We start from the raw sequence: 190408 nt of genomic DNA, 5'->3' as shown, positions 1-190408 counted from the left end.
GGTGTGGATGCTGACATTGAAGCGTGCGGCCAACTCGGTAAGCGTGCCGACGGCGTGTTTGATTTCCTCGCGGATGGCGGGGGTGGTGCGGGCTTGTTTGTGCAGTTTGACGATCATGGATTGGGTGCTCGGGAGAGTTGTAGCAGGATACCCATGACTTCTCGTGCTGTGTTCAGTTTGAGTAGCCGATTGCTTATATGATCGTCAGGGATGCAACAGTTAGGCATGCGCGCTTGCCGCAGCAGAATCTGGGCATGAAAAAACCCGCGTCGCGCGGGCGAGGCGGGGTTGGGCGTAGGCCTTGGCCGGCAAGGCTTAGGCTTCGTGGCGCATTTGCGGGAACAGGATCACGTCGCGGATGGACGGGGCGTCGGTCAGCAGCATTACCAGGCGGTCGATGCCGATGCCGCAGCCGCCGGTCGGCGGCAGGCCGTATTCCATGGCGCGGATGTAGTCGGCGTCGAAGTGCATGGCTTCGTCGTCGCCGGCGTCTTTCTGCGCTACCTGGGACAGGAAGCGGTTGGCCTGGTCTTCCGGGTCGTTCAACTCGGAGTAGCCGTTGGCGTGTTCGCGGCCCACGATGAACAGCTCGAAGCGCTCGGTGATGTTGGCGTCGGCGTCGGAGCCGCGTGCCAGCGGGGACACTTCCACCGGGTAGTCGATGATGAAGGTCGGGTTCCACAGCAGGCTTTCCGCACATTCTTCAAACAGCGCCAGCTGCAGGCTGCCCAGGCCAGGTGCCGGTGGCAGCTTGCCGCCCAGGCGCTTGATCTCGGCGGCAACCCATTCGGCGTCGGCCAGCTGTTCGTTGGTGTATTGCGGGTTGTAGTGCTGGATGGCGCCCACGATGGTGAAGCGGTCAAACGGCTTGCCCAGATCCACTTCTTTGCCGCCGTAGGTCACGGTGGTGCTGCCGGTGGCGGTGATGGCGCATTGGCGGATGATGTTTTCGGTCATCTCCATCATGCGCTGGTAGTCGCTGTAGGCTTCGTAGAATTCGATCATGGTGAACTCGGGGTTGTGGCGGGTGCTCATCCCCTCGTTACGGAAGTTGCGGTTAATCTCGAACACGCGCTCCAGGCCGCCTACCACCAGGCGTTTCAGGTACAGCTCCGGGGCAATGCGCAGGTACAGAGGCATGTCCAGGGCGTTGTGGTGGGTGGTAAACGGCTTGGCTGCGGCGCCGCCCGGGATGGGGTGCATCATCGGGGTTTCTACTTCCAGGTAGCCTTGGCCTACCATCACGTCGCGCACGGTTTGTACGATCTTGGAGCGCTTGATGAAGGTGCTGCGGCTCTCTTCGCTCATGATCAGGTCAACGTAGCGCTGGCGGTATTTCTGTTCCTGGTCGGTCATGCCGTGGAATTTGTCCGGCAGCGGGCGCAGCGATTTGGACAGCAGGCGCAGCTCGGATACGTTTACCGACAGCTCGCCTTTGTTGGTTTTGAACAGGGTGCCTTTGGCGGACAGGATATCGCCCATGTCCCAGTGTTTGAAGGCGGCGTGGATGTCGGCGCCGACGCCCTGGTCGTTGATGTACAGCTGAATCTGGCCGGCCACGTCTTGCAGGGTGGCGAAGCTGGCTTTGCCCATCACGCGCTTGAGCATCATGCGGCCGGCTACGGCTACCTGGATGTTCAGCGGCTCGAGCTCTTCTTTGCTCTTGTCGTTGTAGGCGGCGTGCAGGTCGCCGCTGAGGTGTTCGCGCTTGAAGTCGTTGGGGAAGGCCACACCGGCTTCGCGGATGGCTTTCAGTTTTTCACGGCGCTCGGCCATGATGTGGTTTTCGTCGTGCTGCTGCAGGCTGGATTCTTGTTCCGACATGGGGATCTCCGTTAATGTAAAAGGTTGGCCGCTGTCCTGCGGCCAACCTTGGGTATGGCTTACACGCCTTGTTTCAGGCTGGCTTCGATAAAGCCGTCGAGGTCGCCGTCCATCACGGCTTTGATGTTGCCTACCTCGTAGCTGGTGCGCAGATCCTTGATGCGCGACTGGTCGAATACGTAGGAGCGGATCTGGTGACCCCAGCCTACGTCGGTCTTGCTGTCTTCCAGCGATTGCTTGGCTTCGTTACGCAATTTCAGTTCGCGCTCGTACAGCTTGGCGCGCAGCATCTGCCAGGCTTCGTCACGGTTGCGGTGCTGCGAACGGTCGTTCTGGCACTGCACCACAATGCCGGTAGGGGCGTGGGTCAGGCGTACGGCGGAGTCGGTTTTGTTGATGTGCTGGCCACCTGCACCGCTGGCGCGGTAGGTGTCGGTACGCACATCAGCCGGGTTGATGGTGATCTCGAAGCTGTCGTCTACTTCCGGGTACACGAACACGGAGCAGAACGAGGTGTGGCGGCGCGCGTTGGAGTCGAACGGCGACACGCGCACCAGGCGGTGTACGCCCACTTCGGTGCGCAGCAGGCCGTAGGCGTATTCGCCTTCGATCTTGATGGTGGCGCTGCTGATGCCGGCCACTTCGCCTTCGGATTCTTCCAGGATCTCTACCTTGAAGCCCTTGCGTTCGGCGTAGCGCACGTACATGCGCAGCAGCATGCCCGCCCAGTCTTGCGCCTCGGTACCGCCGGCGCCGGCCTGGATGTCCAGGAAGCAGTTGTTCGGGTCCATCGGGTCGTGGAACATGCGGCGGAATTCCAGCTTGGCCAGCTTTTCTTCCACGGCGTCCAGGTCGGCTTTTACCGCCAGGATGGTGTCGTCATCTTCTTCGGCCTTGCCCATTTCAAACAGCTCGCCGCAGTCGGCCAGGGTGTTGGCGATGCCTTCGATCACCAGTACCACGTCTTCCAGCTGCTTGCGTTCACGGCCGAGTTCTTGCGCCTTTTTGGGGTCGTTCCAGATATCGGGGTCTTCGGTGAGGCGGCTTACTTCTTCCAGACGGTCTTTTTTACCGTCGTAGTCAAAGATACCCCCGGATATCGGTGTTGCGGGTAGTCAGATCGTCGATCTGAGCCTGAATTTGATTGAGTACTTCAGCTTCAATCATGGTATTGCGACCTCCAAAAAGAGCAATATAAACAAGATGACAGGGTATTTCAGTAAAGACAAAAAGCGCACCTTGCGGTGCGCTTTGGGCTGAATGGCTAGCTCATTAACCCAGCAGGTGGGCTACGCCGGCGCGCTCTTCTTCCAGTTCGTTCAGGGTAACGTTGATGCAGCTACGGCTGAATTCGTCGATTTCCAGGCCTTGTACAATGGTGTACTGGCCGTTTTCGCAGGTTACCGGGAAGCCGAACATCACGTCTTTCGGAATACCGTAGGAGCCATCGGACGGGATACCCATGGTAACCCATTTGCCGTTGGTGCCCAGTGCCCAGTCGCGGATGTGGTCGATGGCAGCGTTGGCCGCAGAAGCAGCAGACGACAAGCCACGGGCTTCGATGATGGCAGCGCCACGTTTGCCTACGGTAGGCAGGAACACGTCGCGGTTCCATTCGTGGTCGTTGATCATGTCTTTTACCGATTCGCCATTGATGGTGGCGTAGCGGTAGTCAGCGTACATGGTTGGGGAGTGGTTGCCCCATACGGCCAGTTTTTCGATGTCGGCCACGGCTTTGCCGGTTTTGGCAGCCAGCTGCGACAGGGCGCGGTTGTGGTCCAGGCGCAACATGGCGGTGAAGTTGTTCGGGTTCAGGTCCGGAGCCGACTTCATGGCGATGTAGGCGTTGGTGTTGGCCGGGTTGCCTACTACCAGTACTTTCACGTTGCGGTCTGCCACTTTGTTCAGGGCTGCGCCTTGTACAGTGAAGATCTCGGCGTTGGCGGTCAGCAGGTCTTTGCGTTCCATGCCTTTGCTGCGTGGGCGGGCGCCTACCAGCAGGGCTACTTGTACATCCTTGAAAGCCACTTCCGGGTCATCGGTAGCGACCATGCCGGCCAGCAGCGGGAAGGCACAGTCTTCCAGCTCCATCATCACGCCTTTTACAGCGGTTTGTGCCTGTGGCAGGTCCAGCAGCTGCAGGATGACCGGTTGGTCTTTACCCAGCATTTCGCCACTGGCAATGCGGAACAACAGGCTGTAACCAATCTGACCGGCTGCACCAGTAACGGCAACGCGAACGGGGGCTTTCATCGATGTACTCTCCTTTGGACTTGGCGATGGATGCGTAGCGCATGCTCTTCCTTGCGCATGCTGCTTTGCAATACTGGCTTCGAGTGTAGCACGCCAAGTTCAATTTGTGGGCATCAAGGCGGGTGATGCGGCGCAGCATGGCTGGGGCTTGTCTTATGTCTTATATAAGACTAACCTTTACGCTTGATTTATTTGATGTTAAAAAGAACACATGCACGCCAAGTCGCTACATCGATTACCGCTTTACCAGCAGGTAAAGCTGCAGGTGCTGGAACGTATTGCCGAGGGCGAGTGGGCCAGTAACGAGCTGCTCCCCAGCGAATGGGATCTGGCAGACCAGTTTGCGGTAAGCCAGGGTACGGTACGCAAGGCTTTGACCGAACTGGTCAACGACGGTGTGCTATACCGCCAGCAGGGCAGGGGCACGTTTGTGTCGGCACCGCTGGATGACTGGGCCGGCCTGGCGATGGTGTCACCGGGTTTGCTGGCTGAAAAGCCGGATCGCCTGCTGCGCGAGTTTCTGGGCGTCAGCCGTGTACACGCGCACGAGGAGTTGGCCGCAGCCATGGGTTTGCGCCGTAGTGCGCCACTGCACCGCATACGCATGCTGTGGCGCATGCAGGGGCAGGTGGTGGCGCTGGACGACGTGATGCTGCCGGTAGAACGTTTTGACGCCATCGATACGCGCTGGCTGCGCCAGATGCCCGGTGTGTGGTCGCTACTGCAGCAGCACTTTGGCGTGCGCTTGCGGGTGCAGGCCGAGCAGTGGCGGGCAATTTTGCCTGGCCGCGAAGAAATGCAGCTGCTGGCCGTGGCCGACGGTGTGCCGTTACTGCAGTATTTGCGGCTGTCTTGCGATATGCAGGGCGTGCCGGTGGAGTGGCGCGAGCGCTGGTGCGTGACCGACAAATTCGGCTTGATCCGTCAGGGAAATCCCTGATTCTGGGGCTGATTTTGTGGCTGGATGGTCTTTGTCAGACTGTTTGGCGTCCGCAGCAGGGCGCGGTTTTGATAGAATCTCAGGGACATGTTGCACCTGCAGCATCGGTTCGACATGTTTTGATGGGTGGGAGTGCTGTGCTGGCTCCTGTTCCGATGGCCCCTGCAACCATGGTGGGGGCCGGGTATAACCACTTGGTACATGCACATCCAAGGAAGCTCTATGCAGAAGCAACGACCTAAGCACTTAGATCTGGGCAAGATCAGGCTGCCTCTTCCGGGCATCGTCTCGATCCTGCACCGAATCAGCGGTGTGGCACTGTTTTTCTCGCTGCCACTCCTGATCTATCTTCTGAGCGGTTCGCTCAGTTCCGCAGAAACCTTCGACAGCTATCGCGCCGTAGTTGCCCATCCCCTGATGAAACTGATCCTGATCGGCTTCCTGTGGGCATTCCTGCATCACGCAGTAGCCGGCATCCGTTTCCTGCTGCTCGATATCCATAAAGGTCTGGAACTGCAGACCGCCCGCGCTACTGCCAAGCTGGTACTGGTAGTCAGCCTGTCTCTGACTGTGATTCTGGGGGCCATCCTATGGTAAACCGCAACGTCGTTGGTGCTCACTACGGCCTGCGCGACTGGATCATGCAGCGTGTGACTGCCGTGATCATGCTGGCTTACACCGTCATGCTGGTGCTGTTCCTGCTGGCCATGCCGGCCGGCTACGAAGGCTGGAAAGCCCTGTTCAGCCTGACCTGGGTAAAGGTTCTGACCCAAACTACCCTGCTGGCGCTGTTCCTGCACGCCTGGGTAGGTATTCGTGACCTGTGGATGGACTACATCAAGCCGGTAGGCGTTCGCCTGACCCTGCACTCCGTAACGGCAGTGTGGCTGGTGTCCTGTTTTATTTATTCGCTTAAGGTTGTATGGGGGCTGTAATGACTGTACCCGTTCGTCGATTTGATGCAGTAATTGTTGGCGGCGGCGGCGCAGGTATGCGTGCTGCTTTGCAACTGTCCGAGTCCGGCCTGAAAACTGCCGTACTTTCCAAAGTATTCCCGACCCGTTCGCACACCGTTGCTGCTCAAGGTGGTATCTCCGCCTCGCTGGGCAACGTGCAGGAAGACCGCTGGGAATGGCATATGTACGACACCGTAAAAGGGTCGGACTGGCTGGGCGACCAGGATGCCATCGAGTTCATGTGCCGCAAGGCACCGGAAGCCGTGATCGAGCTGGAACACTTCGGCATGCCGTTCGACCGTCTGGAAAACGGCAAGATCTACCAGCGCCCGTTTGGCGGCCACACCCAGAACAACGGTGAAACCCCGGTTCAGCGCGCCTGTGCCGCCGCCGACCGTACCGGCCACGCCATGCTGCACACGCTGTACCAGCGTAACGTGCGCGCCAATACCCAGTTCTTTGTCGAGTGGATGGCGTTGGACCTGATCCGTGACGAAGCTGGCGATGTAGTAGGTGTTACCGCCCTGGAAATGGAAACCGGCGAGGTTTACATTTTCCACGCCAAAGCCGTGCTGTTTGCTACCGGCGGCGCCGGCCGCATCTATGCCGCTTCCACCAATGCCTTCATCAACACCGGTGATGGCCTGGGTATGTGCGTTCGCGCAGGCATCCCGCTGGAAGACATGGAGTTCTGGCAGTTCCACCCGACTGGCGTAGCTGGTGCCGGTGTACTGATTACCGAAGGTGTACGTGGCGAAGGCGGTATCCTGCTGAACGCCAACGGCGAGCGCTTCATGGAGCGCTACGCACCTAACCTGAAAGATCTGGCCCCGCGCGACTTCGTGGCCCGCTCGATGGAGCAGGAAGTGCTGGAAGGCCGTGGTTGCGGCCCGAACAAGGACTACGTGCTGCTGAAGCTGGACCATCTGGGTCCGGACATCATCAAACAGCGCTTGCCTGGCATTCGCGAGATCGCCATCAAGTTTGCCGGTGTAGACCCGATCAAGGAACCGATCCCGGTTATCCCGACTTGCCACTACATGATGGGCGGTATTCCGACCAACTACCGCGGCGAAGTGGTGATCCCGCAAGGCGACAACCCGGAAGCCCGCGTGAACGGCTTCTACGCCGCTGGCGAATGCGCTTGCGCATCCGTACACGGTGCTAACCGTCTGGGTACCAACTCCCTGCTGGACCTGGTGGTATTCGGCAAATCGGCCGGCGACAGCATGGTCGAGTTCATCCGCAACGAAATGCCTACCTGGAAACCGCTGCCGGCCAACGCCGCCGAGCGTTCCCTGGCCCGTATCAGCCGCCTGGACAACCAGACCAACGGCGAAGACGTGACTGAAGTGCGTACCGCCATGCAGCGTACCGTTCAGGCGCGTGCTGCCGTGTTCCGTAACTCGGAAAACCTGGCGCAGGGCGTGAAGGAAATCCAGGAAGTGGCAGAGCGCGTAAAACGCATCCAGATCAAGGACAAATCCAAAGTCTTCAACACCGCACGTGTCGAGGCGCTGGAGCTGGAAAACCTGATCGAAGTGGCTGTGGCTACCCTGATCTCCGCCGATGCGCGTAAAGAGTCCCGTGGCGCTCACGCCCACGCCGACTTCCAGCAGCGCGACGACGAGGTATGGATGAAGCACACCCTGTACTACGGCGATGACCGTCGCCTGACCTACAAGCCCGTGCACACCAAACCGTTGTCGGTGGATTACATCCCGCCGAAAGAGCGTACTTTCTAAGCGGCGACCAGGAGATCAAGATGACCAAAGCCCGTTTTTCCATTTACCGCTACGATCCGGACAAGGACGCCAAGCCGTACATGCAGGATTACGAGATCGAGCTGGGCCCGAACGACGTAAAACTGCTGGACGTGATCGTCAAGCTCAAAGCCATGGACGACACCCTGTCGTTCCGTCGCTCCTGCCGCGAAGGTATTTGTGGCTCTGACGCCATGAACATCAACGGCAAGAACGGCCTGGCCTGCGTGACCAACTGGGCTGACCTGAAACAGCCTATCGAGCTGCGCCCGCTGCCTGGCCTGCCGGTTATCCGCGATCTGATCGTGGACATGACCCAGTTCTTCAAGCAGTACCACTCGATCAAGCCTTACGTGATCAACGACACGCCGCCGCCAGAGCGCGAGCGCCTGCAATCGCCGGAAGACCGTCTGGAGCTGGACGGCCTGTACGAGTGCATTCTGTGCGCCTGTTGCTCTACCTCCTGCCCGTCTTTCTGGTGGAACCCGGACAAATTCGTTGGCCCGGCCGGCCTGCTGGCCGCCTACCGCTTTATCGCGGATACCCGCGATCTGGCCACCAACGAGCGTCTGGACAACCTGGAAGACCCGTATCGCCTGTTCCGTTGCCACACCATCATGAACTGCGTGGATGTGTGCCCGAAAGGTCTGAACCCGACCAAGGCGATCGGCAAGATCAAAGACATGATGGTTAAGCGTGCCGTATGACCGACATCGATCCGGTTGAAATAAAACGGATCCGCTGGCGCTCGCGCCGTGGTTTGCTGGAGCTGGACATTGTGCTGGAGCGTTTTCTGGCCAATGGCTTTGACCAGCTCACCACGGACGAGCTTGCCGCGTACAGGAAGTGCCTGGAGCTGGGCGATAACGACTTCCTGGACTACGTAAACGGCAAGGCGGAAGTAGACGATCCCGAGCTGGCACACATCATCGGGATTTTGCGGGCGGTTTGAGGCCTGCAAGCAGCAAAACAAATTACAACGACCACAAACTGAACTGGGAGTATTGCTGTGGAAAACAATCGTAAAGTGACGCTCACCTACAACGACGGTAAAGACAATCTGGACATGCCGGTACTGAAAGGTACCCTGGGTCCGGACGTCGTCGATATCCGTGCGTTCTCCAAAACCGGTATGTTCACCTTTGACCCCGGCTTCCTGGCTACCGCCAGCTGCGAGTCGCAAATCACCTTTATCGATGGTGACCTGGGTCAGCTGTACTACCGTGGTTACCCGATCGAACAGTTGGCCGCAAAGAGCGACTACCTGGAAGTGTGCTACCTGCTGCTGAACGGCGAGCTGCCTACCGCACAAGAGCGCCAGGCATTCGAGCGCGGCATCATGCGTCACAACATGCTGCACGACCAGCTGATGAGCCTGTTCAAAGGCTTCCGTCGTGATGCCCACCCGATGGCTGTCATGGTGGGTGTGGTTGGCGCGCTGTCTGCCTTCTATCACGACTCGCTGGACATCAATAACGCGGAACACCGCAAGATCTCGGCTCACCGCCTGATCGCCAAGCTGCCGAACATTGCCGCCCAGGCGTACCGCTACAACAAAGGCCTGCCGTTCTCCTACCCGAAAAACGGCCTGACCTACGCCGAGAACTTCCTGCACATGATGTTCTCCACCCCGTGCGAAGAGTACAAGGTGAACAAGACCCTGGCCCTGGCCCTGGATCGCATCTTCACCCTGCACGCCGACCACGAGCAGAACGCGTCTACTTCTACCGTACGTCTGGCTGGCTCCTCCGGTGCCAACCCGTTCGCATGTATCGCCGCCGGTATCGCCTGCCTGTGGGGCCCGTCCCACGGTGGCGCCAACGAGGCTGTACTGAAGATGCTGGACGAAATCGGTTCGGTAGAAAACGTACCGGCGTTCATGGAAGGCGTGAAGAACAAGACCCACAAGCTGATGGGTTTTGGTCACCGCGTGTACAAGAACATGGACCCGCGCGCAGCCATCATGAAAGAGACCTGCGACGAAGTGCTGAACGAGCTGGGCCTGCACAACGATCCGAAGTTCAAACTGGCCATGGCGCTGGAAAAAATCGCCCTGGAAGACCCGTACTTCATCGAGCGCAAGCTGTACCCGAACGTAGACTTCTACTCCGGTATCGTGCTGTCGGCTATCGGTATTCCGGTATCCATGTTCACCCCGATCTTTGCCCTGGCTCGTACCGTGGGCTGGATCTCGCACTGGGCTGAAATGATTGCCGACCCGGCAATGAAGATCGGCCGTCCGCGTCAGCTGTACACCGGTGCCCAGCGCCGCGACTACATCCCGCAGGAACAGCGTTAATCGCTAGCAAAAGGTTGGCCGCCATGCGGCCAACCTTTTTGCGGTGGAGAGCGTTCTGTCAAAAAGAGGCGTGTGGTTACCCGCACAGCTCTTTTTGTCAAAACGGTTTTTGCAAAGCAGCAACGCAGACAAAAGGGTCGAATAATGATGCAATCCATGTACAGTCATTCCCACCTGTTTGGTGGAAATGCACCGTTCATCGAGGAACTGTACGAACAGTATCTCGCTGATCCGAACGTGGTTCCGGCGGAATGGCGGGATTACTTCGATAAGCTGGCAATGGCACCGGGTGCGGCAGAGCGCGACGTAGCGCATCAGCCTATCCAGGAGTCGTTCATCCAGCTGGCCAAGAAGCCGCTGGCTGGCCAGCGTAGCAGCGATGTCGCCAACTGGGAGTCCATGCAAAAGCAGGTAGGCGTGCTGAAGCTGATCTCGGCCTGGCGCGTACTGGGTTCCCGCCAGGCAAACCTGGACCCGCTCAAGCGTATGGACCAGGAGACCATGCGCGAGCTGGACCCGGCTCAACATGGCCTGTCCGATGCCGATATGGCTGTGCAGTTCAATGTAGGCTCGCTGGTTGCCCCGCAAAAGCTGCCACTGTCCGACATTCTCGCCCGTCTGAAACAGACCTACGGCGGCAATGTGGGTGTGGAGTACATGCACATTACCACCTCTGAAGAAAAACACTGGGTACAGAAGCGCTTTGAAGGCGACCTGTCCACCCCGCGTTACAACGCAGAGAAAAAACAACGCATCCTGAAGCAGATCACCGCTGCAGAAACGCTGGAACGCTACCTGCATACCCGCTATGTAGGCCAGAAGCGCTTCTCGCTGGAAGGTGGCGAATCCGCCATCGCCGCGCTGGATCACCTGATCCAGAACGGTAGCGCCTACGGCGTAGAAGAGCTGATCATCGGCATGGCCCACCGTGGCCGCCTGAACGTGCTGGTAAACACCCTGGGCAAGCTGCCGCGTGACCTGTTTGCCGAATTCGAAGGCAAGGCAGCACAGGAGCTGGCTTCGGGTGACGTGAAGTACCACATGGGCTTCTCGTCCGACATCCCTACCGCCAATGGCCCGATGCACGTATCGCTGGCCTTTAACCCGTCCCACCTCGAGATCGTGAACCCGGTAGTAGAAGGTTCTGTCCGCGCCCGCCAGGAGCGCCGCAACGACGTGGAAGGCAAATCGGTGGTGCCGCTGCTGATTCACGGTGACTCCGCGTTTGCCGGCCTGGGCGTGAACCAGGGTACCTTCAACCTGTCGCAAACCCGTGGCTATCGTACCGGCGGTACCATCCACCTGGTGATCAACAACCAGGTAGGCTTTACCACCTCCGATACCCGCGACATGCGTTCCACCCTGTACTGTACCGACGTGGCCAAGATGATCGAAGCGCCGATCTTCCACGTGAACGGTGACGATCCGGAAGCGGTCTGCTACGTGATGCAGGCTGCGCTGGAATACCGCATGCAGTTCAAGAAGGACGTGGTCATCGACCTGGTGTGCTACCGCAAACTGGGCCACAACGAAGGTGACGATCCGTTCCTGACCCAGCCGATGATGTACAAGCGCATCGCCAAGCACGCCGGTGTTCGCGCCATGTACGCCCAGCGTCTGGTCGCCGAAGGGGTGCTGAAGGCCGAAGCCGCAGACGACCTGATCCGCGCCTACCGTGACGCGCTGGACAAGGGCGAGCACGTCGAGCAGACCGTGCTGTCCAACTACCGCCGCGAACACGCGCTGGACTGGAGCCAGTATCAGGGTACCCACTGGGCACACCCTACCGATACCAGCCTGCAGCAAGCCGACGTACAGCGTCTGGTCGAGAAGTTCACCCACGTACCGGCCGACTTCAAACCACACCCTACGGTGAAGCGCGTTATCGAAGCCCGCCAGGCCATGGCGCGCGGCGAGCAGCCGCTGGACTGGGGTATGGCAGAGACCCTGGCCTACGCCAGCCTGGTAACCAACGGCTACGCCGTACGCATCTCGGGTGAAGACTCGGGCCGCGGTACCTTCTCGCACCGCCACTCGGTACTGCACGACCAGAACCGTGAAAAGTGGGACCAGGGCACCTATATTCCGCTGGCCAATATGAGCGAAAACCAGGCCGACTTCCGTGTGATCGACTCGATCCTGAACGAAGAAGCGGTACTGGCCTACGAGTACGGCTATGCCTGCTCCGCTCCGGACCAGCTGGTGATCTGGGAAGCGCAGTTCGGCGACTTCGCCAACGGCGCCCAGGTAGCCATTGACCAGTTCATCTCTTCTGGCGAAACCAAGTGGGGCCGTCTGTGTGGCCTGACTTCCATCCTGCCGCATGGCTACGATGGCCAGGGCCCGGAGCACTCCTCCGCGCGTCTGGAGCGCTGGCTGCAGCTGTGCGCCGAGCACAATATGCAGATCGTGATGCCGTCCGAAGCTGCGCAGATGTTCCACATGCTGCGTCGCCAGGTACTGCGCCCGTATCGCAAGCCGCTGGTGATCTTCCTGTCCAAGCGCCTGCTGCGCTACAAAGACTCGATGAGCCCGATCGAAACCATTACCCAGGGTTCTTTCCGCCCGGTGATTGGCGATGCCTCGATCCAGGACCCGAAGAAAGTGAAACGCGTCCTGCTGTGCGCTGGTCAGGTGTACTACGACCTGGTCAACGGCCGCAAAGAGCGTGGCATGGAAGAAGACGTGGCCATCATCCGTATCGAACAGCTGTATCCGTTCCCGACCGAGCTGCTGCAAGCCGAGCTGGCCCAGTTCTCGCACGTGAAAGAGCTGCTGTGGGTACAGGAAGAGCCGCGTAACCAGGGTGCCTGGTACCAGATCCGCCACCGCCTGGAAGGCCTGCTGCAAGCCAAGCAGACCCTGGACTTTGCCGGTCGCCCATCGTCGGCCTCCCCAGCCGTGGGCTACATGAGCAAGCACGTTGCCCAGCTCAAGTCCTTTGTCGAAGAAGCGTTTTCGCTGAACAAATAACACCTGCACAAAAGAACGGGGCGGCAGCAAGCCGCCCCACAACGGAGAAGAACAATGGCCATTATCGAAGTCAAAGTCCCCCAGCTCCCGGAATCCGTGTCCGAAGCCACCCTGATGACCTGGCACAAGCAAGTAGGCCAGGCTGTTGCCCGCGATGAAAACCTGATCGATCTGGAAACAGACAAAGTGGTACTGGAACTGCCAGCCCCACTGGCAGGCGTGATCGTGAAAATCATCGAGCAGGATGGCGCCACCGTGACCTCCGGCCAGCTGATTGCCCACATCGATACCGAAGCGACCGCTGGTGCATCCGCGCCTGCTGAAGCCGCTCCCGCTGCTGCCCCGGCTGCCGCCCCGGTACAAGCTGCTGTTACCGGCGGTGCCGCCATGCCGTCCGCTGCCAAGCTGGCCGCCGAAACCGGCGTGAACCTGGCCGATGTAGCCGGCTCCGGCCGTGATGGCCGTATCCTGAAAGAAGACGTGGCTGCCGCCAAACCGGCTGCTGCCCCGGCACAGTCCGGCCCGGTCATTGCTGCTGCCGCACCGTCCGCTGGCGTAGCACTGGCGTCCACGCCGGCTGTCAACGCTGCCGCACTGACTTCCGGCCGCCCGGAGCAGAGCGTGCCGATGTCCCGTCTGCGCCAGCGCGTAGCCGAGCGTCTGATCCTGTCGCAGCAAACCAACGCGATTCTGACCACTTTCAACGAAGTGAACATGAAGCCGCTGATGGACCTGCGCAACAAGTACAAAGACAAGTTCGAAAAAGAGCACGGCGTGAAGCTGGGCTTCATGGGCTTCTTTGTGAAAGCCGCTGTTGCCGCCCTGAAGAAATACCCGATCGTGAACGCGTCGGTAGATGGCAACAACATCATCTATCACGGCTACTTCGACATCGGCGTGGCAGTAGGCAGCCCGCGTGGCCTGGTGGTACCGGTAATCCGTAACGCCGACCAGCTGAGCCTGGCAGACATCGAGAAACAGATCGCCGACTTCGGCAAGCGCGCCCAGGAAGGCAAGCTGACCGTGGACGAGCTGACCGGCGGCACCTACACCATCTCCAACGGCGGTACCTTCGGCTCCATGATGTCCACTCCGATCATCAACCCGCCGCAATCCGCCATTCTGGGCATGCACGCTACCAAAGAGCGCGCTGTGGTAGAAAACGGCCAGGTTGTGGTACGCCCGATGATGTATCTGGCGCAGTCCTACGACCACCGCATCATCGACGGCCGCGAAGCCGTGCTGTCGCTGGTGGCCATCAAGGACGCCATCGAAGATCCGGCTCGCCTGATCCTGGATCTGTAATCACCGCAGGCGGAGGCAGGCGCAGCCTGTCATCCGCCATTCACGACGAACTGGCAAGCTGGCCGCCTGCGGCCAACTTGCTACAGGATAGAGAACACCATGTCCCAACAATTCGACGTAGTAGTGATCGGCGGCGGCCCAGGCGGCTATGTAGCTGCCATCCGTGCGGCCCAGCTGGGTTTCAGCACCGCTTGCGTAGACGCTACTAAAAACCCGGAAGGCAAGCCTTCGCTGGGTGGTACCTGCCTGAACGTAGGCTGCATCCCGTCCAAAGCCCTGCTGCAGTCGTCGGAAAACTTCCACGCCGTACAGCACGACTTTGCCAAGCACGGTATCAGCGTAGAAGGCGCACAGATGGACGTGGCCAAAATGCTGGCCCGCAAGAACGACATCATCACCAAGAACGCCGGCGGTATCAGCTTCCTGTTCAAAAAGAACAAGGTTGCCAATATCCACGGTCTGGCTGCGCTGAAAGGCCGCCAGAACGAAAAATGGGTGATCGAGGTTGCCGATAACGGCGCTGTGGTCGATACCCTGGAAGCCACCCACGTGATCATCGCCACCGGCTCCAGCCCGCGCCAGCTGCCTGGCCTGGCTACCGACAACCAGATCGTACTGGACAACGAAGGCGCGCTGGCGCTGACCGCTGTACCGGCACGCCTGGGCGTGATCGGCGCCGGTGTGATCGGCCTGGAAATGGGTTCGGTATGGAAGCGCCTGGGCGCCGACGTCACCATCCTGGAAGCCGCACCGACGTTCCTGGGTGCTGCCGACCAGCAGATCGCCAAGGAAGCCTTCAAGACCCTGACCAAAGACACCGGCCTGGATATCAAGCTGGGCGTGAAAATTGGCGAAATCACCAAGGCTGACAACGGCGTGGTGGTGAACTACGAGCTGAACGGCGAAGCCGTGAAAGCCGAGTTCGACAAGCTGATCGTGTCCATCGGCCGTGTGCCGAACACCCAGGGCCTGGGTGGCGCCAACGTGAACCTGCAAATGGACGACCGCGGTTTCATCGTGGTAGACGACCACTGCCACACCAACCTGCCGAACGTATGGGCGATTGGCGACGTGGTACGTGGCCCGATGCTGGCGCACAAAGCGTCGGAAGAAGGCGTGGCCGTGGCCGAGCGTATCGCTGGCCAGAAGCCGCACGTTGATTTCGGCGTGATTCCGTGGGTGATCTACACCAGCCCGGAAATCGCCTGGGTCGGCAAGACCGAAGAGCAGCTGAAGGCTGAAGGCATCGAGTACAAGAAAGGCACCTCCGGTTTTGCGGCCAACGGCCGTGCGCTGGGTCTGGGCCAGGCGCAAGGTACCGTGAAGATCCTGGCTTGCGCCAAGACCGACCGTATCCTGGGTCTGCACATGATCGGCCCGATGGTGTCCGAACTGGTGACAGAAGGCGTGGTATCCATGGAATTCAAAGCTGCCAGCGAAGACCTGGCCCGCATTGTCCATGCCCACCCGAGCCTGTCCGAAGTGGTACACGAAGCCGCCCTGGCCGCCGACAAGCGCGCCCTGCACGGCTAAAAGAACAGGCAGCAGGCCGGGCACTTTCAAGGTAAAGTGCCGGCCGGCTGCCTCTATGGTTTTGTTGCCGATACCGATAGAGCACACCGTTTGTAGCCCAGGCGGTACAATCGCGACATCTCAGGCATAGCAAGGTTGGCCGCAAAGCCAGCCAACTATCCACCCGAAAGGAAACTTAATGAACCTGCACGAATACCAAGCGAAAGAGCTGTTGGCCAAATACGGCCTGCCGGTGCAAAAAGGCATTCTGGCTAACACGCCGGAAGAAGCCGCTGCTGCCTACGACCAGTTGGGCGGTAAATTTGCCGTTGTAAAAGCCCAGGTCCACGCTGGTGGCCGCGGCAAAGCCGGTGGCGTAAAAGTGGTGAAAACCCGCGAAGAAGCTGCCGAAGTAGCCAAAACCCTGATCGGTACCAACCTGGTAACCTATCAGACCGACGCAGCCGGCCAGCCGGTAAACAGCGTGCTGGTATGTGAAGACATGTACCCGGTACAGCGCGAACTGTACCTGGGCGCCGTAGTAGATCGCGGTTCCCAGCGCGTGGTATTCATGGTGTCCACCGAAGGCGGCGTGGAGATCGAAAAAGTAGCCGAAGAAACCCCGGAAAAGATCATCAAGATCGAAGTGGATCCGCTGGTAGGCATGCAGCCGTTCCAGACCCGCGACGCGGCCTTCGCCCTGGGTCTGTCCGGTTCGCAGATCGCTGCGTTCAGCAAACTGATGCTGGGTGCTTACAACGCTTTCGTTGAAAACGACTTTGCCCTGTTCGAAGTGAACCCGCTGGCACTGCGCGAAAACGGCGAGCTGGCTTGCGTAGACGGCAAGATCAACCTGGACTCCAACGCCCTGTACCGTCACCCGGCGCTGCTGGCCCAACGCGACAAGTCGCAGGAAAACGAACGCGAAGTGAAAGCTTCCGAGTTCGACCTGAACTACGTAGCGCTGGAAGGCAACATCGGCTGCATGGTAAACGGCGCCGGTCTGGCCATGGCGACCATGGACATCATCAAGCTGAAGGGCGGCCAGCCTGCCAACTTCCTGGACGTGGGCGGCGGCGCAACCAAAGAGCGCGTGATCGAAGCGTTCAAGCTGATTCTGGCTGATACCTCGGTACAAGGCGTGCTGATCAACATCTTCGGCGGCATCGTACGTTGCGACATGATCGCCGAAGCGATCATCGCTGCCGTTAAAGAAGTGAACGTGACCGTACCGGTAGTTGTGCGCCTGGAAGGCAACAACGCCGAGCTGGGTGCCAAGATCCTGGACGACTCCGGTCTGAAACTGACCTCCGCCCAGGGCCTGAACGACGCAGCCGAGAAGATCGTTGCTGCTGTTGCCGCCCTGTAATCACCTGCACCGCATAAGGATTTCAAAATGAGCGTATTGGTAAACAAAGATACGAAAGTGCTGGTGCAAGGCTTCACCGGCAAGAACGGTACTTTCCACGCCGAACAGGCGCTGAAAGTAGGCACCAAGGTGGTTGGCGGTGTTACGCCGGGCAAAGGTGGCAGCGAGCACCTGGGCCTGCCGGTGTTCAACACCATGAAAGATGCTGTACGCGAAACCCAGGCTGACGCTTCGGTTATCTACGTACCGGCAGCTTTCGCCAAGGATTCCATCCTGGAAGCGGTAGAAAGCGGCGTGAAGCTGATCGTGTGCATCACCGAAGGCGTGCCTACCCTGGACATGCTGTACGTGAAAAAAGCCGTAGACGAAGCCGGCATCCGCCTGATCGGCCCGAACTGCCCAGGCATCATCACCCCGGGCGAGTGCAAGATCGGCATCATGCCGTGGCACATCCACAACCCGGGCCGTATCGGTATCGTATCCCGTTCCGGCACCCTGACTTACGAAGCCGTGGCACAAACCACCGCGCTGGGTCTGGGCCAGTCCACTTGCATCGGTATCGGCGGCGACCCTATCCCGGGTACCAGCCACATCGACGCACTGCGCCTGTTCCAGGACGATCCGGACACCGACGCTATCGTGATGATCGGTGAAATCGGTGGTTCCGCCGAAGAAGAAGCCGCCGAGTTTGCCAAGCAGTACGTGACCAAGCCGGTAGTAGGCTACATCGCCGGTGTGACCGCACCAAAAGGCAAACGCATGGGCCACGCCGGCGCCATCATCTCTGGCGGCAAGGGTACTGCCGAAGAGAAGTTCAAGGCTTTCGAGCGTGCAGGCATCGCCTACACCCGCAGCCCGGCCGAAATCGGCAAAACCATGTTCGAACTGCTGAAAAGCAAGGGCATGATCTAAGCTGTCTGCCCGTCAGAACAGCACAACGCCACCGCATGCGGTGGCGTTTTTTATTGGTGGTGGCCAGGCTGCCGAGCCTGGTGTGCTCGGGCGGCCAACGATGGCCTGGCTGCGGCTCAGGTCGGGCTGGCGGGGTGGCTGTCCAGTAGCAGTTCGCGCGTCAGGGTAATCCAGGCGCGGGCGGCGTGGGACAGATAGCTGTCTTTTTTCCAGATCAGGCCGATGTGCCAGATGATGCGCTCATCATCAATAGGGATCACATCGAAGCGGTGCGGCTCCAGCTGGCTGGCAATGGCTTGCGGCAGCAGGGCGATACCCAGCCTGGCCTCAACCATGGCCACGATAAAATCCCAGTGCGCGCTGCGCCCGGCGATATTGATGGTTTTGCCCATGGTGCGGAAGGCATCGCTGATGCGGGTGGTGAGCGAGAAGTCTTCGGGGTAAAACACGATGGGTTGATCCGCCACGTCAGGCAGCGTCACGACGCTACGCCCATGCCACGGGCTGCCGGCGGGTGCCACCAGGCACAGGCGGTCGCGTACCAGGCTCAGGCTGTTGAATATGTGGTGATCTACCGGCAGCACGGCAGCGCCGATTTCCAGGTTGCCCGAACGGATACTGCTTTCAATCGCCAGGGCGCCGTCTTCCACCATTTTCAGCTCTACGCCTGGGTAACGGTCGCGAAATGCGCCCACCACCGGCGCAAAGAAAGCACCGCCGGCCATGGGCGGCAAACCGACTACCAGCTCGCCGCGCGCCAGCGAGGCCAGGTCGGCCAGTGCGTTTTTCAGCCGCAGCTGCGCCGCCAGCACGTCTTGCCCGCGCAGGTAGACCACGCGGCCGGCGTCGGTCAGCTGAAAACTCTTGCCCTCGCGGATCAGCAAAGGCGTACCCAGCTCTTCCTCCAGCTGCTTCACCATTTTGCTGATGGTGGGCTGGGTGACAAACAGCGCCTCGGCGGCGCGGGTAAAGTTTTGCTGGCGTACCAGCTCGGCAAAATAGCGCAGCGCCTTGATGTCCATGATGATTCCAAAAAAGAATGGTTTTGATAATTTTAATTCATTTTTAGAATGTAATAAACCTACGTATACTCCGTCTCACTCTCTGTGTTGTGTTGTGGCTCGTAAACACAGCAGGTGTTGACCGCTTGAGGCTGCCAAGGATTCTCCTCCCGACGTAGCTGCGAGACACCCGCTGTCTGCCACAGGTGGCTTTGCCACTTTTGGTACAGGCACCAGCCTAGTGCTGGTTCAGGATTATCTGGTGCCTCGTACATCCGGGGATTGTGTACGAGGTGAATCCTCTGTTTTCCCCTTACGAGCGTTGTTCGGCCGGCTATCAAGCCGGCTTTTTTTTTGCCTGCCGGTATTGTGTGGCCCGCTTTGCGGCCAAGCCGGCTAGGGGGTGTCGTGGCAAGCGCAGGCTTCGCCGCTCGCCGCGTCATCCAGCGTTTTCAGAATGCCGCAGTCGGCCAGTGTATGCGGGCTATCGCAGCGGGCACGCAGCAGCAACAGCTGCTGCTCCAGGCGCTGCAGTGCTTCTATCTGGCTGTGTACACGGCTGATTTGCTGGTCGATCAGCGCATTCACGCGGTCGCATGGCTCGGCTGCCGGTTGCTGGTGAAAGCCGGCCAACAGCCGGATATCAGCCAGCGGCATGCCCAGCGAACGGCAGTGCAGAATGAAGGCCAGCTGTTCCAGGTGGCGCTGTTCGTAGCGGCGGTAGCCGCTGCTGCTACGTGCCGGTGCCGGCAGCAAGCCTTCGCGCTCGTAGTAGCGGATGGTTTCACTTTCGCAGCCGGTGCGTTTTGCCAGTTCGCCGATTTGCATCATTTTCTCCTCAGGGCTTGACCTTATAGTAGCTACAGGGTTTGCAATAGCACAAGCACGCTCTTGTGGAGACCAGCATGGCCCTGTATCAACCCAAACCTGGCAGCAAAATCATTCCCGTCACCGTGGCGCAGCCGCACGCTGCCGACCACGACCACGACCACGACCACGACCACGACCACGACCACGACCACGACCACGACCACGACCACGACCACGACCACAGTCATAGCCATGATCACAGCCACGACCATGCGCAGGCGGCCTGCTGCAGTGGCGAGGCGTGCAGCAGTACGCTAAGCGCCGCCCCGCAGCCCGCCGACGTACCGGCCGGTAGCAGTGCTTGGCAGCTGGCGATTCCGGCCATGGATTGCCCCACCGAAGGGCGCCTGGTGGACAAGGTGCTGGCCAATGTCGCCGGCGTATTGCGCGTGGACTTTAACTACATCGAGCGCACGGTCACCGTGCACCAGCGCGATGCCAGCCTGGCGCAGGTGCAAGCCGCCATTGCCAGCACCGGTATGCCGCCACGGCTGCTGAGCGCGGAAGAGGCCGACACCCCCGCCGCGCCGCCGGTTGAAAGCCGCGGCCAACTATGGCTGGCTGGCCTGCTGGCGGCAGCGGCCGAAGGCGCCGTGCTGGCCGGTGCCAGCGATGGTGCCTGGTGGGTGGCAGCGCTGGCCATTGCCTCGATGCTGGCCGGTGGCCGTACCACGGCACGCAAAGGCTGGTACGCGCTGAAGCTGCGCACGCTCAATATCTACTTCCTGATGAGCCTGGCTGTGGTCGGCGCCATGGTGTTGCAGCAATGGCCCGAGGCCGCGATGGTGCTATTCCTGTTTGCGCTGTCGGAAAAGCTGGAAGCGCTGTCGCTGGCGCGTGCGGGCGAGGCGGTGCGCAGCCTGATGGCGCTAAAGCCGGACACCGCCTGGGTAGAGGTGGATGGCCAGTGGCAAGCTGTCGCCAGCGACAGCCTGCAAGTTGGCCGCGTGGTACGCGTACGCCCCGGCGAGCGCGTGCCGCTGGATGGCGTGATTGTCAGTGGCCGTGGCGACTTTAACGAAGCGCCGATTACCGGCGAAAGCCTGCCGCTGGACAAGGGTGAGGGCGATGCGGTGTTTGCCGGTGCCATCAACGGCCAGGGGCTGGTGCAGGTGCAGGTCACCGCAGCGGCCGACGGCAGCGTGCTGGCGCGCATTATCCGTAGTGTGCGCGACGCGCAGGCGGGCAAAGCGGCGACCCAGCGCTTCATCGACCGTTTTGCCGCGGTGTACACCCCCATTGTGGTGGCGGTAGCGGTGCTACTGGCGCTGGGCCTGCCGCTGGCCGGCATCATGACGTGGCAGGCGGCGCTGTATCAGGCGCTGGTATTACTGGTGATTGCCTGCCCGTGCGCGCTGGTGATTGCTACGCCGGTTACGCTGGTGTCGGCGCTATCGTCGGCGGCGCGTCGCGGCATGCTGGTCAAGGGCGGCGCGGCGCTGGAAGCCGCCGCCCGTATCCGCTACCTGGCGCTGGACAAGACCGGCACGCTCACCCGTGGCGAGCCGGCAGTGGAGGACGTATTGCTGTTGCAGCCCGATCTGGCGCGCGATGCCGTGCTGCAGGTGGCCGCTAGCCTGGAAGCACACTCCACTCACCCGCTGGCGCGTGCTGTTACGCAGGCGGCGAAGGGCTTGCCCTTGTTGGCTGCCAGTGGCTTGCAAGAGACGGCAGGCGAGGGGGTACAGGCCACGGTTAACGGCCAGCGCTGGGCACTGGGTAACCGCCGCCTGCTGGCGCGGCTGGGGGCGGATATCACGCCGTGGCTGCCGCGCTTGGCGCAGGGCAGTGGCGAGATGTGGTTGTGCCGCGATGGCATACCGCAAGCGCTGCTGCTGGTGGCCGACGCGCTGCGCCCCGATGCCGTGGCGGCGGTCGCACAGCTGCAGCAGATGGGTATTAAGCTGACGGTATTGTCTGGTGACCAGCAGGCGGTAGTTGGCCGCACCGCAGCGCAGGTGGGCATTGCCGAGGCGCTGGGTGGTTTGTTGCCGGACGACAAGCTGGCGCATATCCGCCGCCTGGCGCAGCAGGGGCCGGTGGCCATGGTGGGGGATGGCGTGAACGATGCACCTGCGCTGGCGCAGGCGGAGCTGGGTATCGCCATGGGGGCGGCCGGCTCGGATACCGCGCTGGAAACCGCGCAGGTGGCGCTGATGGAGGACCGTCTCGACAAGCTGCCGCAGCTGTTTGCCCACGCCCGGCGCAGCATGGCGGTATTGCGTGCCAACATCGTGCTGGCGCTGGCCATCAAGCTGCTGTTTTTCATCCTGGCACTGGCTGGTGTGGCCACGTTGTGGATGGCGGTGTTTGCCGACGTGGGCGCTAGCCTGTTGGTGATCTTCAATGGCCTGCGCCTGGCGCGGGCAGGGGGAAAGACATGCTGACATGGCTGGCGTGCCGTATCCCGCCGCCGCTCTTGGCCCTGCTGTGTGGCTGGGGCATGGCGCAGCTGGCGGCTAGTTGGCCGCAGTGGTCTGTAGCGTTGCCACCCCAGCTACGTACTGCGCTGCTGCTGGCACTGCTGTTGATGGCCATACTGCTGGAAGGCAGCGCGGTATGGGCGTTTGTGCGGCAGCGCACCACTATCAGCCCGCTGCAGCCGCAGCGCAGTACTGTGCTGGTGCTCACGGGCTTTTACCGCTTCAGCCGTAACCCCATGTACCTGGGCATGTTGTGTGTTTTGCTGGCGTGGGCGCTGTGGCTGGGGCATTGGCTGGCGCTGGCCGGGCCGCCGGGGTTTGTGCTGTGGCTAAACCATTTCCAGATTGCACCGGAAGAGCGGGCGCTGCAGGCACGCTTTGGTGTGGCCTACACGGCGTATTGCCAGCGTGTCCGGCGCTGGCTGTAAGGCCGGGGTGGCCCCGTGCCGCCCTATACTTTCATGCCGCGCATGCCGGTGATGCGGAACGGATACAGCTCGGCCACCATTACCCCGCCAGCCACCACCGGGTCGGCTTGCATGATGGCGCGGGCCTCGCTTTCGATACCGGTCATCACCAGTACCATGGCAAAGGCTTGCGCATCATCGGCGGTGGTGCGGCCGAACAGGGTGACCTTGCCGGCCAGGCACAGGTCGTCCAGGTAGCAGGTGTGCTGGCTGATGCACTCGGCCTCGTGGTCGCTCAAACCGGCGCGCAGCATGTCGGGGCGGGTAGGGCGTAACAGGTAAAGGTAGTGATGCATGGTGTCATGCCTGTGTATCAATGCCGCGACCTTGCAGGGCGGGGGCCGTGCTGTCTTGCGGCTGGTAGGTTTTCTCTATGCTATTACCCGCCTGACGGGCTGCGGCCTGCTCGGCCATGGCCTGCAGCGCCATCTGCCGTGCTTGCGCGGCCACGGCCTGGTCCTGGCCGGAGGGCTCGGCGGGTGCCAGCGCGGCACGCTGTACCGCCTGCGCCTTGCGCAGGGTATCTTCCGGCGTGCGCCCCGGGCTGGCATCGATGCTGACATTGCCGCCTACGGCGTAGCGTTTGCCATCCGGGCCTTGCTGGTAGCTGTAGCTGGGGCCGCTGACGCTGACGCCGCCGGCTGCGGCCATGTGCGCCTGTTCGTGGGCGCGCACTTCGCTATCGCGTGCTTTCAGCTTTTCTACCTGCTTTTCTTCCTCTTCGCTCAAAGCTACGGTGCCGCTCTGGCCGCGGCCAGTGCCGCTTGCCGGGCTGGCTGGGTTGGCGTAGGGGCTGCCGTAGTTGGCCGCAGTGCTGGCGCTTATGCTCATTTCAATCGGGGTGCTGGCTGTTGCCTATAAGCATAGACCATAAAAAGCGGCCTGCTGTTTGCAGCAGGCCGTACATGGCAATGGGGTATCCGCTCAGGCTTGGCGTTCGCCCGTCTGCAGGCGCCACAGTGCCGCGTAGCTGCCGTTTTGCGCCAGCAGCAGCGCGTGGGTGCCCGATTCCACAATCTGGCCGTGCTCCATCACGTGGATGCAGTCGGCGTGGCGTACGGTAGACAGGCGGTGCGCAATCACCAGTGTGGTGCGCCCGCGCGATACTACGTCCAGCGAGCGCTGGATGGCGGCCTCGGTTTCGTTGTCCACCGCGCTGGTGGCTTCGTCCAGTATCAGGATGCGCGGGTCTTTCAGGATGGCGCGCGCCAGGGCCAGGCGCTGGCGCTGGCCGCCGGAGAGTTTCTGGCCGCGTTCGCCCACCGGGGTGTCGTAGCCCTGCGGCAGGCGGGCGATGAACTCGTGCGCCTCGGCGGCGCGGGCGGCGGCTTCGATGGCGCTGCGGCCAACCTCGCCCATGCCGTAGGCAATATTGTCTGCCACGCTGCCATCGGTCAGGAACACATCCTGGCTGACGTAGCCAATCTGGCGGCGCAGGTCGGTGAGCGACAGCTCGCGGATATCGTGGCCATCCAGCCTTATCGCCCCGGCCGGGGCCTCATAAAAACGCAGTAACAGCTTGACCAGCGTGCTCTTGCCCGAGCCGGTGGCACCCACAAAAGCCACGGTGCGGCCGGCAGGCACGGTAAGCGACACATTGTGCAGTACGGTGAGGTCACCGTAGCCGAATGACAGGTTTTCGAAAGCCAGGCTGCCGGATACTGTGCCGCTTGGCAGCGCTTTGCCGTCGTACGGTATCGAGACGGGTGTGGAGAGCACGTCAAGCACACGGTCGATGGCGGTCATCGAGCGCTGGTACAGGTCGGCAATATCGGCCAGCCCCACCAGTGGCCACAGCAGCCGCTGGGTGAGGTACACCAGCACCGAATAGCTGCCCACACCGATGTCGCCGTGCAGCGCCAGCCAGCCGCCGTACACCAGTGTCACCACGAAGCCGGCCAGAATGGCCATGCGGATCACCGGGATAATGGCCGACGACAGGCGGATGGCCGCCGCGTTGGTCTGGCGGTAGTGCTCGCTGGCCTGGCGGATATGTTCGGCTTCAAACGCTTCGGCGGTAAACGCCTTGATGGTGGCAATACCCAGCAGGTTGTTGCTGAGGCGGCCGTTGATCACGCCGGCGGCTTCGCGCACGGCGCTGTAGCGCGGGGCAATGCGTTTCTGGAACCAGAACGTACCCACCAGAATCAGCGGCACCGGAAACAGCGCCAGCATGGCCAGCTGCGGTGCCAGGTAAAAGAACACGGCACCCACCATAATGGAGGAACACACCACCTGGATGATGCTGTTGGCGCCGCCGTTGAGAAAGCGTTCCATCTGGTTGATGTCGTCGTTCAGGATGGACATCAGGCTGCCGGTGCGCTTGTCTTCAAAGTAAGACAGTGGCAGCTTTTGTACATGGCCGTAGGCGTCCAGGCGTAGTGCGTGCTGCAGGTTTTGCGCCAGGTTGCGCCAGCGCAGCTGGTACAGGTATTCGAACAGTGATTCGCCCGCCCAGATCAGCACCGTGAGCCCGCCCAGCCACAACAGCTGGTCAAAGCTGTCGGTAATGCCCAGGCGTGCCAGAAAGGAATCCTGTTTGCTGACTACCACATCGACTGCCACGCCGATCAGTACTTCGGGCAGGATATCGAAAAACTTGTTGATGGCAGAAAATGCCGAGGCAAGATAAGCATCCCGCCGGTACTGGCGGGCATAATGAAAGAGCCGTGACAGGGATGACATGGTATCGGGCTGGTATTAGGGGGGACGGCGATTGTACGCCGCCATGCAATAAGAATGAAAAAGGAATACGTCGCAATGACTGAACACTCTGTTAACCAGCGCGAGCTCACCATGTCGGTGCTGATGACGCCGGACATGGCCAATTTTTCCGGCAACGTCCACGGCGGGGTACTGCTCAAGCTGCTGGACCAGGTAGCCTACGCTTGCGCCAGCCGCTACGCCGGCTGTTATGTGGTGACGCTGTCGGTAGACCAGGTATTGTTCAAACAGCCTATCCACGTGGGCGAGATGGTCACCTTTCTGGCCAGCGTGAACCACGTTGGCCGCACCTCCATGGAAGTGGGTATCAAGGTGGTGGCCGAGAACATCCAGCAGCGCACCGTGCGCCATACCAATAGCTGCTACTTCACCATGGTGGCCTGGGCAGACGGCAAAGCCATGCCGGTGCCGCCGCTGGCGCTGGAGAGCGATACCCACAAGAAGCGCTTCCGCGAAGCCGAAATCCGCAAACAGATGCGGCTGGAAGCCGAGCAACGCATGCAGCAGGCTGGCACGGCATGAAAGAAGGCCTGGTGCCGCTCACCGCGCTGGACAAGCCGCGCGCCTACGCCATTTACTGCGCCGGCATGCAAGGCAAGCTCAGCCGCTGCGCCGGCTGGGATCCGGTGCTGCAGCGGCAGGGCTTCGAGCAGAGTTTTACCGCCGGTACCTTGTTCTGGTACCGCCACCAGGGCCAGGAGGTGGCCTTGCTGAGCCTGTCGCGCCGCGATTATGGCCTGCACGTGCACCTGCTGGTGGTGCTGGACAATTGGCGCCGCCAGGGCGTGGGGCGGCGCGTGCTGGCGCACCTGCACAGCCTGAGCAGCGGCCGCGTTACGCTCAGCTGCCTGCGCAACGACAAACCGGTGCGTGCCTTTTATGCCGAAATGGGCTACCACATCGCCGGCATGGAGCCGGATTTTCTCAATCTGGAGTGGCCAGGGCCGCAGGCCAGGGCAGGCTGACAGCGCTGTACGCCAGCTTGGGCCTGTGGCAGCTTTACCCTACAATGCGCGCCTCATTACCGAAAGCCCGCCATGTCTGCCTACCAGCTCGTTCATACCCACCCGCAGTTTTACGTGATTCACAAGGCACCGGGCGTCAGCTTTCACCGCGAAGACGACGCCCCCGGCCTGATGGACGCCCTGCGTGACGGCCTGCAAGACGACGCGCTATGGCCGGTGCACAGGCTGGACCGCATCACCAGCGGCCTGATCGTGGTGGCGCGCAGCCAGGCCACCGCCGCCGAGCTGGGTGCGGCCTTTGCCGGGCGCGAGGTGGAAAAATATTATCTGGCACTGTCCGACGCCAAGCCGGCACGCAAACAGGGCCTGATCAAGGGCGATATGGACAAGGGCCGTGGCGGCGCCTGGAAGCTGTGCAAAAGCGCGGCCAACCCTGCGGTGACCCAGTTTTTCAGCTACAGCCTGGCGCCCGGCCTGCGCCTGTTCGTGCTGCGCCCGCGCACCGGCAAGACCCACCAGTTGCGCGTGGCGATGAAGTCGCTGGGCGCACCCATCCTGGGCGATGCGCTATACGGCGGTAGCGCGGCCGATCGCGGCTACCTGCACGCCTACGCGTTGGCCTTCACGCTGGCGGGCGAGGTACATCGCTTTGTGTGCCCGCCGGTGTGGGGCGAACGTTGGCCGCAAGACGCACTGGCCGCTTACCTGGCGGCCAACCCGCCGGCCGGCCTGCCGTGGCCGGTGCTGTAAGCGTTTGCCCCAGCCAGGGCATAGATGAAAAAAGCCGGTCGCGTGCGCGAACCGGCTTTTTTATCGATGTAGCAGGCTGGTGAACGTATTCACTATCTTGCGAGCGGGCGCGAGACCAGGCGAAAGTGACTGAGGCAGCGCAGTTTACACATGGTAAATGAGCATGCCAAAGGCGCTTTTAACGCCGTATCGCCCACGCGCAGCAGATCGTGCACGTACGATCAGCCCAGGCCGTGCATCATTTTCTTCAGCTTGCCCGACAGCAGGAACAGCACCAGTGCGGCGCTGCCGGCCAACAGCACGAACAGCATGAAGAAGTCGTGCAGGTTGGCCACGGTATAGCCCATGAATACCGGCAGCGGCTTGCCCGGCTCCGGGTACAGGCCGGACAGTACGCCGGCAAACTTGTTGGCCAGCGCGCTGGACAGGAACCACACACCCATCATCATCGACACCAGGCGTGCCGGCGACAGCTTCACTACCAGCGACAGGCCGATAGGCGACAGGCACAGCTCGCCGAAGGTGTGGATGCTGTACAGGCTGATCAGCCACAGCATGCTCACTTTCACGCCCGGCTCCAGGCCGGTGACGCCCAGCGCGATGATCAGGTAACCGATGGCCAGCAGCAGCAAGCCGATGGCCATTTTCATCGGCGAGTTCGGCTCCAGGCCCTTCTTGCCCAGCGTCAGCCATAGCCAGGCAAACAGCGGTGCGCACACCACGATCACCACCGGGTTGATGCTCTGGAAGAACGAAGCCGGTACCGTCCAGCCCAGCAGCTGGCGGTTGGTCTGCTCTTCGGCAAAGAAGGTCAGCGAAGCGCCGGCCTGCTCGAAGGCGGACCAGAAGAAGATCACGAACGCCGACAGCAGCATGATCACCGCCAGGCGGTCTTTTTCTTCGCGCGTCAGCGGGGCATGGCGGATTTTCTCGCCGCTTTCATGATGGCGCTTGGGCGGCAGGCCGATGGCGGCGCCTTCCGGCGTCACCAGGTAGCGGGAGCGGTAGCTCAGGAACAGCGCCAGCGACACCAGCATGCCGATGCCGGCTGCCAGGAAGCCCCATCTGAAATCGGCCGGGTGGCCGGTATCGCCCAGTGTGCCGCATACCAGCGGCGCCAGCAGCGCACCGGCGTTGATGCCCATGTAGAACAGGGTGAAGGCGGAATCCACACGCTTGTCGCCGGCGGGGTACAGCTGGCCCACCATGGACGAAATATTCGGTTTGAACAGGCCGTTACCGGCGATCAGCAGCGCCAGGCCGCCGAACATCAGCGGGGTGGCGGTAGCCGGCTGCTGGTACAGCGTGGCGGCAAAGAACATGGAAAACTGGCCGGCGGCCATCAGCAGCGCACCGCAGACAATGGCGCGGCGGTTGCCCCAGTAGCGGTCGGCAATATAGCCGCCCAGCAGCGGCGCAAAGTACACCAGGCCGGTGTAGCTGCCGTAGATTTCGGAGGCGTAGGCCTTGTCGAACATCAGCGCCTTCACCATGAACAGCACGAAGATGGCGCGCATGCCGTAGTAGCTGAAGCGTTCCCACATTTCGGTCACGAACAGCAGGTACAGACCGCGGGGGTGTTGTCGGTACATGAGGGTCTTTCTCTAGTGATGAGTGAGGTGCACAGCCCTGTTTTTATATGGCGGACTTTGGCAAGGGGTCGGATTGTGCTGATGCTTTGGCGTTAATGCAATATAAAAATGCGCAAAATTGAACATTCATGGCGTTATATTGTAATAAATTGGTGAAACTTATTTGTTATGCATACTCGTATAGTGTAATTATTCCAGCGGGGGGCAATTTGTTTCGCTATCGAATTGCTGCGCTGTAACATCGATAAATCTTGCTGGCTGGCAGCAGCTGGCGTACGCTGCAGTGTGGCCCGTGCGGCCACCCGACACACTGGAGAACGTGCATGAAACCGCTAGTTTGCCCCGCAGCAAGCAGCACTTGCCGCAGCCTGCTGCCCAACTGGTATAACCTCGACGTTGTACTGGCCAACGACTTCCCCCGCGCCTGATACCCCTTGGCAGCCACCCGGCTGTCCGTCTGTTTTAAAGCCAATCTAAACAATCAATCGACACCTGTGGCCTTGCCACGCTGCTTTGCTGCGCGCCGTTGTCGCGCCGGCAGTGTGCCGCTACGCTGCCCCGTCACGCCTGCCCTACCTGCGTGCGGTGGCGTGTGGCTGCAAGGTTGGCCGCAGGCATGGAGCATCAACATGGCACGACGCATCCCCGAACCGTTCCGCATCAAGATGGTAGAGCCCATCAAGCAGACCACCCCCGAATACCGCCGCGAGGCACTGGCCGCTGCCGGCTGGAACCCGTTCCTGCTGCGCGGTGAAGACGTGTACATCGACCTGCTGACCGACAGCGGTACCGGCGCCATGTCGGACCGCCAGTGGGCCGGCGTGATGATGGGCGACGAAGCCTACGCCGGCAGCCGCAACTTCTACGAGCTGGAAGCCACGGTGAAAGAGGTATTTGGCTACGCCCATACCATGCCCACCCACCAGGGCCGTGGTGCCGAGCAGATCCTGTTCCCCGAGCTGGTAAAACGCTGCGGCAGCCAGCGGCCGGTGTTTTTGTCCAACTATCACTTTGATACCACCAAGGCGCACGTAGAGATTGCTGGCGCGCGTGCCATCAATGTGCTGACGCCGCAGGCGCTGGACACCACCACCGCCTACGACTGGAAAGGCGACTTCGACCTGCCGCGCCTGGCGGCGCTGATCGAAGAACACGGTGCGGCCAACGTGGCCGGCCTGATCATCACCGTGACCTGCAACAGCGCCGGTGGCCAGCCGGTGAGCATGGCCAGCATCCGCGAGTCGGCCGCGCTGGCGCGCCGCCACGGCATTCCGGTGATCATCGACGCGGCGCGCTTTGCCGAAAACGCCTGGTTCATCCAGCAGCGCGACCCGGACTACGCAAACATGTCGGTACCGGCCATCGTGTACGAGATGTTCAGCCACGGCGACATGTTCACCATGTCGGCCAAGAAGGACGCGCTGGTGAACATCGGCGGCCTGTGCTGCTTCAAGGATGACGAAGACCTGTTCCGCAGCGTGCAGGTGCGCTGTGTGGCGATGGAAGGCTTTGTCACCTACGGCGGCCTGGCCGGCCGCGACATGGCCGCGCTGGCGGTGGGCCTGAAAGAAGGCATGGACGAAGGCTATCTGGCCTACCGCATCGGCCAGGTAGCGTACCTGGGCGACAGGTTGGCCGCCGGTGGCATTCCGATCCAGACGCCGACCGGTGGCCACGCCGTGTTTGTGGACGCCAAGAAGCTGCTGCCGCACATCCCGGCCGGGCAGTTCCCGGCGCACGCGCTGGCGTGCGAGCTGTACCTGGAAGGCGGCATTCGCGGCGTGGAAATCGGCTCGCTGCTGCTGGGCCGCAACCCGGCTACCGGCGAGCAGGAACCGTCGCCGTTCGAGCTGCTGCGCCTGACCATCCCGCGCCGCGTATACACCAACGACCACATGGACTACATCGCCGACTGCCTGATCGACATCCAGCAGCGTGCCAGCAGCATCCGTGGCTTGGGCTTCGACTACGAGCCGCCTATCCTGCGCCACTTCACCGCACGCCTGCATCCGCTGTAAGCCGACTGCTTGCCTGCCCCACACCCCGCTGCACGCAGCGGGGTTTTTCTTGTGCTTGTATAGTGCTGGCAGGAGGCAAGGGCATGGGTATCAGGATCATCGCGGCGCTGTTGGCCGCATTACTGGCTGCGAAGGCACTGGCGCAAACCAGCGTTACGCTGTCTTACGCTGGCGACGCGCTGGTGTACGACGGCGAGCTATCGGCGGCGGCCAACCAGCGCCTGTTCGCGCTGTACGACGCGGCCGCGGTGAAGCCGCACACGCTGGTGATCAGCAGCAGCGGCGGCGCGTTCAACCTGGGGCTGGCGCTGGGCGAGTGGGTGGCGCAGCACCGCTTGCGCGTGCACGTGCCGCGTTACTGTAATTCGTCTTGCGCCAACTACGTGTTTACCGCCGCCAGCCAGCGCGAGCTGGGTTACCACGCTGTGCTGGCTTTTCATGGTGGTATGGATGAGGCACACCGCCAGCGCGATAGCTATCTGGCGCGCTTTGCGCCGCAGCGCCAGGCCGAGGCGCGGCAGCGTTTTGCTACCGAAGTAAAAGAAGCCCGCCAGCGTGAGCTGGCTTTCTTTGCCCGCATCGGCGTCGACCCGGCGATTACCAGCTACGGCTACCAGCGCTTTTCGCGCATCATGCGCCAGTACAAGGCCTGGAGTTATTCGCTGCCCATGCTGCGCCGCTTTGGCGTGGGGCCGATCACCATCAGCGACAACGAGCGCTGGCTGCCGCGCCCGGCCGACCATGGCTTGCTGATGATCGTGGCACCGCAGCGCTACGGCTGCCTGCCGGCTGGCCGCGTGACCGACCTGCTGTACGACTGCGCTACCGACCAGCCGCTGCCGCTGTCGGTATTGATTGATTGATAGTTATTCCCATCTAGGGTAGGGTGGCGCTTTGCCTGCTGCCTTACCGCCATGAGCCCGCACCTGGATCACATCCCCGCCGACCTGGTATCCGCCGCCGACTACCAGCGCTACGCCCAGCGCATGATGTCGGCCAACGCCAGCGCCTATATCGATAGCGCCGCCGCCGACGAACTGAGCCATGCGGCCAACCTGCAGGCCTTTGCCCGCCATCGCCTGCACCCCCGCGTACTGGCCGACGTGCAAGGCGGCCACAGCCGCTGTCGCCTGCCGGGGCTGGCGCTGGCCATGCCGATTTTGCTGGCGCCGGTGGCCTACCAGAAACTGGTGCACCCCGACGCCGAGCGCAGCGCCGCCTACGCCGCCAGCGTGATGGGCAGCAGCATGCTGGTGAGCACGCTGGCCAGCACGCCGCTGGAAGAGATTGCTGCCGCCTCACCGTCGCCGCTGTGGTTCCAGCTGTACTGGCAGCACGACCGCGCCGTGGTGGCGCAGCTGGTGCAGCGTGCCGAAGCCGCCGGCTATACCGCGCTGGTGTTGACGGTGGACGCGCCGCTGGCCGGCGTGCGCAACGTCGAGCAGCGCGCCGGCTTTGCCCTGCCCGACGGCGTGGCGGCGGTAAATCTGGCCGGCATGGTGCCGTACCAGCCAGCGCTGGCGGCAGGGCAGAGTGGGGTGTTCGACGGCATGATGGCCATCGCCCCGCGCTGGGCCGACATCGCCTGGCTGCGCAGCCAGACCCGCTTGCCGATTGTGCTGAAAGGCATCCTGTCGCCGCACGACGCCGAACTGGCGTTGCAGCACGGTGTGGACGGCCTGGTGGTGTCCAACCACGGTGGCCGCGTGCTGGACACGGTACCGGCCGCGCTGGACGCACTGCCCGCCATCGCCGCCGTGGTGCAGGGCCGCGTGCCGCTGCTCTTGGACGGCGGTATCCGTCGCGGCAGCGACGTGTTCAAGGCCTTGGCGCTGGGCGCCAGCGCGGTGCTGATCGGCCGCCCGTTTATCCACGCGCTGGCAGTAGCCGGCGCGCTGGGGGTGGCCCACTTGCTGCGCACGCTGCACGAAGAGCTGGAGGTAACCATGGCGCTGACCGGCTGCCGCACGCTGGCCGACATCGGCCCGCATTGCCTGTGGCCGGCGCCGCCTGCCGCGTAGTGCAGGTGGCTGGCGGCAAAGCTTGGCCGCGTGGATAACAGCAAGGGCAAGCCGCAGGCTTGCCCTTGTGCTTTGCCGGCGCCGCAAGCTTGCGCGATGGCCGCCGCCTGAGTGGTGCGGCACCAGGCTGCCGTGATCCGCACACCGCTGCTACCCGCCTGCGGCCAACCTTGCCGCTATGCAGCCTCACGCCGCGCTGTCGAACCACAGCTGGCGGAAGTCCATCCAGCCGCATTGCGACAGCGCAATGCCGCGTAGCTGCGGGTCGAACTCCAGCCGCATGGTGCTGTGCTGCAGCGGGATCAGCGCGTACTCGCGCACCAGCAGGCTGGCGGCGGCGGCGTAGTGTTGCCAGCGCATGGCGCTGTCCGGCTCGGCCTGGCTGCGGCCAACCCACGTGTGCAGCGCGTGGCGGGTAGCGTCGCTGAGCCAGGGGTGGAAGCCGGATTCGCCGGCCAGCCATTGGTAGCAGCTGTAGTCGAGGTCGTCGCCCAGCACCTCGCCGGTCAGCATCAGGTCGGCGCTGTGGCGCCAGTGGTTGGCCGCAAACTCGGGAAAGTCCAGTACCTGCAGCGTAACCTGGCAGCCGGCGGCGGCCAGCCGGGCACACACGTGCTCGGCCAGCCCGACGTGGGTGGCCAGCTTGTACGTCACCAGCCGCAAGCGTGACGGCAGTGCTGGTCGCGCTGCCGCCTGCGGCGCCGGCCAGTGTTGCCATTGCGCCAGCATGCCCAGCGCACGTTGGCCGCCCAGGTCGGCCGGCCACTGCGCCGGGTGCAGCCAGGCAGCGAGGGCGGCGCGCTGGCTGGCGTCCAGCCTGGCGGGGTTGGCGCACACATAGCTGCAGCCCGGCTCGGCCTGCAGCGTGTACTGCCCTTGTGGCGGGGTCGCGCCGTGGTAACCCAGCCGCACGTCCAGCCGGGCGCGGGTGGCGTCGTCGTTCACCACCCAGATGTCTACTTCGTCCAGCAGCGGCCGTGCCTGCCAGTAGCGCTCGAAGGCGCGCAGCGTGGCGCGGTGGGCGTTGTTGACGCTCAGGCGGAACGGGCCGGTGCCGCTGGGCAGGCGGCCAAAGTCGGCTTGCGGCCAACGTTCGCGCGGCAGGATCACCGCGCAATGGTCGGCTAGCCGGTGCGGCAGTAGGGCGTCCGGCTGCGACAGCGTGATGTGTACCTCACGCGGCGCGGGCAGCTGCACCGACTGCACGTGGGCGAACAGGCGCTGGAACGGGCCGGGCTCGTCGCGCAGGCGGTACAGCGTCTGGCGTACGTCTTCGCCTTCCAGCGGCCGGCCGTGGTGGAACAGCACGCCGGGGCGCAGCACGAAGCGCCACTGCTGCAGGCTGGCGTCGTGCTGCCAGTGGTGGGCCAGCGCCGGCTCGATGCGGTTGCTGTCGCGCTGGTAACAGGTCAGGCCGTCGAACAGCTGGCGGATCAGGTGGCACTCGGTGCGGCGGTTGATCTGCACCGGGTCCAGGCTGTGCAGCGGCCGGTAAAACGGGATGCGTAGCCGCTGCTCGCTGCCGGGCTGTACGCCCAGATACGCGGGCAGCAGCTCGCCCAGCCGTTGCCGGCTGGCGGGGGTGAGCTGCTGCATGGCGCTTTCGATGTCGCCGCGCGCCAGGTGTTGCTGCAGCGCGTCGGCCTCCAGCGTGGCCGGGTGGGTGTGGAATTGCAGCTGCGACAGTTGGCCGCGCCCGCGCCCGGCCTGCCATTGCAGCCAGCCGTGTGCGGCCAGCGTGGCCAGCACGGCACGGGCGTGGCGCGGGCTGCAGCATAGCTGCTCGGCTACCTGCTCCAGCCGTGCCGGGCCGCTCTGGCCGTGGCGGGCGTGGTACAGGCGCTGGTAGTACTGACGGGCTTTGTGCATAAAAGCGGAACGCCTTGCTGATTTGTCTCCTGTTTAGCTTCCGCTTTTTGCCGGCATGCTGTCCAGCCATATCGATCATCAGGAGTGCAGCATGCAACAGGCAGGGCAGGGCGGGGGGCTGTGGCAGCAGCCGGTATTTGTGGGGCTGTTTGCCAGTACGCTGTTTCTGGCACTGGGCAGCCAGATCTATCAGCTGGCCTTACCGCTGATCTTGTACGAGCTGACGCATTCGCTGAACGCGATGAGCCAGCTGCGCGCGGTGGAGTTTCTGCCCAACCTGCTGCTGGCGGTGTTCATCGGCGTGTGGGTAGACCGCGTCTGCCGCCGGCGCTGGGCGCAGCACAGCCTGTTGCTGATGGCGCTGCTGCTGGGGCTGGCCGGTAGCTTGTTGGCGCAGGGCTGGCTGCCGCTGTGGGGCTTTTATCCGCTGGCTTTCGTGATGATGCTGTGCAATTACATTACCGCCATTTGCCGCTTTGGCCTGGTGAAGCACAGCGTGCCGCAGGCTTTGCTGATGCCGGCCACCAGCTACCTGAATACGCTGTTCAACCTGTTTGCCGTCACCGGGCCGATGCTGTCCGGCCTGCTGATTGCCTTTGCCTCGCTGGCGTGGGGTTTGTGGCTGCCGGCGCTGCTGTTCGTGCTGTCGTCGCTGGCTTTACTGCGGGTGCCTGCCTTGCCGCCGCAGGCTGGCGGCGAGCGCCACTTCGCTACCGAGTTGGCAGCCGGCTGGGCGGCGCTGCGTGCCAACCGTCCGCTGTGGCAGCTGGCGTGGGCGGTGGTGCTGGCCAACGGCGCCAGCGGCATGGCCGAGGTGCTGCAGCTGTTCCGCCTGCGCGACAGCCTGGGGCTGAGCCCGGCGCAGCTGGGCGTGCTGTACGGCGTGGCCGGCATCGGGGGCATTGCCGCCGGTTTTAGCGTAACGTGGCTGCGGCAACGGCTGGGCCTGGGGCGGGTGGTGGTACTGGCGTTTGCGCTGGAAGGGCTGGGCATGCTGGCGCTGGCCACGCTGCATCAGGTGTGGCTGCTGGGGCTGGTGATGCTGGCCAGCAGCTTTGTGGTGGTGTGCGGCAATGTCTGCGTGTGGAGCTACCGGCAGGAAAGCACGCCGCTGGCGTTGATCGGCCGCGTGTCGGGCCTCACCGGTTCGCTGTTCAAGCTGTTGATGCCGCTGACGCTGTGGCTATCGGGGGCGCTGGCCGGCAGTTGGCCGCTAATGCAGCTGATGCTGGTGGCGGCAGGGCTGTCTTTGCTGGCGGCGCTATGTTGCCGGCTGGGGGCGGTGTACCGGGTGGCGTGAAGCTGGCAGGGTGGCTTGCGGCCAACCTTGTACTGGCCGTAGCAATGAAAAAGGCAGCCAGATGGCTGCCTTTGGGCGCTGCGTGGCGGGTTTACTGCCCCACCATCGCCAGCCGCATGTCCAGCTTGTTGGCCAGGTTGGCTACCGGCTCGGCCGCCTGCATGCGCAGCTCGCCATCGACAAACAGGCGGGCATCTACCGCGTATTGGCGGCCGGGCTTGATGGCGGCGTAGTCGTAGCACAGCGAGAAGGCAATGGGCGTCCCCACTTTTTCCAGTGTCTGCTCGGCCAGCACGGCGGGGGCGCCACTGCTGACATCCAGTAAACGCACGCGTAGCAGGGTCTTGTCTCGCGGGTAGGCGATGCGTTCCAGATAGAAAGCGCTGCCGTTGACATAGCCCATGCCCGGGCGGGTGGCACAGGCAGCCAGTGTGCTGGTGGCCAGGCCGAGTAAGAGATGACGGCGGTTGATCCGGCTCATGCTGCTGTCCTCATTGTGCTGGCTGTTCCAGTTTGGGGTTACCCAGTTGCACCATGGCACTTTCGCCCGGGCGCCACTCGCCTTGCAAGCGCCACTTGCCGGCTTTGTCTTCCAGACGCACATACCAGTGCTTGGCATTGCCGGCATTGATGCGGGCCTGGTAGATATTGTCGCCCTGACGCGTCAGGGTGACATGCTGGTCGTCTTGCTGGCGGGTAGGGTGTAGCAGGGTCAGGACAAGGTCGCCCTGCAGCGGTGTTTTGCTGGTGGTCAGGACGCGTACCGACTGGCCGTCGTCACTGAACATGGCTTGTGCATCGATACCGAGCTGGATGGCCACCTTGTCACGGCCCAGCTCCAGATTGATGTCTTTGCCGCGCTTGTAGTAGTCGTCGGTCACCATGTCATCGGCCGTAACAACAGCAATGCGGAAGGTGATGATACCGGCGACGACCGCCAGAAAAGGGCCGGCCATGAGTAGCCATGGCCAGCGGTCTTTGTACCAGGGGCGCGGGGCCCCGGTTGGGTTTTGCATGCCTTATTCCCCGATAAAGCTGGATTTCTCTTCAACGCTGGCCTCGTTGGTCAGCGACTCGATGGTGAAGTGAATCTCGTGGCTGCCCTTGGTGGCAATTTCCGGTGCAACCTGGGCGCGTACCGACACCAGCTCGTTGCTCATGCCTTCTACGCGGATTTGCGGGTGCTCGCTCACCAGCTTGATTCCTTCCAGACCTTCCACTTTGATGCGGAATGTCTGCACTTGTTCCGATACGTTCATGATGCGGATGCTGTAGGTGTTCTCCAGCAGCCCGTCGTTGGTTTCACGTACCAGCGATGCGCGATCCCGAATGATATCTACCTTGAAAGGTTTGCGCATGCTGAGCGAGGCGATGGCGGCAACAAAGATCACCGACAGCACCAGCATGTACATCACGACCCGTGGCCGTTTCAGGCGGGACACAATGGCGCTTTCCGGGTATTTGCCTTCCAGGGCGGCTTCGGTGGTGTAGCGGATCAGGCCTTTGGGGCTGCCTATCTTCACCATGACTTCGTCGCAGGCGTCGATACAGGCGGCACAGCCGATGCATTCGTATTGCAGGCCGTTACGGATATCGATGCCGGTAGGGCAGACTTGTACGCAGATACCGCAGTTGATGCAGTCGCCCAGGTTGGCTTGCTCCTGGCCTTTCTTGCGCGCGCCGCGTGGCTCGCCGCGTTTTTCGTCGTAAGAGATGATCAGGGTGTCTTCATCGAACATGGCGCTCTGGAAGCGGGCGTACGGGCACATGTACATGCACACCTGTTCGCGCATATGGGCGGCCAGCAGGTAGGTAAAGCCGGCGTAGAAGAACATCCAGAAGGTTTCCCACGTGCCGTAGCTGAAGGTAGGCATGGCCTTGAGCAGGTCTTGCATCGGCGTGAAGTAGCCTACCAGGGTAAAGCCGGTCCACAGCGAGAACAGGATCATGATGCCGTGCGAGGTGCCTTTGATGCGCAGCTTGCGCAGGCTCCATGGTTCTTTGTCGAGCTTGATGCGTTTGTTGCGGTCGCCTTCGATTTTTTCCTCGATCCACAGCATGATCTCGGTGTAGACCGTCTGTGGGCAGGAGTAGCCGCACCAGAGGCGGCCGGCGATGGTGGTCCAGGTAAACAGGCCGAAGGCACAGCACATCAGCAAGGCTGCCAGATAAACGAAGTCCTGCGGCATGATGGTGAGGCCGAACAGGTAGAACTTGCGGCTGACCAGATCGAACAGCACGGCCTGGCGGCCATTCCACTGCAGCCAGGGCAGGCCGAAGTACACCAGCTGGGTAGCAATCACAAACAGGATGCGCCAGTTGGCAAAGACACCTTTTGCGCTGCGCGGGTAGATTTTCTTTTGCGCTGCATACAGCGAAACGGTTTCACCCTGGGGCTTTTCTACCTTGACTCCGATATCTTTCAGCTTGTCGCTCATCTGGCTTTCCTTAGAGAATGCTTCATAAAGCACCCAGCTTATTCTAGGCTCTTTATGAAGCATGCTTGATGCTAAAACAATTCATAAACAAGTAAAATGTTAGCACAAAAGATACTGCCCGCTTGCGCGGGCAGTATTGAGCAGGGTCAATTACTGGGCTTTGGCGTTATTGGACAAGCCATAAACGTAAGCGGTCAGCAGGTGAACCTTGCCGTCACCCAGGAAGTCTTTCCAGGCTGGCATCTGGTTGTTGCGGCCGTTAGTAACGGTTTCGATGATGGTTTTTTCGGTACCACCATACAGCCATACATTGTCGGTCAGATTAGGAGCACCCATCGCCTGGTTACCTTTACCGTCTGCACCGTGGCAGGCCGAGCAAATGGCAGCGAAGGTTTCCTTGCCACGCGCAGCGCGGTCGGCATCATGCTTCTTGCCGGACAGCGACATGGCGTAGTTGGCAACGTCTTTCACCTTTTCTTCACCGAAGGCAGCACCGAAGGCCGGCATCTGGCCTTGACGGCCACCAGCGATAGTGGTGTGGATGGTTTTGGCATCGCCACCATACAGCCAGTCGTTGTCAGTCAGGTTCGGGAAGCCTTTGGCACCACGTGCATCAGAGCCGTGGCACTGAACGCAGTAGGTCTGGAACAGGCGTTTGCCCATGGCTTGTGCTTCCGGATCGGCAGCGACAGCCTTGATGTCCTGTTTCAGGTACTTGTCGTACAGCGGCTGGTATTTGGCCTCTGCAACGGCTTTCTCTTCCTTGTACTGGCCTACCGAAGTCCAGCCGCGAATACCTTTCCAGGTACCCAGGCCCGGGTACAGTACCAGGTAAACTGCAGCAAAGATCAGGGTCAGATAGAACATCAACATCCACCAGCGTGGCAGCGGGTTGTTGTATTCAGCCAGGTCATCGTCCCAGATATGGCCGGTGATCTGAACTTCTTCACCTTTCTTGACAGTGGTTTTCGATTGCGAGAACAGCAGGAAGGTCAAGCCTACCAGACCCACAATCACCACTACGGCGATATATACGCCCCAGAAATCACTCACAAAATCACTCATTGCTTCGCTCCGTTGGAAGCGTCATTCGCTGGCGTGTCATCCTCGTCCATCACAAGGTTGGCCGCTTCGTCATAACGCTTCTTGGCTTTTTTACCGAAGGCACCCAATGCAATCACGATAAACACGGTGAAGCAGAATACCGTGAACAGGATGCGCCCCAGATTAGTCCAGTCCATGGCTTAACGCGCGTTCTTCAGTGCAAGACCCAGGCCTTGCAGGTAGGCGATCAGCGCGTCCAGCTCGGACTTGCCTTCAACCTGGGCTTTCGCCTCTGCAATTTCCTTGGCGGTGTATGGCACACCTACTTTGGTCAGTGCAGTCATCTTGGCGGCTACGCCGTCAGCATCGGCCAGGTTGCGTGCCAGCCATGGGAAGGCAGGCATGTTGGACTCGGGTACCACATCACGCGGGTTGGTCAGGTGAACACGGTGCCATTCGTCGGAATAACGGCCACCTACGCGGGCCAGATCCGGGCCGGTACGCTTGGAGCCCCACTGGAACGGGTGGTCGTATACCGATTCGCCTGCCACGGAGTAGTGGCCATAGCGCTCGGTTTCCGCACGGAACGGACGGATCATCTGCGAGTGGCAGGTGTAGCAGCCTTCGCGGATATAGATGTCACGACCAGTCAGCTGCAGGGCGGTGTAAGGCTTCACACCGGCAACAGGCTGGGTGGTGGACTTCTGGAACATCAACGGTACGATCTCGATCAGGGCGGCCACGCTGATAACCAGCAGGGTCAGCACGATCAGATACGCTACGTTTTCTTCAATCAGTTTCTGGATCTTTTCCATGATGTTTCCTTGGCTCCCTTAGTGCGCGTGCGCGGTAACTGCCGGGATCTTGGCATCTACCGGACGACCTGCTGCTACGGTACGGAAGGTGTTGTAAGCCATCAGCAACATACCGGACAGGAACAGGAAACCACCCAGGAAGCGGACAAACAGGTACGGGTAGGACGCTTTGACGGCTTCTACAAACGAGTAGGTCAGCGTGCCGTCGGCGTTCAGTGCGCGCCACATCAGGCCTTGCATCACACCGGCAATCCACAGCGAGGCGATGTACAGCACCACGCCAACGGTAGCCAGCCAGAAGTGAGCTTCGATCAGTTTCACGCTATGCATGCTGTCACGGCCGAACAGGCGCGGCAGCAGGTAGTACATGGAACCGATGGAGATGAAGGCAACCCAGCCCAGGGCACCGGAGTGCACGTGGCCAACGGTCCAGTCGGTGTAGTGCGACAGGGCGTTAACGGTCTTGATGGACATCATCGGGCCTTCGAAGGTGGACATACCGTAGAAGGACAGCGATACCACCAGGAACTTCAGTACCGGGTCGGTACGCAGTTTGTGCCATGCGCCGGACAGGGTCATGATGCCGTTGATCATGCCGCCCCAGCTTGGTGCCAGCAGTACCAGCGAGAACGCCATACCCAGCGACTGGGTCCAGTCAGGCAGGGCGGTGTAGTGCAGGTGGTGAGGGCCGGCCCACATGTAAGTGAAGATCAGCGCCCAGAAGTGCACCACGGACAGACGGTAGGAGTACACCGGACGGCCAGCCTGCTTCGGTACGAAGTAGTACATCATGCCCAGGAAGGCGGCGGTCAGGAAGAAGCCTACGGCGTTGTGGCCGTACCACCATTGCACCATGGCATCCACTGCGCCGGCGTAGATGGAGTAGGACTTGGTCAGCGATACCGGGATAGCCAGGCTGTTTACGACGTGCAGCAGGGCTACCGCCAGGATGAAGGCACCGTAGAACCAGTTGGCTACGTAGATGTGCTTAACCTTGCGGATGGCCAGGGTACCGAAGAACACAATGGCGTATACCACCCAGATCACGGTGATCAGGATGTCGATAGGCCATTCCAGCTCGGCGTATTCCTTGCCGGCGGTAATGCCCAGCGGCAGGGTGATGGCGGCCAGTACGATAACCAGTTGCCAACCCCAGAAGGTAAACGCAGCCAGCTTGTCGGAAATCAGGCGAACGTTACAGGTACGCTGCACCACGTAGTAAGACGTGGCAAACAGCGCGCAGCCGCCGAAGGCAAAGATCACGGCGTTGGTGTGAAGGGGGCGCAGACGGCCGTAGTGGAACCAGGGCCCAAAGTTGAGCTCCGGCCACACCAGCTGGGCCGCAATAATGACGCCAACCAGCATCCCGACAATGCCCCAAACCACGGTCATTATCGAGAACTGGCGCACCACCTTATAGTTATAAGTGGATTGCGTATCCATTTAGGGTTTTCTCCAAGGTTGCGAACTAGAACGTGTAAAACTGGTGACTTGAATTTTGTGCACCAGCCCCAAGCTGGGGAGGTGTATCAAGTTCTTGGGTGTTGATCAAAACCCCTGTAGCTGGTGCGCCCCGCTTTGCACCACTGCCTTGCCAGGCAAGAACAAGTGCTTTAATACACCCGCGTATTCAACAGGCTATTCTAATCAATTCAGGCACCAGCCACCAGTCAAGAACGTGGGGCTGTGTACTGTTTCCCCTGCCCATGCTGGCTTTTTGGCCTTTTTAGCCTTTTGACAGATATGGATTATATTGTCATCGGTAGCGCTGCTATTGATGAAGATCAAGCCGGAAGGTCAGGGGTGGTTTTGTACGGCCGGTGCTAGAATCCAGCATCTTTCTGCCACAGAACGGTTTCAGCACTATGTCTTCCTCTGTTCGCTACCGCCTTTGCGTACTTGACCCGCAAGCCCACCTTTTCGAGGTGACCGTCACCGTTGCCCAGCCTGCCGCTGCCGGGCAAGTGTTGCGTCTGCCTGCCTGGATCCCGGGCAGCTATATGGTGCGCGAGTTTGCCCGCCATATCGTGCAGATCAGCGCCAGCAGCGGCAAAAAGGCGGTAGCCCTGAGCAAGCTGGACAAGCACAGCTGGCAGGCCGCCCCGGTGAAAGGCGAGCTGACCGTGCGTTACCAGGTGTATGCCTACGACTTGTCCGTGCGCGGGGCTTATCTCGATGCCAACCGCGGCTTCTATAACGGCACCAGCGTGTTTCTGTCGGCGGATGGCTTCGAAAACGCCCCTTGCACTGTAGATATTGACGCCCCAGCCAGCAAAGCATTATCCGACTGGCAAGTGGCTACCAGCCTGCCTGCGCTGGATGTGCACAAAAAGACCGGTTTCGGGCGCTACCATGCGGCCAACTACGACGAGCTGGTCGATCACCCGGTTGAGCTGGGCCGTTTTCAGCGCGTCACATTCAAGGCCTGCGGTGTGCCACACGAGTTTGTAGTGTCCGGCGCCTGCCAGGCAGACCTCAAGCGCCTGGCTGCCGATACCAAACGCATCTGCGAGTGGCAGATCCGCTTCTTTGGCGAGCCCGCCCCGTTCGACCGCTACGTGTTCATGCTGTTTGTCGGTGCCGATATCTACGGCGGCCTGGAGCACCGCGCTTCCACCGCACTGGTGGCAAACCGTGATGACTTGCCGGCCCCCGGCCTGGCGGAGGGCGAGATCGGCGACGGCTACCTGCGCCTGTTGGGTCTGATCAGCCACGAGTACTTCCACAGCTGGAACGTGAAGCGCATGAAGCCGGCGGTGTTCACCCCTTACGACCTGAACCGCGAAGGCCACACCACGCTGCTGTGGGCGTTCGAGGGCATTACCTCGTACTACGACGATCTGGCGCTGGTGCGTAGTGGCCTGATCGACGAAAAGCGCTACCTGGGCCTGCTGGCCAAAACCATTACCGGCGTGATGCGCGGCAATGGCCGTACCAAGCAGACGCTAGCCGACTCCAGCTTCGACGCCTGGACCAAGTACTACCGCCAGGACGAAAACAGCCCCAACAGTATTGTCAGCTACTACACCAAGGGCTCGCTGGCCGCGCTGGCGCTGGACCTGCACATCCGCCGCGAAACCGGCGGCGCCAAGAGTCTGGACACCGTGATGCTGGCGCTATGGCAAAAATGGCTGGCCGATGGCCAGGGCCTGGCCGAGGGCGAGTGGGAACAGGTGGCCGGGCAGGCTACAGGTCTGCCGCTAGGCCAGTACTTCGATAAAGCTATCCGCAGCACACAAGACCTGCCCTTGGCTGAACTGCTGGCCACCCAGGGGGTCAGTCTGCAAATGGTGCCATCCGACAGCCCCGCAGACAGCGGCAGCGTCGTGGACAGCATCCAGCCAGCCGCCGTGCGGCCAACCTTTGGCGTGAAGGCTGCTGCCGATACGCTGGGCGTGCGCCTGCTGCAGGTGCTCGATGGCGGTGCCGCGCAGGCGGCGGGCCTGTCCGGCGGGGATGTCATCGTGGCGGTAAACGGCCTGAAAGCCTGCGATCTTGATAAAGCCATCTCCCGCCACAAGGTAGGCGATACCGTCAAAGTACACGCCTTCCGTCGTGACGAGCTGGCTACCTACAAAGTCACACTGCAAGCCACGCAAGCCGATACGTGCCGCCTGAGCCTGGCGCCCGGTGCCGCCGCGTGGATCAAATCATAACCAGGGACGCTTTGCGTTGATAAAGACAAGGGGGCGGCCCGCGCCGACCCGCCTTGCAAGCCTACTGAGGATGCCCGTTCATGAGCCAACAACAGCCGCAGATCAAATATCGCCAGGACTACCTGCCGCCCGCCTATCTGGTGGACAAGGTAGACCTGACTTTCGATGTACTGGACGACACGCAAACCCGCGTACGCTCCCGCATGGTGATTCACCGCAATCCGCAATCCACTGCGGCCAACGTACTACAGCTGGACGGTAGCGCCACGCTGCTGTCGGTGGTGCTGGATGGTGACCAGCTGCAGCCGGGTGCCTACCAGCAGCACGCCGATGGCCTGGCTATTCCCGATGTGCCGGACAGCTTTATCCTGGATATCGAAACCGAAATCGACCCGGTAGCCAATACCAGCCTTAACGGGCTGTATGGCTCCAGCGGTAACCTGTATACCCAGTGCGAGCCGGAAGGCTTCCGCAAGATTACCTACTACCCGGACCGCCCGGACGTGATGGCCAAGTTCAGCACCACCATCATTGCCGACAAGCAGAAGTACCCGGTACTGCTGTCCAACGGCAACAAGGTAGGCGAAGGCCAGGCCGACAAGAAGCGCCACTGGGTGAAATGGGTAGACCCGTACCGCAAACCGGCTTACCTGTTTGCGCTGGTGGCTGGCAAGCTGGTGGCGCTGAAAGACAGCTACACCACCGTCAGCGGCCGCCAGGTGGCGCTGGAAATCTGGACCGTGGCCGCAGACCAGGACAAGGTAGCGTTCGCCATGGGCGCAGTGAAGCGCTCCATGCAGTGGGACGAAACCCGCTTCGGTCTGGAATACGACCTGGACATCTACATGATCGTAGCTGTGGGCGACTTCAATATGGGCGCCATGGAAAACAAGGGCCTCAATATCTTTAACACTTCGGCGGTGCTGGCACGCCAGGACACCGCCACCGACGCCGACTTCGAGCGCGTGGAAGCCATCATCGGCCACGAGTACTTCCACAACTGGACCGGTAACCGCGTGACCTGCCGCGACTGGTTCCAGCTCAGCCTGAAAGAAGGCCTCACCGTGTTCCGCGACCAGGAGTTCAGCGCCGACCTGCACAGCCGCCCGGTGAAGCGCATCGAGGACGTGAAAAAGCTGCGCCAGCTGCAGTTCCCGGAAGACGCCGGCCCCACCGCGCACGCCATCCGCCCGGACAGCTATATCGAGATGAACAACTTCTACACCATGACGGTGTACGAAAAGGGTTCCGAAGTGGTACGCATGTACCACACCCTGCTGGGTGAAGAAGGCTTCCAGAAGGGCATGAAGCTGTACTTCCAGCGCCATGATGGCCAGGCCGTCACCTGCGACGACTTCCGCGCCGCCATGGCCGATGCCAATGGTGTCGACCTTGAGCAGTTCGCGCGGTGGTACAGCCAGGCCGGTACCCCGCTGCTGCAAGTGCGCGGCGAGTACGACGCCGTGGCGCGCAGCTACACCCTGCACGTCAAGCAAAGCTGCCCGGACACCCCGGGCCAGAGCGGCAAGCAGCCGTACCACATCCCGCTGGCGGTGGGCCTGCTGGGCCGCGATGGTCAGGACCTGCCGTTGCAGCTGGCCGGCGAGCTTGCGCCCGGTGCCGGCACCCGGGTGCTGCACGTGCGCGCTGCCGAGCAAAGCTTTACCTTCGTCAATATCGGTGAGCTGCCGGTACCGTCGCTGCTGCGCGGTTTCTCCGCACCGGTACGCCTGCAGTTCGACTGGCGCGACGACGAGCTATCGTTCCTGATGGCCAACGATAGCGACGCCTTCGCGCGCTGGGAAGCCGGCCAGGCTTATGCCGAGCGTCTGCTGAAAGCCTTGCTGGCCGACCATGCAGCCGGTCGCACGCTGCAGCTGCCGGCCGGTTTTGTCGAGGCGCTGCGCGCGGTGCTGAAAGATCACGCCGCCGACCCGGCGTTCAAGGCGCTGATGCTGAGCCTGCCATCCGAAGCCGATATTCTGGAAATGGTAGATGTTGCCGACCCAGGCCACATCCATACCGTACGTGAATTCGTGCTCAATGGCCTGGCGCAGGCGCTGCGTGGCGAATGGCACGAAGCCTACAATCTTAACCAGACCCAGCGCTACCAGCCGGCCGATGGTGGCCGCCGCAGCCTGAAAAACCTGGCACTGGCCATGCTGACCCGTCTGAGTGATGCCTGGCCGCTGGAAGCCGCTGAAAAGCAGTGCCTGGAAGCGGACAATATGACCGACCAGATGGGCGCCATGCTGGCGCTGCGCGACCGTGACGTAGCCGAGCGCGAGAACTGCTACCTGTCGTTTGCCAGCCGCTGGCAGGGCGACGCACTGGTGATGGACAAGTTCTTCAGCCTGGTGGCCAGCAGCCAGTTGCCCGGCGTGCTGGAGCACGTGAAGGCCGCCATGCAGCACCCGGCGTTCACCCTGAAGAACCCGAACAAGGCGCGCGCTTTGCTGGGCAGCTTCGGCCGCAATATGCTGCACTTCCACGCTGCGGATGGCTCCGGTTACGCTTTCCTTGCCGACCAGGTGCTGGCGCTGGACGCCATCAACCCGCAAGTGGCCAGCCGCATCGTGTCGCTGTTCAACCGTCGCCAGAAGCTGGAGGCGCAACGTCAGGCGCTGATGACGCGCGAGCTGGAGCGCATCCTGGCCAAGGATGGCTTGTCTAAGGACGTTTACGAAATCGTATCGAAGAACCTGGCGGCATAAGCAGGTATACTGCTGTTTTGCCCCAAGCCGGTGCATGCGCCGGCTTTTTCTTTGCCTGCCGCCATGTTCGCTTCCGCTTCACCTGCTACCAGCGCTGCCATGCTGCTGGCCCTGTGGTTCTTCTGGGGTACCAACTGGGTTGTCACCAAGCTGGGTCTGGCTTACGCCAGTGCCTTCCAGCTGGGCCTGTTCCGTACCGTATTTGCCATTGCCACGCTGGCGGTGGTACTGCGCCTGCGTGGTGGCAGTTTTCGCCCCACACCGTGGCGGCCAACCTTCTGGCTGGGGCTGACGCAGACCGCCGGCTTTGTGTTGTTTACCAATCTGGCGCTAGTGGCCGGCGGCGCCGGCAAGGTGTCGGTGTTGTGCTATACCATGCCGTTCTGGACGTTACTGCTGGCGCGGGTGTTTCTGCACGAGAAGCTGGCGCGTAGCCAGTGGCTGGGCGTGGCGATGGCCTTTGCCGGTTTGCTGGCCATTCTGGAACCGTGGGACCTGCACGGCAGTTGGCTCTCAGACCTGCTGGCCATTACCGGCGGCCTGGTGTGGGCCAGCTCGGCCATCATCGCCAAGCGCCTGCGCGCGCAGCACCAGGTAGATACGCTGGCGCTGACCTTGTGGCAGATGGTGTGGGGCACGCTGCCCCTGCTGGTGTTGCTGCCGGTGTTTCCTGGCGGCGAGCCGGTATGGGGTTGGCCGCTGCTGGGCGTGCTGCTGTTTTCCGGCGTGCTGGCCGGTGGCCTGGGCTGGCTGATGTGGATGATGCTGCTGTCGCGCCTGAGCGCCGGCATGGCCGGGCTGAGCATCCTGGCCATTCCTGCCGTGGCGGTGGGCATGGCGTGGCTGATTCTGGACGAGCTGCCGTCGCCATCGGAAGCGGCAGGCATGCTGCTGATCGGCAGCGCGCTGGTGCTGATCTCGTGGCAGGCGCTGAAACGGCGCTGAGCCAGGCTGCAAGGCCTTGCGGCCAACCTTTCCTGTCTCAGCCGCCCATCGCCTGCTGCAAGGGCAGGCGCTGGCTGTGCTTGATCGGCTCCAGTGCCACCGTGGACTTCACGCTGCGGACCAGCGGCAGCGTCATCAGCTTGTTCATCACGAAGCGCGATAGCGACGGCAGATCGGCCACCACAATGCGCAGCCAGTAATCGGCCTCGCCGGCCACCGCGTAGCACTCCAGAATCTCTGGCAGGTTGGCGATGGCGGCGGCAAATTCTCGGATGGACGCCTCGCCGTGCCGCTCCAGGCTGACGCTGGCAAAGGCGGTGACCGACAGGTTCAGCAGGTCGGGGCGCAGGCTGATGTGGTAACCCTGAATCACCCCGGCTTCTTCCAGCCGCTGGATACGGCGCCCGATCTGCGACGCCGACAGCGCCACCTCCTGCGCCAGCTTCTGGTGGGTGGCGCGCGCGTCGCGCTGCAGGGCTTCCAGAATCTGGAAGTCAAAGCGGTCAAACTCCAGTTTGCGCATAGTGTGCATTTTCGTCGATTTGGTGCGGCAAGTATGCGAAAAAAGCCGCTGGCAAGCAAATGATGCGGCCAACGCGCACGCGGCTGCTTCTACACTTGTGGTACTGGCACCTGCCGCACACACAAGAGAAAAATGATGGAGATGAACACCTTTACCGTACCGGACATCACGGTGCTAAAGAATGCCGGCCTGAGCCACAGCGCCGACTTTACCCTGCCGCAGCCGCTGGAGCGCTACAGCGACGAAGATCACCGCACCTGGGCCACGCTGTACCAGCGCCAGTGCGCGCTGCTGCCGGGCCGCGTCTGTGACGAGTTCCTGCAGGGCCTGGAACTGCTCACCATCGACGCCGACCGCGTGCCCGACTTCAAGCGCCTGAACGAAAAACTGGCCACTGCCACCGGCTGGCAGATTGTGGCAGTGCCGGGCCTGATCCCGGACGACGTGTTTTTCGAGCACCTGGCCAACCGCCGCTTTCCGGTGACCTGGTGGCTGCGCGAGCCGCACCAGCTGGATTATCTGCAAGAGCCGGACGTGTTCCACGACCTGTTCGGCCACGTACCGCTGCTGGCCAACCCGGTATTTGCCGACTACCTGCAGGCCTACGGCCGTGGTGGCATGAAGGCCAAGGGTCTGGGCTACCTGCCGCTGCTGGCGCGCCTGTACTGGTACACGGTGGAATTCGGCCTGATCAACACGCCGCAGGGCATGCGCATCTACGGTGCGGGTATCGTGTCCAGCAAGTCGGAGTCGGTGTACAGCCTGGATAGCGCCAGCCCCAACCGCGTGGGTTTCGATCTACAGCGCATCATGCGTACCCGCTACCGCATCGATACCTTCCAGAAAACCTACTTTGTGATCGACAGCTTCCAGCAGCTGTTCGATGCCACCGCGCCGGACTTCACGCCGATCTACCCGCAAGTGGAAGCGGCAGCGGTACTGGGCGCCGGTGATATCGACGCAGCTGACAAGGTATACACCGTGGGCAACCGCGAAGGCTGGCTGGATACCGAAGACGTCTAGGCGGCGATGGCACGGCGAAAAGCAACACCCCCTGCGGCCAGGCTGCAGGGGGTGTTGCTTTCATTGCGGCCAACTAGCGCACGGGTTCGTCCACGGGCGCGCCGGCTTGCTGTAGCCAGTACAGCATCTGGTGGCGGGCGCTGATGAAGTCTAGCGCCTGCAGCGCATCCGCCAGGCGTTGGTTGGCCGTCGTATCGTAGCTATCCAGCTGGCTGGCTATCTCGTGGTAGGCGCGTTTGGCGCGGATATTGCGTTCGCGTAGCAGCTGGTCCAGTGTCTGCAGGGCGGCCAGTGGCAGGCTGCCAGCGGGTGCCCCTTCGGTATTTTGTGCCGGTTGTATTCCTGGCAGCAGCGCCAGGCTGGCATTGGTTTCTTCCATGGCGCGCAGCAGCGCCGGCATGAGTATGTCAGCCCCTTCGCTATCGCCATTGGCCAGGGCAAGCTCTACCGATGCGGCAGCCTTTTGTAGCTGCGCAATATGTAAGGTGGCGGCGACGCCCTTCAGCGAGTGGGCCAGGCGCATGGCTTCTTGCGGCTGGCCTGCATCCAGGGTTGCCTGGATCTGTTGTGCTGCCTGGGCGTAGTCCTGGCGCATGCGCAGCAGCAGCTTGTATAGCAGGCTGGTTTTGCCACCCAGCTGTTGCTGTGCCGCCTGCAGGTCGAAGCCGGGCAGCTCTGGCAGGGTCAGGGGGCTTTCCGTTATGGGCATGGTTTTGCCTTTTGCGGCGGCCTTGGGGGCAACCCAGCGTAACAGGGTAGTCACCAGCGCTTCAGGGTTGATCGGCTTGCTCAGGTGGTCATTCATGCCGGCATCCAGCGAGCGCTGTCGTTCGCTTTCCATGGCATGGGCAGTCATGGCAATGATGGGTAGCTGGCTGGCGCTGTATTGCTGGCGGATATGGCGTGTCGCCAGCAGGCCATCTATTTGTGGCATCTGAATATCCATCAGAATGGCATCAAAGCGTTTGTTCGGGTGGCGTGTGGCGGCGATGGCTTGCTGGCCATTGCTTACCGCTTCTACCCGGGCACCCAGCGAGCGCAGCAGGTGGCATTCAAACTCCTGCAGTAGCTCATTGTCTTCTGCCAGTAGTAGGTATAGCCCAGCTAGTGCCTGGTCGTGGATCAAGCTTGGCGCCAGTTGCGTGTCTGCAGGGCTGGCAGGCGGTTCCCCGGGGTGCAGGCGGACGCTGAAGCGGAAAGTCGAGCCCTCGCCGGGCACGCTGGTGACGCGGATCTCGCCATGCATCAGCTGCACCAGCTGGCGGCAGATCACCAAACCCAGGCCCGAGCCGCCAAAGCGGCGGGTGGTAGAGGTATCTGCCTGGCTGAATGACTGGAATAGCCGGTCTACCTGTGCTGGCGTCATGCCAATGCCGGTATCGCTGACGGCGCAGTGCAGCGTGTAGCCTTGGTCTGGGCCGGGCTGGCCATGAATGGCAATGCGCACCTGACCGTGCTCGGTAAATTTCAGCGCATTATTACTAAGGTTTAACAGTATCTGCCCCAGGCGCAAGGGGTCGCCACGTAGCCATGACGGAATGCTCGGGTCGATATCCAGGGTCAGCATCAGCTTTTTCTGAGCCGCCTGCATGCGAATGATGTCTTCCAGATTGCGGATCACATCGCTCAGGGCGAAGCTGACGTTTTCCAGCACCAGCTTGCCGGCCTCGATCTTGGAAAAGTCCAGGATATCGTTGATGACGCCCAGCAGGGTTTTGGCCGCAGCATCTACCTTTTGCAGGTTTTCGCGCTGTTCTGGCTGTAGTGAGCTGTCCAGCGTCAGGTGGGTATAGCCCAGCACGGCGGTAAGCGGGGTGCGGATTTCGTGGCTCATATTGGCCAGAAAATCGCTCTTGGCGCGCGTGGCGGCTTCGGAGGCCTCTTTGGCCATATGCAAGGCGTCGGTTTTCTCGTTCAGCTGCAGCATCACGTGGCGAAAAGCATCCAGTGATTGCGCCATGCAGCCCAGTTCGTCCGGGTGCGTGTCTGCCAGCGCCTGGCCTGGTTCCCCCTGTTGCATTTGCTGCATGGCGCGCGCCAGCTGGCGCAGGCGGCTGCCCAGCACGCGCTCCACGTAGTAGTAGGCCACCCCTAGCGTCAGCAGCAGGCCCGACAGCGCCACGAAGCACAGCACGGCACTGCCTTGGTCCAGCAGCCGGAGTAGTGCGGCCAACTGTCTGGCATCGGGCTGGCTGGCTAAGCGCTGCAACACGTACTGATAGCCCCAGATGGCTAAACCAGCGGTGAGCAGTAGTGGTAGCAGTAGCGCCAGAATGGCCAGCCGTAGCTGCGTGGTAATGCTATGCGTTGCCTGGCTGGGGGCTGTACTTGGGGCGGGCAAGACTGCTCCTGTATGCAGATGGTTTTTTGCTATGCAGCTGTAACGCTATAGCTTATCGACATAGCTGGCAAGGTACCCTTGATCTGGCGCACATTATATTCCGCCCACAGCAGCGTATTAGGGTAGCGCTGTAGCGATAGCGCCCAGTCTGAGTGCAATGGCGTCAAGTAGCGGGCATTGAGCAGGCACGGTTGCCAGGCGGGTCGCTTGTCGTGCCGTTAGCTCGTCCTGAAGCGGCTTGGCAGCGCCATGCCGGCGTCACTGCACAGCTGTCCGAGCGTATGCATGGGGGCCGGTGTCAGGGCAAGACAAAGCCCGCCATCGGGCGGGCTGGGTGAGTCGGGCGGGTGTTGCGGCCAACGTTAAGGTTGGCCGCAAAGGCTCACTCCCACTCAATTGTTTTTTGTGTTGAAAAAATCAATAAAATCAATATGTTGCACTTTTTGCATTGGGTTTTGCCATTAAATATACCATGCAGCATCAACATGCTAGCCGATATGCTTGTAAAAAATCCCATGTTTTATTGGCTAGGCTTTAAGTTTGAATCCGATATATGCGATTACGAATTTTTTCTCATTGATATCGACACGGAAGTGTATTCTTCCAGGAAAACCACCCGTGAAGTAGGCATGACGATCAAAGTCCAGTTCTTTTCCAACAGTTTCATCCGTAAATCTACTTAAGCTTTGGCGTTGATCATGCTCACCATCTGCAACTTTTATGGAGTATTGGGGTTGTCCATTTCCATCCCAGCGTGATGCATCCTCATTTAACGCTTCTAGCGTGGAGAGGGCCTGCTTGTATGGCGCCCCACTAGTTGCAAGTGCCTCTATATGCCCTTTGGTTTGATCTAAAAAGCGAAGTTTTGGAAATTGGGACTCTTTATCAGTCCAGAATTTTTTAGCAGAAGGAATGCGATCAAAGCCTAGAGACTTTAACCAGTTATTGTGATGAGTAACATGGTCTGGTTCGCTTAGGTTGTTAATGCACTCTTTTGTTTTTAACAGCTCGCCATCTGGATTGATTTTTGTTAGCGCTATATTTACTGTGTGGCTATCCCAAACGCCTCCAGTTTTCAAACTTACCGTTCCTGTTTCAAGCAAGCTTGCCCATGTTAGAGCAGTAGATATTTGCCCACATTCGGTTCGCGCCTCCGCAATATCAAATGTTTCTAGGAAAGTGCTTAGTCCGTTTGAAAGTGGGCTTTTTGCCTTTAACTCTTTTAATAACAGCCATTCGTCGCGATGATTGGGGCCGGTTAATATGGTTTGAAGGGTATCTTCAGGTGATACTCTTTGTTGGGATAATGATCCTGCAGTGTTAATGCTTATTTTTGAATTTAAACGACGTATTTTTATTAATGTAGTAATTAGGTTTTTTACTGTGTTTTGAGCGACTTCTTTTTCTACATTGGTGCGATAGCCAGAGTCAGGTTCAAGAAAAAGAACTGGAACTGTCATTGCCTACTCCCCTAGCAATTCGTCAAGAGCATTACCCCATTCATCAAAAAATCCAGATGGCCAATCATCAAAACGACCATTGTCTAATAAGTTTGGTGACTGGCATGTTGTCAACCCTGTTGCTATGTCACGAGTAAAAAAATGCACGGCTACATCGCTAGCTAGAATATCTTTTCTTTTGGCAGCAAGGCGAATTCCGTTAAGCAAGTGATCACTATGTGTTTCAACAATGATATTAACCCCATCGTTCGCACACAATGATAGCAGTAAACCAAGGGCAGATTGCCCTCTCGGATGTAAATGTGCTTCCGGATTCTCCAGTAGTAGTACTGCCCCTGCCGGAGCACTCAGACAAGAAACAATAATCGGGAGACTATAGGTTAGTCCAAATCCAACATTGGTTGGTTTGTGTTCTCTGCTTTTTGCCTCGCGACTAAGGCCGGTATATTCAAAACGTAGTGAGGTTGCATCCGTGATGTCTATTACCCTTGCAATCGGTCGAACTCCAGGACTCAGTTGTTGTAGCCAAGCAGACGTAACATCCCATAGACGATCTGTCGGTGCGATTGTCCGCATTAAATCCTTTTCTTCTTCACTACGGAGCCGACTCTCTGGGTAACACCGTGAAGATGATATTTTCATATCTTCATGTCTGCTTAAATAATCAACTGTATATTCTCCATGCGGGCCAAGCCTTCCAAGTTCCTGGTCCGCAGATGTTGCTTGTTGATATCGAACTGCGGGGGTTAGACGATCTGCCTGAATGAATTGAAAATTTTGCAATCCAGTTTTTAGTGAATGCAAATCTCCTTCAAATGAAGCATCCAACGTGTCTAAGTTTGGTGTAGCATCGGCTAACCAAGAATTTTTCTTTCCATCAACTTCTATGCTGATGCTAATTAGTTCTGAGTCAGCGCCTTCAAATAATACATCCTCAGTACGGCCAAGTTGAATCCATGGACCGTTGAGTACCAGTTGATTTCCAAGTTGGTTTGAATCAATGGATTGCTTTATAAGAGAGATCGCTTGCAAAATGGAGCTTTTTCCTGACCCGTTTAGGCCTGTAAGTACAGTCAAAGGTTCTAATTGAATGGTTTGGTCTTTGACTGACTTAAAATTTTTAAGAGTTAATTCTTTAATTAGCATTGATCACTCCTTTGAATATTTTTGTTATCTCTTTGATTCGGGTGTTTGACGCTTCTGCGGAGCCGGTTGCGTATAGTAGTGCGCCTGAAAGTAATGTGCCATATCTTAGTTGGTTTTTCAGTTCGTGACTTATTTTTTCTTTGTTTAGTATCAATATTTCTATTTCGTATTTCTGAAGTGAGCTAATGGAGATTAGTTGTGCTTCAAATAAGCCACGATTGATCGGGGACTTGCTGTAACTGCCGATGCTTTTTCTAAATACGTGTTCTCCAAATATTTTTACTGCAGAGTCTAAGGATTCAATAAAGGATTTTTCAACTAACGACCAGTCCTTATCATTCCAGTGACGTAATGAATTTTCGACGGTCTCGTTGAGAAATTCATCAAGAGTCTTGTTGGCATGTCGTTGAAATGGAGATCCTATTTGCCATAATGCAACAAATCTTAAGGCAAGCTCCACATCTTGTTGTCGCTCTGGTTTTATTTTTCCGTCCGTGGCGTTTTTGAAAGAGTTACTATTAACTAATTCTTGTAGTTTTTTACGCCACATTCCAGGGTAAATGGCGTTGCGTATTTCTTGTGCATTTAAAGGTAGTCCGCCTTGATTTAGTCTGGCAAAGACATTGAATTTTACTGCTGGCGGAGTGTTTGGTCTGATTATGTTTGATGTTATTTCTAGTTCGCTGATGCGTCTTTGGAATTTTCTATCGAGGTCGGAAAATGAACAACCTTCTAATTCTTTAAGATACTGTAGATCTTTAAGTCTCAGTAGACCAAGTTTGGATTTTACCACGCGGTTGAGTTCTTCATGATTCATGAAGTGAAACAATGTACATAGACGTTGAAGACCATCCACAACAGCGTATACACCTTCTTCATCTTCACTGAAGTAAAAGGAAGGTAGCGGTATACGTAGCAAGACTGATTCAATTAGTCTGCTTTTTCGCTTTTGATCCCAGACATTCGCTTGTCTCTGAAAATCAGGTGTTAAATCCAGTTCGTCATTACTCAGGCGACTTTGTAAACTACTTATCGACAGTGGCTTTACTTGTATATCAATTTTTGATGGGTCAAAAGGGACCTCAATATCATAGCCAAGTTCATCTGCTTCTAGTCCACTTTCATCTTCTTTTTTCACTAATTCTTTTTCAATCTCGGTCATGTGATTCCTTTCTGGAGGTTATTTTATTAATATTAGATATTAAGTGGGTGTTTTTACTTTTATAAGGGAATTTTACATTTTTTACATGTTTGCATTTTGGCTGGCGATGTTTTATCATGTATGTAATATATGTATTAGCTCTAGTGTTAATGTTTTCTTCATATATAAATCTGCTTGTGCTGGCATATTCTAGCGGTTATAACCTCGCAATGATGAATATTTAGCTGAGATAGATTGGGGGGCCTTATCATTGCTTACATATGAATTGTTGTTACTAGGTCAGCAGTGAAGCAGGGGCTCCTAAATTCCCGTCAGTATTACTTTTCTTGCTTCTTTCTGGTTTTGATTCTGCTATTTCGAGCTATCCTGGCGGTGAAGACTTGCGAACCCTAACTATGCATGCGATTAATTTAATACCAATGAATACTCGCATGTCATCATGCGTGGTGCGTCGACTGCTTAAGCTTGCGGCAGGATGACTCTGGGAAATTCATGCAGGCCTCTAGGAATTATAGGCCTGGCCGCCCATTATGTGGTGGGGATGCTTGATGATTGTGGGTCATACCAATTAGACTAAGCTAGTTGGTACGTCCCATAACTCGGCAATCAGAGCCGCGCTATCGTGTACCACCCCATGCGAAAGCCCACGGAACCGTGGGTTTTTTGCTTTGTTCGCTCAGCATTGGTCATATCAAGCGTAGAGGGAGTCAAGGGCCGTGCAAAAGTACGAATGGTTGTTCCTGGAACAAATGGTACTGGCGCGGGCGTAGCGAACCCTTGACGCACTCGTAGCGGAAATAGGCTAACGTCGGGGAGTAGGGAGGTTTACCCCCTGCTCCCCGAGGTCCACGCGGCCGTGGCGGGGTTTGGGGCTGCGCCCCAAGGTCTTAGCAGCTCTGCTCCGCTTGCTGCTGATGCCAGGCTTTAAGCTTTGCTCCGTATTCCTTGCGAATACGGTCGATAGCGATACTGTCTTGCACTTTCAGGGTACTACGTTCTTCAGCCAGCCTGGCTTGCTCTTGTTGCAAGCGGCTGATCGTATCTGAATCTGGCGCTGGCTTGGCTCTCTCCCGAGCCAGCAGTTTGCTCTGTATCGCAATCAGCTCCGAGATGTATTCACGGGCACACTCGAATGCCATGCCTTGTTCCGCTGTCCAGTTAGCAGAAATTTCGCCGGCGAAATTTTTTGTATCCTCACTCATGATCACATCCGTCGTCTTGATAGATGCTTAAGCCTACGTCATGAGGCGTGATGTGTCGACAGTAGATAGTGAGACTCATTCTAAAAAATTTCGCCGGCGAAATTTCCTGACAAGGCGTAGGGCATCAGATGGGATGCCGTGCCTTGTCAGAGGTGACATAGGCCTTGATGTCTACAAATACTTGGCCCTGTTGTTGGCGAGCTCTCTTAGCTCAACAAAAATGGCAGGCATATCCAGCTCTGAGTATCTTTTCTGAGGTTTTGACCAGGTCTGTCCAGGTACTGGCTCGACTTCAACTTCGATATAATCTAGCCCCAGTTTTTTTGCTGCGTTCCCAACATTTGTGGGATGCAGTTCAATTCCACTTATTTCTTTAAAGCGTTCAGCTATTTCTGCAGCACTCAGGCAGGTTTCATTCATTCCGATGTATCGCATTATATATCCCTCGGATGGCATCATGAAGGCATGATGTTTTGATAAAAAGTGGGAGGGTATAATTTCGCAGGAAGCGATAGGATGTGTCAAGAGTCGATATTGGAATTGAAACTTATGACTTCATGCTTGGTGCAGGTTGTGAAGAGATTTAACAAAATCAGGGTGTTGTCTCTTGCCCGCAGCGCATTTGCGCGAGGACAAGAGACAACACCCTGATTTGTATTTAACCCTGATTTTTCGGTCGCCAAAAGACTTCGCTAGGAGTCTGATGCTCTGTCCTGGGGTCTTTGCTTCCTATAACTTGGTCAGTCTTGGGATTGCGCGAGTAATTCATTGTGGCTGGTAAATCATCGCCAAAGAAGTCAACATTAGCCTTTTCTGCAGTTCTTTTCTTGAGAATTTCTTTCAGCTCTTTGTACTTTTCTGTAGATGATATTTCATATCCAAAATTCACCAAGCCGCTTCCGTGATAACCAGTGAATACCTGGACTCTTCTGTAAGCATTACTTCGTATTTCATCGTCTGTCAGATCAATGCCCCCTGCTACTGCAAGCTCATCAGCTAGTTCTAGTGAGCGTGTGAAGTATTCGTTTGACCAGTGCTGTTCACGGTACAGACGCTCAGGGAAGGTAAGTGCGTTCATTGGAGCGATGTGCCCATTCGTCGCATCAGTGATACCTGCAACCATCCAAAATGCATATTTTGGATATAGTTTTGCTAGTGCTTCGATCATTTCTGAAGTGGGTCGTTGCCGTCTATTGGCTGCTTTTCTCCACCGTTGTGCGCTTATTCCTGTCTTTTTCTCAAGATTTGCCCAGAACCCATGTGGTTCTCCTTCCTCATTGAGTATGAGGATCACGCGATCTTCAATTGTACTTGACATGAGTATTCCTGTTTGCATAGCATTGCCACAGGTCAAATCGTCCAAATTGGACGATACGGCCAGTTTGTTCCGACTGTGACTGCCTAGACACAATGTTTCTGGCGGTTTGCTCGGAGCCTGTTGCTTCCTCTGCGATCAAAAGGAATTCATATGACATCCCCCGCAACCGAACAAACCAAGAACCACATTCGCCAGAACCAAGCGCTTCTTGCCGGCCGCGTCAACTCCGTGCGCAAGGCAGATGACACCGTCTACACGGAAGTCACTCTGCCGGCTCCTGACCAGTACAGCCAGCCTGCTGCTGTTGAAATTCGTAGCCGCAAGCGTCTTGGTCAGGTCGGTGAAACCATTGAAGTGCAGGTCATCTGCGGTGGCTACCGTGGCAAGTCGTTCGTTTATACCGACAAGGATACCGGTGAACGCTTCACTCGTCGTCCCGTGGTCAACAGTTACGTTGCCATTGAGGACTGATCATGCTGACTCCGCTGTCGCTCGAATACCGCCGCGCTTGCCTGAAGCAAGACCGCGAGCGGGTCAGTCACTGGCTTCGCCGCATTCCTGCCGCGCTTGCAAAGGGTATTCGACGTCAGCACAACAAGATTCTCTTTTCAGACGGGTTCAAGTACGACGGGGATGCCCGTCGTGCTGCAAACCTGCACGTTCAAGACTGCCGTGACCACTTTAGTGACATTGCTGGTCGGTTGAACCTGAATGCTACCGACAAAGATCTTTGTGAAGAAGCTAAGGAGACTGCCGACTATGTGCAGCTTTTCCAGCGGATACACAAGGGAAAGAGCTTCGGTGAATTGCTGGAACTCCTACGCAGTTACCTGGTTGAACGCGATGTGTACTTACACGGGAGTGATGATATTCCTGATGGTAGTACGCGCCTGCCCAAGCTTGGTGTGAAGGGCGTAACGGCTGAGTCGATCTTTGCTCGGCTCATTGATGAAACCTTTTGGCGCAAGGTTTTCCGTAAGGGAATCACGCGCAAGGTTGAGACCGAAGCTATTCGTTCTGGTCTCGTTAACCAGAAGGCTGGACTCTATGTGTCGGATGAGACCCTGGCTCGCTTCAGGGGACAGCGCTGCCGTAATCGTGCGCTCTTGGAGGGCTTATTGGCTTTTAACGAGTTGGGGCAGCAGTACACCCTGGCCGAGCTAGCCGACCTGTCGGTATCTAACCCTGATATTCGTCGGGCAGAGTTGATGACCCGCATTGCAGGTTTCGAGACCATCGCCCGTACTCTTGGCCATGCCGGCTTATTTCTGACGATTACATGCCCGTCACGCTTTCACGCGTTCCGAAAGATAAGCAAGCGCAAGGTTGTAGCTAACAAAAAATACTGTGGTGCCACTCCCCGTCAGGCGCAGCAGTACCTTTCTGGTGTTTTTGCCCGTATTCGTGCCGAATTGCACCGCCGTGGAATTGCTCCCTACGGTTTTCGGGTTGCTGAGCCACATCACGATGGTACGCCACACTGGCACCTTCTTCTGTTTGTTTCGGATGCTCAAGCGGCGGAGATGGTTGACGTTTTTGCCGACTATGCCACTCGTGAAGATAAGGCTGAGCTGGGCAATGACATTACCCCGCGATTCAAGTGCAAGGAGATTGATTGGTCGCGTGGTACGGCTGCCGGATACATCATCAAGTATGTCTGCAAAAACATCGATGGGTTCAAAAGTAACGGGGAGCCCATTGGTAAAAATTTTGATGATGTTGAAACTCCTATCGGGGCAGAGCGTGTTTTGGCCTGGGCATGGTGCTGGGGGCACCGCCAGTTTCAGCAGATCGGAGTCGCACCCGCAACATACTGGCGCGAATGCCGCCGCCTTTTTTCCATCCCTGGGATTGTCATAGATAGCGACATCATCATGCGAGCTGCAATGGCTGCTGATGCGGGAGACTGGGCTGAATTTGTCCGAATTCTTGGCGGTACAGGGCTGAGACTTGCCGATTTGCCTTTCAGGCTTAGTCGTGAAACTAGCCTTGTGAATCGCTATGGCGAAGAAAAGGGCATTCGCATTCTCGGCTTGGTGGATATTGGTGATGGTCTATTTGTACGGACTCGTATCCATGAGTGGAGCGTTGAATTTGCTCCCAAATGCGAGCGTAGCGAGCCTTGGACTCGTGTCAATAACTGTACTAGCCACGCGGCTGGCGGAACGCCAGCCATTCAGGGGCTAGAACAACAGTCATTTCAAAGTCGGTTGATACCACGCCCATCAAGTGAATACCACCAGGCTCAACCTCGGGCCTCATGCACAACATTTCCGGACGGTTAGATATGGCACTCGGCCAAACAGTCAGCGTGGTGATTTGTACGCAGGGCACGCCGAATCGCGCGCCTTGCCCATCGGGCCAGACCACAAAAGTGTTACAGGCGTATGTGATCGACCCATCTCAACAGAATAATTTCGAAGCTGCCACAGGGCCATTTGATTACGGCTACGCCTCCGCAATATGGGCGCTCGCATTTTCGACAGTGGTTGGCCTGTATTTCGTTTCGCATGGAATCGGATTAGTACTCGGCATGATCCGCCGAGGCTGATGCGTCAACGAGCCGGCGTTTTCCGGCATTCAACTCAAGGACTGTAATTATGCGTAAGCAATTCTTCACCAAGGCCAAGCTGGCCATCGTGGTAGCTGCGGCTGCCGTTTTCGCTCCCGTTGCCCAGGCTGCAGGTAGCGGTAGTACTGCACCGGATCTGTCGTCCCTGACCAACGCGGTGGATTTCAGCACCACGATCACCGCGATTCTGGCAATCGCGGGTCTGTTGGCGGGCGTCTACATCTCCATCAAAGGCATCAAGTTCGTTCTTGGCTTGCTCAAGGGCCACTAAGCGTCAGCAGTCATAGGGGGCAAGTCCCCCTTTTTTTGATTTTCTTCAGGGAGTGAGCATGGAGCTTCTTGTATGGGTAGCAGAGCTGGTAGCCATATCGATGGCTATTTTCTGGTTTGCACTGGGGCCCTGTGTTTACCCCGATTTCGAGCGAAGCAACCGTATCGTCTTTGATGAGCGTCCATACGGCAAGGCATTACTGATGTTCTGGGCAGCGTTTGTCTGCGAACTTTTTGCCGTTTCGGTTGGGTTAATTCTTACCCAGGTGTGCAAACCATGGGGAGGCCGGTAATGACCATTACCCAGCTTTGGTATTTGATCATTTTTGCGTGGGGCATCGTCTCTGGCTGGGCGGTCGTCAAAGGAATATCAAACCAGTGAGGGCGCAAATGAAAAGCTGGAAGCAGTGGGTGTTACTTGCTTGCCTGGTATCGATGATCGGACATCAGGTGTCGGCCAATGCCGTTCTTGCGCCGGTAGAAAACTACGTAGTCAATCGTGCCGTTGGTGGCATCATCGCCAACCGCATAGCAGCCGCGCAAGGCGTGGCCGCAAATGATGCGGTATGGCTGGCCAAGGCGGCTAATGACCCTGTCTACAAAGCCACGATGGCAGGTATCAGCAGCCAGATGACAGCGGTGAACGTCGCGTCAACGGTGGCAGGTGGTGCCCTTGCACTGGCAGGTGCGCCGCTTTGGCTGACCATCGCCGCAGGCCTGGGCATTACCGCTTTAGGGGCTTACTACTTTTCGTCTGATGGCCTGCAGAAAGTCACCATCAGCCAAGTGTCGTCATCGGTTTCCATTCAGGCCCAAAGCACGCCGGTAAAGCCGGCTTACACTGCGCCAGCAGTGCCACCTGCACCGGAACCAAGTTACGGTCAGCTGGCTTTGACGGCTGGGCTGATTGTTTACAAAGGCCTCTGTGACTACGGTGGCGATTGTCTGTCTTTCCCCGCAGCTCCTGCAGGCTACCGCGCAAACGCTCCTTTTCTCAGTGAAGGTGGCGACTACATCACCATTGCCTATTCCCTTGCCGAAATCACTCGCCTGGAATCTGCCTACTCCGCACAACTCAGCAGGCTAGGGGTGTGGAATTGGGCTGATGGCAGCAAGGTAAGCAAGAGCTTCAGCTCTGCGTACTACCTCCCTGCTACAGGTGGTGGCTATGACCTGTACGGTTCCTATGTCGTTACTCGCAAGCCACCCGACACCGTAGACGCCAACGGTAATACCCAAACCCAGCCGAGCGTTACTACCTATGAAACAAAAAAGTTGACGGAGTGGGTGGTCGGTAACACAGCCCCTATCCCCAAGGCATTCAGCAACCTTACCGACGCTTACCCCGCCATAACCGATGCGCAGAAAGCGGTGCCGATGCCCGATGCCCAATTGGCACGCCTCGCTGATGAAGCCTGGAAGCGTGCTGCTGCGGCGCCTGGCTATGAAGGCTTGCCCTATAGCGCAGCCGAGCCAGTAACGTCATCTGATGTGACTGAATGGAAAGCGGCCAACCCTAACGCCATGCCTACGCTTGGCGACTTGCTGCGGCCTGCGGCCAACCCTACGAGAGATACAGCAGGCGTACCCATCTCGCACTCCATTCAGCCTGGCAGCAGTACCGGCACGAATCCGGGCACTAATCCAGGTTCCAGCACTTCGACTCGCCCCGACTTGGGGGAGGACCCGAATGTGCCAGACCCAACGCTAGAAGAGGTGCCTGGTGCAGATGTCATCTTGCAACCATTGCTGTCTTTATTCCCTGAGTTACGCAGCTTCCAGACTCCAGATCACGCTGCCCAGTGCCCGAGGCCGGCGTTCGATGTGTTCGGCAAAAGCATCGTGATGGATGCGCAATGCGAGATTGCCGAACAGTACCGTGAAGAGTTGGCCGCAACCATGCTGGTTGTCTGGTTGCTGGTTGGCCTGTTCATTATTTTGTCTGCCTGAGGTGAAACATGCCCGCTGCACTCTTCGGCATTTTGATGTCTGCATTGCGAACGATGCTCGGCTTCGTATTGCGCTCAACGATTGTCAAGTTTGTCACTTTCTTTGCGCTGTTCTTTATCGTCAAGGAGTTCGTCAATGTCCTGATTTCAAGCCAGCTGTACCCAGGTGCAACCCAGGCTTCTGATCTGGCCAGCGCACTGTCTGGCGTGCCGCCATCAGTCTGGTATTTCCTTGACCTGTTTAGCGTATCGACCGGCATTTCGACGGTTATTTCTGCCTATGCGACAAGGTTCATCATTCGACGCATTCCGGTGATTGGGTAAGACGATGTCAATCAATGCATATGTCGGACTGCAAGGCTCCGGAAAGTCTTTTGAAGTAGTGTCATCGGTCATTATTGATGCACTGGAGCAGGGGCGGCGGGTGGTGACCAATGTGGCCGGTATCAATGAGGACAGGATTCATGAATATCTGGTGAGTAAGCGCAAGGCCGATGCAGATACGCTTGGCCAGATCGTGCATGTAACAAATGATCGTATCATGCAGCCACAGTTTTTCCCTGATGAAGAAGAGCCGGAACTTGAGTCAGTAGTGCAGGGCGGAGACCTGGTGGCCATTGATGAGGCTTGGCGTTTTTGGGGGGTGGATAACGGCAAACTGAGCCATGAGCACATGCAGTTCTTCAGGATGCATCGCCACTACGTCAATCCAAAAACTGGTGCAACTTGCGATGTGGTGCTGATGACCCAGGACATTACAGGGCTGCATCGCTCGGTGAGAAATGTTATCGAGTTCACCTTTCGTATGTACAAGCTCAAGTCCCTTGGCTTGAGTAAGCGTTATCGGGTCGAGATTTACGAAGGTTGGAAACTGAACACCAAAACCCGCATTGACGACCGCCAGAAGAAGTATGACCCCGAAATCTTTCCGCTGTATCAGAGCTACACCGGTGGCCAAGGGATGGAGAAGGCTATCGACAAGCGTCAGAACATCTTGGCGAATCGCACTTTGTGGTTATACGCCGGCGGCGTAGTCGTGATGATGTCTATTGGCGGCTGGGGAGCTTGGCGCTTTTTCCATCCGGCAGATGCGGCCAACGAACATGTGGAGGCTGGAAAGGTCAGGTCAGGCACAGTATCAGCGACTTCAATGCCTGCTGCTGCAGCACCGGCCAGAGCAGCATTTTCTGAGGGTTGGCGAGTCGTTGGCACGTTCGAAACAGAGGAAAGTCGTTGGGTAGTGGTAGCTGATGAAGCTGGCCGTTTGCGGGTGGAGTCACCCTCCATGTTCAACGGTGAGGGGGCTGCGATAGTTGGTCAGATCGATGGTGAAACAGCTGCTCGGTGGTCTGGTTCGAAGGCACGTCAGGTTGCAGCGGGGGGCGCAAGATGAAGTTACGCAGTCAGCAGAATTATTATCCATGCAGAGTATTCGCCATTCTGACTGTGTGTGTTTCCCAGGCACTGGCAGCTGCACCTGTGCCGGCATTGCCAAAAGGTGCGGTGACTGAGCTGGTTGTGCCGCAAGGCAGCAAATCAACAAGGTTCGACTTCCAGCAAGTTAGCGTTGCCCAGGTCATTGGCCTGATTTACTCCGATGCACTCAAGCAGCCATACGTGATTGACCCTGCTGTACTGAAAGATGAGCGGCTTGTGTCGTTCCGCTTCGACTCGTCCAAGGGCAATCTGCGCCAGTTCTTGGGCAATTTCCTGGACGTATTGGGCTTCGCCATTGAAAGCCGTGGCGGGGTGGATTTCGTCACATCCAAGCCGGCCCAGGACAAGCCCGTAGCTGGGCAGGACGTGTTTATTTACCACCCGCAGCATCGTGCCATGTCGTACCTGGTCGATTTACTGACACCGCTATTCAGCAGTGGTGGCTTTACTGTGTCCCGCTCAGTACATGCGCCTAAGAGCGCAAAGATTGAGCTGGGCAGTGCTACTGCGCCACCAACATCAGCGTCTGCACTGATAGATCAGGATGGTGACACCATGATTTTTCAGGGCACGGCAGATGAGATTGCCAAGCTGAAAAAGCTGCTGCCGCAGGTTGATACCGCCAGTGGCGAGGTGGCCGTTAAAGCGGTGGTGTACGAGGTGAGTACCGGCATGAACGAAGGCACAGCCTTCTCTCTGGCGCTGAACCTGCTCGGCGGCAAGCTGGGGGTGAACATCGGGACAGAGGCCGCACAGGGCAATGCGGTGACGTTCAAGGCGGCCAACTTCGAAATGGCGCTGTCGGCCTTGGCGGGTGACTCCCGTTTCAAGGTGATGTCTACGCCACGGCTGCGGGTCAAGTCAGGCGCTGCTGCCAGGCTAACGGTTGGCCAGGACGTGCCCACACTCGGCAACGTCAGCTTTCCCCAAGGGGGCGGTGCTGCCGTGCAATCAGTGGAGTATCGCTCGTCCGGCGTCATTCTCAGTCTGTCCCCTGTTGTACGGGGCGCATCCGTAGAGATGACGGTCGATCAGCAGATCAGCGACTTCGGCCGCACCGAAACCGGCGTTAACAACTCCCCGACGCTAACCAAAAGGGCTCTGGCAACGACCGTATCTGCTGCCGATGGGGAACTGATCGTGCTGGGTGGCCTTACAACCGACAAGGACAGCCAAGGTACCTCGGGGCTGTCCTTCCTGCCAAAGTTCATGCGCACCAACAGCCAGTCCAGCAACAGAACCGAAGTCCTGCTGCTGCTACAAGCGACCAAAATCTGATATGGCACCAATGCAACGCAAGATGAAAACCAAAGTCCTGATTAACCGTAAAACGCTGCTGGCCATGATTCCGCTGTCCGAGCGCACTATCTACAACCTAGAGCAGCGCGGAGATTTTCCGCGCCGCATTGCGCTTACCAGTCGGAATGTTGCTTGGGATTTGTCCGAGATTGAAGCATGGATTGAGATAAAAAAACGATCAAATATTGTTTCAGGGCGATTTGGTTGATGGATTATTTTGGAAAATATCAAATAATTCATCGTGCCCAGTCAGTAATTTGGATTTGCATATTTTCTCCTTTGGTATGCCGTATTTTTCGCAGATGTATGTTATGCAATGTTCCATTGCAGTGCTGGCATAAGGAGATACGTATATTTTTTCTATGAGCTTTTCTACGTCTGCAGAGATCATTATGGGCTCGGATTTCAAGCTGGCTAATCCATTGATTTTGAAATTACGGGAGGCTATTAGTCTGACTTCTTTTTCATGGGCGTAAGACTCTCTCTTAATCATTCCAAGAGTATGCCCGTCATCAGTTAAGCATGAAGCCATGTCGTTTTCTGCGGAATTGAAATCGAGATATTTTACTCTTCCAATAGATATGTTTAAGCTGTTGTCAGTTAGGTGTAGTGAGTCCGTTAGTGATTTTACTGATGTTTGAATTGCAATGCCTTGTCTTGAATAAAGTCCCCACATTGCCTCTGATTCAAATTGATTGCAATGCCAGCAGTTCACTGTAGTAGATGATACAACCTGCTGAACTGTTTTTACTATGGTTATATCGTCACTTTCATATTCTTTTATTATTCTCATGTATTCAGGATTGTCTTCGTAGTCGTGAAATTTCCTAATCTCATCTTTTATATGTTCTACTGATGCGGCTCGAATGAATTGCAAGTTAGTTATTATTTGGTGTAATGCTGTTTTGGGTATGTATCCTTCGTATGGATCTGTCTCTTTAAAATGAGATAGAGGAGTGAAGTATAATTTTCTCTCATGGAGAAGGCATACTAGTTTTTCGATTCCCATATATCGCCACAACTTTTCATCATGATGCAGTGACTTGCCAATATGAATCTTAGGATGGCTCATGCTCATTTCCTTTTCTACTCCACAAATCAATCATTGATGCCCAGTCTTGCAGCATTTCTGTTCGCTGCTCTCGATATTCAGCTTTGTTGTATACAGCCCTAACGCCTCTCTGCTCATGAGCCAGACATTTTTCAATCCAGTCAGTGTTATAGCCAGCCTCATGTAGCAGGGTGCTGGCTGTTCTCCGCAGGTCATGCGGGCCAAACTTGGCCAGCGGTTTGCCTTCCTTTTGTGCCAGCTTGTAGGTCAGCGCCAGTACCTGGTTAAGGGTCGCACTGCTCATCGGCTTGTCAATATCATAACGTGATGGCAATACATACGCTGAACCGCCAGCAAAGGTTTTGAGTGCAATCAGGATGTCCATTGCTTGCCTGGATAGAAACACCAGGTGTGGAGTGCGGCGCTTCATCCGTTCCTTCGGGATAGTCCACACGGCTTCGCTGAAGTTGATTTCGCTCCAGGTGGCGTTGGTAAGCTCGCTCTTGCGTACCATCGTCAGCAACAGCAGCTTGCAGGCTGCACGAATGGATGGGGTGGTACCGATGCGCTCCAGGTACTGGTACATCAGCGCGATTTCGTCCGGTGTCAGGGCGCGGTCGCGTGGTTCAAATTTGGCGATGCTGGCAGGTCTTACCAGCTCGGCAGGGTTTTCTACCTTCTGGCCACGCTCGATTGCCCAGCGGTACACCTGCATCACTACTTCGCGGGCGTGTACGGCCGTTGCCGGTGCGCCACGTTGCACGATGGCATCGGTCAACGTGCGCAAGTCTTCGTGGCTGATCTCGGCCAATTTCTGGTTACCGAATTTGTGCTTTAACTCGCGCTCGAAAATAGAGCGGCGCATGTCGCGGGTGGAGTCGGCCATCTGGTAGCCGCGTAGCCACTTTTCCGCCCAGGCACCGAAGGTTTCCGCCCCTTTCACCCGTGCTTTGTCCCTGGCTTTTTCCTTGGCCGGTGATTTGCCTGCCGAAATCATCTTTTTGGCCTCTCCAAGCCGCTCACGCGCTTCTGCTAGCGTGATGCCACCCAGACCATAGCGGCCGAAGGTCATCGTCTCCTGGCGGCCGTTTATTGAGTAGTTGTAGCGGAAGGAAATGCCGCCTGCAGGCGTGACGGCTACGTAGAGGCCATCACGGTCAGCGACCTTGTACATTTTGGCCTGCGGCTTGAGGTGGCGTAGTTTGGTATCTGTGAGCATGGAACGGTCCAGGTTAGGGTTGCCGATACCATGATGAAAACGAGGCCGGAAATCGGGCTGCAAGGCCCGTGGCTAAAGGATTTCGTGGAGATTTGTACCATGCACGGCCGCTTTAGCCAGGCATGGTATCAAGCAAAATCATGGCATCACAAAATCAGCATACCAGCTTCGAAACCATGAAAAAGTAGTTGCTTGGCATTGCCAGCAGTTGCCAGTCATTGCCAGACGCAGACATGAAAAAACCCGCACGAATGCGGGTTTCAGGGGTGGTTGGTGCTAGTCCTTGCCAGCTGTTGCCAGACGCGGAATCACTCCCACTCGATGGTTGCCGGCGGTTTGCCCGATACATCGTAAACCACGCGGTTCAGGCCGCGTACTTCGTTGATGATGCGGTTGGACACGCGGCCAAGCAGGCTGTATGGCAGCTCGGCCCAGTGGGCGGTCATGAAGTCGCTGGTAACCACGGCGCGCAGGGCGCATACGTAATCGTAGGTGCGGCCGTCGCCCATCACGCCTACCGATTTTACCGGCAGGAATACGGCAAATGCCTGGCTGGTGAGTTCATACCAGTTTTTGCCGGTTTTTTCGTCGATGGTGTTACGCAGCTCTTCGATGAAGATGGCGTCGGCGCGGCGCAGCAGGTCGGCGTATTCCATTTTCACTTCACCCAGAATGCGCACGCCCAGGCCCGGGCCCGGGAACGGGTGGCGGTACACCATATCGTGTGGCAGGCCCAGGGCCACGCCCAGCTGGCGTACTTCGTCCTTGAACAGGTCGCGCAGCGGCTCCAGCAGCTTCAGGTTCATGTCGTCCGGCAGGCCGCCCACGTTGTGGTGGCTCTTGATGGCGTGTGCCTTGCCGGTTTTGGCGCCGGCAGACTCGATCACGTCCGGGTAGATGGTACCTTGTGCCAGCCATTTGGCGTTGGTGAGCTTGCCGGATTCGCGCTGGAATACTTCGACGAATTCACCGCCGATGATTTTGCGCTTTTTCTCCGGGTCGGCTTCGCCGGCCAGCTTGCTCATGAACTGTTCGGTGGCATCAACGTGGATCACTTTCACGCCCAGGTTCTGCGCGAACATTTCCATCACCATCTTGCCTTCGTTCAGGCGCAGCAGGCCGTGGTCTACAAAGACGCAGGTCAGCTGCTCGCCGATGGCGCGGTGGATCAGTGCTGCTGCCACAGAGGAATCCACACCGCCGGACAGGCCGAGGATGACTTCTTCGTCGCCGACCTGGTCGCGGATTTTCTGTACCGCTTCTTCGATGTAGTTCGGCATGGTCCAGCTAGGTTTGGCGTTGGCGACATGCAGTACAAAGCGGTGCAGCATTTCGGTGCCGCGCTTGGTGTGGGTCACTTCCGGGTGGAACTGTACGGCGTAGAAACCGCGTGCCTCGTCGGCCATGGCGGCGATCGGGCAGGACGGGGTTTCGGCAATCACGTTAAAGCCGGCGGGCAGTGCGGTGACTTTGTCGCCGTGGCTCATCCACACGTCCAGGAAGCCGTTGCCGGCGTCGTCCACGTGGTCTTGCAGGCCTTCCAGCAGCTTGGAGTGGTGGCGGGCCTGGATCTGGGCGTAGCCGAACTCGCGCTTGTCACCAGCTTCCACTTTGCCGCCCAGGGACTGGGCCATGAACTGCATGCCGTAGCAGATGCCCAGTACGGGCACACCCAGCTCAAATACGGCCGGGTCGGCCTGGTAGTCGGACTCGTACACCGAGTTGGGGCCACCGGAGAGAATGATGGCTTTCGGGGCGAAGGCACGGATCTCGTCTATGGGCATGTCGAACGGGTGCAGCTCGCAGTAAACATGCGCTTCACGTACACGGCGCGCGATCAGCTGGGTGACCTGGGAGCCGAAATCGAGGATGAGGATTTTGTCCATGACTGTCCTTGAAGGTAAAAAACTGGCAGGTAGCCAGTAATGCTTGGAATACGTTTACTTTAGTCGTTACCGGCTATGTGGCGCTGGCGTCTTTCGGGGATGCGTTCGCTGCGGGCGATCAGCATCAACAAGCCCAGCAGGATCATGCCCAGTGACAGCATATGGCTCAGGCGTAGCTTGTCTTCGTCAAACAGGTAAACCGCGACGCCAGCGTACATCAGCATGGGGGCGGTAACGACAGTGGATTTGGTCAGGCCATCTACCACCAGCAAGACAACGCCGCTGGCGGCCAGCAGCAGGGCCAGCAGCGTGGTGGTGTCGGGCAGCAGGGCGCTGCTTTTCAGGAACCACAGCAGGCCCAGTACGATAAGGATAAGCGGCTGGAAAGCGCTGGACTTCATGTTTAGCCCTTGTTGCGGATCAGGCGCTGTTTTTCGCGCTGCCATTCGCGTTCTTTTTCGGTTTCACGCTTGTCGTGCTGCTTCTTGCCTTTGGCCAGGCCGATATCGGCCTTGATATTGCCTTTGCTGAAGTGCAGGTTCAGCGCCACCATGGTGTAGCCGGCGCGTTCCACCTTGCCGATCAGGCGGCTGATCTGCTCTTGTTTCAGTAGCAGTTTGCGGTCGCGCACCGGGTCGGGTTTGATGTGGGTAGAGGCGGATTGCAGCGGGGTGATGTGGCAGCCAAACAGGTAGAAAGCGCCGTTACGGTAAATGACGTAGCTTTCTTTCAGCTGTACGCGCCCGGCGCGAATCGCTTTGACCTCCCAGCCTTCCAGTACCAGACCGGCTTCGAGTTGTTCCTCGATAAAGTAGTCGTGGAAGGCCTTGCGGTTGTCGATAATGCTCATGGCTGCCAGATAAAGAGGTTTGCAGGGAATCGCACATTCTAGCAGATTCGGTGCTTTCGCCAAAGTGCCGAAAATTCAGGGGCTTGTCCTGGCGGCTTGCCCGCAGGGGCGGGCATTGTGTAACCTTCCACCTTTCTTTTGCCGGTTGAACCATGCAAGTCGTCGAAAAAAACGTGCTGGTGGCGCACACGCCCGAGCAGATGTTCCGTCTGGTGGACGAAGTCAGCCAGTACCCGCGCTTTTTGCCGTGGTGTGCCAAGGGCGAGGAGCACTCGCGTGAGGGTGATACCCTGGTGGCCAGCCTGCATATCGATTACCTGAGAGTGAAGCAGCATTTCACCACGCGTAACGTGAACCAGCCGCCCTCTACCATCCTGATGCAGCTGGTGGATGGGCCGTTCAAGTTTCTGGAAGGGCGCTGGCACTTTCACCCGCTGGGCGAGGTGGGGTGCAAGGTAGAGTTCCGCCTGAGCTACGAGTTTTCCAGCAAGCTGCTGGAAACCATTATCGGCCCGGTGTTTGGCCACATTTCCGGCACGCTGGTGGATGCGTTCATCAAGGAAGCCGACCGGGTATACGGTGATGACTGAGCGCATTGCAGTAGAGGTGGCCTACGCGCTGCCTGCGCGCCAGAAGATTGTGCGCCTGACGCTGGCTAGCGGTAGCACGGCGCTGCAGGCGGTGCAGGCTTCGGGGTTGGCCGCAGAGTTTGCCGACATCGATATGGCCAACCTCAAGCTGGGCATCTTCAGCAAGGCGGTGAAGCCGGATGCGCTGCTACGCGAAGGCGACAGGGTAGAGATCTACCGCCCGCTGCAGGCCGACCCGAAAGCGGTGCGCAGACAGCGTGCCGAAGCCGGCCTGGCCATGAAAAAAGGTGGCGACTAGCCCGCCAGCTGAGCGTGGCCAAAGGTTGGCCGCAGATAAAGCAAAACGGCGCCGCGGCGCCGTTTTGCTTGGGTAGGGCAGGCTCAGTTTTCGGCCGATAGCGTGCGGTTTTTGCCCGCCAGTTTGGCTTGGTACATGGCGCGGTCGGCACGCTCGATCACATCGCAATCCTGCTCGCCACGGTGCCACAGTGCTACGCCGGCACTGAAGGTCACCACCAGCTTGTCCTGGTTGGCCAGGAAGAAGTTCTTGGTCAGCTCGCGCTGCAGTCGCTGTACCAGCTCCACGGCTTCGTTTACCGGCGTGTCCGGCAGGATCACCACGAACTCTTCGCCGCCAAAGCGGCCAACAATATCGGACGTGCGCAGGCTGTGGTGCATCATGTCCACCAGGTACTTCAGCACGTCGTCACCGGTCAAGTGGCCGTAGCGGTCGTTCAGTTGCTTGAAGTTGTCCACGTCGATCAAGGCTACCGACAAGGGTTGGCCGCTGCGTTCGGCGCGGTGGATTTCGCGGTCGAAGTGTTCTTCCAGGCCGCGGCGGTTGAAGGCACCGGTGAGCTGGTCTTCCTTCACCTTGGCGCTGGCGGCTTCCAGCGCTTTTTCCAGCTCGCCGATGCGGCTCTGTGCCGACTGGACATCCTGCTTGGCAGCCAACAGTTCGCTGTGTGACTGCTTCAGGTTGTCTTGCATGCTGGCGGTGTCGGACAGCAGGTCTTGCAGGATGCCGGTAAGCTCGCTGGCGTTCTGCGAGCTCTTGATGCGGTCGCTATGGCTGCTGATGCGCTGATGGAAATCACCGGTGTGGTCGGTCATCAGCGACAGCTTGTCCAGGAAGGTATCCAGCAGGGCGCGCAGCGAGCTGGTGGCTTCGTCCAGCGAGTGGCGCAGATTACCCTGTTTGTGGATGACCTCTTTCAGGCTGGATTCCAGCTGGTAGATGTGCTGGATCGAGATATTGGGTTGCGACAGGATTTGCTGCAGGCTGGCGATCTGGCCAACCAGGTAGCTGTCGGAGCGGTTCAGCTCGGCCACATTTTGCAGCATCAGCTGCATCAGGCCGGACAGGCCGGATACCAGGCGCTTGTCGTCCTGCGAGATCAGCTCCAGGCGGATCAGGAAAGCACGCAAACGCGGGAAAAAGCTGCCGATTTCGTCGTCAGCAGTAATCTGTTGCAGTGCCAGCTGTACTTCGTCGAACAGCGGCATCATTTCCGGGTAGTGCACCAGGCGCGGCTCTATGCCGAACTTCAGCGCGTATTGCAGCACTTCCATCCAGGCGCGCCACTGCTTGCTGCTAATGGCGGTATGGCTGGCGGTTGCCGGGATTGGCTCGGCCGCAGTGGTGTCGGTGTCGCCCTCCAGGCCGGCGACTTCTATGCCGAGATTGTTGTTGCTGCCGGGCTGTAACCAGGTTTTGGTCAGGTTGACCAGCTTTTCGTTGAGCTCGTCAGGCGCATTGCCAAAGGTGGCAATCACCCGTTCCAGCGCCGACTGTTTGTAGCGCTGGCCCATATCGGGGGTGCGGGTTTCCCAGGCGCGGATCAGGTCCAGTACCAGTTGGCCCCAGCTCTGGGTCACTTCGCGGCTGCGCTGGTGCAGGGTGGACAAATCCATGACCAGCTGCGGGATGAGCTCCCACTTTTCGTCTTCGATGGCTTTGCGCAGCTTGGTGAGGGCGATCTTGTAGCTGGAGTCTGCAGACGGCAGGTTCTCAAAGGCTCTCAGTATCAGCTCCGCCAGCTTGTTCTTGCGGGTTTCCTGCGGCACTTGGGCAATTTCGCAGTAGACGCGTTCGAAGTTGTCCGGTGTGGGCAACAGCTTGCGCATGGTGAGCTGTTTGAGGGTTTCCCGTGCGGTATCGATGGGATTATGTGTCGTCATAGACCAGACCCTGTAGCCTTTGTAGCCTGCCATTTATATCGTTGTCGGTAGTGGCCTGAGGCGCGTCAATATTTGCTATTGCTGCGCGGGTGGTACGTTGGCCGTATCAAGAAGCTGGAAAAATACCTCACCTTTGCGGATCATGCCAAGCTCATTGCGTGCACGCTCCTCAATTGCGGCGGTTCCTTGCTTTAGATCACGCACTTCTGCATCCAGAGCAGCGTTGCGGCGCACCAGAACCTGGTTGGCCGCACGCTGTTCTTCTACCTGTTTATCAAGCTGCCAGACCCTGAGCCAGCTGCCCTTGCCCAGCCATAAGGGCCATTGCAAGGCAGAGAGCAAGATGATGAGCATCAGGGTCAGGCGGCGCATGATTATTTCTTCAGGTGGTAAAAGGCATTGCTACCCGGGTAGTAGGCGGCATCACCCAGCTCTTCTTCAATACGCAGCAGCTGGTTGTACTTGGCCATGCGGTCGGAACGGGACAGCGAACCGGTCTTGATCTGCATGCAGTTGGTGGCCACGGCCAGGTCGGCGATAGTGCTGTCTTCGGTTTCGCCGGAGCGGTGGCTCATCACGCTGGTATAGCGCGAACGCTTGGCCAGATCAACCGCTTTCAGTGTTTCGGACAGGGTACCGATCTGGTTTACTTTTACCAGCAGCGAGTTGGCCAGGCCGCCTTCGATGCCTTTGGCCAGAATGGACGGGTTGGTCACGAACAGGTCGTCACCTACCAGCTGGATGCGGTCGCCCAGGCGGTCGGTCAGTACTTTCCAGCCAGCCCAGTCGTGCTCGCTCATGCCATCTTCGATGGAAATGATCGGGTAGTTGTTGGCCAGGGTTTCCAGGTAGTCGGCGAACTGCTCGGAGCTCAGGGCCAGGCCTTCGGCGGTCAGGTGGTACTTGCCGTCTTTGTAGAACTCGCTGGAAGCGCAGTCCAGGGCCAGCATCACGTCCTGGCCGGCTACGTAACCGGCGGCGTCGATGGCTTCCAGAATCAGCTTGATGGCTTCTTCGTGGCTGGTCAGGTTAGGGGCAAAGCCGCCTTCGTCGCCCACGGTGGTGGCGTAACCTTTGCTGTCGCACAGCTTTTTCAGCGCATGGAAGATCTCGGCGCCACAGCGCAGGGCTTCGCGGAAAGTAGCGGAGCCTACCGGCACGATCATGAATTCCTGGATGTCCAGGGTGTTGTTGGCGTGCGCGCCACCGTTGATTACGTTCATCATCGGTACCGGCAGGGCCATCGGGCCGGCACCACCCAGGTAGCGGTACAGTGGCAGGCCGGCGTCTTCTGCGGCTGCGCGGGCTACTGCCATGGACACGGCCAGCATGGCGTTGGCGCCCAGGCGTGCTTTGGTTTCGGTGCCGTCCAGCTCGATCAGGGTCTTGTCGATGAAGGCTTGGTCAGAGGCATCCAGGCCGATGATGGCTTCGCAGATTTCGGTGTTGATGTTTTCAACCGCTTTCAGCACGCCCTTGCCCAGGTAGCGGCCTTTGTCGCCGTCACGCAGTTCCAGCGCTTCTTTCTCGCCGGTGGAGGCGCCGGACGGTACGGCAGCACGGCCCATCACGCCGGATTCCAGCAATACATCAGCTTCAACAGTGGGGTTACCGCGCGAGTCCAGGATTTCGCGGGCAATCACATCGATGATCGCACTCATGAGTGTTTCCTTCAGGGTGTCAAGGTTAGTCAAACCGGATACGGTGCGGCCAACCTTGGGGCAGGTTGGCCGTGGAGTCAACCTGTTACAGCGATTGTTCTGCGAAGGGCTGGCCCTTTACCAGGGCGTCAATCGCTTGCAGCGTGGCCAGCAGTTCTTTCATGCGGCCCAGTGGCCAGGCATTGGGGCCGTCGGACTTGGCGCAGGCCGGGTCAGGGTGGGTTTCCATGAACAGGCCGGCGACACCGGTGGCAATGGCGGCACGCGCCAGCACCGGGACAAATTCGCGCTGGCCGCCGGAGCTGGTGCCCTGGCCGCCGGGCAGCTGTACCGAGTGGGTGGCGTCAAACACCACCGGGCAGCCGGTTTCGCGCATGATGGCCAGGCTACGCATGTCGGACACCAGATTGTTGTAGCCGAACGACGCACCACGTTCGCACGCCATGAAATTGTCGGCGTTCAGGCCGGCTTCCAGTGCGGCTTCACGGGCTTTGTCGATCACGTGCTTCATGTCGCCCGGCGCCATGAACTGGCCTTTCTTGATGTTCACCGGCTTGCCGCAGACGGCCACGGCGCGGATGAAGTCGGTCTGGCGGGCCAGAAAAGCGGGTGTTTGCAGCACGTCTACCACGGCAGCGACGTGTGGCACTTGTTCTTCGGTATGCACGTCGGTCAGGATGGGCACGCCGATCTGGCTGCGTACATTGTCCAGAATGCGCAGGCCTTCTTCCATGCCAAAGCCGCGAAAGGATTTGCCGGACGAGCGGTTGGCTTTGTCAAAGCTGGATTTGTAGATGAAGTTGATGCCCAGCGCGCTGGTGATTTCCTTCAGCTGGCCAGCCGTATCCAGGGCCAGCTGTTCGCTTTCGATCACGCAGGGGCCAGCAATCAGGAACAGCGGCTGGTCGAGACCTGCTTCAAAACCGGCGAGTTTCATGGTGTGTCCTTTCAAGGCAAGGTTGGCCGCAAGTCCTGCAGGGGTCTGCATGAGCTGCGGCCAACCGTTAACAGGCTGAGTAAGGCAAAACGCTTATCAAGCCTTGGCTTTGTCCTGCTGATGAGCCAGTGCTGCCTTCACGTAGGCAATGAACAGCGGGTGGCCATCACGCGGGGTAGAGGTGAACTCCGGGTGGAACTGGCAGGCGAAGAACCAGCGGTGGTTGGCCAGCTCGATGGTTTCTACCAGTTTCTCGTGACCGGCGGACACGCCGCTGATGGTCAGGCCGGCTTCCGACAGGCGCTGTACGTAGTGGTTGTTCACTTCGTAGCGGTGACGGTGGCGCTCGGTGATCTCGGTATTACCGTAAACGCGCGCTGCCAGCGAACCGGCGGTCAGGTCGCACTGCTGGCTGCCCAGGCGCATGGTGCCGCCCATATTGGAGTTTTCGTCGCGTTTTTCGATCTTGCCGTCGTGGTTCACCCACTCGTCGATCAGCGCCACCACCGGGTAGTCGGTTTCCAGGTCGAACTCGGTGGAGTTGGCGCCCTGCATGCCGGCTACGTCACGTGCGTACTCGATCAGCGCGATCTGCATGCCCAGGCAGATACCCAGGTAAGGGATATTGTTTTCACGGGCAAACTTCACGGCCTTGATCTTGCCTTCCACGCCGCGCTTGCCGAAGCCGCCCGGTACCAGGATGGCATCCATGTCTTTCAGCGATTCGGCGCCATCGCGCTCGATCTCTTCGGAGTCGACATAGATGATGTTGACGTTGGTGCGGGTGTGCACGCCGGCGTGCTTCAGCGCTTCGGACAGCGATTTGTACGACTCGGTCAGGTCGACATACTTGCCAACCATGGCGATGTTGACAGCGTGGTCCGGGTTCTCGATGGCGTCGATGATGCCTTTCCATACCGACAGGTTGGCCGCTGGCAGGTCCAGCTGCAGCTGCTCGGCGATGATGTCGTCGATACCCTGTGCGTGCAGCATGGCTGGCACTTTGTAGATGGAGTCTGCATCGTAGCAGCCGATAACGGCGTTTTCTTCCACATTGCAGAACAGGGCGATCTTGCGCTTTTCGTCTTCCGGCAGCTCGCGGTCCATACGGCACAGCAGGATGTCCGGCTGGATGCCGATTTCGCGCATCTCTTTTACCGAGTGCTGGGTCGGCTTGGTCTTGATCTCGCCAGCGGTAGCAATGTACGGCACGTAGGACAGGTGCACGAACAGGGTGTTCTTGCGGCCCAGGTTGGAGCGCATCTGGCGGATGGCTTCAAGGAACGGCAGCGATTCGATATCGCCCACGGTACCGCCGATTTCCACGATGGCGACGTCAACGTCACCAGCGCCTTCACGCACTTTCAGCTTGATCTCGTCGGTAATGTGCGGGATCACCTGCACGGTGCCACCCAGGTAGTCGCCACGGCGCTCCTTGGTGATCACGGATTCGTAGATCTGGCCAGTGGTGAAGTTATTGCTTTTCTTCATCTTGGCGTGGATGAAGCGCTCGTAATGGCCAAGGTCGAGGTCGGTCTCGGCGCCGTCTTCGGTGACGAAAACCTCACCGTGCTGGAAGGGGCTCATGGTGCCCGGATCGACGTTGATGTACGGATCCAGCTTCAGCATGGTGACTTTGAGCCCGCGGGACTCAAGAATGGCGGCGATGGACGCGGCGGCGATGCCCTTGCCTAAGGAGGACACCACGCCACCGGTAACGAAGATGTACTTGGTCATGGGATTACGGCTCTATGAGAATCCGGGATTTTAACCGAAAGCGGCCTTTTTTTGAATGGGGCAAGGCGCCTTCATCGCAATCTATTCGACTGTCGTGCCGGTTTCCATGCGAAGCACAGGGTGGTTTGCGGCGGGCAGGCTTGGCGGCAGTATAGATCGTGCGCACGCTAGCGCCAGCAGTGCTGATGCCGGCGGTGCTGGGCCAATCCTGCCGGGGTGGTTGGTGCAGGGCTGCACTGGGTAAGTCTTTGCTTGTTTTGCCTTTTTGCCTGCGCGCTTATCCGCGGTGCGGTGTATCTTGCTTGCAGTTTTTTGCTGCGTGAATGCCCGCAATGCGGTATCATCCGCTTTACTTTGGGTTGGGGTTCTGGCAACAGCTTACCGCTGCAGCATGTAATTGCCGTGGCGGGTGCTTGTATCCGGGCCTCTTAATATGGTATAAGTCTTTCTTTTACCGGCTTTTGGGAGTGATTAACCATGGCGCGTGTTTGCAAAGTCACCGGCAAGCGTCCGATGACCGGGAACAATGTGTCCCACGCCAATAACAAAACTAAGCGTCGTTTTCTGCCGAACCTGCAGTATCGCAAGTTCTGGGTAGAGAGCGAAAACCGTTGGGTACGTCTGCGTATCTCCAACGCTGCTCTGCGTACTATTGACAAGGTAGGCATTGATGCAGTTCTGGCCGACCTGCGTGCTCGCGGCGAACTGTAATTAACTCGACCGAAGCTTAAGGATTAGCCATGCGCGACAAGATCAAACTGGAATCGACTGCAGGTACTGGTCATTTCTACACCACCACCAAGAACAAGCGCACCATGCCGGAAAAAATGGAGATCAAAAAGTTTGATCCCGTTGCCCGCAAGCATGTTCTGTACAAAGAAACCAAACTGAAATAATTTGGCTTCTTTACGGTGGCGCTCCTTCGGGAGGGCACCTGTTGATAACAAACCCCCGGCCCAGGCTGGGGGTTTGTTTTTGTATGGACCCAGCCATTTGCCTATTACCCTGAACGGGTAGCGTGATGGTGCTGACCGGGCAGCTGGCATTTATACTGTCGGGCTGGATAAGGAGAGAATGGCATGCATTGGTTGCGGATGACGGTCTTGTTGGCTGCGGGTGGGGTGTTGTCAGGTTGTGCTGTCGTGTCGGTGGCGGGGGCGGCCGTATCGGTGGCCTCGACAGCGGTATCGGTAGGAGCCACCGTGGTGGGTACAGCGGTGGATGTGACGGCGGCTGGCGTGAAGGCGGTGGCCAATGCCGGTAGTGGCGCACCCGAGCCTGCGGCTTGCCCCGCCGGTATGGTGTGCACCCCGGCGCCTTGAGAAGCGGCTTCGTGTCATGAAAAAAGCCTGGCGTATGCCAGGCTTTTTTCATGGTGGTGTTACTGGCCGCGCATGAACAGGGCGTCCAGGTCGCGCATACCCAGGCGGCTCCAGGTCGGGCGGCCGTGGTTGCATTGGCCGGAGCGCTCGGTGGCCTCCATGTCGCGTAGCAGGGCGTTCATTTCCGGCAAGGTTAGCTGGCGGTTGGCGCGTACCGCGCCGTGGCAGGCCATGGTAGCCAGCAGCTCGTTGCGGCGCTCGGTCATGACCTGCGTCAGGCCGTGCTCGCGCACATCTTTCAGGACAGCGCGTGCCAATTCCACCGCGTTACCTTCCTTTAGCCATACCGGCATGCCGCGCACGGCAATCTGGGTGGGCGAGAGAACCGCCAACTCGACACCGAGGCGTTTCATGTCGTCGGCGTTTTCTTCTACAGTGGCGACCTCGAAGCGATCGGCAGCAAACGATACCGGCAGCAGCAGCGGCTGCATGGGGATGGCGTCGGCTTCCAGTGCCGTTTTCAGCCGCTCGTACACAATGCGCTCATGCGCGGCGTGCATGTCCACCACGATCAGCCCGTCTTCGCACTGGCTCAGGATATACACGCCGTGCAGCTGCGCCAGCGCAAAACCCAGCGGCGGTATGCCTTCGCTGGCGGTAGGTAGCGCCAGGGGCGGGTTGGCCGCATTAACGGCAGGGATGAAAGAGGCGGGTACCTGCCGTTCTTCGTCGCGCAGGCCGGCAAACTGCTTGTCGTATACGCCGATGGCTTCGCGCGCCACATGCAGCGGTATGCTTTGCTGCTCGTAGCGGTAGGTTTGCGGTAGTGGTGTGCGGCCAACGTTGGCCGCAGGGCGTGCTGGCAGCAGGCTGGCTTGCTGTGGGGTGTGGGGCGGTGGTGCGAAACCGGCCGGGGGGGCGGCCGTGGCACCAGGCTCGCCCACCGGCTGCTCTTGCAGCTGTACCGCCGGGCTGGCGCCAGCGGTGGTGCCGGCCAGTGCGCGGTGCACGCTGTGGAACAGGAACTGGTGGATGGCCTGGCTTTCGCGAAAGCGCACCTCGATCTTGGTGGGGTGTACGTTCACGTCGACGCCGGCCGGATCCAGCGTGAAAAACAGTGCGTAGGCCGGGTGGCGCTCGTGGTGCAATACGTCGCGGTAGGCTTGGCGCAGCGCGTGCTGGGCGGTTTTGTCACGCACAAAGCGGCCGTTGACAAAGAAATACTGCGCGTCGCGGCTGGCTTTCGAATAAGTGGGGCTGGCGACAAAGCCGGTCAGGCCCAGGCCGGCGGCCTGGGTGTCCAGCGGCAGTGCCGCCTCGACAAAGTCCTTGCCCAGTAGGGCGCCGACGCGTTCGGCCACGGTTTGCTGTGGCAAGCGCCATACCACCTTGCCGTTATGGCGCAGGGTGAATTCTACCTGCGGGTGCGCCAGCGCGATGCGCTCGAAGGTGGCGGCGCAGTGGGCGTACTCGGTGTTGTCACTCTTCAGGAATTTGCGCCGCGCCGGGGTGTTGAAGTACAGGTCTACTACTTCGACGCTGGTGCCGGCCGGGTGCGCGGCCGGTTCTACCGGGTGCAGGGTGCCATCGATGGCAATAATCTGGTGTGCATGCTCGGCGTCGTGCGGCCGGCTGGTAAGGGTCAGGCGCGATACCGAGGCCACGCTGGCCAGCCCCTCGCCGCGAAAGCCCAGGGTGGACACGCTTTCCAGGTCATCCAGGCTGGCGATCTTGCTGGTGGCGTGGCGATCCAGCGCCAGCGGCAGGTCGTCGGCGGCAATGCCGTTGCCGTTGTCGGTGACGCGAATCAGCTTGATACCGCCCTGCGCCAGGTCCACGGTGATCTTGCTGGCAGCGGCGTCCAGGCTGTTTTCCAGCATTTCTTTCAGGGCCGACGCCGGGCGCTCGACCACTTCGCCTGCGGCAATCTGGTTAACCAGGTGGTCGGGCAGTTTCTGGATGCGTTTCATGCTTTGGCCATCTTGCTGCGGATGACGGCGATGACGGTGGGGGCCAGTGACACGGCAATGATGGCCACCATTAGCAGCGACAGGTTGTGGCGCACCACCGGCAGGTTGCCGAAGGCGTAGCCCAGTGTGCAGAAACCGCCTACCCATAACACGGTGCCTGCCACGCTGGACAGCAAGAAGCGGGTGTAGCGCATGTGGCCCATGCCGGCGATGAACGGGGCAAAGGTGCGCACGATGGGGGCGAAGCGCGCCAGGATGATGGTTTTGCCGCCGTGCTTGGCGTAGAACGCCTCGGTCATGGTGAGGTATTCGCGACGGAAGATGCGCGACTGCGGGTTGGCAAACAGTTTGTTGCCTAGCGTGCGGCCAACCAGGTAATTGGTAGAGTCGCCCAGAATGGCTGCGGCCCCTAGCGTGGCCATCACCAGCGCCAGATCCAGCTGTCCACCTGCCGCCAGTGCGCCAGCCATGAACAGCAGCGAGTCGCCCGGCAGGAAGGGGGTAACCACCAGGCCGGTTTCGCAGAACACGATCAGGAACAGGATGCCGTAGATTAGCGTGCCGTAGCGTGCGATCAGCTCGGCCAGGTGTACGTCGATGTGCAGGATGAAGTCGATCAGGAAGGTAATCAGTTCCATGGTCTTGCTTTGCAGTGGCTGGCAGGGCAGGGCTGAGGCAACCCGGCTTTGCAAGACACCGCAACAAGGTTGGCCGCAAGGTGCGGCCAACCTTTATTGCGTTGTGCGGTGCGGTCTTACACCACCGCTTCTTCTTTCGGTTTGACCACTTTCACCATGTGCTCGCGCGTGGTACCCAGCGCCAGTGCCAGCGGGCTGGCCACCAGTACCGACGAGTAGATACCGAACACGATGCCGATAGTCAGCGCCATGGCAAAGCCGTGCAGTGCCGGGCCGCCGAATAGCAGCATGGATAGCACCATGGTTTCGGTGGAGCCGTGGGTAATGAAGGTGCGGCTCATGGTGGCGGTAATGGCGTTGTCGATCACCTCGGCGGTGCTCTTGCCACGCATGGCCGGGCGGCGGAAGTTTTCGCGGATACGGTCAAACACCACCACCGACTCGTTCACCGAGTAACCCAGTACTGCCAGCACGCCGGCCAGCACGGTCAGGCTGAACTCCCACTGGAACAGTGCAAAGCACCCCAGGATGATGACCACATCGTGCATGTTGGCAATGATGGCTGACAGCGCCAGGCGCCATTCAAAGCGGATGGCCAGGTAAATCACGATACCCACGCACACCAGCAGGATGGCGGTCAGGCCGCTGCTGACCAGCTCTTCACCGACGCTGGGGCCGACAAACTCCACCTTGCGCAGCTGCACGCTGGCGTCGCCGGCTTTCAGCAGGCCCATCACCTGCTCGGACAGTTTGGCCGAGCTCACCCCCGCCTTGCTGGGCAGGCGGATCAGCACGTCACGACTGGTGCCCAGGCTCTGTACCTGCACCTCGCCGACCTTTAGCGCTTCCACGCGGTGGCGGATATCGCCCAGGTTGGCCGCTTGCTGGTACTGCACTTCCATCACGGTACCGCCGGTGAACTCCACCGACAGGTTCAGGCCCTTGGTAAACAGGAACACCACCGCCAGGATGAAGGTCACCAGCGAAATGGTGGTGGTGAGCTTGCCGTAGCTCATGAACGGGATATCCCGTTTGATGCGGAAAAACTCCATCTCTCAGATCCTTATTTGTTTTCCGGCTTCCAAACCTGGCCAATCGACACGGAGGTCAGACGGCGGCGGCGGCCATACCACAGGTTAACCACGGCGCGCGATACCAGTACCGCAGAGAACATGGAAGTCATGATGCCCAGGCAGTGCACCACGGCAAAGCCGCGTACCGGGCCGGAGCCGAAGATCAGCAGCGCCAGGCCGGCAATCAGCGTGGTCACGTTCGAATCCAGAATGGTGGCCCAGGCGTGGCCGTAACCGGCCTGGATGGCCGACTGTGGCGGTACGCCGTTGCGCAGTTCTTCACGGATACGCTCGTTGATCAGCACGTTGGCGTCGATGGCCATGCCCAGTGTCAGCGCGATCGCGGCGATACCCGGCAGGGTCAGTGTGGCCTGCAGCATGGACAGCAGCGCTACCAGCATGAACAGGTTGGCCGCCAGCGAAATCACCGAGATCACACCGAATACACCGTAGTAGATCGCCATGAACACGGCGATGGCTGCGAAGCCCCACAGCGTGGAGTGGAAGCCCTTCTCGATGTTCTCCTTGCCCAGGCTCGGGCCGATGGTGCGTTCTTCGATGATGTTCATCGGCGCCGCCAGCGAGCCGGCGCGCAGCAGCAGGGCTACGTCGTTGGCTTCGGCCGGGTTCATGCTGCCGGAAATCTGTACGCGGCCACCGCCGATTTCACTGCGGATCACCGGGGCGGTGACTACTTCGCTGCGGTTTTTCTCTACCAGCACCATGGCCATGCGTTTGCCGATGTTTTCGGCGGTCAGCGTACGGAAGATTTCGGCGCCGGTGCTGTCCAGGCCGATGTCTACCGACGCGCCACCGTTCTGGTCGAAACCAGGCTGGGCGGAGTTGATATTGTCGCCGGTCAGCTCCACGTCTTTTTTCAGCAGGATCTTGCTGGTGCCGCGCGAGGTGGCTTCGTCCAGCAGCTCGTAACCGGCTGGTGTGTTGCCGGCCAGTGCTTCGGCTACCTTGCCCTGGTCGTCTTCCACCATGCGTACTTGCAGCGTGGCGGTACGGCCCAGGATGTCCTTGGCCTTGGCGGTGTCCTGTACGCCCGGCAGCTGCACCACAATACGGCTAGGGCCGGCTTGCTGGATCACCGGCTCGGCCACGCCCAGCTCGTTGACGCGGTTATGCAGGGTGGTGATGTTCTGCTTCACGGCATCGCTCTGGATGCGGGTGATTTCTTCCGGTTTCAGGGTCAGCGTCAGGCGGAAGTTGGCGTCGTTACTGGTGAACGTGACCGAAGGCAGGGTGCGTGCCAGCTTGTCGGCGGCGGCTTTGAGCGTTTCGGCGTCGCGCAGCTGCACTTCCAGTGTGGTATCACCCAGGCGTTTGATGGCGCCATAGCGGATTTTGGCAGCCTTCAGCTCGCGGCGTACGTCGCCGGCGTAGCGTTCCATGGTTTTTTCCACGGCGGCTTTCATGTCCACTTCTAGCAGGAAGTGCACGCCACCGCGCAAGTCCAGGCCCAGGAACATCGGGTTGGCGTGCAGGCGGGTCAGCCATTCGGGCGAGGCGGGCAGCAGGTTCAGGGCGATGATGTAGGTGTCACCCAGCGCTTGCTGGATGGCATCGCGTGCCTTGATTTGGGTGTCCGGGTCCTTGAAGCGTACTTTCAGGCTGGTGCCATCCAGAAAGATACCCAGCGGGGCAATGCCTTGCTGCTTCAGGGTGGTTTCGATGCGGGCCATCAGCGCGGTGTCTACCGGGGTGGACTGGCGCGTGCTGGAAATCTGGACCGCTGGCGTTTCGCCAAAGAAATTGGGCAGGGTGTAGATCGTGGCGGTGATCAGCACCAGCGCAATCAGTAGGTATTTCCAGATCGGGAAGCGGTTCATGGAAGGCTTGACAGGAAAAGGGCCGCCAGGGCGGCCCGGGGGTTACAGGGACTTGATCGTGCCTTTTTCCAGCTTGGCACCGACGGCACCGCGCTGAACGTTGATTTCCACGCCGTTGGCGATTTCCACGGTCAGGTACTGGTCACCGCATTTGGTCACGCGGCCGATAATGCCACCCTGGGTTACGACTTCGTCGCCTTTTAATATCTCGGACAGCATCTTCTGGTGTTCTTTCATTTTCTTTTGCTGCGGGCGCACCAGCAGGAACCAGAACAGGATGAAGATCACGATCATCGGCAGGAACTGCATGATGTCAAACGCTGCGCTGCCGGTGTTGGCGAAAGCCTGGGGGATAAACATTCGGGTCTCCCTATTTTATCGAGTTGCTAGTGGGTTGATGATTTTGGCAAGTGGGGCATTGTAGCCACGGGCGGGCTACTTTCCAACCGTGCTAAAGGTTGGCCGCAAACAGCGTATGACTGCGGCCAACCCGGTCAGTTCTCTAGCCTAGTTCACGCCGCGTGCACGGCGTTCGTGGAAGCTGGCTTTCCAGTCCTCGAAACGGTCGGCGTCGATGGCGTCGCGCATCTCCTGCATCAGCACCTGGTAGTAATGCAGGTTGTGGATGGTATTAAGGCGTGCGCCCAGGATTTCGCCGGTGCGGTGCAGGTGGTGCAGGTAGGCACGGCTGAAGTGGCGGCAGGCGTAGCATTCGCATTGCTCGTCCAGCGGCTTTTTGTCGTCCTTGTAACGCGCATTCTTGATCTTGATATCGCCCCATTGGGTAAAGATCCAGCCATTGCGCGCATTGCGGGTCGGCATGACGCAGTCGAACATGTCGATACCGTTGGCCACGCCATGTACCAGGTCTTCCGGTGTGCCCACGCCCATCAGGTAGTGCGGCTTCTCGGCCGGCAGCATGTCTTTCAGCTCGGTCAGCATGCGGTACATTTCCGGCTTGGGCTCGCCTACCGACAGGCCGCCAATGGCGATGCCGTCAAAGCCGATATTCATCAGCCCTTCCAGCGATTCCTGGCGCAGGTCGCGGTACAGGTTGCCTTGCACGATGCCGAACAGCGCGTTCGGGTTTTTCAGGTCATCGAAGGCGCGGCGTGAACGCTCGGCCCAGCGCAGGCTCATGCGCATGGATTTGGCAGCGGTAGCGTGGTCTACCTGGCCTGGCGTGCATTCGTCGAAAATCATCACGATGTCCGAATTCAGCACCTTCTGGATTTCCATCGACTTTTCCGGCGACAGGAACAGCTTGTCGCCGTTGACCGGGCTCTGGAAGGTAACGCCTTCTTCGGTGATCTTGTTCAGCGCACCCAGGCTGAATACCTGGAAGCCGCCGGAGTCGGTCAGAATGGGTTTGTCCCAGCCAATGAACTCGTGCAGGCCGCCAAATTTTTCAATGATGTCCAGGCCCGGGCGCAGCCACAGGTGGAAGGTGTTGCCCAGAATGATCTGGGCTTTGATGTCCAGCAGCTCGTGCGGGCTCATGGCCTTCACCGAGCCGTAGGTGCCCACGGGCTGGAATACCGGCGTTTCTACCGTACCGTGGTTCAGTTCCAGCGTTCCGCGGCGTGCGCCGCCCGAGGTCTTGTGCAGGGTAAACTTCAGCATGTGCTTGATATCATTCATCTGAATCTGAAAATTAGCCCGCCAGTATACACCCCGCTGGCAGCGATTGCCCGCTGTTTGCTTGCCAGCCCGGCCTTTAGCCGCTAATATCTTTATTCCTGACAACAGGCACGTAGCTCAGTTGGTTAGAGCACCACCTTGACATGGTGGGGGTCGTTGGTTCGAATCCGATCGTGCCTACCAGAATTTCTGTATTGGAGTATTGCCATGTTCAAACGAACTACCACCACCCGTACCTCGAGATAATTCCGAGCCAGTACGGGGGCCTTTTACACGGTAAAGGGATACTCCATGCAAACGAAAAAGTGCGGCTCGAGCCGCACTTTTTTTTTGGTTTTCGTCTGTCCACCTTCTGATTAAGCTGGAGTTGCTATGCCTGACATTCGCCTGCCCGACGGTTCCATCCGTTCCTTCGACCAGCCGGTAACGGTGCACGAAGTGGCTGCGTCCATCGGTACCGGTCTTGCGCGTGCGGCGCTGGCTGGTCGCGTGGACGGCCAACTGGTTGATACCTCCTACCGTATTGCGGCCAACGCTGACCTGGCCATCATTACCGAGAAAGACGCGGACGGCCTGTCCATCATCCGCCACTCTACCGCCCACTTGCTGGCCTACGCGGTGAAAGAGCTGTTCCCGGAAGCGCAGGTCACCATCGGCCCGGAAATCGAAAACGGCTTCTACTACGATTTCGCCTACAAGCGCCCGTTTACCCCGGAAGACCTGGTGGCCATCGAGAAAAAGATGCAGGAGCTGGCCAAGAAAGACATTCCGGTAGAGCGCTACGAGCTGTCGCGTGACGAGGCGGTGGCCTACTTCAAGGGTATCGGCGAGGCTTACAAGGCCGAGATCATTGCGTCCATTCCGGCTGACCAGGTGCTGAGCCTATACCGCGAAGGCGAGTTCACCGACCTGTGCCGCGGCCCGCACGTGCCGTCCACCGGCAAGCTGAAAGTATTCAAGCTGATGAAGGTGGCCGGTGCCTACTGGCGTGGCGATAGCAATAACGAAATGCTGCAGCGTATCTACGGTACCGCCTGGACCAAGAAAGAAGACCTGGAACAGTACCTGCACATGCTGGAAGAGGCCGAGAAGCGCGACCACCGCAAGCTGGGCAAGCAGCTGGACCTGTTCCATCTGCAGGACGAGGCGCCAGGCATGGTGTTCTGGCACCCCAAAGGCTGGGCGCTGTGGCAGAGCATCGAGCAATACATGCGTAAAACCTTGGCCGCCGCCGGCTATCAGGAAATCCGCACCCCGATGGTGATGGACCGCGTGATGTGGGAAAAATCCGGTCACTGGGAAAACTACCGCGAAGGCATGTTCACCACCGAGTCGGAAAAGCGCGACTACGCCGTGAAGCCGATGAACTGCCCGGGCCACGTACAGGTGTTCAACAGCGGCCTGCGTTCTTACCGCGACCTGCCGATGCGTCTGGCCGAATTTGGCGCCTGCCACCGTAACGAGCCGTCCGGCGCGCTGCACGGCATCATGCGCGTACGCGGCTTTGTGCAGGACGATGCGCACATCTTCTGTACCGAAGACCAGATCATCAGCGAAGCCAAGGCGTTCAACGAGCTGACCATGTCGGTGTACCAGCGCTTCGGTTTTGACAAGGTGTCGGTGAAGCTGTCGCTGCGTCCGGAAAAATACGCCGGCGACCTGGAAACCTGGAACCGTGCCGAAGAAGGCCTGCGCGAAGCACTGCGCGCCTGCGGTATCGAGTGGGAAGAGCTGCCAGGCGAAGGCGCGTTCTACGGCCCGAAAATCGAGTATCACATCAAGGACGCGCTGGGTCGCTCCTGGCAGTGTGGTACCCTGCAGCTCGATTATGTGCTGCCAGAGCGCCTGGACGCCGAATACGTGTCCGACGACAACAGCCGCAAACGCCCGGTGATGCTGCACCGCGCAGTGCTGGGCTCGCTGGAGCGCTTTATCGGCATCCTGATCGAAAACCACGCGGGCGCTTTCCCGCTGTGGCTGGCGCCGGTGCAGATGGTGGTGATGAATATCACCGGCTCGCAGGCCGAATACGCCACGCATGTTGCCGCAACATTGCGTAAACATGGCTATCGCGTTGATCTTGACTTGAGAAACGAAAAGATCGGCTATAAAATCCGCGAGCACAGCTTGCAAAAGCTTCCGTATCAGATCGTTATCGGCGATAAAGAAATGGAAGGCGGGCTGGTTGCCGTGCGCGCCCGGGGCGAAGACCTGGGCCAGATGCCAATCGACGCGTTCATCCAGCATCTTGATGCTGCCATGGCGCAGGCTTAACGCACGGATACGATGAATTTCTTTAGGAGTAATTGCTATAGCTCAGGAACGTGAACCACGGATCAACGGTGAAATTACCGGCCGTGAAATCCGCTTGGTAGGTGAAGAAGGCGAACAACTCGGTATCGTGACCGTGCGTGAAGCACTGGCGATGGCCGAAGAGCGCGAAGTTGATCTGGTCGAGATTTCCCCGACAGCCCAGCCGCCTGTGTGCAAACTGATGGACTACGGTAAGTTCAAATACCAGCAGTCCAAAAAGAAGCACGAAGCCAAGCTGAAGCAGAAACAGATCCAGGTTAAGGAAATCAAGTTCCGCCCTGGTACGGACGATGGCGACTACAACGTCAAGCTGCGTAGCCTGATCCGCTTCCTGACTGAAGGCGACAAGGCCAAGATCACGCTGCGTTTCCGCGGTCGTGAAATGGCTCACCAGGATATCGGCCTGGCACTGCTCAAGCGTGTCGAGGCGGATCTGGCAGAAGTAGGGACTGTCGAGCAGTTCCCGAAACTGGAAGGTCGCCAGATGGTAATGATGATTGCCCCGAAAAAGAAATAATCGGTTATAATCATCGACTTCAACACGGCAGGTTCGCCTGCCGTGTTGATTTTGTAAGCCGGAAACAGCTTGCAACAAAAGCGTGACGCAGTGGTTTCAAGTGCCGGTGGCCACCCTGTGTCTAATCTAATGAAATTCAGCAGGAGATTTCCATGCCGAAGATGAAAACCAAATCGAGCGCGAAAAAGCGTCTCAAAGTGCTGGGCAATGGTGGCGTTAAGCGCTCCATGGCTTTCAAACGTCACATCCTGACCAAGAAAACCACCAAGAGCAAACGTCAACTGCGTGGTACCACCATGGTTCACGCTACCAACATGGCTTCTGTACGCGCCATGATGCCTTACGCTTAAGGAGACCTGAAGAATGCCACGCGTAAAACGCGGTGTAACCGCACGTGCTCGTCACAAGAAAATCCTCGCCCTGGCGAAAGGCTATCGCGGCCGTCGCAAGAACGTCTATCGCATCGCCAAACAGGCGGTGATGAAAGCCGGTCAATATGCATACCGCGACCGTCGTCAGAAAAAGCGTCAGTTCCGTCAACTGTGGATTGCCCGTATCAACGCAGCTGCTCGTGAAAACGGCCTGCCATACAGCAAATTCATGAACGGCCTGAAAAAAGCGCTGATCGAAATCGACCGTAAGGTTCTGGCCGATCTGGCCGTGTTCGATAAGCCGGCATTTGCGCTGATCGTTGAAAAAGCGAAAGCCGCCCTCGCTTAATCGCAGGACACTAAAAAGGGAGGCTGATGCCTCCCTTTTTTTTCGGTTTACTTTCCATGAAGAATGCTGATTCGAGCGGCTGCGCTCCGGTCAGTTTTCTTACGCATACTGGTGCGACCCATGAGCAATGTTGACGTGATTCTCAAGGAAGGTCTGGCAGCACTCGATGCTGTTACCGATCTCGTTGAACTGGAACAGGTCAAGGCCCGCTTTCTAGGTAAAAGTGGCGCGCTGACCGAGCTTCTGAAACAGCTGGGCAAACTGTCGCCCGACGAGCGCAAGACCGCCGGTGCGACGATCAATGCCGCCAAACAGGCTTTCGAGACCCGCCATAACGACGTGCGTGACGGTTTTAACGCCGCCAAGCTGGCAGCACAGTTGGCCGCAGAGTCGCTGGATGTCACCCTGCCTGGCCGTGGCGCCACACCGGCAGGCCTGCACCCGGTCACCCTCACGCTGGAACGCATTACCGGCTTGTTCGCCAGCATGGGCTTTGAAGTGGCCGATGGCCCGGAAATCGAAACCGATTTCCACAACTTCCAGGCGCTGAACATCCCGGAAAACCACCCCGCCCGCGCCATGCAGGACACCTTCTACGTGGAAGGTGGCGACGTGCTGCGTACGCATACCAGCCCGATCCAGGTGCGCTACATGCTGGACCACCAGCCGCCTATCAAGATCGTGGCGCCCGGCCGTGTGTACCGCGTGGACTCCGATGCCACCCACTCGCCGATGTTCCACCAGATGGAAGGCCTGTGGATCGACCAAAATGTGAGCTTTGCCGACCTGAAAGCCACCATCACCGAATTCCTGCGCCGCTTCTTCGAGCGTGACGACATGCAGGTGCGCTTCCGTCCTTCGTTCTTCCCGTTTACCGAAACCTCGGCCGAGATCGACGTGCTGGACGAGCAAGGCCGCTGGCTGGAGGTGGGTGGTAGCGGCATGGTGCACCCGAATGTGCTGCGCAATGTCGGCATCGACCCGGAAAAATACACCGGTTTTGCCTTCGGTATCGGCCTGGACCGTTTCGCCATGCTGCGGTATGGCGTGAACGACCTGCGTTTGTTCTTCGAGAACGATCTGACGTTCCTGAAACAATTCAACTGATCGCGACGGAGAGACCACATGCAATTTTCCGAACAATGGCTGCGCAGCCGCGTTAACCCGTCGCTGAGCACCGAAGAGCTGTCCTACCTGCTGACCATGGCAGGCCTGGAAGTAGAAGACGTTGTTGCCGCTGCCCCGGCCTTTACCGGCGTGGTGGTGGGCGAAGTCAAAGAATGTGAAAAGCACGAAAACGCCGACCGCCTGCGCGTGACCAAGGTCGACGTGGGCACCGGCGAGCTGGTGCAAATCGTGTGCGGTGCACCGAACGTGGCGGTGGGCGTCAAGGTGCCGTGCGCCTTGCCAGGCGCCATCCTGCCGGGCGATTTCAAGATCAAGCCCACCAAGATGCGTGGCGTCGAGTCCGGCGGCATGCTGTGCTCCGGCAAAGAGCTGGGTGTACCGGAAGACGTCGACGGCCTGATGCTGCTGCCGGCTGACGCGCCGGTAGGCCAGAACATCCGTGACTACCTGGGCCTGGACGACAGCCTGTTTACGCTGAAGATCACGCCGAACCGCGCCGATTGCCTGTCTATCCGCGGCATCGCCCGTGAAGTGGCCGCGCTGACCGGTAGCCCGCTGGCGGCCTGGGGTATCGCCGCCGTGGCGCCGCAAACCGACAGCAAGCTGGCCGTCGCTATTGCCGACAACGCACCGTGCGGCCGCTACGTTGGCCGCGTGGTAAAAAACGTCAACGCCGCCGCGCCGACGCCAGACTGGATGAAGCGCCGTCTGGAGCGTTCCGGCCTGCGTTCCATTTCCGCCATCGTCGACATCACCAACTACATCCTGCTGGAGCAGGGCCAGCCGATGCACGCTTTCGATCTGGGCAAGATCAACGGTGGCATCACCGTGCGCATGGCTGTCGCAGGCGAGAAGCTGGTGTGCCTGAACGAAAAAGAAGTGGCGCTGACACCTGACCTGATGGTGATTGCCGACGACCAGCAGCCGCTGGCCATCGCCGGCATCATGGGCGGCCTGGACAGCGGTGTGACCACCGCCAGCCGCGACATCTTCCTGGAAAGCGCCTTCTTCCAGCCTGAAGCCATCGCTGGCAAGGCGCGCGCACTGGGCTTCGGCTCCGACTCCAGCTATCGCTACGAGCGCGGTGTGGATTTTGCCCTGCAGACTGAAGCCATCGAGCGCGCTACCGCGCTGGTGCTGGAAATCTGCGGCGGCGAAGCCGGCCCGCTGACCGAAACCGTGGGCACCCTGCCGCAACGTAGCAGCGTCACGGTACGCACCGCCCGCGTTGCCCGTGTACTGGGCGTGGCGCTGGCTGCCGAGCAGATCGCTGCCATCTTTACCCGCCTGGGCCTGGCTTTCGAGCAAAACGACGCAGGTTTTGTGGTGAGCGCGCCGAGCTTCCGCTTTGATATCGAGATCGAAGAAGACCTGATCGAAGAAATCGCCCGCGTGTACGGCTACGACAATATTCCGGCCGATGCACCGGTAGCGGCACAAACCATGCTGCCGCAGCCGGAAGGCCTGCGCGTGCGTAGCGAAGTGCGCCGTCTGCTGGCTGGCCGCGATTTCCAGGAAATCGTTAGCTACGCCTTTGTGGAAGAAAAATGGGAGCGCGACTTTGCCGGTAACGCCAACCCGGTACGCCTGATCAATCCGATCGCCAGCCAGATGAGCGTGATGCGCTCCAGCCTGATTGGTGGCCTGGTGGATACCCTTGCGGCCAACCTGAACCGCAAACACAGCCGTGTGCGCGTATTCGAGATTGCCCGTGTGTTCCACAAACAGGCCGACGGCAGCGTACAGCAGCCCGAAGTGGTCGCCGGTCTGGCGCACGGCGGCCGTGTGGACGAGCAGTGGGCCAGCAAGGCTGAGCGTGTCGATTTCTATGACATCAAGGCCGATGTGGAAGCCCTGCTGTACCCGCGCGTGGCGGAGTACCGCAAGGCCGCGCATCCGGCATTCCACCCGGGCCGCTGCGCCGAGGTGCTGCTGAATGGTGCCGTGGTCGGCGTGCTGGGCGAGCTGCACCCGCAGTGGGTACAGGCTTATGGCCTGACCAACGCCCCGGTATTGTTCGAGCTGGCAGTCGAAGCTGTCGAGCAGGTTGGCCGCGTGCAGCTGGCCCCGGTCAGCAAGTTCCAGCCGGTACGCCGCGACCTGGCGCTGGTGGTAGCGGAAGACGTGAACGCTGCCGCCATCCAGCTGGCCATGAAAGCCGCCGCCAGTGCCTTCGTGCGCGAGCTGGCGCTGTTCGACGTGTACCGCGGCAAGGGCGTGGACGAGGGCAAGAAGAGCCTGGCGTTCCGCATTGTGCTGCAAGCTGCCGACCGCACCTTGGTGGATGACGAAGTCGAGCAGGCTGTGGCTGCGATGCTGGCGGCCGCCCAGGCTGCCGGTGCTGTGCTGCGCGCCTGATGTATCTCTGTAGGCCACCCGCAGGGCGGGTGGCGTTTTATCCGATGTTGTAGTGAGGAATTGTCATGACTTTGACCAAAGCCGAGTTGGCCGATCTGCTGTTTGACAAGGTGGGCCTGAACAAGCGCGAAGCCAAGGACATGGTGGAGTCTTTTTTTGAAGAGATCCGCGCCACCCTGGAAACCGGTACCAGCGTAAAGTTGTCCGGTTTCGGTAATTTCCAGCTGCGCGACAAGCCGCAGCGCCCCGGCCGTAACCCGAAAACCGGGGAAGAGATTCCCATCACTGCCCGACGCGTGGTAACTTTCCATGCAAGTCAGAAACTCAAGGGAATGGTTGAACAACATCATGCCGACAAACAAGGCTGAGCTGCCGGCGATTCCGGCCAAGCGCTATTTCACGATCGGTGAAGTCAGCGAGCTGACAGGCGTCAAGCAACACGTACTGCGCTACTGGGAGCAGGAGTTTTCCGAGCTGCGTAACGTGAAGCGCCGTGGTAACCGCCGCTATTACCAGCATGGCGAAGTGCTGCTGGTGCGCAAGATCCGCGATCTGCTGTACGACGATGGTTTTACCCTGCAGGGCGCGCGCCAGCGCTTGCAGGGCGGCAGTGCCGAGCAGGCGCCGCTGACAGCCCAGCAAGTACGCACCGAGCTGCAGTCGATTGTAGACTGGCTGGATATTTCGCTTGGCAAAGAGTGAGAATGACTCTATAATTTTTACCTCTTTAGTCGGGGCGTAGCGCAGCCTGGTAGCGCACCTGCATGGGGTGCAGGGGGTCGGAAGTTCGAATCTTCTCGCCCCGACCAAAGAACCAATTCAGCAAAAAAGCCATCCGCACCGCGGGTGGCTTTTTTGTTTTCTAGCTGGCCTGCAGGCCAGCGGGCAGCCCGTGCCGGTAAGCGGCCATTTCGCTATGTAGCCAGTGGCGGAAGTCGGCCTGCTTCTGGCTGAGCTGCGGGTGTTGTGGCCAGACCAGCCACAGTGCCGAGGGGTGGGGCACGGTGATCGGGCTGAGCTGGCACAGCCGGCCATCTGCCAGGTAGCGTGCCACCAGGCTGTGCCGCATCAGCGCCAGCCCTTCTCCTTGTAATACGGCCGCCAGTAGCAGGTTGCTGTCGTTGATCCAGAGTGTACCTGCTGGTGGCTCGTTGACGTGTGCTTGCTGGCACCAGCTGTGCCAAGACTCTACGGTATGCACGATGGGGCTGCTGACGATTTCTTCGGCGCTGGCTGGCAGCTGACCGTGGCGGAAGTGCGGTGCAGCTACCACGACTAGATGTTCCTGCAGCAGTTGTTCCTGTTGCAGGCCTTGCCAGCCACCGCGCCCCATGCGGATACCCATATCAATCTGGCCGTAAGCCAGCGGCTGGATATCCAGGCTGGCATGCAGCGTGAGGCGGTATTGCGGGTAGCGTTGCCGGAAGCCGGGCAGGCGCGGCAGCAGCCACTGCTGGGCGAACGAGGGCAGTACGGCCAGTACCAGTTCTTGCTGTGGCGTTTGTTGTTGCAGCTGGCGGGTGGCATCGGCCAGCTCGGCCAGTGTGACTCTTACTTTCAGCGCATAAGTACGCCCGGCCTCGCTCAGCTGCAGCTTGCGGCCAACTTTGCTGAATAGTGGCGCGGCCAGCTGGCTTTCCAGCAGTTTCAGCTGCTGGCTCACGGCAGAGTGGGTAATGCACAGCTCGGTGGCGGCACGGCTGACACTGCCCAGGCGTGCCACGGCTTCGAAGCTGCGTAGGGTAGAAAGTGGTGGAAGGGTATTCATGTAAGTAATGCTAACGCAAATGGCCAGTAATGATCGATTTTCAGCATGAATACGCTCCTTTAGACTGGTCTGATGTTGTTTTGATTAGCCTTGCTTACCGCACTGCGGCCCGGAGCTCATATGAATGATTTGGAATTGTACGTTGATAGCCGTTTTCTCAGCCCTTACGCCATGTCGGTGTTCGTGGTGCTGTACGAGAAAGGGCTGCCGTTTCTGTGTCACGGCGTTGATCTGGATGGTGGTGCCAATCTGCAGCCTGATTACGCTGCTGCATCGCTTACAGCACGGGTGCCTTTGCTGGTAGAGGGCGACTTCCGCTTGTCCGAATCATCTGCCATTGCCGAGTATCTGGAGGCGCGTTACCCGGCACCGGCTTATGCCGCGGTGTACCCGCAGGATGAACAGCAACGGGCCCGAGCCCGCCAGCTACAAGCCTGGCTGCGTAGCGATTTGCTGCCACTACGCCAGCAGCGTACGACAGAGGTCGTATTTCTGCATCCGACCCCCGCACCACTGGACGCCGCCGGGCAGCAAGCGGCGGCCAAGCTGATCCGCGTGGCGGAGGCCTGCCTGGCCGATGGCGCGGCCAACCTGTTTGGTGAATGGTGCATTGCGGATACCGATCTGGCGCTGATGCTGCTGCGCTTGGTCAATAATGGTGAGCCGGTGCCGCCGGAGCTGGCCGGCTATGCGCGCCAGCAATGGCAGCGCCCTGCGGTGCAGGCCTGGCTGGCGCAGCAACAGGGCGCGCGCGGGTAGTGATGGCGGTGGGTGGCCTGCTATGCTCGTCCCCCATGAACCTGCGGGCTTGGGTCTGCCTGGTTTGTCCTGCGCCTGCAGATGGTGTTCCGGCACGGTATGAGCCGGTAACGCGGGTAATTTGGCTGGTAAGCACGGCTGTGTGGCGGCCAGTACGTTGCTTCGACAGGCATTGGCAGTTCTCCGCGGTGCGGCTGGCTATTATCGATGGCTTGGCCGCATGGCGAGTGTTGTGTCTTGGCTTGGCGCGCGAATGATTGCCTGGCTAGGGTGCTGTGTTGCACTTGCGCTTGCTGCTATGTTGGCGATGCTTGCCCGTTGCCTAGCAGAGGGGGCAGAACTCAGGCACCGTCCAGGTAGTCGTAGCCAGGCCAGTCCAGCTGGTAGGCGGTACGGTTTTTGGCGACCAGAATGCGTTTGAGCATGCCGGTGTTGTGCAGGTATTGCAGCTGCTCGCGGATGTGGGCAATGCGTCCTGGCGAGGCCTGCCCCAGCGTACTGACGATACGGTTTTCTTCCAGGCTGCCGGGGGCGCGGCTGCGCAGCATTCTGAGTATGCTGTAGATCAGGGATTCGTCTCGTTGCATGTGTGTGCGTGTGAATTATTAGTTACATTTATTTATCAATCATATGGCGTTATACGTCAAGAAACATGAATTTATTGTTACATGTCATCATTAAGCCAGCAGCCTGATACGCCGTGCATCGGCATTTGCTCCACCGCCATCGGCGACGATGTCTGCCGTGGCTGTGCGCGTACCTTTGGCGAGATCAGTTTCTGGGGAGAGCTCAGCCAGGCAGAAAAAGACCATTGCTGGGCTTGCCTGTCCATACGCAAGGTATGGTTGGCCGTGGTACGCCCCTTGCATGGCCACCTGGAGATATGCCCACATGATGGCAGCGAGTCGGCCAGATTTACCCTGCGTGATGGTGGTGAACTGCGGTTGGGGCAGCCGTATCTGGACGGCGAAAGGCGCTTGCTGCCCCTGCGTTACGGCGAAAACGAGCTGGCACTGGAGGTGTCGCTGGATAGTTGGCCGCAGCAGCTGTTTGCCTGGCTGGCCACCCCGGGTGGCGAGATGACAGATTTATATTGAAACCGCGCTTTGCTGAATGCTATGTTCATGCTCATCAAACATGGAGTGCGATATGGCACAGGACAGCAGCAAGGCTGATTTCTGGGAAACACGCTACCAGAGTAATGTCACCCCGTGGGATAGCGCCGGGCTACCGGCTGGCTTTGTCGAGCATGCCAGCGCCTTGCTGGCTGACGGGCTGCCGCGGCGTGTCCTTATCCCCGGCTGTGGTAGTGCCTACGAATTGCAGCAGTTGCTGGCGCACGGCTGTGATGCGCTGGCGTTCGACTTCAGCCCTGCCGCGGTAGCACGCGCGCAGGCTGCTTGCCCGGCACTGGCGTCCCGCATTATCGAGGCGGATTTCTTTGACGATACCGTGTCCGGGGAGTGGGACTGGGTATACGAGCGGGCATTCCTCTGTGCTTTGCCACCGGCGCTGGCCAGCCACTATGCGCAGCGCATGGCGGCGCTGATCCCGGCTGGCGGCGTGCTGGCGGGTTACTTCTTTTTGCGTGATCAAGCCAAGGGCCCCCCTTTTGGTACTTCCCTGCCCAATCTGCAGCAGTCGCTCGGCCAGTATTTTGTACTGCAAAAGCAGGAAAGGATTGCCGGCTCGCTATCGGTATTCCATCCGGATGAGTATTGGCTGGAGTGGCGCAAGCTGCCATCTGCTTGATTACTGTCAACAGCCCTTGAATAGTCAGCACGTTAATTTATAGATAACATGTATAGATTAGTGGTGCCGCACGCAAAGAGCCCAAATAAAAACGCAAGAGGAGAGCATGTGATGGAATGGTTCTGGAAGACGTATTTCCTGATCGAGAAAACCTTCTGGAATTCTCTCACTAAAAAGCTGTGCAGCTTCTTCTTTATCAGCCTGTTTCAACTGGTGCTTATCGCCTATGTCTATAATTCTCTTGAGGAAATTCGTAGTCTGGTAAGCGCGCAGCAGCTGGGGCCGGAAAGCCTGCAGCAGGTGCATGCCTTGCTGGATCGTACTATCTACTGGTCTCTGGCAATCTGGGCGGTGTCGCTGGTGTTCATTGCCTTCATGGTGTGGTATCTGCGCTATCTGATCGTGCGGCCCCTGCAGATGATCATTACGATTTTCCGGGAAATCGGTGCCGGCGAAGGCGATCTATCGCGTGAAATTCCGACTATCACCTACGATGAGATCCGCGATTTGTCGTTGTCTTACAACGATTTTCTGCAAAAGATGCGAGAAATCATCAGCAATGTGCGCACCATGACGATGCGTATTGCCATGGACTCCGCGCGTACCCGCAAACACATCAGCGCTTCGGTTAACCATGCCACCCAGCAAGCAGCCCTGGCAGGCCAGGTAAGCGATGCCAGTGCCCGCTCCACGCAAGGTGTCATTCAGGTGTCGGCCGATACCCAGCAGATTTCGGCGACCACCTTGCATAATCTGGATGTGGCCAAGGCGTCCTACGCCGAGCTGCAAGATGCGGCGCAGAAAATCGGTGGTGTCAGTCAGCGCGTCAATACCTTCAACGGTACGGTGGACGAGCTCAACAGCCGCTCCGCCAGCATCAAGACTATTGCCGACCTGATCAAGGATGTATCCGAACAAACCAACCTGCTGGCCCTGAATGCCGCCATCGAGGCTGCCAGGGCCGGGGAGGCCGGCCGCGGCTTTGCCGTGGTAGCTGACGAGGTACGCAAACTCGCAGAGCGGGTCAAGGTGGCGACGGACGAAATCAGCGGCAATATCGACGGTATGCTGAGCCTGGTGCAAAACACCAAGGATGAGACCTCTGTCATCACGCGAGACACGGCGCAGGCGCGCGAGGTGATAGACCGTTCCTCGCATCATTTTGGCCGCATGATGGGAGATTTCGAAAATACAGCCAGCCGTATGGGGCAAATCGCCAGCACCATGGGCGAGTTTGCCAGCTCCAACCAGCAGATTGCGGCCAACGTTGGTGAAATCAGCACCTTGAGCGCTTCGGTATCAACCAGCCTGAAACAGTCGGAAGAAGACTCGGTGGCCCTGTCTCGTGCCGCCGAGGAAGTACAGGAGCTGGTAGCCCGCTTTGTGCTGGGCGAGGGCATTCTGGATGAAACCATCAGCCATGCCCGCCATGCCTGCGGCGAGCTGGTGCAGCTGCTGTTGCAAGCACAGCAGGACGGCTGTGATATTTTTGACCAGCGCTACCAGCCTATCGCGGGAACCAACCCGCCCAAGTATCACACCCAGTACGATACCCGGCTGGAGTTGCCATTGCAGAAGGTTTACGACCGCGTGGTGCAGAATGTGACGGGCGGGCGCTTCTGCCTGTTGGTCGACAATAATGGCTACGCGCCCACGCACAACAGCTTTTACGCCAAACCGCAGACGGGTGACCCGCAGCAAGACCTGGTAGGTAGCCGTGACAAGCGCATTTTCAACGACCCTACCGGTTTGAAATCCGCGCGTAGCAAACAGCCTTTCCTGCTGCAAACCTATATGCGTGACACAGGCGAGATATTGTCCGAGATCGCTTTGCCGGTGATGATCAACGATCGTCACTGGGGCGCCATCCGGGTCGGTTTTGACCCTGGCTCTTTGTTTCAGAAGTAGCTGAACGCCGTGTCGCGCCTGGCGCGGCTAATCATGGCTAGCGCGGCCAACCTTGTTGGGTTGGCCGTTTTCTTGTCGGTGGCCGGATGGTTATGACAAGTACTGAACACGCCATATATTGCAGCGCACAGTATTGAAGTATGCTAGGCATACGATAGAGTGGGCTTACTTGCCCGAGGCTGGTAGGCAGGCTGGCGCAGCTGTGTGTGCTGGGTGCTGCTGTATCGCGAGCCGGCACAGGAAGAGGTCAGGTATGTTGCTTCATGGATTGATGATACTGGTCTTGCTCTTGCCTGCCGTTGTGCATGCGGCTGTGGTGAAAGTCTGTGCCGAGGCCTGGCCGCCATTCTTGTATCGTGATGATGCCGGCCGTGTAGCCGGTATGGCTGCCAGCTGGATAGCACAAGCGGCCAGCAAACAGCATGTGCGGGTGCAATACCAGTTTTTGTCATTGCAAGCCTGTCGCAAGCTGGCCGCATCTGGCGGAACCGATGCGCTGGCCTTTACGCCGAGCAAAGAGCAGCTGGAAGGCTGGCTGCTGACAAAGCAACCTATGGTGTTCTGGGTATTGAGCGCTTTTGTGCCTTACCATTCGCCACATAAAGCTTTCAGCAGCTTATCCCAGTTTTCTGGTTTGCGTGTGGGGTGGGGGCAACACTATCGCTATCCGGACCGTTTGGTTTTGCAAAGTGGCTGGAGCCGGGTGCCGGCTTACGATGCGGAGGCGCTGTTTACCCTGCTGATACGCAATAAAATCGACGTGGTATTTGAGGACGAGCGTTACGTGGCGTCTAGCTTGCCGCTACAAAGCCGCCGCTTGATGCGAGCGCTGCACCCGGTCGCAGCCAGCATGCCGCAGCCGGTGGCGGTGCGCCCTGGCTTGGCTGGCTTTGCGCAGGCGCTGGATGACGAGGCATTGCGCTGGCAGCGTAGCGGCCAGCTGGACTACTTTTACCGTACCCAGTACGGCGTGTCGCTGGCGACGATCCAGGCCGCGGGCGATTAGGGCCTGCGTTGCAGCAAGAAATAGTGTTAGCAAGCCCTAGAGCGTGCTGCGATCTAGCCAATGCAGCACACCTTGTGCTGCGGTGCGGCCGCTGGCAAAGCAGGCGGTCAGCAGGTAGCCGCCGGTTGGTGCTTCCCAGTCCAGCATTTCACCCGCGCAGAACACACCGGGCAGCGCTTTGAGCATGCCGTGTTCATCCATGGCCTCGAAGCGTACCCCGCCTGCCGTGCTGATGGCTTCGTCGATGGGGCGCGCGGCGTGCAGCGTGAGCGGTAGTGCCTTGATGGCTTGTGCCAGCCTGGCCATATCGTTAAAGCTGTCTTTATCCAGCAATTCACGCAGCAGGCCTGCCTTGACACCATCCAGACCGCACTGTTTGCGCAGGTGGTTGGCCAGCGAGGCCGCACCACGGCCGCGCTGCAGCTCGCCCAGCAGGCGCTCAAGGCTGCGGTCGGGCAGCAGGTCCAGCGTGATGGTGGCCTGGCCATCGCGGGTAATGGCGTCGCGAATGGCGGCGCTGTAGGCGTAGATCAGGTTGCCTTCCACCCCGGTGGCGGTGACGACAAACTCGCCCCGGCGCTGGCTGGGTTGGCCGCATGCATCGGCAAATTGCAAGGTCACCCCTTTGAGCGCCTGGCCGGCAAACTTGCTGGCAAAGTGGTCGCTCCATGGGCGCTCGAAACCACAGTTTGATGGCGCCAGTGGTCGGGTGTCCACGCCCTTTTCGCCGAGCAAGGGCAGCCAGCGGCCATCCGAACCCAGCTTGGCCCAGCTACCGCCGCCCAGTGCCAGCACTACCGCGCAACCTTGCCAGTGTGTTTCCCCAGTCGGGGTGCTAAAGCGCAAGCTGCCATCGGCGAGCCAGCCTTCCCAGCGGTGGCGCACGTGTAACTGCATGCCGGCCTCGCGCAGGCGCGCCAGCCAGGCACGCAACAGTGGGGCGGCTTTCATTTCACGCGGGAATACCTTGCCCGAGCTGCCCACAAAGGTTTCGATCCCCAGGCCGTGTACCCAGTGACGCAACGCATCGGCATTGAAGGCGTCCAGCATCGGCGCCAGCGCGGCTTCGCGCGGGCCGTAGCGGCGGTAAAATTTGGCGGCTGGCTCGCTGTGGGTAATGTTCATGCCGCCTACGCCAGCCAGCAGGAATTTGCGCCCCGGCGATGGCATGGCGTCAAACACGTCTACCTGCACACCTGCTGCCAGCAGGGTTTCGGCGGCCATCAGGCCGGCCGGGCCGCCGCCAATCACGGCGACGCGGTGCTGTGTGCTTGTAGAAACGTGTAAGGTCATGGGGTAATCCGCATAGTTTTAGGCTGGGCGCGCGATTGTTACCGAAAGCAGCAGAAAAACCAACTGCTGACAGCGCTTTGATGCGGACGGTATTTGCTGCCTGCCAAGTGCTTGATTAAAATAGGAGCGCTCTATTTCGTTGTTTCTTTTGTTCTTTCATCTATTGGGCTGTATCTGCATATTATGAGTTTTACGCGTGAAAACCGCTTTGAATCCCGTCTTTCCCCTACCTTACCCCGCCGTGCCACGGCAATTATCGAGCTTCCCGACGGTGTGTTGATGACCGCTTCGGCAGGCGGGCGTTTCAGCTTGCCTGGTGGTGTGTCGCAGCGTGGCGAGCTGCGCTCGCAGGCGCTATTGCGCCAGGTTCGCGACCAGACCGGCTTGCGAATCAATTCCATGCTGTACCTGTACGATCATATTACCCAGCATAATGCCCACAAAGTGTACCTGTGCATCGCCCAGGGCCAGCCGCGCATGCAGGAGGGCGGGGCGCGCATGACGCTGATTACCTCGCCGGATAGCGAGATGGACGTGCACGTGGAATCGCGCGCCATTTTGCGCCGCTACGCCAAGCTGCGCAGCGAGGAAGGCCCGAAGAGCGATGCCGTGCGCGCCATTCTGCAGCTGGCGCGCTATATCGCCAAAATGGACTGATCATGCCCTGGCAAACACTGGACGAGTTCGGCTTTGATGCCACGTTGGCCGCAACGCCGGGTGTGAGCCTGGTGATGTTCGGCCAGCCGCATTGTGGTGCCTGCCGTGGCTGGCAGGCGCAGTTGCCCTCGTGGCTGGCGGGTCTGGGCGTGCAGTTGTGGTACGCCGACGTTGCCCGCGCGCAGGCGTTGGCGTACCGCTTCGGGCTGTTCCAGCTGCCTGCTTTTGCGCTTTATCGTGATGGCCAGTTTCACGCCATGTGGCAGAGCGCCTTCAGTGCGCCGGCGGTACGGCAGGCGCTGGCGGCCGCGTTGGCAGCCAGCCCGCAAGAAGAACCCTGAGACGGTGCTCTGCAAAACAAAACGCTGCCTGGTGGCAGCGTTTTGTTTTGGTAGCAAATACACTCAAGGGGTACTCTCGCCAGCCTTGAGTGTGGCTGCCTGCATCAGCTCGGGCGGGAATACTTCAACGCCCATGCTGGCCGCTACCGTCACCATATTCACCATCAGGATGATGGCTATGGGCGAAAACAGCAGGGTGCCGCCCAGTACGCGCAGCACGCTGGCGCCGGTCGTCAGTGCCTGCGCCTTCACCACGATATACAAGGCCACCGCGCCCAAAACCAGCGACAAGCCCTGCGCTACGTCATCTGGCAGCCAGCTCACCAGCGGGTCCAGCAGCTTGATCAGGCTGGCTGCGGCAATCAGGCCGATCAGGGGGGGCTCGATACGGCAGCCGGCGCGTCGTAACCACCAGCGCATGAAGGTGGCGTACAGCGAGGTTTCCATCAGCGTATACAGCGTAAAGAACAATGTGAGTGCCAGCGGGTCGCCACTGGCGCCGTCGGCGTGGGCGGCGGCGGCCGACATCATGCCTAGTAAGGCAAACACGCTCATGAGTTGGCCCAGCGGGTACTGGTATTGTTCCAGGTGGCCAACGCGCAGGCGCAGCAGATCGATGGCGTCGTGGATCAGTGGCAGGTTCATGGTTTAGTCAAAAATAACGGTCTTGTTGTTGTAAGCCAGAATACGGTTTTCCAGGTGCCAGCGCACGGCACGGGACAGTACGATGCGTTCCAGGTCGCGGCCTTTCTGGATCAGGTCTTCCACATCGTCGCGGTGCGAGATACGGGTGACCTCCTGCTCGATGATGGGGCCGTCGTCCAGGATTTCGGTGACGTAGTGGCTGGTGGCGCCGATCAGCTTCACGCCACGGGCAAAGGCACGATGGTAAGGCTTGGCACCGTCGAAGGCTGGCAGGAAACTGTGGTGGATATTGATGACGCGGTGGGGGTAGCGCTCGACGAATTTTTGCGACAGCACCTGCATATAGCGCGCCAGCACGATCAGGTCGACATCGGCTTCTTCCAGCAGTGCCCATTGGTGCGCCTCGGCCTCGGCCTTATTGTCTTTGGTGACGGCAATCACGTGGTAAGGAATGCCGTGGAATTCGGCCAGCCGGCGGCAGTCTTCGTGGTTGGAGATGATCAGCGGGATATCGCAATCCAGCTCGCCGATGCTGTAGCGGTGCAGCAGGTCGACCAGGCAGTGTTCGTACTTGGACACGAAGATGGCCATGCGTGGCTTGCGTACCGACAGCGACACCTGCCACTGCATATTGTGCTTCTCGGCGATGGGGGCAAAGGCAGCGGCAAAGCTGTCCATCGGTAGGGTAAAGCCGTTCAGGTCCCACTGCACGCGCATCAGAAACAGGTTTTCTACCGGGTCCTGGTGCTGGTCGGCGTGCAGGATGTTGGCGTTATAGGTCAGCAGGAAATTGGCAATGGCTGCAACCAGGCCGTGGCTGTCCGGGCAGCTGATCAGCAGGGTGGCAGAATGGCGGTTACTCATGGTTTGACTCTTTGTCTGTAGGTTTTGTCTTGGGTGCAGATAAAAAACGCCGCCGGCTGCAGCGGCAGACGGCGGCGTGCGGGGGGCGGTGTCTGCGTCAGGCGTTGAGATTGGCCGAATCCAGCGTGTTCTGCAACAGGGTGGCAATGGTCATCGGGCCAACGCCGCCCGGTACCGGGGTGATGTAGCTGGCCACTTCGCGCGCGGCGTCGAACTCGACGTCGCCACAGATCTTGCCGCTATCCAGGCGGTTGATACCCACGTCGATCACCACGGCACCCGGTTTCAGCCAGGCTGCCTTCACGAAGTTGGGGATGCCCACGGCGGCCACCACGATGTCGGCGCGGCCAACTTCACCCGCCAGGTCGGCGGTGGCGCTATGGCATACGGTAACGGTGGCGCGCGCCAGCAGCATTTCCAGTGCTTGCGGGCGGCCAACAATGTTGGAGGCGCCTACGATTACCACATTTTTGCCTTTCGGGTCGATGTTGTACTCTTCCAGCAGCGTCATCACGCCGCGCGGGGTGCACGGGCGCAGTTGCGGCATCTTGATCGCCAGGCGGCCCATATTGTAGGGGTGGAAGCCGTCAACGTCCTTTTTGGGATTGATGCGTTCGATCACCAGCTGCGGGTCGATCTGCTTGGGCAGCGGCAGCTGCACCAGGATGCCGTCCACACTGTCGTCGGCATTCAGCTGGTCGATGATGGCCAGCAGTTCTTCCTGGCTGGTGCTACCCGGCAGCTCGTAAGACAGGGAGCGCACGCCTGCCTTTTCGCAGGAGCGTTTCTTGTTGTTCACGTAAATGCCGGAAGCCGGGTCGTCGCCGACCAGAATCACTGCCAGGGCCGGGGCGCGTTTGCCTGCAGCCAGGCGGGCATCTACGCCCACACGTACGCGGTTGATCAGGGTTTCGGCAACGGCCTTGCCGTCGATGAGTTGTGCCGCCATGCTGCTATCCACCATTAAGGTTAGAAGTGAACGAAAGCCGGATTTTCTCATTTTTTGGGGTATCTGCTCAATCGCTTCAAGGGCTTGTGCGGCATTCTTTTTTGCATTGCAGCAGCAGGCGCTGTCGTGTTTTGCCGGCAGCAGGGGGTGGTGCTACGCCCCGCTATGCAATTTTTTAGCATTGGGTGTTGACAGCAATAAAACAGCCCTGTATATTTCGCCTCCTGTCGTCGGGGCGTAGCGCAGTCTGGTAGCGCATCTGCTTTGGGAGCAGAGGGTCGTGAGTTCGAATCCCACCGCCCCGACCACAGCCACACCCGATAGAGCGCCCGTAGCTCAACCGGATAGAGCACCGGCCTTCTAAGCCGGGGGTTACGGGTTCGATTCCTGTCGGGCGCGCCAGTGGCGATGTGGTAGTAAAATGCAGTATCTGTGGTGGATGTAGCTCAGTTGGTAGAGTCCAGGATTGTGATTCCTGTTGTCGTGGGTTCGAGCCCCATCATCCACCCCAAAAATTCGGTTTGCCGCACACTGTGCGTCAGACACACCGCTCAGCGGTGGATGTAGCTCAGTTGGTAGAGTCCAGGATTGTGATTCCTGTTGTCGTGGGTTCGAGCCCCATCATCCACCCCAGAATAAACCCGGCCCCTGTGGCCGGGTTTTTCTTTGCCTGTCTTTTGCGCCTGTCAGGCGTTTATTGCGTATGAACGGCTGCTTTGTGCCGTTTTGCTATGCACTTCTGCTAATTCGATGTCCCTTTTCTGTATTCTCTTGTCGCGCGCGTATTTAACCGTATAATCGAATACATTTGCATGTATCCGATAGCCAGAGCGTGACCATGACCACTATGCAGCCCATCAAGCGACAAACCCTTACCAGCGCCGTGACCGAATCCTTGCGTCAGCGCATTCTTTCGGGCGAGTTTGCCGACGGACAACAGCTGCGTCAGGAGGCCCTGTCCAACGAGTACGGTGTCAGCCGTGTGCCGGTGCGTGAAGCATTGCGCCAGCTGGAGGCCGAAGGCCTGATCCAGATCATCGACCACAAGGGCGCGCTGGTGTCCAAGCTGTCGCTTGACGACGTGCTGGAGCTGCTGGAAATCCGCGCCATGCTGGAAAGCGAAGTATTACGCGCCGCCATCCCCTGTCAGATGGCTACCGACCACGATGCGGCCGAAGCCACGCTGAACGAATTCGAGCAGGCACTGGCTGCCAACGATATCCGCCACTGGGGCGAGTTGAACTCGCGCTTTCACCTGGCGCTGTACCGTGCTGCCAAACGGCCCAATACCATGGCGCTGATCGAGCAGCTGCATAACAAGACCGATCGCTACACCCGCATGCAGATCCTGTTCACCCGCACCATGGAGCGTGCCCACGAAGAGCACAGCAAGCTGCTGGACCTGTGCCGCAAGGGTGCGGCAGATGAGGCGGCCGAGTTTCTGCGCTTCCATATCCTGTCTGCCGGCCACGCGCTGGAGTCCTACTTGCTGACGCAGGAGCGCCGTTAGGCTGCGGCCAACCCGGGTTGAAAAAGGCACCGCCCCGGCGGTGCTTTTTTATTGCCGTCGGCTCAAGGCTGGCGCAAACGGTCTTGCGGGTAGGCGTACATCACTTGTTGCTGGCGTACTTCCCCGATGATCGGCACCTCCAGCTCGATGGCTTCGTGATCGGTGGCAGAAAAGGGTTTGCGATAGGTGGTAATCAGGCCGGCTACCGGCTGTTTCAGGTTTTCCAGCGCCTGGCGGATGGCAGGGCCGTCGGTATTGCCCGCCTGGCGGATGGCCGCTGCCAGTAGCAGCATGCTGTCGTAACCCTGGGCGGCCGAAGGGGGCGAAGGGATGGTTAGCCCGCCGTTGGCATGCAGATAGAGATTGATGAATTGCAGCCGCGCCGGGGTATTGCCGTCCTGGATAAAGGTTTGCACCATGCGGGCGCCCACGGCGTTGGGGCCGGCATTATCGATGAAGTTGGACATCGATAGCGTCCAGCTGCCAATGATGGGGATGCGCCATTCCATCTGTGCCAGCGTGTTGGCGATTTGTGCCAGCTCCGGGCCAATGGTGTAGGTCAGGATGCACTGTGCGCCGGCTGCACGCGCCTGTTTCAGGTAAACGCTCATGTCCAGCTCGCCATTGTTGAACTGGTTGATGCTCACGGGTTTCATGCCCTTTTGTGCCAGCGCTTTCAGCAAGTCCTGCTGGCCCAGGCGGCCGTAGTTGCTGTTATCGCTCAGTACCGCTAAGCGGGTAAATCCCCGGCGTAGCGCTTCGCGCACGATCAGCGGTGCCTGGATGCTGTCCGAGGCGGCCACGCGGAATACGTAGTTGGCCGCATGGCGCGGTGGAATGAACTGCTGGGTAATGATGTGGGCGGTCGCCACGGCAGTGATGGCGGGGATGCGCGCCTGCTGGTAGCGTATTTGTGATGCCAGCGCTACGCCGCTATTGGCAAAGCCTACACTGGCCACCACCCGCTGCTTGTCTATCAGCTCGCTGGCGATGCGCAGGCCCAGCTCCGGCCGGCCACGGTCGTCGCGCTCTATCAGTTGTATCGGCCGCCCCAGCAGCCCCCCTTGGTGGTTGATTTCCTGTGCGGCCAGCCGTATGCCATTGCGCATGGACAGCCCCATGGGGGAGGAGCCGCCGCTGAACGGGCCGGACAGGCCGATGCGGATAGGCTCTGTTGCGTGGGCGCTGGCGATGATCAACAGGCATAGGCTTAACAGACGGCGCACGGGCTGCTCCTGATAGCGTTATCGCAAGGGGGCGCTTATTATCGCATTCCATCGACCCTTGCGGCCAACCTGTCTTGCCCATGCGCACCTCCCGCTTTTATACCTCGCTGCGGCGCAGCCCTGTTTACCGGCTGATGCCCAACAGCACCATCGTGCTATTTTTTCTCACCATGGCGGTGATGTTGTGGACGCTGGACGCGCGTGAAAGCGACCAGCAGCGTACCGACCTGGCCAAGGATACGCTGTGGGCCGAGCAGACCATGCGTTTGCGCCTGGATGGGCATCAGGCCGAGCTGGCGCAGATGGCACGGGATATCGGCCGCGAAGAGCTGACAGAAGAAGGCTTTCTGGTGCAGGCCTCGCAGTTCCTGGGTAATACGCCGGAGATGGCTGCGGTGGTGTGGGCGGATGCCAGCTATATCGTGCGCTGGGTGGCACCGTATGAGGAATCCGGCCTGTCCGCCGGCGCCGGTATTTCCGGCCAGCGTGTCGATGCCTATCTGGCGGCACGCAACGATGGCCACCCGCGCTTTAGCCAGCCGTATCAGAGCGAAGGCGGGGACTGGCGCTTTGACCTGATGGTGCCGGTATACCGCGATACGCAATTCCGCGGCATGGTGATCGGTATTTATCAGGCTGGTGCGTTTGTGCGCCGTGTCCCGCCGTCATGGTTTGCCGAGAAATATCACCTGGCCCTGCAGTCTGGCGGCCTGAACCTGGCGCGTAATGCACAAAGCCAGCCACCGTTGGGGGTGATGCAGAGCATACGCCTGGGCGGCACGTCGCTGGCTTTGGTGGCGCGCCCGGTGCGCGGCGACGTCAACAAGAACCGCCTGATCCAGCTGGGGCTGATTACCGGTTTGTCCGTGCTGACCTTGCTGTCGCTGTTCAGCCTGTCGCGGCATATCCGCCGCCGTATCGAAGCAGAGCGCGAGCGCGACAGGGTGTACAAGCTGTCGCGCGAATGGCTGGGGGTGATGCGCGAAGATACCACCTTGCTGCATATGAACCCGGCGTTTGTGCAAGGGCTGGGCTATAGCGCCGAGCAGCTGCAGGGTACGTCTTTCCTGAATTACGTCGACCCGCAGCAGCGCGAGCCGACGCGCCAGCTGATTCGCCAGCTGCTGGAGGCCGGCAGTGTAGACCGCTACGTGGAAACGCGCATGCTCAGCCGTGATGGCCGTGTGCTGTCGCTGGCCTGGGCGATGAGCCCGCTGCTGGATGCCGGGGTGCTGTACTTGTCCGGCCGTGATATTACCGCCGAGAAGCAGGCCGAGCAGGCGCTGCGTCACGAATACATGTTCCGCAAGGCCATGGAAGACTCGCTGGTGGTAGGGATTCGCGCGATCGACCTGGATGGGCGCATCAGCTATGTGAACCCGGCTTTTTGCCGCATTACCGGCTATGGTGAAGACGAGCTGATCGGGCTGCGCCCGCCTTACCCGTACTGGTCGCCCGATGTCGCGCCGCTGAATTACGACGCGCTGCGCCAGACGCTATCGGGCGATAATAGTCACCAGCTGTTCGAGTCGGTGATGCAGCGCAAGAGTGGCGAAAAATTCTACGGCCAAATGCTGATCTCGCCGCTGATCGACGCTGATGGCATCCATACAGGCTGGATGGCGGCGCTCACCGACATGACCGACAAGCGCGAGGCACAGCAGGCGCTGGAGGCGGCCAACGAGCGCTTTATCGCGGTGATCGAGGGCCTGGATGCCGCGGTAGCGGTAGTGCGGCCCGATAGCCAGCAGTTGCTGTTCTGTAATAAGCGTTACCGGCAGTGGTTGGCCGCAGCCAGCGAAGAGCACGAATACGAATACTGTGATCTGCGCCTGCGCCAGATGCTGCAGCACGCCAATACCGACCAGGAGCTATGGCTGGATGACCCCGGGCGCTGGTACCTGCTGCGCAGCCGCCCGGTGCGCTGGGTAGATGGCCACAATGTGCAGATGCTGATTCTGACCGACATCACCGAGCAGCATGATGCCGAGCAGCGCTACGAGGAGCAGATGCAAAAGCTGCAAGCCACCTCGCGCCTGATTACCATGGGCGAGATGGCATCCACGCTGGCGCACGAGCTGAACCAGCCACTATCGGCTATTGCCAACTACCAGGCCGGCTGTGTGGAGCGGCTGCGCCAGGGCAAGGCCACGCCGGCGTCGCTGATTCCGGTAATGGAGAAAATCACGGCGCAGGCCGAGCGTGCCGGCAAGATCGTGCGCCGCGTGCGCGAGTTTGTGAAACAGAGCGAGCCGGTACGCAAGGCCGCGGACGTGGGCGAGATCATCGATGCCGCGCTGGCGATTGCCGAAATCGAAGCACGCCGCCTGGCCAGCAGCATCAATGTGCACCTGGCGGCCAACCTGCCGCTGGTGCATGTGGACCCCATCCTGATCGAGCAGGTACTGCTCAACCTGATCAAGAACGGCATGGAAGCCATGCAGCAGCTGCCGCCAGACCAGCGCCAGCTGGAAATCAGCGTGCAGCGCCAGCATAGCAAACGCATCGAAGTGGCCATCGTAGACCGGGGCCATGGTGTGCCGGACGCGCTGAAGTCGCAGCTATTCGATGCCTTCTTTACCACCAAGGGTGACGGCATGGGCATGGGCCTGAATATCTGCCGCTCGATTGTCGAGTTCCATCAGGGTCAACTCTCAGTGGAAGATCACCCATTGGGTGGTACTATTTTCCGTTTTACATTGCCGGTGTTTGAGCCATGACCGTAGCCAAGAACATACGCATCCATATCGTGGACGACGACGAGGCCTTTCGTGATTCCCTGCTGTGGCTACTGGAAAGCCACGATTACAGCATCGAGTGCCACGATAGTGCGGAAGGTTTTTTGCATAGTTACCGGCCGGCGCAGGGTAGTGGTTGCCTGATCCTGGATATCCGCATGCCGGGCATGAGCGGGCTGGAGCTATACGATGAGCTGCAGGCACGCGGCAATACCTGGCCGGTGATTTTCATTACCGGCCACGGCGATGTACCGATGGCGGTACAGGCAGTCAAACGCGGTGCGCATGACTTTCTGGAAAAGCCGTTTAACCAGGAAGCCTTGCTGGCTGCGGTAGACAGTGCACTGGCCAGTGCGGCCAACCAGGCGCAAAGCGCGCAAGAGGCCGGCCAGTGCGAGGCGCGGCTGGCCACGCTGACCACGCGCGAGCGCGAGGTGCTGGAGCGGGTGATCGAAGGCAAGATGAACAAGATCATTGCCGATGACCTGGGCATCAGCATCAAAACCGTGGAAGCGCACCGCGGCAAGATGATGGACAAAATGGGCGTGCGCTCCATTGCCGACCTGGTGCAGACGGTGGTGGCCTACCGTCAGCAGAAAGGCCGCTAGCTTTACCCGCTGCAGCCCAACCCTGATAGCGCAACAGGCCCGCCGTTAACTGGCGGGCCTTTTCATTGGGCAGCGTGTGCGTGGGTAGGGCGCTGCCTTACGGCGCTTCCTGCCAGACTAGCTGGCCGTGGCAGGCTTCGTTCAGGCTGTGGCGCAGCGCGTCGGCAGCCAGTAGGGGCAAACTGAACTGCAGGCTCACGTTGGCCGCATGCTGCACGGCCAGCAGCGTGGCGTCGTGCTTTTGCAGCAGCCGCCGCGCGCTGCCTTCCAGTGCGTAGGGCAGGCTGCAGGCCAGGGTCAGCATGGCGACTTGTTCTTGGCGCTCGCAATGCAACAAAGCCTGGGCGACGGCATCGGTATACGCCCGCACCAGCCCGCCGGCACCCAGCTTCACCCCGCCGTAGTAGCGCACCACGGTGGCCAGTACGCCCTCCAGCTGCTGGTGTCGCAGCACGTCCAGCATGGGGCGGCCGGCGGTGCCGGAAGGCTCGCCATCATCGTTGGCCGCAGAGTGCCCACCTGCCAGCAGCGCCCAGCACACGTGGGCCGCGCCGGGGTGGGCGGCTTTGAGCTCGGCCACGCGCTGCAGGGCGGCGGCGCGGCTGGATACCGCCTCGACACAGGCGATGAAACGGCTTTTCTTGATATCGAGCTCGGCGTGGCCAGGGTGGGGCAGGGTAAACGGCATGGTACGGGTCGGAGCTAGCGTGTTGAGGGCGGCATGATAACAAGCCGCGCCCTAGCGTAGTACGTATTCCACCTCTACCCGGCGGCCATTTTCCCGGTAACGCACGCTGCGGCATAGCCGGTTTACCAGTGCGATGCCACGCCCGTGTGGCGCGGCATCTTCCAGTTCGCTGTGCAGGAAAGGTGCTGCATCAAAGCCCTGGCCGCTGTCGTGGATGCAGAGCTTCAGGATGGGGAAGTCTTCGCCGGTAACGTGCGACATGGCTACTTGTATCCAGCCGTGCTCCAGCCCGAACAGCTTGCCGGCGCGCTTCATCAGATAGCTGGTAAAGCCGGCGCTGGAGTGCTTTTCGCTGGAGTCCAGCGCTAGCACACCGTGATCCAGGGCGTTGTTGAACAGCTCGGTCACAATCAGCAGCATATCGCTGAGCTGGGCTTCCGATAACCCGATCTGGTTGAGCCAGCCCAGCAAAGTGGCCATGCCCAGCTCTTCGCGCAGCTCTTTGGGGCCAAAGTCCAGGCGCAGCTCCCAGTTGCTCAGCTGGGTAAACATGGCGTTCTGCGTGGCGGGGCCGGCCGGGCCGATACTGGCCGCGCAGGGTGCCAGTACCAGTGAAATATCATCGGCGTTTTCATGGCCTGCCAGGTGGGCGATGACCTGTTCGCGTAGCGGGGCAATCGCAGGCAGGGTGTACGGGCTGGCCAGCATGCTGCACAGGCGCTCCAGCGATAGCATGTCGCCTTGCGCACCTTTAGCCTCTGTCAGGCCGTCGGAGCAAATCATCAGCCGGCCAGGCTCGGACCAGCGGTAAACCTCGACGCTGGCATCAAAGTCCATATTGCGCAAGATGCCCAGCGGCGGGTTGCTGGACTGGAACTGCTTTTCGATCCGGCCTTGCTCATTGATGAAGGCGGCAAACGGAATGCCACCATTCCAAACCGTGACGGTTTTTTCTTGCGGGTTGATAGCAGCCAAGGTCGCAGCAACGAAGCGGCCAACCGGCAGGTGTTGCTTGAGCTTTTTATTGATCTCGCGCGCAATGGCGTTGATGCTGAAGCCCTTCTGCGTCATGGCGTAGAACACGGTAGCGGCGGGCAGGCAGGCAATGGCAGCAGACAGCCCGTGGCCGGTGCTGTCTGCCAGCATGATGTGCAGGGTATCGGTGGGCGAGCGTGCGGCGGTAATGATGTCGCCGCTGAATTGTACTGCAGGCAGGATCCACTGCTCGATGCCGGTCTGGCTACGGTCGCCGTAGAGATTGTGCAGTACGTGCTCGGCCAGCTGTTGTTCCATCTCGTTGCTGAGGTAATAGGCCTCCAGGCGCTGGGCATCCTGGCTGATGCGCTGCTGCATATCGGCAATGCGCGACATCACGCGGATCTTGGCGGTCAGCAGCTTGATATCTACCGGCTTGGTCAGGTAATCGTCACCGCCGGCTTCCAGGCCGGCCAGCATGTCTTCCTGCTCGATCTTGCCGGTGAGGAAAATGATGGGAATCCAGCGCTTGTTGAAGCGTTCACGGATGCGGCGGGTAGCTTCCAGTCCATCCATGTGCGGCATGATGACATCCATCAGGATCAGGTCGGGCAGCATGGTTTCGCAGCATGCCAGCGCCTGGGCACCGTCTTCTGCGGTGACGACCTGGTGACCCAATGCCTGGATCAGCCGGCTGACTACCAGCCGGTTTACATTACTGTCATCCACCACCAGCACGTTCAAGGTTTGCATTGCGGCTGGCTTTCAGTCTATTTCAAAAAACTTGTCGAATTTGGCGATAGCAAAAATCTGGCGTACAACGGGCTTGGTATTGCTGATCAATAGTCGCTGGATATGGTGATCGGCAACCTGGTCGCGCAGAACCAGCAGCATGCCCAGTGCCGAGCTATCCAGATGGTCGACTTCCATCAGGTTGATTTCCAGGGATTTTATGTGTGGGTGAGCCAGTACGGCCTTGCAGGCGTCACGAAATGCGCCATGCTGGGAGAAGTTGAAATGGCCATGAATCTGGATAGTGGCCTCTTGCTCCCTAAGGTGAAACGTAACAGACATGGTTAGCCTTTGATGGGTTGGTCGTGGCTGCTGGCAAGGGTGGTATCTATGCGGTATGGTTATTGTATGCATAAGGCTGGCTATTCACCAGCCTTATTGTTACCAGTGCCGGCACATGTTTACCAAGGTAACAATGCACGGCATTGATAGAATCAGCTGCGTTACACCGCCAGCATGATCTAATACTAGAGAGGATCGTCATCCTGAGTATCAAATAATTCGAGGGGAGACCATGTTTCACAAAAAGCAGGCCGTTTGTCTGGGTTTTGCCTTGTGCGCTGTATTGGCATGGCACCTGGTGGCTGCCCTGCTGGCTCTGCAGAGCTGGCTGGCCGCGCTGCTACACGGCGGGTTTGCTTGCCTGGTGTTGCTGCTGTTTCACTGGCGCGCCCTGTCTGCCCGTACACAGCAGCGTACTATCCAGGTTGATGCCGATGCGGTGGCGTGGCAGCAGATTCAGCCCTTATGGCAGCAGCTGCAGCAAGAGTATGCCGGGCAGTGCCGGCAGCTGGAAGCACAGCTTGGCGAGGCGAATCAGATACTGGAACAGGCTATCAGCGGCCTGCTGGATAGCTTTAGCAGCATTACCAGCCATGCCAAGGCACAGCAGCAAATTGCCATCAGCATGATCGGGGCTGGCGAGGCGGGGGACAAACAGCATACCGCCAGTTTTGAGCGCTTTGCCCACGACACCAACGCGACGCTGGAGATTTTCGTGGACAATACCCTGCGTACCAGCCAGGTCAGTATCGTGCAGGTCAATCACATGACCGAGATCGACGAGAAAATCCGCAGTGTGCATGCGTTCCTGGCTGATATCGATGGCATCTCCAAGCAAACCAATATGCTGGCGCTGAATGCGGCCATCGAGGCTGCTCGGGCTGGCGAGGCAGGGCGCGGCTTCGCTGTCGTTGCCGATGAGGTGCGGGCGCTATCCTTGCGCACCCACGATTTCAATGAGCAGATCAGCCAGACTATCTTGTCGGTACAGAAAATGGTGGAAGAGGCGCATAGCAGTATTGCGGCTTTGGCATCGCACGATATGAGCTATGTGCTGGAGGCGAAAATGCGCGTGCAGCACACCATGGGGCAGATCAACGAACTAAGCCAAGGCATGGAGCATGCTGTTGCCGAACTGAACGGCATTGCCGGGCAGGTAGAGCACAGCACCAATGTGGCCATTACCTCCCTGCAGTTCCAGGACCGCCTGAGCCAGATGCTGGGGCGGGCCGGGCAGTGCGTGGCTAAGCTGCAGGCCCTGCAGCAATTAGCCCCACCGCTGCTGGAAGCTGCTGCTAGCGGTAAGGCGCTGGACGCCGCCAAAGCGCAGTATCTGGTGCAATTGGCGGCTTTGCGTCAGTCGCCGCAGGCGGAGGTGTCTGCCAGCAAAAATGATATAGAGCTGTTTTAATCAGCACGCGCTGGTCGTCACCTTGCCAGGTTCTGCCAGCTGGCATTTGATCTGGTGCCAATCTTGCCAGGCTTTGGCTTTTTCGCCCGGGCTGCGCAACAGGTAGGCGGGGTGGAAGGTCACCAGTACTGGCCGACCATGCGCATGATGCAGCTGCTTGCGCAGTGCACTGATCGGTGCCTGGCTATTCAGCAGGGTATGGGCGGCAAAGCGGCCTAGCGCCACTATCAGCGCCGGCTGGATGGTGTCGATTTGCCACTGCAGATAGCTGGCGCAGCTGGCAATTTCTGCCGGGGCAGGGTTGCGGTTGCCCGGTGGCCGGCATTTCACCACATTGCAGATATAGACGTCCTGCATGCTGTCCATGCCGACTGCGGCCAACATGCTTTCCAGCAGCTGCCCGGCTTTGCCGACAAAGGGCTGCCCCTGCCGGTCTTCCTGCTCGCCCGGTGCTTCACCCACAATCAGCAAACGGGCCGTGGGCTTGCCGCGGCCAACGACGACATTATGCCGTGTCTTGGCCAGCTCGCAGCGTTGGCAGGACGCAATGCTGGTATGCAAGGTGGCCCAGTCGGTTATCGGCTGCCCGCTTGGCGGGCTGCCGGGCTGTTCTAGCAGGGAGATGCGCGCCGGAGCCGCCGCCGGCGCGACAGTGGGTACCGGCTCAATGGATGGGGCCAATGCAGTGGCGTCGGGTTCGATATGGGTGAGCTGGCGGTCATCCGGCAGGCTGGCGCCGCGTGGGAGCCATAGCGGGCTGTGGCCCATTTCATGCAGTACAAACGCACGGCGGTTCATAGGTCGGCTTTCATCAGGATGGCATCTTCACGGCTGCCATCGGGGTGGCGATAGTAAGCCTTGCGTGTGCTGTACTGGATAAAGCCGGCGCGCTGGTAAAGCTGCAGGGCAACCCGGTTGCTAGCGCGTACCTCAAGAAACACGCTGCCCGCGCCTTGCTGCCGGGCCTGCAGCAGCACATGGCGCAGTAGTTGGCCGCCCAGACCCCGGCCCTGCTGCTTGGCGTTGATAAAAAAATTCTGCAAGTGGGCTTCGTCCAGCACCTGCATCAGCACGGCCGCACCCAGCAGGATATCATCTTGCAGCATTAGCCAGACGGTGTCGTGCTCGCTCTCCAGCGAGCCGGCATACATGCCGGCACTCCATGCATGGGGCGTGCTGTCTGCTTCGGAACGGGCTAGCCGCTGTGCATCTTCGGGCTTGGCGCGGGTAAAATCAGCCACGTTTCTGCTCGCGTTGTTCGGCAGCGGTCAGCGCAATCTTGTTGCGCACATACAGTAAATCAGCACTTTGGCTGGCGGGGTATCGGGCAGGGTTCTCAAGGTAGAGCGCGATATAGTCGCTAGCCTGCGGGACGACATAAATGGCCTGTGCGTGGTGTGCAGGCAGCAGTTCGATAGCATCGCCGGCTACTGCCGCGATAGCATCCAGTACCAGCTGCTCGGCTTTCACCACGCTGATCTCGCCCTGGCACTGGCCATGCAGATAATGGGCGGCGTACACCTCGCCCATGCGGGCATCAATCACGGCCATGCCACTGCCTTGCGGCAGGCTGCGTGCGATGGCGTCCAGTGTCGGTATGCCGACCACGGGCAGGCCGGCCGCGGTGGCAAGACCCATGGCGATACCGGCGGCAATGCGCAGCCCGGTAAATGCGCCAGGCCCTTTGCCAAACAGGATGGCATCCAGCTGCGCCAGGGACACGCCGCTATCGTTTAACAGCTGGTGTACAGCGGCAAGCGCATGGTCGGAGTGGCCTTGTTTCACGCTATGGTGCTGGCTGAAGGTGCCATGCGGGGTAGACAGTGCTACTGACAGGTTGTGGTTCGAGCAGTCGATGGCAAATAAATTCATCAGGGTAAGTCAAAGTCCGAGTTCTTCTACCCAGGCCAGGGCAGCAGTATGAAGCAGGTTCAGCTGATCCGGTTCCAGCGACAGCTGGCTGGCTAGCTGAGGCAGGGAAGGGTCGCCAGCCTCCAGCGCCATGGCCAGGCGGAACAGCAGGCTCAGGCCACCGCTCTGGTCGGCCAGCACCTGGTGGATTTCAGCCGGCAGGCTGATGTGCTCCAGGATGGTGTGCATGGGCATGTCAAAAATTACATCCAGCAGCGAGAACATGCCGGCAATGAAGGCATTGTCACAGTGCTCGGTGGTGAAACCGATTTCTTGCGCCAGTATCTCCATCACGCGGGCACGGATGACCGCCGTTCTTTGCAGCGCCGGGGCGAGGTGGTTGCTTTCATTGCTGGTTACCAGCAACAAGGTCAGCCAGCGGTATAGCTTCTGGTAGCCTAATACGGTCACGGCATGACTGAATGAGCTGATGGTGGTATTCAGGCCCGCCGCCGCCGAATTGACGTAGCGTAGCAGCTTGAACGACAGCGCCACATCGGTCTTCAGTACGGTTTCAATTTCACGCACCGGGGCATCGGCGCGCAGCAAGTTCAGCAGCTTCAGCGTATTGGCAAACGAAGGGTGGATAACCTTGGCCGACAGGGTTTCCGGCCGTGCAAAGTAGTAGCCCTGATAGCCGTCCATGCCCAGATCCCGGCACAGATGGTAGTGCTGGTAAGACTCTATCCGTTCACCAATGCGGATGACCGGGTAGCTGCGCAGCCTGGCAGCCTGCGCCTGGAACTGGGCCTGTGTCTGGCTTTGGATATCGAGTTTGACGTAGTTGGCCAGCTCCAGCAGGGCCGAGGAGGGGGCATCAAATGAAAAGTCGTCCAGTGCTATGCCAAAACCCAATGAGCGCAGATAACGGACCCGTGACACCACCTCGTTGGTAGGCTGAATGTTGGCCGCAAGGTCCAGCACGACACGCCTAGGGGGCAGTAGCTCCAGGAAGTCGCTGGTCAACATGGCTTCGCCTACATTGATGAAGGCCAGCTTGTTGCCAATCAGCCAGTTGGTACCCATATTGTTCAAGGCATTTACCAGCACCTGGGTATCTGCCTCTAGCGGGGCATGGGGGGTAGCGCTGGCAGCGTCGTCGGCACGACGAAAAAGCAGCTCATATCCAATGAGCTGCTGATTCCTGTTCAGTACAGGCTGACGTCCCAGAAAGGCGGATGTCGACATTGTGTTTATCTGTTAGTAAGAGAAGTTGTCTGCATTTCTCAGCATGATACTGCCGTTGGCAGAGGAGTCCATCTGGCCTGCCAGCAGGTCTTCCATATCCAGTACCAGCACCACGGAACCATCACCAGACAGGGTGGCGCCGGCCACGCCTTTTGGCCGAATGTTCTGCAGTGGCTTGATCACCACATCATCGCGGCCAACGAAAGAGTCTACAGCCAGAATGAACGACTTCTCTGCCGACTGCATCAGCACGCCAAAGTTAGGCTTCTGCGTAGGCTGCCAGTTCAGCAGGCCGGACAAGGTTTTCAGTGGCAGGATCTCGTCGCGAACCACAATGGTAGGACGGCCGGATACTTCCTGGATGGCGGTAGTGTCGATCGGGATAATCTCGCGGACCATAGCCAGCGGTACCGCAAATGGCTGGTTGCAGGCACGTACTACCAGTACTGGCAGAATCGCCAGGGTCAGCGGTAGCGAAATGCTGATGCGTGTGCCTTCGCCCTGAATGGAGTTGATGTCGATGCGGCCATTCAGTTTCTGAATATTGGTCCGTACCACATCCATGCCGACACCACGGCCGGATACGCTGGAAATCTGGTCCTTGGTGGAAAAACCAGGCAGGAAAATCAGCTGCAGGCACTGCTTTTCGTCCAGTGCGTTCGCGGTTTCGGCGTCAATCAGGCCCTTGGCAATCGCTTTGCGGCGCAATACCTCTGGATTCATGCCCTTGCCGTCATCGGTAATCTCGATGACGATATGGTCACCCACCTGCTCCGCAGTCAGCTCGATCAGCGATTGCGGTTTCTTGCCCATGGCAATGCGCTCTTCTGCCGACTCTACACCATGGTCAACCGCGTTACGAACCAAGTGCACCAGCGGGTCGTTCAGATCCTCGATCATGGTTTTGTCGAGTTCTGTTTCTTCACCGGTAATGACCAGTTCTACTTCCTTGCCCAGTTGGCGGGCCAGGTCGCGAGCTAGGCGCGGGTATTTCTGGAACAGACGGCCAATTGGCTGCATACGCGTTTTCATCACCGCGTTTTGCAGGTCGCTTACCAGCAAGTCCAGTTGGCTGATGGCTTCATCCAGCGAGCGCAGCGTGTTGGTCTCCATATTACCCTGGAGGATTTCGGTACGCAGCGTGGTAAGACGGTTTTTGGTCAAGCCGATTTCACCAGACAGGTTCAGTACCTGGTCCAGGCGAACGGTGTCGATGCGAATGGTATTTTCCTGGCCGGAAATCGGGCCGCCGGTAGAGGGTGCCGGTTTGTTCTGCGGTTTGGGTGCGACAGGCACAACCGCTGCCGGCACGATAGGCGCAGGGATGAACTCGGCTGGAGCGCTTTCCGTGACCATGGTGGCAGCTGCCACCATGTCCAGTGGCGCGGAGGCCGCGGGGCTGGCAGCCGCTGGCTGCTCGGTACCGGTTACCGCCTGGTGCAGTGCTGCCCAGTTAGGCTCATTGCTGTTAGCCGCAGGGGCTGGCGCTGGGGTGGCAGGGGCCACAGGTGCAGCTTGGGCAGGTGCCTTGACGGCAGCCAGATTGCCGGCCAGCGCGGCATCCAGTGCGGCCAACATGGCCGGATCCGGGTTGGGTGGCGGCAAGCCTTGGGACAGTACGGTAAACATGTCACGTACCGCACCGGTGGCGTCCAGGATGACATCCATCAGTTCCGACGAGAGGCCCAGCTCGGAATTGCGCAGCTTGTCGAACAGGTTTTCTGTCCGGTGGCAAATCGTCACCATTGGTGCGACATTCAGGAAGCCCGCGCCACCCTTGATGGTATGGAAACCGCGGAAGATGTCATTGAGCAAGGCACGGTCGTTCGGCCTTTTCTCAAGCTCTACCAGCTTGTTGTCCACATCGGAGAGTAGCTCGGTCGACTCGAGTAAGAAATCCTGCAGAAGTTCTTCCATTCCGGCGAAGTCGCTCATTTTTGCTTCCTTTGTATGTCGACTTAATGCGTGTTCTTGGAGTATGACCTAGAAACCAAGACTATCCAGCAGATCATCTACCTGCTGCTGGTTGGTTACTACATCGGTACGGCCATCGGGGTTTACCACCGGGCCATTCAGCAATTCGGTGTTCAGCTCCAGCTTGCGCTCGGCAGGCAGGTATTCGATCAGCACCGTCAGCAGCTCGGACTCGAGGGTTTTGACCATTTCCATGACTTTCTTGATGACCTGGCCGGTCAAGTCCTGGAAGTCTTGTGCCATCACGATCTCTAGCAGCTGGTTGCTGGTTGCTTCGGTTTGTTTGGGAACCAGCGCCAGATAGCTGCGCGTATCCTGAGCCAGGGTCTTGAATTCCTCGGTAGTCAGCTTGTTGGCGTAGAGTAGTTCCCAGCGCTGGTTCAGCTGGTCCGCCCTGGCTTGCAAGTCGTCCTGGATAGGTTTGGCAATATCGGTAGCATTGAGTACGCGTTCTGCCGCATTCGCGGTCAGTGTTGCAATATAGCCCAGACGATCTTTGGCGTCGGGGATGGCATCGGCAACACGTTCCAGCGATTTGTCATAGCCCATTTCCCGCAAGGTATCGTGCAGCTTGCGTGTCATCTGGCCTATCTGTGCATACATGCCCAGAACTTTTTCCTGAGACATGTCGGCTGGCAAGGCGGCTGCTTTTGATTCTGGTGCCGATGCATTATTTACCGGCTGCGTAGCCGCAATACTGTCAAAAAGTGCTTCCAGCTCTGGAGAGTCGCCACTTTCAAGAAGGTGATCAGACACGATTACTCCTCCTCAACCGCTCAATGTTCGCGATGTTGATGTTATTTGTTTAGGTTCTGGAAGATTTTGTTCATCTTTTCTTCCAGAGTGGCGGCAGTAAACGGCTTGACGATGTAACCGCTGGCACCTGCGGTAGCTGCCTCGATGATGTTTTCACGCTTGGCTTCAGCGGTAATCATCAGGAAGGGCAGATGTTTCAGTTGCGCATCGGCGCGAACTGCGCGCAGCAGCTCGATCCCCGTCATGTTCGGCATGTTCCAGTCCGAAACAATGAAGTCGAAATGCTGTGTTTTCAGCTTGTGTAGTGCCACCTGGCCGTCCTCAGCTTCATCCACATTGGTGATGCCAAGTTCTTTCAACAGGTTGCGTACGATACGTCTCATGGTGGAGAAGTCATCCACCACGAGGAAACGAAGGTTTTTATCTGCCATTGGCGTTGTCCTGACCAAGTATTGGTGTTTAACCCGCTATTTTAGCGTTGCAGGAACGGAATTAAAGTATCTGCGAGGATTGCGGGGTCAAATTTTGCAACATAGGCGTCTACACCGACGCTGGTGCCCATGGCGCGGTTAGCGTTAGACGACAGGGACGAGTGCATGACAACCGGGATGCCGTTAAAGCGATGGTCGGATTTGATCAGTTTGGTCAGTACATAACCGTCCATCTCGGGCATTTCAGCATCTACCAGAATCAGTTTCAGCGTATCGTGCAGATTTTCGTTTTCCGACCAGTTGCGGTTGGCCAGCACCTGCAGCTTGTCCCAGGCTTCCTTGCCATTGTTTGCCTGGTGGTATTTCAGACCCATCTTGTCCAGCACACTACTGATTTCCTTGCGGGCAACAACCGAGTCATCGACAAAGAAGACATACTGGTCTTGCTCTAGTGCGGCAGTAGGGATGTCCGGTACGCGGGTTTCGCCTACCACGCTAGCCAGAATCTGCTCCACGTCCAGAATGGATACCAGCTTGCCGTCGTCCAGCTCGGTCACTGCGGTAATCAGGGTTTGCTGCGTGGTGCTCATTACGTTCTCTGGTGCGCGCACTTTATCCCAGTCCACGCGGATGATGCGGTCAACGGAGTCCACCAGAAAAGCCTGGGTGCTTTTGTTGAACTCGGTCACGATCATGGTGCCGTAGGTGGTGGTGTCCGTTTCACAGCCAATGAATTTGGCCAGGGAAATCACCGGGATAATGTTGCCACGCAGCGACAGTACACCTTCCACACCGAATGGCATGTTGGGGGTGCGCGTAATGAAAGGGGTTTGTGATACTTCGCGCACCTTGAACACGTTGATGCCGAACGTTTCCCGTGTTCCCAGCGAGAACAGCAGGATTTCCATTTTGTTTGACCCCGCCAGCTTGGTGCGGGCGTCGACACTGGCCAGAAGGGATGCGTCAGATGCTGCCATGGCTATTCCTTGTTTTTCCAGAGATTATTCAGGTAGCTCAGATTTTCAGCATCTCGCGAATTTTCATCGAGAGCTTCTGCGGTTCAAACTTGGATACATAGGCATCTACGCCTACCGATTCGCCCAGTTTCTGGTTGGACTGGCCCGACAGCGACGAATGCATCAGAACCGGGATGCCGGCAAAGCGGGGGTCGGACTTGATCATCTTGGTCAGCATGTAGCCGTCCATTTCCGGCATTTCCACGTCTGTCAGTACCAGGTGCACGATATCGCACAGTTTGCGGCCCGCCAGATCTGCCTGGCTGGCCATGCGCTGCAGGTCATCCCATGCGCGCATGCCGTTAATGGCGTAGGCATATTTCACCTGCATGGCCTGGAAAGTGCGCTCGATCTGTTTGCGGGCGACGGCCGAGTCGTCAGCAAAGTACACCATGCGCTCTTCTTTCAGTGGCTCGATGTTGACGAACTGGTGCTCGTCACCGTACATGGCGGTTTCTGCCAGTACTTTTTCCACGTCCATCATCATCACCAGCGTACCCGCATCCAGCTCGGTTACCGCCGTTACCAGGCCGCCCATGCGGTTGGTAATCATGTCTGGTGGTACACGCATCGCAGCCCAGTCCAAGCGCAGGATGGTATCAACTGCCTCTACCAGGAAACCCTGGGTATGGCCGTTGTACTCGGTCACGATCATGATTTCCGGGCGCTTGTCTGAAATGATGCCGGCGTATTTTGCCAGGTCGATCACAGGTACCAGGCTGCCACGCAGGCTGACCATGCCCTCGACCGAGGCCGGCATTTCCGGCGCCGAGGTAATCTCCGGCGTGCGCATGACTTCGCGGACCTTGAACACGTTAATGCCAAAGGTCTCCTTCCGGCCTGTGCGCTGGTCTACGCCTAGGGAGAAAAGAAGGATCTCCAGTTTGTTAGTGCCGGCCAGCTTGGTGCGGGCATCAATTTTTTTAAGTAGTTCAGACACGGAAACCTCCGGAGGTTGGCTGTCGTTCAACGTGGTCACTGACAATACTATTCATACTCTGTCCGCGGAAAAAGGCCAGGGCAAGTTTGTGTGCCCAGTTTATCGGCAAGATGCCGCGGTTGTCTCTTGTCCATTATCATACTGTTCAAGCATGTTTTACAAATGGATGTGTCGCAACTGAATGGGGTTTTACGAATGAAAGCAGACGAAGGTCAACTCCGCAGTGCGCTGGAGCACTTTAATAGTGTGACGGATGACCTGATTCAAGCCTATCAGTTGCTAGAGGCACAGGTGGCCGAGCTCAATGTGAAATTGCAGCTGGCCAATGACGAGCTGGTGGCCAAGTCGGTGGCCAACGAGCAGCTGGCTGCGCGCTTGTCCACGCTGTTGCAGGTAATGCCTGCCGGTGTGGTCGAGCTGGATGATGCGGGGCGCGTGGTTGCCATGAACGCTGCCGTGCATGGCTGGCTGCCGGATGTGCAACCTGGTCAGCCTTGGCAGCTGGGTGATCACTTTCATGAGAGTGAGCGCGACGGGGTTTATGTTCGCAAGCAGGACGCCATGCAGCTCTTTACTGTAGTGGCCTGCCCTTTGCCGGGGGCCGGCTCATTCCTGTTGCTGGTGGATGTGAGCAATCTGCACCAGCTGCATCAGCAACTGGCCCAGCAAGAGCGGCTGGCGGTGATGGGGCGCATGGCGGCGTCTTTGGCACACCAGATACGCACGCCCTTGGCGACGGCCTTGTTGTATGCGGCCAACTTGCAGCGCGATGACTTGCCGCCAGAGGGGCGTAGCCGTTTTGCCGGGAAGGTAATCAACCGGCTGCAGGCACTGGAAACGCTGGTACAGGACATGCTGCGGTTTGTGCGCATTGGCCCGGTGCGCGATGGGATGGAGTCAATCCGCCTTTCTTCGGTACTGTCGGAGCTTGAGGCGGTAGTGCAAGCCCAGCTGGCCGGGAAGCAACTGCAGTGGCACTTGCAGAGTGGAGAGGATGCCGCAGTGCTGGGGGGGCGTTCTGATCTGCTGGGTGCCTTGGTAAATCTGCTGGAAAATGCCTGTGAGCACGCGCCGCGTGGGTCTGTGGTAAGGCTTGAGGCCGGGGTGCAGCAGGGTTTTTACGTCATTCGGGTAATTGATCAGGGCGCAGGTGTGCCCGAGCAGGTAGAATCCCAGATCTTTGATCCCTTCTTTACCACAAGGGCAAATGGCACCGGGCTTGGCCTTGCCATTGTCAAGAGAGTGGTCGAGGATATGAAGGGGTCCATTGCGTACAAACATGATGACCGGGGCACGGTGTTCGAGCTGCAGCTGCCGGTTGTGCAATCCAACCATACAATTTGATGAGGGATGTATGAAGCCCATCGTGAAGGTAGAAGGTAAGACCGGCGTTATCTTGCTGATTGGACAGTTTGATTTCAACGTTCACAAAGACTTTCGTGCAGCCAGCCAGGAGTTGCTGGAGAACGCGGAAGTAAGCAGCATTGATGTTAACTTCGAGCAAGTACCATATCTGGACAGTTCGGCATTGGGCATGCTGCTGTTGCTGAAAGAGCGGGCCGGAGCGGCGGGCAAGGATCTGGCTTTGGTGAACTGCAAGGACACTGTGCGCCAGGTGCTGGAAATCGCCTGCTTCACCAAGTTGTTTACTATTCGTTGATAGCGCTTGGGCGCGGCGGCTCGCTAAGGTTTGGGGGTACGGGCTGGCCGGTGCCGGTCTGCGCGCTTGCCAGATAGCCTATCAAATGCCTCCGGGTTCATGCATGACATTGACCAAGGTGGCATGCATGGACTAATACGTATAGAAACATGGTGGCTTCGCCGGCTTTTTCGTTTAAATTGTGCGCATACTTAATCTAGATGGATTGCTGAGTCTATGGCTAAAAGAATTCTAACGGTGGACGACTCCGCCTCGATTCGCCAAATGGTTGCCTTCACCCTGAAAAGTGCCGGCTACGAAGTCGTCGAGGCTTCTGACGGCAATGCCGGGCTATCGAAGGCGCAAGCAGGGCAGGTGGACCTGGTGCTCACCGACCAGAACATGCCAGGCATGGATGGCCTGACACTGATCCGCTCGCTGCGCCGCCTGCCAAATTACGCCACAGTCCCCATCCTGATGCTGACAACAGAGTCTAGCGACCAGATGAAGGCCCAGGGCCGGGCAGCAGGTGCTACCGGCTGGCTGGTAAAGCCCTTCGATCCTCAAAAGCTGGTAGACGTTGTACGCCGCCTTGTCGGCTAATCATCAGAAAATCATTTTCAGGGGGCGTCCATGACTTTTGACATGTCGCAGTTTCATCAGGTGTTCTTTGATGAGACTGCAGAGCACTTAGTCAATATGGAATCGCTTCTACTGGCGATAAACGTACAGCAGCCAGAATCTGAAGACCTCAATGCCATTTTCCGTGCAGCGCACTCCATCAAAGGGGGGGCGGCCACATTCGGTTTCAGCGATCTGGCCGAGTTGACACATGTGCTGGAAAACCTGCTGGATAAGGTTCGCAAGAACGAGCTGCCGCTCAGCAGGGATATCGTTGATGCTTCATTGCTCTCCGGCGACCTGCTCAAGGAAATGCTGGCATTCCACCGTGGTGACGTACCCGTGGACGAGGCGCGCATTGCTGTACTCAAGCAAAAGCTGGAGCAGCTTTCCATTGCAGGCCATGCCGTACTGCCGCCGCCGGTTGCCGTTGCACAGCCCGTGGCCGCTGCGGCACCTGCTCGTTTGCATATTGAAATCTACCCACCCATTGCCATGCACGTTGAGGAGCTATGGCAGCGGCTAGCCGCATTGGGGAGTCTGCAGATCATGCAGGCACCGGACGAGCAGGCCGACCCGGTCATTCCTGCCCTGGCCTTGCTCAGTACGGAGTCCCCCTGTGACGATGTGGTGGAAATGCTTGCCTTCTTGTTGCCTCCCGAGGCATTCAAGGTAGTGGAAGATGTGACCATCGAAGATGACGGTGTCGGCTTCTTCTCCTTGCCGCCTATCGCTCCCTGTGGCGATATTGCTTTTGAAGAAGAGGGTTTTGGTCTTTTTGCCCCCTTGCCTGCCAGTCAGGTGGCCAGTTCTGGTGACATTGCTTTCGAAGAAGACGGTTTCGGCTTGTTTGCGCCGCTGCCCGCCGCACCTGCTGATGGCAAGGGTGATATCGCGTTTGAAGAAGACGGTTTCGGCTTGTTCACACCCCTACCTACGGTAGTTGCCACAGCGGCCCGCATCACGGCTAGTGTGGGCGCACCGGCCGCGGCCAAAGAGCCTGCTCGCTCCGAAGTGCGCAGCGCCCCGGCAGTGGTTGCGGGGGCGGGAGAGAACTCCATCCGTGTCAGTACCGACAAGGTCGATCTGCTGTTGAACCTGGTGGGCGAGCTGGTCATTACGCAGTCCATGCTGATGCAATACGGCTCCGGGCTTGACTCGGTTGAGCACGAGAATTTGCTTAATAGCATATCGCTACTGCAGCGCAACTCCCGCGAGCTGCAAGAAGCCGTGATGTCCATCCGCATGATGCCGATTGCGTTTGTATTCAACCGCTTCCCGCGTGTGGTACGTGACCTGGCAGGCAAGCTGGACAAGCAAGTCGAGCTGAAAATGGTGGGCGAGAATACCGAGCTGGATAAGGGCTTCATCGAGAAACTGTCCGACCCGCTGACGCATCTGGTGCGCAACAGTCTGGACCATGGCATCGAGTCGCCCGAGCAGCGCCGTGCCAAGGGCAAGAAGGAAACCGGCCTGTTGACGCTGCGCGCCTTCCACGAAGGGGGCAGCATCGTCATCGAGGTTACCGATGATGGCGCCGGCTTGCGTCGTGACAAGATCCTGTCCAAGGCACGTGAAAGTGCCCTGCCGGTGTCGGACACCATGAGTGATACCGAAGTGTGGGCATTGATCTTCGAGCCGGGCTTTTCTACGGCAGCCGAAGTCACCGATGTGTCCGGCCGTGGCGTCGGCATGGACGTGGTGCGCAAGAACATCGTGGCCATGGGTGGCCGTATCGATATCAGCAGCATGGTGGATATCGGTACTACCATGACCATCCGTTTGCCGCTTACGCTCGCCATCATGGACGGTATGTCCATCAAGATTGCCGACGAAACCTATGTTTTGCCGCTGAACTACATTCTGGAGTCGCTGCAGCCCAAGCCCAGCGAGGTCAAGACCATTGCCGGGCGCGGCCAGGTAGTGAGTGTGCGCGGTGAGTACCTGCCGATTGTCAGCGTGGCGGAATACTTTTCCATTGATGCTCCGGCGTCGCAGCCCGATAAATCCATTCTGATCATTGTGGAATCCAGTGGCCAGAAAGTGGCACTGATGGTGGACGAGCTGCTGGGGCAGCAACAGTTTGTGGTGAAAAACCTGGAAGCCAATTACCGCAAGGTAGAGGGGCTGTCCGGTGCCACCATTATGGGGGATGGTCGCGTCGCGCTGATTCTGGACGTCGCGGCCATTGTCCGGGTGAATTTACAAAAAGCGCACGGTGAAATACTGACAGCGCAGCTTCATTAACAGGTGCTAGTGATGGGTGTTGCCACCATGGACGCTAACAACAGCAGTGATACCGACAAAGCCCGGCGTGAATACCTGGTGTTTGCGCTGGGTAAGGAAGAGTACGGTATCGATATTCTCAAAGTGCAGGAGATCCGTGGCTACGACGCGGTAACCCGCCTGGCGAAATCGCCCAGCTTCATCAAGGGGGTGATCAATCTACGCGGGCATATCGTGCCTATCGTGGATATGCGCATCAAGTTTGATGTGGGCAACGTCATTTATAACGACTTCACCGTGGTCATTATCCTGAACGTGCTCAACCGCACCGTAGGCATGGTAGTGGATGGGGTGTCTGATGTGATCGAGCTATCTGGTGATGACATCCGCCCGGCACCAGAATTTGGCGCGGTGATGAACACCAACTACATCCAGGGCCTGGGGGTAGTGGGGGAGCGCATGATCATCATGGTGGATATCGAAAAGCTGATGAGCAGTGACGAGATGGCGTTGATGGATGCAGCGGTTGCGGCCAACGTTTAAAACAGGGGAAAAGGCATGAAAGTCAAACAGTTACTGGTTATCGGTTTCGGCGTGCTGCTGGCCCTGATCGCCGCATCGTCTATCCTGGCGGTACTCCGGCTGCAGACCATTATCGACAGTGGTGTGGAAATTACCGAGAACCACATGCCGCGTGCCAGTGCGGTAAACAAGATTGTGGATAACGTCAATGCCACGGCGCGCGGGGTGCGTACCGCCTTGCTGGCGGATGACCCGCAGGTAGCGGGCTCGCAAGTCAAAGAGCTGGATGAGCAACTCAAGAACATCGATGCCTCTCTGGAAATATTGAAACAGCACCCGCCGGAGGAAGAGTCGGTGGCCATGCAGGCCACACTGGTGAAGGCCGACCAGGAATACCGTGCTGCCTTGCGCCAGTTTGCCGTGTTGTTCAATGCCGGCCAGCTGCCAGAGGCCAAGGCTTTCCTGTTTTCACATCTGCGTGATAGCCAGAAAGTTTACCTGAATGCTATTGATACGCTGGTGACGTACGAAGAAGGCATGGCGAAGGAGCACGGCGTCAGCTTGCAGCAAGATGCCAACACCTCATTACAGATCACCGAAGGCTTCTTGGTTGCATCGCTGATTATCGGCCTGTTGGCCGCTTACCTGATTGGCCGCTCGTTGTTCCGCGTGATTGGTGGCGAGCCGTCCGATGCTGCCAAGCTGATGCAAGAGCTGGCTACCGGCGAGGTAAGCAGCACGCTGCAGGTTGCCGAAAAAGATACCAGCAGCCTGTTTTACTACATCAAGCAGGCGGCCGACAAAGCCATCGAAAACATCCGCATCCGCAATGCGCTGGACGCCGCGGCCACCAATGTGATGATTGCCAATGCCGAGAACATCGTGGTTTACGCTAACCGCGCTGTGGGCGACATGCTGCAGAACGCCGAAGCCGACATCAAGAAAGAGCTGCCGGGCTTTAGCGCCCGCGACCTGGTAGGCAGCAATATCGATGGCTTCCACAAGCGCCCGGAGCACCAGCGCAGCATGCTGGCCAGCATGCGCTCGCCGCATAAAGCCACCATCCAGGTAGGGGTGCGTACCTTTGTGTTGTTTGTCACTCCTATCATGAACAAACAAGGCGCCGCCCTGGGTACCGTAGTGGAATGGCAGGATATTACCGAGCAGCTCAAGCGCGAAGCACAGGAACAGCAAAAACGCGAAGCCGACCTGCGCCTGCTGGAAGAAAACACCCGTATCCGCAAAGCGCTGGACAATGTGTCGTCCAACGTGATGATTGCCGACAACGACCGCAACATCATCTACCTGAACCGCAGCGTGCAAGACATGCTGCAAGTGGCCGAGCACGACATCAAGCGTGTACTGCCAAACTTTGACGCCCGCAAGCTGCAGGGCGCCAATATGGATGTATTCCACCGCAACCCGGCACACCAGCGCGGCTTGCTGGAAGCACTGAAAACCACGCATGCCAGCCAGATCAGTGTGGGTGGTCGTACCTTCCGCCTGACGGCAAACCCGGTATTCAGCGATACCGGCGAGCGCATCGGCTCGGTCGTAGAGTGGGCCGACCGTACCGAAGAGGTGCGTGTGGAAAAAGAAGTGTCCGAAGTGGTGGGCGCTGCTGCCAACGGTGACTTCAGCCAGCGCATCCCGATGGATGGCAAAACCGGTTTCTTTGCTGCCTTGTCTGGCCAGGTTAACCAGCTGCTGGACGTGTCCAGCCGTGGCCTGGGCGATATTGCCCAGGTACTGTCCGGCCTGGCTGCCGGCGACCTGACCCGCACCATCGATGCCGAATACGAAGGCATGTTTGGCCAGCTGCGCAACGATACCAACCAGACCGTGGCGCGCCTGAAAGAGATTGTCGGCAACATCAAGGAATCCACCGACGCCATCAATACCGCTGCGCAGGAAATCTCGGCCGGTAACATCAACCTGTCCAGCCGTACCGAGCAGCAAGCTGCCAGCCTGGAAGAAACCGCCTCCAGCATGGAAGAAATCACCAGCACGGTGAAGCAGAACGCGGAAAACTCGCGCAAGGCCAACAGCCTGGCGGTGGGCGCATCCGATATTGCCTCTCGTGGCGGTGTGGTGGTGGGCAAAGTGGTGTCCACCATGAACGAGATCAACGAAAGTGCCACCAAAATCGTTGACATCATCAGCGTGATCGACGGCATTGCCTTCCAGACCAATATTCTGGCGCTGAACGCGGCGGTCGAAGCCGCCCGCGCCGGCGAGCAGGGCCGGGGCTTTGCCGTGGTCGCCAGCGAGGTGCGCAACCTGGCGCAGCGCTCGGCCGCTGCCGCCAAGGAAATCAAGGGCCTGATTGGCGACTCGGTAGAAAAAGTGGAGTCGGGCACCCGTCTGGTGGACGAAGCCGGCCGCACCATGGAAGAGATCGTATCCTCCATCCGCCGTGTCACCGATATCATGAGCGAAATCTCGGCCGCTTCCATCGAGCAGAGCTCGGGTATCGAGCAAGTCAACTTGGCCGTGAGCCAGATGGACGAAAACACGCAGAAGAATGCCGCACTGGTTGAAGAGGCCGCTGCCGCTGCCGAATCGCTGGAAGAGCAGGCATCCAATCTGCGTGATGCGGTGGCTATCTTCAAGCTGGACCAGTTCGGTAGCGTAGCCAGTCAGCGTAAAAAGCCGCAAGCCAGCGTGCTGGTACCGCAAGCCGCCGCACCTGTGCGTAAAGCCTTGCCCGCCATGAACCACCAGGCAGTACGACCGGCCGCCACGGATGAAGGCGAGTGGGAGGAGTTCTGAGCACCGCTAGCGATAAGGAAAGCATCTTTGCGCGGGATCTTCATTTCTCCGATGAAGATTTCCGCATCATCCGCGAGCTGCTTTACGACAAAACCGGTATTGCCCTGAGTGCGGTAAAGAATCATATGGCGTACGCCAGGCTGGCCAAACACGTGCGCCGGCTTGGTGTGGCCAACTTTGCCGACTATCTGGCGTTGTTGCGTTCAGAGGACGGGGCACACGAGTGGGAGCACTTCATCAATGCGCTTACCACCAACCTGACCTCGTTTTTCCGCGAGCAGCACCACTTCGACATTCTGCATCAGCACGCCCTGCAGCACGCCGACCGCGGTGAAGCCTACCGCGTGTGGAGCTCAGCCTCATCGACCGGTGAAGAGCCCTATTCAATCGCCATGACGCTGGACCCGGCTGTAAGGTCGGGCAATTATCATATCTTGGCGTCGGATATCGATACCAATGTCTTGAAGAAGGCCGCGGGTGGGGTGTACGCTCTCGATAGGATAGCCAAGCTTAGTGACCAGCAGCTCAAACAGTACTTTCTGCGCGGGCGTGGCCAGAACGAAGGCATGGTCAAGATCAAGTCGGGCCTGATGCGCAATATGGAGTTTCGCCAGATCAATCTGGTGGACCGCAGCTGGCCACAGCTAGGCATGTTTGACGTGATCTTCTGCCGCAATGTGCTGATCTATTTCGATAAGCCTACGCAAGCTGGAATCCTGGAGCACTTTGCCCAGTACCTGAAGCCGCATGGCCTGTTATTGCTGGGGCATTCCGAGAATATCCAGCATATTACCGATACCTTTTCGCCCTGCGGCAAGACAGCCTACCGCCTGGCGAGTGGAAAAACACCATGAATCCGGAGCGCAAGATACGCGTGGTCGTAGTTGATGATTCGGCGCTGATACGCGAGCTGCTAGGCAAGATCATCAATGAACAAGACGATATGGAAGTGGTGGCTTTTGCGCCCGACCCGGTGGCTGCGCGTGAACGCATCCGTGAAACCAACCCGGACGTGATTACCCTTGATGTTGAAATGCCTAAAATGGATGGCCTGGAGTTCCTGCGCCGTCTGATGAGCTTGCGGCCAACCCCGGTGCTCATGATTTCCTCCCTGACGGCAAACGGCTCGGAAACCGCGCTGCGCGCACTGGAGCTGGGCGCGGTTGACTGTATCGCCAAACCGCAGCTGGATATCAGCCGTGGCATGCTGGACTATGCCGAGAAGATCTGCGAAAAAATCCGCATGGCCGCAGGCGCGCGCGTGCGGCTACCGGTGCGTTTTATCCAGCGTGACAACACCGCTGTTCCAGTACGAGCGCCAGCAGCGTCTGCCATTTTGCGGCGCGATGCCATTATTGTGGTGGGGGCCTCTACCGGTGGTACCGAGGCATTGCGCGAGTTCCTGTCTGCGTTGCCGGCTGATACGCCACCAGTACTGGTGGTGCAACATATGCCGGAAAACTTCACCTTGTCGTTTGCGCGCAGGCTGGATCAGTGCTGTGCCATGTCGGTCTGTGAAGCCACCGACGGGCAGCCAGTCTTGCCCGGGCATGTCTATATTGCGCCTGGTCATTCCCACCTTAGCCTGCGCAAGGTGGCAAGCGGTTTTGTTACCGAGCTGAGCCAGAGCGAGCCGGTGAATCGCCACCGGCCTGCTGTCGATGTGCTGTTTGACTCTGCGGCCAACCTGCTGGGCAAGCGTGCCGTCGGGGTGATTCTTACCGGCATGGGGCGTGATGGTGCGGCAGGCATGCTGCGCATGCGCGAAGCCGGGGCATTCAATATCGGGCAGGATCAGGCTTCCTGTGTGGTGTATGGCATGCCACGGGCCGCTTACGACATCGGTGCCGTACACGAGGTGGCACCTCTGGACAAAGTTGCCGAGCGCGTGCTGGCCTACCTGGCGGGCAAGTCGACGCGGGAGGCCGGATGAGCATCGCCGGTACGGCACATCACCGATATTTTGATAAAAGCTTTAACCGTGCAGCGGCCAAGCTGCTGCCTGGGGAGTACGAAGCCTCCGCAGATGGCCTGCTGCTGGTTACCGTGCTGGGCTCCTGTGTGTCGGCCTGCCTGCGCGATCGCAAGACCGGCATTGCCGGCATGAACCACTTCATGCTGCCAGATCAGGGCAGCAGCAATAGCGACCGCCTGATGCCCGCACGGTTTGGTACCCATGCCATGGAGCTGCTGATCAACGACATGCTCAAGCTGGGTGCCAACCGCAGCACGCTGGAAGCCAAGGTATTTGGCGGCGGTAACGTGATTGCCGGCATGACCACGGTGAATGTGGGCCAGCGTAATGCCGGTTTTGTGCGCGCCTTCCTGGCGCAGGAAAACATTCCCATTGTGGCGGAAGACCTGGGGCTGGATATTGCGCGCAAGATCTATTTTTTTACCGATACCGGCAAGGTGATGGTGAAGAAGATCAACCCGCAACAGACCCTGGTGCAGGAGGAGGAAAGCTACCGCCGCCGCATCGACCGCGATACCGAGCAGAAGCAAGGTGGCGATATCGACCTGTTCATTTAGCGCTGCCGCTCCGGTATGCAGAACAAAAGCTTGGCCGCGGCCAAGCTTTTTTGCGCCTAGCGTTCCAGTAGCGGCAGTTTGCCGCTTTGCGTGGCCCAGAGTTCGTGCTCCGGCAGCGGGGCTTTCTGGCTGCTGATCACCGGCCACTGCGCCGCCAGCTCGGCATTCAGCGCCAGCATGTGCGCCTGGTCTGCGGGCAGGTCGCTGTCGGTGGTGATGGCATCGATGGGGCACTCGGCAATGCATAGCGTGCAGTCGATGCATTCGTCCGGGTCGATGGCCAGAAAGTTGGGCCCTTCGTGAAAGCAGTCCACCGGGCACACCGTCACGCAATCGGTGTATTTGCATTTGATACAGGCTTCGGTTACAACGTGCGTCATGCTGCGGCTCCCGCGCTTGCTTGTTCATCTACTCATTGTTGTTGTCTTTTCCTGCTATGTCAGCCTCGTTTGTTAACACGCCATACCGTGGCCGTTTTGCCCCCAGCCCTACTGGCCTGTTGCATGCCGGCTCGCTCACCACGGCAGTGGGCAGCTATCTGGAGGCGCATCGTCATGGTGGCCAATGGTGGTTGCGCATGGAAGACCTGGACCCGCCACGCGAAATGCCCGGCGCCGCGAGCGCGATTTTGCATACGCTGGAAGCATTCGGCTTTGAATGGCAGGGTGAGCTGGCCTGGCAGCACGACCGTCATGACTTGTACCGTGCAGCACTGGATCAGTTGATCGACGCCGGCTACGCCTATGGCTGTGCCTGCACGCGCAAGGAAATTGCCGAATCGGGCCTGCGTGGCGTGGATGGCACGGTCTACCCCGGCACTTGCCGCCACGGCGTGGCCGCGGGGCGGCAGGCGCGGGCGTGGCGGTTGCGTGTGCCCGACGCCGAGCTGGCGTTTGATGACCGGCTACAGGGGCATTACGCCCAGCAGCTGCAGCGCGATATCGGCGACGTGGTGCTGCTGCGGGCCGATGGCTTCTGGGCTTACCAGCTGGCGGTGGTGGTGGACGATATCGCGCAGGGCATGACCGATATCGTGCGCGGTGCCGACTTGCTGGTGTCCACGCCGCGCCAGCTGTGGTTGCGCCAGTGTCTGGGTGGCGCAGTCGTGACGCATTGCCACCTGCCGGTGATGGTGAATGCGGCGGGAGAGAAACTCTCCAAGCAGACGCTGGCACCGGCGATTGATGCGGCCAACGTTGTACAGCCGCTGCGCGATGCGCTGGCCAGGCTGGGGCACCCGGTGCCGGCGTACGTACAGACACGCGACGAGATATGGCAGTGGGCGCGACAAAACTGGCAGCTTACGCAGGTGCCTGCCGGGCCTATCGTCCTGGCATAGCCAAAAAACGCTATAATTTTGTGCACAGCAGCAGGGCCTCCTCATCGGGGCCCTGTTTGTTTTGTGACGCCGTGCAACCCGCCCTGTACGGCATGGCCACGCCCCGAGACAGGGGTGGGCCTGTGGACACCAGCAAAACCCAAGAACAATCAGGACTTTCCATGCAATACCTCATTCCCCGTGCGGCCTGGCCGCGCATTGTGATTTCAGCTGTTTACTCCGTTTGCCAGGGAGGCCGCCATGACTAAGGCTGCGCCGGGCAAGCTCGGCTTCTGGATGTGTACCGCCCTGGTGGTGGGCAATATGATCGGCTCCGGCGTGTTTCTGCTGCCGGCGTCGCTGGCGCAATACGGTGGTTCGTCGTTGATCGGCTGGACCATTACCTCGCTGGGCGCCATCTGCCTGGCGCTGGTGTTTGCCAAGCTGGCTACCCTGCTGCCGCATAAAGCCGGTGGCCCTTACGCCTATATTCACGAAGGTTTTGGCGACTTTGCCGGTTTCCTGATTGCCTGGGGCTACTGGATCGCGCTATGGGCCGGTAACGCTGCGCTGACCGTGGCCGGTGTCAGCTACCTGGGGGTGTTCTTCCCGGTGCTGAACCAGAGCAACCTGGCCGCCGGTGCCACCGCCATCGGCCTGATCTGGCTGGTGACCTGGATCAATAGCCGCGGCCCGCAAAGCTCCGGCCGCGTGGCGATTGTCACCACGCTGATCAAGCTGCTGCCGCTGGGCGGCGTCACCATTGCCGGCCTGATGTACCTGAACCCCGACTTTGTGCAGTTCAACCCGCAACACAAGCCGCTGGGCGAGGCGATCCCTGCCACCATGGCGCTGACACTGTGGGCGTTTCTGGGGCTGGAGTCGGCCTCGGTGCCGGCGGGTGACGTGGATCAGCCGGAGCGCACTATCCCGCGCGCTACCGTGCTGGGCACGCTGATTGCCGCCGGCCTGTACATCCTTAGCACCATCGCGCTGCAGGGGCTGATGCCGGCCAGCCAGTTGGCCGCATCCAGCGCACCGTTTGCCGATGCAGCACGCCACCTGTGGGGCAGCTGGGCGTATTACGCGGTAGGTCTGGGCGCGGTAGTGTCCTGTTTTGGCGCGCTGAACGGCTGGTGCCTGATGCAGGGCCATATTCCGGCCGCGGCCGCACGCGACCATTTGTTCCCGCGCTTCTTCGTGCGTGAAAACAAAGCCGGTGTGCCTATCGTGGGCTTGCTGCTGTCCACCGTGCTGGTGACCATCCTGCTGGCCAGCAAGTACGCTGGCGGCGATAGCGGCGTGCAAATCTTCGAGTTTGTCATCCTGCTGGCTACCGCCACTACGCTGCTGCCGTACGCCTTCTGCGCCATGGCGCTGCTGGCCGTGATGCTGAAGCGCCATCGGCAGTTCAGCCGCCGCGACTGGTACGCACCGCTGGCGTTCTCGTTTGGCGGCTTCATCTTTGCCATGTGGACCATCTACGGCTCCGGTGCCGAGGTGGTGATGTGGGGTGTGCTGCTGCTGCTGGCCGGCCTGCCTATTTATCTGTGGCAGCTGCGCGAGCGCCTGGTGAAAGGCTAAGCAGGGCAGGGTAGCTTGCGGCCAACATGACAGCAGGCCAGGCGTACTCGGTACGCCTGGCCTGGTTTTTTTGCGGCCAACCTTGGCGCTGGTCAGTCCAGCTTGAATGGGATCAGGTGGTTTTCGCCGTGTAGCAGACTGTGCGCCCCGCTAGCGTTTGCGCCAGGCATTGCAGTTTCTAGCAGGGGAGCACTTTCTGCCGCGCGGCCAAAAGTCTGCACCGCGGCCCGTAGCACCAGTGATTTTTCCAGCGGTGCCAAGTGTGCGGTAACTTGCTGCAGTGTATCTTGTAGCAAAGTGGCGTATGGCCGGCCGGGGCCAGCCAGCCGCGCGGCATGTTCGCTATAGCTTTCCAGATTGGCAAGAATCTCGTCCATCGATAGTGACGGCATGGCGCTCTCCGGTATGGCCTGTGCCGTCAAACCCTGGCGGGCTGGCAGCGTGATGGCAGAAGGGTAAAATGTGGTGGCTTGGTGTTGTGCCATGGCTATCTTGTGCGCTTGAATTGTCCGGTATGTGTCGGCATGGTAAGCATGGTGGTAATGTTTTGCCGGCCAAAGCCCGTTGTCGCAAGACATTTGATAGCTATATAGCATAGCGCATTGGCTATGCCTGTTCATCTGTTCAAAACCCGGTGAACTGTCGCCACAGTGCTGCCAAATCCAGCTTGCCAAGCCACGCCGTGGCAACGATAATGCGCGCATTCCGCAGGAGAGAGCGGTTTGCCCACCGGGCAGAACCGCCGCCGAAGGCGCAAGTGCACCCGCAATCGCTCAGGCAAAAGGACTGCAAGAATCGGGGTTTCCCCGCAGAATCTGGAGAGCGGCGCACAGGATGCGCCCACCGAAGGGGCTAACGGCGCAATGCCGGAAAATCTCAGGTGCAGGGACAGAGGGGTGTGAGAAACAGAGGAAACTCACGCTCGTACAAGGACCTGCCATGACAGCCCCGCAACGTACCCCCCTATTTGATGCCCACGTGGCTTCCGGCGCGAAAATGGTTGATTTCGCTGGCTGGGAAATGCCTATCCATTATGGCTCGCAGCTGAAAGAGCACGAAATCGTGCGTAGCGACGCCGGCATGTTTGATGTATCCCACATGACCGTGGTGGATATCACCGGTAGCGACGCCAAGGCCTGGCTGCAAAAGCTGATTGCCAATGACGTGGCCAAGCTGGGTTTCGAGGGCAAGGCGCTGTATTCCGGCATGCTGAACGAACAAGGCGGTGTGGTAGACGATCTGATCGTATACCTCACCGCTTTTGGTTATCGCATGGTGGTAAACGCCGGCACCACCGAAAAAGACCTGGCCTGGATGGACAAGCAAGCCGCCGGTTTCGATGTGAAGCTGCAAGTGCGCCGTGACCTGGCCATGCTGGCTGTGCAAGGCCCTACCGCCATCGACAAGGTGTGCAGCGTCAAGCCAGCGCTGGCCGATGCTATCCGCGCGTTGAAAGTGTTCCAGGGTCTGCCGTCCGGCGAGTGGTTCTTTGCCCGCACCGGTTACACCGGTGAAGACGGCCTGGAAATCATGATCCCCGCTACCGAAGCCATCACCTTCTTCAACGAGCTGAAAGACGCCGGCGTAGCCCCGATCGGCCTGGGCGCCCGCGACACGCTGCGCCTGGAAGCCGGCATGAACCTGTACGGCCACGACATGGACGAGACCGTCTCCCCGCTGGAAGCCGGCATGGGCTGGACCATCGCCATGACCGAAGGCCGCGACTTTATCGGCCGCGGCGCGCTGGAAGCCCAGAAGGCAGCCGGTGTGGCCATGAAGCAAGTCGGCCTGGTGCTGGAAGGCCGTGGCGTACTGCGCGAAGGCCAGAAAGTGGTGGTAGACGGCATCGGTGAAGGCATCATCACCAGCGGCACCTTCTCGCCCACCCTCAAGCATTCCATCGCCATCGCCCGTGTCCCGGCTGCTACCGGTGCTACCGCCCAGGTAGACCTGCGCGGCACGCTGACCGACGTGCGTGTGGTGAAAATGCCGTTCGTGCGTAACGGCAAGAAAGTTTTTGATTAAGCTGGTGTATAACGACGGGGCGAGCGAGCGCCTGCCCCCGTCACACCATCACGACACATTTTTCTGGAGAGAAACGATGAGCAACATTCCTGCCGAACTGAAATACGTATCCAGCCACGAATGGCTGCGCCTGGAAGCCGACGGCTCCGTAACCGTAGGCATTACCGAGCACGCGCAAGAGCTGCTGGGTGACATCGTATTTGTCGAGCTGCCTGCTGTAGGCGCCAACCTGGCTGCCGAAGAGCAAGCCGGCGTGGTGGAATCGGTAAAAGCCGCTTCCGACGTATACGCCCCGATCGCAGGCGAAATCCTGGAAGTGAATGCCGAGCTGGAAGCCAACCCTGAGCTGGCCAATAGCGAGCCGTACGCCGCAGGCTGGTTCTTCAAGATCAAGCCGGCCAACGCCGCTGATCTGGACGGTCTGCTGGACGCCGCTGCCTACGCAGCCGAAATCGGCGCCTGATAAGACAGCCCTGCCATCGCAAGATGGCGGGGCATTTTTTTTATTAGCCACGGAAACACACGCAAGGACACAGAAATGGCTGGCGGCGCTTGAGGCGAGTGCCACGACCAGGCTGCTACACCTTTGGCGCAGTACGCCCAGCTTTGGGTGACACCGCAACAGGTTTGAGCTGTTGCCCAACCGGGTATTCTTTCGTGTTTTTTCGTGTGTTTTCGTGGCTAATCGATTAGACGGAATCGCAGACATGTCTCTCTCGCAACTCTTCAATCATCAAGAATTCATCGCCCGCCACATCGGCCCGTGCGATACCGAACAGCAGCAGATGCTGGCCGAAATCGGTGCCAGCTCGCTGGAAGACCTGGTGGCGCAAACCGTGCCCGCCGGTATCCGCTTCAATCGTGCGCTGGATCTGCCGGCAGCACAGCGCGAAGTAGACGCCCTGGCCGACCTGAAAGCCGTGGCCAGCAAGAACGTCATCAACAAATCGTTTATCGGTATGGGTTACTACCCGGTGATTACCCCCGGCGTGATCCTGCGCAACGTGCTGGAAAACCCGGGCTGGTACACCGCCTACACCCCGTACCAGGCTGAAATCGCCCAGGGCCGCCTGGAAGCGCTGCTGAACTTCCAGCAAATGGTGATCGACCTCACCGGCCTGGACATCGCCAACGCCTCGCTGCTGGACGAAGCCACCGCCGCCGCCGAAGGCATGGCACTGGCGCGTCGTGCTTCCAAGGTAAAAGGCGACCGCTTCTTTGTTGACAGCCGCGTGCTGCCGCAAACCCTGGACGTGCTGAAAACCCGCGCCGAATACTTCGGTTTCGAGCTGGTGTCGGGCCACCCGGAAGAAGCCGGTAATGGCGACTACTTCGGCGCGCTGTTCCAGTACCCGGGCGAAGCCGGCGACGTGCTGGACCTGACCCCGTACATTGCTGCCGTCAAAGCCAAAGGCGGTGTGGCCATCGTGGCCGCCGACGTGATGGCGCTGGTAGCACTGAAATCCCCAGCCGAGATGGGCGCCGACGTGGCGCTGGGTAACACCCAGCGCTTTGGCGTGCCGATGGGCTTTGGCGGCCCGCACGCTGCCTACTTTGCCTTCCGCGACGACATGAAGCGCTCGGCCCCTGGCCGCATCATTGGCGTGTCCATCGATGCCAAAGGCAAGACCGCGCTGCGCATGGCGCTGCAAACCCGCGAGCAGCACATCCGCCGCGAAAAAGCCAACTCCAATATCTGCACCAGCCAGGTGCTGCTGGCCAATATGGCCGGCATGTACGCCGTGTACCACGGCCCGGTGGGCGTGAAGCGCATTGCCCAGCGCATCCATCGCCTGGCGGCCATTTTCGCCCACGCGGTGAAAGCGGCTGGCGGCAAGCTGAAGTTCGAGCAGTTCTACGACACCGTGCAGGTGGAGCTGGGCGCCAATGCGGCCAACGTTTACGCTGCCGCGCTGGCTGCCGGTATCAACGTGCGTGACGCCGGCAATGGCGTGCTGGGTGTGGCCTTCCACGAAGCCGCTACCGAAGCCGACCTGGCCCAGCTGATTGAAATCTTCACCGGCAAGGCTGCCGACATCGCCGCGCTGGACGCTGCCGCTGCCGACGCCATTCCGGCCAGCCTGAAGCGCGAATCCGCCATCCTCAGCCACCCGGTGTTCAACGAGCACCACAGCGAGCACGAGATGCTGCGCTACCTGAAGAAGCTGGAAAACCGCGACCTGGCCATGAACCACAGCATGATCAGCCTGGGCAGCTGCACCATGAAGCTGAACGCCACCAGCGAAATGATTCCGGTGACCTGGCCAGAATTTGCCAATATGCACCCGTTCGCCCCGCGCGAGCAGGCCGCCGGCTACCTGGAAATGATCGACGGCCTGCAGCAGCAGCTGCTGGCCATCACCGGCTTTGACGCTATCTCCATGCAGCCGAACTCCGGCGCGCAGGGCGAATACGCCGGCCTGCTGGCCATCCGCCGTTACCACGCCAGCCGTGGCGATGCGCACCGCACCATCTGCCTGATCCCGCAATCGGCGCACGGTACCAACCCGGCTACCGCGCAGATGCTGGGCATGCAGGTTGTCGTAGTGAAAACCGACGACAACGGCAACGTGGACATGGCCGACATGCAGGCCAAGGCCGAACAGCATGCGGCCAACCTGGGCGCGCTGATGATTACCTACCCGTCCACCCACGGCGTGTTCGAAGAATCCATCAAGGAAATCTGCGAACTGATCCACGCCAACGGTGGCCAGGTGTATATGGACGGTGCCAATATGAACGCGCAGGTGGGTCTGACCCGTCCGGCCGACATCGGCGCCGACGTGCTGCACATGAACCTGCACAAGACCTTCTGCATCCCGCACGGCGGCGGCGGCCCGGGCATGGGCCCCATCGGCATGAAAGCGCATCTGGCGCCGTTCATGGCCAACCACGTGGTAGCAGAAGTGCCGGGCGCGGTTGCTGGCCAGAGCGCGGTATCTGCCGCGCCGTTCGGCTCGGCGTCCATCCTGCCGATCTCGTACATGTACATCCGCATGATGGGCGCAGAGGGTGCCAAGCGTTCTACCGAGATCGCGCTGCTGAACGCCAACTACCTGAAAGACAAGCTGGCTGCCTACTACCCGGTGCTGTACACCGGCAAGAACGGCCGTGTGGCGCACGAGTGCATCATCGACCTGCGCCCGCTGAAAGCCGCTTCCGGCGTGACCGAAGTAGACGTGGCCAAGCGCCTGATGGACTACGGCTTCCACGCCCCGACCATGAGCTTCCCGGTAGCGGGCACGCTGATGATCGAGCCGACCGAGTCCGAGTCCAAGGCCGAGCTGGACCGCTTCATCGCCGCCATGGTGTCCATCCGTCAGGAAATCGACGCGGTGCAGAACGGCGTATGGCCGAAGGACAACAACCCGCTGTGCAATGCGCCGCACAGCAAGGCCGACATCGCCGGCGAGTGGACCCGCCCGTACAGCCGCGAGCAGGCTTTCTTCCCGCTGCCGTACGTGCTGGACAACAAGTTCTGGCCTAGCGTAAACCGTATTGACGACGTATACGGCGACCGCAACCTGGTGTGCAGCTGCCCGTCCATCGACAACTACGAGTAAGCCCTGCCCATGCCGCCAACCCAGGTTGGCCGCAGGCAAAGCAAAACCCCGCCGGTGCAAGCCGGCGGGGTTTTTTGCTGGTGTCAGGAAAGGCTAGCCGCTAAAGCTGGCCAGTGTCGCATTGAGGTTTTGCGCCAGCTGCTGCAGGCGGCGGGTTTCGGCTTCTACTTCCAGCGCGCTGTTCAGCGTACGGCGCGCCATATCGGATACCTGGTCGGCGTTGCCGGCAATATCCTGGCTGGCGCTGGCTTGCTCTTGCAGCTCCTGGTGGATCTGCCCCATGGTGTGGACGCTCTCGCGGGTGCGGTCTTCGATCAGCTCGATGGCGTTGCCGGCCTTTTGTGCCTCTTCCGAGCTTTGCGCTACCTGGCGAATGCCTTCTTCCATGGCGTGTACCGCCTGCTGCGCCGAGGTCTGGATGCTGGATACCATGGTCTGGATTTCCTGGGTGGCCGTGCTGGTGCGCACCGCCAGGTTGCGTACCTCGTCGGCCACCACGGCAAAGCCGCGGCCGGTTTCGCCGGCACGCGCGGCTTCAATGGCCGCATTCAGCGCCAGCATATTGGTTTGCTCGGCAATGCCGGTAATGGCTTCCACTACGCGCCCGATCTGCATGGCGCTGCTTTCCAGCGAGTGGATCACACTGGACACGTGTTGCACCGATTGGGTTGCCGCCAGGATGGCATTGGCCGACTGGGTCACTGTCTGGCTGCTGCTGCGTGCCTGCTCGCCCGCCGCCTGGCTGCATTCCAGCGCGCTGCGCGTACCCTGGCTGACGTTGGCCACGCTATGGCTCATCTGGCTGATGGCGCTGCTGATATGCTCGGCCGAGCTGCTTTGCGCTTCGGCATCGCTACGCACGCGGGCGGTAAGGCCGCCTATGCTGCTGCTGGTGCTTTCCAGCGAGCCGGCAACGTCTTGCAGCTGCGTCACCAGCTTTTGCTGGGACTGTAGCATGCGGTTGAAGGCTTGTATCGACACGGCTAGCTCCAGCCCGGCATTGTCGTCTACGCGCAGGCTCAGGTTGCCGGTTTTGATGACCTGGTTGGCGGTACTGGTGAGCGCCTGTAGCGGGCGCAGCAGCAGGCGGCTCAGGACGGCTGCGTAGGCGATCAGCAACACCGCAGCCGCTAGTGCCAGCATGCCGCTCATGATGGATTGCTTGCTGATACCTGCGTCTACTGTCTGTTGGGCTCTGGTGGAAGACTGTTCGATGGCATCGGTGACTTTTTCCATGCCACCTTCCAGCGCGTCAAAGTCCTGCTCGAAGGCGGGCAGGGTGACCAGCGCCTTGTCCGGCTGGCTTTCCAGGCTGCTGATGATGATGCTGGCCGATTGCAGATAGCGTTCTACCTGCGGGACGACTTCGCCGTACAACGCCTTGAGTGACGCATTGTCGCTGGCACGCTGGCTATTGTCGGCCATCAGCTCGCGAAAGTGTTTGGCGTGCTCGGCCAGGTCGGCCGCGATGCCCTTGAGCTTGTCTTTTTCACCCAGTTTGTCGCGGTACAGCGCCGACAGCACATCGGAGCGCACCGCATCGTGCATCATGTCGGCTTCGGTTTGCTGGCGAATCATTTTCTGGGTATTCAGCAAGTCGTCCACCTCTCCGGCAATACTGCGAGACCCCAGCAGGCCACTGGTACCCAGCGCCACACAAAAAAGTATGGCGATACTCACCATCAGGATGAGGTGGGTGCGCAAGGAGATGTGCTTCATGGTGTTTCCTTGAAAATGATGCGGTATTGACTCAGCGTTTTTATTTATAGTGTTTGAAAATTGCCTTGCCAATGATTGTGTCATCATTTTTGTGGCGTGGGTAAGGCGGGGCAGGAGTGGCGAAAAAACTGCCAGCATGTAGAATGGTGCGGTCTTCTTTATATGGTGTTTACCCTGTCCAATGGACGTGCTTATATTAGTTGTACTCTTTCTCCTCAATGGCATTTTTGCCATGACCGAAATCGCCATCGTCTCCTCGCGCAAGGTTCGCCTGCAGCAGTGGGCAGACGAAGGCAACCGTGGCGCCGCTGCCGCGCTCAAGCTGGCAGAAGAACCCACCCGCTTCCTGTCCACCATCCAGATCGGCATTACCCTCATCGGCATTCTGTCCGGTGCATTCGGTGAAGCCGCTATTGCCGACCGTCTGCAAGCGTATCTGGAAACCTACCCGCTACTGGCCGAGTTTGCCCGCCCCATCGCGCTGACTGTCACGGTGATGCTGATTACCTATTTCTCGCTGATCATCGGCGAGCTGGTGCCCAAGCGCGTGGGCATGCAGAACCCCGAGGTGCTGGCCTCCATCCTGGCGCGCCCCATGCTGCTGCTGGCACGTGTGACCTCACCTGTAGTGCGCCTGCTGAGCCTGTCTACCGAAGCGGTACTGCGCGTACTGGGCGTCAAAAAGAACAAAGACCCGTCCATTACCGAAGAAGAAATCAAGGTACTGATGGAGCAGGGTGCCGACGAAGGCATCTTCGACCGCGCCGAGCAGGAGCTGGTAGAAAACATCTTCAGCCTGGACGAGAGAAAAGTGGTCTCCATCATGACGCCGCGCAAGGACATCATTGCGCTGGACGTGGAAGACCCGCTGGAAGAAAACCTCAAGATCATTCGTGGCAGCGTGTTTACCCGCTACCCGGTGGTCAAGGGCGGTTTCGAAAACGTACTGGGCATGGTGCAGGCCAAAGACCTGCTGCACCGCCTGCTGGACGACAAATCGGTGAAGCTGGCCGAGTCGGTACGCCCGCCGCTGTACGTGCCGGAGGCCATCAGCCCGATGCAGCTGTTGGAGCAGTTCAAGCGCACGCGTAACCATACCGCGCTGGTGGTAGACGAATACGGGGAAATAGAAGGCCTGGTCACCATCAACGACGTGATGGAAGCCATTGTGGGCGACCTGCCCACCGAAGCCGGCGACGGCGACGAGGAAATCGTGCAGCGCGAAGACGGCAGCTGGCTGGTAGACGGCATGATGTCGCTGGAAGACTTCAAGGAACACTTCGAGCTGGACAGCATCGAGGGCGAAGAGTCCGGCAACTTCCAGACCCTGGGCGGCTTTGTCATGTTCATGCTGGGCCGCGTACCCAGCGCCGCCGACAAGGTGGTGTGGAACGGCTTCAGCTTCGAGGTGATGGACATGGACCGTACCCGGGTAGACAAGGTGCTGGTGATCGCGCCGCCGGCCGCACCTGCCGCCGACTAGCGCCAGACCAGTGCCCCCGCCGTTGTCGTGCAATAGCTGCCCGATAGACAAAACCCCTGCCAAGCTGGCAGGGGTTTTGTTTTTCGCCAGATGCTAGCGCTGCGGGCAGTTTGGCCGCGGCTTAGCCCGCAGGTGTCATATTGGCCGTGCCTAGCTGCTGGAAGGTCAGGAAGTCTTGCTGGCTCATGGGCCGGGCCAGGTAGTAGCCCTGCACGTAGTGGCAGCCATGCGCTTGCAGGAAGGCCAGCTGCTCGGCGGTTTCCACGCCTTCGGCCACCGTCTGGATGCCGATGGTGTGTGCCAGCGACAGGATGGCTTTGACTACCGCCTGGTTGCGCGGGCTGTTGAACAGGCTCCAGATAAAGCGCTGGTCGATTTTTACCTTGTCTACCGGCAGCTCCACCAGGTAGTTCAGCGAGGAGTAGCCCGCGCCAAAGTCATCGATGGCGATGCGGAACCCTGCCTGGCGTAGCCGGGTGAGCGTTACCGAAATGGCTTGCAGGTTCTGGATCAGCGATGATTCGGTCAGCTCCAGCTCGATGGCAGACGCCGGTATGCCATGCTTTGACACGGCCTGGCTCAGGCGCTCTGGCAGGTCGCTCAAGGCTAGCTGGCGGGCAGACAGGTTGATGCTGATGCTTTGCGGCAAGCCTTGTTCTATGCTGGTGGCCACAAAGTGGCTGGCAGCTTCCAGCACGAAATCGCCTATGCCCTCTATCAGGCCATGCTGTTCGGCAAAGGGGATAAACACGCCAGGCGAAGCCTGGCTGCCGCCGCCCGGCCAGCGCAGCAGTGCCTCGCCGTAGCTGCCCAGCCCTTCTGCCAGCGGGATGATGGGCTGGTAATGCAGTACAAACTGCTGCTCTTCTATGGCGTGGCGCAGCTGGGTGAAGAGCTCCATTTCATCGCGCAAGCGTGCCTCGATCGCGGGCTCGAAGAAACAATAGCGGTTGCGCCCCAGCGCTTTGGCCTGGTACATGGCGGCGTCGGCATTTTTCATCAGGTTTTCACTGCTTTCGCCGTCGCCAGGGAACATGGCAATACCGATGCTGGCGCCTACCTCGGCGTCGCGTGCCTCCAGGCGGAAGGGCAGGTTCAGTACGGTGACGATGGCTTCGGCGGTGCGGGCGACCTGGGAAGGGCTACAGTCGCGCAAGATGATGCAGAACTCGTCACCCGATAGCCGGGCTACCGTGTCTTCCAGCCTTACCGTGCCGCGCAGGCGCTCGGCCACGTCCATCAGCAGTTCGTCGCCGGCTTTATGCCCCAGTGTGTCGTTCACGTACTTGAAGCGGTCCAGGTCCAGCAGCATGGTGGCAAAGCTGCGCTTTTCTTCGCGGGCAATGTCTATCTCGTGCGCCAGGCGGTCTTTCAGCAGCACGCGGTTGGGCAAGGCCGTGAGCGGGTCGTAGTAGGCCAGGCGGCGTAGCTGGTTTTCGGCCAGCTTGAGCTGGGTGATATCGGACAGGATGCCCACGTAGTGCGTCACTGTGCCGTCAGGTTCGGTGGCCGCATTGATGGCGAGCAGGGCATGTACCAGGCTGCCGTCGGTATGGCGGTTAACGATTTCACCTTGCCAGCGGCCGGCAATGGCCAGCTCCTGCCACAGTTGCTGGTAGAACTGGCGGTCGTGGTGGCCGGAGCGGGCAATGGGCGGGCGTTTGCCGCACAGTTCGTCCAGTGTCATGCCGGTCATCAGCTGGTAGGCAGGGTTGGCCGCAACGATGTGGGTATCGGGGGTGGTGATGATGACGGCGTCTTCGGTGTGTTCGAACACCATTTCGTACAGCCGGCGCCGTTTTTCTGCTTGCTGGCGCTGGCTGATTTCGTCTTCCAGCTGGCGGTTGGCCTGCTGCAAGTGGGCAGTGCGCTCGTCTACCATGCATTCCAGCTTTTGCTGCTGGGCTTCACTGCTGGCCAGCAGTGCTTGCTGGTTGAGCAGCAGCTCGCGGAAACGGCGCAGGGCATTAAATACCGGCTGGAACAAGGCGTCGCCTAGCGGTGGCTCCATGCTGGTATCGCCATGGCCCAGCGCCATCAGCAAGGCTTCGGTGTGCTGCAGGTTGCGGCCAATGCGGTGCATACGCCAGCCAATCAGTGCCAGCGCAGCGAGTAATAGGCCCAACAGGATGTTTTGCAACTGGTGGCCGGTGTGCAGTGTGGCCTGCAAGCTGGTTTCGAAATGGCGGATGGACATATCCCGCTGTTTGCGTGCCAGCTTGCGCAGCTTTTCTATATCCCCGGTGACACGGCGGCTGATCACCAGCGCCTGGTCTTCTGCCGCCTCGGTTTCGCTGGGTAGCAGTTGCAGCAGGCTGCCAGCCTGGGCGTGGTAGCGCAACAGGTCGGCCTGTATGTCGCGCACCAGGCCGGCCAGCGCCGGGCTTTGCCGCGTTTGCTCGCCCAGCGCCAGGGTATCCTGGGTGAGCTGGTTCAGTGCCTGTTGCAGGCTGAGCTTGCGGCGCACGATATCTGCGGGGTTTAGCTGTTCGGCCTCTTGCTCCTCTACCAGCAGGATCAGCCGGTTGTGCAGGTCGCCCAGGCGCGACACGGTATCGCCCAGTTGCTGCTGTTCGCGTGCGTGGCGGCGGCTTTCCTCGGCCAGCAGTGTGGCCTGGCCGTCGTTGTAATAATGCAGGAAGGCCATGGCACTGAGCAGCAGTACAACCAGTAATGACTGTAGCCAGAACATTTGGTGGCTGACGGTGCGTGCCAGTGGAAAGCGTTGTTGCGGCATGGGGAACCCTGATCTTGTTTTATGAAAGCATAGCTGCTGGTGGGCAACTTGGCTTGACTGCAGCTAGCCCTGCCGGCCTGCAATGCTTTGCATAAATCCTGCTTTATCTTGTGGCAGCATGACGTTAAGGTATGGCCTGCGGCCTGCCATGATGCGGCCGGCGATAACAAGCCCTAGGGATCTACAAAGATGAAACTGGAAACACTCGCAGTACACGGCGGCTATAGCCCCGACCCGACCACCAAAGCCGTAGCGGTACCGCTGTACCAGACCACCAGCTACGCTTTCGACAGTACCCAGCACGGTGCCGACCTGTTCGACCTCAAAGTGCAGGGCAATATCTACACCCGCATCATGAACCCCACCACCGACGTGCTGGAAAAGCGCGTCGCCGCGCTGGAAGGCGGTATTGGTGCGCTGGCGGTGGCGTCGGGCATGGCGGCCATCAGCTACGCCATCCAGACCATCGCCGAGGCCGGTGACAACATCATCGCCACCAGCACGCTGTACGGCGGCACCTACAACCTGTTTGCCCACACCTTCCCGCAGCTGGGCATTACCGTGCGCTTTATCGACCCGGCGCGTCCGCAGGACATTGCGGCCAACGTGGACGCCAACACCAAGGCGGTATTCTGCGAGTCCATCGGCAACCCGCTGGGCAATGTGGTGGATTTCGGCGCCTTTGCCGACGAGGCGCACAAGCACGGCCTGCCGCTGATCGTGGACAACACCGTACCGTCGCCTTATCTATGCCGCCCGTTCGAGCACGGCGCCGACATCGTGGTACACAGCCTTACCAAATACCTGGGTGGCCACGGCACCAGCATCGGCGGCATCATCGTCGATAGCGGCAAGTTCCCGTGGGGCGAGCACAAAGAGCGCTTTGTGCGCCTGAACACGCCGGACGTCAGCTACCACGGCGTGAATTATGTAGAAGTACTGGGCGCGGCGGCTTACATCGCCCGTGCCCGCGTGGTGCCGCTGCGCAATATGGGCGCCGCCATCTCGCCGTTCAACGCGCACCAGATCCTGCTGGGTATCGAAACACTGGCACTGCGCCTGGACCGCATCTGCGACAACACGCTGAAAGTGGCACAGTACCTGCAGCAGCACCCGGCGGTGGAATGGGTCGAGTACGCCGCGCTGGAAGGCCACCCCAGCCGGCCGCTGGTGGACAAGTACATGGGCGGCCGCGCGTCCGGCATCCTGTCTTTCGGTATCAAGGGCGGGGTTGAAGCGGGCGGCCGCTTTATCGATGCGCTGCAGCTGGTGACCCGTCTGGTGAATATTGGCGACGCCAAGAGCCTGGCCTGCCACCCGGCATCTACCACCCACCGTCAGCTGTCGCCGCAAGAACAGCTGAAGGCCGGCGTGAAGCCGGAGCTGATCCGCCTGTCCATCGGCATCGAGCACGTGGACGATATTCTGGCAGACGTGGTGCAGGCGCTGGACGCGGCCGCGCGCCCGGCATAAGCAGCGGGCCGTACCGGCCCACCCTGGTGGTACCGTTGCGGCCAACCTGAGCAGGGTTGGCCGCAGTGCTTTGGCCTTGCGCTACACTGGCGCGCTTTACTGCTTATTTGCCCTGACATGCCTTATACCGTACCTGATTGGCCTGTGCTGGCCGCCTTTACGCTGCTGGCCATTGCCCTGCTGGCGGCCCTGGCCGGGCAGCGCCGGCTGGCGCTGGGCGTGGCCGTGCCGGCTTCAGCCGTGGCGCTGTGGGCGGGCGTGCTGGCGCCGTTAGCTGGCTTGGCTTACGGGCTGCTGGGCTTGGCCGCGTGGCTGTGCCTGCGTTGGCCACGGGCGCGCTGGCCGTGGCTGCTGGCGGTGACGCTGATATTGACCTTGGCACTGCACGCCTTGCCCGGCTTTTACCCGCCGCGCTGGTGGCAGGGCGTGCTGGCTGACAACAGCAAATCTTACACGCTGTACTGGCACTGGGATAAGGGGCTGGCCGGTTTGTGGCTGCTGCTGTGCCTGCCGCGTGTCGCTTTACCCGCGGTGGCAAAGCGTGGCCACTGGCTGCTAGCGTGCGTTGCCTGCCTGTTTGCCGCGCTGGGCTTGGCACTGGCTGGCGGCTTGCTGGCCTGGCAGCCCAAATGGCCGGCTTGGTGGCTGCCTTGGCTAGCGGCCAACCTGCTGCTGGTGTCCTTGCCGGAGGAGGCGCTGTTTCGCCAGGGCGTGTTTGCGGCGGCGGCACGCTGGCCGCTGTGGCAGCGCTGCACTTTATCGGCGGTACTGTTTGGCCTGGTACACGTGCCCGCTGGTGTGTTGTGGGCACTGGTGGCGACATTGGCAGGGGCGGCGTACGCGCTGCTGTATGCCGCCACGGGGCGGCTGGGCTACGCCATCTTGCTGCACACGGGCTTTAATGTGCTGCATCTGGCCTGGCTAAGCTATCCGCAGCTGCGCTAGCCGGTAGCGACAAAGAAGAGCGGCCAACCCTGTTGCCAGGGCTGGCCGTTATAGTTGGCACCTTGCGGTATCAGACTATGGTAGGCGGTTTAACCGCTCTGTTTGTGGTCGCTTATTGATAGGCGCTCTTCTACCAGTAGCTGGGCGGCCATGCGGTCTACGCGTGCCAGATCCACGATGTCGCCCAGGGTTGCCAGGCTGGTTTCCAGCCTGGCTATAGCCTGTTTATGTTCTTCAATTGCTTTGAGCATGGCAGCGGCTTGTTGATAAGCAGCTTGCTCGCGCAGGCCGGCATACCAGTTCAGATTACCCATGATGTCTTCCTCCTGCCTTGCCCAGGGGCCTTGCATTCACTGGCGTTGCCGTGTGCTGCCCCATGTTTGCTTATCGGCGGTGGCGGGTAAAACCTGAGGTATTTTTCTGTCAGTCCGCTTGCATGACATCTGTTGTAAGCAGCGCTGAAAAGCCACAGGCCCGGGGTGTGCCCGGGCCTGTTGTGGCGAGAGGTGCCGGTGTTAGCCGGGCAAATCGATATATTCCACCTGTGCCATGGTGCCCAGCGTGTGCTGCAGGAAGTGGGCCATATTGCCGGGCTGGCCGGTGCTGGCAAAGCGGTAGTTGGCCGCAGGGCCGCTGGCCGCAGCCAGGCCGTGTTGCTGCATCAGGCGTAGGGTCTGGCGGATCACCGCGTCGGTGGGGTCGATGATGTCGATGTGCGCCGGTAGCAGCTGGCGTACTAGCGGCGCCAGAAACGGGTAGTGGGTACAGCCCAGCACCACGTGGTCTACGCCTTGTTCCAGTAGCGGGGCCAGCGCGCGGCCAACTACTGCGCGGCTGCGCTCGCTGTCCAGCTCGCCCGCTTCCACCAGCTCGACAAAACCCTTGCCGGCTTGCGGCACCACCAGCGTGTCGCCGGCAAACTGCGCCACCAGCTGGCGGAACTTGTCGCCCTGCAAGGTGGCGTGGGTGGCCAGCACGCCCACACGGCCGCTCTGGCTGGCCAGTACGGCGGGCTTGATGGCCGGCTCCATGCCAACGATGGGTAGCTGCGGATAGCGTTCGCGCAGGTGTCGCGCGGCGGCGCTGGTGGCGGTGTTGCAGGCGATCAGCAGCAGCTGCGCCCCTTGCTGCAGCAGCCAGGCGGTAATGGCCTCGGCGCGCGCTATCAGCTCTGGCTGGCTGCGCTCGCCGTAGGGGCAGTAGCCCTGGTCGGCCAGGTACACCACATCCTGCTGTGGCAGGGCGTGGCGCAGCTGGCGCCATACCGACAGGCCGCCCAGGCCGGAATCGAACATGCCGATCATGCGTGTGCCCTAGCTGTTCTGGATGACGATCTTCGGCATCTTGCTGGAGAAGTCACGCGCCTTGTCGCCTACTTTCACGGCCACGCGGCGGGCGATTTGCTGGTAGCGGGTGGCCAGCTTGCCGTCCGGCTCGGCCACCACGGTGGGCTTGCCTTCGTCGGTAGACAGGCGGATGGACAAGTCCAGCGGCAGCGAGCCCAGTACGTCTACGCCATACTGCGCGCTCATCTTGTCGGCGCCGCCGTGGCCGAAGATGTGCTCTTCGTGGCCGCACTGGCTGCACACGTGCATGGCCATGTTTTCCACAATGCCGAGGATGGGCACGCCTACCTTCTCGAACATCTTCAGGCCTTTCTTGGCATCGATCAGCGCGATGTCCTGCGGCGTGGTCACCACGATGGCACCGGTCACCGGTACTTTTTGCGACAGCGTCAGCTGGATGTCGCCGGTGCCCGGCGGCATGTCGATGACCAGATAGTCCAGCTCGTCCCACAGCGTGTCATTGAGCAGCTGCTGCAGCGCCTGGCTCACCATGGGGCCGCGCCATACCATGGCCTGGTCGTCGTCCACCAGGTAGCCGATGGACATGGTTTGTACGCCGTGCGCTTCCAGCGGCTTGAGTTTGCCTTCTACTACTTCGGGTTTCTGCCCTTGCAGGCCCATCATCAGCGGCTGCGACGGGCCATAGATGTCGGCGTCCAGAATGCCGACCCGCGCGCCTTCTGCCGCCAGCGCCAGTGCCAGGTTGGCCGCAGTGGTGGATTTACCCACGCCGCCCTTGCCGGACGACACCGCAATCACGTTCTTTACACCGGGCAGCAGCGGCACGCCGCGCTGGGCGGCATGGCTGGTGATCTGGCTGCTTACATCAACCTCTACCGGGCGGCCGTCGGCAAACGGGGCCAAGGCTTCGGTAAACAGGGCGCCAATCTCGGCAAAGCGGCTTTTGGCCGGGTAGGGCAGCTTGACGCTGAGCGCCAGGCGGCTGCTGTCGTTGCAGGCGATGGCCAGGCCTTTGCGGTAAGGCTTGCCGGTATCCGGGTCGATCAGGTTGGCAAGGGCTGCCAGAATATCTGCGTCGCTGTGAGCCATGTCGGGTGTCCGTGGGGTGTCGGTGTTGGCAGGGCTGCCAAACAGTTTGCCTAGTCGGGAGAACATATTCGTGCGCCAAGTCGGGATTACCCGACTATTTTAATCAGGTTTTGCGCCCGCCGACAGGCGCCGGGGGCGCGGGGAATGCCGCAAATGATAGCCCAAAGCGCCGCCTGCCGCCTGCGCTGGCGGTGCGTTGGCAATAAGCGCTGGCCTAAGTGGCTGATTTCGCGTAGAATCCCCGGCCTTTTTGTCAACGTGACGCGGTGCTTTGCTGCCGCGTCATGGTTTTTTGAGGTGTTCTTTTGTCTGCCAATAATAAAATTGCCCACCTGTCTGTTGCTACCTTGTTGTTCCCGCTAGCCCTGGTGTTGTTCGAGTTTGCCGTTTATATCGCCAACGACATGGCGCAGCCGGCCATGCTGCAAGTTACCCGCGAGTTCGGCGTGGACGCCGGCTGGGTGCCGCTGTCGATGACCTTCTTCCTGCTGGGCGGCGCGGCGCTATCGTGGCTCACCGGCCCGCTGTCCGACCGCTACGGCCGTCGCCCGGTGCTGCTTTCCGGCGTGGTGTTCTTTATCGTGAGCTGCCTGGCCACTTATCTGGTGGGCAGTATCGAAGCCTATATGGCGCTGCGCGTACTGCAAGGCATGGGGCTGTGCTTCATCAACGCCGTGGGCTATGCCGCGGTGCAGGAAGCCTACGCCGAGAAAACCGCCGTGCGCGTTACCGCGCTGATGGCGAACGTGGCGCTGATTGCCCCCATGGTGGGCCCGCTGGCCGGTGCCGCACTGATCGAGCTGGCGCCGTGGCGTAGCTGCTTCCTGTTTATTGCGGCCTGCGCGCTGCTGGCGCTGCTGGGCCTGTGGTGGAAAATGCCGGAAACCGTACAGCCTGCGGCCAACCCGCGCCCGCTGTCGCGTATGGGCGGCGACTACCTGCAGCTGCTGCGCGACCGCCGCTTTGTGTTGTCGGTACTGTGCATCCCGATGCTGGCGCTGCCGCTGATGGGCTGGATCGCGCTGTCGCCGGTGCTGCTGGTAGAAGACCTGGGCATGAGCACGCTGGAATACGGCCTGTGGCAGCTGCCAGTGTTCGGTGGCTTGATCGCCGGTAACCTGCTGCTGGCCGCCCGCGCCGAAGCCTGGCCGCTGGGCCGCTCGGTGCTGCTGGGCATGTGGCCGGTAGTGGGCGGCCTGGTGCTGATGCTGGCCGGCGTACTGTATGGCCATTACCAGCACATCTTCCTGGTGCTGGGCATGAGCCTGATGGCAGTGGGCGAGGGCTTGTCCTTTGGTGTGCTGTACCGCTTTGCGCTGATGAGCAGCCAGCTGCCCAAAGGCGTGGTGTCGGCCGGCATGAGCATGCTGTGCATGGCCGGCTACGGTATCGGCATCGAGCTGTTCCGCTGGGCGTATATCGCCGGCGGCATCACCGGTTTTGCCCTGCTGTCTGTGCTGACCGCGCTGGCCTTCGTGTGGATGGCGCGCCCGCAAGTGGCGGTGGCCATGGCCGAGCGCGACGACCCGGACCTGCTGCCGCAATCGGCCTGACCGGCGCGGCCGCTGGCCCTGTCTGCCAGCGGCCAGCGCCTGGCTGACCCCGCTGCTAGCGTTGCGGCGGCGGCGTAATTTCACAAGGTTGGCCGCGATGACTGTCGCGGCCAACCTTTGTCGTTATAATCGATGGTTTACCGAATACCTTTCACCGGACGCTTCTCCATGACCACACGCAAGATTCTGGTGACCAGTGCACTGCCTTACGCCAACGCGGGGCTGCACCTTGGCCACATGCTCGAACAGATCCAAACCGACATCTGGGTGCGCTTCCAGAAGATGCGCGGCCACGAGTGCTACTACGTGTGTGCCGACGACACCCACGGCGCTCCTATCATGCTGGCAGCCGAGAAGCGCGGCATTACTCCCGAGCAGCTGATTGCCGAGGTAGAAGCGCTGCACGTAGCCGACTCGCAGGGCTTCCTGATCGGCCACGACAGCTACTACAGCACCAACAGCCCGGAAAACAAGGAACTGGCGCAGCAGATGTACCGCGCGCTGCGTGCCGACAACAAGATCACCTCGCGTACCATCGAGCAGCTGTTCGACCCGGAAAAGCAGATGTTCCTGCCGGACCGCTTCGTGAAGGGCGAGTGCCCGAAATGCAGCGCCAAAGACCAGTATGGCGACAACTGTGAAGTGTGCGGCGCCACCTACAACCCCACCGAGCTGAAGAACCCGTACTCGGCGGTGTCTGGTGCCACGCCGGTGCTGAAAACCTCCGAGCACTACTTCTTCCGCCTGGGCGAGTGCGCCGATTTCCTGCGCGACTGGACCAGCGGCAATACACGCCGTGCCGACGGCGTGGTACAGCCGCACCTGCAGCCGGAATCGCTGAACAAGATGAACGAATGGATCGGCGGCGGCCTGCAGGACTGGGACATCAGCCGTGACGCACCGTACTTCGGCTTCGAGATTCCTGACGCGCCGGGCAAGTACTTCTACGTCTGGCTGGATGCGCCCATCGGCTACATGGCCAGCTTCAAGAAGCTGTGCGCCCAGCTGAACCTGGACTTCGACGCCTGGTTCAAGCCGGATACCGGCACCGAGATGTACCACTTCATCGGCAAGGACATCCTGTACTTCCACGCGCTGTTCTGGCCAGCTACGCTGAAGTTCTCCGGCATGCGTGTGCCTACCGGCGTATTCGCTCACGGTTTCCTTACCGTGGACGGCCAGAAAATGTCCAAGTCGCGCGGCACCTTCATCACCGCCAAGAGCTACCTGGAATGCGGCCTGAACCCGGAGTGGATGCGCTATTACATCGCCGGCAAGCTCAACAGCCGCATCGAAGACATCGACCTGAACCTGGGTGACTTCGTGGCGCGCGTGAACTCGGATGTTGTCGGCAAGTATGTCAACATCGCCAGCCGCGCCGCCGGCTTCATCACCAAGCGCTTTGGCGGCAAGCTGGCCGACAGCGTGCAGGATGAAACCCGTCTGCTGGGCAATATCGCCGCCGAGGCCGACAATATCGCCGCCGCCTTCGAAGCGCGCGAGTACGCCAAGGCGCTGCGCGAGATCATGGGCATTGCCGACGTGGTGAACGCCTACGTGGACGCCAACAAACCGTGGGAGCTGGCCAAGCAGGAAGGCCAGGAAGCGCGCCTGCACGAAGTGTGCACCGTGCTGATCAACGCCTTCCGCCTGCTCACCATCTACCTGAAACCGGTACTGCCGAAAGTGGCGCAAGACGTAGAGGCCTTCCTCGACGTGGCACCGCTGCAGTGGGCCGACGCCGGCCAGCTGCTGCTGGGCCACACCATCAAGCCGTACCAGCACCTGATGCAACGCGTCGACCCGGTGCTGGTGGACAAACTCATCGAAGCGAACAAACAGACCATGGAAGCACAAGCACCGGCCGCTGCGGCCAACTACGAGCCGCTGGCCGACACCATCAAGATCGACGACTTTGCCAAGCTGGATCTGCGCGTGGGCAAGGTACTGGCCTGCAACTTCGTGGAAGGCTCCGACAAGCTGCTGCAGTTCACCATCGACCTGGGCTTTGAACAGCGCAACATCTTCTCCGGCATCCGTTCCGCCTACCAGGAGCCGGAAAAGCTGGTAGGTCGCAAAGTGATCGTGGTAGCCAACCTGGCCGAACGCAAGATGCGCTTTGGCGTATCGCAAGGCATGATTGTGTGCGCCTCCGGCACTGACGACAGCAGCGGCCTGTTCCTGCTGGATACCGACGACGGTGCACAGCCAGGCATGCGTGTAGGCTAAGCCGTATCGCCATTTGCACCACAACGCCCCGCATTGCGGGGCGTTTTTTTTGGCTGTCATCCGGCGTTCATTTGCCGCTGCTAAGCTGTTTGACATGACACGGGAACCACGTAGTCCTACGTATGGTCAATGTCTTTGACACTGTGTATGGTGTGCTGTAGCTTCAAGCTGTTTTACCAATAGTTCATAACAAGAATGAAAACTGAAAAGGAAATAGACAATGCGTATTAACCAACTAGAGCCAGGCCATAGCATCCTGGAAGTCACCGATAAAGGTGAAGAGCTGCGTTTCGAGGTAATGGACGTGCGTGCTGTAGGCCGCCGTTACGAAGTGACCATGCGTACACCCGCAGGTGTAGAGAGCGTCATGTATCCGGCTAACGCTTACGTACAGACGGCAGCCTGAGTTATTTTTGTAAAAAGCTTGACGCGGCAGTGCAGTACAGATATAGTTGCTCCTCTCTGTCGCGGGATGGAGCAGTCTGGTAGCTCGTCGGGCTCATAACCCGAAGGTCGTAGGTTCAAATCCTGCTCCCGCAACCAAGTTTTCGAAAAGCCAATCGAAAGATTGGCTTTTTCATTTCCGGCAAAGCAGCCTGGAAAACAAATTGATAATTACAGTAAATAAGTCTTGACGAAACAATAGTTACTGTATATTATTCAACACATCAGACGCGGGATGGAGCAGTCTGGTAGCTCGTCGGGCTCATAACCCGAAGGTCGTAGGTTCAAATCCTGCTCCCGCAACCAAACACAAACCCCTGATTCAATTGAGAAATTGGATCAGGGGTTTTGCGTTTTCCCTCCTCTGTTTTGGGCACAGACCGGCCTCTGTGCCCATTTCTGTGCCTAAGCCGTGCCCACAGCACATCCCTGATGAGGTTTTTTTGACCTTTGGGCTGAATGGGCACGCTGTTTTGTCGTGACCTTTGGGATTTCGGCGCGTTTTGTGCCCACTGGGCACAGCTCTACTTCTGACTACCCTTAAAAACGGGGGGATTACCGTCTCACTGGACTGAACCATCACCTTTGCAAGGTGATGGTCCGTCTCGTTTAGCGCAAGGCAATGATGCCGCGTAGCACCTTCTTGAAGGTGTCGATTTCCTGTTGTGTATAGCCTTCGAACACCTGCTGCTGCTGGCGGGCGGCAATGTCCCACAGCATGGCAGCCTGTTGGCTGCCATCGTCAGTGAGGTGATAGCCGTGTTCACCGTTGCTCACCAGGCCTTTGCGACGCAGTATTTCTTCGGCTTGCTCGATTTCCCGCACTGGCATAGCGACTTCGCGCAGCAGGTCCCCCATGGCCAGTTGCGCATCGCCTTCCAGTACCATCAGCATGCGGGCTTCGCTGGTGCGCAAACCGGTTGCCAGTTGTTTGGGCTGGTAGTGCGCCTGGTAGCTGCGTACGGCTTGGGTCAGCAGGTAGTACAGGTTGTCGCTGAGCCTGCCCTGGAAGGTGCTGGATGGGGTGCTGCCTTCTTCGCGTTTCTGCATGCGGGCGTGCGGCAATACCATGGAATACGTGCCTTGGTGGTACACCAGTGGAGAACGGCCCAGGTCATCGAAGGCCACGACTTTACCGATGAAAATCCAGTGGTCGCCGCCGTCGATTTGCTGGTATTTCTCGCACTGGAAGCGTGCCGCGCAGTCGGCAAATTGCGGGGCACCGCCGGCGCCGCAGTCGTGGGCAATGCCGGCAAACTTGTCTTCCTTGGGGCGGGCGAAATGGTTGGACAGTTCGATCTGGTCGGCGGCCAGGATGTTAACGGCAAAGTGGGTGGCTTCATCGAATACCGCGTAGCTGCCGGAACGTTTGTCGATGCTCCACAGCACCAGTGGCGGGTCCAGCGAGACGGAGTTGAAACTGTTGGCCGTGACGCCGGCTTTGCTGCCAGACGGGGTGGCGGCGGTCATGATGGTGACGCCGGTAGCAAAGTTGCCGAGCGCACGCCGGAAAACGCGCGGGTCGAGTTCGGAGGTGGGGGTGGTCATGGGGTGGCTCCTGTGGATGGGGCGGGCCCGGTCAGCTGGGCCACTTTGTGCGGGATAGGCGGATCAGACCATGGTCGGGTCTGGTTCCAGCCCCATCAGCTCACGCCCCAGAATCTGGGCGCAGACGTCGTAGTCGGTATAGGCGTGGGCACCGGTCATGTGGGAGTCGCGGAACAGACGCTGCAATTCATTCCCTTCCATCCAGCTAGCGGCGCCTGATGCACCGAACAGGCGGTCGACAGCGGCAATGCACATCTTCACGGCGTAGGCCTGATTGGTACGCCAGTAGGTCAGGGTTTCACGCGTGGGGTACTGGTGACGGCGGCCGTGCTCGGCGTGGTCTTGCCAGGTTTTTTCCAGGAATGCACGTGCCGCCGCTACTTGGTGGGTTGATTCAGCCAGGCGCATCAGGGCTGGGGTGGCGGTGCCAACGCTGGCACTGGTGTAGGCCCGTACACGGTTCTGGGTTTTTTCCTTGAACGCTTGCAGCATGCGTTCTGCGACGCCCAAGCTGATGGCGGCAAAGCCACTGGCAAAGTAGGGGCGGTACGGGGTGTAGAAAATGGCGCTGTCCGGGTAGAGCTCAAAGCCGCTGGAGCGGCCTTCCATCATGTCTTTGGCCGCCTCGATACGGTGATTCGGGATGAAGGCGTTGCGGATCACCAGTGTTTTGGAGCCACTGCCCTTCATGCCCATAGAGAACCAGTTGTCGCGAATCTCGTAGTCGCTGCGCGGCAGGACGCCAAAGCTGTAGACCAACTCGCCTTCGCTGTTCTTACGGCGCATGCCCACGATGGCCCACTCGGCGTGGTCACAACCACTGCTCCAGCCCATCTCGCCACTCAGATACACGCCGCCATCGGCCTCTTCGATCTGGCTGAATGGGGCAATGCTGCTGCTGGCAGTGGCGTCCGGGTTTTCGCCCCAGACTTCTTGCTGTAGCTGCGGCGAGAACATGGCCAGCTGGTGGCTGTGGGTGCACAGCAAGCTGAAGGCCCACGCGGTGCCACCGCAGGCGCCTGCCAGGGCGGCCACGCAGTCGGCAAACTCGGGCAGGGAGATTTCCAGACCACCGTATTGCTTGGGCTGGAAGGCGCGATGCATACCGATGCTTTTCAGCAATCTGATGTTTTCGTCTGGTACTTTGCGCTCTTCTTCTGCGCGCTGGGCGTTGGCCGCAATAGCCGGCAGGATGGAACGGAGTTTTTCCAGCAAAGGATTGTGCTTATTCATGATCATCTCTCTCCATGATGTGTCGTGGTCTTGCCAGCCTTGGCCCGTATCGGGCGTTACCGGGTTGGGCCGGCTATCTGTGGCGTTGGCTGTGACTGCATTATGCGGAGCGTCAATCGCGGTTGAAATGTAACTTTCGGGTGTAAATTTGTACTTTTCATCGTTTTTTGATTGAGTGGGGCACCCTGGAAGCATCGTTCGATACACGGTGAAAAACGGGCAAAAAAATACCGGCTCGAGGCCGGTAAAAAGAGGAAGCACCTGCGAACAACGGCCATCCGTTGTCAGTGACGCTGCCACGGGGAGGCAGCAGGCAAGCCGGTGCAGATACCGGCTTGCCGGGTTCAGTACACGCTGCTGGCCTGGGGTGCTGGCGCGAGCGTATCGCGGTAGCGGGCAGCCAGCGCTTCGGCGCTGCGTGCCAGCAAGGTGGTGTCTACGCCGACCGCCACGAATTGCGCCCCCAGCGCAATGTAATGACGTGCCAGCTTCTCATCCGCCATCAGGATGCCGGGTGCCTTGCCGTGGGCACGGATGCGACGGATAGCATCTTCGATGGCGGCCTGGACTGCCGGGTGCGTCGGCTGACCCAGGTAACCCATGTCGGCAGAAAGGTCGGCCGGGCCGATGAACACGCCATCCACGCCTTCGGTGGCAGCTATCGCATCCAGCGCGGCCAGGCCGGCTCGGGTCTCGATCTGCACCAGTACGCAGATCTCCTGCTCGCAGGCGTGCAGGTAGTCGGGAATACGGTTCCAGCGCGAGGCCCGGGCCAATGCGCTACCCACGCCGCGGATACCGTGCGGCGGGTAACGCGTTGCGGCCACGGCTTGCTCGGCTTCGGCAGCGCTTTGCACCATGGGTAGCAACAGGGTTTGTGCACCGATATCCAGGATCTGCTTGATGCGCACCGGGTCGTTCCAGACCGGGCGCACGATCGGGTGGCTGGGGTAGGGGGCAATGGCCTGCAGTTGGGCCAGCATGCCCTGCAGTTCGTTGGGGGCGTGCTCGCCGTCGATCAGCAGCCAGTCGAAGCCGGCGCCGGCCAGCAGTTCGGCACAGTAGGCATCGGCCAGGCCCAGCCACAGGCCAATCTGGACCTCGCCGGCCTTCAGTGCGGCCTTGAAGCGGTTGTGCGGGTTTTGCATCGTGGTCTCCTGCTAGACAAAGCGGCAGCTGATGGCACCCAGCGGGCCGTAATCCACATGAAAGGTATCCCCCGGTCGTGCGGCCACCGGGCGGGTAAACGAGCCGCCCAGAATCACCTGGCCCGGCTTCAGGCTAACGTCGAACGGTGCCAGTTTGTTGGCCAGCCAGGCCACCCCATTGGCGGGGTGGTTCAGTACGGCCGCGGCTACGCCGGATTCTTCAATCACGCCGTTGCGGTACATCAGGGCTGATACCCAGCGCAGGTCCAGTTCGGACGGCCGGATGGGGCGGCCGCCCATCACCACGCCGGCGTTGGCCGCATTGTCGGAGATGGTGTCGAACACCTTGCGTGGGCGGCCGCTGGCCGGGTCGATGGACTGGCTGCGGGCATCGATGATTTCCAGCGCCGGAATCACGTATTCGGTGGCGTTGTAGACGTCGAACAGGGTGATGTTCGGGCCTTTCAGTTCCTTGCCCAGAATGAAAGCCAGCTCCACCTCGACGCGCGGCACGATGAAGCGGCTGGTAGGGATGTCGGCCCCGTCATTGAAGAACATGTCATCCAGCAAGGTGCCGTAATCCGGCTCGTCGATTTGCGACGACATCTGCATGGCGCGGGAAGTCAGCCCGATCTTGTGGCCTTTTACCACGCGGCCTTCGGCCAGTTTCATGTCTACCCAGCAGCGCTGGATGGCGTAAGCGTCTTCAATGGTGATGTCCGGGTACTCCAGCGAAATCTGGCGAATCTGCTGGCGGTCCTGCTCGGCTTGGTGCAAGCGGCGGGCAGTCTGTTCGATGATGTCTTGGCTAAGCATGAGGTCTCTCTGTGGGTGAGGTCTGTGGCGTTAACGGTTTAGCGGTCCAGGCCGCCGAAGCACAGGTATTTGATTTCCATGAAGTCTTCCAGACCGTACTTGGAGCCTTCCCGGCCCAGCCCGGACTGTTTGATGCCGCCGAAGGGGGCGACCTCGGTAGAAATCAGCCCTTCGTTGATGCCCACCATGCCGGCTTCGATGGCCTCGGCCACGCGCCAGATGCGGCCAACGTCACGGCTGTAAAAATAGGCCGCCAGACCGAACTCGGTGGCATTGGCCAGACGGATGGCATCCGCCTCGTCCTTGAAGCGGAACAGCGGTGCCAGCGGGCCGAAGGTTTCTTCGTGCGCCACTAGCATGTGCTCGGTAACCTCGGTCAGCACCGTCGGCTGATAGAAGTTGCCCCCCAGCGCGTGCGGCGCGCCGCCAGTCAGCACGCGGGCGCCCTGGCTGACCGCATCGTTGACGTGCTCGGCTACCTTGGCCACCGCCTTGGCATTGATCAGCGGGCCTTGCTGTACTTGCCCGCTGTGGGCCGGGCCTACCGCCATCTGGCTGACCGCTGCGGCCAACTTGGCGGCAAACGCGTCGTACACCCCGTCCTGTACCAGGATGCGGTTGGCGCAGACGCAGGTCTGGCCGGTATTGCGGAATTTGCTGGCCATGGCGCCCTGCACAGCGGCGTCCAGGTCGGCGTCGTCGAAGACGATGAACGGGGCGTTGCCGCCCAGTTCCAGCCCCAGTTTTTTGACTGTGCCGGCGCACTGTTCCATCAGCAATTTGCCGATCCGGGTGGAGCCGGTAAACGACAGCTTGCGTACCGCCGGGTGGCGGGTCAGCTCGGCACCGATCTCGCTGGCGCGGTCGCCGGTAACGATATTGAGTACGCCGCGCGGCACGCCGGCACGCTCTGCTAGCACGGCCATGGCCAGCGCCGACAAGGGGGTTTCGGCCGCCGGCTTCACTACCACGGTACAACCGGCCGCCAGTGCCGGGCCCACCTTGCGGGTGATCATGGCATTGGGGAAGTTCCACGGGGTGATCGCCGCCACCACGCCGATGGGCTGCTTCAGCGTGACCAGCCGACGGTCTGTCGCCGGGCTGGGAATCACATCGCCGTAAGCGCGTTTGGCTTCTTCGGCAAACCATTCGATGAAGCTGGCCCCGTAGGCAATCTCGCCACGGCTTTCCGGTAGCGGTTTGCCTTGCTCCAGGCTGAGCAACTGCGCCAGGTCTTCCTGGTGCTGCATCATCAGCTCGAACCAGCGACGCAAGATCTGCGAGCGTTGCTTTGCCGGCAGGTTGCGCCAGGCGGGCAGGGCTGCTTCGGCCGCTTCGATTGCTCGACGGGTCTCGGCACTGCCCAGCGAGGCCACCTCGGCCAGCACGTCGCCGGTGGCCGGGTTGTGCACGGTAAAACGGGAGCCGTGGTCGCCGGCTACCCATTCGCCGTTGATGAAGGCCTGGTTACGCAGCAGGCCGGGGTCTTGCAACAAGTTGCTCTGTGTCATGGTGGGTGCTCACATGGGGGTAGACGTGGCTGACGACGCGGGCGTCGCCAGACGTTGAAGTTGCAGGCTCAGCCAGGCACCGGTACCGCACAGGGCAATCACCAAGCACATGGCGGCCGGGGTACCGTCGTGCAGCCGGGCTACGGCAGCGCTGGCCAGCATGCCCGCGGCAAACTGGCCGCTGGCGGCCAGCGCCATGGCGGCGCCTGCCCGGCTGGCGTGCTGTTGCAGCAGCCTGGCCATGCAATTGGCGCCCACCGAGCCGGTGAGGCCAACGCTGACCAGCAGCGGCAGGACGACTGCCGTTAGCGAACCGGCACCCGCCAGCCACAAGGCCGCGCCTGCGACGGCGATGGCGCCGGTCTGCCACTGCAGCAAGGTGTCGGCGTTGCTGTGTATGGCCAGGCGCTTGTTCAGCCAGGTGAAGGCGATGACGGCGACGATGTTGAGCCCGAACAGCCAGCCGTAGTGTTGTGCCGGCACGCCGAAGTAATGGATGTACACAAACGGCGAGCCGGTGATGTACGCAAACATCGCGCCGAATGTCAGGCCCAGCGCCAGCAGATAACCTAGCGAGTGGCGGCAAGCCAGTACCGACCGGTAAGCCAGAAACGCGTTAGCCAAGCCGGCGCTATGGCGCTGTGCTGGCGGGTGGGTTTCCGGCAGGCGCAAGGCGACCCGCAACAGGATCAGCGCGGCAAAGATCGTCAGCGCCAGAAACAGGCTGCGCCAGCCAGCCCATTGCAGCAGCAGGCCGCCGAGTAGCGGGGCCAGCAGGGGAGCGATCATGGTGACCAGATGCAAGGTAGACAGCACCTGGGCTGCGCGTGCCAGTGGAAACAGGTCGCGCACCATGGCCCGGCCCAGCACACTGCCGGCGCCGCCACCGATGCCCTGTATCACGCGCAGCGCAACCAGCTGCTCGCCGCTTGCGGCCAACATGCAAGCCAGGCTGGCCAGCAGGTAGAGCGAGATGCCAAACAGCAGCACCGGCCGTCTGCCGTAGCGGTCGGACAGCGGGCCGTACAGCAACATGCCCAGACAGAACCCGCCCAGAAAGCCGCCGATGGTCAGCTGGATCAGCCCGACCGGTGCGTGCAGGTTGGCCGCAATGGCCGGCAGCGCAGGCAGGTAGAGATCGATCGATAGCGGGCCGAATGCGACCAGGGCGGCAAGTAGCCAGATCAGGCGCTCGGGGGCGGATGCGTGCGTGTTCATGCGGGTGGGGCTCAGGCCGGGCGGAAGCGCTGATGGACGTTGTTGTGCTTGTAGCTCAATTGCTGTGGCAGCTCGCTAAGCTCGAAAGTCAGGGCCAGGTAGCGGGTGTCGAACAGCGGCTGGAAGTGCGCCTTGATCAGTTCGAACAGCCCTTGGGCCGTGTATTCACGCTCTTCTGCGCTACGGCCGTAACCGATTTTCAGCGACATGTGCACAAAGGCGTAGTCAGCCTCGCCATCGGCCATGCGCCAGGTGTCCAGCCAGTGGACACGGCTACGGATACCGGCTACCGGGTACAGGCCGGTGCCGATCAGGAAGTCGTGAGCCTTGCGGAACAGTTCCGGCAGCTCGGCCTGTTCGCGGATGTTGTCGGTACATTCGAGAATAAAGTGCGGCATGACGGTCTCCAGGGCCACCGCCGGGTGAGACGGTGGCCGGTGGCATTACACGGGAAGGATGACGTTGATCTGGCCGGTGCCGGAGCTGCCGAAGTAGGGCGTTACCACCTCGGCCTTGCCACGGTATTCGTCCCAGCCCAGCGCGCCCAGCAGCATGGCGGTGTCGTGCATGAAGCCTTCACCGTGGCCCTTGTCGGCGTACTCCGGCAGCATGGCGCAGAAGGTTTTCCAGTCACCGCGTTGCCACATTTCCACCACTTCGTGGTCCAGGGTTTCCAGGAACGGGCTCCACACCTTGTGCAGGTACTGGTCGGCCACGCCGTTCTGGGCAAAACGGTGCGATAGCGAGCCGCTGGCAAAGATGGCGACGGTGCCGTCGTACTGTTCTTCGATGGCACGGCGCATGGCAGCGCCCAGCGTGGCGCTGTCTTGCAGGTTGTGCACGGTACACAGCGCAGAAACGGATACCACTTTGAAATGCTGGTCTTCGTTCATGTAGCGCATCGGTACCAGCGTGCCGTACTCCAGTGCCAGCGTGGTGTTGTCGTGAGCGCGGGTGTGCACGCCGGCTGCAGTGGCCGCATCGGCCAGCAGGCGCCCCAGCACCGGGTTACCTTGGTACTCGTATGGCATATTCTTGATGAAGTGTGGCAGCTCGTTGCTGGTGTAGATGCCGGCAAAGTGCGCGGCCGAATTGATGTGATAGCCGGAGTTCACCAGCCAGTGGGTATCGAACACGACGATGGTGTCCACGCCCAGCTCACGGCAACGGCGGCCGATTTCCTTGTGACCATCGATGGCGGCCTGACGGCAGCCCTTGTGCGGCCCGTCCAGCTCGGACAGGTACATGGATGGTACGTGGGTGATCTTGGCGGCAAGCGCAAGTTTGCCCATGGTGGTCTCCTCGATTCTCTGTAAACGTTGGCGGTGGGGTGGTAGGGTCTTGTGGTGATGGCCAGGCGGTGGCCTGGCCATCACGGCTTATACGCCCCAGCGCGGGATGTGGTGGCTGCCCATCGAGACGCAGACGTTCTTGATTTCGGTAAACACTTCAAAACTGTAAGCACCGCCTTCGCGGCCGGTACCCGACGCTTTTACGCCGCCAAACGGTTGACGCAGGTCGCGGACGTTCTGGCTGTTGATGAATACCATGCCGGCTTCGATGCCACGGGCCAGACGATGGGCCTTGCCGATGTCCTGGGTCCAGATGTACGACGCCAAGCCGTACTCCACGTCATTGGCCAGTCGCAGTGCTTCGGCTTCGTCCTTGAATTTCAGCAGGCAGACCACCGGGCCGAAGATTTCTTCCTGGGCAATGCGCATGCGGTTGTCCACGTCAGCAAACACGGTCGGCTGGATGAAGTGGCCGTTCTGCAGATGGGGGGCCAGGTTGGCCGGCCGCTCGAGACCACCGGCCAGCAAGGTTGCGCCTTCTTCCATACCGATACGGATGTAACCGGTAACCTTGTCGTAGTGTGCCTTGGTAATCATGGAGCCGACTTGAGTTTTCGGGTCTTGCGGGTCGCCTACGATCAGGTTGCGGGCACGACGGGCAAACTCGGCGACGAATTCGTCATACACCCCTTCCTGGATGAAGATGCGGCTGCCGGCAGTGCAGCGTTCACCGTTGAGCGAGAAGATGGTGAACAGGGCCGCGTCCAGTGCACGCTCCAGGTCGGCATCGTTGAAAATCAGCACCGGGCTCTTGCCACCCAGTTCCATCGAGTATTTCTTGATGCCGGCACTCTGCATGATGCGGCGGCCGGTAGCGGTACCACCGGTAAACGACACGGCACGTACGTCCGGGTGGCGTACCAGCGCGTCGCCGGCATTGGCACCGTAGCCCTGCACCACGTTGAACACACCTACCGGAATGCCGGCTTCCATCGCCAGACGGCCCAGCTCGTTGGCGGTCAGTGGCGACAGTTCCGACATCTTCAGTACAGCGGTATTACCCAGTGCCAGGCAGGGCGCGGTTTTCCAGGTAGCCGTCATGAACGGCACGTTCCACGGCGAGACCAGGCCGCAAACGCCTACCGGCTGGTACAGCGTGTAGTTCAGCATGCTGTCGTCCACCGGGTAGGTGTGGCCGTCCATGCGGGTGCACACCTCGGCGAAAAAGTCGAAGTTGTGCGAAGCGCGCGGAATCAGCACGTTCTTGGTCTGGTGGATGGGCAGACCGGTATCCTGGGTTTCCAGCTCGGCCAGACGCGGTACGTTCTGGTCGATCAGTTCGCCCAGACGGCGCATCAGGCGCGCCCGTTCTTTGGCCGGGGTGTTGGACCAGGCCGGGAAGGCAGCTTTGGCTGCCGCGACCGCCGCGTTGATCTCGTCGGCGCCGCCGCTGGCGACTTCGCCGATGGCCTCGCCTGTGGCCGGGTTGAAGTTGGTGAAGGTGTCCTTGCTTTCGACTTCGCGGCCGTTAATCCAGTGCTTGATCATGATGTCTTCCTTGGCTGTGCGGCGCTGCCGCACCGCTGAATCGGGGTTGTTGCGGCTCAACGGCCTCGCAGGTTTTCGTATTCGGTCTCACTGACGATGCGGTTGACCAAGCGGCCAACGCCTTCCACTTCCACCACCACTTCGTCACCTGGCACGACATCTGCCAGCCCTTCCGGCGTGCCGGTGGCAATCATGTCGCCGGGCGACAGCGTCATGAAGCTGCTCAGGTATTCGATGAGGAAAGGAATGTCGAACACCATGTCGCGGGTGTTGCCCTGTTGGGTCAGCTTGCCGTTAACCCAGGTGCGCAACGTCAGATTGGCCGGGTCGGCCACGTCAGCCTTATCTACCCACCACGGCCCGATCGGTGTCAGCGTGTCGCGGTTTTTCACGCGCAGGTTGGGGCGGTAGTAGTTTTCGAGGAAATCGCGTACGGCGTAGTCATTGCAGACGCTGTAACCGGCCACGTAGTCCATGGCGTGTTCGCGGGAGACGTGTCGCGCGGTCTTGCCGATGATGACGACCAGCTCGCACTCGTAATGCATGTAAGCCACGTTGTCCGGGCGAACCGACACCTGCTGGTGACCGGTGAGGGTGCTAGGCGATTTCAGGAAAACCAGCGGTTCGGTGGGCGCCTTGAAGGCCAGCTCGGCAGCATGGTCGGCATAGTTCAGGCCCAGGGCGAACACGGTGCCCTGCGCCGGGGGCAGCCAGGTGACGTCGTCTGCGGACAGGCGCTGGCCGTTGACGGTAACGCTGTGATCCTCGTTGACCAGGACGTTGTGTGTCTGGCCCTGATAGCGGATGCGGGCGTGTTTCATCGTGCGGCCTCCTCTGCGATAACGGGGTTTTCCAGGCGGCCGATGCCGTCAATGGCAATGGTCACGGTGTCACCGGCTTGCAGGTCCACGCTGCGCAGCGGCGTGCCGGCAATCAGCAGGTCGCCGGGTTCCAGGGTCATGAAGCTGGAGATGTCGGCAATCAGCTGCGGTACGCTGCGGACGAGATCGGCGCAGCGGTTGGTTTCGCGCAGGGTGCCGTTAACGTAGGTTTCCACTACCAGCGTGTGCGGGTCGACGCGGCGGGCATCGATCAGCCATGGCCCGATGGGGCAGAAACCATCACGGCATTTGGCCTTGACCGCAGGGCGGTAGAAGCTGTCTTCCGGTTGGCTGACCTCGTTCACCACGGTGTAGGCGGTCACGTAAGCCAGCGCTTGTTCGGCACTGACTTTGCGCGCGGTCTTGCCGATGACGATGCCCAGAGCACCACCGGCCTGGATGCGGTCGACGCCTGCCGGAAACGGGATGGGGGCGCCGTGGCCGATCTGGGTGTTGCTGGTCTTGATGAACAGCACCGGGGCCTGGGGCGCGGCTTTGTAGGGGGCGTCCTCAAAGGCACCGGCCAGCGACTCGACTAGCGAGCAATGATTGAGCGCTGCGCCGTAGACGGTACCGGTAACCGGTGCCAGCCATTGCGGGCTTTCCATTAACGGGTTGCCGTTATCTAGCAACAGGTTGCCGTCTGCTTGCAGCGTCATGTCGCGAACCTGTCGATTAAGCAAAATGCGTCCACGCGCCATGCTTGCTCCTTCTGCTTGGGTGGCTTGCAGGCCGGCGGCCAACCTTTGGCGGCCTGCTGCTGCAAATTAGTTAACATGTTAAATTTATACGGCGCGCTGATTGTTCTTGTCAACACCCCGGCTAAAGCATTTGCTGAATATGTTCACTATGCCGGCGGATCACGTGTACTTTGCACCGGGAAGCCGGTACTTTTCGCAGGCAAGGCGCACCTTGCTTGTGCAGTCATCTGCCCCTTACCAGGAGAAACTCATGTCTACACCTTGCGATACATCCAGTCTGGCCTATGTTTGCCGGTCGCTCACGACGGCAGCTGCGCTGCAGGCTGTCGAAGCCGCCGTGGCGCATGGGTGCCTGTTGGGTGTGCGGGTCAATGCTGCGGTGGTGGACCGTAGTGGGGTGCTACTGGCCTTTCTGCGTTGCGAGGAGGCGCCGCTGCATTCTGTCGAAATCGCGATGGACAAAGCCTATACCGCAGCCAGCTTCAACATGGCGACCGAGCAGTGGGCTACCCGGTTGGCCGAGCGCAGTGACGCTGTCCGGGCTGGTCTCTACGGCCGGCCACGCTTTGCCGGCTTTGGTGGCGGCCTGCCTATCCTGCTGGGGGGCGAACGCATCGGAGCCATCGGGGTGTCCGGTGCCAGCGAGGCGCAAGACGTGGCCTGTGCCGCTGCCGGTCTGGCGGCCATTGGTGTGGAGGTATGACCGTGGCGCGTGAACGCAGCCCTATCCCTAATATCGATATCGGCAAGGAATACGACAGCCCCTATGCCGCTGCAGAAGTGTCCTACGAGCGGTTTGGCAAGCTGGCGGCATTCTTTGGCCGCAATATGCCGGTGCATCGTCACGACCGGTTTTTTCAGGTGCATTACCTCGCCAGCGGGCAGATACGGCTGTATCTGGAGGAGGCGCAATACATCGCTCGGGCGCCGCTGTTCTTCATGACGCCACCGACCGTGCCGCACGCCTTCATTACCGAAGAAGATGCCGACGGGCACGTGCTGACGGTACGGCAAGAGCTGGTGTGGCAGCTGCTGGCCACCTTGCCCCGGCAGGAAACCGAGCTTCGGCTGATGACGCCATTCTGTGTCGAGCTGGGCAACGTACCTGAGGCGCTGGCCACCGAGGCAGCACGCTTGCCTCAGCTGTTTGCCTTGCTGGCGGCGGAATTCACGGAGGCGGCGGCCGGGCGTGAACTGGCACTGCAAGGGCTGACTCAGCTATTGCTGATCAGCTTGCTCCGTCTGGCCAGCGAAGCAGGCGACAAGCAGCACTTTCGCCGCGAAGACTTGCACATTTACCACCGTTTCAACGCCCTGATCGAGCAGCACTACCGCGAACACTGGGCGCTGTGGCGTTACGCCGAGCAGATCGGCGTAACCGAAGCCCGGCTCAACGACATCTGCCGCCGTCTGGCCGACCTGCCATCCAAACGGCTGGTGCATGACCGGCTATTACAGGAAGCCAAACGCTTGCTGATTTTTTCCGGCAGTTCGATCAACGAAATTGCTTACCACCTGGGCTTCAAGGACCCAGCGTATTTTTCACGTTTTTTCCTGCGCGACACCGGGCGCAGCCCCAGCGATTATCGTGCGGCCAACCTGCAGGCCGAGTCGCTGCCGCCGCCGATTCGATTTGCCGATTCCGGATAGCCCCTGTTGCGTCGGCGCACAGATACTGCATCGCCCCACCTCAAGGAGTGATGCCATGCTGTCTGTTTTTCGCCGCGCCTGGCGCCGGCCCGATACCGCGCGCCTGTTGCCGCTTGCTGACGTTGCACCGCCGTCTTCGACTGCCGGCGATGTGTTGCCCGCCGTGGATGACGCGCCGGTTGTCCGCTTGCTGCACACGGTGACGGCCATGCAGCACGGCATGGTGCGTGGCCTGGATGCCCAGCGGCAGTTGGCCGCAGAAATCGAAGTCCGCAGCAGCCGCATGCAATCGGCCCTGACGCAGTCGGCCACCCAGGTGCAGCAAAGTGCCAGCATCGCCGATGGCCTGCGCCAGGCACTGGCCGCCGAAGTGGCGCAGGTAGCCGGTGATATCCGGCGTGAGTTGGCCGCCGCCGTTGCGCTGATTGATCACAAGGCCGCGCAGGCGCTGGGGGTGATCGAAGAAACCAGCGACATCGCCAAGATGGTGAACCTGCTGGCGCTGAATGCAGCTATCGAGGCTGCCAGGGCCGGGGAGCAGGGCCGCGGCTTTGCCGTGGTGGCCGATGAAGTCCGCCGTCTGGCACAGCGCACGCTGGAAAGCTCGGCGCTGGCCATGCAGCACATGGATCTGGGGGAGGTGCAACAGCAGGTTGCCGCGCTGGTCAGCGCCAGCGATGCCAAGCTGGCGTCGCTGATCGACCGGCTGGGCATACGGCTGGGCGACATGGCGCAATTATTTGATGCGCTGGGTAGCAATATGCAGGCGCTGAGTGATACCAACCGGCTGGTGACCGAAGCAGCGCCGCAGGTGGCCCAGCGTGCCGCGCTGCTGCTAGGCCATGCCGAGCGGGCTGCCCGCGTGGCCAATAGTCTGGCGGAAGCTTTGCCGCAGCCAGTGGCCCAGCGCCAGCAGGCGGTGCAGCAGTTGTTGCGTCAGCAGCAGTTGCCGGTGCAGGCTGCTTACGATCGATTGGCCGACATCCGTGCCCGTGGGTTACTGCGTGTGGCGGTGGAACCGGCCTTTACCGGACTGTCTTTTCGTTTGCGCGATGGCCAGGCGCTACAGGGGTTGGATATCGATTACGCCACGGCTTTTGCCGGTTGGCTTGGGGTGCGGGTGCAGTTTGTCGAGCATAGCTGGGATCAGTGTCCGGACTTGCTGCACTTTGGCCGGCAACCGGGCGAGCCGCTAGCCGATCTGGTCTGGAGTGCCATGCCTGCCGGCATTGCATTGCCAGGGCTGTGGCTATCGCAGCCGTACTGCACCACGCCCTTCGTGCTGGTACGCCGCGCCGGCGATAGCCGTATCCGCAGCCTGGACGACCTGGACGGCAAGGTGCTGGGGGTGGGCAATGACCCGAGTGCCCTGGCGGCATTGCAGGCTGCCGGGGTGCGCTGGCAGGCAAACCAAGACGTGCCTGGCGGTCGCGTGCAGCTGGCCAACCTGTTGCTGTATTCCGATCAGCGGCGCATTCATGCCGCGGTGGCTGAGGGCAGTGTCGATGCCTTTGCTGTGGAGCGCACCATTTTCCACTGGGCGGCAGTGGATGCGGCCAGCCCGTGGCGGGGGCGCCTCGATATCTTGCCTACCCCGCTGACACCCACACCGTGGCATTACTGTGTTGCTGTGGCTCCGCTGGCAGAAAACACCGCCTTGCTGCAGGCCATCAATACCTTCCTGGCTGACTTTCTGCCCGGCGCGCGGCGCGCTGCTATCGAGCAGCGCTGGCAGGGCGGTGCGGTGTAATGGCTCTCCCGTGGTCCGGTGCTTGCCGGGCCATTTCTCCTTTGCGCGCCCGATGGGCGCTTTTTTTATTATCGCTTGTTCTTATCCCTCATCTGAAGGATGGTGGTGCTACACAGGGTGCGTCACACTCGATTCAGCCCCCAAGAGGCAATACAAAAAAGCAGGCTACCGGACCCCACACGCCGCATCGCAAGGAGACCCATCATGCAAGACGCTGGTATGGCTTCAACCTGCAGTCTGGCCGCACTTAGTGCGGTTCTGCTGGAAATTTACCGACTGGCGCGCGAGGAGTCGCTGTCGCGCTTCCACCAGACCGTGCTGGAGTGCTTGCGCCCGATGCTGCCTTTCGACAAAGCATGGTGGGGACGGGCTGCACAGGGCGAGGGCGGGCCACATGAGCACAGTTCCTTCCTGTTTGGCCTGCCGGAATCGTACGTAGACGACTGGAAGGCCATTCGCCATCAGGATGTTACCGTTGCCCGTGTACATGCCAAGCCGGGAGTGGCTGTGGTGGTCAATATGCAGGCGTCGGATGCGACGGACGGGCTGCGCTGGTTGGGACAGCGTCATGATATCGGCGAGCTGTTGTGTGTGATCTGTACTGATGGCGTTACCCAGCTCAGTGACCACCTGGCACTTTATCGCCGTCCCGATGCGGTAGCGTTTACACCCGCTGAGTGCGAGCTGTTGGCATGTCTGATGCCGCACCTGGCGGCGGCGGTATCGCTGAACCAGTTTCGTACCCTGCAAACGTTGCGGCTATCGCTCGATAGCCATGAGCAGCGCTTGGCGCTGGCCGTGTGTGACGGCATGGGGGTATTGCAAAGTGCTGAGCCGGCGTTTGTGGACCTGTTGCTCAGCGAGTGGCCCGAGTGGTCCGGCCCAGCATTGCCGGCCAGCGTGCGGCCGCAGGGTTATCAGGGGCGTCGGCTGCAGATCGAGGCAAAGCAGATCAACGATTTGTATTTGCTGACAGCCCGCTTCCACTGTGCGATGGCACAGCTGTCCTCCCGCGAGAACGACGTTGCTCGCTTATTTGGTCAGGGGCTGACTTATAAGGAAATTGCCCGCCAGCTTGGCATGTCACCTCATACCGTCCGCCATCACATCCGTTCCATTTACACCAAGCTCGGCATCAGTGGCAAAGCGGGCATTGCCCACTTGCTGCACCAGCGGCCGCCGATGTCCTAAGCCGTTTTCGTCTCGTCCGCCGATCGGGCGACGAGGTTGACCCCATCCTGCCATAAGGCGCTGTTAGGCCTGAGGGCGGAGCTTTGCCCATAACAAACTCACTACACAGGAGTCACACATGTCTCGTTCTCGTCGTTTTCTCGGCTTTGTCGTCTGTCTCGCGGTCGGCAGTCCACTGCCTCTGATGGCTGCAGACACCAATGCACGCGACTTTTTTGCAGCCCCTAGCGGCACTCAGCTTGGCTTGCTTTATCTGCCGACAACCACCGCCAACCGCTTCAATGGGCAGGCCGGCGATGATCGCTCGGCCTCGCTGGACACTCGGGCTCTGGTGTATCGCCACGTACTATTTACCGACGCCTGCGGCACCCTGTGCACACCGCAGTTCATCGTGCCGCTGGCCGATATCGAAGCCAAATTGCCCGGCCGGACGCAATCGCAATCACAACGCGGTCTGGCAGACCCGCAAGTGGGTGGCACGCTGTTTTACGTCAACAACCCATCCCAGCGCGAGTACGGCGGTTTACTGACGCTGGTGACCTTGCCGGTGGGGCACTATGACCGCAAGCAGCCCGATGTTTCGCCTGGGGCCAATCGCTGGGGGGCGACCTTCCTCCTCAATTACACCCGTGGGGTGGGGCGCCAATGGGTACTGGAGTCATCGCTGGAGGCGCAGTTGTTTGGCCGCAACGACGATTACGACGGTGCCACCCTTAAGCAAAAGCCGTTGTACCGGCTGCAGGCGTTTGCTTCCTACGACTTTACCCCAGCGACCTACGGTGCCCTGCGTGTCTATCACGCTCGGGGTGGCGAGTTGTCCTATAACGGCAACCCGTTGGCCGGTACTCGACAGCGTTACACCCAATTGGGCTTGGAGCTGGGGCATGCGCTGGACAGGCAGAACCAGCTGATGGTCAGCGTGGGCAAGAACGTTCAGTCCGAAAACACCTTCCACGGCAGCCAAGCCATGCTGCGTTTCGTCCACGCCTATTAAGGGCAGGCATATGCCGACTTTTTGATGAAGGAAATCCCGATGAGTGACTTTTCTCAGATAGCGGTGTCACCCGTACCGGGCCAGCGTATAGCGGACTCGGAACGCGGTTTGTTACTGGCTATTGTGGCCTTTGCCGCGGTGGTGCCTGCGGTACTGCTGATGGCGCCGGCCGTGGCGGGGCAGTTAGCCCTGCAGTTTGGCTGGGGGCCAGTGGCTATTGGCAACTTGTTTGCTGCAGAGCTGGGGGCCATGAGTCTGGCCTCGCTGCCAGCCTGGTACTGGCTGCCGCGTAGCCATTGGCAGCGTGCCACGCTGGTGGCGGGGCTGGGGTTTATTGCGGCCAACCTGGCATCGTTGATGGTGGCGTCCTACACCGGCTTGTTGGTTTGCCGCTTCCTTAGTGCGCTGGCGGGGGGCTCGCTGATGGTGCTGTGTATGTCGGCGGCGGCGCAGACGCGCAATCCGGATCGTGTGTACAGCCTTTGGGTGATGGGGCAACTGGTGCTGGGTGCCCTCGGCCTGATTCTGCTGCCGGCGCTGTCCGCACGCTACGGTATTGCAGCCTGCTATGCCGGCCTGGCCGGCTTGATGGTGCTGTGCCTGCCGCTAGCTCGCTACCTGCCAAGCGGTGCGTCACCGCAGCGTTCGTCACAGCCACAGGCTACCCCTGAGGTCGGTGGTGATCGCCGCTGGCAGGTGCTGGGTTGTGCCGCCGTACTGAGTTTTTACATCAGTCTGAGCGGCGTCTGGACCTTTGCCGGAGGCCTGGCTAGCCAGGCCGGTATCGATGCTCAGCAAAGCGGCAACATTCTCGCCATGGCGACCTTGCTGGGCGTCGTGGGCGCGGTGTGTGCGGCGCTACTCGGCCAGCGCATCCGCCGCGTGCATGTGCTGCTGGCCGGCTACCTGATGATGATGGCGGCCATCCTGTTGCTGCTGTGGCAGCCCGCCATGCCGCGCTTTACGGTGGCGACCTTCCTGTTCAAGTTTGCCTGGACCTTTGTGTTGCCATTCATTCTGGCCAGTCTTGCCCATCTGGATCGTGGGGGCCGGATGATGAGTGCCATCAATCTGGTGATCGGCGCAGGTCTGGCGATCGGGCCCGCGGTGGCCGGCCAGATCATTGCGGCCAACGGTGGCAGCTTTCAGTTGCTGTTGCAACTGGCGGTGGCCATGGCGGCTGTGTCGCTGGGCATGATGCTGTGGTTACAGCGTCGTACCCGTGTCTAACCCTATTCTGGAGTACATGTCATGTCTCGACGTACCGGTTTCTATTTTGACGAGCTTTGCTTCTGGCACAGCGCCGGCCAGCATGCCCTCACCCTGCCGGTTGGCGGCTGGGTACAACCGCCTTCCGGGGCAGGCCATGCCGAGTCGCCCGAGAGCAAGCGCCGCCTGAAGAACCTGATGGACATCTCCGGTCTGGGCCGTAGTCTGCTGCAACGCTCGGCGCCGGCGGCCACTACCGAACAACTGTTACGCGTGCACCCTGCCGAGTATCTGGCGCGTTTCAAGGCGCTGAGCGATGCCGGCGGCGGGGAATTGGGTGACCACGCTCCGATTGGACCCGGCAGTTACGAAATTGCGTGTCTGTCTGCGGGGCTGGCGCTGGCCGCCGTGTCTGCCGTGATGAGCGGCGAGTTGGACAACGCCTATGCGTTGTCACGCCCACCCGGCCATCATTGTCTGCGGGATCAGGCGATGGGGTTTTGCTTCTTGTCCAATATCGCTATCGCGGTGGAAGCAGCGAGGCAACAGTACGGGGTGAAACGGGTCGCCATCCTGGATTGGGATGTGCACCACGGTAACGGCACGCAGAGCATCTTTTACGAGCGCGGTGATGTGCTCACGATCTCTCTGCATCAGGATGGCTGCTTCCCGCCGGGCTATGGCGGGGTTGAGGACCGGGGGGCTGGTGAAGGGCTGGGTGCTAACCTCAATGTGCCGCTGCTGCCGGGCGGTGGCCATGACGCCTACCAGTATGCGATGACGCGCATCGTGCTACCGGCGCTGGCGCGCTTCCAGCCGGAGCTGATTGTGGTGGCCTGCGGCTATGACGCCAACGGTGTCGACCCACTGGCACGCATGCTGGCACACAGCGATACCTTCCGCATGATGACAGAGCTGACGCGTGAGGCCGCCGAACAGTACGCTGATGGCAAGCTGGTACTGGTGCACGAGGGTGGGTACGCGGAAGCCTATGTCCCGTTTTGCGGTCTGGCCGTACTGGAGGCGTTGTCCGGGGTACGGACGGCGGTGGCGGACCCACTGCTGGATTTCATCCGGCTGCAGCAGCCGGCGGCCGCGATGCAGCAGCTACAGCGTCAGCTGTTGGACGAGATGGCCGTCAGCTACGGTCTCTGACGTCAGGGGGTAGAGAAAACGCCGTTCCTTCAGGGGAACGGCGTTTTTTTGATGGTGTATCAGGGCTCAGGCGAGGGCGCGGCTGCGGGTTTCCGATGGCAGTTCGTCAAATAGCTTGCGGTAGTCTCGCGAAAAATGGCCCAGATGGTAAAAGCCCCAGTGGCCAGCAGCTTCACGCACGCTGTTCTGCGCCGGTGCCGCTTGCAGCATGCGGCGTACGCCGTTCAGGCGGATGGAACGCAGGTAATCCACCGGCGTGGTGCCGGTAATCAGCTGAAAACTGTTTTGCAGGGTACGGCGACTGACACGCAGCTGCTGGCACAGGTCCAGTACGGTCACCGGTTCGTCCGGGCTGCGCTGCACGATGGCCTGACTGCGGCGCACGATGTCGCTATGGGTGGCGTGGGTGAGATTGGGGCGTTCGTCCGGTGCCACGTCATGCAGCAGGTCCAGTAGCAGGCTGATGAACTGGTGCTGGATCAACTTCTGACTGCCGGCAAAATTCAGCAAGTCAGCATTGTGCAGTGCTTGTTCGAAGGCATTGAGCAGCAGCACGCGTGCGGCTTGCAGCTGCTGCGGGCTAGTTTGCAGTACCGGCAGACGTTGGCGGTGGCGGCTGAGCCGTTGCCAAAGCTCGGGCGCCAGGGTTTCCAGGTCGCTGTTACGGATGGAAATCTGCAATGAATCCACCTGCGGTGGTACGTGGAACACGAATTCTTCATTACTGCGTAAGGCCATCACCGCGTTATCGCCTACCTGACACCCTTGCAGCGACAGCGGCACCGACAGGCTCAGCGGCACGGCAAAGTGCACCATGTCTGCCGGCGCCTGACCATGCTGCACCACGCGCTGGTTGATGGTCTCACGGAAGATATCAAGCTGGCCGGTGTTCAGCCGCTGCAGCGAGCTGTGGAAGCGTCCGGCCGTGATCTGGTCGTAGACCTGGTTCCAGTCGGCCAGTGACGCAGCATGCTGCTGGGCATCGCTGAAATAGTGGTGGTGGGCCTGCATGGTGTGAGCATCCTGTGTGTCTGTTTCGGCAGCAGTGCTGTCGTTTTTCTGGTTTTGCCACCTGGGCACCGGTGGAGGGCGACTGCCTGCCGGCCCGGTTCTACCCGGCGTTGCCGTTTGCCGACAAGCCAGTATCCCGTAGCGACTGCGCCTCGTCACCGTGAAAGCCGGGGTGCGATGAAAAAAATAGTTAACATATTATCTATTTGCTTGTCGGACAGTGTGCAAGTCAATGGCAACAAGGCTTGATGACGATGTCAGCAGTGTGACAGCGGCGCGACAGTTGGCCACATCGCTCCCCGGAAACCCTGATGCCACGGCCATTTTGGGCCGGGCGCAGGGTTTGCCGATTTGGGATAAGCCGCGGCAAATGCACCGAGTACATTGATATACGTCAAGGCCGTGCTGGATACCTGGCGTGGGTGCAGGATGCACCGCTGGGGGATGCGGCCAACCCGTGATGACGGGGTTGCGTCAATTTCAATGAGGAGAACAAGGATGGATCAGAACCTGGTACCCGTGCTGGACGAGGTGAATGCCTTCCTGCGCAAGGAACATGGGCTGTTGGTGGATGGGGCATCGGTTGCCGCCGCAGCGGGCGGCCGTATCGAGGTACGCAACCCGGCAACCGGGCAGGTAATTGCCAGCGTAGCTGATGCCGATGCTGCCGATGTGGATACCGTGGTAGCCAGCGCCCATCGTGCCTTTACCTCCGGGGCCTGGTCGGGCCTGCGTCCTGCCGACCGCGAACGGATCCTGCTCAAGCTGGCCGATGTACTGGAAGCGCACGCCGAAGAGCTGGCGCAGCTGGAAACCCTCAACCAGGGCAAGTCCATCCATATCTCCCGCGCCATCGAGGTAGGGGCCGCCATTGAATACGTACGTTACATGGCCGGGTGGGCGACCAAGATCACCGGCGAAACCATGGACGTGTCGATTCCGGTGCCGCAGGGGGCCCGTTACACCGCCTACACCCGCCGTGAGCCGGTGGGCGTGGTGGCCGGCATCGTGCCGTGGAATTTCCCGCTGATGATTGCCATCTGGAAGCTGATTCCCGCCCTGGCGGCTGGCTGCACCATCGTGCTGAAACCCTCCACCGAAACCCCGCTGACTGCCTTGCGTCTGGGGGAGCTGGCACTGGAAGCCGGCATTCCGCCGGGCGTGGTCAACGTGCTGACCGGCCGGGGCAGCCGTGCCGGCCAGGCGCTGGCCAGTCATCCGCTGGTGAGCAAGGTTACCTTTACCGGCTCTACCGAAGTCGGCAAGACCGTGGGTCATGCCGCACTCGACAACATGGCGCGCTTCTCGCTGGAGCTGGGCGGCAAGAACCCGATGCTGGTGTTTGGCGATGTGGACGTGGACAAGGCCATCCAGGGCGCGATGATGGGCGGCTTCCTCAATCAGGGGCAAGTCTGTGCCGCTGCTTCGCGCATTTATATCCATCGCAGCAAGTTTGACCAGGTCGTAGAAGGGTTGGCCGCTGCAGCCAGCAGCATGACCATCGGTGCCGGTATGGACCTGAACGCCCAGATCAACCCGCTGGTGTCCGCTCGCCAGCAGCAGTCGGTGTGCCGTTACATCGATATTGCCCGTGCTGAAGGGGCTCGGGTGCTGTCCGGTGGCCAAGCTGCCGATCTGCCTGGCTACTTTGTGCAGCCGACCGTGCTGAGCAACGTCGATCACCGCAGTACCGTGGTACGCGAGGAAATCTTCGGGCCGGTACTGGTTGCCATGCCGTTCGACAGCATGGACGAAGCCGTACATCTGGCCAACGACACACCTTATGGCCTGGCCGCCAGCGTGTGGAGCAATGACCTGTCGCTGGTGATGAACGTGGTGCCGAAAATCCAGGCCGGCACGGTGTGGGTCAACAGCCACATTCCGCTGGACCCGAACATGCCGTTCGGTGGCCACAAACAGTCCGGGGTTGGCCGCGAATTCGGCCGTGCCGCGCTGGAGAGCTTTACCGAGCTCAAGTCGGTGTGCATCGCCCACTAATCCCTGTCATTCGCCCTGCCGGCTGCCGGCCAGCCGGGCCGCATCCTACTTTTACGCCGCGACTGCCGGCCACGTTTTTTGAAGGAGTCTTGCCATGTCTTACGATCAAGCCCGCTTCTGGCACCCCATGCTGCACCCCAACGAGATGCAGCGCCGCGAACCCATCCGCATCGTGCGTGGTGACGGTTGCTACGTATACGACGACAAGGGTCACCAACTGGTAGACGGTGTTGCCGGCCTGTGGAACGTGAACGTTGGCCACAACCGTGCCGAGATCAAACAAGCCATCGTCAACCAGCTGGACGAGCTGGAGTACTTCCAGCTGTTTGACGGTATCAGCCACCCGCGCGCCGAAGAGCTGTCTGCCACCATCATCGACATGTTGAAGCCGGAAGGCATGGCTCGTGTGGCTTTCAGTAGCGGGGGCTCCGATGCCGTAGAAACCGCACTGAAGCTGGCTCGCCAGTACTGGCGCGTGAAAGGCCAACCGGACCGCACCAAGTTCATCTCGCTGAAGCAGGGCTACCACGGTACCCATTTCGGTGGTGCCTCCGTAAACGGCAACACTGTTTTCCGCCGCAATTACGAGCCGATGCTGCCGGGCTGCTTCCATGTGGAAACGCCGTGGACCTACCGCAACCCGTTTACCGAAGACCCGCAAGAGCTGGCTGAAATCTGTGCCCAGATGCTGGAGCGCGAAATCCTGTTCCAGAGCCCGGATACGGTTGCAGCTTTCATTGCCGAGCCGATCCAGGGCGCCGGTGGCGTGATTGTGCCGCCGGCCACCTACTGGCCGCTGATCCGTCAGGTGTGTGACAAATACGGCGTGTTGCTGATTGCGGATGAAATCGTTACCGGCTTTGGCCGTTCCGGTTCCATGTTCGGCAGCCGCCTGTGGGGCGTCGCACCGGACATCATGTGTCTGGCCAAGGGCATTTCCTCCGGCTACGTGCCGCTGGGTGCCACCGTGGTCAACCAGCGTGTGGCCGACGCCTTTGCTGCCAATGCCGATTTTGGCGGCGCCATCATGCACGGTTACACCTACTCCGGCCATCCGGTTGCCTGCGCGGCCGCCATCGCCAACCTGAAGATCGTGCGCGACGAAAACCTGCCGGGCAATGCTGCTGCACAAGGTGAGTACCTGCTGTCCAAGCTGAAACCGTTTGTCGACAAGTACGCAGCCGTGGGCGAAGTGCGTGGCAAAGGTCTGATGGTGGCGCTGGATCTGGTGGTGGACAAAGCTACCCGCGAGCCGGTAGACCCGATGGGTGGTTACGCCAACCGCGTGGCAGAAATCGCCCGCGAAAACGGTGTACTGGTGCGCCCGGTGGGCACCAAGATCATCCTGTCACCGCCGCTGGTTATCCAGCAGCCGCAACTGGACGCCATCGTCTCGGCACTGGATGCCGGTTTCGCCGGCGCCTGATCGCGCAACGCCTCACTGCCTGACGGAGCCGTGACCATGACTTCTACCGTTTCTGCCGTCGTGGCGCACTATGCCCGTTGTAGCATGAGCAGCCTCACCGGCCTGGTGCCGGTGAGTGCGTGTGCCTTTTACCAGGTGGATGCCCTGCAGCAGCCACGTCACTACCTGCTGCAGGGCATGCCGGGTGGCACCCATCAGCACTATCTCGCGCATTACCAGCAGCATGACCCGCTGTTGCCGGTACGCTTTGGCCCCGATACCACGGTGATGCCGGTCAGCGAAGCGTTGCCGGCTGGCCGTCTGCAGCAGTCGCGTTATGGCCGTTTCATGGCGCGGCACGGCATGCACGATGTGGTGGAGCTATTCATTCGGCGTGGCGGGCGCGTGGTGGCGGGGTTTTCCCTGATCCGCGACGCCACGCTAGGCAGCTTTACCGGGCAGGAAGTGCAGACCTTGCAGCATCTGCACGGTTTGCTGGAGTTGGCTGCCGGCAGCCACCTGCCACTGGCCGACCCGATGCTGGTTAGTGAGGTTGCCCTGACTCCCAGGGAGCAAGAGGTGGCACTGCTGTTGCGTGACGGTGCCAGTAACAAAACCATTGCCCGCTTGCTGGATATGGGTGTGCCTACGGTGAAGACCCACCTGCAGCACCTCTACCGCAAGTTTGGCGTAAACAACCGTACTGCCCTGACACGCTGTCTGTTTGAGCAGCTACCGGACAGTATGGCGCCCGGCCTGGTCATTTAGATTGGGCCTAGTGACAACCGGCCCCGCGATAAAACCCAATACAGGGTGCCGGCTACAAAGCGAGAACATCAAAGGAGTCCCAACAATGAGCATTCAGCAGAAACTGAGTCGCTACCTCGATCAGGGGGTGGTGGGCTTTCCGGTGGCGCTGGCCAGTTCGGTCGGTGTCATCATGGCCAGCCCGGTGATCCTGACCGCTACCAGTGGCTTTGGCATCGGCGGCAGTACCTTCGCGCTAGCCATGGTGATAGCCTGGGTGATGATGCAGGCACAGGCCACCACATTTTCCGAGGCGGCTTCTATGTTGCCGACTTCGGGTGCGGTATACGACTATATCTCTTGTGGTATGGGTCGTTTTTTTGCCATTACTGGCACGATTTCGGCCTACTTGCTGGTACACGTCTTTGCCGGTACGGCCGAAACCATTCTTTCCGGTGTCATGGCACTCGTAAACTTTGAACACCTGAATACCATGATGGAAAGCAGTGGCTATTCATGGCTAGTGGGGGTAGGGCTGGTGATTTTGTTTGGCGTGCTGAATGCCCTGGGAATCACCATCTTCGGTAAGGCCGAAATCGTTCTCACCTTTGTGATGTGGGCGACGCTGACCATCTTCGGTGTTATTGGCCTGATGAAAGCGCCAGCAGTACATTTTGAAGGCTGGTTCGGTAGTCCGCTGGACCTGTCCGACCCCACCGGCGTGCTGAGTCTGATCGGTATGGCCATGTTCATGTTTGTCGGTTTCGAGCTGGTGACACCATTGGCGCCGGAGCTGAAACGCGCCAGCCGTAATATTCCGCTGGCCGCCAAGCTGGGCCTGACCGGGGTGGCCAGCACCATGTTCTTGTACGGTGCAGCCATGGTGCATCAGGTAGCCAACGTGCCGATGGACCCGAATAATCCGCAAGGCCCACACTTGCTGGATACCCCGATGGCCATTCCGGCGTTTGCCGAGCAAGTCATGGGGCCGTTCGGTAAAATCTGGCTGGGTATTGGCTTGCTGTTTGCCGGTGCCGCTACCATCAATACGCTGATCGCCGCCTTGCCGCGCATCCTGTACGGCATGGCGCTGGATGGTGCTCTACCCCGTGCATTCACTTACTTGCATCCGCGTTTCAAGACCCCGCTGGTGGGTATCCTGGTGGCCGTCATCATCCCGTGTGCACACGCTTGGTACATCCAGGGCAATCTGGACCGCATCATGCCGCTGGTACTGGCCGCCGTGTGTGCCTGGGGCGTGGCTTACCTGCTGGTGAACATCTCGGTGGTGATGTTGCGTATCCGCCGCCCGGACTTTCCACGCGCCTATCGTTCGCCGTGGTTTCCGCTGCCGCAGATCGTGTCCAGTGTCGGCATCATCATCGCTATCTGGTTCATCACCCCGCCGGGCATGAACAGCCGCGACATTTACGTACCGTTTGGTGTGATGCTGGGCCTGACTGCGGTGTACGCCCTGGTGTGGACCGTGTTTGTGCAGAAGGTTAACCCTTTCCGCCCGGTAGAAATCGAAGTCTTGCTGGAAGAAGAGTTCGGCAAGGCGGCCGGCCATGAGTCGCTGATCGATGAGGAAATGAAGCGTGTGGCCTCGCTGGGCTGAGCGCTGGCGCCGCGGGCGCCCGCCTCGTGCATACCGCGCCGGTGCCACGCTGGCCAGGCTACAGCCGGAGCTGGCGTTGGCGGGGGCGGTGTGCACGACGCAGGACGACAGCTCGATGACGTGCACGGTGGGCGACGGCCTGCATTTCACGGTACAGGAGCGTGTCGAGTCGATGTTCCTGGCCCACACCGTGTGCTGCGAGTTCCGGCTGCTGGTGCCTGTGTCCTCCACGCTGGCAGCACTGCCCCCGGCACGGGTGGTGATTCGGCATACCGGTATGTTGCGGCGGCAGGGCATTGCCTGCACCGTCGAAGGCAGCCGGGATGAGGCGTTGCTTGCCATCGCTCGTCGCCTGGAGACCGACCCGCTGGTGATCCGTGCCTTGCTGCCGCTGGATTTTCGTCGCTGTGAGCTGTATCTGGCGGAAGGGTGCTGGCAGCTGTGTATCGAGCACTTTGGTGCCAGCGAGCTGGTGACTACGCTGCCACCGATGCGCCGTTACATCCGGCTGGTTAGTGAGCAGCGTACTGCCATGCTGAGCAGTCTGCAGGTGTGCCGCACCTTGTTGGCCGCATGAGTCCAGCGGATTTTTTCCCGACAAAGCACAAGGGCGCCATAGGCGCCCTTGTGCTTTGTTACGTCTCGGCCCAGCTACGCGTCGGGTGTGTTGTAGTCTTCGTTCTCGCCGTCGCTGTCGGCAGTCTCGCTGACCTGGCCCGGTGCCGGCAGCTGCTCCAGCTCGGCCAGCAGTTGCAGCAGTTGGCTCAGTTTGGCCTCGCCAAAGTGCTGCTCGATCTGCTGGTAGCAGGCGGCGGATAGCGGCGAAATCTGGTGCGTCAGCGCGCGGCCGCTGTCGGATAGCGACACGATCAGGCGGCGGCTATCGGTTTTGTCTTTACGGCGATGAATCAACCCGGCCTTTTCCATGCGTACCAGAATGCCGGTGAGGCTGGGTGACAGGATGCAGGCCAGGTCTGCCACCATGCCGGCTTCCATTTCACCGCGGTCGTCCAGCAGACGCATGATGCGCCACTGTTGTTCGGTCAGGCCAAAACCGTTCAATAGTGGCCGGAAGTACGCCATGACGGCCTCGCGGGCGCGCAACAGGTGCTGGGGGAGACGATGCTGATGCGGGAGATGCTGGTCCATGAGGCAAGTCTGAAGTCTAAATGATGAATATCTTAACATTTCACATGCTGGCTGGCAGCACCTCATCCCTCCGGTGGATGGGGCAGGGCCGCGGGGCAAGGCAGACTGGGGTTTTCCCACCAGGAGATTGCCATGTCGTTTCGCAACAAGATCATCGTGATTACCGGCGCCGGTACCGGTATTGGCCAGGCGTGTGCCCGCCGTTTGGCTGCCGAGGGGGCCCGGCTGGTATTGATTGGCCGCCGTGCTGCAATGCTGGAGGCCGTGGCTGCGGAGACTGGCGGCCTGGCACTGGCTGGTGATGCCGCCAGCAGCGACGACTGGCAGCGCATGCTGGTCAGCATCCTGCAGCATTACGGTGCGATTGACGGTTTAGTGGCCTGCGCTGGCGGTATGGGGCAGGGTGACATCTTGCAGACGGATGACGCGCAATGGCAGCAAGCGATGGCGGCCAACCTTGGCACTGCCTTTGCCAGTGCCCGAGCCTGCCTGCCGGCCTTGAAGCAACGCCGTGGCAGCATCGTGCTACTGGCATCGATCGCCTCGCTGGCAGCAGGGCCGGGTGTGTGCGGTTACACCACCGCCAAGCATGGCCTGCTGGGACTGATGCGGTCACTGGCCCGGGATGTCGGCCCTGATGGTGTCCGGGTGAACGCCGTGTGCCCGGGCTGGGTACGTACACCGATGGCAGATGAAGAGATGCAGCCGTTGATGGCGCATTACGGCGATAGCCTCGATCAGGCTTACCAGCGTGTCACCGCTGACGTGCCGTTGCGGCGGCCGGCAGAAGCGCACGAGATTGCCAGTATTTGTCGCTTCCTGCTGTCGGACGAGGCGGCCATCCTGACGGGTGCCAGCATTGTGGCCGATGGCGGCGCCAGCATCGTGGATGTTCCCACCCTGGCATTTACGCGCATCTAAGTCAGCCGGTAGGCCGGTAGCGAGGCTACCGGCCTGCTTCGCTTACAAGCTAACGACCGAGGTCTCCGGCAGGGTGGCGCCGCCGTCCACCACGATGGTTTGCCCGGTGATGTAGTTGGCCGCACCGGATGCCAGAAACAGCATGGCTGCCGCAATATCCGCCGCCTCGCCCAGCCTGCCCAGCGGGATAGCGCGGGCGATATTGTCGTTGATCGCATCATCCCCCAGATTGGCCATGGCTGGCGTGCGGATCATGCCCGGCTCCACCCCGTTGACGGTAATGCCGCTAGGCGCCAGCTCCAGTGCGGCGGCACGGATGAAGCCATTGACGCCAGCTTTTGACGCCGCGTAATGCGCTAGCCCCGGGTAGGCCACCCGTGGGCCGGTGACCGATGAGGTAGCCAGAATGCGCCCGCCGGGTTTGGGTAGCCAGGGCAGGGCTGCCTGGGTTAGCCAGAACAGAGCTGACAGATTGACGGCCAAGGTGCGCGAAAGCACGGCTTCACTGATCTCGGCCAGCGGCGTCAGCGGAAAGTAGGCGGCATTGTGCAGCAGGATATCCAGCCGGCCATGCTGCTGGCCGATGGCCAGCATCATCTGCCGGATGGCGTCGGGGTCTGCCAGGTCGATGGGCCAGGCTTGTGCCCGCCCACCGTCTGCTTGCAGTTGCTGCGCGGCTGCTTCGGCCTGCTCCGCCTGGCGATCGGCAATGATGACGTGGGCACCGTGGGCGGCAAAGGCGCGGCACAGCGCCAGGCCAATACCCTGTGCGCCGCCGGTGACCAGCACAATATGCTGGTCAAAGTCGGGAACGTAAGAGGGGGTAAGCATGAGGTCTCCCGCACGGGCAGCCGCTAGCGGGCTGCCCGTATTGATCAGGCTAGCGGATGGCGGGTGGTGTTCAGCACCTGGGCCTGGGCGCCGACTGCAAAGTTGGACAGCGCGCTGAAGTCACCGCCCTGGTAGCCGACAATCTTGCCGTCGGTCTTGCCCTGAGCCAGGTCGATCAGCACCACGCCCAGTGTCGGCACAATCTTTTCGCACCACACGAACAGGTACAGCGCATCAGCCAGTTTCACGTAATAGCAGCGGTCAACATCGGCCAGCCCCTGCTCCACGCCCTGCAGGCATTGCCAGGCATAGAAGTGGCTATTCAAGTAAATGTGTTCGTAGCACTCCGTCTGGCTGTAGCGGTACAGGTTGCGCATGCCGATCAGCTCATCGGTGGGGTGATGCAGGTGCTCGCCAGTCTGTACTGGGCGATCTATCGTACCGTGGGTGATCACAGCCTCCACCGCCGTCAGCGGCAGCCCTTGCGCCACACGCCGGAACGGGTCGATACGGGTTGCTGCTTCGTCAGGCAATTGGCCGTCGATGCGGGTAAACAGGCCTTGGGCAAGGTCTAGCACCAGGCTGAGCGAGGACCGGCTGTTTTCTTGCGGTAAACCATCAATCAGATAGCACTGCGGCCGCAGCGAGGTGACACGGCAGCGGGCGTGCAGCGTAACGTCGCCTTGCGTCAGCTGCAGTGCGTCATGCTGGCTGAGAGTGAGTACTGCGACACGACCGGTGTCGTCATGCAACTGGAACTGCCGGCCGGCGAGCTCGTTGCAGGCAGGCAGTGTGTGGTTGGCGGGGGCAAAACCGTCGGCAAGCGCACCGACCTGGATGAATACGGGTTGATCCATGAGCGTCTCCATTGCGAGGGGTCACCATCGGACAGGTGATGCTCGCAATGTAGTCAGGCGCTGCCTGTGCGCGTATCAGCCAGAGGGATGACTCGGTGTTACACGCTGATTGCTTGGATGTTGTGTGGATATCTATATTGGGTGCGCGCCTGTCTGAATCGCCTCTGCTTTTCTTCGGGTATTGCGAGTTTCTAAGGATTCACGAGGTTGATCCGCTCAGCCCTGCTGCCAGCCGGTCTCGCTGTCGTCGTATGCCATCAAAAATGGCCAGTGCCAATTCCGCCGGAAAATCTGCCGGCAGTGTTTGTGCAACGTCTTCCAGTACCTTGCCCGTGCAATCTACTAGCTCGTTTAGCAGTGTCTTGGCCCATGCCTCGGTCAGGCCGCTGCTGCGTGCTTGTGCCAGCCAGTGGCGTGGCTGGATGCGGTCGATCAGGTAGTGATTGCTTTGCCCGCGTACCGCCATGGCCAGCTTGGCCTTTTGTGGCGCTACCTGGCCGGCACCATGGCCGATGACAGGGTGGGCGGACAAAATGTCGTATAGCGGCGTTGCCCTGTAACGGCCACCTGGCAGATGAAACAGGCTGAAGTTTTTGGCGTGGCCGTCGGTGGCGGCCAGCAGCCAGAACACCACTTGGGTCTTGAAGAACTGCTGGCGGTCAGCTTCGCTGTTTTCGGAGCCGGCCAGAATATCGAGGATGCGCGCCACACCTGGGCCACCGTCACTCTGGTACTTGAGGTGGGGGGGCGTGCCGGTAGCCTGGCAGAAGTCTTCTTGCGGCAGGCGCATCAGCCAGCTGCCGTCTGCGGCTAGCCGGCGGTCAAAGCGTTCCACCACCAGCACTTTCTGCGCGTCAAAGCGGGCGATGTCGCAGCGGGCTACCGGCAGGCCAAATGCGGCGACCAGCTGCGCGCAGAGCCATTCGTTTTCTACCGAGCTGCGCATATCGGCTTGCATGCCACCTACCAACCCCATGGGCAGTTTCAGGATATGGGTAGTGGGCGTACTGCCTAGCGGGCGCTGCCAGCGCCCAGCGTGGTACAGCAAAGCGGTTTTCTCCTGCGCGCCGGCAATGGATAGGCGCAGGTCGGCCTCATATTCCTGTTGCCCTGGTGCGCCAGTGTGCACTGTTTGTTGCAACAAGCTGGCGATGTCTGCCTCTGTCAGTGCTTCCCCGTGAATACTGTGCAAGTCTTGCGGCGTTTCGTCGGGTGGTAGCAGTTGCAGCGCGCCGACGCAGTCGCGCCCTAGTGCGGCCAGCAGGGTAAACGCAGCGCTGTCGCTCAGCCGGTAGCGTTGCGCCAGGCGGCGGCGGATGCTGTCGCTATCGGGTAGCAGGTTATCGAAATAGGCATTGACCACGGCACCGCGATACGCGGCATTGCCGGGTAAAAACGGCAGCGACAGCGACAGTGGCCGTGCTTGCGGGTGATACAACCAGCTATCGTGGTAACTGAAGGTTTCGTCGCTACGGGTGAGCGCCCATTCGCCAACCAATAAGCCATTCATCCATACATTCAGCTGTTGCCGGTGACTCTTGCGGCCCATCTCACCACGCCTCGTCGCTGACGGTGGTCTGTTTGTCATCGCGGGTGTGGATCACCAGCTCGGCATCCAGTGCCCGTAGCAGTTTGCTTAGCCGCTCCACGCTGGCTGCGGCCGGGCGGGCTTCCAGCCGGGCATAGCTTTGCTGGCTGATGCCCAGTCGTTCGGCCAGTTGTGTCTGGGTGAGTCCGGCGCGCTGGCGTAGGCTGCGCAGCATGGCGGGCAATTGGTCCGGTGTGATGATGGGATAGTGCATGGTATCCGAGTCCGTACAGGGTACGCATTACATCCTATGTGTTGTAAATGAAAAATACAACTTCAAGGTTGTTAATTCATTTTACAACGTAAAGGGTGTGGAAAATCTGGTCGCGGCCGACAGGTAATCACGGTGGAGAAGGAAGGTTTTGTAGCCTGAAGCTTGCGGTGGCCGGCAGTCGCAACTGACGGGCTGGCGGTGCGAGTTGGCGATGTGGAGTACGTTGGCCGCCGGTATATCGTAAGTAAGCTGTTGATGAGTGCGGGGAGTGACATCTCGCAGCAAAACCGGCAGCCCGACGGTCAAAAAGCCTGCAAATTGCTGAAAAAAAGTGTGACACTTTTCCGGTGCCTGTTTCGCTTCGCATTTCCCAGGCAGGTTCGCGATGGCTTTAGGTAAGTGTCTGTCTTGAAAAGTGATTCTGGTGTCGTGTGATTCTAAGGTGAGGCAGATGACGTCAAAAATTTGCCCTCATAACCCGAAGGTCGTAGGTTCAAATCCTGCTCCCGCAACCAAACACAAACCCCTGATTCAATTGAGAAATTGGATCAGGGGTTTTGCGTTTTCCCTCCTCCGTTTTGAGTATGTACTAGCTTAGGTACTCATTTCTGCACTTAAACCGCGTCCGGATGATGCGTGGCTCTGTAATGACCCAGCCCTTTCTGCACAGGTCAGGCTACTAATTGATACGCCATCGCCGGCGTCTTCATCTCCAAAGACTGGTGCGGGCGTCGGTGGTTGTGGAACCCGATCCAGTCTGCAATCACCCGGCTAGCGTGCACCAGGCTTTCAAGGTGGTGACGGTGCACGCACTACTCCTTACTCCTTCAACGCGCGGATCACCCGTTCCACCATGCCATTCTGCTCCGGCGTGTGCGGTGTGATGCGGGCCTGTCCGAATTTTTGTGTAAACGGGGTTTGGGTTACGCCTGTGGAATGCGTTCCTCGAACTGAATGGTAAAGCGAGTCAGCGCCGCCTTCCAATCCCGAATCGGCATGGTCCAC

178 protein-coding genes, 8 tRNA genes and 2 riboswitches are annotated in these 190408 nt (G+C 59.8%); of the genes, 100 read left to right on the top strand and 86 right to left on the bottom strand.

Going from position 1 to position 190408, the window contains the following annotated elements; translation table 11 throughout:
- Positions 1 to 315 precede the first annotated feature (315 nt).
- From lysS to PQU95_RS09080, 3 genes are all read right to left on the bottom strand, one after another.
- Positions 316 to 1824, bottom strand: a complete 1509-nt coding sequence (gene lysS, locus PQU95_RS09090) for a lysine--tRNA ligase (protein WP_272751689.1) — start codon at positions 1822 to 1824, stop codon at positions 316 to 318.
- A 59-nt stretch (positions 1825 to 1883) separates the two neighbouring features.
- Positions 1884 to 2988, bottom strand: a protein-coding gene (prfB, locus tag PQU95_RS09085; RefSeq protein WP_227305294.1) for a peptide chain release factor 2 whose coding sequence is annotated in 2 segments (ribosomal slippage) — positions 1884 to 2906 and positions 2908 to 2988 — 1104 coding nt in all. Because the reading frame shifts where the segments join, the coding sequence is not laid out codon by codon here.
- 108 nt (positions 2989 to 3096) lie between these two features.
- The gene (locus tag PQU95_RS09080; protein WP_147692519.1) at positions 3097 to 4077 is read right to left on the bottom strand and encodes a malate dehydrogenase; all 981 of its coding nucleotides are present in this window, start codon (positions 4075 to 4077) and stop codon (positions 3097 to 3099) included.
- A gap of 211 nt (positions 4078 to 4288) precedes the next feature.
- Between PQU95_RS09080 and PQU95_RS09075 the strand changes: the two genes are divergently transcribed.
- From PQU95_RS09075 to sucD, 12 genes are all read left to right on the top strand, one after another.
- Positions 4289 to 5017, top strand: coding sequence for a GntR family transcriptional regulator (locus PQU95_RS09075; protein ID WP_017506941.1), 729 nt, complete (start codon positions 4289 to 4291; stop codon positions 5015 to 5017).
- Between the two features lie 222 nt (positions 5018 to 5239).
- On the top strand, positions 5240 to 5614 hold the full coding sequence (gene sdhC / locus PQU95_RS09070) for a succinate dehydrogenase, cytochrome b556 subunit (protein ID WP_026107608.1): 375 nt from the start codon (positions 5240 to 5242) through the stop codon (positions 5612 to 5614).
- Positions 5608 to 5952: a succinate dehydrogenase, hydrophobic membrane anchor protein gene (sdhD, locus tag PQU95_RS09065; RefSeq protein ID WP_147692516.1), complete on the top strand. Its 345-nt coding sequence runs from the start codon at positions 5608 to 5610 to the stop codon at positions 5950 to 5952. Before sdhC ends, sdhD begins: the two co-directional genes overlap by 7 nt.
- The gene (sdhA, locus tag PQU95_RS09060; protein ID WP_272751688.1) at positions 5952 to 7718 is read left to right on the top strand and encodes a succinate dehydrogenase flavoprotein subunit; all 1767 of its coding nucleotides are present in this window, start codon (positions 5952 to 5954) and stop codon (positions 7716 to 7718) included. The genes sdhD and sdhA overlap by 1 nt, the downstream gene beginning before the upstream one ends.
- A gap of 20 nt (positions 7719 to 7738) precedes the next feature.
- Entirely contained in the window at positions 7739 to 8443 is a 705-nt protein-coding gene (locus tag PQU95_RS09055; RefSeq protein WP_017506946.1) for a succinate dehydrogenase iron-sulfur subunit, read from the top strand.
- Positions 8440 to 8688 carry an FAD assembly factor SdhE gene (locus PQU95_RS09050; protein ID WP_272751687.1) on the top strand — a complete coding sequence of 83 codons (249 nt, stop codon included), beginning with the start codon at positions 8440 to 8442 and terminating at the stop codon, positions 8686 to 8688. Before PQU95_RS09055 ends, PQU95_RS09050 begins: the two co-directional genes overlap by 4 nt.
- A 57-nt stretch (positions 8689 to 8745) precedes the next feature.
- The gene (gltA, locus tag PQU95_RS09045) at positions 8746 to 10035 is read left to right on the top strand and encodes a citrate synthase (protein WP_272751686.1); all 1290 of its coding nucleotides are present in this window, start codon (positions 8746 to 8748) and stop codon (positions 10033 to 10035) included.
- Between the two features lie 144 nt (positions 10036 to 10179).
- Positions 10180 to 13008, top strand: coding sequence for a 2-oxoglutarate dehydrogenase E1 component (locus PQU95_RS09040; protein ID WP_272751685.1), 2829 nt, complete (start codon positions 10180 to 10182; stop codon positions 13006 to 13008).
- Between the two features lie 54 nt (positions 13009 to 13062).
- Entirely contained in the window at positions 13063 to 14313 is a 1251-nt protein-coding gene (gene odhB, locus PQU95_RS09035; RefSeq protein WP_272751684.1) for a 2-oxoglutarate dehydrogenase complex dihydrolipoyllysine-residue succinyltransferase, read from the top strand.
- Between the two features lie 99 nt (positions 14314 to 14412).
- Positions 14413 to 15846, top strand: a complete 1434-nt coding sequence (gene lpdA / locus PQU95_RS09030) for a dihydrolipoyl dehydrogenase (RefSeq protein WP_272751683.1) — start codon at positions 14413 to 14415, stop codon at positions 15844 to 15846.
- Positions 15847 to 16024: 178 nt separating this feature from the next.
- Entirely contained in the window at positions 16025 to 17194 is a 1170-nt protein-coding gene (sucC, locus tag PQU95_RS09025) for an ADP-forming succinate--CoA ligase subunit beta (protein ID WP_272751682.1), read from the top strand.
- A gap of 27 nt (positions 17195 to 17221) precedes the next feature.
- The gene (sucD, locus tag PQU95_RS09020) at positions 17222 to 18106 is read left to right on the top strand and encodes a succinate--CoA ligase subunit alpha (RefSeq protein ID WP_017506953.1); all 885 of its coding nucleotides are present in this window, start codon (positions 17222 to 17224) and stop codon (positions 18104 to 18106) included.
- Between the two features lie 116 nt (positions 18107 to 18222).
- Here sucD and PQU95_RS09015 read toward each other — a convergent pair whose 3' ends face one another.
- Positions 18223 to 19128, bottom strand: coding sequence for a LysR family transcriptional regulator (locus PQU95_RS09015; protein ID WP_272751681.1), 906 nt, complete (start codon positions 19126 to 19128; stop codon positions 18223 to 18225).
- A gap of 375 nt (positions 19129 to 19503) precedes the next feature.
- Positions 19504 to 19935 carry a Cd(II)/Pb(II)-responsive transcriptional regulator gene (cadR, locus tag PQU95_RS09010; protein WP_272751680.1) on the bottom strand — a complete coding sequence of 144 codons (432 nt, stop codon included), beginning with the start codon at positions 19933 to 19935 and terminating at the stop codon, positions 19504 to 19506.
- Positions 19936 to 20012: 77 nt separating this feature from the next.
- Between cadR and PQU95_RS09005 the strand changes: the two genes are divergently transcribed.
- Complete coding sequence (locus PQU95_RS09005; protein WP_272751679.1) at positions 20013 to 22364, top strand: heavy metal translocating P-type ATPase; 2352 nt, start codon at positions 20013 to 20015, stop codon at positions 22362 to 22364.
- Positions 22358 to 22828, top strand: a complete 471-nt coding sequence (locus PQU95_RS09000) for a methyltransferase family protein (protein ID WP_272751678.1) — start codon at positions 22358 to 22360, stop codon at positions 22826 to 22828. The genes PQU95_RS09005 and PQU95_RS09000 overlap by 7 nt, the downstream gene beginning before the upstream one ends.
- Before the next feature lie 23 nt (positions 22829 to 22851).
- Here PQU95_RS09000 and PQU95_RS08995 read toward each other — a convergent pair whose 3' ends face one another.
- The 3 genes from PQU95_RS08995 to PQU95_RS08985 form a co-directional block, all read right to left on the bottom strand.
- Positions 22852 to 23163 carry a YciI family protein gene (locus PQU95_RS08995; protein WP_272751677.1) on the bottom strand — a complete coding sequence of 104 codons (312 nt, stop codon included), beginning with the start codon at positions 23161 to 23163 and terminating at the stop codon, positions 22852 to 22854.
- Between the two features lie 4 nt (positions 23164 to 23167).
- Positions 23168 to 23698, bottom strand: coding sequence for a putative metalloprotease CJM1_0395 family protein (locus tag PQU95_RS08990; RefSeq protein ID WP_272751676.1), 531 nt, complete (start codon positions 23696 to 23698; stop codon positions 23168 to 23170).
- A 93-nt stretch (positions 23699 to 23791) separates the two neighbouring features.
- A complete protein-coding gene (locus tag PQU95_RS08985) occupies positions 23792 to 25552 on the bottom strand; it encodes an ABC transporter ATP-binding protein (RefSeq protein WP_272751675.1) in 1761 nt (586 codons plus the stop codon).
- Positions 25553 to 25627: 75 nt separating this feature from the next.
- Between PQU95_RS08985 and PQU95_RS08980 the strand changes: the two genes are divergently transcribed.
- From PQU95_RS08980 to PQU95_RS08970, 3 genes are all read left to right on the top strand, one after another.
- Entirely contained in the window at positions 25628 to 26113 is a 486-nt protein-coding gene (locus PQU95_RS08980; RefSeq protein WP_147684389.1) for an acyl-CoA thioesterase, read from the top strand.
- Positions 26110 to 26556, top strand: coding sequence for a GNAT family N-acetyltransferase (locus tag PQU95_RS08975; protein WP_272751674.1), 447 nt, complete (start codon positions 26110 to 26112; stop codon positions 26554 to 26556). The genes PQU95_RS08980 and PQU95_RS08975 overlap by 4 nt, the downstream gene beginning before the upstream one ends.
- Positions 26557 to 26628: 72 nt before the next feature.
- Positions 26629 to 27306, top strand: coding sequence for a TIGR01621 family pseudouridine synthase (locus PQU95_RS08970; RefSeq protein ID WP_272751673.1), 678 nt, complete (start codon positions 26629 to 26631; stop codon positions 27304 to 27306).
- A gap of 221 nt (positions 27307 to 27527) precedes the next feature.
- Here PQU95_RS08970 and PQU95_RS08965 read toward each other — a convergent pair whose 3' ends face one another.
- Positions 27528 to 28898, bottom strand: coding sequence for a peptide MFS transporter (locus tag PQU95_RS08965; RefSeq protein WP_272751672.1), 1371 nt, complete (start codon positions 28896 to 28898; stop codon positions 27528 to 27530).
- Positions 28899 to 29527: 629 nt separating this feature from the next.
- On the opposite strand from PQU95_RS08965, the gene PQU95_RS08960 reads away from it, so the two are divergent.
- The 3 genes from PQU95_RS08960 (at position 29528) to PQU95_RS08950 (ending at position 32937) form a co-directional block, all read left to right on the top strand.
- Complete coding sequence (locus PQU95_RS08960) at positions 29528 to 30916, top strand: tryptophanase (RefSeq protein ID WP_272751671.1); 1389 nt, start codon at positions 29528 to 29530, stop codon at positions 30914 to 30916.
- Between the two features lie 83 nt (positions 30917 to 30999).
- On the top strand, positions 31000 to 31779 hold the full coding sequence (locus PQU95_RS08955; protein ID WP_272751670.1) for a hypothetical protein: 780 nt from the start codon (positions 31000 to 31002) through the stop codon (positions 31777 to 31779).
- A gap of 51 nt (positions 31780 to 31830) precedes the next feature.
- Positions 31831 to 32937, top strand: coding sequence for an alpha-hydroxy acid oxidase (locus PQU95_RS08950; RefSeq protein ID WP_272751669.1), 1107 nt, complete (start codon positions 31831 to 31833; stop codon positions 32935 to 32937).
- Between the two features lie 186 nt (positions 32938 to 33123).
- On the opposite strand, the gene PQU95_RS08945 is transcribed toward PQU95_RS08950, so the two are convergent.
- Positions 33124 to 34806 carry an ABC transporter substrate-binding protein gene (locus PQU95_RS08945; RefSeq protein ID WP_272751668.1) on the bottom strand — a complete coding sequence of 561 codons (1683 nt, stop codon included), beginning with the start codon at positions 34804 to 34806 and terminating at the stop codon, positions 33124 to 33126.
- Positions 34807 to 34897: 91 nt separating this feature from the next.
- Here PQU95_RS08945 and PQU95_RS08940 point away from each other — a divergent pair, with 91 nt between their 5' ends.
- Positions 34898 to 36106, top strand: coding sequence for an MFS transporter (locus PQU95_RS08940; protein WP_272751667.1), 1209 nt, complete (start codon positions 34898 to 34900; stop codon positions 36104 to 36106).
- A 91-nt stretch (positions 36107 to 36197) separates the two neighbouring features.
- On the opposite strand, the gene PQU95_RS08935 is transcribed toward PQU95_RS08940, so the two are convergent.
- From PQU95_RS08935 to ccoN, 7 genes are all read right to left on the bottom strand, one after another.
- Complete coding sequence (locus PQU95_RS08935) at positions 36198 to 36587, bottom strand: YbaY family lipoprotein (RefSeq protein ID WP_272751666.1); 390 nt, start codon at positions 36585 to 36587, stop codon at positions 36198 to 36200.
- A 10-nt stretch (positions 36588 to 36597) separates the two neighbouring features.
- Positions 36598 to 37122 carry a FixH family protein gene (locus PQU95_RS08930; RefSeq protein WP_272751665.1) on the bottom strand — a complete coding sequence of 175 codons (525 nt, stop codon included), beginning with the start codon at positions 37120 to 37122 and terminating at the stop codon, positions 36598 to 36600.
- A 3-nt stretch (positions 37123 to 37125) separates the two neighbouring features.
- On the bottom strand, positions 37126 to 38544 hold the full coding sequence (ccoG, locus tag PQU95_RS08925) for a cytochrome c oxidase accessory protein CcoG (protein ID WP_272751664.1): 1419 nt from the start codon (positions 38542 to 38544) through the stop codon (positions 37126 to 37128).
- Between the two features lie 150 nt (positions 38545 to 38694).
- Positions 38695 to 39609, bottom strand: a complete 915-nt coding sequence (ccoP, locus tag PQU95_RS08920) for a cytochrome-c oxidase, cbb3-type subunit III (protein ID WP_272751663.1) — start codon at positions 39607 to 39609, stop codon at positions 38695 to 38697.
- A complete protein-coding gene (locus PQU95_RS08915; protein WP_272751662.1) occupies positions 39606 to 39785 on the bottom strand; it encodes a cbb3-type cytochrome oxidase subunit 3 in 180 nt (59 codons plus the stop codon). Before PQU95_RS08915 ends, ccoP begins: the two co-directional genes overlap by 4 nt.
- A 3-nt stretch (positions 39786 to 39788) precedes the next feature.
- Complete coding sequence (gene ccoO, locus PQU95_RS08910; RefSeq protein WP_272751661.1) at positions 39789 to 40403, bottom strand: cytochrome-c oxidase, cbb3-type subunit II; 615 nt, start codon at positions 40401 to 40403, stop codon at positions 39789 to 39791.
- Positions 40404 to 40421: 18 nt separating this feature from the next.
- Entirely contained in the window at positions 40422 to 41846 is a 1425-nt protein-coding gene (gene ccoN, locus PQU95_RS08905) for a cytochrome-c oxidase, cbb3-type subunit I (protein WP_017506976.1), read from the bottom strand.
- 422 nt (positions 41847 to 42268) lie between these two features.
- On the opposite strand from ccoN, the gene PQU95_RS08900 reads away from it, so the two are divergent.
- The 3 genes from PQU95_RS08900 (at position 42269) to PQU95_RS08890 (ending at position 47718) form a co-directional block, all read left to right on the top strand.
- A complete protein-coding gene (locus PQU95_RS08900; RefSeq protein WP_272751660.1) occupies positions 42269 to 44059 on the top strand; it encodes a M61 family metallopeptidase in 1791 nt (596 codons plus the stop codon).
- An 80-nt stretch (positions 44060 to 44139) separates the two neighbouring features.
- The gene (pepN, locus tag PQU95_RS08895; RefSeq protein WP_272751659.1) at positions 44140 to 46773 is read left to right on the top strand and encodes an aminopeptidase N; all 2634 of its coding nucleotides are present in this window, start codon (positions 44140 to 44142) and stop codon (positions 46771 to 46773) included.
- Positions 46774 to 46836: 63 nt separating this feature from the next.
- A complete protein-coding gene (locus tag PQU95_RS08890) occupies positions 46837 to 47718 on the top strand; it encodes a DMT family transporter (RefSeq protein ID WP_272751658.1) in 882 nt (293 codons plus the stop codon).
- 37 nt (positions 47719 to 47755) lie between these two features.
- On the opposite strand, the gene PQU95_RS08885 is transcribed toward PQU95_RS08890, so the two are convergent.
- Positions 47756 to 48241: an Lrp/AsnC family transcriptional regulator gene (locus PQU95_RS08885; RefSeq protein ID WP_272751657.1), complete on the bottom strand. Its 486-nt coding sequence runs from the start codon at positions 48239 to 48241 to the stop codon at positions 47756 to 47758.
- A gap of 132 nt (positions 48242 to 48373) precedes the next feature.
- On the opposite strand from PQU95_RS08885, the gene phhA reads away from it, so the two are divergent.
- A complete protein-coding gene (phhA, locus tag PQU95_RS08880) occupies positions 48374 to 49264 on the top strand; it encodes a phenylalanine 4-monooxygenase (protein WP_272751656.1) in 891 nt (296 codons plus the stop codon).
- Positions 49265 to 49337: 73 nt separating this feature from the next.
- On the opposite strand, the gene PQU95_RS08875 is transcribed toward phhA, so the two are convergent.
- The 7 genes from PQU95_RS08875 to PQU95_RS08845 all read right to left on the bottom strand — a co-directional run bounded on the left by PQU95_RS08875 (position 49338) and on the right by PQU95_RS08845 (position 57893).
- Positions 49338 to 51605: a hybrid sensor histidine kinase/response regulator gene (locus PQU95_RS08875; RefSeq protein WP_272751655.1), complete on the bottom strand. Its 2268-nt coding sequence runs from the start codon at positions 51603 to 51605 to the stop codon at positions 49338 to 49340.
- Between the two features lie 527 nt (positions 51606 to 52132).
- The gene (locus PQU95_RS08870) at positions 52133 to 53065 is read right to left on the bottom strand and encodes a hypothetical protein (RefSeq protein ID WP_272751654.1); all 933 of its coding nucleotides are present in this window, start codon (positions 53063 to 53065) and stop codon (positions 52133 to 52135) included.
- Positions 53066 to 53068: 3 nt separating this feature from the next.
- Complete coding sequence (locus PQU95_RS08865; RefSeq protein ID WP_272751653.1) at positions 53069 to 54211, bottom strand: DUF3696 domain-containing protein; 1143 nt, start codon at positions 54209 to 54211, stop codon at positions 53069 to 53071.
- Entirely contained in the window at positions 54201 to 55373 is a 1173-nt protein-coding gene (locus PQU95_RS08860) for a DUF262 domain-containing protein (RefSeq protein ID WP_272751652.1), read from the bottom strand. The genes PQU95_RS08865 and PQU95_RS08860 overlap by 11 nt, the downstream gene beginning before the upstream one ends.
- A gap of 887 nt (positions 55374 to 56260) precedes the next feature.
- Complete coding sequence (locus tag PQU95_RS08855) at positions 56261 to 56575, bottom strand: hypothetical protein (RefSeq protein WP_272751651.1); 315 nt, start codon at positions 56573 to 56575, stop codon at positions 56261 to 56263.
- 171 nt (positions 56576 to 56746) lie between these two features.
- On the bottom strand, positions 56747 to 56995 hold the full coding sequence (locus tag PQU95_RS08850) for a hypothetical protein (protein WP_147684349.1): 249 nt from the start codon (positions 56993 to 56995) through the stop codon (positions 56747 to 56749).
- Between the two features lie 238 nt (positions 56996 to 57233).
- On the bottom strand, positions 57234 to 57893 hold the full coding sequence (locus PQU95_RS08845) for a hypothetical protein (protein WP_272751650.1): 660 nt from the start codon (positions 57891 to 57893) through the stop codon (positions 57234 to 57236).
- 150 nt (positions 57894 to 58043) lie between these two features.
- Between PQU95_RS08845 and PQU95_RS08840 the strand changes: the two genes are divergently transcribed.
- The 10 genes from PQU95_RS08840 to PQU95_RS08795 all read left to right on the top strand — a co-directional run bounded on the left by PQU95_RS08840 (position 58044) and on the right by PQU95_RS08795 (position 65628).
- Entirely contained in the window at positions 58044 to 58364 is a 321-nt protein-coding gene (locus PQU95_RS08840) for a hypothetical protein (RefSeq protein WP_272751649.1), read from the top strand.
- A 2-nt stretch (positions 58365 to 58366) separates the two neighbouring features.
- Positions 58367 to 60178: a replication endonuclease gene (locus PQU95_RS08835; protein WP_272751648.1), complete on the top strand. Its 1812-nt coding sequence runs from the start codon at positions 58367 to 58369 to the stop codon at positions 60176 to 60178.
- Between the two features lie 2 nt (positions 60179 to 60180).
- The gene (locus PQU95_RS08830; protein ID WP_272751647.1) at positions 60181 to 60444 is read left to right on the top strand and encodes a hypothetical protein; all 264 of its coding nucleotides are present in this window, start codon (positions 60181 to 60183) and stop codon (positions 60442 to 60444) included.
- A gap of 49 nt (positions 60445 to 60493) precedes the next feature.
- Complete coding sequence (locus tag PQU95_RS08825; protein WP_272751646.1) at positions 60494 to 60736, top strand: hypothetical protein; 243 nt, start codon at positions 60494 to 60496, stop codon at positions 60734 to 60736.
- Between the two features lie 58 nt (positions 60737 to 60794).
- Positions 60795 to 61028 carry a hypothetical protein gene (locus PQU95_RS08820; RefSeq protein ID WP_272751645.1) on the top strand — a complete coding sequence of 78 codons (234 nt, stop codon included), beginning with the start codon at positions 60795 to 60797 and terminating at the stop codon, positions 61026 to 61028.
- A gap of 97 nt (positions 61029 to 61125) precedes the next feature.
- Positions 61126 to 62685: a hypothetical protein gene (locus PQU95_RS08815; RefSeq protein WP_272751644.1), complete on the top strand. Its 1560-nt coding sequence runs from the start codon at positions 61126 to 61128 to the stop codon at positions 62683 to 62685.
- An 8-nt stretch (positions 62686 to 62693) separates the two neighbouring features.
- Complete coding sequence (locus tag PQU95_RS08810; RefSeq protein WP_272751643.1) at positions 62694 to 63008, top strand: DUF2523 family protein; 315 nt, start codon at positions 62694 to 62696, stop codon at positions 63006 to 63008.
- A 4-nt stretch (positions 63009 to 63012) separates the two neighbouring features.
- Positions 63013 to 64077 (top strand): zonular occludens toxin domain-containing protein, encoded by a 1065-nt coding sequence (locus PQU95_RS08805; RefSeq protein WP_272751642.1) that lies wholly within the window; start codon positions 63013 to 63015, stop codon positions 64075 to 64077.
- A complete protein-coding gene (locus PQU95_RS08800) occupies positions 64074 to 65399 on the top strand; it encodes a type II secretion system protein GspD (protein WP_272751641.1) in 1326 nt (441 codons plus the stop codon). Before PQU95_RS08805 ends, PQU95_RS08800 begins: the two co-directional genes overlap by 4 nt.
- Before the next feature lie 22 nt (positions 65400 to 65421).
- Positions 65422 to 65628, top strand: a complete 207-nt coding sequence (locus PQU95_RS08795; RefSeq protein WP_373321389.1) for a helix-turn-helix transcriptional regulator — start codon at positions 65422 to 65424, stop codon at positions 65626 to 65628.
- Here the strand turns inward: PQU95_RS08795 and PQU95_RS08790 are convergent.
- The 5 genes from PQU95_RS08790 to smpB form a co-directional block, all read right to left on the bottom strand.
- Positions 65611 to 66492: a hypothetical protein gene (locus PQU95_RS08790; RefSeq protein WP_272751640.1), complete on the bottom strand. Its 882-nt coding sequence runs from the start codon at positions 66490 to 66492 to the stop codon at positions 65611 to 65613. The genes PQU95_RS08795 and PQU95_RS08790 overlap by 18 nt on opposite strands.
- Complete coding sequence (locus tag PQU95_RS08785) at positions 66479 to 67690, bottom strand: tyrosine-type recombinase/integrase (RefSeq protein ID WP_272751639.1); 1212 nt, start codon at positions 67688 to 67690, stop codon at positions 66479 to 66481. The genes PQU95_RS08790 and PQU95_RS08785 overlap by 14 nt, the downstream gene beginning before the upstream one ends.
- Before the next feature lie 308 nt (positions 67691 to 67998).
- Positions 67999 to 69576, bottom strand: a complete 1578-nt coding sequence (guaA, locus tag PQU95_RS08780) for a glutamine-hydrolyzing GMP synthase (protein ID WP_272751638.1) — start codon at positions 69574 to 69576, stop codon at positions 67999 to 68001.
- Positions 69577 to 69635: 59 nt separating this feature from the next.
- Positions 69636 to 69977: a hypothetical protein gene (locus PQU95_RS08775; RefSeq protein ID WP_272751637.1), complete on the bottom strand. Its 342-nt coding sequence runs from the start codon at positions 69975 to 69977 to the stop codon at positions 69636 to 69638.
- 2 nt (positions 69978 to 69979) lie between these two features.
- On the bottom strand, positions 69980 to 70426 hold the full coding sequence (gene smpB / locus PQU95_RS08770; RefSeq protein WP_017506985.1) for an SsrA-binding protein SmpB: 447 nt from the start codon (positions 70424 to 70426) through the stop codon (positions 69980 to 69982).
- A gap of 152 nt (positions 70427 to 70578) precedes the next feature.
- Here smpB and PQU95_RS08765 point away from each other — a divergent pair, with 152 nt between their 5' ends.
- The gene (locus PQU95_RS08765; protein ID WP_147684317.1) at positions 70579 to 71016 is read left to right on the top strand and encodes a type II toxin-antitoxin system RatA family toxin; all 438 of its coding nucleotides are present in this window, start codon (positions 70579 to 70581) and stop codon (positions 71014 to 71016) included.
- On the top strand, positions 71009 to 71314 hold the full coding sequence (locus PQU95_RS08760) for an RnfH family protein (RefSeq protein ID WP_272751636.1): 306 nt from the start codon (positions 71009 to 71011) through the stop codon (positions 71312 to 71314). The genes PQU95_RS08765 and PQU95_RS08760 overlap by 8 nt, the downstream gene beginning before the upstream one ends.
- A gap of 83 nt (positions 71315 to 71397) precedes the next feature.
- On the opposite strand, the gene PQU95_RS08755 is transcribed toward PQU95_RS08760, so the two are convergent.
- The 5 genes from PQU95_RS08755 to pyrG all read right to left on the bottom strand — a co-directional run bounded on the left by PQU95_RS08755 (position 71398) and on the right by pyrG (position 77532).
- Positions 71398 to 73197, bottom strand: coding sequence for a GGDEF domain-containing protein (locus tag PQU95_RS08755; protein WP_272751635.1), 1800 nt, complete (start codon positions 73195 to 73197; stop codon positions 71398 to 71400).
- A gap of 75 nt (positions 73198 to 73272) precedes the next feature.
- Positions 73273 to 73569: a cell division protein FtsB gene (ftsB, locus tag PQU95_RS08750; RefSeq protein ID WP_272751634.1), complete on the bottom strand. Its 297-nt coding sequence runs from the start codon at positions 73567 to 73569 to the stop codon at positions 73273 to 73275.
- 2 nt (positions 73570 to 73571) lie between these two features.
- Entirely contained in the window at positions 73572 to 74858 is a 1287-nt protein-coding gene (gene eno / locus PQU95_RS08745) for a phosphopyruvate hydratase (protein ID WP_227304940.1), read from the bottom strand.
- Between the two features lie 85 nt (positions 74859 to 74943).
- Complete coding sequence (kdsA, locus tag PQU95_RS08740; protein WP_017506991.1) at positions 74944 to 75795, bottom strand: 3-deoxy-8-phosphooctulonate synthase; 852 nt, start codon at positions 75793 to 75795, stop codon at positions 74944 to 74946.
- Between the two features lie 96 nt (positions 75796 to 75891).
- Entirely contained in the window at positions 75892 to 77532 is a 1641-nt protein-coding gene (gene pyrG / locus PQU95_RS08735; RefSeq protein ID WP_017506992.1) for a CTP synthase, read from the bottom strand.
- 477 nt (positions 77533 to 78009) lie between these two features.
- Here pyrG and rpmB point away from each other — a divergent pair, with 477 nt between their 5' ends.
- The 3 genes from rpmB to PQU95_RS08720 all read left to right on the top strand — a co-directional run bounded on the left by rpmB (position 78010) and on the right by PQU95_RS08720 (position 78854).
- Positions 78010 to 78243 (top strand): 50S ribosomal protein L28, encoded by a 234-nt coding sequence (gene rpmB / locus PQU95_RS08730; protein WP_026107616.1) that lies wholly within the window; start codon positions 78010 to 78012, stop codon positions 78241 to 78243.
- Positions 78244 to 78272: 29 nt separating this feature from the next.
- Positions 78273 to 78428 carry a 50S ribosomal protein L33 gene (gene rpmG, locus PQU95_RS08725; RefSeq protein ID WP_017506994.1) on the top strand — a complete coding sequence of 52 codons (156 nt, stop codon included), beginning with the start codon at positions 78273 to 78275 and terminating at the stop codon, positions 78426 to 78428.
- A 183-nt stretch (positions 78429 to 78611) separates the two neighbouring features.
- Positions 78612 to 78854, top strand: coding sequence for a hypothetical protein (locus PQU95_RS08720; RefSeq protein WP_272751630.1), 243 nt, complete (start codon positions 78612 to 78614; stop codon positions 78852 to 78854).
- A 59-nt stretch (positions 78855 to 78913) separates the two neighbouring features.
- On the opposite strand, the gene mutL is transcribed toward PQU95_RS08720, so the two are convergent.
- From mutL to tgt, 6 genes are all read right to left on the bottom strand, one after another.
- Positions 78914 to 80824, bottom strand: a complete 1911-nt coding sequence (gene mutL, locus PQU95_RS08715) for a DNA mismatch repair endonuclease MutL (protein WP_272751629.1) — start codon at positions 80822 to 80824, stop codon at positions 78914 to 78916.
- Complete coding sequence (locus PQU95_RS08710) at positions 80821 to 81456, bottom strand: DedA family protein (RefSeq protein ID WP_272751691.1); 636 nt, start codon at positions 81454 to 81456, stop codon at positions 80821 to 80823. Before PQU95_RS08710 ends, mutL begins: the two co-directional genes overlap by 4 nt.
- A gap of 122 nt (positions 81457 to 81578) precedes the next feature.
- Positions 81579 to 82514: a protein translocase subunit SecF gene (secF, locus tag PQU95_RS08705; RefSeq protein ID WP_017506998.1), complete on the bottom strand. Its 936-nt coding sequence runs from the start codon at positions 82512 to 82514 to the stop codon at positions 81579 to 81581.
- Positions 82515 to 82525: 11 nt separating this feature from the next.
- On the bottom strand, positions 82526 to 84373 hold the full coding sequence (secD, locus tag PQU95_RS08700; protein ID WP_272751628.1) for a protein translocase subunit SecD: 1848 nt from the start codon (positions 84371 to 84373) through the stop codon (positions 82526 to 82528).
- A gap of 42 nt (positions 84374 to 84415) precedes the next feature.
- Complete coding sequence (yajC, locus tag PQU95_RS08695) at positions 84416 to 84733, bottom strand: preprotein translocase subunit YajC (protein ID WP_272751627.1); 318 nt, start codon at positions 84731 to 84733, stop codon at positions 84416 to 84418.
- A 147-nt stretch (positions 84734 to 84880) separates the two neighbouring features.
- A complete protein-coding gene (tgt, locus tag PQU95_RS08690) occupies positions 84881 to 85996 on the bottom strand; it encodes a tRNA guanosine(34) transglycosylase Tgt (protein WP_227304926.1) in 1116 nt (371 codons plus the stop codon).
- Between the two features lie 124 nt (positions 85997 to 86120).
- Here tgt and PQU95_RS08685 point away from each other — a divergent pair.
- The 10 genes from PQU95_RS08685 (at position 86121) to PQU95_RS08640 (ending at position 93859) form a co-directional block, all read left to right on the top strand.
- Positions 86121 to 86197 (top strand) — tRNA-Val (locus tag PQU95_RS08685).
- Positions 86198 to 86386: 189 nt separating this feature from the next.
- Positions 86387 to 88288, top strand: a complete 1902-nt coding sequence (thrS, locus tag PQU95_RS08680) for a threonine--tRNA ligase (protein ID WP_272751626.1) — start codon at positions 86387 to 86389, stop codon at positions 88286 to 88288.
- 16 nt (positions 88289 to 88304) lie between these two features.
- Complete coding sequence (gene infC / locus PQU95_RS08675) at positions 88305 to 88844, top strand: translation initiation factor IF-3 (protein WP_441374857.1); 540 nt, start codon at positions 88305 to 88307, stop codon at positions 88842 to 88844.
- Positions 88845 to 88996: 152 nt separating this feature from the next.
- Positions 88997 to 89194 carry a 50S ribosomal protein L35 gene (gene rpmI, locus PQU95_RS08670; RefSeq protein WP_017507004.1) on the top strand — a complete coding sequence of 66 codons (198 nt, stop codon included), beginning with the start codon at positions 88997 to 88999 and terminating at the stop codon, positions 89192 to 89194.
- A 13-nt stretch (positions 89195 to 89207) separates the two neighbouring features.
- On the top strand, positions 89208 to 89564 hold the full coding sequence (gene rplT / locus PQU95_RS08665) for a 50S ribosomal protein L20 (protein ID WP_017507005.1): 357 nt from the start codon (positions 89208 to 89210) through the stop codon (positions 89562 to 89564).
- Positions 89565 to 89684: 120 nt separating this feature from the next.
- Positions 89685 to 90671: a phenylalanine--tRNA ligase subunit alpha gene (gene pheS, locus PQU95_RS08660; protein WP_272751625.1), complete on the top strand. Its 987-nt coding sequence runs from the start codon at positions 89685 to 89687 to the stop codon at positions 90669 to 90671.
- Between the two features lie 18 nt (positions 90672 to 90689).
- Positions 90690 to 93050: a phenylalanine--tRNA ligase subunit beta gene (pheT, locus tag PQU95_RS08655; protein ID WP_272751624.1), complete on the top strand. Its 2361-nt coding sequence runs from the start codon at positions 90690 to 90692 to the stop codon at positions 93048 to 93050.
- A 65-nt stretch (positions 93051 to 93115) separates the two neighbouring features.
- Entirely contained in the window at positions 93116 to 93418 is a 303-nt protein-coding gene (locus tag PQU95_RS08650; protein WP_017507008.1) for an integration host factor subunit alpha, read from the top strand.
- Positions 93399 to 93752: a MerR family transcriptional regulator gene (locus PQU95_RS08645; protein WP_017507009.1), complete on the top strand. Its 354-nt coding sequence runs from the start codon at positions 93399 to 93401 to the stop codon at positions 93750 to 93752. Before PQU95_RS08650 ends, PQU95_RS08645 begins: the two co-directional genes overlap by 20 nt.
- Positions 93753 to 93782: 30 nt before the next feature.
- A tRNA-Pro gene (locus PQU95_RS08640) sits at positions 93783 to 93859 on the top strand.
- A 53-nt stretch (positions 93860 to 93912) separates the two neighbouring features.
- On the opposite strand, the gene PQU95_RS08635 is transcribed toward PQU95_RS08640, so the two are convergent.
- Positions 93913 to 94818 (bottom strand): LysR substrate-binding domain-containing protein, encoded by a 906-nt coding sequence (locus PQU95_RS08635; RefSeq protein ID WP_272751623.1) that lies wholly within the window; start codon positions 94816 to 94818, stop codon positions 93913 to 93915.
- Positions 94819 to 94938: 120 nt separating this feature from the next.
- Between PQU95_RS08635 and yfcF the strand changes: the two genes are divergently transcribed.
- Complete coding sequence (yfcF, locus tag PQU95_RS08630; RefSeq protein WP_272751622.1) at positions 94939 to 95577, top strand: glutathione transferase; 639 nt, start codon at positions 94939 to 94941, stop codon at positions 95575 to 95577.
- Positions 95578 to 95918: 341 nt separating this feature from the next.
- Here yfcF and PQU95_RS08625 read toward each other — a convergent pair whose 3' ends face one another.
- Positions 95919 to 96164 carry a hypothetical protein gene (locus PQU95_RS08625; protein ID WP_272751621.1) on the bottom strand — a complete coding sequence of 82 codons (246 nt, stop codon included), beginning with the start codon at positions 96162 to 96164 and terminating at the stop codon, positions 95919 to 95921.
- A gap of 81 nt (positions 96165 to 96245) precedes the next feature.
- Between PQU95_RS08625 and PQU95_RS08620 the strand changes: the two genes are divergently transcribed.
- From PQU95_RS08620 to PQU95_RS08605, 4 genes are all read left to right on the top strand, one after another.
- Positions 96246 to 96674, top strand: a complete 429-nt coding sequence (locus PQU95_RS08620; RefSeq protein WP_272751620.1) for a DUF1289 domain-containing protein — start codon at positions 96246 to 96248, stop codon at positions 96672 to 96674.
- Between the two features lie 52 nt (positions 96675 to 96726).
- Positions 96727 to 97329, top strand: coding sequence for a class I SAM-dependent methyltransferase (locus PQU95_RS08615; RefSeq protein ID WP_272751619.1), 603 nt, complete (start codon positions 96727 to 96729; stop codon positions 97327 to 97329).
- A gap of 111 nt (positions 97330 to 97440) precedes the next feature.
- Positions 97441 to 99237 (top strand): methyl-accepting chemotaxis protein, encoded by a 1797-nt coding sequence (locus PQU95_RS08610; protein WP_272751618.1) that lies wholly within the window; start codon positions 97441 to 97443, stop codon positions 99235 to 99237.
- A gap of 253 nt (positions 99238 to 99490) precedes the next feature.
- Positions 99491 to 100243, top strand: coding sequence for a substrate-binding periplasmic protein (locus tag PQU95_RS08605; protein WP_272751617.1), 753 nt, complete (start codon positions 99491 to 99493; stop codon positions 100241 to 100243).
- A gap of 36 nt (positions 100244 to 100279) precedes the next feature.
- Here the strand turns inward: PQU95_RS08605 and PQU95_RS08600 are convergent, their stop codons facing one another.
- The gene (locus tag PQU95_RS08600) at positions 100280 to 101536 is read right to left on the bottom strand and encodes a TIGR03862 family flavoprotein (protein WP_272751616.1); all 1257 of its coding nucleotides are present in this window, start codon (positions 101534 to 101536) and stop codon (positions 100280 to 100282) included.
- A 183-nt stretch (positions 101537 to 101719) separates the two neighbouring features.
- On the opposite strand from PQU95_RS08600, the gene PQU95_RS08595 reads away from it, so the two are divergent.
- Positions 101720 to 102193, top strand: coding sequence for an NUDIX domain-containing protein (locus PQU95_RS08595; protein WP_272751615.1), 474 nt, complete (start codon positions 101720 to 101722; stop codon positions 102191 to 102193).
- Between the two features lie 2 nt (positions 102194 to 102195).
- Positions 102196 to 102534, top strand: coding sequence for a thioredoxin family protein (locus PQU95_RS08590; protein ID WP_272751614.1), 339 nt, complete (start codon positions 102196 to 102198; stop codon positions 102532 to 102534).
- A gap of 63 nt (positions 102535 to 102597) precedes the next feature.
- On the opposite strand, the gene PQU95_RS08585 is transcribed toward PQU95_RS08590, so the two are convergent.
- The 3 genes from PQU95_RS08585 to folD all read right to left on the bottom strand — a co-directional run bounded on the left by PQU95_RS08585 (position 102598) and on the right by folD (position 104992).
- Positions 102598 to 103179, bottom strand: a complete 582-nt coding sequence (locus tag PQU95_RS08585; RefSeq protein WP_272751613.1) for a hypothetical protein — start codon at positions 103177 to 103179, stop codon at positions 102598 to 102600.
- Positions 103180 to 103182: 3 nt separating this feature from the next.
- Positions 103183 to 104043 carry a formyltetrahydrofolate deformylase gene (purU, locus tag PQU95_RS08580; RefSeq protein ID WP_272751612.1) on the bottom strand — a complete coding sequence of 287 codons (861 nt, stop codon included), beginning with the start codon at positions 104041 to 104043 and terminating at the stop codon, positions 103183 to 103185.
- Positions 104044 to 104140: 97 nt separating this feature from the next.
- Positions 104141 to 104992 carry a bifunctional methylenetetrahydrofolate dehydrogenase/methenyltetrahydrofolate cyclohydrolase FolD gene (folD, locus tag PQU95_RS08575; RefSeq protein WP_026107623.1) on the bottom strand — a complete coding sequence of 284 codons (852 nt, stop codon included), beginning with the start codon at positions 104990 to 104992 and terminating at the stop codon, positions 104141 to 104143.
- A 231-nt stretch (positions 104993 to 105223) separates the two neighbouring features.
- Between folD and PQU95_RS08570 the strand changes: the two genes are divergently transcribed.
- The 5 genes from PQU95_RS08570 (at position 105224) to PQU95_RS08550 (ending at position 106502) form a co-directional block, all read left to right on the top strand.
- A tRNA-Pro gene (locus tag PQU95_RS08570) sits at positions 105224 to 105300 on the top strand.
- A gap of 17 nt (positions 105301 to 105317) precedes the next feature.
- Positions 105318 to 105394, top strand: a tRNA-Arg gene (locus PQU95_RS08565).
- A 33-nt stretch (positions 105395 to 105427) separates the two neighbouring features.
- Positions 105428 to 105503, top strand: a tRNA-His gene (locus PQU95_RS08560).
- A gap of 46 nt (positions 105504 to 105549) precedes the next feature.
- Positions 105550 to 105625, top strand: a tRNA-His gene (locus PQU95_RS08555).
- A 205-nt stretch (positions 105626 to 105830) separates the two neighbouring features.
- A complete protein-coding gene (locus PQU95_RS08550; RefSeq protein ID WP_272751611.1) occupies positions 105831 to 106502 on the top strand; it encodes a GntR family transcriptional regulator in 672 nt (223 codons plus the stop codon).
- A gap of 62 nt (positions 106503 to 106564) precedes the next feature.
- Here the strand turns inward: PQU95_RS08550 and PQU95_RS08545 are convergent, their stop codons facing one another.
- On the bottom strand, positions 106565 to 107728 hold the full coding sequence (locus tag PQU95_RS08545) for an ABC transporter substrate-binding protein (RefSeq protein WP_272751610.1): 1164 nt from the start codon (positions 107726 to 107728) through the stop codon (positions 106565 to 106567).
- An 80-nt stretch (positions 107729 to 107808) separates the two neighbouring features.
- Between PQU95_RS08545 and PQU95_RS08540 the strand changes: the two genes are divergently transcribed.
- Together PQU95_RS08540 and PQU95_RS08535 are read left to right on the top strand one after the other, a co-directional pair.
- Positions 107809 to 110448 carry a PAS domain S-box protein gene (locus PQU95_RS08540; protein ID WP_272751609.1) on the top strand — a complete coding sequence of 880 codons (2640 nt, stop codon included), beginning with the start codon at positions 107809 to 107811 and terminating at the stop codon, positions 110446 to 110448.
- The gene (locus PQU95_RS08535) at positions 110445 to 111074 is read left to right on the top strand and encodes a response regulator transcription factor (protein ID WP_272751608.1); all 630 of its coding nucleotides are present in this window, start codon (positions 110445 to 110447) and stop codon (positions 111072 to 111074) included. The genes PQU95_RS08540 and PQU95_RS08535 overlap by 4 nt, the downstream gene beginning before the upstream one ends.
- A 97-nt stretch (positions 111075 to 111171) precedes the next feature.
- Here PQU95_RS08535 and PQU95_RS08530 read toward each other — a convergent pair whose 3' ends face one another.
- From PQU95_RS08530 to PQU95_RS08520, 3 genes are read right to left on the bottom strand one after another with little or no spacing between them, the layout of a single operon-like run.
- Positions 111172 to 111762: an IMPACT family protein gene (locus PQU95_RS08530; RefSeq protein WP_272751607.1), complete on the bottom strand. Its 591-nt coding sequence runs from the start codon at positions 111760 to 111762 to the stop codon at positions 111172 to 111174.
- A 51-nt stretch (positions 111763 to 111813) separates the two neighbouring features.
- A complete protein-coding gene (locus tag PQU95_RS08525) occupies positions 111814 to 113490 on the bottom strand; it encodes an ATP-binding SpoIIE family protein phosphatase (protein WP_272751606.1) in 1677 nt (558 codons plus the stop codon).
- Between the two features lie 12 nt (positions 113491 to 113502).
- Positions 113503 to 113811 (bottom strand): STAS domain-containing protein, encoded by a 309-nt coding sequence (locus PQU95_RS08520; protein WP_272751605.1) that lies wholly within the window; start codon positions 113809 to 113811, stop codon positions 113503 to 113505.
- Between the two features lie 232 nt (positions 113812 to 114043).
- Between PQU95_RS08520 and PQU95_RS08515 the strand changes: the two genes are divergently transcribed.
- Positions 114044 to 115222, top strand: coding sequence for a methyl-accepting chemotaxis protein (locus PQU95_RS08515; RefSeq protein WP_272751604.1), 1179 nt, complete (start codon positions 114044 to 114046; stop codon positions 115220 to 115222).
- Here PQU95_RS08515 and PQU95_RS08510 read toward each other — a convergent pair whose 3' ends face one another.
- From PQU95_RS08510 to PQU95_RS08470, 9 genes are read right to left on the bottom strand one after another with little or no spacing between them, the layout of a single operon-like run.
- Positions 115223 to 116020, bottom strand: a complete 798-nt coding sequence (locus tag PQU95_RS08510; RefSeq protein WP_272751603.1) for a uracil-DNA glycosylase — start codon at positions 116018 to 116020, stop codon at positions 115223 to 115225.
- Positions 116017 to 116463, bottom strand: coding sequence for a ribosomal protein S18-alanine N-acetyltransferase (gene rimI, locus PQU95_RS08505; RefSeq protein ID WP_272751601.1), 447 nt, complete (start codon positions 116461 to 116463; stop codon positions 116017 to 116019). The genes PQU95_RS08510 and rimI overlap by 4 nt, the downstream gene beginning before the upstream one ends.
- Positions 116456 to 117094 carry a tRNA (adenosine(37)-N6)-threonylcarbamoyltransferase complex dimerization subunit type 1 TsaB gene (tsaB, locus tag PQU95_RS08500; RefSeq protein ID WP_272751600.1) on the bottom strand — a complete coding sequence of 213 codons (639 nt, stop codon included), beginning with the start codon at positions 117092 to 117094 and terminating at the stop codon, positions 116456 to 116458. Before tsaB ends, rimI begins: the two co-directional genes overlap by 8 nt.
- A gap of 9 nt (positions 117095 to 117103) precedes the next feature.
- The gene (locus PQU95_RS08495; protein WP_272751599.1) at positions 117104 to 118321 is read right to left on the bottom strand and encodes an EAL and HDOD domain-containing protein; all 1218 of its coding nucleotides are present in this window, start codon (positions 118319 to 118321) and stop codon (positions 117104 to 117106) included.
- 12 nt (positions 118322 to 118333) lie between these two features.
- Positions 118334 to 120256, bottom strand: a complete 1923-nt coding sequence (locus tag PQU95_RS08490; RefSeq protein ID WP_272751598.1) for a chemotaxis protein CheA — start codon at positions 120254 to 120256, stop codon at positions 118334 to 118336.
- A gap of 48 nt (positions 120257 to 120304) precedes the next feature.
- The gene (cheZ, locus tag PQU95_RS08485) at positions 120305 to 121051 is read right to left on the bottom strand and encodes a protein phosphatase CheZ (protein WP_272751597.1); all 747 of its coding nucleotides are present in this window, start codon (positions 121049 to 121051) and stop codon (positions 120305 to 120307) included.
- A 41-nt stretch (positions 121052 to 121092) separates the two neighbouring features.
- Positions 121093 to 121482 carry a chemotaxis response regulator CheY gene (gene cheY / locus PQU95_RS08480; RefSeq protein ID WP_017507038.1) on the bottom strand — a complete coding sequence of 130 codons (390 nt, stop codon included), beginning with the start codon at positions 121480 to 121482 and terminating at the stop codon, positions 121093 to 121095.
- Between the two features lie 41 nt (positions 121483 to 121523).
- Complete coding sequence (locus PQU95_RS08475; RefSeq protein WP_272751596.1) at positions 121524 to 122459, bottom strand: chemotaxis protein; 936 nt, start codon at positions 122457 to 122459, stop codon at positions 121524 to 121526.
- Between the two features lie 37 nt (positions 122460 to 122496).
- A complete protein-coding gene (locus PQU95_RS08470) occupies positions 122497 to 123438 on the bottom strand; it encodes a chemotaxis protein (protein ID WP_272751595.1) in 942 nt (313 codons plus the stop codon).
- A gap of 126 nt (positions 123439 to 123564) precedes the next feature.
- On the opposite strand from PQU95_RS08470, the gene PQU95_RS08465 reads away from it, so the two are divergent.
- The 9 genes from PQU95_RS08465 to cheD all read left to right on the top strand — a co-directional run bounded on the left by PQU95_RS08465 (position 123565) and on the right by cheD (position 133750).
- Complete coding sequence (locus tag PQU95_RS08465; protein ID WP_272751594.1) at positions 123565 to 124782, top strand: sensor histidine kinase; 1218 nt, start codon at positions 123565 to 123567, stop codon at positions 124780 to 124782.
- 10 nt (positions 124783 to 124792) lie between these two features.
- Complete coding sequence (locus PQU95_RS08460; RefSeq protein ID WP_272751593.1) at positions 124793 to 125098, top strand: STAS domain-containing protein; 306 nt, start codon at positions 124793 to 124795, stop codon at positions 125096 to 125098.
- A gap of 216 nt (positions 125099 to 125314) precedes the next feature.
- A complete protein-coding gene (locus tag PQU95_RS08455; RefSeq protein ID WP_272751592.1) occupies positions 125315 to 125680 on the top strand; it encodes a response regulator in 366 nt (121 codons plus the stop codon).
- 30 nt (positions 125681 to 125710) lie between these two features.
- Positions 125711 to 127945: a chemotaxis protein CheW gene (locus PQU95_RS08450; RefSeq protein WP_272751591.1), complete on the top strand. Its 2235-nt coding sequence runs from the start codon at positions 125711 to 125713 to the stop codon at positions 127943 to 127945.
- A 27-nt stretch (positions 127946 to 127972) separates the two neighbouring features.
- Entirely contained in the window at positions 127973 to 128467 is a 495-nt protein-coding gene (locus PQU95_RS08445; protein ID WP_170252970.1) for a chemotaxis protein CheW, read from the top strand.
- 15 nt (positions 128468 to 128482) lie between these two features.
- Positions 128483 to 131218: a methyl-accepting chemotaxis protein gene (locus PQU95_RS18525; RefSeq protein ID WP_373321387.1), complete on the top strand. Its 2736-nt coding sequence runs from the start codon at positions 128483 to 128485 to the stop codon at positions 131216 to 131218.
- On the top strand, positions 131203 to 132072 hold the full coding sequence (locus PQU95_RS08430; RefSeq protein ID WP_272751590.1) for a CheR family methyltransferase: 870 nt from the start codon (positions 131203 to 131205) through the stop codon (positions 132070 to 132072). Before PQU95_RS18525 ends, PQU95_RS08430 begins: the two co-directional genes overlap by 16 nt.
- The gene (locus PQU95_RS08425; protein ID WP_272751589.1) at positions 132069 to 133151 is read left to right on the top strand and encodes a protein-glutamate methylesterase/protein-glutamine glutaminase; all 1083 of its coding nucleotides are present in this window, start codon (positions 132069 to 132071) and stop codon (positions 133149 to 133151) included. The genes PQU95_RS08430 and PQU95_RS08425 overlap by 4 nt, the downstream gene beginning before the upstream one ends.
- A complete protein-coding gene (gene cheD / locus PQU95_RS08420) occupies positions 133148 to 133750 on the top strand; it encodes a chemoreceptor glutamine deamidase CheD (RefSeq protein ID WP_272751588.1) in 603 nt (200 codons plus the stop codon). The genes PQU95_RS08425 and cheD overlap by 4 nt, the downstream gene beginning before the upstream one ends.
- A gap of 56 nt (positions 133751 to 133806) precedes the next feature.
- Here the strand turns inward: cheD and fdxA are convergent, their stop codons facing one another.
- Positions 133807 to 134130 (bottom strand): ferredoxin FdxA, encoded by a 324-nt coding sequence (gene fdxA, locus PQU95_RS08415; RefSeq protein WP_272751587.1) that lies wholly within the window; start codon positions 134128 to 134130, stop codon positions 133807 to 133809.
- A 56-nt stretch (positions 134131 to 134186) separates the two neighbouring features.
- On the opposite strand from fdxA, the gene gluQRS reads away from it, so the two are divergent.
- Together gluQRS and PQU95_RS08405 are read left to right on the top strand one after the other, a co-directional pair.
- Positions 134187 to 135089, top strand: a complete 903-nt coding sequence (gene gluQRS, locus PQU95_RS08410) for a tRNA glutamyl-Q(34) synthetase GluQRS (RefSeq protein WP_272751586.1) — start codon at positions 134187 to 134189, stop codon at positions 135087 to 135089.
- A 240-nt stretch (positions 135090 to 135329) separates the two neighbouring features.
- A complete protein-coding gene (locus tag PQU95_RS08405) occupies positions 135330 to 136652 on the top strand; it encodes an amino acid permease (RefSeq protein WP_272751585.1) in 1323 nt (440 codons plus the stop codon).
- 92 nt (positions 136653 to 136744) lie between these two features.
- On the opposite strand, the gene PQU95_RS08400 is transcribed toward PQU95_RS08405, so the two are convergent.
- Positions 136745 to 137137, bottom strand: a complete 393-nt coding sequence (locus PQU95_RS08400) for a hypothetical protein (protein WP_272751584.1) — start codon at positions 137135 to 137137, stop codon at positions 136745 to 136747.
- 213 nt (positions 137138 to 137350) lie between these two features.
- A riboswitch (glycine riboswitch) is annotated at positions 137351 to 137451 on the top strand.
- A 6-nt stretch (positions 137452 to 137457) separates the two neighbouring features.
- A riboswitch (glycine riboswitch) is annotated at positions 137458 to 137554 on the top strand.
- A gap of 37 nt (positions 137555 to 137591) precedes the next feature.
- On the opposite strand from PQU95_RS08400, the gene gcvT reads away from it, so the two are divergent.
- From gcvT to gcvP, 3 genes are all read left to right on the top strand, one after another.
- Positions 137592 to 138677: a glycine cleavage system aminomethyltransferase GcvT gene (gene gcvT / locus PQU95_RS08395; RefSeq protein ID WP_272751583.1), complete on the top strand. Its 1086-nt coding sequence runs from the start codon at positions 137592 to 137594 to the stop codon at positions 138675 to 138677.
- A 76-nt stretch (positions 138678 to 138753) separates the two neighbouring features.
- Complete coding sequence (gene gcvH / locus PQU95_RS08390) at positions 138754 to 139140, top strand: glycine cleavage system protein GcvH (protein WP_017507055.1); 387 nt, start codon at positions 138754 to 138756, stop codon at positions 139138 to 139140.
- Between the two features lie 244 nt (positions 139141 to 139384).
- Positions 139385 to 142240 carry an aminomethyl-transferring glycine dehydrogenase gene (gene gcvP / locus PQU95_RS08385; protein WP_272751582.1) on the top strand — a complete coding sequence of 952 codons (2856 nt, stop codon included), beginning with the start codon at positions 139385 to 139387 and terminating at the stop codon, positions 142238 to 142240.
- 93 nt (positions 142241 to 142333) lie between these two features.
- On the opposite strand, the gene PQU95_RS08380 is transcribed toward gcvP, so the two are convergent.
- The gene (locus PQU95_RS08380; RefSeq protein ID WP_272751581.1) at positions 142334 to 143959 is read right to left on the bottom strand and encodes a methyl-accepting chemotaxis protein; all 1626 of its coding nucleotides are present in this window, start codon (positions 143957 to 143959) and stop codon (positions 142334 to 142336) included.
- Between the two features lie 181 nt (positions 143960 to 144140).
- On the opposite strand from PQU95_RS08380, the gene PQU95_RS08375 reads away from it, so the two are divergent.
- The gene (locus PQU95_RS08375; protein WP_272751580.1) at positions 144141 to 145442 is read left to right on the top strand and encodes a hemolysin family protein; all 1302 of its coding nucleotides are present in this window, start codon (positions 144141 to 144143) and stop codon (positions 145440 to 145442) included.
- 121 nt (positions 145443 to 145563) lie between these two features.
- On the opposite strand, the gene PQU95_RS08370 is transcribed toward PQU95_RS08375, so the two are convergent.
- Complete coding sequence (locus PQU95_RS08370) at positions 145564 to 148179, bottom strand: putative bifunctional diguanylate cyclase/phosphodiesterase (RefSeq protein ID WP_272751579.1); 2616 nt, start codon at positions 148177 to 148179, stop codon at positions 145564 to 145566.
- A gap of 189 nt (positions 148180 to 148368) precedes the next feature.
- Between PQU95_RS08370 and PQU95_RS08365 the strand changes: the two genes are divergently transcribed.
- A complete protein-coding gene (locus PQU95_RS08365) occupies positions 148369 to 149652 on the top strand; it encodes an O-acetylhomoserine aminocarboxypropyltransferase/cysteine synthase family protein (RefSeq protein WP_272751578.1) in 1284 nt (427 codons plus the stop codon).
- Between the two features lie 117 nt (positions 149653 to 149769).
- Positions 149770 to 150597 (top strand): CPBP family intramembrane glutamic endopeptidase, encoded by an 828-nt coding sequence (locus PQU95_RS08360; RefSeq protein ID WP_272751577.1) that lies wholly within the window; start codon positions 149770 to 149772, stop codon positions 150595 to 150597.
- A gap of 89 nt (positions 150598 to 150686) precedes the next feature.
- On the opposite strand, the gene PQU95_RS08355 is transcribed toward PQU95_RS08360, so the two are convergent.
- The 3 genes from PQU95_RS08355 to apbC form a co-directional block, all read right to left on the bottom strand.
- On the bottom strand, positions 150687 to 150911 hold the full coding sequence (locus PQU95_RS08355) for a hypothetical protein (RefSeq protein ID WP_227304783.1): 225 nt from the start codon (positions 150909 to 150911) through the stop codon (positions 150687 to 150689).
- 201 nt (positions 150912 to 151112) lie between these two features.
- Positions 151113 to 151901 (bottom strand): glutamate racemase, encoded by a 789-nt coding sequence (gene murI, locus PQU95_RS08350; protein WP_272751576.1) that lies wholly within the window; start codon positions 151899 to 151901, stop codon positions 151113 to 151115.
- Positions 151902 to 151910: 9 nt separating this feature from the next.
- Positions 151911 to 152993, bottom strand: coding sequence for an iron-sulfur cluster carrier protein ApbC (gene apbC, locus PQU95_RS08345; RefSeq protein WP_272751575.1), 1083 nt, complete (start codon positions 152991 to 152993; stop codon positions 151911 to 151913).
- Positions 152994 to 153298: 305 nt separating this feature from the next.
- Here apbC and PQU95_RS08340 point away from each other — a divergent pair, with 305 nt between their 5' ends.
- The 5 genes from PQU95_RS08340 (at position 153299) to PQU95_RS08320 (ending at position 157525) form a co-directional block, all read left to right on the top strand.
- Positions 153299 to 154546 carry an MFS transporter gene (locus PQU95_RS08340; protein WP_272751574.1) on the top strand — a complete coding sequence of 416 codons (1248 nt, stop codon included), beginning with the start codon at positions 153299 to 153301 and terminating at the stop codon, positions 154544 to 154546.
- A 168-nt stretch (positions 154547 to 154714) separates the two neighbouring features.
- The gene (gene metG / locus PQU95_RS08335) at positions 154715 to 156775 is read left to right on the top strand and encodes a methionine--tRNA ligase (protein ID WP_272751573.1); all 2061 of its coding nucleotides are present in this window, start codon (positions 154715 to 154717) and stop codon (positions 156773 to 156775) included.
- 220 nt (positions 156776 to 156995) lie between these two features.
- Complete coding sequence (locus PQU95_RS08330; protein ID WP_017507067.1) at positions 156996 to 157181, top strand: hypothetical protein; 186 nt, start codon at positions 156996 to 156998, stop codon at positions 157179 to 157181.
- 60 nt (positions 157182 to 157241) lie between these two features.
- Positions 157242 to 157318 (top strand) — tRNA-Met (locus tag PQU95_RS08325).
- 130 nt (positions 157319 to 157448) lie between these two features.
- Positions 157449 to 157525, top strand: a tRNA-Met gene (locus tag PQU95_RS08320).
- A gap of 303 nt (positions 157526 to 157828) precedes the next feature.
- Here PQU95_RS08320 and PQU95_RS08315 read toward each other — a convergent pair.
- The 11 genes from PQU95_RS08315 to PQU95_RS08265 form a co-directional block, all read right to left on the bottom strand.
- Complete coding sequence (locus PQU95_RS08315) at positions 157829 to 158767, bottom strand: p-hydroxyphenylacetate 3-hydroxylase reductase component (protein ID WP_272751572.1); 939 nt, start codon at positions 158765 to 158767, stop codon at positions 157829 to 157831.
- 63 nt (positions 158768 to 158830) lie between these two features.
- Positions 158831 to 160000 (bottom strand): p-hydroxyphenylacetate 3-hydroxylase oxygenase component, encoded by a 1170-nt coding sequence (locus PQU95_RS08310; protein WP_272751571.1) that lies wholly within the window; start codon positions 159998 to 160000, stop codon positions 158831 to 158833.
- 344 nt (positions 160001 to 160344) lie between these two features.
- Positions 160345 to 161148 (bottom strand): 4-hydroxy-2-oxoheptanedioate aldolase, encoded by an 804-nt coding sequence (gene hpaI / locus PQU95_RS08305; protein ID WP_272751570.1) that lies wholly within the window; start codon positions 161146 to 161148, stop codon positions 160345 to 160347.
- A 12-nt stretch (positions 161149 to 161160) separates the two neighbouring features.
- On the bottom strand, positions 161161 to 161964 hold the full coding sequence (hpaH, locus tag PQU95_RS08300) for a 2-oxo-hept-4-ene-1,7-dioate hydratase (RefSeq protein WP_272751569.1): 804 nt from the start codon (positions 161962 to 161964) through the stop codon (positions 161161 to 161163).
- A 38-nt stretch (positions 161965 to 162002) separates the two neighbouring features.
- Positions 162003 to 163475, bottom strand: a complete 1473-nt coding sequence (locus PQU95_RS08295) for an NAD-dependent succinate-semialdehyde dehydrogenase (protein WP_272751568.1) — start codon at positions 163473 to 163475, stop codon at positions 162003 to 162005.
- Between the two features lie 9 nt (positions 163476 to 163484).
- Entirely contained in the window at positions 163485 to 164693 is a 1209-nt protein-coding gene (locus PQU95_RS08290) for a multidrug effflux MFS transporter (protein WP_272751567.1), read from the bottom strand.
- Positions 164694 to 164704: 11 nt separating this feature from the next.
- Positions 164705 to 165091, bottom strand: a complete 387-nt coding sequence (locus PQU95_RS08285) for a 5-carboxymethyl-2-hydroxymuconate Delta-isomerase (RefSeq protein ID WP_272751566.1) — start codon at positions 165089 to 165091, stop codon at positions 164705 to 164707.
- 45 nt (positions 165092 to 165136) lie between these two features.
- Positions 165137 to 165985: a 3,4-dihydroxyphenylacetate 2,3-dioxygenase gene (hpaD, locus tag PQU95_RS08280; RefSeq protein ID WP_272751565.1), complete on the bottom strand. Its 849-nt coding sequence runs from the start codon at positions 165983 to 165985 to the stop codon at positions 165137 to 165139.
- A gap of 87 nt (positions 165986 to 166072) precedes the next feature.
- A complete protein-coding gene (hpaE, locus tag PQU95_RS08275; protein WP_272751564.1) occupies positions 166073 to 167533 on the bottom strand; it encodes a 5-carboxymethyl-2-hydroxymuconate semialdehyde dehydrogenase in 1461 nt (486 codons plus the stop codon).
- A 56-nt stretch (positions 167534 to 167589) separates the two neighbouring features.
- Positions 167590 to 168354 carry a fumarylacetoacetate hydrolase family protein gene (locus PQU95_RS08270; RefSeq protein WP_272751563.1) on the bottom strand — a complete coding sequence of 255 codons (765 nt, stop codon included), beginning with the start codon at positions 168352 to 168354 and terminating at the stop codon, positions 167590 to 167592.
- Positions 168351 to 169073 (bottom strand): fumarylacetoacetate hydrolase family protein, encoded by a 723-nt coding sequence (locus tag PQU95_RS08265; RefSeq protein ID WP_272751562.1) that lies wholly within the window; start codon positions 169071 to 169073, stop codon positions 168351 to 168353. The genes PQU95_RS08270 and PQU95_RS08265 overlap by 4 nt, the downstream gene beginning before the upstream one ends.
- Before the next feature lie 292 nt (positions 169074 to 169365).
- Between PQU95_RS08265 and PQU95_RS08260 the strand changes: the two genes are divergently transcribed.
- The 7 genes from PQU95_RS08260 to PQU95_RS08230 all read left to right on the top strand — a co-directional run bounded on the left by PQU95_RS08260 (position 169366) and on the right by PQU95_RS08230 (position 177064).
- Positions 169366 to 169818, top strand: a complete 453-nt coding sequence (locus PQU95_RS08260; protein WP_272751561.1) for a GlcG/HbpS family heme-binding protein — start codon at positions 169366 to 169368, stop codon at positions 169816 to 169818.
- The gene (gene hpaA / locus PQU95_RS08255; protein WP_272751560.1) at positions 169815 to 170765 is read left to right on the top strand and encodes a 4-hydroxyphenylacetate catabolism regulatory protein HpaA; all 951 of its coding nucleotides are present in this window, start codon (positions 169815 to 169817) and stop codon (positions 170763 to 170765) included. The genes PQU95_RS08260 and hpaA overlap by 4 nt, the downstream gene beginning before the upstream one ends.
- A gap of 55 nt (positions 170766 to 170820) precedes the next feature.
- A complete protein-coding gene (locus PQU95_RS08250; protein WP_272751559.1) occupies positions 170821 to 172515 on the top strand; it encodes a methyl-accepting chemotaxis protein in 1695 nt (564 codons plus the stop codon).
- 204 nt (positions 172516 to 172719) lie between these two features.
- Complete coding sequence (locus tag PQU95_RS08245; protein WP_272751558.1) at positions 172720 to 173706, top strand: helix-turn-helix transcriptional regulator; 987 nt, start codon at positions 172720 to 172722, stop codon at positions 173704 to 173706.
- A 118-nt stretch (positions 173707 to 173824) separates the two neighbouring features.
- Positions 173825 to 174700, top strand: coding sequence for a transporter (locus PQU95_RS08240; protein WP_272751557.1), 876 nt, complete (start codon positions 173825 to 173827; stop codon positions 174698 to 174700).
- 39 nt (positions 174701 to 174739) lie between these two features.
- A complete protein-coding gene (locus tag PQU95_RS08235) occupies positions 174740 to 175930 on the top strand; it encodes an MFS transporter (RefSeq protein ID WP_272751556.1) in 1191 nt (396 codons plus the stop codon).
- A 21-nt stretch (positions 175931 to 175951) separates the two neighbouring features.
- A complete protein-coding gene (locus tag PQU95_RS08230) occupies positions 175952 to 177064 on the top strand; it encodes a histone deacetylase-like amidohydrolase (RefSeq protein WP_272751555.1) in 1113 nt (370 codons plus the stop codon).
- A 66-nt stretch (positions 177065 to 177130) separates the two neighbouring features.
- Here the strand turns inward: PQU95_RS08230 and PQU95_RS08225 are convergent, their stop codons facing one another.
- On the bottom strand, positions 177131 to 178075 hold the full coding sequence (locus PQU95_RS08225) for a helix-turn-helix domain-containing protein (RefSeq protein ID WP_272751554.1): 945 nt from the start codon (positions 178073 to 178075) through the stop codon (positions 177131 to 177133).
- A 498-nt stretch (positions 178076 to 178573) separates the two neighbouring features.
- On the opposite strand from PQU95_RS08225, the gene PQU95_RS08220 reads away from it, so the two are divergent.
- From PQU95_RS08220 to PQU95_RS08200, 5 genes are all read left to right on the top strand, one after another.
- The gene (locus PQU95_RS08220; RefSeq protein WP_272751553.1) at positions 178574 to 180073 is read left to right on the top strand and encodes an aldehyde dehydrogenase family protein; all 1500 of its coding nucleotides are present in this window, start codon (positions 178574 to 178576) and stop codon (positions 180071 to 180073) included.
- A gap of 94 nt (positions 180074 to 180167) precedes the next feature.
- The gene (locus PQU95_RS08215) at positions 180168 to 181499 is read left to right on the top strand and encodes an aspartate aminotransferase family protein (RefSeq protein ID WP_272751552.1); all 1332 of its coding nucleotides are present in this window, start codon (positions 180168 to 180170) and stop codon (positions 181497 to 181499) included.
- A 36-nt stretch (positions 181500 to 181535) separates the two neighbouring features.
- On the top strand, positions 181536 to 182246 hold the full coding sequence (locus tag PQU95_RS08210; protein WP_272751551.1) for a helix-turn-helix transcriptional regulator: 711 nt from the start codon (positions 181536 to 181538) through the stop codon (positions 182244 to 182246).
- Between the two features lie 85 nt (positions 182247 to 182331).
- Entirely contained in the window at positions 182332 to 183843 is a 1512-nt protein-coding gene (locus tag PQU95_RS08205) for an APC family permease (RefSeq protein ID WP_272751550.1), read from the top strand.
- Positions 183824 to 184420, top strand: coding sequence for a DUF3156 family protein (locus PQU95_RS08200; RefSeq protein WP_272751549.1), 597 nt, complete (start codon positions 183824 to 183826; stop codon positions 184418 to 184420). The genes PQU95_RS08205 and PQU95_RS08200 overlap by 20 nt, the downstream gene beginning before the upstream one ends.
- Positions 184421 to 184494: 74 nt before the next feature.
- Here the strand turns inward: PQU95_RS08200 and hpaR are convergent, their stop codons facing one another.
- Complete coding sequence (gene hpaR / locus PQU95_RS08195) at positions 184495 to 184992, bottom strand: homoprotocatechuate degradation operon regulator HpaR (RefSeq protein ID WP_147694642.1); 498 nt, start codon at positions 184990 to 184992, stop codon at positions 184495 to 184497.
- A 132-nt stretch (positions 184993 to 185124) separates the two neighbouring features.
- On the opposite strand from hpaR, the gene PQU95_RS08190 reads away from it, so the two are divergent.
- A complete protein-coding gene (locus PQU95_RS08190) occupies positions 185125 to 185913 on the top strand; it encodes an SDR family NAD(P)-dependent oxidoreductase (protein ID WP_272751548.1) in 789 nt (262 codons plus the stop codon).
- 42 nt (positions 185914 to 185955) lie between these two features.
- Here PQU95_RS08190 and PQU95_RS08185 read toward each other — a convergent pair whose 3' ends face one another.
- The 6 genes from PQU95_RS08185 to PQU95_RS08165 form a co-directional block, all read right to left on the bottom strand.
- Complete coding sequence (locus PQU95_RS08185; protein ID WP_272751547.1) at positions 185956 to 186744, bottom strand: SDR family oxidoreductase; 789 nt, start codon at positions 186742 to 186744, stop codon at positions 185956 to 185958.
- 44 nt (positions 186745 to 186788) lie between these two features.
- Positions 186789 to 187601 (bottom strand): MoaF C-terminal domain-containing protein, encoded by an 813-nt coding sequence (locus PQU95_RS08180; protein WP_272751546.1) that lies wholly within the window; start codon positions 187599 to 187601, stop codon positions 186789 to 186791.
- A 199-nt stretch (positions 187602 to 187800) separates the two neighbouring features.
- Complete coding sequence (locus PQU95_RS08175; RefSeq protein WP_272751545.1) at positions 187801 to 189150, bottom strand: type II toxin-antitoxin system HipA family toxin; 1350 nt, start codon at positions 189148 to 189150, stop codon at positions 187801 to 187803.
- A 1-nt stretch (position 189151) separates the two neighbouring features.
- Complete coding sequence (locus PQU95_RS08170) at positions 189152 to 189403, bottom strand: helix-turn-helix domain-containing protein (protein WP_147694635.1); 252 nt, start codon at positions 189401 to 189403, stop codon at positions 189152 to 189154.
- 671 nt (positions 189404 to 190074) lie between these two features.
- Positions 190075 to 190212, bottom strand: a complete 138-nt coding sequence (locus PQU95_RS18520) for an integrase core domain-containing protein (RefSeq protein WP_441374802.1) — start codon at positions 190210 to 190212, stop codon at positions 190075 to 190077.
- 10 nt (positions 190213 to 190222) lie between these two features.
- Positions 190223 to 190408, bottom strand: a 186-nt coding sequence (locus tag PQU95_RS08165) for a hypothetical protein (RefSeq protein ID WP_272751544.1), incomplete at its 5' end; no start/stop codon positions are given.

Origin of the sequence: Vogesella aquatica, assembly GCF_028548455.1 — a bacterium.
GTDB classification, from domain to species: Bacteria; Pseudomonadota; Gammaproteobacteria; order Burkholderiales; family Chromobacteriaceae; genus Vogesella; species Vogesella aquatica.
This window is presented reverse-complemented; position numbering and strand designations above follow the sequence as displayed.

Coding starts and splice junctions, on each gene's coding strand:
- lysS (WP_272751689.1), bottom strand. CDS start 1,824: ATGTCGGAACAAGAATCCAGCCTGCAGCAGCACGACGAAAACCACATC.
- PQU95_RS09080 (WP_147692519.1), bottom strand. CDS start 4,077: ATGAAAGCCCCCGTTCGCGTTGCCGTTACTGGTGCAGCCGGTCAGATT.
- PQU95_RS09075 (WP_017506941.1), top strand. CDS start 4,289: ATGCACGCCAAGTCGCTACATCGATTACCGCTTTACCAGCAGGTAAAG.
- sdhC (WP_026107608.1), top strand. CDS start 5,240: ATGCAGAAGCAACGACCTAAGCACTTAGATCTGGGCAAGATCAGGCTG.
- sdhD (WP_147692516.1), top strand. CDS start 5,608: ATGGTAAACCGCAACGTCGTTGGTGCTCACTACGGCCTGCGCGACTGG.
- sdhA (WP_272751688.1), top strand. CDS start 5,952: ATGACTGTACCCGTTCGTCGATTTGATGCAGTAATTGTTGGCGGCGGC.
- PQU95_RS09055 (WP_017506946.1), top strand. CDS start 7,739: ATGACCAAAGCCCGTTTTTCCATTTACCGCTACGATCCGGACAAGGAC.
- PQU95_RS09050 (WP_272751687.1), top strand. CDS start 8,440: ATGACCGACATCGATCCGGTTGAAATAAAACGGATCCGCTGGCGCTCG.
- PQU95_RS09040 (WP_272751685.1), top strand. CDS start 10,180: ATGATGCAATCCATGTACAGTCATTCCCACCTGTTTGGTGGAAATGCA.
- odhB (WP_272751684.1), top strand. CDS start 13,063: ATGGCCATTATCGAAGTCAAAGTCCCCCAGCTCCCGGAATCCGTGTCC.
- lpdA (WP_272751683.1), top strand. CDS start 14,413: ATGTCCCAACAATTCGACGTAGTAGTGATCGGCGGCGGCCCAGGCGGC.
- sucC (WP_272751682.1), top strand. CDS start 16,025: ATGAACCTGCACGAATACCAAGCGAAAGAGCTGTTGGCCAAATACGGC.
- sucD (WP_017506953.1), top strand. CDS start 17,222: ATGAGCGTATTGGTAAACAAAGATACGAAAGTGCTGGTGCAAGGCTTC.
- PQU95_RS09015 (WP_272751681.1), bottom strand. CDS start 19,128: ATGGACATCAAGGCGCTGCGCTATTTTGCCGAGCTGGTACGCCAGCAA.
- cadR (WP_272751680.1), bottom strand. CDS start 19,935: ATGCAAATCGGCGAACTGGCAAAACGCACCGGCTGCGAAAGTGAAACC.
- PQU95_RS09005 (WP_272751679.1), top strand. CDS start 20,013: ATGGCCCTGTATCAACCCAAACCTGGCAGCAAAATCATTCCCGTCACC.
- PQU95_RS09000 (WP_272751678.1), top strand. CDS start 22,358: ATGCTGACATGGCTGGCGTGCCGTATCCCGCCGCCGCTCTTGGCCCTG.
- PQU95_RS08995 (WP_272751677.1), bottom strand. CDS start 23,163: ATGCATCACTACCTTTACCTGTTACGCCCTACCCGCCCCGACATGCTG.
- PQU95_RS08990 (WP_272751676.1), bottom strand. CDS start 23,698: ATGAGCATAAGCGCCAGCACTGCGGCCAACTACGGCAGCCCCTACGCC.
- PQU95_RS08985 (WP_272751675.1), bottom strand. CDS start 25,552: ATGTCATCCCTGTCACGGCTCTTTCATTATGCCCGCCAGTACCGGCGG.
- PQU95_RS08980 (WP_147684389.1), top strand. CDS start 25,628: ATGACTGAACACTCTGTTAACCAGCGCGAGCTCACCATGTCGGTGCTG.
- PQU95_RS08975 (WP_272751674.1), top strand. CDS start 26,110: ATGAAAGAAGGCCTGGTGCCGCTCACCGCGCTGGACAAGCCGCGCGCC.
- PQU95_RS08970 (WP_272751673.1), top strand. CDS start 26,629: ATGTCTGCCTACCAGCTCGTTCATACCCACCCGCAGTTTTACGTGATT.
- PQU95_RS08965 (WP_272751672.1), bottom strand. CDS start 28,898: ATGTACCGACAACACCCCCGCGGTCTGTACCTGCTGTTCGTGACCGAA.
- PQU95_RS08960 (WP_272751671.1), top strand. CDS start 29,528: ATGGCACGACGCATCCCCGAACCGTTCCGCATCAAGATGGTAGAGCCC.
- PQU95_RS08955 (WP_272751670.1), top strand. CDS start 31,000: ATGGGTATCAGGATCATCGCGGCGCTGTTGGCCGCATTACTGGCTGCG.
- PQU95_RS08950 (WP_272751669.1), top strand. CDS start 31,831: ATGAGCCCGCACCTGGATCACATCCCCGCCGACCTGGTATCCGCCGCC.
- PQU95_RS08945 (WP_272751668.1), bottom strand. CDS start 34,806: ATGCACAAAGCCCGTCAGTACTACCAGCGCCTGTACCACGCCCGCCAC.
- PQU95_RS08940 (WP_272751667.1), top strand. CDS start 34,898: ATGCAACAGGCAGGGCAGGGCGGGGGGCTGTGGCAGCAGCCGGTATTT.
- PQU95_RS08935 (WP_272751666.1), bottom strand. CDS start 36,587: ATGAGCCGGATCAACCGCCGTCATCTCTTACTCGGCCTGGCCACCAGC.
- PQU95_RS08930 (WP_272751665.1), bottom strand. CDS start 37,122: ATGCAAAACCCAACCGGGGCCCCGCGCCCCTGGTACAAAGACCGCTGG.
- ccoG (WP_272751664.1), bottom strand. CDS start 38,544: ATGAGCGACAAGCTGAAAGATATCGGAGTCAAGGTAGAAAAGCCCCAG.
- ccoP (WP_272751663.1), bottom strand. CDS start 39,609: ATGAGTGATTTTGTGAGTGATTTCTGGGGCGTATATATCGCCGTAGTG.
- PQU95_RS08915 (WP_272751662.1), bottom strand. CDS start 39,785: ATGGACTGGACTAATCTGGGGCGCATCCTGTTCACGGTATTCTGCTTC.
- ccoO (WP_272751661.1), bottom strand. CDS start 40,403: ATGGAAAAGATCCAGAAACTGATTGAAGAAAACGTAGCGTATCTGATC.
- ccoN (WP_017506976.1), bottom strand. CDS start 41,846: ATGGATACGCAATCCACTTATAACTATAAGGTGGTGCGCCAGTTCTCG.
- PQU95_RS08900 (WP_272751660.1), top strand. CDS start 42,269: ATGTCTTCCTCTGTTCGCTACCGCCTTTGCGTACTTGACCCGCAAGCC.
- pepN (WP_272751659.1), top strand. CDS start 44,140: ATGAGCCAACAACAGCCGCAGATCAAATATCGCCAGGACTACCTGCCG.
- PQU95_RS08890 (WP_272751658.1), top strand. CDS start 46,837: ATGTTCGCTTCCGCTTCACCTGCTACCAGCGCTGCCATGCTGCTGGCC.
- PQU95_RS08885 (WP_272751657.1), bottom strand. CDS start 48,241: ATGCGCAAACTGGAGTTTGACCGCTTTGACTTCCAGATTCTGGAAGCC.
- phhA (WP_272751656.1), top strand. CDS start 48,374: ATGATGGAGATGAACACCTTTACCGTACCGGACATCACGGTGCTAAAG.
- PQU95_RS08870 (WP_272751654.1), bottom strand. CDS start 53,065: ATGACAGTTCCAGTTCTTTTTCTTGAACCTGACTCTGGCTATCGCACC.
- PQU95_RS08865 (WP_272751653.1), bottom strand. CDS start 54,211: ATGCTAATTAAAGAATTAACTCTTAAAAATTTTAAGTCAGTCAAAGAC.
- PQU95_RS08860 (WP_272751652.1), bottom strand. CDS start 55,373: ATGACCGAGATTGAAAAAGAATTAGTGAAAAAAGAAGATGAAAGTGGA.
- PQU95_RS08855 (WP_272751651.1), bottom strand. CDS start 56,575: ATGAGTGAGGATACAAAAAATTTCGCCGGCGAAATTTCTGCTAACTGG.
- PQU95_RS08850 (WP_147684349.1), bottom strand. CDS start 56,995: ATGAATGAAACCTGCCTGAGTGCTGCAGAAATAGCTGAACGCTTTAAA.
- PQU95_RS08845 (WP_272751650.1), bottom strand. CDS start 57,893: ATGTCAAGTACAATTGAAGATCGCGTGATCCTCATACTCAATGAGGAA.
- PQU95_RS08840 (WP_272751649.1), top strand. CDS start 58,044: ATGACATCCCCCGCAACCGAACAAACCAAGAACCACATTCGCCAGAAC.
- PQU95_RS08835 (WP_272751648.1), top strand. CDS start 58,367: ATGCTGACTCCGCTGTCGCTCGAATACCGCCGCGCTTGCCTGAAGCAA.
- PQU95_RS08830 (WP_272751647.1), top strand. CDS start 60,181: ATGGCACTCGGCCAAACAGTCAGCGTGGTGATTTGTACGCAGGGCACG.
- PQU95_RS08825 (WP_272751646.1), top strand. CDS start 60,494: ATGCGTAAGCAATTCTTCACCAAGGCCAAGCTGGCCATCGTGGTAGCT.
- PQU95_RS08820 (WP_272751645.1), top strand. CDS start 60,795: ATGGAGCTTCTTGTATGGGTAGCAGAGCTGGTAGCCATATCGATGGCT.
- PQU95_RS08815 (WP_272751644.1), top strand. CDS start 61,126: ATGAAAAGCTGGAAGCAGTGGGTGTTACTTGCTTGCCTGGTATCGATG.
- PQU95_RS08810 (WP_272751643.1), top strand. CDS start 62,694: ATGCCCGCTGCACTCTTCGGCATTTTGATGTCTGCATTGCGAACGATG.
- PQU95_RS08805 (WP_272751642.1), top strand. CDS start 63,013: ATGTCAATCAATGCATATGTCGGACTGCAAGGCTCCGGAAAGTCTTTT.
- PQU95_RS08800 (WP_272751641.1), top strand. CDS start 64,074: ATGAAGTTACGCAGTCAGCAGAATTATTATCCATGCAGAGTATTCGCC.
- PQU95_RS08795 (WP_373321389.1), top strand. CDS start 65,422: ATGAAAACCAAAGTCCTGATTAACCGTAAAACGCTGCTGGCCATGATT.
- PQU95_RS08790 (WP_272751640.1), bottom strand. CDS start 66,492: ATGAGCCATCCTAAGATTCATATTGGCAAGTCACTGCATCATGATGAA.
- PQU95_RS08785 (WP_272751639.1), bottom strand. CDS start 67,690: ATGCTCACAGATACCAAACTACGCCACCTCAAGCCGCAGGCCAAAATG.
- guaA (WP_272751638.1), bottom strand. CDS start 69,576: ATGGACAAAATCCTCATCCTCGATTTCGGCTCCCAGGTCACCCAGCTG.
- PQU95_RS08775 (WP_272751637.1), bottom strand. CDS start 69,977: ATGAAGTCCAGCGCTTTCCAGCCGCTTATCCTTATCGTACTGGGCCTG.
- smpB (WP_017506985.1), bottom strand. CDS start 70,426: ATGAGCATTATCGACAACCGCAAGGCCTTCCACGACTACTTTATCGAG.
- PQU95_RS08765 (WP_147684317.1), top strand. CDS start 70,579: ATGCAAGTCGTCGAAAAAAACGTGCTGGTGGCGCACACGCCCGAGCAG.
- PQU95_RS08760 (WP_272751636.1), top strand. CDS start 71,009: ATGACTGAGCGCATTGCAGTAGAGGTGGCCTACGCGCTGCCTGCGCGC.
- PQU95_RS08755 (WP_272751635.1), bottom strand. CDS start 73,197: ATGACGACACATAATCCCATCGATACCGCACGGGAAACCCTCAAACAG.
- ftsB (WP_272751634.1), bottom strand. CDS start 73,569: ATGCGCCGCCTGACCCTGATGCTCATCATCTTGCTCTCTGCCTTGCAA.
- eno (WP_227304940.1), bottom strand. CDS start 74,858: ATGAGTGCGATCATCGATGTGATTGCCCGCGAAATCCTGGACTCGCGC.
- kdsA (WP_017506991.1), bottom strand. CDS start 75,795: ATGAAACTCGCCGGTTTTGAAGCAGGTCTCGACCAGCCGCTGTTCCTG.
- pyrG (WP_017506992.1), bottom strand. CDS start 77,532: ATGACCAAGTACATCTTCGTTACCGGTGGCGTGGTGTCCTCCTTAGGC.
- rpmB (WP_026107616.1), top strand. CDS start 78,010: ATGGCGCGTGTTTGCAAAGTCACCGGCAAGCGTCCGATGACCGGGAAC.
- rpmG (WP_017506994.1), top strand. CDS start 78,273: ATGCGCGACAAGATCAAACTGGAATCGACTGCAGGTACTGGTCATTTC.
- PQU95_RS08720 (WP_272751630.1), top strand. CDS start 78,612: ATGCATTGGTTGCGGATGACGGTCTTGTTGGCTGCGGGTGGGGTGTTG.
- mutL (WP_272751629.1), bottom strand. CDS start 80,824: ATGAAACGCATCCAGAAACTGCCCGACCACCTGGTTAACCAGATTGCC.
- secF (WP_017506998.1), bottom strand. CDS start 82,514: ATGGAGTTTTTCCGCATCAAACGGGATATCCCGTTCATGAGCTACGGC.
- secD (WP_272751628.1), bottom strand. CDS start 84,373: ATGAACCGCTTCCCGATCTGGAAATACCTACTGATTGCGCTGGTGCTG.
- yajC (WP_272751627.1), bottom strand. CDS start 84,733: ATGTTTATCCCCCAGGCTTTCGCCAACACCGGCAGCGCAGCGTTTGAC.
- tgt (WP_227304926.1), bottom strand. CDS start 85,996: ATGCTGAAGTTTACCCTGCACAAGACCTCGGGCGGCGCACGCCGCGGA.
- thrS (WP_272751626.1), top strand. CDS start 86,387: ATGCCTGACATTCGCCTGCCCGACGGTTCCATCCGTTCCTTCGACCAG.
- rpmI (WP_017507004.1), top strand. CDS start 88,997: ATGCCGAAGATGAAAACCAAATCGAGCGCGAAAAAGCGTCTCAAAGTG.
- rplT (WP_017507005.1), top strand. CDS start 89,208: ATGCCACGCGTAAAACGCGGTGTAACCGCACGTGCTCGTCACAAGAAA.
- pheS (WP_272751625.1), top strand. CDS start 89,685: ATGAGCAATGTTGACGTGATTCTCAAGGAAGGTCTGGCAGCACTCGAT.
- pheT (WP_272751624.1), top strand. CDS start 90,690: ATGCAATTTTCCGAACAATGGCTGCGCAGCCGCGTTAACCCGTCGCTG.
- PQU95_RS08650 (WP_017507008.1), top strand. CDS start 93,116: ATGACTTTGACCAAAGCCGAGTTGGCCGATCTGCTGTTTGACAAGGTG.
- PQU95_RS08645 (WP_017507009.1), top strand. CDS start 93,399: ATGCCGACAAACAAGGCTGAGCTGCCGGCGATTCCGGCCAAGCGCTAT.
- PQU95_RS08635 (WP_272751623.1), bottom strand. CDS start 94,818: ATGAATACCCTTCCACCACTTTCTACCCTACGCAGCTTCGAAGCCGTG.
- yfcF (WP_272751622.1), top strand. CDS start 94,939: ATGAATGATTTGGAATTGTACGTTGATAGCCGTTTTCTCAGCCCTTAC.
- PQU95_RS08625 (WP_272751621.1), bottom strand. CDS start 96,164: ATGCAACGAGACGAATCCCTGATCTACAGCATACTCAGAATGCTGCGC.
- PQU95_RS08620 (WP_272751620.1), top strand. CDS start 96,246: ATGTCATCATTAAGCCAGCAGCCTGATACGCCGTGCATCGGCATTTGC.
- PQU95_RS08615 (WP_272751619.1), top strand. CDS start 96,727: ATGGCACAGGACAGCAGCAAGGCTGATTTCTGGGAAACACGCTACCAG.
- PQU95_RS08610 (WP_272751618.1), top strand. CDS start 97,441: ATGGAATGGTTCTGGAAGACGTATTTCCTGATCGAGAAAACCTTCTGG.
- PQU95_RS08605 (WP_272751617.1), top strand. CDS start 99,491: ATGTTGCTTCATGGATTGATGATACTGGTCTTGCTCTTGCCTGCCGTT.
- PQU95_RS08600 (WP_272751616.1), bottom strand. CDS start 101,536: ATGACCTTACACGTTTCTACAAGCACACAGCACCGCGTCGCCGTGATT.
- PQU95_RS08595 (WP_272751615.1), top strand. CDS start 101,720: ATGAGTTTTACGCGTGAAAACCGCTTTGAATCCCGTCTTTCCCCTACC.
- PQU95_RS08590 (WP_272751614.1), top strand. CDS start 102,196: ATGCCCTGGCAAACACTGGACGAGTTCGGCTTTGATGCCACGTTGGCC.
- PQU95_RS08585 (WP_272751613.1), bottom strand. CDS start 103,179: ATGAACCTGCCACTGATCCACGACGCCATCGATCTGCTGCGCCTGCGC.
- purU (WP_272751612.1), bottom strand. CDS start 104,043: ATGAGTAACCGCCATTCTGCCACCCTGCTGATCAGCTGCCCGGACAGC.
- folD (WP_026107623.1), bottom strand. CDS start 104,992: ATGGCGGCACAACTCATCGACGGCAAGGCCGTTGCCGAAACCCTGATC.
- PQU95_RS08550 (WP_272751611.1), top strand. CDS start 105,831: ATGACCACTATGCAGCCCATCAAGCGACAAACCCTTACCAGCGCCGTG.
- PQU95_RS08540 (WP_272751609.1), top strand. CDS start 107,809: ATGCGCACCTCCCGCTTTTATACCTCGCTGCGGCGCAGCCCTGTTTAC.
- PQU95_RS08535 (WP_272751608.1), top strand. CDS start 110,445: ATGACCGTAGCCAAGAACATACGCATCCATATCGTGGACGACGACGAG.
- PQU95_RS08530 (WP_272751607.1), bottom strand. CDS start 111,762: ATGCCGTTTACCCTGCCCCACCCTGGCCACGCCGAGCTCGATATCAAG.
- PQU95_RS08525 (WP_272751606.1), bottom strand. CDS start 113,490: ATGCAAACCTTGAACGTGCTGGTGGTGGATGACAGTAATGTAAACCGG.
- PQU95_RS08520 (WP_272751605.1), bottom strand. CDS start 113,811: ATGTCTGTTACGTTTCACCTTAGGGAGCAAGAGGCCACTATCCAGATT.
- PQU95_RS08515 (WP_272751604.1), top strand. CDS start 114,044: ATGTTTCACAAAAAGCAGGCCGTTTGTCTGGGTTTTGCCTTGTGCGCT.
- PQU95_RS08510 (WP_272751603.1), bottom strand. CDS start 116,020: ATGAACCGCCGTGCGTTTGTACTGCATGAAATGGGCCACAGCCCGCTA.
- tsaB (WP_272751600.1), bottom strand. CDS start 117,094: ATGAATTTATTTGCCATCGACTGCTCGAACCACAACCTGTCAGTAGCA.
- PQU95_RS08495 (WP_272751599.1), bottom strand. CDS start 118,321: ATGTCGACATCCGCCTTTCTGGGACGTCAGCCTGTACTGAACAGGAAT.
- PQU95_RS08490 (WP_272751598.1), bottom strand. CDS start 120,256: ATGAGCGACTTCGCCGGAATGGAAGAACTTCTGCAGGATTTCTTACTC.
- cheY (WP_017507038.1), bottom strand. CDS start 121,482: ATGGCAGATAAAAACCTTCGTTTCCTCGTGGTGGATGACTTCTCCACC.
- PQU95_RS08475 (WP_272751596.1), bottom strand. CDS start 122,459: ATGGCAGCATCTGACGCATCCCTTCTGGCCAGTGTCGACGCCCGCACC.
- PQU95_RS08460 (WP_272751593.1), top strand. CDS start 124,793: ATGAAGCCCATCGTGAAGGTAGAAGGTAAGACCGGCGTTATCTTGCTG.
- PQU95_RS08455 (WP_272751592.1), top strand. CDS start 125,315: ATGGCTAAAAGAATTCTAACGGTGGACGACTCCGCCTCGATTCGCCAA.
- PQU95_RS08450 (WP_272751591.1), top strand. CDS start 125,711: ATGACTTTTGACATGTCGCAGTTTCATCAGGTGTTCTTTGATGAGACT.
- PQU95_RS08445 (WP_170252970.1), top strand. CDS start 127,973: ATGGACGCTAACAACAGCAGTGATACCGACAAAGCCCGGCGTGAATAC.
- PQU95_RS18525 (WP_373321387.1), top strand. CDS start 128,483: ATGAAAGTCAAACAGTTACTGGTTATCGGTTTCGGCGTGCTGCTGGCC.
- PQU95_RS08425 (WP_272751589.1), top strand. CDS start 132,069: ATGAATCCGGAGCGCAAGATACGCGTGGTCGTAGTTGATGATTCGGCG.
- cheD (WP_272751588.1), top strand. CDS start 133,148: ATGAGCATCGCCGGTACGGCACATCACCGATATTTTGATAAAAGCTTT.
- fdxA (WP_272751587.1), bottom strand. CDS start 134,130: ATGACGCACGTTGTAACCGAAGCCTGTATCAAATGCAAATACACCGAT.
- gluQRS (WP_272751586.1), top strand. CDS start 134,187: ATGTCAGCCTCGTTTGTTAACACGCCATACCGTGGCCGTTTTGCCCCC.
- PQU95_RS08405 (WP_272751585.1), top strand. CDS start 135,330: ATGACTAAGGCTGCGCCGGGCAAGCTCGGCTTCTGGATGTGTACCGCC.
- PQU95_RS08400 (WP_272751584.1), bottom strand. CDS start 137,137: ATGGCACAACACCAAGCCACCACATTTTACCCTTCTGCCATCACGCTG.
- gcvT (WP_272751583.1), top strand. CDS start 137,592: ATGACAGCCCCGCAACGTACCCCCCTATTTGATGCCCACGTGGCTTCC.
- gcvH (WP_017507055.1), top strand. CDS start 138,754: ATGAGCAACATTCCTGCCGAACTGAAATACGTATCCAGCCACGAATGG.
- gcvP (WP_272751582.1), top strand. CDS start 139,385: ATGTCTCTCTCGCAACTCTTCAATCATCAAGAATTCATCGCCCGCCAC.
- PQU95_RS08380 (WP_272751581.1), bottom strand. CDS start 143,959: ATGAAGCACATCTCCTTGCGCACCCACCTCATCCTGATGGTGAGTATC.
- PQU95_RS08375 (WP_272751580.1), top strand. CDS start 144,141: ATGGACGTGCTTATATTAGTTGTACTCTTTCTCCTCAATGGCATTTTT.
- PQU95_RS08370 (WP_272751579.1), bottom strand. CDS start 148,179: ATGCCGCAACAACGCTTTCCACTGGCACGCACCGTCAGCCACCAAATG.
- PQU95_RS08365 (WP_272751578.1), top strand. CDS start 148,369: ATGAAACTGGAAACACTCGCAGTACACGGCGGCTATAGCCCCGACCCG.
- PQU95_RS08360 (WP_272751577.1), top strand. CDS start 149,770: ATGCCTTATACCGTACCTGATTGGCCTGTGCTGGCCGCCTTTACGCTG.
- PQU95_RS08355 (WP_227304783.1), bottom strand. CDS start 150,911: ATGGGTAATCTGAACTGGTATGCCGGCCTGCGCGAGCAAGCTGCTTAT.
- murI (WP_272751576.1), bottom strand. CDS start 151,901: ATGATCGGCATGTTCGATTCCGGCCTGGGCGGCCTGTCGGTATGGCGC.
- apbC (WP_272751575.1), bottom strand. CDS start 152,993: ATGGCTCACAGCGACGCAGATATTCTGGCAGCCCTTGCCAACCTGATC.
- metG (WP_272751573.1), top strand. CDS start 154,715: ATGACCACACGCAAGATTCTGGTGACCAGTGCACTGCCTTACGCCAAC.
- PQU95_RS08330 (WP_017507067.1), top strand. CDS start 156,996: ATGCGTATTAACCAACTAGAGCCAGGCCATAGCATCCTGGAAGTCACC.
- PQU95_RS08315 (WP_272751572.1), bottom strand. CDS start 158,767: ATGACCACCCCCACCTCCGAACTCGACCCGCGCGTTTTCCGGCGTGCG.
- PQU95_RS08310 (WP_272751571.1), bottom strand. CDS start 160,000: ATGAATAAGCACAATCCTTTGCTGGAAAAACTCCGTTCCATCCTGCCG.
- hpaI (WP_272751570.1), bottom strand. CDS start 161,148: ATGCAAAACCCGCACAACCGCTTCAAGGCCGCACTGAAGGCCGGCGAG.
- hpaH (WP_272751569.1), bottom strand. CDS start 161,964: ATGCTTAGCCAAGACATCATCGAACAGACTGCCCGCCGCTTGCACCAA.
- PQU95_RS08295 (WP_272751568.1), bottom strand. CDS start 163,475: ATGACACAGAGCAACTTGTTGCAAGACCCCGGCCTGCTGCGTAACCAG.
- PQU95_RS08290 (WP_272751567.1), bottom strand. CDS start 164,693: ATGAACACGCACGCATCCGCCCCCGAGCGCCTGATCTGGCTACTTGCC.
- PQU95_RS08285 (WP_272751566.1), bottom strand. CDS start 165,091: ATGCCGCACTTTATTCTCGAATGTACCGACAACATCCGCGAACAGGCC.
- hpaD (WP_272751565.1), bottom strand. CDS start 165,985: ATGGGCAAACTTGCGCTTGCCGCCAAGATCACCCACGTACCATCCATG.
- hpaE (WP_272751564.1), bottom strand. CDS start 167,533: ATGATCAAGCACTGGATTAACGGCCGCGAAGTCGAAAGCAAGGACACC.
- PQU95_RS08270 (WP_272751563.1), bottom strand. CDS start 168,354: ATGAAACACGCCCGCATCCGCTATCAGGGCCAGACACACAACGTCCTG.
- PQU95_RS08265 (WP_272751562.1), bottom strand. CDS start 169,073: ATGACGCTGCAAGCAGACGGCAACCTGTTGCTAGATAACGGCAACCCG.
- PQU95_RS08260 (WP_272751561.1), top strand. CDS start 169,366: ATGTCTACACCTTGCGATACATCCAGTCTGGCCTATGTTTGCCGGTCG.
- hpaA (WP_272751560.1), top strand. CDS start 169,815: ATGACCGTGGCGCGTGAACGCAGCCCTATCCCTAATATCGATATCGGC.
- PQU95_RS08250 (WP_272751559.1), top strand. CDS start 170,821: ATGCTGTCTGTTTTTCGCCGCGCCTGGCGCCGGCCCGATACCGCGCGC.
- PQU95_RS08245 (WP_272751558.1), top strand. CDS start 172,720: ATGCAAGACGCTGGTATGGCTTCAACCTGCAGTCTGGCCGCACTTAGT.
- PQU95_RS08240 (WP_272751557.1), top strand. CDS start 173,825: ATGTCTCGTTCTCGTCGTTTTCTCGGCTTTGTCGTCTGTCTCGCGGTC.
- PQU95_RS08235 (WP_272751556.1), top strand. CDS start 174,740: ATGAGTGACTTTTCTCAGATAGCGGTGTCACCCGTACCGGGCCAGCGT.
- PQU95_RS08230 (WP_272751555.1), top strand. CDS start 175,952: ATGTCTCGACGTACCGGTTTCTATTTTGACGAGCTTTGCTTCTGGCAC.
- PQU95_RS08225 (WP_272751554.1), bottom strand. CDS start 178,075: ATGCAGGCCCACCACCACTATTTCAGCGATGCCCAGCAGCATGCTGCG.
- PQU95_RS08220 (WP_272751553.1), top strand. CDS start 178,574: ATGGATCAGAACCTGGTACCCGTGCTGGACGAGGTGAATGCCTTCCTG.
- PQU95_RS08215 (WP_272751552.1), top strand. CDS start 180,168: ATGTCTTACGATCAAGCCCGCTTCTGGCACCCCATGCTGCACCCCAAC.
- PQU95_RS08210 (WP_272751551.1), top strand. CDS start 181,536: ATGACTTCTACCGTTTCTGCCGTCGTGGCGCACTATGCCCGTTGTAGC.
- PQU95_RS08205 (WP_272751550.1), top strand. CDS start 182,332: ATGAGCATTCAGCAGAAACTGAGTCGCTACCTCGATCAGGGGGTGGTG.
- hpaR (WP_147694642.1), bottom strand. CDS start 184,992: ATGGACCAGCATCTCCCGCATCAGCATCGTCTCCCCCAGCACCTGTTG.
- PQU95_RS08190 (WP_272751548.1), top strand. CDS start 185,125: ATGTCGTTTCGCAACAAGATCATCGTGATTACCGGCGCCGGTACCGGT.
- PQU95_RS08185 (WP_272751547.1), bottom strand. CDS start 186,744: ATGCTTACCCCCTCTTACGTTCCCGACTTTGACCAGCATATTGTGCTG.
- PQU95_RS08180 (WP_272751546.1), bottom strand. CDS start 187,601: ATGGATCAACCCGTATTCATCCAGGTCGGTGCGCTTGCCGACGGTTTT.
- PQU95_RS08175 (WP_272751545.1), bottom strand. CDS start 189,150: ATGGGCCGCAAGAGTCACCGGCAACAGCTGAATGTATGGATGAATGGC.
- PQU95_RS08170 (WP_147694635.1), bottom strand. CDS start 189,403: ATGCACTATCCCATCATCACACCGGACCAATTGCCCGCCATGCTGCGC.